Annotated in this window: 181 protein-coding genes, 3 tRNA genes, 5 pseudogenes and 1 riboswitch (1 of these 190 running past the window's edge); of the genes and pseudogenes, 109 read left to right on the top strand and 80 right to left on the bottom strand. The window is 73.5% G+C overall.

Annotated features, from left to right (window positions below; translation table 11 throughout):
* The 3 genes and pseudogenes from ACFZBD_RS04985 to ACFZBD_RS04975 form a co-directional block, all read left to right on the top strand.
* Positions 1-453: the final stretch of a bile acid:sodium symporter gene (locus tag ACFZBD_RS04985; protein ID WP_391135405.1), read on the top strand. It extends 615 nt beyond the left edge of the window; 453 of the gene's 1,068 nt are visible here — the last part of the coding sequence; the start codon falls outside the window, past its left edge; it ends in the stop codon at positions 451-453.
* A gap of 28 nt (positions 454-481) precedes the next feature.
* A complete protein-coding gene (locus ACFZBD_RS04980; RefSeq protein ID WP_391135402.1) occupies positions 482-1,003 on the top strand; it encodes an isochorismatase family protein in 522 nt (173 codons plus the stop codon).
* Positions 1,000-1,385: pseudogene (locus ACFZBD_RS04975) on the top strand ((2Fe-2S) ferredoxin domain-containing protein). The gene ACFZBD_RS04980 and the pseudogene ACFZBD_RS04975 overlap by 4 nt, the downstream one beginning before the upstream one ends.
* Positions 1,386-1,624: 239 nt before the next feature.
* On the opposite strand, the gene fdhD reads toward ACFZBD_RS04975, so the two are convergent.
* Positions 1,625-2,473 carry a formate dehydrogenase accessory sulfurtransferase FdhD gene (fdhD, locus tag ACFZBD_RS04970; protein WP_391135966.1) on the bottom strand — a complete coding sequence of 283 codons (849 nt, stop codon included), beginning with the start codon at positions 2,471-2,473 and terminating at the stop codon, positions 1,625-1,627.
* Positions 2,474-2,831: 358 nt separating this feature from the next.
* Between fdhD and ACFZBD_RS04965 the strand changes: the two genes are divergently transcribed.
* From ACFZBD_RS04965 to ACFZBD_RS04920, 10 genes are all read left to right on the top strand, one after another.
* On the top strand, positions 2,832-3,779 hold the full coding sequence (locus ACFZBD_RS04965) for a beta-ketoacyl-ACP synthase 3 (RefSeq protein ID WP_391135399.1): 948 nt from the start codon (positions 2,832-2,834) through the stop codon (positions 3,777-3,779).
* A gap of 165 nt (positions 3,780-3,944) precedes the next feature.
* On the top strand, positions 3,945-4,703 hold the full coding sequence (locus ACFZBD_RS04960; RefSeq protein ID WP_391135395.1) for a hypothetical protein: 759 nt from the start codon (positions 3,945-3,947) through the stop codon (positions 4,701-4,703).
* Between the two features lie 154 nt (positions 4,704-4,857).
* Entirely contained in the window at positions 4,858-5,520 is a 663-nt protein-coding gene (locus tag ACFZBD_RS04955; protein WP_391135392.1) for a class F sortase, read from the top strand.
* 206 nt (positions 5,521-5,726) lie between these two features.
* Positions 5,727-6,908 carry an ROK family protein gene (locus tag ACFZBD_RS04950; protein WP_391135389.1) on the top strand — a complete coding sequence of 394 codons (1,182 nt, stop codon included), beginning with the start codon at positions 5,727-5,729 and terminating at the stop codon, positions 6,906-6,908.
* Positions 6,909-7,074: 166 nt separating this feature from the next.
* Positions 7,075-8,616 (top strand): ATP-binding cassette domain-containing protein, encoded by a 1,542-nt coding sequence (locus ACFZBD_RS04945; RefSeq protein WP_391135386.1) that lies wholly within the window; start codon positions 7,075-7,077, stop codon positions 8,614-8,616.
* Positions 8,613-9,617, top strand: coding sequence for an ABC transporter permease (locus ACFZBD_RS04940; RefSeq protein WP_391135383.1), 1,005 nt, complete (start codon positions 8,613-8,615; stop codon positions 9,615-9,617). The genes ACFZBD_RS04945 and ACFZBD_RS04940 overlap by 4 nt, the downstream gene beginning before the upstream one ends.
* A gap of 80 nt (positions 9,618-9,697) precedes the next feature.
* The gene (locus ACFZBD_RS04935) at positions 9,698-10,735 is read left to right on the top strand and encodes a substrate-binding domain-containing protein (protein ID WP_391135380.1); all 1,038 of its coding nucleotides are present in this window, start codon (positions 9,698-9,700) and stop codon (positions 10,733-10,735) included.
* A 77-nt stretch (positions 10,736-10,812) separates the two neighbouring features.
* Positions 10,813-12,012: a Gfo/Idh/MocA family oxidoreductase gene (locus ACFZBD_RS04930; RefSeq protein WP_391135377.1), complete on the top strand. Its 1,200-nt coding sequence runs from the start codon at positions 10,813-10,815 to the stop codon at positions 12,010-12,012.
* A gap of 13 nt (positions 12,013-12,025) precedes the next feature.
* Entirely contained in the window at positions 12,026-13,030 is a 1,005-nt protein-coding gene (locus ACFZBD_RS04925; protein ID WP_391135374.1) for a TIM barrel protein, read from the top strand.
* Positions 13,031-13,230: 200 nt separating this feature from the next.
* A tRNA-Leu gene (locus ACFZBD_RS04920) sits at positions 13,231-13,318 on the top strand.
* A 72-nt stretch (positions 13,319-13,390) separates the two neighbouring features.
* On the opposite strand, the gene ACFZBD_RS04915 is transcribed toward ACFZBD_RS04920, so the two are convergent.
* From ACFZBD_RS04915 to ACFZBD_RS04905, 3 genes are read right to left on the bottom strand one after another with little or no spacing between them, the layout of a single operon-like run.
* Positions 13,391-14,101, bottom strand: coding sequence for a methyltransferase domain-containing protein (locus ACFZBD_RS04915; protein ID WP_391135371.1), 711 nt, complete (start codon positions 14,099-14,101; stop codon positions 13,391-13,393).
* Positions 14,070-14,516: a hypothetical protein gene (locus ACFZBD_RS04910; RefSeq protein WP_391135368.1), complete on the bottom strand. Its 447-nt coding sequence runs from the start codon at positions 14,514-14,516 to the stop codon at positions 14,070-14,072. Before ACFZBD_RS04910 ends, ACFZBD_RS04915 begins: the two co-directional genes overlap by 32 nt.
* Before the next feature lie 5 nt (positions 14,517-14,521).
* Positions 14,522-15,055: an ATP-binding protein gene (locus tag ACFZBD_RS04905; RefSeq protein ID WP_391135365.1), complete on the bottom strand. Its 534-nt coding sequence runs from the start codon at positions 15,053-15,055 to the stop codon at positions 14,522-14,524.
* A 210-nt stretch (positions 15,056-15,265) separates the two neighbouring features.
* Between ACFZBD_RS04905 and ACFZBD_RS04900 the strand changes: the two genes are divergently transcribed.
* The 3 genes from ACFZBD_RS04900 (at position 15,266) to ACFZBD_RS04890 (ending at position 17,251) form a co-directional block, all read left to right on the top strand.
* On the top strand, positions 15,266-16,129 hold the full coding sequence (locus tag ACFZBD_RS04900; RefSeq protein WP_391135362.1) for a Scr1 family TA system antitoxin-like transcriptional regulator: 864 nt from the start codon (positions 15,266-15,268) through the stop codon (positions 16,127-16,129).
* Positions 16,130-16,366 carry a DUF397 domain-containing protein gene (locus ACFZBD_RS04895; protein WP_137992288.1) on the top strand — a complete coding sequence of 79 codons (237 nt, stop codon included), beginning with the start codon at positions 16,130-16,132 and terminating at the stop codon, positions 16,364-16,366.
* Positions 16,367-16,444: 78 nt separating this feature from the next.
* Positions 16,445-17,251, top strand: a complete 807-nt coding sequence (locus ACFZBD_RS04890; RefSeq protein ID WP_391135359.1) for an SAM-dependent methyltransferase — start codon at positions 16,445-16,447, stop codon at positions 17,249-17,251.
* A gap of 78 nt (positions 17,252-17,329) precedes the next feature.
* Here ACFZBD_RS04890 and ACFZBD_RS04885 read toward each other — a convergent pair whose 3' ends face one another.
* Together ACFZBD_RS04885 and ACFZBD_RS04880 are read right to left on the bottom strand one after the other, a co-directional pair.
* Complete coding sequence (locus tag ACFZBD_RS04885; RefSeq protein WP_391135356.1) at positions 17,330-19,276, bottom strand: M64 family metallopeptidase; 1,947 nt, start codon at positions 19,274-19,276, stop codon at positions 17,330-17,332.
* A gap of 58 nt (positions 19,277-19,334) precedes the next feature.
* Positions 19,335-20,678 (bottom strand): 6-phospho-beta-glucosidase, encoded by a 1,344-nt coding sequence (locus tag ACFZBD_RS04880; protein ID WP_391135353.1) that lies wholly within the window; start codon positions 20,676-20,678, stop codon positions 19,335-19,337.
* 17 nt (positions 20,679-20,695) lie between these two features.
* Between ACFZBD_RS04880 and ACFZBD_RS04875 the strand changes: the two genes are divergently transcribed.
* Positions 20,696-21,085, top strand: coding sequence for a VOC family protein (locus ACFZBD_RS04875; protein WP_391135350.1), 390 nt, complete (start codon positions 20,696-20,698; stop codon positions 21,083-21,085).
* A gap of 42 nt (positions 21,086-21,127) precedes the next feature.
* On the opposite strand, the gene ACFZBD_RS04870 is transcribed toward ACFZBD_RS04875, so the two are convergent.
* Entirely contained in the window at positions 21,128-22,924 is a 1,797-nt protein-coding gene (locus tag ACFZBD_RS04870) for an FAD-dependent oxidoreductase (protein ID WP_391135347.1), read from the bottom strand.
* Positions 22,925-23,065: 141 nt separating this feature from the next.
* On the opposite strand from ACFZBD_RS04870, the gene ACFZBD_RS04865 reads away from it, so the two are divergent.
* The gene (locus ACFZBD_RS04865) at positions 23,066-23,524 is read left to right on the top strand and encodes a YchJ family metal-binding protein (protein WP_391135345.1); all 459 of its coding nucleotides are present in this window, start codon (positions 23,066-23,068) and stop codon (positions 23,522-23,524) included.
* Between the two features lie 15 nt (positions 23,525-23,539).
* Here the strand turns inward: ACFZBD_RS04865 and ACFZBD_RS04860 are convergent, their stop codons facing one another.
* The 3 genes from ACFZBD_RS04860 to ACFZBD_RS04850 form a co-directional block, all read right to left on the bottom strand.
* Positions 23,540-25,627 carry a DHA2 family efflux MFS transporter permease subunit gene (locus ACFZBD_RS04860; protein ID WP_391135342.1) on the bottom strand — a complete coding sequence of 696 codons (2,088 nt, stop codon included), beginning with the start codon at positions 25,625-25,627 and terminating at the stop codon, positions 23,540-23,542.
* A gap of 150 nt (positions 25,628-25,777) precedes the next feature.
* Complete coding sequence (locus ACFZBD_RS04855) at positions 25,778-25,975, bottom strand: hypothetical protein (RefSeq protein ID WP_391135963.1); 198 nt, start codon at positions 25,973-25,975, stop codon at positions 25,778-25,780.
* A gap of 488 nt (positions 25,976-26,463) precedes the next feature.
* Complete coding sequence (locus ACFZBD_RS04850; protein ID WP_391135339.1) at positions 26,464-27,534, bottom strand: ATP-dependent DNA ligase; 1,071 nt, start codon at positions 27,532-27,534, stop codon at positions 26,464-26,466.
* Between the two features lie 52 nt (positions 27,535-27,586).
* Here ACFZBD_RS04850 and ligD point away from each other — a divergent pair, with 52 nt between their 5' ends.
* Positions 27,587-28,609 (top strand): non-homologous end-joining DNA ligase, encoded by a 1,023-nt coding sequence (gene ligD, locus ACFZBD_RS04845; RefSeq protein WP_391135337.1) that lies wholly within the window; start codon positions 27,587-27,589, stop codon positions 28,607-28,609.
* A 38-nt stretch (positions 28,610-28,647) separates the two neighbouring features.
* Here the strand turns inward: ligD and ACFZBD_RS04840 are convergent, their stop codons facing one another.
* The 5 genes from ACFZBD_RS04840 to ACFZBD_RS04820 form a co-directional block, all read right to left on the bottom strand.
* A complete protein-coding gene (locus ACFZBD_RS04840; RefSeq protein ID WP_391135334.1) occupies positions 28,648-28,857 on the bottom strand; it encodes a hypothetical protein in 210 nt (69 codons plus the stop codon).
* Between the two features lie 6 nt (positions 28,858-28,863).
* Positions 28,864-29,781 carry an ABC transporter permease subunit gene (locus ACFZBD_RS04835; RefSeq protein WP_391135331.1) on the bottom strand — a complete coding sequence of 306 codons (918 nt, stop codon included), beginning with the start codon at positions 29,779-29,781 and terminating at the stop codon, positions 28,864-28,866.
* Positions 29,781-30,695 carry an ABC transporter permease subunit gene (locus ACFZBD_RS04830; protein WP_391135328.1) on the bottom strand — a complete coding sequence of 305 codons (915 nt, stop codon included), beginning with the start codon at positions 30,693-30,695 and terminating at the stop codon, positions 29,781-29,783. Before ACFZBD_RS04830 ends, ACFZBD_RS04835 begins: the two co-directional genes overlap by 1 nt.
* Positions 30,696-30,729: 34 nt before the next feature.
* Positions 30,730-31,992, bottom strand: coding sequence for an extracellular solute-binding protein (locus tag ACFZBD_RS04825; protein ID WP_391135325.1), 1,263 nt, complete (start codon positions 31,990-31,992; stop codon positions 30,730-30,732).
* 380 nt (positions 31,993-32,372) lie between these two features.
* Positions 32,373-33,173, bottom strand: a complete 801-nt coding sequence (locus tag ACFZBD_RS04820) for a DeoR family transcriptional regulator (RefSeq protein WP_391135322.1) — start codon at positions 33,171-33,173, stop codon at positions 32,373-32,375.
* A gap of 448 nt (positions 33,174-33,621) precedes the next feature.
* Between ACFZBD_RS04820 and ACFZBD_RS04815 the strand changes: the two genes are divergently transcribed.
* The 6 genes from ACFZBD_RS04815 (at position 33,622) to ACFZBD_RS04790 (ending at position 39,420) form a co-directional block, all read left to right on the top strand.
* Positions 33,622-34,590, top strand: coding sequence for an ROK family protein (locus tag ACFZBD_RS04815; protein ID WP_391135319.1), 969 nt, complete (start codon positions 33,622-33,624; stop codon positions 34,588-34,590).
* Positions 34,587-35,534 carry a hexose kinase gene (locus ACFZBD_RS04810; protein ID WP_391135316.1) on the top strand — a complete coding sequence of 316 codons (948 nt, stop codon included), beginning with the start codon at positions 34,587-34,589 and terminating at the stop codon, positions 35,532-35,534. The genes ACFZBD_RS04815 and ACFZBD_RS04810 overlap by 4 nt, the downstream gene beginning before the upstream one ends.
* A gap of 148 nt (positions 35,535-35,682) precedes the next feature.
* The gene (locus tag ACFZBD_RS04805) at positions 35,683-36,633 is read left to right on the top strand and encodes an SIS domain-containing protein (protein WP_391135313.1); all 951 of its coding nucleotides are present in this window, start codon (positions 35,683-35,685) and stop codon (positions 36,631-36,633) included.
* A gap of 76 nt (positions 36,634-36,709) precedes the next feature.
* Positions 36,710-37,624 (top strand): ketose-bisphosphate aldolase, encoded by a 915-nt coding sequence (locus tag ACFZBD_RS04800; protein WP_391135309.1) that lies wholly within the window; start codon positions 36,710-36,712, stop codon positions 37,622-37,624.
* Between the two features lie 123 nt (positions 37,625-37,747).
* Positions 37,748-38,008, top strand: coding sequence for a WhiB family transcriptional regulator (locus tag ACFZBD_RS04795; RefSeq protein ID WP_391135306.1), 261 nt, complete (start codon positions 37,748-37,750; stop codon positions 38,006-38,008).
* 86 nt (positions 38,009-38,094) lie between these two features.
* Positions 38,095-39,420, top strand: a complete 1,326-nt coding sequence (locus ACFZBD_RS04790) for an SDR family oxidoreductase (protein WP_391135303.1) — start codon at positions 38,095-38,097, stop codon at positions 39,418-39,420.
* A gap of 130 nt (positions 39,421-39,550) precedes the next feature.
* Here the strand turns inward: ACFZBD_RS04790 and ACFZBD_RS04785 are convergent, their stop codons facing one another.
* The 3 genes from ACFZBD_RS04785 to ACFZBD_RS04775 form a co-directional block, all read right to left on the bottom strand.
* Positions 39,551-40,525, bottom strand: coding sequence for an acyl-ACP desaturase (locus tag ACFZBD_RS04785; protein WP_391135300.1), 975 nt, complete (start codon positions 40,523-40,525; stop codon positions 39,551-39,553).
* A 267-nt stretch (positions 40,526-40,792) separates the two neighbouring features.
* Positions 40,793-42,493: an ATP-binding cassette domain-containing protein gene (locus ACFZBD_RS04780; protein WP_391135297.1), complete on the bottom strand. Its 1,701-nt coding sequence runs from the start codon at positions 42,491-42,493 to the stop codon at positions 40,793-40,795.
* Positions 42,494-42,747: 254 nt separating this feature from the next.
* Positions 42,748-43,158, bottom strand: a complete 411-nt coding sequence (locus ACFZBD_RS04775) for an SsgA family sporulation/cell division regulator (RefSeq protein WP_391135294.1) — start codon at positions 43,156-43,158, stop codon at positions 42,748-42,750.
* A 232-nt stretch (positions 43,159-43,390) separates the two neighbouring features.
* On the opposite strand from ACFZBD_RS04775, the gene ACFZBD_RS04770 reads away from it, so the two are divergent.
* Entirely contained in the window at positions 43,391-44,527 is a 1,137-nt protein-coding gene (locus tag ACFZBD_RS04770) for a WD40/YVTN/BNR-like repeat-containing protein (RefSeq protein ID WP_391135291.1), read from the top strand.
* Here the strand turns inward: ACFZBD_RS04770 and ACFZBD_RS04765 are convergent.
* A complete protein-coding gene (locus ACFZBD_RS04765; RefSeq protein WP_391135288.1) occupies positions 44,524-44,823 on the bottom strand; it encodes a YciI family protein in 300 nt (99 codons plus the stop codon). The two genes, ACFZBD_RS04770 and ACFZBD_RS04765, sit on opposite strands and share 4 nt — an antisense overlap.
* Positions 44,824-44,970: 147 nt before the next feature.
* Between ACFZBD_RS04765 and ACFZBD_RS04760 the strand changes: the two genes are divergently transcribed.
* The 3 genes from ACFZBD_RS04760 (at position 44,971) to ACFZBD_RS04750 (ending at position 46,249) form a co-directional block, all read left to right on the top strand.
* Positions 44,971-45,669 carry an endonuclease V gene (locus tag ACFZBD_RS04760; RefSeq protein ID WP_391135285.1) on the top strand — a complete coding sequence of 233 codons (699 nt, stop codon included), beginning with the start codon at positions 44,971-44,973 and terminating at the stop codon, positions 45,667-45,669.
* Positions 45,670-45,755: 86 nt separating this feature from the next.
* The gene (locus tag ACFZBD_RS04755) at positions 45,756-45,878 is read left to right on the top strand and encodes a hypothetical protein (RefSeq protein ID WP_391135283.1); all 123 of its coding nucleotides are present in this window, start codon (positions 45,756-45,758) and stop codon (positions 45,876-45,878) included.
* Positions 45,875-46,249 carry a VOC family protein gene (locus ACFZBD_RS04750; RefSeq protein WP_391135280.1) on the top strand — a complete coding sequence of 125 codons (375 nt, stop codon included), beginning with the start codon at positions 45,875-45,877 and terminating at the stop codon, positions 46,247-46,249. Before ACFZBD_RS04755 ends, ACFZBD_RS04750 begins: the two co-directional genes overlap by 4 nt.
* Positions 46,250-46,322: 73 nt before the next feature.
* Here the strand turns inward: ACFZBD_RS04750 and ACFZBD_RS04745 are convergent, their stop codons facing one another.
* Entirely contained in the window at positions 46,323-47,528 is a 1,206-nt protein-coding gene (locus tag ACFZBD_RS04745) for a saccharopine dehydrogenase NADP-binding domain-containing protein (RefSeq protein WP_391135277.1), read from the bottom strand.
* Positions 47,529-47,708: 180 nt separating this feature from the next.
* Here ACFZBD_RS04745 and ACFZBD_RS04740 point away from each other — a divergent pair, with 180 nt between their 5' ends.
* From ACFZBD_RS04740 to ACFZBD_RS04725, 4 genes are all read left to right on the top strand, one after another.
* Complete coding sequence (locus tag ACFZBD_RS04740; RefSeq protein ID WP_391135274.1) at positions 47,709-48,854, top strand: CoA transferase; 1,146 nt, start codon at positions 47,709-47,711, stop codon at positions 48,852-48,854.
* On the top strand, positions 48,851-49,993 hold the full coding sequence (locus ACFZBD_RS04735) for an acyl-CoA dehydrogenase family protein (RefSeq protein WP_391135271.1): 1,143 nt from the start codon (positions 48,851-48,853) through the stop codon (positions 49,991-49,993). The genes ACFZBD_RS04740 and ACFZBD_RS04735 overlap by 4 nt, the downstream gene beginning before the upstream one ends.
* Positions 49,994-50,058: 65 nt before the next feature.
* Positions 50,059-51,273, top strand: coding sequence for an acetyl-CoA C-acetyltransferase (locus tag ACFZBD_RS04730; protein ID WP_391135268.1), 1,215 nt, complete (start codon positions 50,059-50,061; stop codon positions 51,271-51,273).
* 35 nt (positions 51,274-51,308) lie between these two features.
* Positions 51,309-53,483 carry a 3-hydroxyacyl-CoA dehydrogenase NAD-binding domain-containing protein gene (locus tag ACFZBD_RS04725; protein ID WP_391135265.1) on the top strand — a complete coding sequence of 725 codons (2,175 nt, stop codon included), beginning with the start codon at positions 51,309-51,311 and terminating at the stop codon, positions 53,481-53,483.
* A 75-nt stretch (positions 53,484-53,558) separates the two neighbouring features.
* Here ACFZBD_RS04725 and ACFZBD_RS04720 read toward each other — a convergent pair whose 3' ends face one another.
* Positions 53,559-54,314 (bottom strand): MerR family transcriptional regulator, encoded by a 756-nt coding sequence (locus tag ACFZBD_RS04720; protein WP_391135262.1) that lies wholly within the window; start codon positions 54,312-54,314, stop codon positions 53,559-53,561.
* A gap of 110 nt (positions 54,315-54,424) precedes the next feature.
* On the bottom strand, positions 54,425-55,840 hold the full coding sequence (locus ACFZBD_RS04715; protein ID WP_391135259.1) for an AMP-binding protein: 1,416 nt from the start codon (positions 55,838-55,840) through the stop codon (positions 54,425-54,427).
* Positions 55,841-56,027: 187 nt separating this feature from the next.
* Here ACFZBD_RS04715 and ACFZBD_RS04710 point away from each other — a divergent pair.
* Positions 56,028-57,535: pseudogene (locus ACFZBD_RS04710) on the top strand (hypothetical protein).
* A 101-nt stretch (positions 57,536-57,636) separates the two neighbouring features.
* Positions 57,637-58,104 (top strand): hypothetical protein, encoded by a 468-nt coding sequence (locus ACFZBD_RS04705; RefSeq protein WP_391135255.1) that lies wholly within the window; start codon positions 57,637-57,639, stop codon positions 58,102-58,104.
* Positions 58,105-58,137: 33 nt separating this feature from the next.
* Here the strand turns inward: ACFZBD_RS04705 and ACFZBD_RS04700 are convergent, their stop codons facing one another.
* Both ACFZBD_RS04700 and sph read right to left on the bottom strand, forming a co-directional pair.
* The gene (locus tag ACFZBD_RS04700) at positions 58,138-59,628 is read right to left on the bottom strand and encodes an amino acid permease (protein ID WP_391135253.1); all 1,491 of its coding nucleotides are present in this window, start codon (positions 59,626-59,628) and stop codon (positions 58,138-58,140) included.
* Positions 59,629-59,719: 91 nt separating this feature from the next.
* A complete protein-coding gene (gene sph / locus ACFZBD_RS04695) occupies positions 59,720-60,751 on the bottom strand; it encodes a sphingomyelin phosphodiesterase (RefSeq protein ID WP_391135250.1) in 1,032 nt (343 codons plus the stop codon).
* Between the two features lie 135 nt (positions 60,752-60,886).
* Here sph and ACFZBD_RS04690 point away from each other — a divergent pair, with 135 nt between their 5' ends.
* The gene (locus tag ACFZBD_RS04690; protein WP_391135247.1) at positions 60,887-61,375 is read left to right on the top strand and encodes a hypothetical protein; all 489 of its coding nucleotides are present in this window, start codon (positions 60,887-60,889) and stop codon (positions 61,373-61,375) included.
* Between the two features lie 200 nt (positions 61,376-61,575).
* On the top strand, positions 61,576-62,556 hold the full coding sequence (locus ACFZBD_RS04685) for an oxygenase MpaB family protein (protein ID WP_391135961.1): 981 nt from the start codon (positions 61,576-61,578) through the stop codon (positions 62,554-62,556).
* Here the strand turns inward: ACFZBD_RS04685 and ACFZBD_RS04680 are convergent.
* The 7 genes from ACFZBD_RS04680 to ACFZBD_RS04650 form a co-directional block, all read right to left on the bottom strand.
* Positions 62,528-63,895: a GH1 family beta-glucosidase gene (locus tag ACFZBD_RS04680; protein ID WP_391135244.1), complete on the bottom strand. Its 1,368-nt coding sequence runs from the start codon at positions 63,893-63,895 to the stop codon at positions 62,528-62,530. The two genes, ACFZBD_RS04685 and ACFZBD_RS04680, sit on opposite strands and share 29 nt — an antisense overlap.
* Before the next feature lie 100 nt (positions 63,896-63,995).
* The gene (locus tag ACFZBD_RS04675) at positions 63,996-64,832 is read right to left on the bottom strand and encodes an ABC transporter permease subunit (RefSeq protein ID WP_391135242.1); all 837 of its coding nucleotides are present in this window, start codon (positions 64,830-64,832) and stop codon (positions 63,996-63,998) included.
* Positions 64,829-65,800 carry an ABC transporter permease subunit gene (locus tag ACFZBD_RS04670; protein ID WP_391135239.1) on the bottom strand — a complete coding sequence of 324 codons (972 nt, stop codon included), beginning with the start codon at positions 65,798-65,800 and terminating at the stop codon, positions 64,829-64,831. The genes ACFZBD_RS04675 and ACFZBD_RS04670 overlap by 4 nt, the downstream gene beginning before the upstream one ends.
* Positions 65,801-65,958: 158 nt before the next feature.
* Entirely contained in the window at positions 65,959-67,263 is a 1,305-nt protein-coding gene (locus ACFZBD_RS04665; protein WP_391135236.1) for an extracellular solute-binding protein, read from the bottom strand.
* A gap of 276 nt (positions 67,264-67,539) precedes the next feature.
* Positions 67,540-68,568: a substrate-binding domain-containing protein gene (locus ACFZBD_RS04660; RefSeq protein ID WP_391135233.1), complete on the bottom strand. Its 1,029-nt coding sequence runs from the start codon at positions 68,566-68,568 to the stop codon at positions 67,540-67,542.
* A gap of 233 nt (positions 68,569-68,801) precedes the next feature.
* Positions 68,802-69,794 (bottom strand): hypothetical protein, encoded by a 993-nt coding sequence (locus ACFZBD_RS04655; protein ID WP_391135230.1) that lies wholly within the window; start codon positions 69,792-69,794, stop codon positions 68,802-68,804.
* A gap of 338 nt (positions 69,795-70,132) precedes the next feature.
* Positions 70,133-71,707, bottom strand: a complete 1,575-nt coding sequence (locus ACFZBD_RS04650) for a M1 family aminopeptidase (RefSeq protein WP_391135228.1) — start codon at positions 71,705-71,707, stop codon at positions 70,133-70,135.
* Between the two features lie 207 nt (positions 71,708-71,914).
* Here ACFZBD_RS04650 and ACFZBD_RS04645 point away from each other — a divergent pair, with 207 nt between their 5' ends.
* The 6 genes from ACFZBD_RS04645 to ACFZBD_RS04620 all read left to right on the top strand — a co-directional run bounded on the left by ACFZBD_RS04645 (position 71,915) and on the right by ACFZBD_RS04620 (position 80,087).
* Positions 71,915-74,014 carry a Xaa-Pro dipeptidyl-peptidase gene (locus tag ACFZBD_RS04645; RefSeq protein ID WP_391135225.1) on the top strand — a complete coding sequence of 700 codons (2,100 nt, stop codon included), beginning with the start codon at positions 71,915-71,917 and terminating at the stop codon, positions 74,012-74,014.
* A complete protein-coding gene (locus ACFZBD_RS04640; RefSeq protein WP_391135222.1) occupies positions 74,011-75,396 on the top strand; it encodes a M14 family zinc carboxypeptidase in 1,386 nt (461 codons plus the stop codon). Before ACFZBD_RS04645 ends, ACFZBD_RS04640 begins: the two co-directional genes overlap by 4 nt.
* 234 nt (positions 75,397-75,630) lie before the next feature.
* The gene (locus tag ACFZBD_RS04635) at positions 75,631-77,343 is read left to right on the top strand and encodes a BCCT family transporter (protein WP_391135958.1); all 1,713 of its coding nucleotides are present in this window, start codon (positions 75,631-75,633) and stop codon (positions 77,341-77,343) included.
* An 82-nt stretch (positions 77,344-77,425) separates the two neighbouring features.
* The gene (locus ACFZBD_RS04630) at positions 77,426-77,734 is read left to right on the top strand and encodes a hypothetical protein (protein WP_391135219.1); all 309 of its coding nucleotides are present in this window, start codon (positions 77,426-77,428) and stop codon (positions 77,732-77,734) included.
* 151 nt (positions 77,735-77,885) lie between these two features.
* Positions 77,886-79,523 (top strand): ATP-binding cassette domain-containing protein, encoded by a 1,638-nt coding sequence (locus ACFZBD_RS04625; protein WP_391135216.1) that lies wholly within the window; start codon positions 77,886-77,888, stop codon positions 79,521-79,523.
* 87 nt (positions 79,524-79,610) lie between these two features.
* Positions 79,611-80,087, top strand: coding sequence for a hypothetical protein (locus ACFZBD_RS04620; RefSeq protein WP_391135213.1), 477 nt, complete (start codon positions 79,611-79,613; stop codon positions 80,085-80,087).
* Between the two features lie 270 nt (positions 80,088-80,357).
* On the opposite strand, the gene ACFZBD_RS04615 is transcribed toward ACFZBD_RS04620, so the two are convergent.
* Positions 80,358-82,748, bottom strand: coding sequence for a helix-hairpin-helix domain-containing protein (locus ACFZBD_RS04615; protein ID WP_391135211.1), 2,391 nt, complete (start codon positions 82,746-82,748; stop codon positions 80,358-80,360).
* Positions 82,749-83,115: 367 nt separating this feature from the next.
* A complete protein-coding gene (locus tag ACFZBD_RS04610) occupies positions 83,116-83,982 on the bottom strand; it encodes a hypothetical protein (protein WP_391135208.1) in 867 nt (288 codons plus the stop codon).
* 678 nt (positions 83,983-84,660) lie between these two features.
* Here ACFZBD_RS04610 and ACFZBD_RS04605 point away from each other — a divergent pair.
* Entirely contained in the window at positions 84,661-85,644 is a 984-nt protein-coding gene (locus ACFZBD_RS04605; protein WP_391135205.1) for a DJ-1/PfpI family protein, read from the top strand.
* Between the two features lie 8 nt (positions 85,645-85,652).
* Complete coding sequence (locus ACFZBD_RS04600; protein ID WP_391135201.1) at positions 85,653-86,297, top strand: DJ-1/PfpI family protein; 645 nt, start codon at positions 85,653-85,655, stop codon at positions 86,295-86,297.
* Between the two features lie 62 nt (positions 86,298-86,359).
* Here the strand turns inward: ACFZBD_RS04600 and ACFZBD_RS04595 are convergent, their stop codons facing one another.
* Positions 86,360-87,112, bottom strand: coding sequence for an enoyl-CoA hydratase-related protein (locus ACFZBD_RS04595; protein ID WP_391135198.1), 753 nt, complete (start codon positions 87,110-87,112; stop codon positions 86,360-86,362).
* 78 nt (positions 87,113-87,190) lie between these two features.
* Between ACFZBD_RS04595 and ACFZBD_RS04590 the strand changes: the two genes are divergently transcribed.
* On the top strand, positions 87,191-87,817 hold the full coding sequence (locus ACFZBD_RS04590; protein WP_391135195.1) for a DUF308 domain-containing protein: 627 nt from the start codon (positions 87,191-87,193) through the stop codon (positions 87,815-87,817).
* A 130-nt stretch (positions 87,818-87,947) separates the two neighbouring features.
* Positions 87,948-88,394, top strand: a pseudogene (locus ACFZBD_RS04585) (ATP-binding protein); the annotation flags it as partial.
* Between the two features lie 136 nt (positions 88,395-88,530).
* Here the strand turns inward: ACFZBD_RS04585 and idi are convergent.
* From idi to ACFZBD_RS04570, 3 genes are all read right to left on the bottom strand, one after another.
* On the bottom strand, positions 88,531-89,139 hold the full coding sequence (gene idi, locus ACFZBD_RS04580) for an isopentenyl-diphosphate Delta-isomerase (protein ID WP_391135191.1): 609 nt from the start codon (positions 89,137-89,139) through the stop codon (positions 88,531-88,533).
* 144 nt (positions 89,140-89,283) lie between these two features.
* Complete coding sequence (locus ACFZBD_RS04575; protein WP_391135188.1) at positions 89,284-90,537, bottom strand: GNAT family N-acetyltransferase; 1,254 nt, start codon at positions 90,535-90,537, stop codon at positions 89,284-89,286.
* 235 nt (positions 90,538-90,772) lie between these two features.
* Complete coding sequence (locus ACFZBD_RS04570; protein ID WP_391135185.1) at positions 90,773-91,714, bottom strand: cation diffusion facilitator family transporter; 942 nt, start codon at positions 91,712-91,714, stop codon at positions 90,773-90,775.
* 438 nt (positions 91,715-92,152) lie between these two features.
* Here ACFZBD_RS04570 and ACFZBD_RS04565 point away from each other — a divergent pair, with 438 nt between their 5' ends.
* The 19 genes from ACFZBD_RS04565 to ACFZBD_RS04475 all read left to right on the top strand — a co-directional run bounded on the left by ACFZBD_RS04565 (position 92,153) and on the right by ACFZBD_RS04475 (position 113,388).
* Positions 92,153-94,084, top strand: a complete 1,932-nt coding sequence (locus tag ACFZBD_RS04565) for a DUF5941 domain-containing protein (RefSeq protein ID WP_391135955.1) — start codon at positions 92,153-92,155, stop codon at positions 94,082-94,084.
* Positions 94,081-94,818, top strand: coding sequence for a sugar phosphate nucleotidyltransferase (locus tag ACFZBD_RS04560; protein WP_391135182.1), 738 nt, complete (start codon positions 94,081-94,083; stop codon positions 94,816-94,818). The genes ACFZBD_RS04565 and ACFZBD_RS04560 overlap by 4 nt, the downstream gene beginning before the upstream one ends.
* Entirely contained in the window at positions 94,806-95,867 is a 1,062-nt protein-coding gene (locus tag ACFZBD_RS04555) for an iron-containing alcohol dehydrogenase (RefSeq protein WP_391135179.1), read from the top strand. The genes ACFZBD_RS04560 and ACFZBD_RS04555 overlap by 13 nt, the downstream gene beginning before the upstream one ends.
* Complete coding sequence (locus ACFZBD_RS04550) at positions 95,845-96,624, top strand: CDP-alcohol phosphatidyltransferase family protein (RefSeq protein WP_391135176.1); 780 nt, start codon at positions 95,845-95,847, stop codon at positions 96,622-96,624. Before ACFZBD_RS04555 ends, ACFZBD_RS04550 begins: the two co-directional genes overlap by 23 nt.
* Before the next feature lie 20 nt (positions 96,625-96,644).
* Complete coding sequence (locus ACFZBD_RS04545; RefSeq protein ID WP_391135952.1) at positions 96,645-97,517, top strand: glycosyltransferase; 873 nt, start codon at positions 96,645-96,647, stop codon at positions 97,515-97,517.
* A gap of 50 nt (positions 97,518-97,567) precedes the next feature.
* On the top strand, positions 97,568-98,497 hold the full coding sequence (locus ACFZBD_RS04540) for an ABC transporter permease (RefSeq protein WP_391135173.1): 930 nt from the start codon (positions 97,568-97,570) through the stop codon (positions 98,495-98,497).
* Positions 98,490-99,281: an ATP-binding cassette domain-containing protein gene (locus tag ACFZBD_RS04535; RefSeq protein ID WP_391135170.1), complete on the top strand. Its 792-nt coding sequence runs from the start codon at positions 98,490-98,492 to the stop codon at positions 99,279-99,281. The genes ACFZBD_RS04540 and ACFZBD_RS04535 overlap by 8 nt, the downstream gene beginning before the upstream one ends.
* A gap of 185 nt (positions 99,282-99,466) precedes the next feature.
* On the top strand, positions 99,467-100,120 hold the full coding sequence (locus ACFZBD_RS04530; protein ID WP_391135167.1) for a WHG domain-containing protein: 654 nt from the start codon (positions 99,467-99,469) through the stop codon (positions 100,118-100,120).
* 315 nt (positions 100,121-100,435) lie between these two features.
* Positions 100,436-101,356 carry a squalene synthase HpnC gene (hpnC, locus tag ACFZBD_RS04525; RefSeq protein WP_391135164.1) on the top strand — a complete coding sequence of 307 codons (921 nt, stop codon included), beginning with the start codon at positions 100,436-100,438 and terminating at the stop codon, positions 101,354-101,356.
* Complete coding sequence (gene hpnD / locus ACFZBD_RS04520; RefSeq protein ID WP_391135161.1) at positions 101,353-102,303, top strand: presqualene diphosphate synthase HpnD; 951 nt, start codon at positions 101,353-101,355, stop codon at positions 102,301-102,303. Before hpnC ends, hpnD begins: the two co-directional genes overlap by 4 nt.
* A 289-nt stretch (positions 102,304-102,592) precedes the next feature.
* A complete protein-coding gene (gene hpnE / locus ACFZBD_RS04515; RefSeq protein ID WP_391135158.1) occupies positions 102,593-104,017 on the top strand; it encodes a hydroxysqualene dehydroxylase HpnE in 1,425 nt (474 codons plus the stop codon).
* The gene (locus tag ACFZBD_RS04510) at positions 104,014-105,114 is read left to right on the top strand and encodes a polyprenyl synthetase family protein (RefSeq protein ID WP_391135155.1); all 1,101 of its coding nucleotides are present in this window, start codon (positions 104,014-104,016) and stop codon (positions 105,112-105,114) included. Before hpnE ends, ACFZBD_RS04510 begins: the two co-directional genes overlap by 4 nt.
* A gap of 108 nt (positions 105,115-105,222) precedes the next feature.
* Positions 105,223-107,409, top strand: coding sequence for a squalene--hopene cyclase (gene shc / locus ACFZBD_RS04505; protein ID WP_391135152.1), 2,187 nt, complete (start codon positions 105,223-105,225; stop codon positions 107,407-107,409).
* On the top strand, positions 107,409-108,062 hold the full coding sequence (locus tag ACFZBD_RS04500; protein WP_391135148.1) for a 1-hydroxy-2-methyl-2-butenyl 4-diphosphate reductase: 654 nt from the start codon (positions 107,409-107,411) through the stop codon (positions 108,060-108,062). The genes shc and ACFZBD_RS04500 overlap by 1 nt, the downstream gene beginning before the upstream one ends.
* A gap of 7 nt (positions 108,063-108,069) precedes the next feature.
* On the top strand, positions 108,070-109,092 hold the full coding sequence (gene hpnH, locus ACFZBD_RS04495; protein WP_391135145.1) for an adenosyl-hopene transferase HpnH: 1,023 nt from the start codon (positions 108,070-108,072) through the stop codon (positions 109,090-109,092).
* Positions 109,093-109,159: 67 nt separating this feature from the next.
* Positions 109,160-111,040, top strand: coding sequence for a 1-deoxy-D-xylulose-5-phosphate synthase (dxs, locus tag ACFZBD_RS04490; RefSeq protein WP_391135142.1), 1,881 nt, complete (start codon positions 109,160-109,162; stop codon positions 111,038-111,040).
* Positions 111,037-112,455, top strand: coding sequence for an aminotransferase class III-fold pyridoxal phosphate-dependent enzyme (locus ACFZBD_RS04485; RefSeq protein ID WP_391135139.1), 1,419 nt, complete (start codon positions 111,037-111,039; stop codon positions 112,453-112,455). The genes dxs and ACFZBD_RS04485 overlap by 4 nt, the downstream gene beginning before the upstream one ends.
* A 109-nt stretch (positions 112,456-112,564) precedes the next feature.
* Complete coding sequence (locus ACFZBD_RS04480; RefSeq protein WP_391135136.1) at positions 112,565-113,212, top strand: helix-turn-helix domain-containing protein; 648 nt, start codon at positions 112,565-112,567, stop codon at positions 113,210-113,212.
* 20 nt (positions 113,213-113,232) lie between these two features.
* The gene (locus ACFZBD_RS04475) at positions 113,233-113,388 is read left to right on the top strand and encodes a DUF6126 family protein (protein WP_391135133.1); all 156 of its coding nucleotides are present in this window, start codon (positions 113,233-113,235) and stop codon (positions 113,386-113,388) included.
* A 60-nt stretch (positions 113,389-113,448) separates the two neighbouring features.
* Here ACFZBD_RS04475 and ACFZBD_RS04470 read toward each other — a convergent pair whose 3' ends face one another.
* Complete coding sequence (locus ACFZBD_RS04470) at positions 113,449-114,270, bottom strand: tyrosine-protein phosphatase (RefSeq protein WP_391135130.1); 822 nt, start codon at positions 114,268-114,270, stop codon at positions 113,449-113,451.
* A 358-nt stretch (positions 114,271-114,628) separates the two neighbouring features.
* A riboswitch (cyclic di-AMP (ydaO/yuaA leader) is annotated at positions 114,629-114,817 on the top strand.
* 4 nt (positions 114,818-114,821) lie between these two features.
* Here ACFZBD_RS04470 and ACFZBD_RS04465 point away from each other — a divergent pair.
* Positions 114,822-115,781, top strand: a complete 960-nt coding sequence (locus ACFZBD_RS04465) for a peptidoglycan DD-metalloendopeptidase family protein (protein ID WP_391135127.1) — start codon at positions 114,822-114,824, stop codon at positions 115,779-115,781.
* A gap of 201 nt (positions 115,782-115,982) precedes the next feature.
* A complete protein-coding gene (locus ACFZBD_RS04460; protein WP_391135124.1) occupies positions 115,983-116,750 on the top strand; it encodes a GDSL-type esterase/lipase family protein in 768 nt (255 codons plus the stop codon).
* Here the strand turns inward: ACFZBD_RS04460 and ACFZBD_RS04455 are convergent.
* The 5 genes from ACFZBD_RS04455 to ACFZBD_RS04435 are packed head-to-tail and all read right to left on the bottom strand — an operon-like array spanning position 116,737 to position 122,100.
* A complete protein-coding gene (locus ACFZBD_RS04455; protein WP_391135121.1) occupies positions 116,737-117,603 on the bottom strand; it encodes an STM4011 family radical SAM protein in 867 nt (288 codons plus the stop codon). The two genes, ACFZBD_RS04460 and ACFZBD_RS04455, sit on opposite strands and share 14 nt — an antisense overlap.
* Positions 117,604-117,609: 6 nt before the next feature.
* Complete coding sequence (locus ACFZBD_RS04450; RefSeq protein ID WP_391135118.1) at positions 117,610-118,950, bottom strand: STM4012 family radical SAM protein; 1,341 nt, start codon at positions 118,948-118,950, stop codon at positions 117,610-117,612.
* Positions 118,947-119,762 carry an STM4013/SEN3800 family hydrolase gene (locus ACFZBD_RS04445; protein WP_391135949.1) on the bottom strand — a complete coding sequence of 272 codons (816 nt, stop codon included), beginning with the start codon at positions 119,760-119,762 and terminating at the stop codon, positions 118,947-118,949. The genes ACFZBD_RS04450 and ACFZBD_RS04445 overlap by 4 nt, the downstream gene beginning before the upstream one ends.
* Positions 119,763-119,782: 20 nt before the next feature.
* Positions 119,783-121,087 carry an STM4014 family protein gene (locus tag ACFZBD_RS04440; protein WP_391135947.1) on the bottom strand — a complete coding sequence of 435 codons (1,305 nt, stop codon included), beginning with the start codon at positions 121,085-121,087 and terminating at the stop codon, positions 119,783-119,785.
* Between the two features lie 56 nt (positions 121,088-121,143).
* Positions 121,144-122,100 carry an STM4015 family protein gene (locus ACFZBD_RS04435; RefSeq protein ID WP_391135115.1) on the bottom strand — a complete coding sequence of 319 codons (957 nt, stop codon included), beginning with the start codon at positions 122,098-122,100 and terminating at the stop codon, positions 121,144-121,146.
* 237 nt (positions 122,101-122,337) lie between these two features.
* On the opposite strand from ACFZBD_RS04435, the gene ACFZBD_RS04430 reads away from it, so the two are divergent.
* Complete coding sequence (locus ACFZBD_RS04430; protein ID WP_391135112.1) at positions 122,338-123,153, top strand: SIMPL domain-containing protein; 816 nt, start codon at positions 122,338-122,340, stop codon at positions 123,151-123,153.
* A 240-nt stretch (positions 123,154-123,393) separates the two neighbouring features.
* Here ACFZBD_RS04430 and ACFZBD_RS04425 read toward each other — a convergent pair whose 3' ends face one another.
* Positions 123,394-124,023, bottom strand: a complete 630-nt coding sequence (locus ACFZBD_RS04425) for a TetR family transcriptional regulator C-terminal domain-containing protein (protein WP_391135109.1) — start codon at positions 124,021-124,023, stop codon at positions 123,394-123,396.
* Between the two features lie 77 nt (positions 124,024-124,100).
* Entirely contained in the window at positions 124,101-125,279 is a 1,179-nt protein-coding gene (locus tag ACFZBD_RS04420; protein ID WP_391135105.1) for a Glu/Leu/Phe/Val dehydrogenase dimerization domain-containing protein, read from the bottom strand.
* Between the two features lie 148 nt (positions 125,280-125,427).
* On the opposite strand from ACFZBD_RS04420, the gene ACFZBD_RS04415 reads away from it, so the two are divergent.
* On the top strand, positions 125,428-126,630 hold the full coding sequence (locus ACFZBD_RS04415; RefSeq protein WP_391135102.1) for an MBL fold metallo-hydrolase: 1,203 nt from the start codon (positions 125,428-125,430) through the stop codon (positions 126,628-126,630).
* 81 nt (positions 126,631-126,711) lie between these two features.
* Here ACFZBD_RS04415 and ACFZBD_RS04410 read toward each other — a convergent pair whose 3' ends face one another.
* Together ACFZBD_RS04410 and ACFZBD_RS04405 are read right to left on the bottom strand one after the other, a co-directional pair.
* On the bottom strand, positions 126,712-127,989 hold the full coding sequence (locus tag ACFZBD_RS04410; RefSeq protein ID WP_391135099.1) for an Nramp family divalent metal transporter: 1,278 nt from the start codon (positions 127,987-127,989) through the stop codon (positions 126,712-126,714).
* 148 nt (positions 127,990-128,137) lie between these two features.
* The gene (locus tag ACFZBD_RS04405; RefSeq protein ID WP_391135096.1) at positions 128,138-128,941 is read right to left on the bottom strand and encodes an AraC family ligand binding domain-containing protein; all 804 of its coding nucleotides are present in this window, start codon (positions 128,939-128,941) and stop codon (positions 128,138-128,140) included.
* Between the two features lie 50 nt (positions 128,942-128,991).
* Here ACFZBD_RS04405 and ACFZBD_RS04400 point away from each other — a divergent pair, with 50 nt between their 5' ends.
* The 6 genes from ACFZBD_RS04400 (at position 128,992) to ACFZBD_RS04375 (ending at position 133,900) form a co-directional block, all read left to right on the top strand.
* The gene (locus tag ACFZBD_RS04400; protein WP_391135093.1) at positions 128,992-129,423 is read left to right on the top strand and encodes a DUF2000 family protein; all 432 of its coding nucleotides are present in this window, start codon (positions 128,992-128,994) and stop codon (positions 129,421-129,423) included.
* 628 nt (positions 129,424-130,051) lie between these two features.
* Positions 130,052-131,917: an ATP-binding protein gene (locus ACFZBD_RS04395; RefSeq protein WP_391135090.1), complete on the top strand. Its 1,866-nt coding sequence runs from the start codon at positions 130,052-130,054 to the stop codon at positions 131,915-131,917.
* 7 nt (positions 131,918-131,924) lie between these two features.
* Positions 131,925-132,359, top strand: a complete 435-nt coding sequence (locus ACFZBD_RS04390) for a roadblock/LC7 domain-containing protein (protein ID WP_391135087.1) — start codon at positions 131,925-131,927, stop codon at positions 132,357-132,359.
* Positions 132,360-132,361: 2 nt separating this feature from the next.
* The gene (locus ACFZBD_RS04385) at positions 132,362-132,733 is read left to right on the top strand and encodes a DUF742 domain-containing protein (protein ID WP_391135084.1); all 372 of its coding nucleotides are present in this window, start codon (positions 132,362-132,364) and stop codon (positions 132,731-132,733) included.
* Positions 132,711-133,334 (top strand): ATP/GTP-binding protein, encoded by a 624-nt coding sequence (locus tag ACFZBD_RS04380; protein ID WP_391135081.1) that lies wholly within the window; start codon positions 132,711-132,713, stop codon positions 133,332-133,334. The genes ACFZBD_RS04385 and ACFZBD_RS04380 overlap by 23 nt, the downstream gene beginning before the upstream one ends.
* Positions 133,331-133,900, top strand: coding sequence for a GAF domain-containing protein (locus ACFZBD_RS04375; protein ID WP_391135078.1), 570 nt, complete (start codon positions 133,331-133,333; stop codon positions 133,898-133,900). Before ACFZBD_RS04380 ends, ACFZBD_RS04375 begins: the two co-directional genes overlap by 4 nt.
* 108 nt (positions 133,901-134,008) lie before the next feature.
* Here the strand turns inward: ACFZBD_RS04375 and ACFZBD_RS04370 are convergent, their stop codons facing one another.
* A complete protein-coding gene (locus ACFZBD_RS04370; RefSeq protein WP_391135074.1) occupies positions 134,009-135,208 on the bottom strand; it encodes an acyl-CoA dehydrogenase family protein in 1,200 nt (399 codons plus the stop codon).
* Between the two features lie 580 nt (positions 135,209-135,788).
* Here ACFZBD_RS04370 and ACFZBD_RS04365 point away from each other — a divergent pair.
* Together ACFZBD_RS04365 and ACFZBD_RS04360 are read left to right on the top strand one after the other, a co-directional pair.
* Positions 135,789-135,862 (top strand) — tRNA-Pro (locus ACFZBD_RS04365).
* A gap of 234 nt (positions 135,863-136,096) precedes the next feature.
* Positions 136,097-138,181 carry a SpoIIE family protein phosphatase gene (locus ACFZBD_RS04360; RefSeq protein ID WP_391135071.1) on the top strand — a complete coding sequence of 695 codons (2,085 nt, stop codon included), beginning with the start codon at positions 136,097-136,099 and terminating at the stop codon, positions 138,179-138,181.
* A 52-nt stretch (positions 138,182-138,233) separates the two neighbouring features.
* Here ACFZBD_RS04360 and ACFZBD_RS04355 read toward each other — a convergent pair whose 3' ends face one another.
* From ACFZBD_RS04355 to ACFZBD_RS04345, 3 genes are all read right to left on the bottom strand, one after another.
* Entirely contained in the window at positions 138,234-139,166 is a 933-nt protein-coding gene (locus tag ACFZBD_RS04355) for a DNA/RNA non-specific endonuclease (RefSeq protein ID WP_391135068.1), read from the bottom strand.
* Between the two features lie 140 nt (positions 139,167-139,306).
* Positions 139,307-142,339 (bottom strand): AAA family ATPase, encoded by a 3,033-nt coding sequence (locus ACFZBD_RS04350; RefSeq protein ID WP_391135065.1) that lies wholly within the window; start codon positions 142,337-142,339, stop codon positions 139,307-139,309.
* 235 nt (positions 142,340-142,574) lie between these two features.
* The gene (locus ACFZBD_RS04345) at positions 142,575-144,272 is read right to left on the bottom strand and encodes a S8 family serine peptidase (RefSeq protein WP_391135944.1); all 1,698 of its coding nucleotides are present in this window, start codon (positions 144,270-144,272) and stop codon (positions 142,575-142,577) included.
* 543 nt (positions 144,273-144,815) lie between these two features.
* On the opposite strand from ACFZBD_RS04345, the gene ACFZBD_RS04340 reads away from it, so the two are divergent.
* The gene (locus ACFZBD_RS04340) at positions 144,816-145,619 is read left to right on the top strand and encodes a hypothetical protein (protein ID WP_391135062.1); all 804 of its coding nucleotides are present in this window, start codon (positions 144,816-144,818) and stop codon (positions 145,617-145,619) included.
* A 56-nt stretch (positions 145,620-145,675) separates the two neighbouring features.
* On the opposite strand, the pseudogene ACFZBD_RS04335 reads toward ACFZBD_RS04340, so the two are convergent.
* The 6 genes and pseudogenes from ACFZBD_RS04335 to ACFZBD_RS04310 all read right to left on the bottom strand — a co-directional run.
* Positions 145,676-146,065 (bottom strand): annotated as a pseudogene (locus ACFZBD_RS04335) (GNAT family N-acetyltransferase); the annotation flags it as partial.
* A 213-nt stretch (positions 146,066-146,278) separates the two neighbouring features.
* Positions 146,279-146,539: pseudogene (locus ACFZBD_RS04330) on the bottom strand (GNAT family N-acetyltransferase); the annotation flags it as partial.
* A 242-nt stretch (positions 146,540-146,781) separates the two neighbouring features.
* Positions 146,782-147,681 (bottom strand): hypothetical protein, encoded by a 900-nt coding sequence (locus ACFZBD_RS04325; protein WP_391135059.1) that lies wholly within the window; start codon positions 147,679-147,681, stop codon positions 146,782-146,784.
* Positions 147,678-148,682 (bottom strand): SPFH domain-containing protein, encoded by a 1,005-nt coding sequence (locus ACFZBD_RS04320; protein ID WP_391135056.1) that lies wholly within the window; start codon positions 148,680-148,682, stop codon positions 147,678-147,680. The genes ACFZBD_RS04325 and ACFZBD_RS04320 overlap by 4 nt, the downstream gene beginning before the upstream one ends.
* 120 nt (positions 148,683-148,802) lie before the next feature.
* Entirely contained in the window at positions 148,803-150,086 is a 1,284-nt protein-coding gene (locus ACFZBD_RS04315) for a DMT family transporter (protein WP_391135053.1), read from the bottom strand.
* Positions 150,083-151,057 carry a phosphatase PAP2 family protein gene (locus tag ACFZBD_RS04310; protein ID WP_391135050.1) on the bottom strand — a complete coding sequence of 325 codons (975 nt, stop codon included), beginning with the start codon at positions 151,055-151,057 and terminating at the stop codon, positions 150,083-150,085. Before ACFZBD_RS04310 ends, ACFZBD_RS04315 begins: the two co-directional genes overlap by 4 nt.
* 156 nt (positions 151,058-151,213) lie before the next feature.
* On the opposite strand from ACFZBD_RS04310, the gene ACFZBD_RS04305 reads away from it, so the two are divergent.
* The 3 genes from ACFZBD_RS04305 to ACFZBD_RS04295 all read left to right on the top strand — a co-directional run bounded on the left by ACFZBD_RS04305 (position 151,214) and on the right by ACFZBD_RS04295 (position 153,722).
* Positions 151,214-151,816, top strand: coding sequence for a TetR/AcrR family transcriptional regulator C-terminal ligand-binding domain-containing protein (locus tag ACFZBD_RS04305; RefSeq protein ID WP_391135048.1), 603 nt, complete (start codon positions 151,214-151,216; stop codon positions 151,814-151,816).
* Positions 151,817-151,866: 50 nt separating this feature from the next.
* Entirely contained in the window at positions 151,867-152,241 is a 375-nt protein-coding gene (locus ACFZBD_RS04300) for a DUF488 family protein (protein ID WP_391135044.1), read from the top strand.
* A gap of 98 nt (positions 152,242-152,339) precedes the next feature.
* A complete protein-coding gene (locus ACFZBD_RS04295) occupies positions 152,340-153,722 on the top strand; it encodes a cytochrome P450 (RefSeq protein WP_391135041.1) in 1,383 nt (460 codons plus the stop codon).
* Positions 153,723-153,739: 17 nt separating this feature from the next.
* Here ACFZBD_RS04295 and ACFZBD_RS04290 read toward each other — a convergent pair whose 3' ends face one another.
* Complete coding sequence (locus ACFZBD_RS04290; RefSeq protein ID WP_391135026.1) at positions 153,740-154,249, bottom strand: DUF309 domain-containing protein; 510 nt, start codon at positions 154,247-154,249, stop codon at positions 153,740-153,742.
* Between the two features lie 173 nt (positions 154,250-154,422).
* Between ACFZBD_RS04290 and ACFZBD_RS04285 the strand changes: the two genes are divergently transcribed.
* Positions 154,423-154,499, top strand: a tRNA-Pro gene (locus ACFZBD_RS04285).
* A 199-nt stretch (positions 154,500-154,698) separates the two neighbouring features.
* Positions 154,699-155,550: a DUF72 domain-containing protein gene (locus tag ACFZBD_RS04280; RefSeq protein ID WP_391135023.1), complete on the top strand. Its 852-nt coding sequence runs from the start codon at positions 154,699-154,701 to the stop codon at positions 155,548-155,550.
* 70 nt (positions 155,551-155,620) lie between these two features.
* On the opposite strand, the gene ACFZBD_RS04275 is transcribed toward ACFZBD_RS04280, so the two are convergent.
* From ACFZBD_RS04275 to ACFZBD_RS04250, 6 genes are all read right to left on the bottom strand, one after another.
* A complete protein-coding gene (locus tag ACFZBD_RS04275; protein ID WP_391135021.1) occupies positions 155,621-156,028 on the bottom strand; it encodes an FKBP-type peptidyl-prolyl cis-trans isomerase in 408 nt (135 codons plus the stop codon).
* 136 nt (positions 156,029-156,164) lie between these two features.
* Complete coding sequence (locus ACFZBD_RS04270) at positions 156,165-157,778, bottom strand: AMP-binding protein (protein ID WP_391135018.1); 1,614 nt, start codon at positions 157,776-157,778, stop codon at positions 156,165-156,167.
* A 46-nt stretch (positions 157,779-157,824) separates the two neighbouring features.
* Entirely contained in the window at positions 157,825-159,531 is a 1,707-nt protein-coding gene (locus ACFZBD_RS04265) for an aldehyde dehydrogenase family protein (RefSeq protein ID WP_391135015.1), read from the bottom strand.
* An 82-nt stretch (positions 159,532-159,613) separates the two neighbouring features.
* A complete protein-coding gene (locus ACFZBD_RS04260; protein ID WP_391135012.1) occupies positions 159,614-160,951 on the bottom strand; it encodes an MFS transporter in 1,338 nt (445 codons plus the stop codon).
* Positions 160,952-160,999: 48 nt separating this feature from the next.
* Positions 161,000-161,917 (bottom strand): TauD/TfdA family dioxygenase, encoded by a 918-nt coding sequence (locus tag ACFZBD_RS04255; RefSeq protein WP_391135009.1) that lies wholly within the window; start codon positions 161,915-161,917, stop codon positions 161,000-161,002.
* Between the two features lie 117 nt (positions 161,918-162,034).
* A complete protein-coding gene (locus tag ACFZBD_RS04250; RefSeq protein WP_391135006.1) occupies positions 162,035-162,637 on the bottom strand; it encodes a TetR/AcrR family transcriptional regulator C-terminal ligand-binding domain-containing protein in 603 nt (200 codons plus the stop codon).
* A gap of 227 nt (positions 162,638-162,864) precedes the next feature.
* Between ACFZBD_RS04250 and ACFZBD_RS04245 the strand changes: the two genes are divergently transcribed.
* The 3 genes from ACFZBD_RS04245 to bla all read left to right on the top strand — a co-directional run bounded on the left by ACFZBD_RS04245 (position 162,865) and on the right by bla (position 168,903).
* Complete coding sequence (locus ACFZBD_RS04245; RefSeq protein ID WP_391135004.1) at positions 162,865-166,599, top strand: S8 family serine peptidase; 3,735 nt, start codon at positions 162,865-162,867, stop codon at positions 166,597-166,599.
* Between the two features lie 137 nt (positions 166,600-166,736).
* Positions 166,737-167,729 carry a helix-turn-helix domain-containing protein gene (locus ACFZBD_RS04240; protein WP_391135001.1) on the top strand — a complete coding sequence of 331 codons (993 nt, stop codon included), beginning with the start codon at positions 166,737-166,739 and terminating at the stop codon, positions 167,727-167,729.
* A 235-nt stretch (positions 167,730-167,964) separates the two neighbouring features.
* Entirely contained in the window at positions 167,965-168,903 is a 939-nt protein-coding gene (gene bla / locus ACFZBD_RS04235; protein ID WP_391134998.1) for a class A beta-lactamase, read from the top strand.
* Positions 168,904-168,918: 15 nt separating this feature from the next.
* Here bla and ACFZBD_RS04230 read toward each other — a convergent pair whose 3' ends face one another.
* Entirely contained in the window at positions 168,919-169,923 is a 1,005-nt protein-coding gene (locus tag ACFZBD_RS04230) for an EamA family transporter (RefSeq protein WP_391134995.1), read from the bottom strand.
* Between the two features lie 28 nt (positions 169,924-169,951).
* Here ACFZBD_RS04230 and ACFZBD_RS04225 point away from each other — a divergent pair, with 28 nt between their 5' ends.
* The 6 genes from ACFZBD_RS04225 (at position 169,952) to pntB (ending at position 176,619) form a co-directional block, all read left to right on the top strand.
* The gene (locus ACFZBD_RS04225; RefSeq protein ID WP_391134992.1) at positions 169,952-171,463 is read left to right on the top strand and encodes an aminotransferase class I/II-fold pyridoxal phosphate-dependent enzyme; all 1,512 of its coding nucleotides are present in this window, start codon (positions 169,952-169,954) and stop codon (positions 171,461-171,463) included.
* Positions 171,464-171,514: 51 nt separating this feature from the next.
* Positions 171,515-172,045 (top strand): LAETG motif-containing sortase-dependent surface protein, encoded by a 531-nt coding sequence (locus tag ACFZBD_RS04220; protein ID WP_391134989.1) that lies wholly within the window; start codon positions 171,515-171,517, stop codon positions 172,043-172,045.
* A gap of 8 nt (positions 172,046-172,053) precedes the next feature.
* On the top strand, positions 172,054-172,782 hold the full coding sequence (locus tag ACFZBD_RS04215; RefSeq protein ID WP_391134985.1) for a SigE family RNA polymerase sigma factor: 729 nt from the start codon (positions 172,054-172,056) through the stop codon (positions 172,780-172,782).
* A complete protein-coding gene (locus ACFZBD_RS04210) occupies positions 172,779-173,303 on the top strand; it encodes a hypothetical protein (RefSeq protein ID WP_391134982.1) in 525 nt (174 codons plus the stop codon). Before ACFZBD_RS04215 ends, ACFZBD_RS04210 begins: the two co-directional genes overlap by 4 nt.
* Before the next feature lie 369 nt (positions 173,304-173,672).
* A complete protein-coding gene (locus ACFZBD_RS04205; RefSeq protein ID WP_391134979.1) occupies positions 173,673-175,199 on the top strand; it encodes a Re/Si-specific NAD(P)(+) transhydrogenase subunit alpha in 1,527 nt (508 codons plus the stop codon).
* A gap of 1 nt (position 175,200) precedes the next feature.
* Positions 175,201-176,619, top strand: coding sequence for a Re/Si-specific NAD(P)(+) transhydrogenase subunit beta (gene pntB, locus ACFZBD_RS04200; RefSeq protein ID WP_391134976.1), 1,419 nt, complete (start codon positions 175,201-175,203; stop codon positions 176,617-176,619).
* Positions 176,620-176,752: 133 nt separating this feature from the next.
* Here the strand turns inward: pntB and ACFZBD_RS04195 are convergent, their stop codons facing one another.
* Positions 176,753-177,853: a molybdopterin-dependent oxidoreductase gene (locus tag ACFZBD_RS04195; RefSeq protein WP_391134973.1), complete on the bottom strand. Its 1,101-nt coding sequence runs from the start codon at positions 177,851-177,853 to the stop codon at positions 176,753-176,755.
* Positions 177,854-178,027: 174 nt separating this feature from the next.
* Between ACFZBD_RS04195 and ACFZBD_RS04190 the strand changes: the two genes are divergently transcribed.
* Entirely contained in the window at positions 178,028-178,825 is a 798-nt protein-coding gene (locus ACFZBD_RS04190; RefSeq protein WP_391134970.1) for a VOC family protein, read from the top strand.
* Between the two features lie 57 nt (positions 178,826-178,882).
* Here the strand turns inward: ACFZBD_RS04190 and ACFZBD_RS04185 are convergent, their stop codons facing one another.
* Positions 178,883-180,130 carry an amidohydrolase gene (locus ACFZBD_RS04185; RefSeq protein WP_391135941.1) on the bottom strand — a complete coding sequence of 416 codons (1,248 nt, stop codon included), beginning with the start codon at positions 180,128-180,130 and terminating at the stop codon, positions 178,883-178,885.
* 181 nt (positions 180,131-180,311) lie between these two features.
* On the opposite strand from ACFZBD_RS04185, the gene ACFZBD_RS04180 reads away from it, so the two are divergent.
* Positions 180,312-180,482: a thiazolylpeptide-type bacteriocin gene (locus ACFZBD_RS04180; RefSeq protein WP_030757923.1), complete on the top strand. Its 171-nt coding sequence runs from the start codon at positions 180,312-180,314 to the stop codon at positions 180,480-180,482.
* 126 nt (positions 180,483-180,608) lie between these two features.
* On the opposite strand, the gene ACFZBD_RS04175 is transcribed toward ACFZBD_RS04180, so the two are convergent.
* The 10 genes from ACFZBD_RS04175 to ACFZBD_RS04130 all read right to left on the bottom strand — a co-directional run bounded on the left by ACFZBD_RS04175 (position 180,609) and on the right by ACFZBD_RS04130 (position 197,761).
* A complete protein-coding gene (locus ACFZBD_RS04175; protein ID WP_391135938.1) occupies positions 180,609-182,528 on the bottom strand; it encodes a TOMM precursor leader peptide-binding protein in 1,920 nt (639 codons plus the stop codon).
* 20 nt (positions 182,529-182,548) lie between these two features.
* Complete coding sequence (locus ACFZBD_RS04170) at positions 182,549-183,304, bottom strand: ABC transporter permease (RefSeq protein WP_391134967.1); 756 nt, start codon at positions 183,302-183,304, stop codon at positions 182,549-182,551.
* Between the two features lie 2 nt (positions 183,305-183,306).
* Positions 183,307-184,296 carry an ATP-binding cassette domain-containing protein gene (locus tag ACFZBD_RS04165; protein WP_391134964.1) on the bottom strand — a complete coding sequence of 330 codons (990 nt, stop codon included), beginning with the start codon at positions 184,294-184,296 and terminating at the stop codon, positions 183,307-183,309.
* Between the two features lie 62 nt (positions 184,297-184,358).
* Positions 184,359-185,456, bottom strand: a complete 1,098-nt coding sequence (locus ACFZBD_RS04160; RefSeq protein ID WP_391134961.1) for a peptidase M50 — start codon at positions 185,454-185,456, stop codon at positions 184,359-184,361.
* A complete protein-coding gene (locus tag ACFZBD_RS04155) occupies positions 185,453-186,643 on the bottom strand; it encodes a lantibiotic dehydratase C-terminal domain-containing protein (RefSeq protein WP_391134957.1) in 1,191 nt (396 codons plus the stop codon). The genes ACFZBD_RS04160 and ACFZBD_RS04155 overlap by 4 nt, the downstream gene beginning before the upstream one ends.
* Complete coding sequence (locus tag ACFZBD_RS04150; protein WP_391134954.1) at positions 186,631-189,534, bottom strand: lantibiotic dehydratase; 2,904 nt, start codon at positions 189,532-189,534, stop codon at positions 186,631-186,633. Before ACFZBD_RS04150 ends, ACFZBD_RS04155 begins: the two co-directional genes overlap by 13 nt.
* 9 nt (positions 189,535-189,543) lie before the next feature.
* Positions 189,544-191,217, bottom strand: coding sequence for a nitroreductase family protein (locus ACFZBD_RS04145; RefSeq protein ID WP_391134951.1), 1,674 nt, complete (start codon positions 191,215-191,217; stop codon positions 189,544-189,546).
* Between the two features lie 38 nt (positions 191,218-191,255).
* Complete coding sequence (locus ACFZBD_RS04140) at positions 191,256-193,232, bottom strand: TOMM precursor leader peptide-binding protein (RefSeq protein WP_391134948.1); 1,977 nt, start codon at positions 193,230-193,232, stop codon at positions 191,256-191,258.
* Positions 193,222-195,531 carry a TOMM precursor leader peptide-binding protein gene (locus tag ACFZBD_RS04135; RefSeq protein ID WP_391134945.1) on the bottom strand — a complete coding sequence of 770 codons (2,310 nt, stop codon included), beginning with the start codon at positions 195,529-195,531 and terminating at the stop codon, positions 193,222-193,224. Before ACFZBD_RS04135 ends, ACFZBD_RS04140 begins: the two co-directional genes overlap by 11 nt.
* Positions 195,532-195,739: 208 nt before the next feature.
* Entirely contained in the window at positions 195,740-197,761 is a 2,022-nt protein-coding gene (locus ACFZBD_RS04130) for a BTAD domain-containing putative transcriptional regulator (protein WP_391134942.1), read from the bottom strand.
* Between the two features lie 990 nt (positions 197,762-198,751).
* On the opposite strand from ACFZBD_RS04130, the gene ACFZBD_RS04125 reads away from it, so the two are divergent.
* From ACFZBD_RS04125 to ACFZBD_RS04115, 3 genes are all read left to right on the top strand, one after another.
* Positions 198,752-198,883 (top strand): hypothetical protein, encoded by a 132-nt coding sequence (locus tag ACFZBD_RS04125; protein WP_391134939.1) that lies wholly within the window; start codon positions 198,752-198,754, stop codon positions 198,881-198,883.
* A 304-nt stretch (positions 198,884-199,187) separates the two neighbouring features.
* Positions 199,188-200,417, top strand: a complete 1,230-nt coding sequence (locus tag ACFZBD_RS04120; protein ID WP_391134936.1) for a cation:proton antiporter — start codon at positions 199,188-199,190, stop codon at positions 200,415-200,417.
* A 34-nt stretch (positions 200,418-200,451) separates the two neighbouring features.
* Positions 200,452-201,501, top strand: a complete 1,050-nt coding sequence (locus ACFZBD_RS04115) for a helix-turn-helix domain-containing protein (RefSeq protein ID WP_391134933.1) — start codon at positions 200,452-200,454, stop codon at positions 201,499-201,501.
* Positions 201,502-201,592: 91 nt separating this feature from the next.
* Here ACFZBD_RS04115 and ACFZBD_RS04110 read toward each other — a convergent pair whose 3' ends face one another.
* Positions 201,593-202,540 (bottom strand): formyltransferase family protein, encoded by a 948-nt coding sequence (locus tag ACFZBD_RS04110; RefSeq protein ID WP_391134930.1) that lies wholly within the window; start codon positions 202,538-202,540, stop codon positions 201,593-201,595.
* 260 nt (positions 202,541-202,800) lie between these two features.
* Here ACFZBD_RS04110 and ACFZBD_RS04105 point away from each other — a divergent pair, with 260 nt between their 5' ends.
* The 4 genes from ACFZBD_RS04105 to ACFZBD_RS04090 all read left to right on the top strand — a co-directional run bounded on the left by ACFZBD_RS04105 (position 202,801) and on the right by ACFZBD_RS04090 (position 219,970).
* The gene (locus tag ACFZBD_RS04105; RefSeq protein ID WP_391134927.1) at positions 202,801-204,153 is read left to right on the top strand and encodes a SidA/IucD/PvdA family monooxygenase; all 1,353 of its coding nucleotides are present in this window, start codon (positions 202,801-202,803) and stop codon (positions 204,151-204,153) included.
* 188 nt (positions 204,154-204,341) lie between these two features.
* Positions 204,342-205,388, top strand: coding sequence for an ABC transporter substrate-binding protein (locus tag ACFZBD_RS04100; RefSeq protein ID WP_391134924.1), 1,047 nt, complete (start codon positions 204,342-204,344; stop codon positions 205,386-205,388).
* A 114-nt stretch (positions 205,389-205,502) separates the two neighbouring features.
* Complete coding sequence (locus tag ACFZBD_RS04095) at positions 205,503-219,764, top strand: amino acid adenylation domain-containing protein (RefSeq protein WP_391134921.1); 14,262 nt, start codon at positions 205,503-205,505, stop codon at positions 219,762-219,764.
* The gene (locus ACFZBD_RS04090) at positions 219,761-219,970 is read left to right on the top strand and encodes an MbtH family NRPS accessory protein (protein ID WP_391134918.1); all 210 of its coding nucleotides are present in this window, start codon (positions 219,761-219,763) and stop codon (positions 219,968-219,970) included. The genes ACFZBD_RS04095 and ACFZBD_RS04090 overlap by 4 nt, the downstream gene beginning before the upstream one ends.
* 459 nt (positions 219,971-220,429) lie before the next feature.
* On the opposite strand, the gene ACFZBD_RS04085 is transcribed toward ACFZBD_RS04090, so the two are convergent.
* Positions 220,430-222,340, bottom strand: a complete 1,911-nt coding sequence (locus ACFZBD_RS04085; protein WP_391134915.1) for an ABC transporter transmembrane domain-containing protein — start codon at positions 222,338-222,340, stop codon at positions 220,430-220,432.
* The gene (locus ACFZBD_RS04080; RefSeq protein ID WP_391134912.1) at positions 222,337-224,034 is read right to left on the bottom strand and encodes an ABC transporter transmembrane domain-containing protein; all 1,698 of its coding nucleotides are present in this window, start codon (positions 224,032-224,034) and stop codon (positions 222,337-222,339) included. The genes ACFZBD_RS04085 and ACFZBD_RS04080 overlap by 4 nt, the downstream gene beginning before the upstream one ends.
* A 257-nt stretch (positions 224,035-224,291) precedes the next feature.
* Here ACFZBD_RS04080 and ACFZBD_RS04075 point away from each other — a divergent pair, with 257 nt between their 5' ends.
* The 7 genes from ACFZBD_RS04075 (at position 224,292) to ACFZBD_RS04045 (ending at position 230,625) form a co-directional block, all read left to right on the top strand.
* The gene (locus ACFZBD_RS04075) at positions 224,292-225,368 is read left to right on the top strand and encodes an iron chelate uptake ABC transporter family permease subunit (RefSeq protein ID WP_391134909.1); all 1,077 of its coding nucleotides are present in this window, start codon (positions 224,292-224,294) and stop codon (positions 225,366-225,368) included.
* The gene (locus ACFZBD_RS04070; protein ID WP_391134906.1) at positions 225,365-226,501 is read left to right on the top strand and encodes an iron chelate uptake ABC transporter family permease subunit; all 1,137 of its coding nucleotides are present in this window, start codon (positions 225,365-225,367) and stop codon (positions 226,499-226,501) included. Before ACFZBD_RS04075 ends, ACFZBD_RS04070 begins: the two co-directional genes overlap by 4 nt.
* Positions 226,498-227,370, top strand: a complete 873-nt coding sequence (locus ACFZBD_RS04065; RefSeq protein ID WP_391134903.1) for an ATP-binding cassette domain-containing protein — start codon at positions 226,498-226,500, stop codon at positions 227,368-227,370. Before ACFZBD_RS04070 ends, ACFZBD_RS04065 begins: the two co-directional genes overlap by 4 nt.
* Positions 227,371-227,462: 92 nt before the next feature.
* Complete coding sequence (locus tag ACFZBD_RS04060) at positions 227,463-229,043, top strand: amidohydrolase family protein (RefSeq protein ID WP_391135935.1); 1,581 nt, start codon at positions 227,463-227,465, stop codon at positions 229,041-229,043.
* A complete protein-coding gene (locus tag ACFZBD_RS04055) occupies positions 229,040-229,261 on the top strand; it encodes a hypothetical protein (protein WP_391134900.1) in 222 nt (73 codons plus the stop codon). Before ACFZBD_RS04060 ends, ACFZBD_RS04055 begins: the two co-directional genes overlap by 4 nt.
* On the top strand, positions 229,252-229,953 hold the full coding sequence (locus ACFZBD_RS04050; protein ID WP_391134897.1) for a 4'-phosphopantetheinyl transferase superfamily protein: 702 nt from the start codon (positions 229,252-229,254) through the stop codon (positions 229,951-229,953). The genes ACFZBD_RS04055 and ACFZBD_RS04050 overlap by 10 nt, the downstream gene beginning before the upstream one ends.
* Positions 229,954-230,094: 141 nt before the next feature.
* Positions 230,095-230,625, top strand: a complete 531-nt coding sequence (locus tag ACFZBD_RS04045) for a GNAT family N-acetyltransferase (protein WP_391134894.1) — start codon at positions 230,095-230,097, stop codon at positions 230,623-230,625.
* Positions 230,626-230,686 lie beyond the last annotated feature (61 nt).

The raw sequence follows: 230,686 nt of genomic DNA, 5'->3' as shown, positions 1-230,686 counted from the left end.
GTCGACCGGGGCTCGATCCTCCTCGTCGTCTACACCGCCTTCAGCCTGGGCATGGTCGCCGGGATCTGGCACCAGGTCACCCCGGCGCGGCTCGGGCTGCTGCTCGCCGTGGAGGCCGTGCTGCTCGCGGTGATGCTCGCGGTCAGTTGGTACGGCGCGAAGCGGCTCGGTTTCGGGCGCGAGGACCGGATCGCGATCCAGTTCGCCGGCTCGAAGAAGAGCCTGGCGGCCGGACTGCCGATGGCGGGCGTGCTGTTCGGCGCCCACGCCTCGCTCGCGGTGCTGCCGCTGATGCTCTTCCACCAGATGCAGCTGATGGTCTGTGCCGTGATCGCCAAGCGCCGCTCCCGCGACCCCGAGCCGGAGCCCGCCGACGGCCCGGACCCTCGCACGGTCGCACCGTCCCGGGATGTTCCCCGGCGTGGCGAGATCACATCCACACCCCGCCCGTGAAGATCAACGGGACGGTTACGGTGCTCCCATGCCCGCACTCGATCCCGGCCGCACCGCACTCGTTCTCGTCGACCTGATGGAACGCATCGTCGCGCTGCCCCTCGCCCCCCGTCCCGGAACGGACGTCGTCGCCGCCGCGACCCGGCTCGCCACGACCTTCCGCGCCGCCGGCGCCCCCGTCGTCCACATCCGGGTGGAACGGCCGAACATCGACACCCAGCCGCCCGGCAGCGACCTCGTCCCCGCGCCCGTCCACGACGCCGACGCCGTGGTCGTGAAGCGCACGATCGGCGGCTTCCACGGGACCGGGCTCCACGAGCTCCTGGCCGCGCGTTCCGTCACCACGCTGGTCTTCGGCGGCATCGCCACCAACCTCGGCGTCGAGTCGACCGCCCGCGCCGCCTGCGACCTCGGCTACGACGTCGTCTTCGCCGAGGACGTCATGACCGCCTTCACGGCGGAGGAGCACCGCGCCTCCGTCACCCTCGACTTCCCCCGCCTCGGCACGGTCGCCCCGGCCGCGGACATCACCCTGGACGGACCCGCGTGAACCGGGTCCCGATACGTTACGGCGCCCGCCCCTGCTCCCTGGTCGTCTGCCGGGGCTGCTGCTGCGGCGACGCCCGCAAGCACCCCGGCACCGACCACGCCGGCCAGCTCGCCCGGCTGCGCGAGGCCGCCGCGGCCTCCGGCGGCCGGCTGATCGTCCGTACCAGCGACTGTCTGGGCCCGTGCGCACAGGCCAACGTGGTCGTGGTCCAGCCCTCCACCGAGGGCCGCCGCCGGGGCGGCCGGGGGCCGCCTGGATCGGCTGGACCGCCGACGACGACTGCCTCGACGACATCCTCGCCTGGACGGCGGCGGGCGGCCCCGGAGTCGCCGACCCTCCGGCCACCCTCACCCTCCAGATGATCGAGCCCCCGAAGAACTGACGCCCGGAGGGGACGGGTCCGGGGGCGGGGGCGGCACGAGGGGGGTGCGCCCACCGCCGGGCCGCCGCTCCCTCGGTCGCCGGGTCTTTGCGCTCGGGGGCCGGATGTCCGTTCCGCCGTTCCGCCGTTCCGCCGGGTCTCCGTGCCGGGGGGCCGCCGGGTCTTTGCGCTCGGGGCCGCCGGGTCGCCGTTCCGCCGGTGCGGCCACGGGACCCCCGCGGCGGGCCCCGCTCTGCCGGTCAGCCCCGGGGAGCCTCGGCCCCGAGGGCTATCCGGTGCTCACCCGCGTACACGTTCATGTCCGGGCCGCGCAGGAAGCCGACCAGCGTCAGCCCCGTCTCGGCCGCCAGGTCCACGGCCAGCGAGGACGGTGCCGATACCGCCGCGAGGACCGGGATCCCCGCCATCACCGCCTTCTGCGCCAGCTCGAACGAGGCCCGGCCCGACACCAGCAGCACGGCCCGGTCCAGCGGCAGCCTGTCCTCCCGCAGCGCGCGGCCGATCAGCTTGTCGACCGCGTTGTGGCGCCCCACGTCCTCCCGTACGTCCAGCAGCTCCCCGTCCTCGGTGAAGAGCGCCGCCGCATGCAGACCGCCGGTCCGGTCGAAGACCCGCTGCGCGGCCCGCAGCCGGTCGGGGAGGCCGGCGAGCAGCTCGGGCGTGACCCGGACCGGGGGAGAGTCGGCGATCGGGTAGCGGGTGGTGGTCCGCACGGCGTCCAGGCTGGCCTTGCCGCACAGCCCGCACGACGACGTGGTGTACACGTTCCGCTCCAGGGTGATGTCCGGGAGGGTGACACCGGGAGCCAGCCGCACGTCCACCACGTTGTACGTGTTGCCGCCGTCCTCCGTGGCTCCCGCGCAGTACACGATGTTCCGTACGTCCGAGGCGGCGCCGAGCACCCCCTCGCTCACGAGGAACCCGGCCGCCAGGGCGAAGTCGTCTCCCGGGGTGCGCATGGTGATGGCGAGCGGCCTGCCGTCGAGACGGATCTCCAGCGGCTCCTCGGCCACCAGCGTGTCGGGGCGCGTGGTCACGGCCCCCGCGCGGATCCGGATGACGCGCCGTCGCTCGGTGACCCGTCCCATGATGGCCCCACCCATTCTGTGCGTGATCGGAGAACCGCACCGGCCCTCGCCGCGGAGGTAGCCGCCGGCCGCCGGGTCGTCGCGCGACGAGGTGGTGACCTCGACGGTCTCATTGTCCTGCACGCCGCACGGTGAGGTCGCGGCCCGCCCGGACGGCGGTCACACGGGGCAGAAGCCGCCCCTTCCGTCCCTCCTCGCCCCACCGGCCCCGACCGGCCCCGTTGTCACGGTCTCCCAACAGGTACGGGCGATTATTGGTGGTTTACGTGTCCTGTTACCCATCAGTCGCTGGCAAGACTGGGTGGTTCCTGCTCGCACCACGCACCACGCACCACTCGAACCCAAGGGGGTCCCGGGCATGACGGGCACTCGAATCGCCGCGCTCGGGCACTACCAGCCCGCCAAGGTACTGACCAACGACGACCTGGCCGCGCTGGTCGACACCAGCGACGCCTGGATCAGCAGCCGGGTCGGCATCAGGACCCGCCACATCGCCGGCCCCGAGGAACCGGTGGACGAGCTGGCCGCCCACGCCGCCGGCAAGGCCCTGGCCGCCGCCGGGCTGGGCCCCGCCGACATCGACCTGGTCCTCGTCGCCACCTCCACGGCGATCGACCGGTCGCCCAACACCGCCGCCCGGGTGGCCGCCCGGCTCGGCATGGGGTCGCCCGCCACCATGGACCTCAACGTCGTGTGCGCCGGCTTCACCCACGCGCTCGCCACCGCCGACCACGCCCTGCGGGCGGGGGCGGCCCGCCGGGCGCTGGTCATCGGCGCCGACAAGATGACCGAGGTCGCGGACTGGACCGACCGCACCACCTGCGTCCTCGTCGGCGACGGCGCCGGGGCGGCCGTGGTCGAGGCCACGGACGACGACCAGGAGCCGGGCATCGGACCGGTGCTCTGGGGCTCGGTCCCCGAGATGGGGAACGCCGTCCGGATCGAGGGCACCCCGCCCCGCTTCGCCCAGGAGGGCCAGTCCGTCTACCGCTGGGCGACCCAGCGGCTGCCCGCGCTCGCCCGCGAGGTCTGCGAGCGGTCGGGCATCACGCCCGAGGACCTCGCCGGGGTGGTCCTCCACCAGGCCAACCTGCGGATCATCGAGCCGCTCGCCGCCAAGATCGGCGCCGTCAACGCGGTCGTCGCCCGCGATGTCGTCGACTCCGGCAACACCTCGGCCGCCTCCATCCCGCTCGCCCTCGCCAAGCTGGTCGAGCGCGGTGAGCTGCCCTCCGGCTCGCGCGCCCTGCTCTTCGGCTTCGGCGGGAACCTCTCGTACGCCGGGCAGATCGTCCGCGTCCCGTAGGGGGTGTGGCCGGCCGGTGTGGCAACCGGCGGAGTCCCGCTCCCGTTCGGCGGAGCCCGGTGGCGGGGTGCCGGGGGCGCATCTAGCTTCGATCGGGGTGAGGGTCGTCCCGCGCCGCACACGGAATCCGTCCGTAGGCGCCCCTCGCGTGACCGGGAGGCCGCCGTGCGCGCCGTACATGTCGCTTCCGCCGCCCTGCTCGTGACGCTGGCCGTCCCGCTCGGCGCGGTCGCGGCCCTCGCCGACGAGGGCACCGGGAACGACATCACGTCCTTCGCCTTCGCCGTCACGCCCTCGACCGTGGCGCCGGGCGGCACCGTCACCCTCACCTCCGAGGGGTGCGAGGTCCCGTTCGTGACCGCCGAGTCCGGCGTCTTCGACACCGTCACGCTGGACGAGGGCCGCACCGGCACCGCCACGGTCGACGCGGAGGCCAAGGTCGGTGCGGCGTACGACGTCACCTTCGACTGCGAGGGCGAACGGGGGACGACCTCCCTGACCATCGCAGCTCCGGCCGGCGGCCCCACGACCGGCGGGCACACGGCCGGCGGGCCGACGCCGGACACCTCGGCCCCGGACGCCCCGACGCCTGACGCCCCGGCCCCGGACGATCCGGCCCTCGACGTTCCGGCCCCCGAGGCGCCGACGGCCGGAGGGCACGTCCCCGCCGGTCAGGCGACCGGCGGTCACCCCACGCAGGGCGGATCCACCGGCGGCCAGGTCGCCGGAGCCCATCCCTCCGGCTCCACCGGATCCCATCCCGCCGGCGCCGCCGCGGACCACGGTGTCCGGGCCGGTTTCGGCGGCGCCGACGGCCGGCTCGACACCGCCGAGGTGGTCGCCGGCGGCGTGCTGATCGCGGGCGCCCTCGGCGGAGCCGCCTGGCTGACGCTCCGCCGCCGCCGCGCCGACGGACCCGCCTGAGCGGGGACGTCGGGACCCCGAAACGGCCCCTCCGCCCGGGGTGACGAGGCCCGCGGCGGAGGGGCGCCCCCTCCGCCGGTCCCGGAGCGGAGACCACCCGAGAAGCCAGAGCCGGAACACGGGCACGGAACACGGAACAGGGAAAAGAGCGGTCGTGCGGGGAATCAGCGGTCCGGCGCCGGGGGCGGGCCCGGGCACGCGCGGCGCCTGGGGCGTCGTGGTCGTCGTCCTGCTCGTCGGCGTCCATCTCGTACGGGCGGGCACGGCGGAGTACCGCGCCGGCGGCCCGCCCCGGCCCCTCCCCGCCGCGGCCCACGGCCACGTCGCGGCCGCCACCCCCGTACGGGCCCCGGCGCCCCTGCCCGCCTCGCCCCCCGAGCGGCTGCGCGTCCCCGCCGCCCGCATCGACGCGCCCGTCACGGACGTCGGCCTGGACGCCGGGCGGTGGATCGCGACCCCGCCGGCGTACGAGAAGAACCTCGTCGGCTGGTTCACCGGCTCCGTCACCCCGGGCGCACAGGGCACCGCCGTCCTCGTCGGCCATGTCGACACCCCGGACGGCAAGGCCGTCTTCTTCGAACTCGGCTCGCTCACCCGGGAGCGCAGGATCGAGATCACCCGCGCGGACGGCAGGACCGCCGTCTTCTCCGTGTACGGCGTCGAGACCGTCCCGAAGGAGAACTTCCCGGCCACCCGGATCTACCGCGCCACCGGACACCCCGAGCTGCGCCTGATCACCTGCGGCGGGAGCTTCTCCCCGGAGAAGGGGTACGACGGCAACGTCGTCGTCTCGGCCCGTCTGGTCGCCGTGCGCTGATCCGCACCGGGAGCCCGCTCGGCGGCAGACCGAAGCCTCGAGATCTCTCTTTGTCCTCAGTCGGGAAAAAGTCGTACCGGTTGCTGCGCAACTTCTTCCCACCCCAGGACGCCGCTGCTACGTTCCCCTCGAAAGCGCGACGCACAGCGCCGCGTACGGCGCGACGCACGCCGACGGTTTCGACTCGGGAGGGGCGCGTGAGACGCATGACGGCACGACCCGCCAACGCGCACCAGGCGCGACTGCTCCGGCTGCTGCGCGACGGAGGCCCCCACTCCCGCGCTCAGTTGGGCGACCGGGTCGACCTCTCCCGTTCCAAGCTCGCCGTCGAGGTGGACCGGCTCCTCGACACCGGCCTCGTCGTAGCCGACGGCCTCGCCGCCTCGCGCGGCGGACGCCGTTCGCACAACATCCGGCTCGCCCCCGGACTGCGCTTCCTCGGCATCGACATCGGCGCGACCTCGATCGACGTGGCCGTCACCAACGCCGAGTTGGAGGTCCTCGGGCACCTCAACCACCCGATGGACGTCCGCGAGGGCCCCGTCGCCGTCTTCGAGCAGGCCCTGGCGATGGCGGCGAAACTCCGCGCCTCGGGGCTCGCCGAGGGCTTCGACGGCGCCGGCATCGGCGTCCCCGGCCCCGTCCGCTTCCCCGAGGGCGTTCCGGTCGCGCCGCCGATCATGCCCGGCTGGGACGGTTTCCCCGTCCGGGAGGCGCTCAGCCAGGAACTCGGCTGCCCCGTCATGGTCGACAACGACGTGAACCTGATGGCGATGGGGGAGCAGCACGCGGGCGTCGCCCGGTCGGTCGCCGACTTCCTCTGCGTCAAGATCGGGACGGGCATCGGCTGCGGCATCGTCGTCGGCGGCCAGGTCCACCGCGGTACGACGGGCAGCGCGGGCGACATCGGGCACATCCAGGTCGAACCGGACGGCCGCCCGTGCGCGTGCGGCAACAAGGGCTGCCTGGAAGCGCACTTCAGCGGCGCCGCCCTCGCCCGCGACGCCGAGGAGGCGGCGCACGCGGGCAGGTCGGAGGAGCTCTCCGTCCGCCTTGCGGCCGCCGGCCGGCTCACCGCCGTGGACGTCGCCGCGGCGGCCGCGGCCGGAGACGCCACCGCGCTCGACCTCATCCGGGCGGGCGGCGACCGGGTGGGTCAGGTCATCGCCGGACTCGTCAGCTTCTTCAACCCCGGTCTGGTGGTGATCGGGGGCGGGGTCACCGGCATCGGTCACACCCTCCTCGCCAGCATCCGCACCCAGGTCTACCGCCGGTCCCTGCCCCTGGCCACCGGCAACCTCCCCATCGTGCTGGGCGAGCTGGGCCCCGCCGCCGGAGTGACCGGCGCGGCCCGCCTCATCAGCGACCACCTCTTCTCCCCGGCGTAGAACCGCCACCGGCGCCGCACCTGCCCGCCGCACCCGCCCGCCGTACCCCGTCACCTCGCGTACCTCGCGTATCCCGTCACCTCAGCCACCCCCGTACCTCCCGCCCGCACCCCGTCACCTCCCACCCGCTCAGGCGCAACCCGCGTCCGCCGAGGGGAACTTCGCCATGGCACCGCACCCGCCCTCACCGCCCCCGCCTCCACCACCGCTGCTCACCATGTCCGGCATCACCAAGTCCTTCCCCGGCGTCCGGGCCCTGGACGGCGTCGACCTGGAGGTCGCCGCCGGAGAGGTCCACTGCCTCCTCGGCCAGAACGGCGCGGGCAAGTCCACCCTCATCAAGGTCCTCGCCGGCGCCCACCAGCCCGACGGCGGACGGATCACCTGGCGCGGCGAACCCGTCCACCTCCGTTCTCCGGCCGCTGCCATGCGCCTGGGCATCGCCACCATCTACCAGGAACTCGACCTGGTCGAAGGGCTCTCCGTCGCCGAGAACGTCCACCTCGGCCACGAACCCACCACCGCCGGCTTCGTCGTCCGCGCCCGCGCCGCCCGCGCCACCGTCGCCGGGCTGCTGCGGCGGCTCGGCCACCCGGAGATCGACCCTGCCCGGCTCGTAGGCGAACTCTCCGCCGCCCAGCGGCAGATCGTCTCCATGGCCCGTGCGCTCTCCCATGACGTCCGGCTCATCGTGATGGACGAGCCGTCGGCCGCCCTCGACCCCGACGAGGTCGAGAACCTCTTCCGCATCGTCGCCGACCTCACCACCGAGGGCGTCGCCGTCGTCTACATCTCCCACCGCCTGGAGGAGATCCGCCGCATCGGCGACCGCGTCACCGTCCTCAAGGACGGCCGGGCCGTGGCCGGCGGTCTGCCCGCCGGATCCACCCCCACCCGGGAGGTCGTGGCGCTGATGACCGGCCGGAACGTCGAGTACGTCTTCCCCGCCCGACCGGCCGGGCCGCCGGCCGGCGCACCCGTCCTCCAGGTCCGGGGCCTCGCCCGCGCCGGCGAGTTCGCGCCCCTCGACCTCGACCTGCGGCCCGGCGAGATCGTGGGCCTCGCCGGACTCGTCGGCTCCGGCCGCTCCGAGATCCTGGAGACGATCTACGGCGCCCGCCGGCCCACCGCCGGCCGGGTCCTCGTCGACGGCCGTCCGCTGCGCCCGGGCAGCGTGCGCGCCGCCGTCCGCGCCGGGCTCGGCCTCGCCCCGGAGGAACGCAAGGCGCAGGGCCTGCTCCTGCTGGAGTCCGTCACCCGCAACGTCTCCGTCTCCTCGCTCGCCCGCTTCTCGCGCGCCGGCTGGATCGACCGCGCCGCCGAACGCTCCGCCGCCCGCACCGCCACCCGCGAGCTCTCCCTCAGGCCCGACAACCCCGACGCCCCGGTCCGCACCCTCTCCGGCGGAAACCAGCAGAAGGCCGTCCTGGCCCGATGGCTGCTGCGCGGCTGCCGGGTCCTGCTGCTCGACGAACCCACCCGGGGCGTCGACGTCGGAGCCCGCGCCGAGCTGTACGCCGTCATCCGCCGGCTCGCCGACGACGGTCTCGCCGTCCTCCTCGTGTCGAGCGAGGTGCCGGAGGTGCTCGGCCTCGCCGACCGGGTCCTCGTCCTGCGGGAGGGCCGGGTCGTCCACACGGCGCCCGCCGGTGACCTCGACGAACACCGCGTACTCGACCTCGTGATGGAAGGGAGCCCGACGGCATGACGCTGTCCACCGCCAAGACGCCCGTGCCCGCGCAGGAGGGCGCCGGCCGCGAGCCCGGCCTCCGGGCCGATGTCCGCACCCTCTCCCTGCTCGGGGTCCTCGCCGTACTGATCGCGGTCGGCGGCCTCACCAGGCCCGACGAGTTCCTCGCCACCTCCAACCTCCAACTCGTCCTCACCCAGGCCTCGGTGATCGGCGTCGTCACGGTCGGCATGACCTTCGTCATCACCAGCGGCGGCATCGACCTCTCGGTGGGCGCCATCGTCGCCCTCGCCTCCGTCTGGGCGACCACGCTCGCCACCCAGGAGTACGGTTTCGCCGGCATCCTCTTCACCGCCGTCGTCGTCGGCACCGGTTGCGGCCTGGTGAACGGTCTCCTCATCGCCTACGGCCGCCTGGTGCCGTTCATCGCCACCCTGGCGATGCTCGCCTCCGCCCGCGGCCTCGCCCTGCAGATCACCGACGGCCGCACCCAGATCGTCACCGTCGACTCCGTCCTCGACCTCGGCATCCCCGACGCCTACGTCCTCGGCGTCCCACCGCTGGTCCTCGTCTTCGCCGCGGTCACGGCCGCCGGGTGGCTGCTCCTCAACCGCACCACCTTCGGACGCCGCACGGTCGCCGTCGGGGGCAACGCCGAGGCCGCCCGCCTCGCCGGCATCGACGTCCGCCGCCAGCGGCTCTACCTCTACCTGCTCTCCGGGCTGTGCTGCGGCATCGCAGCCTTCCTCCTGATCGTCCTGTCCGGCTCGGGCCAGAACACCAACGGCAACCTCTACGAACTCGACGCCATCGCCGCCGCGATCATCGGCGGCACCCTGCTCACCGGCGGGCGCGGCACCATCGTCGGCTCCGTCCTCGGCGTCCTCGTCTTCACGACGATCACCAACATCTTCGCGCTCAACAATCTCCAGAGCGACGTCCAGCAGATCGCCAAGGGCGCGATCATCGTCGCCGCCGTCCTGGTCCAGCACCGCACCCTGCGCCACGGCGAACCCTGACCCACCGCCCCGGCCTCCCCGCCGCTGCCCCCGCACCCCGAACCCCGTATCCCCCCTCACCCCCGAAGGGATCCCTCGCCATGCCAGAAACCAGCCGCAGAGGACTGCTGTTCGGCACCGCCGCCGTCTCCGCCGGCGCCCTGCTCACCGCCTGCACCAGCAACGAGCCCAAGAGCCAGGCACCGGCCGCGAGCAACGCCCCCGCCGCCGACGACAAGCCCGGCACCCCCGTCACGATCGGCTTCGCCGGTCCCCAGGCCGACCACGGCTGGCTCAACGCCATCAACCAGAACGCCAAGAACCGGGCGAAGACGTACGCCGACGTCACCTTGGAGATCACCGAAGGCTCCAACGACACCGCCGCCCAGATCGGCCAGATCCAGACCCTGATCAACAAGAAGGTCGACGTCCTGGTCATCCTCCCCGCCGACGGCAAGGCGCTCACCCAGGTCGGCCTCCAGGCCATGAAGGCCGGCATCCCCGTCGTCAACCTGGACCGGGTCTTCGCCTCCCCGCAGGCGTACCGCTGCTGGATCGGCGGCGACAACTACGGCATGGGCCTCAACGCCGGCCGCTACATCGGTGAGAAGCTCAAGGGCAAGCCGGACGCCACCGTCATCGAACTGGCCGGCATGGACAGCCTGGAGCTGACCCGGCAGCGCACCCAGGGCTTCGACGACGCCCTCAAGAACTACCCCAACATCCGCAAGGTGGCGCGTCAGGCCGCCGACTTCACGGTCGAGTCCGGGCAGGCCAAGATGGCCCAGCTCCTCCAGGCGCAGAGCTCCTTCGACGCGCTCTGGAACCACGACGACGACCAGGGCGTGGGCGCGCTGCGCGCCATCGCCCAGGCCGGCCGCAAGGACTTCCTCATGGTCGGCGGCGCCGGCGCCAAGTCCGCCATGGACGCCATCAAGGCCGACGACAGCGTCCTCAAGGCGACCGTCCTCTACCCGCCGACCATGGCCGCCTCCGCCATCGACCTGGCCCGCGCCCTCGGCCAGAAGAAGGGCGTCGGGGGCCTGTCGGAGCTGGAGATCCCCGCCTCCCTCACCCTCTACTCCGCCGTCGTCACCAAGGACAACGTCGACGAGTACCTGCCCACCGGCTTCAACTGACCGGGCCCGCGCCGCACACCGACACCGCGCGCCGCACACCGCACGCCGTGCGGCGCACCACGAGACGGAGGAACCGTATGGAACAGCCGGAGAACGGGGCCGCGCCGCCGCCCCTCGGCGTCGGGATGGTCGGGTACGCCTTCATGGGAGCCGCCCACTCGCAGGGCTGGCGCACCGCGGGCCGCGCCTTCGACCTGCCGCTGCGCCCCGTCCTCGCCGCCGTCGCCGGCCGTGACGCGGCGGCCGTCCGGGCCGCCGCCGACCGGCACGGCTGGGCGGCGGCCGAGACCGACTGGCGGGCCCTCGTCGCCCGCGACGACGTGCAGCTCGTGGACGTGTGCACCCCGGGCGACAGCCACGCGGAGATCGCCGTCGCCGCCCTGGAGGCGGGCAAGCACGTCCTGTGCGAGAAGCCGCTCGCCAACTCGGTCGCCGAGGCCGAGGCCATGGTGGCCGCCGCCGACGCGGCGGCCGCCCGCGGCCAGGTCGCCATGGTCGGCTTCAACTACCGCCGGGTGCCCGCCCTGTCGTACGCCCGCCGGCTGATCGCGGACGGCAGGCTCGGCGCGCTGCGGCACGTACGGGTCACCTATCTCCAGGACTGGCTGGTCGACCCCGCCTTCCCGCTGACCTGGCGCCTGGAGCGGGAGCACGCGGGCTCGGGGGCGCTGGGGGACCTCGGGGCGCACGCCGTCGACCTCGCGCAGTACCTGGCGGGGGAGCCGCTGGTGGGGGTGTCGGCGCTCACCGAGACCTTCGTCCGGGAACGCCCCCTGCCCGCCGTGGCGGCGGCCGGTCTGTCCCGGGGCCCCGGCGCCGGCGCGTACGGCGCGGTGACGGTGGACGACGCGGCGCTGTTCACCGGGCGGCTCGCCTCCGGAGCGCTCGCCTCCTTCGAGGCGACCCGGGTGGCGGCGGGCCGGAAGAACGCCCTGCGCCTGGAGATCAACGGGGAGAAGGGATCCCTCGCCTTCGACCTGGAGCGGCTCAACGAACTGTCCTTCCACGACCACACCGAGCCGGCAGGCACCGCCGGCTTCCGCCGCATCCTCGTGACCGAGCCCGGCCACCCGTACCTGGAGGGCTGGTGGCCGCCCGGACACGTACTCGGCTACGAACACACCTTCGTCCACCAGGCCCGCGACCTGGTCCTCGCCATCGCCTCCGGCGCCTCCCCGGCCCCGTCCTTCGCCGACGGGCTCCAGGTCCAGCGGGTCCTGGCCGCCGTGGAGGAGAGCGCGGGCAAGAACGCCGTCTACACCCCCGTACCGACGTAAAGGAGGCCGTGCCGTGCCCCGTCCCTTCACCCTCTTCACCGGCCAGTGGGCCGATCTGCCCCTGGAGGAGGTCTGCCGGCTCGCCCGCGACTTCGGCTACGACGGCCTCGAACTCGCCTGCTGGGGCGACCACTTCGAGGTCGACAAGGCGCTCGCCGACCCGTCGTACGTCAAGGGGCGGCGCGCGCTCCTGGAGAAGTACGGGCTGACGTGCTGGGCCGTCTCGAACCATCTGGTCGGCCAGGCCGTCTGCGACCACCCGATCGACGAACGGCACCAGGCGATCGTCCCCGCCCGGATCTGGGGGGACGGCGAACCGGAAGGGGTACGGCGCCGGGCCGCCCGCGAACTCGCCGACACCGCGCGGGCCGCGGCGGCCCTGGGCGTCGACACCGTCGTCGGCTTCACCGGCTCGTCGATCTGGCACCTGGTCGCGATGTTCCCCCCGGTCCCGGAACGGATGATCGAGCGCGGCTTCGAGGACTTCGCGGACCGCTGGAACCCCATCCTGGACGTCTTCGACGCCGAGGGCGTCCGCTTCGCGCACGAGGTCCACCCCAGCGAGATCGCGTACGACTACTGGACCACCCAGCGCGCCCTGGAGGCGGTCGACCGCCGTCCGGCGTTCGGCCTGAACTTCGACCCGAGCCATTTCGTCTGGCAGGACCTGGATCCGGTCGGGTTCCTCTGGGACTTCCGCGACCGGATCTACCACGTCGACTGCAAGGAGGCCCGGCGCCGGCTCGACGGCCGCAACGGCCGGCTCGGCTCGCACCTGCCTTGGGGCGATCCACGGCGCGGCTGGGACTTCGTCTCCGCCGGGCACGGCGACGTGCCGTGGGAGGACGTCTTCCGCATGCTCCGCTCGATCGGCTACGCCGGTCCGATCTCGGTGGAGTGGGAGGACGCCGGCATGGACCGGCTGACCGGCGCCCCCGAGGCCCTCTCGGTCCTCAGGCGATACGACTTCGATCCCCCGTCCGCCTCTTTCGACGCGGCCTTCGGCGGCGAGCGCTGACTCCGCCGTCCGCGAGGGCGCTACGCCGCGTACGTGCCCCGTGACGGCTCGTACAAGCACCGCCCCATCCGCCGCCCGGGCGGGGGCCTGCGGGCCCCCGCACGTCACTGACCACGGGAAATGCCGGTGAAACGCACCCCGAACCCCTGGTAGAGTTATCCATGTCGCCGCGGGGAACACCCCGGAGCGACAGACACCTGGTCCGGGTGGCGGAATGGCAGACGCGCTAGCTTGAGGTGCTAGTGCCCTTTATCGGGCGTGGGGGTTCAAGTCCCCCCTCGGACACCACACGAAAGTGCCGGTTGAGATCACTCTCGACCGGCACTTTTCGTTGCCCGGAAGGCTCCGTGGTTCCAGCACCTAGGCCCGGCGGGCCACCACCAGGCGGCAGTGCGGGCTCCCGTCCGGCCGGCGGCCCAGGGACTCCATCGGCAGCAGGTCCACCGAGAAGCCCGTCCGCTCCAGGTTCGCGCGGACGTCCGCCAGGCGGAACGTGCGGTAGTACATGACGAACGGCGGCCGCCGCACCGCGTTGCGCACCCGCATCACCCCGTCGAAGCCGAGCAGCGTCCAGTACGGCAGCGAGCCGACGCGCGGCGGGGCCGGCAGCGGGAAGGCGAACGTGCCGCCCGGCCGGAGGGCCGCGTGGACCTGGGCGAAGAGCGGCCGCTGCTCGCGGGGGAGGAAGTGACCGAAGGCGCCGAAGCTGACCGCCAGGTCGAAGGCCCCGGCGAACGGCAGCGCCAGCGCGTTCGCGCGCACCAGGGCCGCCTCCGGATGGGCGCGGCGGGCCTCGGCCAGCATCCCCGCGCTGAAGTCGACCCCGGTGATCCCCTTCGCGCACACCGACCCGAGGACGGAGAGGCCGGCGCCCGTGCCGCAGCACACGTCGAGGCCGGTCCCGAAGGGGCCCAGGGGTCGGAGCGTGTCGCTCACCGCGGCCAGCAGCCGGTCCGAGGTGCGGAACGGAGTCTCGTCGAAGGACGTCGCCAGCAGGTCGTAGCCGCGCTCCACCGAGGAGAGCGCCTGCACCATCAGCTCACGGGCTGTCGGGCCCTGGGGGGAGAACATGTGCCGACACTACGCCGTCGGCCGGCCCGCCCGGCGGCGGCCAGGAGGGCGCGGTGCCCGTCAGCTGGCAGGCGAGCAGATAGAGGGGGATCGGCGGGGTGTACGGCGAGGTGCCGTCGGGATGGTGGATCAGCCGCGGACCGCGGTCGGGGATCTCGGCGCCCGGGGCGTAACAGGCCGGCATCGGCCACCGGAGATCCAGGTCGGAACCGGCCGGCACCAGCCACCACCACCAGTCGGTGTCCGCGTACACACAGCCCTTCGCGGGCAGCCGGGAGAGCACCCGGAAACCGTAGCGGGCCGGGACGCCCACGGCGTCGCAGCCCAGCGTCGTACGCAGCTGCGGGGGAACCACCAACCGGGTCGAACCGGCGTCCGGGGAGCGGCGGGCTCGCGGCGTCAGCAGCGTCGCCATCGACCTCAGCACGGCTGCCCCGTGCCGTGGGCCAGCTCCGCCCAGACGATTCTGGCCGTCCCGTGCCCGGTGCTGTCCGCGCCCCACGCGTTGCACAGGGCGTCCACCAGGACGAGCCCCCGGCCGCGCTCCTCCTCGCCGCAGTCGCGTATCCGCGGATCGGCGGCCCCGCCCTCGTCCCGTACCGCTATGCGCAACCGCGCCTCGCCCTCGCGCAGTTCGCAGACGACCCGGCTGCTCGCGGTGTGCACGACGGCGTTGGTGACCAGCTCGGAGACGATGAGCGTGACCGTGTCGCGTATCTCCGGATCGCAGCCCCAGAGGATGAGGCGCTCTTCCGCCAGTCTGCGGGCGCGTGCCACGGCCACGGTGCGGGCAGGAAGCTCGAAGGCGAAACGGCGGATGTCGTGCGAGCCCGAGGAGCCCAGGGGAGGGGTGGCCGTGTGCGAGGCGTCCGTGCGAGGGGTGTCGGTCCGTGGGCGCTGGGTCGTGACGCGGGGGCGCAGAAGGCCTGAGGGGAGCGCGTTACCAGAAGCCACGACCGGTTCCTCACAACAGTGGGTAAGCAGTGCCGTACGTCGCCCCCACCGTGGCGGCGCGCGGCAGCAGCGCGTACTGGTTCACCGGAACACTCTGCTCCCGAAGCGGACACTTGGCAAGTGGCACTCTGAAAATTGCAGAGTGCTGTGTTCTCTCTGGCCGTCTTCATGGCACACTCGGTCCCAACAGCGCGTCGGGGAGGTCTGAGAGTGAGCGAGCCGCGGTCCGCCCCCACGGTGGGACAGGTCGTTCTCGGCAAGCGACTGCAGGACCTGCGCGAGCGGGCCGGCCTGAAGCGGGAAGAGGCGGCCAAGGTCCTCCGGGTCGCCCCGGCCACCATCCGGCGGATGGAGACCGCGGAAGTCGCGCTGAAGATCCCGTACGTCCAGCTGCTGCTGAAGGCGTACGGCATCACGGAATCCGAGGCGGAGGGGTTCATCGCCCTCGCCGAGGAGGCCAATCTCCCCGGCTGGTGGCAGCGGTTCCACGACGTGCTGCCCGGCTGGTTCTCCATGTACGTCAGCCTGGAAGGGGCCGCGAGCCTCATCCGGGCCTATGAACCACAGTTCATCCCCGGTCTGCTCCAGACCGAGTCGTACGCCCGTGCCATTCTGCGCAGCGGGGCGGTGGGCGGCAGCAATGCCGAGGACATCGAACGTCACGTGGCCCTGAGGATGGAGCGGCAGTCCCTGTTGACCAGGGACGACGCCCCGAAGTTCTGGGTCATCATGGACGAGACGGTGCTCCGCCGACCGGTCGGCGACGGGCCCCAGGTGATGCGCGACCAGCTCGACCGGCTGCTCGAAGCGTCCGAGCTGCCGAACGTCACCCTGCAGATCGCGGAGTTCGCGTCCGGCCACCACCCCGGCACCTACGGACCGTTCGTCCTCTTCCGCTTCGCCATGCCCGAACTCCCGGACATGGTCTACAGCGAGTACCTGACCGGCGCGGTCTATCTCGATGCGCGCCCGGAGGTGGCTTCCCATCTCGAGGTCATGGACCGCATGGCGGCCCAGGCCGCGACTGCACAACGTACGAAGGAGATCCTCCGGGATCTCCGCGAGGAGCTGTGAATGGATCGCATATACAACGGCATGCCCGCCGCGGATCTCGGTGCCGAGGGATGGCACAAGCCGTGGAGCGGCGGGAACGGGGGCAACTGCGTGGAGGCCATGAAGCTGGCCGACGGCAGAGTCGCCGTGCGACAGTCCGCAGACCCTGAGGGACCCGCGCTCATCTACACGCACGGAGAGATCGCTGCCTTCATTCAGGGGGCGAAATCAGGTCAAGCCGACTTTCTGTTGACCTGACCCCTTCCATCACACCCCTACCGTCGCGTAACTCTTGCTCCACTGACCACAGTTCCTCTCCGCCGACCAGGAGCGCCGATGACCCAGGACCCCGCAGCCGTACGGATCGACACGAGCAAGCCGCATCCGGCGCGGATGTACGACTGGTTCCTGGGCGGCAAGGACAACTACCCGGTCGACGAGGAGATGGCCCGCCAGCTCCTCACCGTCGACGCCCGCGGCCGGGACATGGCCCGGGTCAACCGGGCCTTCATGCACCGCGCCATCCGCTGGCTCGGCGCCGAAGGCGTCCGCCAGTACCTGGACATCGGGACCGGCATCCCGACCGAGCCCAACCTGCACCAGATCGCCCAGGAGGTCGCGCCGGAGTCCCGGATCGTCTACTGCGACAACGACCCGATCGTCCTCGCCCACGCGGCCGCGTTGCTGCGCTCGACGCCCGAAGGGGCCACCGAGTACATCCAGGCGGACGCCCGGGAGCCCGAGGTCATCCTCGAAAGGGCCGGAAAGGTCCTTGATTTCGACCAGCCCATCGCCCTGTCGATGCTGGCCCTGCTGCACTTCGTCGGGGACGAGGACGGCGCCTACGACCTCGTCGGCAAGATCGTCGAGAAGCTGGCCCCGGGCAGCTATCTCGTCCTCTCCCATGTCACCGGCGACTTCGACCCCGAGGGCGCGGCGAGAGCCGTCGGGATGTACAAGGCGCGGGGGCTGACCCTGCGGCCGCGCTCGCGCGACGAACTGGCCGCGTTCTTCGACGGGATGGAGCTGGTCGAGCCCGGCGTCTCCCTGACCGCCGCATGGCACCCGGAGCTGGGCGAGCCGGTCCCCGTGCTCGGGGACGACCCGATCCCGGGCTGGGCCGGCGTCGCCCGCAAGCTCTGACCGTACGCCGGGCCGAAGCCCGCGGGCCGTAACGGCCCGCGGGCTTCGGCGTATGGGCGATTCCGGGCGGCGGCGCCGTCAGCCCTGTCCGCCGCCCGGCTGCACCAGGGTGACGAGGAACGTCCGCGCCGGTGCGATGTTCCCCGCCGCGTCGATCGTGCGGTACTCCACCCTGTGCGTGCCGTAGTCGTGCGTCGCGTCGTCCCACGGCACCGCCCGGCTCCGGCCGAGCTTGCCGTAGACGAGACCGTCGACGACGGTACCGCCGGGTGAGAAGCGGAACGGCCCGTCGGCGTCCGTCGGCCAGCCGTAGTACGTGTACCAGCCGTCGCCGTCCACCCGGAACTGGCTGACCACCGCGCCCTGCCGGTCGTCGCGGGCGGACAGACCCATCGTGAACTCCCCGTCGTAGACGTACTCCACCGGCCGGCCGGGGCGACGCACCGTGCGCAGCGGGGGCGAGAGCGCGTACGACGCGGTGGCGGGACGGGCGTCCACCGTCCACCGCAACGCGGCGGGCGTGCCGGGGATGCGGGCCGTCAGCGTGTGCGTCCCGGGGGAGAGCCGCAGCGCTCCCAGGTCGAGATCGCGGTCGTTGCCCGGGGTGGCGACGGGCCGCCCGTCGAGGGCCCATCGCACGGCGGGGGTGCGGTGCGCCGGACGGGTCGTGTCGGCGTGGACCACCGACCGCGCCCCGACCGGGGAGGCCGTCGGGGTATGTCCGGTGAACGCGGGCTTCGTGGCGTCCCGGGGCGTGGTGAGCGCGGTGTCCACGGTCCAGCCGACGCTCCGGGTCAGGGCGGCCGACGCCCGGATCGCGGGGTCGCGGACGAACGGGGTCGGGTCGCTCACCGTCGCCGTCAGCGCGTGCGTCCCCGGAGCCAGGCGGAGCGCGCGCAGGTCCAGCGAGCGGGCGCCGCCGGTGCGCAGGGGCCGCCCGTCCAGCCGCCACACCACGTCGAGGGCGCCCCCCACCGGGTGCAGGGTCTCCACCCACACCGTCCGGTCGTCCCCGAGCGGCGCGGTGTTCGGCGTGTGGTCCTGGATCAGGTTCACCTTCGCCGAGATCGCCTGGACCATCACCTCCCGCTCCACCTGGTCGAAGGCGTAGCCGAGCGTCTTCATCAGGGAATGCCTGCTCGGCCGGCCGACCCCCTGGGTGGTGTAGAGGCCGCCTTCGTACCGGCCGACGATCCCGCCCGACTCGCTCTCCTCGCCCAGCCAGCGCCACCACTTGGCGCGCTTCTCCCGCATCTCCCGCTCGGTCAGCAGGGTGTGGTGCGCCGAGGCGGGCTCCGGACCGGAGTAGGCGCCGCCGGGGACGCCCCGGGCGTAGTAGTCGTACTCGTCCTGGAGGCCGCCGAGCGAATGGCCGATCTCGTGCGGTGTGATGAGGGAGGAGAGGGCGTTGCCGCCCGACGCGGTGGCGTAGCTGCCGCCCGCGCCGCCATAGGTGTCGCTGTTCGCGAGCGCCACGATCTGCCGGTTGGCGGCGCTGGTGCCGGGGACGAGATCGGCGAGCGCGGCGGCCCGGCCGCTGTCGACCGTCAGGAGCCGCTGGACGCTCCCCGGGTCGCAGCCGCCCCAGAAGCCCATGTCCAGCGGGGTGTCCCGGGCCGGTGCGTCGAGGCCCGGGTCGCAGTCGACGCCGGACTCGGGCGAAGGGACCTCCACCGCCCAGACGTTGACGTACGAGCGGTAGGAGGCGAAGGGTTCGATGCTCCACAGGACGCTCAGGTGCTTGTCGACGTCCGCCCGGAACTCGCCCTTCTCCTCCGCCGTGTAGCCGTCGCCCATGACCACCAGGTTGAACCGCTCGGCGGCCGGACCGGTGCTCTGGACGGGGACGACGGTGGCCCCCGCCGTGACGGAGTGCGCGGCGGAACCGAGAGCGGGGGAGCCGGGGCGCGGGGCGGGGGCCGGTTCGGCGACGGCCGGTCCCGCCGCCACCAGCGCGGTGGTCAGCAGACCGGCCGCTCCGAGGACGGCCGCCGCCCTGCGCAGACGTGTGCCAGGAAAGGTCATGGGGCGCGAGCGTATGCCGTGCCCCCGGGGGCGTAAAGACGTTCGTCGGCCGTACGGATCAGCGCCGGAGGTAGGCGAGTCCGGCGTGCTCGGCGGTGTATCCGTCGACCAGCCGACGCGCCACGGACACCGAGTCGACCAGCGGATGCAGCGCGAACGCCTTGACCGCGGTCCCCCTCGACCCGCTCTCCGCCGCGGCGAGCACCTCGCGTTCGACCGCCTTGACCGCCGTCACCAGGCCCACCGCGTGGTACGGCAGCGGGGAGACGGAGACCGGATGGGCGCCGGCCGCGTCCACGAAGCAGGGGACCTCGACGACGGCGTCCGCGTCCAGCACCGACAGGGTCGTGCGGTTGCGGACGTTGAGGATCAGCGTGGCCCGCTCGTTGCGGGCGATGGCCCGCATCAGGGCCAGCGCCACCTTCTCGTAGCCTCCCGACTCCAGATCGTCCTCGTCGCGCTCGCCGACGCCCGCCGCCTCCCGGTTGGCCGCCATGTAGGTCGCCTCGCGGTCGGCGAGGGTACGCCGCCAGGTCGCCAGGGCGGGCGTGTCCGGCTTGCCCATCTCCTCGTAGAAACCGGCCTGTTGCTCGCGGAGGTATGCGCCGCGGGTCCTCTCCGCCTGCCGGTAGGCGCGGACCGCCTCGCGGTTGAAGTAGTAGTAGTGCAGGTACTCGTTGGGGATCGCGCCCAGCGTGCGCAGCCACTCCGGGCCGAACAGCCGGCCCTCCTCGAAGGAGCCGAGGGCCTCTTCGTCGGCGAGCAGCCGGGGCAGGACGTCGTGGCCGCCGACGCGCAGGCCGCGCAGCCAGCCGAGGTGGTTGAGGCCGGCGTAGTCGATCCAGGCCTCGTCCGGGTCGGCGCCGAGGACGCGGGCCACCCGGCGGCCGAGGCCCACGGGGGAGTCGCAGATGCCGATCACCCGGTCGCCGAGGATCCGGGACATCGCCTCGGTGACCAGCCCGGCCGGGTTGGTGAAGTTGATGACCCAGGCGTCGGGGGCCAGTTCGGCGACGCGCCGCGCGATGTGCGAGGCGACCGGTACGGTCCGCAGCCCGTACGCGATCCCGCCCGCGCCGACCGTCTCCTGGCCGAGGACCCCCTCGGCGAGCGCGATCCGCTCGTCGGCGGCCCGCCCCTCAAGGCCGCCGACCCGGATCGCCGAGAAGACGAAGTCGGCCCCGCGCAGCGCCTCGTCGAGATCGGTGGTCGCGGTGACCTCGGGGGCGTCCGGCACCCCGGCCCCCTGCTCGGCGAGGACCCGGGCGACGGCCGAGAGCCGGCCGGCGTCGAGGTCGTACAGCGTCACGCGGTCGACCCGGCCCTCCGCGTGGTCCCCGAGCAGGGCGCCGTACACGAGCGGCACCCGGAATCCGCCGCCTCCGAGAATCGTCAGTTTCATGGTCGTACGCTACTCGGATGCATGTACTGAGCAGCAGGATTCTGCTTCGTCCGGCCGATCCCGAGCGGTCCCGCCGCTTCTACGGCGAGACGCTCGGGCTTGCGGTGTACCGCGAGTTCGGCACCGGCCCCGAGCGGGGGACGGTCTACTTCCTCGGCGGCGGGTTCCTGGAGGTGTCCGGCCGGGCCGCCGCCGCACCGACACAACCGCCCGAGCTGCGGCTCTGGATGCAGGTCGCCGATGTGCGCGCGGTCCGCGAGGAGCTGCGGGGCAAGGACGTGGAGGTGCTGCGGGAGCCGGTGACCGAACCCTGGGGCCTGGTCGAGATGTGGCTCGCGGACCCCGACGGGGTCCGGATCGCCGTCGTGGAGGTGCCCGAGGAGCATCCGCTGCGCTACCGGCCCTGAGGCGGGGCGCACGGGGCTCGCGGCTCCCCGGGCCGGGCGGGATCAGCCCACGTCGAGGGCGTTGCGCAGGCCCAGTCGGTAGCGCAGCCGGTCGTGGCGCTTGAGACCCTCCAGCTCCGGGGCGCGGAAGAGCGGCTTCACCGCGCACCGGGCGGCGGGGGAGTGCGTACGGTCCAGCAGGGCGTTGACGGCCTGGCGGGCCGAGGCGTTCGCACCTTCCATCGTGGCCAGGTCGATGTCCACGGCCACGTAGTCGCCGGCCAGATAGAAGTTCGGGACCGCCGTCGCCGCCCGCGGGCGGTTGTGGAAGGTGCCGACCGGGTGGATCAGGAGCTGGTCCTCGTTGGTCGGGTTCGGGGTGCCGAGGCCGTCGACGCCGGGGTCGAGGAACCAGGAGTGCAGGGCGCCGTCCTTCAGGACCGTACGGCCGGTGTCGTTGAAGGCGGCCTTCAGCTGCGCCCACACCTCCCGGGCGACCTCGGCGCGGGTGCACTGCTTGGCGGTCCTGCCGTAGAGGATGCCCGGCCGGTCCCACTCCGAGATGTCCACCGAGAGGCAGTCGACGACGGCCCCGTCGCCGTAGTCGGCCGGGAAGTGCCGGGACGGCCAGTGGCCGGCCTGCTGGATCGAGGTCAGGGACCAGGGCGAGTCGATGAGGTTGGCGTGGCCGGCGAGCAGCGGGGCGCGTTCGGTCAGATAGAACTGGATGCCCGTCATCCAGTCGGTCTCCAGCCGGTCGCACCGCGCCAGCTGCGGGTCCGCGGCGCGCAGGGCGGCGCCCCAGGTCCGCCGGGCGTGTTCCACCGGCATCGCGGAGATGTAGTGGTCGGCGGTCACCTGTCGGCGGGCCCCCTGCGGGTCCTCGATCACCGCGGCGGAGATCCGCCCGGCCCCGGCGTCGTACGCCATCTCCCGTACGGTCCAGCCGACGCGGAACTCCACGCCGAGCGAGGTCAGATGGGCGACCCACGGGTCGATCCAGGCCTCGTTCGTGGGCAGGTTCAGGATCCGGTCGAGGGGTCCGTCGGCGCCGCGTCCCAGGGCGTTGAAGGCGAAGGCCTCCAGGAGGGTGGCGACCGTGCGGGTGCTGGCCTCCTCGGCCTTGGTCGCCACGATGTTGCGGGTCAGTCCGACGGCCAGGATGCGCTGGTAGTCGTAGCTCATCCGCTCGGCGCGCAGGAACTCCCACCAGGGGGTCCGCTCCCACGCCTGGTCGCGGCGCTCGTCGCAGCTGGTGAGGAAGACGAGGAAGCGGTTGACGAAGTACGCCGCCTCGTGGAGCGGGATGGAACTCGCGGTCTCCAGGAGCGCGGTGAGCGCGCGGCGGATCTCGTCGAGGGTCAGCTCGGCCGGCCGGTGGCCCGGCCAGGGGAGCGGGATGCGCAGGTCCTCGCGGCCGGTGCGGGCGAAGGCCATCTCGGCGGGGGCGACGAGGTTGTCCCAGACGCCGTGGGGGTTGCCGGGGAAGGGGATGCGCCGCATCGTGTCCGGCAGGTTGTGGTAGATGCCCGGGATGAAGCGGAAGCCGTGTTCGGCGGGGAGCGGCCGCCGGCCGCCGCGCGCGCTGTCGGGGACGTCCATGGAGCGGGCCTTGCCGCCCAGCGCCCGGCGTTCGTAGACGGTGACACGGAAGCCGCGCTCGGCCAGTTCGTGGGCGGCGGTGAGGCCCGCGACCCCGCCGCCGAGGACGGCGACGGAGGCCGGTGCCCGCGTGCCCGACCGGGTCGCCGCTGTCTGCGCCCGCGCCTCTGCGGCCGGTACGGCGCCGAGCGCGACCCCGCCGGTGACGGCGGCCGCCCCCGCGACGAAGGTCCGACGTGAACGTGACCCACGCTCCATGCCCCAACCCCTTTACCGGTGGTAACCCTGATGTCCGGCGCAGGAGCATACGGGCGCCCGTCGGCCCCCGGAAGCGTCGCGCGGGCCCGCCCGTACACATGGCGCGATCCCGCCCCTCCCGTCCCGGGACACAATGGGCGCATGTCCCGACGCGCCACCCGCCCGAAGAAGTCCACCCCGGCCGCACCGTCCGTGACCCCGGACGCGCCCTGCCCCTGCGGGCTCGCCGCCGCGTACGGAGCGTGCTGCGGCCGCTTCCACTCCGCGGGGAAGACCATGACCCCGGCGGCCCCCACGGCCGAACTCCTCATGCGCTCCCGCTACTGCGCCTTCGTCGTCCGCGACGAGGCGTACCTGCTGCGCACCTGGGCGCCGGAGACCCGCCCCGCCGCCGTGGACTTCGATCCGTCCCTGCGCTGGACGGGCCTGGAGATCCGCGCGACGTCCGACGGCACGGCGTTCCACCAGTGGGGCACGGTGACCTTCCTCGCCCGCTACACCCAGGCCGGCGCCCCGGGCACCCTCCACGAGCGCAGCCGCTTCACCCGCCACGAGGGGGCGTGGGTGTACGTCGACGGAGACTTCCTCGGCGAGGAGTGACCCTCGCGGCCCCGTTCAGCCGGTCGTGACGTCCGACGGTGTGCGGCGGCCCGGGGGGAAGCCGTTCGCGAGGTCCTCCGCCACCAGCTTCTTGGCGATCGCGTCCGTTGCCGCCCGCAGTTCCGGTCCGCTCGGGCGGCCGCGTTCCTGTTCGATCCGGGCGGTCAGCCAGTCCGACCAGGCGTGGGTGATCATGTCGGCCTCGCGCCGGCCCGCCGGGGTGTGCGAGAGCAGAGTGCCGTCCCGGGTGAGGAACCCTTCGTCCACCATCCGGTCGAAGACCGGGAGCAGCACCTCCGGAGGCAGCCGGCGCCCCGCCGAGATCAGGCCGAGGCTCGCGTGCCCGACCATCCGCGTGAAGAGCTCGACCTGCATCACCGCCCACGCCCCCGCCGGGTCGAGCCGGGTGTCGGAGCCGGCGACGACCCGCCGGGCGGTGTCCAGGTCGGTCTTGCGCATGATCCGGCCGACGGAGAGCTCCAGCAGCTTCGCCGAGTCGCCCGAGGTGGTCGGGGAGGCGAAGCCCTCGCCCATGTCGGGGGCCGAGGCCCGGGCCGTGTCCCGCAGCTTCACCTGCTTGAGGAAGAGCGACACGACGAAGCCGACGGCGGCGACCGGCACCGTCCACAGGAAGACCGTGTGGAGGGTGTCCGCGTACGCCTGGACGATCGGCGCCGCCACCTCGTCCGGCAGCCCGTGCAGCCCGGCCGGGCTCTGGGCGGCCCCGGTGACGACGGACGGGTCCGGTGCGCCGGGGACCGCTGCCGCGGCGCCGGTCCCCTCCGCCAGGTGGGGCCGCAGCGCGTTGGCGTAGATCGTCCCGAAGACGGCCGTGCCGAAGGCGCTGCCGAGCGTACGGAAGAAGGTGACGCCCGAGGTGGCGGTGCCGAGGTCGGAGTACTCCACGGTGTTCTGCACCGCGATCGTCAGCACCTGCATGCACAGACCGATGCCGACCCCCAGCACGAACATGAACAGCGACTCCCACCACGTGCCGGTGTCCGTGCCCATCAGGGAGAGCAGGAACAGGCCGAGACCCATCACCGCGCAGCCCAGGATCGGGAAGATCCGGTAATGGCCGGTCTTGCTCACCACGTTGCCGCTGAAGATCGAGGCGATGAGCAGACCGACGACCATGGGGAGGGTCCGGATGCCGGAGACGGTGGCGGAGTCCCCGTCGACGTACTGGAGGTACGTCGGGAGGAAGGTCATCGCGCCGAGCATGGCGAAGCCGACGACGAAGCTCAGCACCGAGCAGACGGTGAAGACCGGGTTCGCGAACAGCCGCATGGGCAGCATCGGTTCCGCAGCCCGGGTCTCCACCCGGCAGAAGAGCGCCAGCGCGACCAGACCGCCGGCGAAGAGCCCGATGATCACGGGGGAGCCCCAGGCGTACTCGTTGCCGCCCCAACTCGTCGCCAGGATCAGGGCGCTGGAGCCGACGGCGACCAGCGCGATGCCGGCGTAGTCGATGACCGGGCGGCCGGCCGACCGTACGGAGGGGATGGTGCGGGCGGCGGCGATGACGACGAGGATCGCGATCGGCACGTTGACGTAGAACGCCCAGCGCCAGGTCAGGTGGTCGGTGAAGAGACCGCCGAGCAGAGGGCCGATGACGGTGGAGACGCCGAAGACCGCCCCGATCGCGCCCTGGTACTTGCCGCGTTCGCGCAACGGGATCACATCGGCGATCAGCGCCATCGAGGTGACCATCAGACCGCCGGCGCCGATGCCCTGCAGACCGCGCCAGGCGATCAGCAGCGTCATGTTGGTGGCCAGGCCGCAGAGGAACGAACCGGTGATGAAGACGATCGCGGAGATCTGGAAGATCAGCTTGCGGCCGAAGAGGTCGCCGAACTTCCCGACCAGGACGGTCGCCACCGTCTCGGCCAGCAGGTACGCGGTGACCACCCACGACATGTGGGCCGCGCCGCCCAGGTCCGAGACGATCGTCGGCAGGGCGGTGCCGACGATCGTCTGGTCCAGCGCGGCCAGGAGCACGCCGAGCATGATCGTGCCGAAGACGATGTTGCGACGGCGTCCGTCGAGCACGGGGGGCCCGGTGGCCGGGGGCGCGGGCGCGGCTTCGCTGCGGGTGGTCACTCTGGCAGCCTCACACCGGCCGCCGGGCCACGCATGCGGGGGACCGCCGAACCGGTACGGGCCCCGGCGGTCGTACCGGCGGTCGCTACGGCTCTCGCGTCCGGTGGAGCCCCGGACGCGCACCGGGCCGCGCCCGACGGCGCGGGGACGTCACATCGGGCCCACCGGGAGCAGCGGGTGGTGCTTGGCCAGGATCTTGTTGGCGCGGGCCAGCGTCGACAGGGCGTGCTCGCGGTCCGCCCGGTCCTCCGCGCAGAGCGGCCCGCGGAACCGGTACACCTCGCGCGCCGCGCTGTCGGCGTCGACCTCCGCCTGCAGGACGTGCAGCGGCAGGCAGGAACCGATCATCGCGGCCACACGGTCGGGGATCGGGACGGGAACGAGGCGCGAGGGCGAGGTGATCACTGGTCAGTCCTTGTGGGTCCGGTGCGGAGGTGGGGTCTCCCTACATACGTACCGGATGAGGATGAGGGTCCGTCGACGGGGATGTCTCCGGCGGGCAACGGTCCGCGAGTCGCTCGGCGCGGTGTGCGGGCCGGGTCCCGGCGGGCGCGCCGGAGGGGCGGACGGGTGGCGCGGGACGTTCCCGCAGGTGTGTGACGCGCGGGGCGATCTTCGCGCCGGGCCGGCGGCCCCGGCCGCCCGGACGTTCGTCGAACAGCGAGACGGGATTCCGCATCCGGCGACAGTTCGATCAAGGGGGAATGTGAAGCATCTCACCTTGCTTTCCCGCCGCTTGACGGGTCGCCAGACCGCCGATCCGTGCGCCCCGCGCCCCCGCCCCGCACCCCCTGCGCCCCTTCCGCACCCCCTGACGCCTCCGTCTACGCCTGCGCCTACGTCTCCGACGCCGACAGCACCTCGGACAGGTCGTACGACACGGGCTCCTCCAGCTGGGCGTACCCGCAGGACTCCGGCGTACGGTCCGGGCGCCATCGCTTGAACTGCGCGGTGTGGCGGAACCGGTCGCCCTCCATGTGGTCGTAGCCGACCTCGCAGACCCGTTCCGGCCGCAGCGCCACCCAGGACAGGTCCTTCTTGCCCGACCAGCGGCTCGGCGCCCCCGGCAGCCGCGCCCCCTCGTGGGCGGACTCCTCGGTCCACATCGCCCAGGGGTGCCCGGTGGGCGGGTCCATCCGCAGCGGCTCCAGCTCCTCGACCAGCTCCGCCCGCCGCCTGGCCGTGAACGCCGCGCAGACGCCGACGTGCTGGAGGGTGCCGGCGTCGTCGTATAGGCCGAGCAGCAGCGAGCCGACGATCGGCCCGCTCTTGTGGAAGCGGTATCCCGCGACCACGGCGTCGGCCGTCCGCTCGTGCTTGATCTTGTACATCAGCCGCTCGTCCGGCCGGTACGGCACGTTCAGCGGTTTGGCGATCACGCCGTCCAGGCCCGCCCCCTCGTACTGCTCGAACCAGCGCGCCGCCACCTCCGGGTCCGTCGTCGCGGGCGCCAGGTGGACCGGTGCGTCCACCCCGCGCAGGATCTCCTCCAGGGCGGCCCGGCGCGCCGTCAGCGGCGCGTCGAGCAGGGACTCGTCGCCGAGGGCGAGCAGGTCGAAGGCGATGAACCGCGAGGGCGTCCTCTCGGCCAGCATCCGCACCCGCGAGTCCGCGGGGTGGATCCGCTCGCTGAGCCGGTCGAAGTCGAGGCGGCCGCCGTGCTCGATCACGATCTCGCCGTCGACCACGCACCGCCGCGGCAGCCGGGCGGCCAGCGCCTCGGCCAGCTCCGGGAAGTACCGGGTCAGCGGTTTGCCCGTGCGGCTGCCGATGACCAGCTCGGGACCGTCGCGGTGCACGATGGCGCGGAAGCCGTCCCACTTCGCCTCGTACTGCATCCCCGGCGGAATCTTCTTCACCGACTTGGCCAGCATCGGTTTCACGGGCGGCATCACCGGCAGATCCATGGGTCGATTGTCCGGTATGCGGGGATTGTCGGCGAGCCCTACGCTGACACGCATGGCAGGCAAGGCGGCAGCGGTGGAACTGGAAGTCGGCGAGCGGACCGTACGCGTGTCCAATCCGGACAAGGTGTACTTCCCCGAGCGCGGCTACACCAAGCTCGACATGGTCACCTACTACCTGGCCGTCGGCGAGGGCATCACCCGCGCCCTGCGCAACCGGCCCACGACCCTGGAGCGCTACCCCGACGGGGTGACCGGCGAGTCGTTCTTCCAGAAGCGCGCCCCGAAGTACCTCCCGGAGTGGATCCCGACCGCGCACATCACCTTCCCCAGCGGCCGTTCCGCCGACGAGATGTGCCCCACCGAGCCCGCCGCCGTCATCTGGGCCGCCAACCTCGGCGCGGTCACCTTCCACCCCTGGCCGGTCCGGCGCGACGACACCGAGCACCCCGACGAGCTGCGCATCGACCTCGACCCGCAGCCGGGCACGGACTACGCCGACGCCGTGCGCGCCGCCCACGAACTGCGCACCGTCCTCGACGAGGCCGGGCTGCGCGGCTGGCCCAAGACGTCCGGCGGCCGCGGCCTGCACGTCTTCGTGCCGATCGAGCCCCGGTGGACCTTCACCCAGGTCCGCCGGGCCGCGATCGCCTGCGGGCGGGAGCTGGAACGCCGCATGCCGGAGCGCGTCACGACCAAGTGGTGGAAGGAGGAGCGCGGCGAGAAGATCTTCGTCGACTACAACCAGACCGCCCGCGACCGCACCATCGCCTCCGCCTACTCGGTACGTCCCCGGCCGCACGCGCCGGTCTCCGCGCCGCTGCGCTGGGAGGAGGTCGACGACGCCGTTCCGGAGGACTTCGACATCAAGACGATGCCGGTCCGGTACGCCGAGGCCGGCGACGTCCACGCGGACATGGACGACCACCGGTTCGGCCTGGAGACCCTCCTCGACCTCGCCCGCCGCGACGAGGCCGACCACGGACTGGGAGACCTGCCCTACCCGCCGGAGTACCCCAAGATGCCGGGCGAGCCGAAGCGGGTGCAGCCCAGCCGGGCCAGGAAGGCGGCGGACTGAGGACCGCGCCTCGCGCCGCGGGGCCGGTGCGGTCGGAGTCAGTCCTCGACGCCGGCGATCTGCCTGGCCGGGACCATGGAGCCGGTGCCGTCCGTATGGGCGGTGGCCGTTGTCGGGTCCCACTCGTAGGAGCGCCGCACCGGCGCGTAGGCGGACCAGCTCACCCGTAGGGGGTGGTGACGTCGTACTTTCATGTCCAGGTACGCGTGGTCTGCCGGCGACATCGAGAACCTGGCGGTCGTGTTCACGGGTGGCTATTTGACGGAGCCGGCGGTGAGGCCGGAGACGACCTTCCGCTCGATCAGCGCGAACAGGATGACGACCGGCACGATGGCGATGACCGAACCGGCGAACAGGTAGTTCCACTGGACGGTGTAGTTGCCGATGAAGCTGTTGATGCCGACCGTCAGCGGCTGGTTCTCCGGCATGGTCGAGAGCGTCAGCCCCATGACGAACTCGTTCCACGCCGCGATGAAGGTGAAGATCATCGCGGTGACGACCCCCGGCATGGCGAGCGGCAGAGTGATCCGCAGCAGCGCGCCTCCCCGCCCGAGCCCGTCGATCATGGCCGACTCCTCCAGGGCCTCCGGGATGGAGGCGAAGTAGGCGGTGAGGATCCAGATCGCGAAGGCCAGGTTGAAGGCCGCGTTGCAGAGGATCAGCGTCCAGACGGAGTTGAGCATGTCCAGCTGGTAGAACTCGCGGTACAGGCCGACGAGCAGCGAGGTCGGCTGGAACATCTGGGTGATGAGCACCAGCAGCAGGAAGAGCTTGCGCCCCCGGAACCTCATGCGCGCGGTGTAGTACGCGGCCGGGATGGCGACCAGCAGCACCAGCAGGGTGGACCCGGCGGCGACGAGCAGGGTGACCCGCAGGTTGTCCCCGAGGTGGGACTCCCGCCAGACGTCGACGAAGTTGGCCCACTGGAAGTCGTTCGGCAGGTAGGTGGCGTCGCGGAGTTCGTGCGCCGGCCGCAGCGCGGTGATCACCATCTCCGCGTACGGCATCAGGAAGAGGGCCGCGAGCAGCCAGGCGACGGCGGTGATCAGCAGGGTCCGCGGGTTCAGGGCGCGGGGGGCCCGGGACACGGCGGGCCGCGGGCCGCCCGCGCCGGAGCGGGCGGGCGGGACCTTCCGGGGGGTCTTCGTAGGGTCGAGGGTGTGCTGGGCCATCAGTTCTCCTCCTGGTTCCAGCGGCTGGCCTTGAGGAAGACGACGACCATGACCACGACGAGGGCGAAGTTCACGACGGACATCGCCGCGGACTGTCCGATGTCGGAGTTCTTCAGCTGGTACATGAACACGGTGGTGGTGGCGGTGTCGCTGTCCGGGCCGCCGCGGGTCATGCTCCAGATGATGGGGAACGAGTTGAAGACGTTGATCAGGTTGATGACGACGCCGACGAGGAACGCGGGCCGCAGCAGGGGCAGGGTGATCCGCAGGTACGTCTGCCAGGTGTTGGTGCCGTCCACCCGGGCGGCTTCGTAGACCTCGGCGGGGATGGTCTGCAAGCCCGCGAGCAGGGTGTACGTCGTGAACGGGAGGGAGACGAAGACGGCGACGAACATCATCCAGGGCCAGGCCGTGGAGGGGTCCCCCAGCCAGTCCTTGGGGCCGTCGACGATCCCGAGGTCGGTCATCAGCGTGTTGAGGACGCCGGCGGTCTGGTTGAGCATCCATTTGAAGCCGATGGCGGTCATCACGACCGAGGCGGCCCAGGGGGCGATGAGCGCCCAGCGGGTGAGGCGGCGGCCCGGGAACTTCTGGTTGAAGAGCTGGGCCAGGGCCAGGGAGATCACCATGGTGGCGGTGACCACGACGAGGGTCCACACCACGGTCGACAGGACGACCGAGGGCAGGGCCGGCTCCTCGAACAGCTGCGTGTACTTGTCGAAGCCGGCCGAGCCGCGGACGAACCCGCTGCTGCTGATCTTCAGGAACGAGGTGCGGACCATCTCGTAGACCGGCCAGAGCACGACCAGGACGATGAGCAGGACGGCCGGACCGATCCAGGGCAGGGGCCCCAGCCGGGCCAGGCCGCCCCGGCCCTTGCGGCCGGAGCCGTCGGTGGATGAAGTGCTGGACACGAAGGTGCCTTCCGTGACGGTGCGGTGCGCGGGCCTACTGGTCGGAGACCGTCTTCTGTGCCTTCTTCTGGAGCTCGCCCAGGACCTTGGCGGGTTCGTTCACCGCCGTGCCGCCGCTCTTCTTGATCTCCGCCGAGACGGCGTCCCACGAGGTGTCGCCCAGCGGGTAGAAGACCGCGTTCGGCAGCAGGGTGAAGAAGGGTTCGAGGTCCTTGTGCCTGCCGTTGCCGGTCATCTCCTGGAGCGTGTCCTTGGTGACGGGCATCAGGTTGTACATCTCGTCGAACTTCAGCGTGTTCTCCTTGGAGTACGCGAAGTCGAGGAACTGACGGACCTCTTCCTTGTGGCCGTTGTCCTTGAAGGCCATCATCCAGTCGGCGACGCCGAGGGTGGAGGTCAGCGCCCCGGTCCTGCCGGGGATGGGCGCGACGCCGTAGTCGACCTTGCCGTCCTTGGACATCTGGATCAGGGACGGGTGGCCGTTGAGCATCGCGGTCTTGCCGGCGGCGAAGTCGGCGAAGGCGGTCTTGCGGTCCGTCGTCGCGGGGTTGGCGTAAGTGAGCCCGGGTGCGACCAGGTTCGACTTCAGCCAGCCGAACGCCTCGACGTTGGCCTTGCTGTCCAGCGTGTAGGCGCCCTTGGCGTCGGTGAACCCCCCGCCGTTGCCGAGCTCCCAGATCAGCGACTCGCCCTGGGCCTCCTCGGGGCCGAGCGGCAGCGCGTACGGGGTGACGCCGGGGACCTTGGCCTTGATCTTCTGCGCGGCGGCCTTGAGGTCGTCCCAGCTCTTCGGGGCCTCGGTGACGCCGGCCTTGGCGAAGACCGTCTTGTTGTAGAAGAAGGCCCGCGCCGAGGAGACGAACGGTATGCCGTACTGCGTGCCGTCGACCTCGCCGGCCTTGGCGAAGCTGTCGATCAGATTGGCGCGGGTCTTCTCCGACAGCACCTCGTCGGCCTGGTAGAGCAGGTCGTCGGCGACCTTGTCGGCGTAGCCGCCGGTCTGGAGGACGTCCGGGACGTTGCCGCTCTGGATCATCGTCTTGACCTGGGAGTCGATGTCGTTCCAGTTGATCACCTGGACGTCGACCTTGATCTTCGGATGGGCGGCGGTGAAGCGCTGCGCGACGTCCTTCCAGTAGGCCGTCGAGCTGTTCGAGGCCTTGTCGCCGTAGTCGGCCGCGACCAGCTTCAGGGTGACCTCCCCGTTCTCCGACGCGCCGCCGCCGCTGCCGCAGGCGGTGAGGGCGAGGGCGCCGAGTACGCCCGTACAGGCCGCCGTGATCAACCGCTTGTTCATGGTCAGTACCGCCTTGTCTGCTGGCCGGTCGAGACGACACGGCCGTGTGGCCGGGAACTGCAGCAGATCCGGAGCTTGCTCATACCTGGCGCTTTCGCGCAGGATTCGCTCATTAACGAGCATCTGCTGTGGGTGCAGTAAACACGAAGCAAGCGGTGTCGGACTAGGCTTGTTACGCAAAAGATGCTTCTGGCCCGATGTCGGCAGCGCGGCGGGAGCGGGGGAGTGCGCGGTGCGTGCTCGGGCCCGCGCGACGAGGGGGCCGGGCGGGCGCGAGGGCGCGGGGTCCGTGACCCCATACGGACGGATACGGACGCATACGGAAGAGGGCGCCCCCGGTCGGGGGCGCCCTTTTCAGGTGCGGGGAGGTGCGAAGTGCGTCAGACGCTGATGACCTCGATGCCCGCCTCGGTGAGCCGCGCCGCCATGTCGGGGGCGAGGCCGGAGTCGGTGACGAGCACGTCGATCCGGTCGAGACCGCAGATCCTGGCGAAGGTGCGCTTGCCCATCTTGGACGAGTCCGTCGCGAGGACCACCTTCCGGGCGCGCTCCGCCAGGAGCCGGCTGATGCCGGCCTCGTCCTCGTGGTGCGTCATCACGCCGAGCTGCGGGTCCACGCCGTCGACGCCGAGCACGGCGACGTCCAGCACCACCTGGTTCAGGACCCCCTGGGTCAGCGGGCCCACCAGCTCGTAGGTCTGGGGCCGTGCGACGCCGCCGGTCACCACGATCTTGAACTGCGGGCGGACGGCCAGCTCGCTCGCGATGTTCAGCGCGTTCGTGACGACGGTGTACCTCGGGCCGGAGCCGCTCTCCCCGCGCTCCGCCGCCTCTCCGCCCGCCCGGAGGGTGAGGGCCCGCGCCACCTCCGTGGTGGTGGTGCCGCCGTTGAGCCCGACGACGTCCCCCGGGGTCAGCAGATCCGCCACGGCGCTCGCGATGCGCTGCTTCTCGGAGACCTGCCGCGAGGACTTGTACCGCAGCGGAAGCTCGTACGAGACCCCGTGCGCGATGGCGCCGCCCCGCGTGCGGACGAGCAGCTGCTGCTCGGCGAGTTCGTCGAGGTCCCGCCGTATGGTCGCGGGCGAGACGGACATCGTGGCGGCCGCGCCCTCCACCTCCAGCTTGCCGTCGACCGCGAGCAGCTCCAGCAGCTTGCTCCACCGCTCCTGCTTGGACATCCGCCGCTTCCCCTCCGTGCCCTGGAACTCCGATGCGCGCGCCGAGGGTCGATGCCGGCCTGCCCGGCCGGCGGCCGGGCCCTCGGGAGACGTGCGCGGAGCTGATCGTAACGCCGCGGAACGCACAGCGTGCACCAGGGGCGATTCCCGTACGGCGTCGGCCTCAGGCCCCCGAACCCTGGACGGGAGGGGGGTTGACGGCTGATACTCCCACCACGAGAAGTGATGGAAGTCGCTCGCTAAACGCAGTTATCACGCATTTTCGATCACATGGATGGTTCGATACCCATGGACAGAGGCAGCTCGCCGGCCCTGGCCGGACACCTCTCGCCCCCCGACACCCGGCGCGAGGCCGACCGAGGGCCCCGCCGATCACGCGGCCCGCGCCGCTCCCACCGCCCCGCGGTGTCCGTCGCCCCCGCGGACCCCCTCGCGCCCGGGACCGGCCATGTCCGGTGAGGCCCCCGCGCAGGGGTGCGTCCTCGGGCTCGACGTCGGCGGCACCGGTATGAAGGGGGCGGTCCTCGACCACGGCATGCGGCCGGTGGAGACGGTCCACCGGCGCACCCCCCGCGCCGACGGACCGCTCGCCGTGGTCGACGCCATCACCGACACCCTGTTCACCCTGAACGCGCTGGCCGCCGAGCGGGCCCTGCCGGTGCACCACGCGGGCGTGGTGGTGCCGGGCATCGTCGACGACGAACGGCGAAGGGCCGTGTGGTCGGCGAACATCGGATGGCGTGACCTCCCCCTCGCCGCCCTCCTGGAGGAACGCACCGGGCTGCGCGTCACGTTGGGCCACGACGTGCGCGCGGGCGGCATGGCCGAACGCGCCCTCGGCGCCGTCCGGGGCGCGCGGAACGTGCTCTTCGTCGCCATCGGCACCGGTATCGCCGCCGCCCTCGTCTGCGAGGGCGCCCCGGTCCACTCCGGCGGCTACGCCGGCGAACTCGGCCATGTCGTCGTCGAACCCGGGGGCAGACCCTGCCCGTGCGGCAGCGCCGGCTGCCTGGAGACCGTGGCGTCCGCCACCGCCGTCGCCGCCGCGTACACCGCGCGCACCGGCCTGGTGGTGACCGGCGCCGCCGATGTCGCCGCCCTGGCCGCACAGGGCGACCCCATGGCGCGCGCGGTCTGGCAGCGGGCGGCCGACGGGCTGGCGGACGCGCTGGCGACCGCCACGGCCCTGCTGGCACCGGAGTCGATCGTGCTCGGCGGCGGCCTCGCCGAAGCGGGCCCCCTGCTGCTCGACCCCGTGCGGGCCGGTCTTGAGCAACGGCTCACCTTCCAGCGCCCACCCGTCCTCGTCCGGGCCGAGCTGGGGGACCGGGCCGGCTGCCTCGGCGCGGGCCTCGCCGCCTGGTGCGCGGCCGGGCACACGCCCACCCCTCAGCGGACAGGAGTCCCCGCGCCGTGATCCTCACCGTCACCCTCAACACCGCCCTCGACATCACCTGGGGCGTCGACAGCCTGCGGCCCCGCACCTCCCACCGGGTCGACACCGCGTACGAACGAGCCGGCGGCAAGGGGGTGAACGTCGCCCGCGTCCTCACCGCCCTCGGCCACCGGCCCGTCGCGACAGGGCTCGTCGGCGGGCCCACCGGCCGTCTGATCCGCGAGGAGCTGCGTGCCGCGGGCGTCCGGCAGGCGTTCCTCGACGTGGCCGGCGACTCCCGGCGGACCCTCGCCGTCGTCGCGCGCGACGACGGCGACGCCACCGTCTTCAACGGGCGGGGCCCGTACGTGGGCCCCGCCGAGTGGGAGCTGTTCTGCCGGCATTACGACCTGTTGCTCGCCGCGGACGTACGGGTGGCCGTGCTGAGCGGCAGCCTCCCCCCGGGCCTGCCGGCGGACGCGTACGGGCGGCTGATCCGCACGGCCGCGGCGGCCGGGGTGGCCACGGTGCTCGACACCAGCGGCCCCGCCCTCGTCACGGCGCTGGAGGCCGGGCCCGACGTGATCAAGCCCAACGCCGACGAGCTGACGGCGGCGACGGGGTGCGACGACCTCCCGGCGGCCGCCGCGGCCCTGCGGGCCCTGGGCGCCCGGACGGTCGTCGCGTCGGCCGGCGCCGACGGTCTGCACGCGATCACCCCCGAGGGGACGTGGCGGGCGGCGCCCCCGGAGCGGTTGTCGGGCAATCCGACGGGCGCCGGCGACGCCTGCGTGGCCGCGATCGCGGCGGGCCTGGCGGCCGGGGCCGGGTGGCCGGACATCCTGCGCCAGGCGGTGGCCCTGTCTGCCGCCGCGGTCCCCTGCCCGGTCGCCGGTGACATCGACACCGCCGTCCACCAGCGGTTCCTGAGGGAAGCCACCGTCGAGGAAAGGGTCGAGGAGACGCACGCGGCCGACGCCGTGTAGCCGTCCTCCTCCCACCCGCGCCCCTCCAATCTGCTCGCACATGCTTATTAGTGCCTACTTTCGCGCAACAATTGACACTGACGATGTTTGTGGCGCAGCATGCTGAGGGATCCGCCCTTCACCGCCCCTTCGAGCCCAAGGACTTCGCGTGACCACCTACGAGACCTCCCGCACCTCCGTCGAGATCGCCTCCCAGCCCGAGACCTGGACGCAGGCGGCCCGCTCCGCCGGCTCGTTCGACGCCGTCCTGCCCCGCCGCGGCGAGCGGGTCGCCGTCGTCGGATGCGGCACCTCCTGGTTCATCGCCCACGCCTACGCGCAGCTGCGCGAGAGCGGCGGACACGGGGAGACCGACGCGTTCGCGGCCTCCGAGTTCCCGGCCGGCCGCCGCTACGACCGGATCCTGGCCCTCACCCGCTCCGGCACCACCACCGAGGTCCTGGACCTGCTGGCGAAGGTCAAGGGCACCGTCGCGACCTCCGCCGTCACCGCGGACCCGGCGACGCCCGTCATGACGGCCGCCGACGCCGTCGCCGTCCTCGACTTCGCCGACGAGGAGTCGGTCGTGCAGACCCGGTTCGCGACCACCGCCCTGGTCCTGCTCCGCGCCCACCTGGAGGCCGAGAACGCGCTGCCGGCCGGGGTGCGCACGGTCGCGCGGGCCATCGAGGACGCGCGGCTCGCCCTGGACCTGCCGCTCGGCGACGCGGTCACCGGCGCCGAGCAGTTCACCTTTCTCGGGACGGGGTGGACCTACGGGCTCGCCCTGGAGGCCGGCCTCAAGATGCGCGAGGCCGCCGGGGCCTGGACCGAGGCGTACCCGGCCATGGAGTACCGCCACGGCCCGATCAGCATCACCGGCCCCGGCCGCGTCGCCTGGCTGTTCGGCCCCGCGCCGGACGGCCTCGCCGACGACATCGCACGGGTCGGCGGCCACCTCGTCTCCCTCTCGGCGGACGGGGCCCGGTCCCTCGACCCCCTCGCCGACCTGATCGTCGCCCAGCGCCTCGCCGTCCACCTCGCCGAGGCGCGCGGCTACGACCCCGACCGGCCCCGCAACCTCACCCGTTCCGTGATCCTCGGCACCGAATCCGTGTGACCCCGCCCGCCCGGCCCGCCCGCCCGGCACCGGTGGCCGACGCCGGTGCACCACCACCGCCTTGGGGAGACCCCGCATGCCACTGACGTCCACCGACGACATCGTCGGCCCCGCACACGCCACCCGCGGCGGGGTCGGCGCGTTCAACGTCGTCCAGATCGAACACGCCGAGGCGATCGTCGCCGGAGCGGAGCGGGCGCGGCTGCCCGTCATCCTCCAGATCAGCGAGAACACCGCCCGCTACCACGGCTCGCTCGCCCCCATCGGGCTCGCCTCCCTCGCCCTCGCCCGGGCGGCCGCCGTGCCGGTGGCGGTCCACCTCGACCACGCCGAGTCCCCGGAGCTGGTCACCGAGGCCGTCGAACTCGGCTTCACCTCCGTCATGTTCGACGCGTCGAAGCTCTCCTACGAGGACAACGTCGCCGCCACCCGGGCCGTCACCGAGCGGTGCCACCGGGCCGACGTCTGGGTCGAGGCCGAGCTGGGCGAGGTCGGCGGCAAGGACGGGGCGCACGCCCCCGGCGTCCGCACCGACCCCGACGAGGCCCGCGCGTTCGCCGCGGCGACGGCCGTCGACGCCCTGGCGGTCGCCGTCGGCAGCTCGCACGCCATGCTCAGCCGGGACGCCGTCCTCGACTACGCCCTCATCGCCCGGCTGCGGGGCGCGCTCGACGTGCCCTTGGTGCTGCACGGCTCCTCGGGCGTCGACGACACGGGTCTCACCGAGGCCGTCGCGGCGGGCATGACCAAGGTCAACATCTCGACCCACCTCAACAAGATCTTCACCCGTACCGCCCGTGAACACCTCCAGGCGTCCCCCGGGGTCGCCGACCCGCGCCGGTACCTCGGCCCGGCGCGGGACGCGGTGGCGGCGGAGGTGGCCAGGCTGCTGACGGTCCTTGCGGGGCCCCGGACCGCCGCCGCGCCCCCCGCGGCCCGGTCGTCGGCCTCCGGCACCTCGCCCGAAGCTCGCGCCGTCACGGGGGCGTAGACCCGAGGGGGCGTGCACCCAGGGGCCCGGCCGACCTCCTCCGGCAGACCTTGACCGGGCCCGGCGCGCCGCATTGAGCGAACGTTGATGGGCTGTTTACGGCCACCGGGCAGCGTGGCCTCCATGCAGACCGACACCACCGTACGGACCGCCCCCGACGCCCCCGACATGACCTGGCTGGAGAACGCCCTGTGCGCCCAGGCGGGACCCGAGTTCTTCTTCCCGGCCCCCGGCTCCTCCACGCGGGAGGCGAAGCAGCTCTGCGGGGCGTGCGAGGGGCGGGTGGCGTGCCTGGAGTACGCCCTGGAGAACGACGAGCGGTTCGGCGTCTGGGGCGGGCTCTCCGAGAAGGAGCGGTTCCGGCTGCGGCGCGGCCGGGGCTGACCGGCGGGGGAGCCGTCGTCCGCGCTGGTGGGCGAGCCGATATCGGGATGCCGTGGCGCCATGATCCGCACTACGATCACGCAGCCATGGAGCCCCATCACACGCGTGTCACGGACGAGGAGCTGGCCGCTTTCGGCCGCACGATCGGCAGACTGCGGAGCCTGCCCCTCGGAGATCCCGCCCGGATGCGCGGCGAGGAGATCGCCGCGACCTTCGCCCGCGAGAGCCGCAACAAGCGCCGCAAGGCCCGCAGGGCCGAGCGGTCCGCCGCCGACGCCGCGCTGAGCGCGCGCACCGCGACCGGCGCGCTCGACCGGCGGGAGGACGCCCCCCTGGCGGCCGCCGCCGACGGCTCACCCGGGGTCTTCCTCCGGACCCGCCACTGCTACGTCTGCAAGGCGGGCTACCGCCAGGCCGACCCCTTCTACCACCGGCTCTGCCCGCCCTGCGCCGCCGACAACACCGCCCGCCGCGCGCTCTCCGCCGATCTCACGGGCCGCCGCGCGCTGCTCACCGGCGGCCGGGTGAAGATAGGTTTCCACCTGGCCCTGATGATGCTGCGCGACGGCGCCGAACTGCTCGTCACCAGCCGTTTCCCGCACGACACCCTGCGCCGCTTCCGGGCCGTCGAGGGCAGCGAGGGGTGGCTGGACCGGCTCACCGTCGTCGCGATCGACCTGCGCGACCCCCGCCAGGTCCTGGGCCTGTGCGAGCGGCTGCTCGCCGACGGCCGGCCGCTCGACATCCTCGTCAACAACGCCGCCCAGACGATACGCAGGCCCCCGGAGTCGTACGCCCTGCTCGCCGCCGGGGAGCGGAAGGCGCTGCCACCGGGGGTCATCCCCGCTCCGGGGTACGAGTCGGCCGACCGCGTACCGGTCCTGGCCGGTCTGGAGCCGGACGAGGCCGGGCTGCTGCCGGACCCGTCCCCCGCGAACTCCTGGTCCGTGCGGCTCGGCGACCTCGACGCCGCCGAGCTGCTGGAGACCCAGCTCGTCAACGCCGTCGCCCCGACCCTGCTCTGCGACCGGCTGCTGCCCCTGCTCCTGGCGTCACCCCGGCCGCGCCGCTACATCGTGAACGTGTCGGCCGTCGAGGGGCGCTTCGCCGTACGCAACAAGACGGGCGGCCACCCCCACACCAACATGGCGAAGGCCGCCCTCAACATGCTCACCCGGACCAGCGCCGCCGAACTCGCCGAGCGGGGCGTGCACATGTGCAGCGTGGACACGGGCTGGATCACGGACGAGAACCCGGCGCCCCGCAAGACGCGGATCGCCGCCGCGGGCACCCGCACCCCGCTGGACGTCGTGGACGGCGCGGCGCGGATCTACGACCCGATCGTGCGCGGCGAGGCGGGCGAGCCGCTCTCGGGGGTCTTCCTCAAGGACTACGCCGTGGCGGAGTGGTGACCGGGCCGGCGGGCCCCGGCTCCCGCGGACACCGCTGACCACCGCGCCGAACCGGCGCGGTGGTCAGGGACGGCCGCCGCGCGGACGGGCGCCGGACTGTGGGGTCCGGCGCGCCGCGCGGGTCCGGTGGTCACTCGGCGGCGCGGGCCGCCATGCGGGCCTTGCGGGCGGCGAGCCGCTCGTCGAACTTGCTCGCCTCGCTGTCCAGGCCGTTCATGTAGAGCCCCAGCTCCTCTTGGGCCTTCAGGCCCTCCGGGCCGAGGCCGTCGATCTGGAGGACCTTGAGGAAGCGGAGCACCGGCTGCAGCACGTCGTCGTGGTGGATGCGCATGTTGTAGATCTCGCCGATCGCCATCTGCGCGGCCGCCCGCTCGAAGCCCGGCATGCCGTGTCCGGGCATCCGGAAGTTCACGACGACGTCCCGCACGGCCTGCATGGTCAGGTCGGGGGCGAGCTCGAAGGCCGCGCCCAGGAGGTTGCGGTAGAAGACCATGTGCAGGTTCTCGTCGGTGGCGATCCGGGCCAGCATCCGGTCGCAGACCGGGTCGCCGGACTGATGGCCGGTGTTGCGGTGCGAGATGCGGGTGGCCAGCTCCTGGAAGGCGACGTACGCGACCGAGTGCAGCATCGAGTGGCGGTTGTCCGACTCGAAGCCCTCGCTCATGTGCGCCATCCGGAACTGCTCCAGCTTGTCCGGGTCCACGGCGCGGGAGGCCAGCAGATAGTCGCGCATCACGATGCCGTGACGGCCCTCCTCGGCGGTCCAGCGGTGCACCCAGGTGCCCCAGGCGCCGTCGCGGCCGAAGAGGCTGGCGATCTCGTGGTGGTAGCTGGGCAGGTTGTCCTCGGTCAGCAGGTTCACCACGAGGGCGATCTTGCCGATGTCGGTGACCTTGGACTGGGACGGGTCCCAGGCCTCGGCGTCCTCGAAGAAACCGGGGAAGTTCCGAGCGTCGGACCACGGGACGTACTCGTGCGGCATCCAGTCCTTGGTGACCTTGAGGTGCCGGTTGAGCTCCTTCTCCACGACCTCTTCCAGCGCGTACAGCAAACGGGCGTCCGTCCACCCCGTCGAGCTGTCGAGGTGGGGAGAGGTGAGCGTCACGGGTGACTCCTGGGGACGGGGAAAAGGGGACGAAATACCTACGCATTCGTAGGTTACGAAACCGTAGGTTAAGGCTCCGTAAGGCGGTCGGCCAAGCCCGTCTCAGCGATGTCCGGTTACGTTCCGTTATGTGTGCAGGTACCGGCCGGTCGCCGGAGAGGCAGGTCACGCCGGTTCGGCCGCGCCCCGCCGGTGTGATCCCGGCTACACAGCGCAGGCGAGGACTCCTCCCCGGGAGCCCCCGCCCGCGCCTCGCCGGCCTCCGCTTCACTCCCGCGTGAGGTGCGCCTCCCGCTCCTCCGGGTCCTCCGCCGGAGCCGGCTCCGGCTCCGCGTGCAGGAGGCCGTCCCGGACGGCCTCGGCCGTCGTCGGGCGGAGCTCGCCGTCGAGGAGGAGCCAGCGCGTGATGCCGATCGACTCCAGGAACGCCACGTCGTGGCTCGCCACGATCAGCGCGCCCTCGTACGCCTCCAGCGCCGCCGTGAGCTTGCGGACGCTCGCCATGTCGAGGTTGTTCGTCGGCTCGTCCAGCATCAGCAGCTGCGGCGCCGGCTCGGCGAGCAGCAGCGCCGCCAGCGTCGCGCGGAACCGCTCCCCGCCGGAGAGCGTGCCCGCCGGCTGCTCCGCCCGCGCCCCCTTGAAGAGGAACCGCGCGAGCCGCGCCCGGATCGTGTTCGCCGTCGCCGTCGGCGCGAACCGGGCGACGTTGTCCACCACGCTCAGCTCGTCGTCCAGGACGTCGAGCCGCTGGGGCAGGAAGCGCAGCGGCACGTGGGCCACCGCCTCGCCGCCGACCGGCGGGATCTCCCCGGCGACGGTCCGCAGCAGCGTCGTCTTGCCGGAGCCGTTCCGGCCGACCAACGCGATCCGTTCGGGTCCGCGCAGATCGAACACGCCCCGGATCCGCGCGCCGTGGCGCAGCTCCAGGCCGGTCAGGGTGAGCACCTCCCGGCCCGGGTGGACCGTCGTGCGCGGCAGCTCGATCCGGATCTCGTCGTCGTCCCGTACCGCCTCCACCGCCGCGTCGAGGCGTTCCCGCGCCGCGTCGAGCCGCTCGGAGTGCAGGGCGCGGTGCTTGCCGGCCGCGACCTGGGCCTCGCTCTTGCGGTTGTTCGCCACGATCTTCGGGACGACCTTGTTCTGCGCGCTCTTCTGCGCGTACCGCTTGCGCCGGGCCAACTTCAGGTGTGCGTCGGACAGTTCACGCTTCTGCCGCTGTACGTCGGCCTCGGCGACGCGCACCATCCGTTCGGCCGCCTCCTGTTCGGCCGCGAGGGCCCGCTCGTACGCGGAGTACGCGCCGCCGTACCAGGCCACCTCCCCGTCGCGCAGATCGGCGATCTGGTCCACCCGCTCCAGGAGTTCACGGTCGTGGCTGACCACGACCAGGACCCCGGACCAGGCCTCCACGGCGGCGTACAGCCGCCGCCGCGCGTGCAGGTCGAGGTTGTTGGTCGGCTCGTCGAGCAGCAGGACGTCGGGCCGGGCCAGCAGCAGCGCTGCCAGCCTGAGCAGCACGGACTCGCCCCCCGACACCTCGCCGATGGTCCGGTCGAGGCCGATGTGTCCCAGGCCGAGCTGATCGAGAGCGGCGAGGGCGCGCTCCTCGACGTCCCAGTCGTCGCCGACCGCCGCGAAGTGCTCCTCGGCCGGGTCGCCGGCCTCGATGGCGTGGAGCGCGGCACGGGTCCGGTCGATGCCGAGGGCCTGGTCGACGCGGAAGGTCGTGTCGAGCACGAGGTTCTGCGGGAGGTAGCCGACCTCGCCGACCGTCCTGACCGTGCCCTCGGTGGGGGTCAGTTCGCCGGCGACGAGCTTCAGGAGGGTGGACTTCCCGGAACCGTTCAGACCGATCAGACCGGTCCTGCCGGGTCCGACCACCAGCCGGAAGTCGTCGAGGACCTCGGTGCCGTCCGGCCACGAGAAGGAGAGGGAAGAGCAGGTGATGAAGGTGGGATGGGTCGCCATGGGGGCCTCCCGGTTGCATGAGCGTGGGCTGGGGCAACGGGTGAGACACCGGGGAGCGCGCGCCGAAGGCAGGCTCGTACGCCGAGGTCGAGGACGGCACACGCGGCACAGTGAGGCGCGCGCGGCACGGTGTCTCGAACTCAGACGAGCAACGGCCTTCTCCGATCGGGCGACGACACGAACAGGTCAGGACGGTACGCCGGTCGAAAACGGGGGGCAAACGATTTACGCGGGCGGTCGCCCCGCGTGCCGCCCTACCCCTCCAGCAGCTCCATCAGGTCACGGTCCCAGTCCAGGTACTGGTGCTCGCGCCCCGGGGGCACCAGGTGCCGGGCGCGCTCCAGGAAGTGGCGCAGCTCCGAGGTGCGGATGTGGAGGACGGCGACGCCCTCCGAAGCGTGGAACTCCACGACGGTGCGGTCGTAGCCGTACGGACGCACGCGGACGTCCCCGACCCCGGCCGGCCCCTCGACGCCCTCGGCCAGCAGCTCGCGCGCGAACGCCCACGACACCTCGACGCCCTCCAGCGTCGCGGGCGGCGGGAACGCCATGCTGACCGCGTAGGGGTCCTCGCGGTCGTAGCGCAGTGTGGCGGGGACGGTCTCCATCCGGGGAGCGGATGCGACCAGACGGGCCTCGACGGCCTGCTCGATGACGGTGGACAAGGCCAGCTCCTGTCGCGCGGCTTCGGTTCCTGACGTCTCCCTGAGAAGCAAGGGAAGTCTCCCTGACACTGGGAAAGACGAACGATCGGGCCGGAACGTGCACCGGGGGGTCACGTGAGCTGTGTCACCGCTCCGGGACGGCCGGGGCCGCGGCCCGGGGCCCGTGTCCGACGGGCCGGTGGCCGGGAGGCGCCCTGGACGGGGTCTGCGGGGTGGGCTAGCTTCCGGCGCCATGACGTCCATGGGGAAGACGAGACGAACGATGTCGGTGGGGCTGATCGGGGTGGCGCTGGCCCTCACCCTGGCGGTCCCGGCGCGGGCCGGGGAGACCCCCACGGCCCCACCGGCCCCGGGGGCCGCGAGCGCCCCCGGCGGCTGGCAGCTCACGCCGACCGGTACGGACGCCCGGTTCCGGGGGCTCGCGGCGGTGGACCGCCGGACGGCCTGGGCCGCGGGCTCGAAGGGCACGGTGCTGCGGACCACCGACGGCGGCCGGAGCTGGCGCGCGGTGTCCCCGCCCGGTGCCGGGGAGCTGGAGTTCCGCGACGTGGAGGCGTTCGACGCCCGGCGCGCGGTGGTGCTGGCCATCGGCGAGGGGGAGGCCTCACGGGTCTTCCGTACCGAGGACGGCGGCGCCAGTTGGACGGAGTCCTTCCGGAACACCGATCCGCGGGCCTTCTACGACTGCATGACCTTCTTCGACCGTCGCCACGGCCTGGCGATGAGCGACCCCGTCGACGGGAAGTACCGCATCCTGTCCACCCGCGACGGCGGCCGCTCCTGGACGGTGCTCCCCGACCGGGGCATGCCCGCGGCGCTGCCGGGGGAGGCGGGGTTCGCGGCGAGCGGCCAGTGTCTGGTCTCGTCCGGCCCCAGGGACGTGTGGCTGGCGACGGGCGGCGGGGGCACGGCGCGGGTGCTGCACTCCGCCGACCGTGGTCTGACCTGGACCGTCGCCGAGTCGACCGTCGCGGCGGGCGATCCGGCGCGGGGCGTGTTCGGGCTCGCCTTCCGCGACCGTACGCACGGGATCGCGGTCGGCGGGGACTACCGCACGGGCCAGCCCTCACCGCGGGCGGCGGCGGTGACCGGCGACGCCGGACGCACCTGGCGGCCCTCCGCGACGCCTCCGCCCGCCTACCGCTCGGGCGTCGCCTGGCTGCCCTCCGCCGGACGGCCCGGGCGCGGCGGACAGGCCGCGCTCGCCGTCGGCCCGACCGGCACGGACCTGACGACCGACGGCGGCAGGACCTGGCGGACGGTGGACACCGGCTCCTTCGACACCGTCGACTGCACACGGGACGGCGCGTGCTGGGCGTCGGGGGAGAAGGGCAGGATCGCCCGCCTCGGCCGACCTGACACGCCCTAGGACGGCAACTGCTCCCGATACGGAGCGAGTTCGGGCGCCGTCTTCGTCGCGTAGAACTCCGTGATCCGGTACGCGCACACGCCCTCGACGGTGAAGGGGTCGGCCGCGGCGATCTTCTCGATCCGCTCGCGGTCGACCCCGGCGGCGAGGATGATCCCGCCGTCACGCGGGTTCTTGCGGCCGGAGGCGATGAACACCCCGGCCGCGTACTGTGCGTCGAGCCAGGCGATGTGCGCGTCGAGCAGCGGGTCGACCCGCTCGACGGGGGCGGTGTAGGTCAATTCCAGAACGAACATGGCCGCAGGCTACCCGGGGGCGGGAGCGCACCGGAGACGTGTTCGCCTGTCGGGCCGAGGGCGTGTTTCGGATGGAGCGTCGTCCGCCCGCAGGCCAGAGGGGACTTTCGAAACCGGCTCCAGGGGCCCCGTAGGGTGGCCGTCATCATGACGATCATCGACATTCCCGCGGGCTGGCCCGCCGACGAGGCCACCGCCCGGGCCGTCCAGCGCGAGCTGCGCGGGCGGCTCGTGCTCGACGAGCCCGGCCCGGCGGCCGGCACCGGGCACGTCACGGGACTCGACGTGGCGTACGACGACGAGCGCGACCTCGTCGCCGCGGCCGCCGTCGTCCTCGACGCCCGGACGCTCGACGTCGTGGAGGAGGCCACGGCCGTCGGCCGGGTCTCCTTCCCCTACGTCCCGGGGCTGCTGGCGTTCCGGGAGATCCCGACCGTCCTCGCCGCGCTGGGCTCCCTCACCGCCGCCCCCGGTCTGCTCGTCTGCGACGGCTACGGCGTCGCCCACCCCCGCCGCTTCGGCCTCGCCAGCCACCTCGGGGTCCTGACGGGACTGCCGTCGATCGGCGTCGCCAAGAACCCCTTCACCTTCACCCACGACCGGCCCGGCCCCGCCCGCGGCGACGCCAGCCCGCTCCTCGCCGACGGCGAGGAGGTCGGCCGCGCCCTGCGCACCCAGGCGGACGTCAAACCGGTGTACGTCTCCGTCGGGCACCGCGTCTCCCTGGAGACCGCCTGCGCCCACACGCTCCACCTCGCCCCCCGCTTCCGCATCCCCGAGACCACCCGGCGGGCCGACGCGCTCTGCCGCCGCGCCCTGAAGGCGGCGCTCGACGCGGAGGCCTGACCGTGCCGGCCGTCGGGGCCGTACCCACGACGATCTGAGTACGCGTACGGATGCGAGTCGTGATCACGGTCGGCAGAGTGGGGCTCATGACGTCCCCTGCCCCGCACTCCTCCGCGCTCCCCACCCGGCTCCTCGCCGTCGCCGGGCTCGTCGCCCTGGCGTGGGTCTGCGCCATGGTCTACACCGTCGCCGTCTGGGTGTCGGCGTGATCGGCAGGCTCCAGTGCGTCGTCCTGGACTGCACCGACCCCCCGGAGCTGGCCCGCTTCTACCAGCTGCTGCTCGGCGGCGAGGTCGACCGGCCCGATCCCCGGTGGGCCTGCGACGACGGCTGGGCCACTCTGCACGACGCCGCCGGCTCTCCCGTCCTCGCCTTCCAGGGCGTGGCCGACCACCGGCCGCCCGTCTGGGGCGCGCCCGAGCAGCAGTTCCACCTCGACATCGAGGTCGACGACCTGCAGGCCGCGCACGACGCGGTCCTCGCGCTGGGCGCCTGGCGGCTGGACGACGGCGGTGACGACCGGGGGTGGCGCATATACGCCGACCCGGCCGGTCACCCCTTCTGCCTCGTACGCCACTGAGCCCGACCGGTCTCGTACGCCACCGAGCCCTGCCGCCGACGTGAGCGGCGGCGGGTCGTCCTCGGCGGCGTTCTCAGCCCTCGTACGCCACCCGGAAGCGGATCCCCGCCGCCCGCAGCCGGTCGATCAGGGCGTCGCCCATCGCGACCGCCGTCGTGACCTGGCCGGAGGTCTTCGGCAGGTCGTCGAAGGCCAGGCAGAGCGCCGACTCGGCCAGCATCTTCGCCGTCTCGTCGTATCCCGGGTCGCCGCCCGAGACCTCCGTGAAGACCCGCCGTCCGCCGCCCTCGCCGACGAACCGCACGGAGAACCAGCTCCGGGCGCGCCGCTCCGCGCTCGGCCCCTGGCCCGGCTGGTAACGCTCCATCAGCCACCGCCGTACGGGAGCCAGTTGGGCGGCCGCCACGCCGGTGCCGACGGCGGCCGCGCCGCCCAGTGCCATGGGGAGGGTCCGGACCGAGGCGTAGTGGCGGTAGCGGAAGTCCGGACCGTACCGCTCAAGTGCCGCCGCCGAGCGGGCCACGACCTGCGCGTCCAGGGTCGGCAGCGGCAGCGCCCAGGTGCCGGTCTCCCGGCTGAACCGCGGTCCTGCCAGCGGCGCCCGGGCCCGTCGCCCCACCAACCGCGGTTCGTGCAGCCGCCGTTCGTGCGCCGCGCGCAGCATCTCGCGGCCGCGCCCCATCGCCGTGAGCGCCGAGGCGAAGGTCCCGCCCGAGAAGACGGCGCCCGCCCGGACGAAGCCGTCGACCCGCAGCGGTACGTCCCGGGGGAGCCGTTGGACGGTGAAGTACGCGCCGAGGTCGTGCGGTACGGAGTCGAAACCGCACGCGTGCACGATCCGGGCCCCGGTCTCCCGGGCCCGCGCGTCGTGCCGGACGTACATCAGGTCGACGAACTCCGCCTCGCCGGTGAGGTCCACACAGTCCGTGCCGGCCTCCGCGCAGGCGGCCACCAGGTTCTCGCCGTACCAGACGTAGGGGCCGACGGTGGTCGCCACCACCCGGGTGGACGCGGCGAGTTCGCGCATCGCGTCCGGGTCGGCCGAGTCGGCCACGATCAGCGGCAGCTCCGCGCACCGCGGCCAGCGGGCCGCCAGCCGGTCCCGCAGCGCCTCCAGTCTGGCGCGCCCGCGCCCGGCCAGTGCCCACCGGCACCCGGCCGGGGCGTGCTCCGCCAGATACTCCGCGGTGAGCTCGCCCACGAACCCGGTCGCCCCGAAGAGAACCAGGTCGTGGGCCCGTGCCGCCGCGTCCCGCTCCGTGCCGGCCCCTGTCTCCATCCAGCCCCTCCGCCGTCGCCCGCGCCGTCGTCCGGGCGCGTGTCGTCGGCGGAGCCTAGCGGAACTCCGCCCCCACGCAATTTCCAAGCGCTTGCTCGGCCCGGGGTCTTGTGCGACGTGGAACACGTTCCTAGCATCTCCGGTGTTACATCATTGGTGTCACACATAGCTGGGGGCTTGATGGCAGGGACGCGGAACGCCCGGAACGGCCCGCTCTCCGGGGTGCGCGTGGTCGAGCTGGCCGGCATCGGGCCCGGCCCCTTCGCGGCCATGCTCCTTGCCGACCTCGGCGCCGACGTCGTCCGCGTCGACCGGCCCGGCGGCCCGGGGCTCGGCATCGACCCCGCGTACGACCTCACCAACCGCAACAAACGCTCCGTCCTCGTCGACCTCAAGGCCCCGGACGGGCCCCCGGCCGTCCTCGACCTCGTCGAGAAGGCCGACATCCTCGTCGAGGGGTACCGCCCCGGCGTCGCCGAGCGCCTCGGCGTCGGCCCCGACGCCTGCCTCGCCCGCAACCCCCGGCTGGTCTACGGCCGGATGACCGGCTGGGGCCAGGACGGGCCGCTCGCCGCCGCCGCCGGGCACGACATCGCGTACATCGCCCTCACCGGCACGCTCCACATGATCGGCCCCGACCCGGACGGCCCGCCCACCGTGCCCGCCAACCTCGTCGGCGACTACGCCGGCGGCTCCCTCTACCTCGTCGTCGGCGTCCTCGCCGCCCTCCAGCACGCCCGCGCCCACGGCGAGGGCCAGGTCGTCGACGCAGCCATCGTCGACGGTGCCGCCCACCTCGCCACCATGATCCACGGCATGCTGGCGGCCGGCGGCTGGCAGGACCGCCGGGGCGTCAACCTCCTCGACGGCGGCTGCCCCTTCTACGGCACCTACGAGACCGCCGACGGCGGCCACATGGCGGTCGGCGCCCTGGAGCAGCGGTTCTACGACGAGTTCGTACGCCTCCTCGGCATCGAGGACACCGCCCCCGCCCGCCAGGACCCGGGCCGCTGGCCCGAGCTGCGCACCGCCGTCGCCGACCGCTTCCGCACCCGTACGAGAGACGAGTGGACCGCCGTCTTCGCCGGGACCGATGCCTGTGTGGCGCCGGTCCTCTCGCTGCGCGAGGCCCCAGCCCACCCGCACCTCGCCGCCCGCTCCACCTTCGTCGAGCACGGCGGCCTGACCCAGCCGGCCCCCGCACCCCGCTTCTCCGCCACCCCCGGCGCCGTCCGCACCGGACCCGCCCTGCCCGGCGCCGACACCCACGAGGTCGCCCGCGACTGGGACGTCCCCTCCCTCACCGCCAAGGAGCCGCAGGCATGAAGCGCCAGCTCTACACCGCCGACCACGAGTCCTTCCGCGAGACCGTCCGCACCTTCCTCGCCAAGGAGGTCCTGCCCCACTACGAGCAGTGGGAGAAGGACGGCATCGTGGCCCGCGAGGCCTGGCGCGCCGCCGGACGCCAGGGGCTGCTCGGCCTCGCCGTCGACGAGGAGTACGGCGGCGGCGGCAACGCCGACTTCCGCTACAGCGCGGTCCTCGCCGAGGAGTTCACCCGCGCCGGCGCCCCCGGGTTCGCCCTCGGCCTGCACAACGACATCATCGGCCCGTACCTCACCTCGCTCGCCACCGAGGAACAGAAGCGGCGCTGGCTGCCCGGCTTCTGCTCCGGCGAGCTGATCACCGCCATCGCGATGACCGAGCCGGGTGCGGGATCCGACCTCCAGGCCATCCGGACCACCGCCGAGGACCGGGGCGACCACTGGGTCCTCAACGGCTCCAAGACCTTCATCTCCAACGGCATCCTCGCCGACTTGGTGATCGTCGTCGCGCGCACGACCCCCGAAGGCGGCGCCCACGGGCTCTCGCTCCTCGTGGTCGAACGCGGGATGGCGGGCTTCGAACGCGGCCGGAACCTCGACAAGATCGGCCAGAAGTCCCAGGACACGGCGGAGCTCTTCTTCCACGACGTCCGCGTCCCCAAGGAGAACCTCCTCGGCGAGCTCAACGGCGCCTTCGTGCACCTCATGACCAACCTCGCCCAGGAGCGGATGGCCATCGCCGTCGCCGGCATCGCCGCCGCCGAACACCTCCTGGAGATCACCACGCGGTACGTCAAGGAGCGCGAGGCGTTCGGCCGGCCGCTGGCCCGGCTCCAGCACATCCGCTTCGAGATCGCGGAGATGGCCACCGAGTGCGCCGTCACCCGTACGTTCCTCGACCGGTGCATCGTCGATCACTCGAACGGGGAACTCGACGCCGTCCACGCCTCGATGGCGAAGTGGTGGGCCACCGAGCTGCAGAAGAGGGTCGCCGACCGCTGTCTGCAACTGCACGGGGGGTACGGCTACATGGCCGAATTCCCGGTCGCCAGGGCGTTCACCGACGGCCGCATCCAGACCATCTACGGCGGCACGACCGAGATCATGAAGGAGATCATCGGCCGTTCCCTGCTCGGCTGACCCCCACCCGCGCCCGGGGCCCCGGCCGGGACCCCTCCGCTGTCCACCCTCCTGAAAGGCTTCTCGTGAGCACCGAAGCGTACGTGTACGACGCGATCCGCACCCCGCGCGGCCGCGGCAAGGCCAACGGCGCCCTGCACGGCACCAAGCCCATCGACCTGGTCGTCGGCCTGATCCACGAGCTCCGCGGCCGCTTCCCGGGCCTCGACCCGGCCGCGATCGACGACATCGTCCTCGGCGTCGTCGGCCCGGTCGGCGACCAGGGCTCCGACATCGCCCGTATCGCCGCCATCGCCGCGGGACTCCCCGACACCGTCGTCGGCGTCCAGGAGAACCGCTTCTGTGCCTCCGGCCTGGAAGCCGTCAACATGGCGGCGATGAAGGTCCGTTCGGGCTGGGAGGACCTCGTCCTCGCCGGCGGCGTCGAGTCCATGTCCCGCGTCCCGATGGCCTCGGACGGCGGCGCCTGGTTCGCCGACCCGATGACCAACTACGAGACGAACTTCGTCCCGCAGGGCATCGGCGCCGACCTCATCGCCACCATCGAGGGCTTCTCCCGCCGCGACGTCGACGAGTACGCCGCCCTCTCCCAGGAGCGCGCCGCGACCGCCTGGAAGGACGGCCGCTTCGACCGTTCCGTCGTCCCGGTCAAGGACCGCAACGGCCTCGTCGTCCTCGACCACGACGAGCACATGCGCCCCGGCACCACCGCCGACTCGCTCGCCTCCCTCAAGCCCTCGTTCGCCGCCATCGGTGACATGGGCGGCTTCGACGCCGTCGCCCTGCAGAAGTACCACTGGGTCGAGAAGATCGACCACGTCCACCACGCGGGCAACTCCTCCGGCATCGTCGACGGAGCCTCCCTCGTCGCGATCGGCTCCCGGGAGGTCGGCGAGCGGTACGGCCTCACCCCGCGCGCCCGGATCGTCGCCGCGGCCGTCTCCGGCTCCGAGCCCACCATCATGCTCACCGGACCCGCGCCCGCCACCCGCAAGGCGCTCGCCAAGGCCGGTCTGACGATGGACGACATCGACCTGGTCGAGATCAACGAGGCCTTCGCCGGCGTCGTCCTCCGCTTCGTCAAGGACATGGACATCAGCCTCGACAAGGTCAACGTCAACGGCGGCGCCATCGCGCTCGGCCACCCGCTGGGCGCCACCGGCGCGATGATCCTCGGCACCCTCGTCGACGAGCTGGAGCGCCAGGACAAGCGCTACGGCCTGGCCACGCTCTGCGTCGGCGGCGGCATGGGCATCGCCACGATCGTCGAGCGCGTCTGACCGTCCGTTCCCTTCCCACCTTCGGAGACACTCCAATGAACGAGAGCACCACCATCCGCTGGGAGCAGGACGAGTCCGGCGTCGTCACCCTCGTCCTCGACGACCCGAACCAGTCGGCGAACACCATGAACCAGGCGTTCAAGGACTCCATCGCCGTGATCGCCGACCGGGCCGAGGCCGAACGCGACTCCATCCGCGGCATCGTCTACACCTCCGCCAAGAAGACCTTCTTCGCCGGCGGCGACCTCAAGGACATGATGAAGGTCGGGCCCGAACAGGCCCAGCAGGTCTTCGACACCGGCATGGCCATCAAGCGCGCCCTGCGCCGCATCGAGACCCTCGGCAAGCCGGTCGTCGCCGCCATCAACGGCGCTGCCCTCGGCGGCGGCTACGAGATCGCCCTCTCCGCCCACCACCGCATCGCCCTCGACGCGCCCGGCTCCAAGATCGGCCTGCCCGAGGTCACCCTCGGCCTCCTCCCCGCGGGCGGCGGCGTCACCCGTACCGTGCGGCTGATGGGCATTGCCGACGCCCTGCTGAAGGTGCTCCTGCAGGGCACGCAGTACTCGCCGGCGCGTGCCCTGGAGAACGGCCTCGTCCACGAGCTGGCCGCCACCCCCGAGGAGATGCTGGCCAAGGCCCGCGCCTTCATCGACACGCACCCCGAGTCCCAGCAGCCCTGGGACGTCAAGGGCTACAAGATCCCCGGCGGCACGCCGTCGAACCCGCGCTTCGCCGCCAACCTGCCGGCCTTCCCCGCCAACCTGCGCAAGCAGCTGAACGGCGCCCCCTATCCGGCCCCGCGCAACATCCTCGCCTGCGCCGTCGAGGGCTCCCAGGTCGACTTCGAGACCGCCCAGACCATCGAGGCCCGGTACTTCACCGAGCTGGTCACCGGCCGGACCGCGAGGAACATGATCCAGGCGTTCTTCTTCGACCTCCAGGCCGTCAACTCCGGCGCCAACCGCCCCCAGGGCGTCGAGCCCCGCCCCGTCCGCAGGGTCGCCGTCCTCGGCGCCGGCATGATGGGCGCCGGCATCGCGTACTCCTGCGCCCGCGCGGGCATCGACGTCGTCCTCAAGGACGTGTCCGCGGAAGCCGCCGGGCGCGGCAAGGAGTACTCCGAGAAGCTCTGCGCCAAGGCGGTCTCCCGGGGCCGTACGACCCAGGCGAAGGCGGACGAGCTGCTCGCCCGCATCACGCCGACCGCGGACGCGGCCGACCTGGCCGGCTGCGACGCCGTGATCGAGGCCGTCTTCGAGGACACCGCGCTCAAGCACAAGGTCTTCGAGGAGATCCAGGACGTCGTCGAGCCGGACGCGCTGCTGTGCTCCAACACCTCGACGCTGCCGATCACCGTGCTCGCCGAAGGCGTCTCCCGCCCGGAGGACTTCATCGGCCTGCACTTCTTCTCGCCCGTCGACAAGATGCCGCTGGTCGAGATCATCAAGGGCGAGCGCACCGGCGACGAGGCCCTGGCCCGCGCCTTCGACCTCGTCCGGCAGATCAACAAGACCCCGATCGTCGTCAACGACTCGCGCGGCTTCTTCACCTCGCGGGTCATCGGCCAGTTCATCAACGAGGGCGTGGCGATGGTCGGCGAGGGCGCCGACCCGGCCTCCGTCGAGCAGGCGGCGGCCCAGGCCGGCTACCCGGCGAAGGTCCTCTCCCTCATGGACGAGCTGACCCTCACCCTGCCCCGCAAGATCCGCGAGGAGACCCGGCGCGCGGTCGAGGAGGCCGGCGGCACCTGGGCCGGGCACCCCTCGGACGCGGTGATCGACCGGATGGTCGACGAGTTCGGCCGCACCGGCCGCAGCGGCGGCGCGGGCTTCTACGCGTACGACGAGGACGGCAAGCGGGCCGGGCTGTGGCCGGGGCTGCGGGAGCACTTCACGCGCGTCGACGTGACCCTCCCCTTCGAGGACATGAAGGAGCGGATGCTCTTCTCCGAGGCGCTGGACTCCGTGCGCTGCCTGGAGGAGAACGTCCTCACCTCGGTCGCCGACGCCAACATCGGCTCCGTCATGGGCATCGGCTTCCCCGCGTGGACCGGTGGCGTCCTGCAGTACATCAACGGCTACGAGGGCGGGCTCGCCGGCTTCGTGGCACGCGCGCGTGAACTGGCCGAGCGCTACGGCGACCGCTTCCTGCCGCCGGCGCTGCTGGTGGAGAAGGCGGAGCGGGGCGAGGTCTTCACCGACGCGTGACGGCGGGGACCGCCCCCGGCCGGCTCACGGGTCCCGTGGCGCCGGCCGGGGCCGGTCCCGCCGCGCGGGCCGCGGTCAGTCCCGCTTCGCCTGACCGAACGCGGCCCGCAACTCCTCGCGCAGCGACCGCTGGAAAGCCGTGACGAGGGCCTGGACCACCATCGGCTGCATGTGCGCCGACAGCGACTTCATCGCCGCCAGATGGTCCGGGTCCGACGCGCGCTCGCGGTACGGGTTCCACACCTCGTCCTGGAACAGCCGGGACAGCTCCTGCGCCGCCGCCCGCGCGTGCTCCAGCAGGACGGTGCGGGAGGCCAGGATCGTCTCGTGCGCGATCGGCACGTCCAGCAGCTCGACACCGAGCCGCAGCAGCGTGCCGTCGAGACGGAACACCTCCGGGTCGGACCCCTGGTCGAGGACGCCCATCGCCGCGAGGCGCGCGACGTCCTGGTCGGTCAGCGCCCGCCCGGCCCGCCGCTCCAGCTCGCGCCGGGTGATCTCCTCGGCCGACTCGGGCGCCCAGGAGGCCACCAGCGCGCGGTGGATCGCCAGGTCCTGGGCGCTCAGCTCGGGCGGCAGCTGCTCCAGGTACCGCTCGATGGCGGCCAGCGTCATGCCCTGGCGCTGGAGCTCCTCGATCAGGGCCAGCCGCGACAGGTGCTCGGGGCCGTAGTGCCCGACCCGCCGGGGTCCGATCACCGGCGGCGGCAGCAGCCCCTTGGTGCCGTAGAAGCGCACCGTGCGCACGGTCACCCCCGCCCGCGCGGCCAGCTCGTCGACGGTGTACGTCGGCCCCTGCCCCTCCTGCCGCGCCCCGCTCTCGGTGGCCATCGCAGGCGCCTCGCTTCCCGTCCCCGTACCGTGCCGTCCCCGTTGGTGCAACAGTATTGCTGTCTCACCGGCGTTGTAAAAGGTGCGGGACGTCCCGGCCGTCCGCGGGGTCAGCGGGAGGCGGGGACGCGGCCGGTCACCACCACCGCGCCGTCGGGGGTGCGCCGCGCGAGGTCGCCGGTCCGGAGGTAGCCGTCGGGGGTGAAGGAGCGGACGTTCTCCTCGGGCGCCCGGTAGTAGCCGCGTGGGGTGTACGGGCCGCGGGCGAGGAGTTCGCCGACCTCGCCCGCGGGCACGTCCCGGCCGGCGCCGTCGACGATGCGGAGTTGGTCGTCGGGCGAGAGCGGGCGGGCCCCCGGGGCGGCGTCCTCGTCCGGTCCCACCGGCCGGCCCAGGAGGCACGGTCCCTCGGCCTTCGCGAGGACGTGCTGGATCCGGCAGCCCGGTGCGGCGCCGCCGATCCGTTCGGCGTCCGCCCGGTGCGGGGGCGCGCCCCCGAGCTGCACGAGGCGCAGGGTGCTCACGTCGGGCCGAGCCGTGGGGAGCGCGTCGAGCCACGGCCGGGCGACGTCGGGGCCCATCGACGCGACGGTGACCCGTTCCCGCTCGACGGCCGTCAGGCAGGCGGCGGGGTCGGGGTCCTCGACCAGGACGACGGTGCCGCCGACGGAGAGGGTGCCGACGATGCCGGGGCAGCCGAGGCCGAGCGGCGACTCGGCGGGCAGCGCGGACAGGTACACGTCGTCCTCGGTGAGCGCCACCCGCTCGGCGGCGGCCCGCGCCTGGTAGGCGTAGTCGTTGTGGGTGCGCGGAACGAGCCGGGGTGACGCGGGTGTGTCGGCGGAGAGCAGGAAGAACGCCACCTGGTCGGCGCTCTGCGGGAGGGCGGGCTCGGGGGCGGCGTCGATGGAGTCGAGCGGGGCGTACTGACAGCCCGACGGATCGGTCGTCAGGCCGCCGTACGGGGACGCGGTGCCGGGAGCCTCGTAGGTGAACACCCGCCGCAGGAACGGCCATCGGGCCGCGATGTCCGCCGTCATCGCGGTGTGGTCGAAGCCCGGGTACGCCGCGGGGCCGACGTGGCCGACGGCCTGGGTGAGCCGCACGAGGCCGGCCACCTCGGGCGTGCGGTACGCGAGCGGGCAGAGGACGGGGACCGCGCCCGCGCGCATCAGCGCGAAGACCGTGACGACGAACTCGGGGACGCTCGGCAGCTGGACGAGGACCCGCTGCCCGGGCCGGATGCCCCGCAGCCGGAACCCGGCGGCCCTGCGGTCCACCCGCCGGTTCAAAGCCGCGTAGGTGAGACGGATGTCGCCCTGGACGAGCGCGGTCCGGGGCCCGTACGCGAGGGCCCAGCCGCGCAGCAGGTTGTCCAGCGTGTTGCCCCGCCAGAGCCCGGCCGACCAGTAGCGGTCGACGAACTCCTCGGGCCAGGGTGTGCAGCCGTCGAGCATGGAGACGCTTCGCTTTCTGTCCCGGTGGCAGAGACCCGCGCCGACGACGGCGCGTGGCTTGTGATCCAATCCCGCGCCGCCCCCGCGGGCAATGCGCTGTCCCGACCATGCCCACCGCGCCCCCTCGGCGAAAGATCCAACCCCCGCCGCTGACCTGCCCCGACACCACCCCGAACCGCCCCACCACGGCGCAGGCCACGACCCCCGACAAAACCCGGAAGCGCCCCCGCCCCTCGCCGGGGCAGGATGCCGTTCCGTGAACCCTCTCCTGTCCGGCCTGGCCGCCAACCCGGCGCTCCCGCCCGATCTGGTCGACCGATTGATCGCGGTCGCTGACGACGACCTCGCGGCGGACCTGGCGGCCCGCCCGGACCTCACCCGCGCGCAGGCGGTCGCGTTGGTCTCGCGCCACGAGGAGAGCGCCTGGTACCTCGCACAGGGCAAGGTGACCGCCGCCGACATCGATCCGGCGCGGCTGCCACTGGCCGCTCTCGCCCTGCTCGGCCAAGGGGCCGGGTCTCCGGAGTGGGCCCGCCTGTTCGCCAGCGACCCGGCGGTCGAGCGCCGCGAACGGCTGGCCGCCTGCCCCGGTCTCCCGGCCGATGTGGTGGAGACGCTCGCCGCGGACGCGGACGCACGGGTCGTCGAGGAGCTCGCGCTGTGGACCACGCCGGAGACCGCCGCCGGACTGGCCGCGCATCCGTACGCGGAGGTGCGCCGCGCGGTGGCGGTCAACGAGGCGACGCCGCCGGCGGTGCTGGCGGCGCTGCTCACCGGCGACGGCCTCCCGCCCGCCGAGCGGTGCCGGGTCTGCGACCGGGAGGAGACGCCGTTCGTCCACGACCCGCACTGCCCCCGGCCGGACTGCGATCTGCCGCCGGACGCCTCCTGCGACGGCTCCCACCGGTCCGCCCTCCACGCCGTACGGGAGGCGGCGCTGCGCAACCCCGCCACACCCGCCGAGGCCGTCGTCGCCTTCACCGACGACCCGTCCCCGCTGCGCCGGTCGGCGCTCGCCGCCCGCTCGGACCTGCCCGCCGAGGTGACGCACGGCTCGCCGAGGACGCCTCGCCCCTGGTGCGGGCCGACCTCGCCGGAAACCCGGCGCTCGCCCCCGCCGTCATGCGCGTCCTCGCCACGGACCGCGCCGACGAGGTGCGCCGAGCCGTCGCCCACCACCCCCGGGTGCCCCTCGACACCCTCGCCTCCCTCGCCGGCGGCACCAGGATCGGCGCCGGCCTGCCGCCCCGGATCGCGGCCGCTTCGCCCGCGGAGGTGGAGCGGCTCGCCGCGTCACCGGACCCGGCCGTCCGGATGCTCGTCGCCCGACGGCGCGACCTCCCGGCTGCCGTCCGCGACGCGCTCACCACCGACCCCGACGCGAAGGTGGTCGCCTCCCTCGCCCCGCACCCCGGCCTCTCCGAGGCGCGGCTGCGCGCCATGGCCGACCGGCACGGAGGCCGGGTCGCCGCCGCGGTCGCGTCCAACCCGGACGCGCCCCCGGCGCTCCTCGAGGACCTGGCCCGGCACCGACCGACGCCCCGCAGAGCCCTCCACGCGATCGCCGGACACCGCCACGCCCCCGCGTCGGCGCTTCTTGCCTGCCTCGAAGACGCCAAGGCCCGACCGCTCGCGGCAGGCCATCCGTCCCTACCGCCCCGGACGCTCGTGGAGCTGCTCACCGACCCGGACGAGCGGGTGGCCGAAGCGGCGGCCGCCAACCCGTCGCTCCCGGCGGTCGTGAGGGAAGGGCTCGTGCCATAGGGGTCCGCGGGTCACGGTCGCCCCCGCCGTGGGGTGGGGCGTGTACATGACGCTAGAGTCACGTGCTTGTTCGAACAGAGGTGTGAGGGCAGGGGAGGGGCATGTACGCCGAACTCAGAGACACGGCCACCGAATTGGCCGGCGTCCTGTGGCGGGAGCACACCGTGTACCGGGAACGGGGCGGTGGGGTCGTCATCCGGGGGGAGCACGTCGGGCGGTGGATCAGCCTGGCGCCGACCGGGGGGAAGGACCAGGCGCGGGTGCGCGCCGGGCGGCTTCTCGACGGGGGGACCACAGCGCCCGCGCGGTCCGAGATCGTCGTCGACCTCTCGCTCGGGACGAGCGAGCTGGCCGCGGTCTGCCGGCGGCTGCTCGCCGACGTCGCGGCCGCCGATGACCGGCCGGCCGCCGCCGGCCGCGGGCGTGCGGCGCGCCCCCCGAAGCCCGGCCGTGAGCGCCGGGAGCGTCCGAGGCGCCACACCGGCGTGGGTTCCTGGCTGGTGCTGATCTGCGTGGTGGGTGTCGTGGGCCTGTGGGCCTACAGCGTGTTCGGCGCCGCCGGCTCCTGACGGCCACGTCCCCCGGCGGACCGGGCGGGGAGGTCAGTCCTCCGTGACCGGCGGTCCGACCACGGTGGTGCGGCCCTCGCGGAAGAAGCGCCGGTGCCGCACGCGGACCAGCAGCATCACCACCGCGCCCAGCACGATCGAACCGATCCCCAGCAGGAAGACGCCGCCGACGCCGCCGGCCGAGGTGGAGCCGTAGTCGGGGTCCGTCATGTCGTACGCGCCCCGCGCGAAGGCCGCCAGCATCATCAGGCCGCCCGCCAGCGGCATGACCCCCATGACCAGCAGGTTCCGCGCGGAGCGCCGCAGCTCCGCGCGGAAGTACCACACACAGGCGAAGCCCGTCACGCCGTAGTAGAACGCGATCAGCAGGCCGATCGACAGCACCGCGTCCCCCAGGAAGTCGGGGGAGACGAGCGTGAGCAGGACGAGGACGGCGGCGGTCGCGCAGCCGATGTACACCGTCCCGTACGCGGGTGTGAGGAAGCGCGGATGGGTGCGGCCGAAGGCCGCCGGCAGGGCGCCGTGCGCGGCCATCGACAGCGTGATCCGGGGCATGGCGCCGACCCCGGTCAGCAGCGCCCCCACGGCCGAGACGGCGATGGCGAGCGTGACGACCTTCCCCAGGGCGTCGCCGAGGACCGCCGGAGCGAGCCCGGTGAGGGCGTCGGCCGCCGTCTCCTCGTTGCCGAGCCCGAGCCCCGTGTCGCCCGTCCCCGCGAAGGAGAGCGCCGCGCAGGCCGTGAAGACGTAGGTGACGAGGAGGATCAGGGTCGACGCCACCGCCGCCCGGCCGGGTGTGCGCCCGCTGTCGACCGTCTCCTCGTTGAACGTGATCAGCGCGTCCCAGCCCCAGTAGATGAACAGACTCAGCAGCACCGACTCGGCGAAGGGCCCCCAGCCCCCGAACCCGAAGGGGTTCAGCCAGTCCGCCGAAGGGGTCGTCACACCGGCCCCGGCGAAGGCGGCCACCCCGAAGACGAGCAGCGCGAGGAGCTGCAGCCCGATCATCGCGTACTGCAGGTGGGCGGCGAGCTGGATGCCCCGGTACGCCACCAGCGTGGTCACGGCCAGCAGGACGACGGCGAGCGCCGTGACGGCGAAGGTGTCGTCGGCCGCCGCGTCGAGGCCGACGAGGGCGAACAGCGCGGTCGCGCCGACCTGCGCCAGCGTCGTCATCACCAGGACGGTGGCGATCAGGACCGCCCAGCCGCCCGCCAGCCAGCCGGCGGCCGGACCGAAGACGCGGGTCGTCCACACGAACGTGGCGCCGCAGTCCGGCATCCGGCGGTTCAGCTCCCGGAACGCGAACGCGGTGAGGAGGATCGGCACGAAGCCGAGGACCAGCGCGGCCGGCGCGAGGTCGCCGACCGCGAGGACCACCAGGCCGAGCGTCACGGCGATGCTGTATGCCGGGGCGACGGAGGCGAGGCCCAGCGAGATGGTCGCGAGCAGCCCCACGGAGTCGCCCCGCAGCCCCTTGTCGGTGAGGTGCGGGGCGGCGGGCGGAGATGGGTCGGTGGTCATGGCGGCCTCCCGGGAGGGAGACTACGACCGGAAGGCCGTGCTCGCCGGGCCGACGCGCCCGCCGACGTGATCACCCCGGCGAGCGAGCGGGTCAGCCCGCCGCGTACCCCGTCACCGGATAGTGATCACTGAGGTTGGTGTAGGTGTACCGGGTGCCCCAGCTGGAGACCGTCCACGGCGCGCTCCGCTCCAGCACCACGTCGTTCGTCCAGCCCGCGGGCCGGGCGTGGCCCGCGCGGTGCAGGACGTAGTCGAGGTCCTCGCGGGGGTCGTCCGGGTAGCGCTCGGAGGCGATCGAGTTCAGCTCGGTGTCGAAGGAGTACGGGTGTCCCGTGCGGGCCTGGGCGCCCGTGACGCCCAGGTCGGCCAGCATGGTGCCGTACTCCGCCGTGTGCGAGTCGACGTTGAGGTCGCCGGCCACCACGACCTGCTCGCCCGCCGGGATGTTCTTGGCGTCGAGGAAGGCGTCCATCGCCTTGAACTGGCGGCTGCGCGTCTGCGCCGCCTCCCCGGCGGAGCATCCCGGGTCGGTGGACTGGGCATGGGTGCCCACGACGTGGACCCTGGTGCCGTTCACGTCGAGGACGGTGTAGACGAAGCCCTTGTTCGAGTACCAGTCGGAGCCGCAGGCGTCCTTGTAGACGTACTGCTCCTTGCGGACGATCGGCCACTTGCTGAGGATGGTCACCCCGCCGTCCTCCGGGGTGGTGGCGGAGTACGCGCCGCCGGTGGCGTCCCAGCCGCTCTTGGAGCGCCCCATCACGGGGGTCTGGTGCGGGTACTGCCCGGCCGCGTTCGCCTTGAGGGCGTCGGAGGAGGCGTTGTCGAACGCCTCCTGGAGGACGACCACGTCGTTGCCCTGGAAGAAGGAGGCGGCGGGTATGGCCTTGGCCCGGTGGTCCTGTCCCCAGTTCGGGTAGAGGGTCTTGGAGAACAGGAACGCGTTGTAGGAGAGCACCTTGAGCCGGGGGGTCTCGGCGGCCGAGGCCGCGGAGGCGGTCGTCGCCAGCGTGGCGGCGGCGAGCGCGCCGGAGAGGGCCACGCCGAGGGCGCGACGCTGGAGCGGGACAAGCGGCACTGGAACTCCCGTAAGGTAGTGGGGGGTTGGACCGGCGCCGCACATCAAATCAGCCGTGGTTACCTTCCGGTAGCCGTTGGGTGCCGGGAATCTTGCGCGGGCCGCACCAGTGCGCCAACTCTCGCGCCGTCGAACCGATTCGCACGAAAATTCGTTTTTGCGACCAGGTAAGATGCGCGCATGACCCTCGCGCAGAATTCGACGATCTTCAACATGGACCTCGGTCCGCTCAACCCCGTCACGGCGGAGCTCATCCTCGGCGTCGTGCTGTTCGCCCTGACCTTCCTCATCCTGGCGAAGGGCATCCTGCCGAAGATCAACCGCACCCTCGCCGAGCGCGAGGACGCGATCGGCGGCGGCACCGAGCGCGCCGACGACCTGCGCGCCGAGGCCGCCGGGATCCGTGAGCAGTACGAGGCGGAGCTGGCCGAGGCCCGCCACGAGGCCGCCCGCATCCGCTCCCGCGCCACCGAGGAGGGTGCGGCCGCCATCGCCGCCGCCCGCGCCGAGGGCGTCGCCGAGCGGGACGCGATCCTCTCCGCCGGTGCCGAGCGCATCGCCGCCGAGCGGGCCGCCGCCGAGCGCGAGCTCACCGCCGACGTCGACGCCTGGGCCCACGCCCTCGCCGGTCGCATCGTCGGCGAGCCGGTCGGCGCCGACCGCGCCTGACCCGCACCGCACCACGTGTACGGGGCCGTGCCCCGGGCCCACGCCCGGGACACGGCCCCGACCCATATCCGCCCTTTGCCTGGTACGCCCCGGAAGCGCAGGCTGAGAGGGTGAGGAGAGAGAACGGCGTGACCGCACCGCAGGACCCCGCGAGCCCCGGCGAGACGACCGCCCTCCCCGCCGGGCCGCCACCAGCGGAGATGCCCGCACCCTCGCCCGCCGCCCCCGCGCCCTCGCCCGCCCCGGCCGAAACCGCCGCGCCCTCGCCCGCCCCGGCCGAGACGGCGGAATCCTCGCCCGCCCCGGCCGAAACCGCCGCGCCCTCGCCCGCGCCGCCGCCCGTCGGCGGAGTGCTGTGGAGCGTCGCCGGAGACGTCCGCGCGCTGCTGATGCTGCCCGCCGCCCTCACCATGCAGGTCGCCCACCCCGCCGTCGGCGCCGGAGTCGACGAGCACTCCGTCTTCCGCACCGACCCCTGGGGCCGCGGCGAGCGCTCCCTGCGCTCCGTCATGCTGTGGGTGTACGGCGGCGAGGCCGCGGCCGAGGAAGGGCGCCGGCTGCGGCGGCTCCACCGCACCATCCAGGGCACCGACGCCCACGGCCGCCGCTACCACGCGCTCACCCCCGCCCATTACGCCTGGGTCCACGCCACCGGGTTCCCCGTCTACCGGCACGGGCTGCGCTACCTCCACCGCCCGCTCACCCCGGACCAGGAGCGCCGGCTCTACGCGGAGTGGCTCCAGGTCGGCCGGATCCTCGGCATCCACGACCGGGACATGCCCCGGACGATCGAGGAGTTCTGGCCGTACTACCGCGCCGTGCTCCGCGACGAGCTGGAAGCCACCGTCGTCGTCCGCGAGCTCGTCGACCCGGACCAGCCGGTGCCGCCGCCCGACCGCGGGCCGCTGCCGCTCCGGCTCCTGCTGCGACTGCTGTGGCCGCTGATCCTGCCCCGGTTCGCCCGCTTCCGGTACTTCGTCACCGTCGGGCTCATGCCCCCGGACGCCCGCGAGGCCATCGGGCTGACCTGGAGCGACCGCCAGGAGAAGCGGCTGCGCCGCTTCGCCCTGGTCGTCCGCACCCTCGTCCCCCTCCTCCCCGAGCGGCTGCGCTATCTGCCCATGGCGCGCGAGGCCCGCCGCCGCGCCCGGCTCAGCGGAGCAGCCCGCCGCGCGCGATGACCTGCGCGTACCAGCGTGCGCTGTCCTTCGGGGTACGGCGCTGGCTCGCGAAGTCGACGTACACGATCCCGAACCGCTTGCCGTAGCCGTACGCCCACTCGAAGTTGTCCAGCAGCGACCAGAGGAAATAGCCGCGCACGTCCGCCCCGTCGGCGATCGCCCGGTGCGTCGCCGCGAGGTGCGCGTCCAGGTAGGCGACCCGCTCGGGGTCGTGGACCGCGCCCTCCGGGTCGGCGTAGTCGTCGTAGGCGGCGCCGTTCTCGGTGATCAGCAGGGGCACCCCCGGCAACTCGTCGCGCAGCCGCACCAACAGGTCGTACAGCCCGTCCGCGTCCACCGGCCAGTCCATCGCCGTCCGCGGCCCCGGCGCCGGCAGGAACCGCACCCGCTCGGCGGCGCCGGGCCACGGCGAAGGCGTCTCCGACGTGCCCGCCGCGACGACGGACGGGGAGTAGTAGTTGACTCCGAGCGAGTCGATCGGCGTCGAGATCGTCTCCAGATCGCCGTCCCGGACGAAGGACCAGTCCGTGAGGTGTGCCGTGTCGGCCACCAGATCGTCCGGGAGCCGGCCGTGGAAGACCGGATCGAGGAAGAGGCGGTTGCCGACCGCGTCGATCCGCCGGGCGGCGTCCCGGTCCTCCGGTGCATCCGAGAGCGCCCTGACGGCGTGCAGATTGAGCGTCAGCGACACCTCGGACGAGGCGGGAAGCGCCCCGCGCAGCACCCGCGCGGCCAGGCCGTGCGCGAGGTTGAGGTGGTGGGCGGCGCGCAGGGCGTCCGCCTCGTCGGTACGACCGGGGGCGTGGACCCCGGAGCCGTACCCCAGGAAGGCCGCGCACCAGGGCTCGTTGAGGGTCGTCCAGGTGGATACCCGGTCGCCGAGCGCCTCGGCGGCGAGGGAGGCGTACTCCGCGAACCGCTCGGCTGTCGCGCGCTCCGGCCAGCCCCCGGCGTCCTCCAGCTCCTGGGGCAGGTCCCAGTGGTACAGCGTGGCCACGGGCCGGATCCCCGCGTCGAGCAGCTCGTCGGCCAGCGCGCGGTAGAAGTCCAGGCCCTTCTGCGCGGCCGGCCCGCGGCCGGTCGGCTGGACCCGGGGCCAGGAGAGGGAGAAGCGGTAGTCGGTGAGCCCCACCTCCTTCATCAGGGCGACGTCCTCGCGCACCCGGTGGTAGTGGTCGGCGGCGATGTCACCGGTGTCGCCGTTGCGCACCTTGCCCGGAATCCGGCTGAAGGTGTCCCAGATCGACGGCGTACGGCCGTCCTCGGCCGCCGCACCCTCGATCTGGTAGGCGGCGGTGGCCGAGCCCCAGCGGAAGCCGGCAGGGAAGAGAGCGTTCATGGGTGAGGAACTCCCGTGACGAGGAAGAGGCGAAAGGAGTGAGAAGCGGCGAGAAGGAGGGGAGGCGGGGCGCCGACCGCGGCCGGTGGCGGCCGGCCGGTCAGCCCTTGACCGCGCCCTGCATGATGCCGCCGACGATCTGCCGGCCCAGCAGGCCGAAGACGAGCAGCACGGGCAGCGTGCCCAGCAGCGTCCCCGCCATGATCACCGACTGGTCGTGCACGTACCCGCCGCCCAACTGACGCAGCGCGACCTGCACGGTCGGGTTCTGCGAGGAGAGGGCGACGATCGGCCAGAAGAAGTCGTTCCAGGCGGCCATGAAGGTGAGCAGCCCGAGGACGGCCATCCCCGGCCGGGCGATCGGCACCACGATCGACCAGAAGATCCGGGCGGAGGAGGCGCCGTCGACCCGGGCCGCCTCGATCAGCTCGTCCGGCAGGGACTGCACCAGGTACTGGCGCATGAAGAAGACCCCGAAGGCGGAGACGAGTCCGGGCAGGATCACCGACTGGAGCTGGTTCACCCAGCCCAGTTCGGCGATGACCATGAAGAGCGGGATCACGCCGAGCTGCGGCGGGATCATCATCGTGCCGACGGTGAGCGCCAGCAGCGCGCCCCGGCCGCGGAAGCGCAGCTTGGCGAAGGCGAACCCGGCGAGCGTGCAGCAGAGCACGGTGCCGACGGTGATCGACCCGGAGACGACGAGGGAGTTGAGGAGCGCCGTGCCGATGTCGGCCTCCTCCATCACCGCCCCGAAGTTGTGGAAGAGGTTCGACCCCGGCAGCAGGGTCGGCGGGACCTGCGCCAGATCGGCGTTGGAGCGGCTGGCGGCCACGATGGTCCAGTAGAACGGGAACGCGGAGACGAGCACGGCGAGGATCAGGATCGCGTAGGTGATCCTGCCGCCGTGCCCCGTGCGGGCGGTGCGCGCGGTCATGCCCGGCCCTCCTCTCGACGTGAACGGCCGCGGGCGATCAGGGCGTTGACCCCGACCAGGAGCAGGATGAGGAGGAACATCAGCCAGGCGATCGCGGCCGCGCGGCCCAGATGGAAGAAGCCCCAGCCCTGTTCGTACAGATAGAGCCCGAGGGTCTGGTATTGGTGCGAGATGCCGCCCGAGATCGATCCCTCGAAGAGCAGCGGCTCGCCGAAGAGCTGGGTGGCGCCGATGGTGGAGACGACGGTGGTGAAGACGATCGTGGGCCGCAGACCGGGCAGGGTGACATGGACGAACTGCCGCCAGCGGGACGCCCCGTCCATCTCCGCCGCCTCGTACAGCTCCGACGGGATCGACTGCATGCCCGCGAGGTAGATCAGCGCGTTGTAGCCGGTCCAGCGCCAGACGACGATCGACGACACGGCGATCTGCGAAGCGAGCGTGCCGTTCTGCCAGTCGACCGGGCCGAACCCCACCAGCGACAGGACGTAGTTGACCAGCCCGAAGTCCCGGCCGAAGAGCTGGGCGAAGACGAGGGTGGCGGCGGCGACGGAGGTCGCGTACGGCAGGAGCATGGCGGTACGGAAGAAGGTCCGGCCGCGCAGCTTGTAGTTGAGCAGGTGCGCCAGGCCGAGCGCCATCGCCAGCTGCGGCACGGTGGACAGGACCCCGATGGTGAACGTGTTGCGCAGCGCGGTCCAGAAGAACTCGTCGGTGAGCAGCGCGGTGTAGTTGCCGAAGCCGCGCCACTCCATGTCCCCGGGGGTCTGCAGCTCGACCCGGTAGAGGGAGACGAAGGCGGTGTAGAGCAGCGGGAAGAGCCCGAAGGCGGCGAACAGGGTGAAGAACGGGGCGAGATAGGCGTACGGGACGAGGGTGGCCCACCGGCTGCGGCGGGTGCCGCCGGTGGACCGGGCCGACGGCGGCGGGACGGGGGCCGTCGTCGGCCCGGAGGCGGTGAGGGTCACGGTGCGGCCCTTCGGTCGGTCGGGGGAGGCGAGCGAGGCAGGGGGATGGGGGAGACGGGGAGGGGGCGGAGCCGGGCGGGGGCAGAGGCGGGGACGGCCCCCTCGCCCCGGCCCCACCCGGGGCCCGGCTCAGCCGGTGGCGTTGCCGGGGGTCCGGCTCAGCCGGTGGCGTTCTCCACGCCCTTGCGCGCGTTCGACCACGCCTTCTCCGGGGACGTGCCCTTGCGCTCCACCTCGCTCAGCGCGTTGGTGATCTGGTCGGCGACGTTCTTGTCGTGGACCCCGAGGACCTGGACGGGAGCCGCCTTCGCCGCGTCGCCGAAGATCGTGCCGATCGGGGCGCCGGAGAAGTACGGGTCCGTCGCCGACGCGACCTGCGCGATCGCGCCGGTCGAGGAGGGGAAGTTGCCCTGCTTCCTGAAGAGCGCCGCCTGCTGGGCCGGAGCGGTCAGCCACTGGATCAGCTCGTAAGCCTCCTTCTTGTGCTTCGCCGCGCGCGGCACGGAGAGGTAGGAGCCGCCCCAGTTCCCGGCGCCGCCGGGCAGCTTGGCGATGTCCCACTTGCCCTTGCCGGCGTCACCGGCCTGGCCCTTGATGTAGCCGAGCATCCAGGCGGGGCACGGGAGCGTGGCGAAGGAGCCGGCGGAGAACGCCTGGTTCCACTGCGGCGACCACTGGTCGAGCTTGGCGCTCAGGCCGGCCTTCGCCGCCTGCGTCGACGTCTCCCAGGCGTGCTTGACGGCCGGGTTGTCGGCGTAGATCAGCTTGCCCGAGGCGTCGTAGTAACGCTCCTTCTCCTGACCGACCATGACGGTGTAGAGGCTGCCGACGCTGTCCAGCCACGCGCTCTTGCCCGGGGCCTTGGCCTGGTACTGCCTGCCGAGCTCCAGGTACCCCTCCCAGGTGGACCACTTGCGCGCCAGCTCGGTGCGGTCGGTCGGCAGCCCGGCCTGCCGGAAGAGGTCGGTGCGGTAGCACATCGCCTCGGGGCCGACGTCCGTGCCGAGACCGAGGACCTTGCCGTCCTTCGTCGTCGCGCCGGCCCAGGTGGCGGGAGCGAACTCGCCCTCGAGCTTGGCGGCGCCGTACCGGGTCAGGTCCTCGAACTTGTCCGCCTGCTGCTGGGTGACGGAGGCGATCCGGCCGACCTCGATGCCCTGGACGTCGGCGAGCCCGCCCCCGCCGGCCAGCCGGGTCTGCAGCGACTTCCAGTAGTCCTGCTCGTCCTCCGTGTCGGTCTGCTTGATTGTGACGTTCGGGTGGAGCTTCTCGTACGCGGCGTACAGCCCGGCCTCCTTGTAGCCGAACGAGCCGAAGAGGTCGACGGTGATCGTGACCTTCCCGCCCGCGCTGTCGGAGGCGCCGTCGGATCCCCCGGATCCACAGGCGGCGAGGAGGGCCCCGGCGAGGGCGACCGCGCCGAGTCGGACGGCGGTTCTCCTGGCGGCTCGGGCAGTGGGCATGGAAGCCTCCCTTGGCTTCGAAAGTCCGTCGAGAACGCTCGGCAGAAGCCGTGGGCCGGGTTTTGAGAGCGCTCTCAAGAATGCGTCTGGAGCGTGCCTCCCCGGCGATGCTCCCGTCAAGAGCCGAACGCGAAACAGTTCCCGGAGACGGACCCCGAAGGGGGCCGGTGCGGAGGTGCGCGGAGGATCAGGCGACGGCGCGGAGAGGGTGGGCAGAGGGGCGTACGCGGTCGGTCGACGACGCGCGGGGGGTTCGGGCGGCCGCGTCCCGGGGGCTCAGGCGGAGGCGCGCAGGACCAGTTCCGTCGGGGTGATCACGGACTCGGCGCCCTCGCCGTCCAGGGTGCGCATCAGCAGCCGTACCATCAACCGACCCATGCCCTCGATGTCCTGATGGACCGTCGACAGCGGCGGGTCGGTCGCCTCCGCGACCTGCCGCATGTCGTCGAAGCCGACGAGGGCGACGTCCTCCGGCACCCTGCGGCCCTGCTCGCGCAGGACCCGCAGCGCCCCGGACGCCATGAGGTCGTTCGCCGCGAAGACGGCGTCCAGGTCGGGCCGCCGCCGCAGGAGCGCGGCCATCGCCCGGGCCCCGCTCTCCTCGGTGAACGCCCCCTCCTCCACCAGCGCGGGGTCGGCGTCGGGCAGCTCGTCGCGGTAGCCGTCGAGCCGGTCGAGCGCGGAGGTCTGGTCGCCCGGGCCCGTGATGTGGGCGATGGTCCGGCGGCCGAGCGTACGGCGGAGATGGCGGACGGCGGCCCGTGCGCCGCCGCGGTTGTCGCAGTCGACGTAGGGGACCGCGGGCTCGTCCGCGGGTCCCGTCCAGCCCGGCCGTCCACCGAAGACCGTCGGGACCTGCACGCGCCGGACGATCGAGGGCAGTTCGTCGTCGTTGTGCAGCGAGAAGGCGAGCGCGCCGTCGACGTGGCCGCCGCCGAGGTAGCGGGCGATCCGCTCGTGGTCGCCGGGCCCCTCCACCCAGAGGAGCACCAGTTGGGCGTCGTGCGCGGTCAGCTCGCGGCTGATGCCCCGTACCTGCTGCTCGAAGAAGGGGTCGGAGAAGATCCGGAACTCCGGCTCGGCGATGATCACGGCGACGGCGCCGTTGCGCCGGGTCACCAGGGTCCTGGCCGCGTGGTTGGGGATGTAGCCCAGCTCCTCCACGGCCTTGCGCACCTTCTCCACGAGGATCTCGCGGACACCCGCCCCGCCGTTGACGACCCGCGACACCGTCGCCCGGGAGACTCCGGCGCGCGCGGCGACGGCTTCCAGGGTGGGGCGCGCCCCGGACGTCGGCTCGCTCAAGGCTGGCTCCTCACGGACGGGACCACGGGGGCCGGCGGCGGACGGGAGCGGCCGGCGGTGGACGGGGGACGACGGTGCTGACAGGGAAGAGGTTAACGGGTGGCCGACATCCGGGGGCGGGACGTGAAAGCGCTCTCACCTGCCGTCACCGGCTCACGAGGCCCCTGTCGCCGTCGCGGTCGGCGCCCGGCGGCGGCAGCCCCCTGCCGCGGTCCGTTGCCCGGCGGCGGTCGTCAGCCGCGCCGCAGGACGTCGACGCTCGGCAGCGAGCGGTGGCGGTGGTGCGCCTCGGCGATCCCCGCGAGCGCGGGACGGTCCAGGGCGCGGTAGGCGAGGGCCAGCAACTCGGCCGCGTACGCCTCCCGCTCGGGCTCGCCGTACGACGCCCAGTGCAAATCCCGGCCGAGCGCCAGCGCCTCGGCCGGATCGCCGGCGGCGGCCCATCGCAGGGCCTCCTCGCGGGCCTTCCGGAGCGCGGCCGGGTCGTCGAACAGCTCCTCCACGAAGGTGCCGAAACGGTACGCGTCGGCGGCGCCGTGCGGCGGTCGGTCCAGCGCGGTCGCCCCGGTCACCAGGGCGCCCGCCCCGTCCAGGGTGGTGACCCGGTCGGCGTCGACCGCCCCGTGGCCGTACTCGTACGTCTGCGCGTAGGCGAGGCCCGTCTCCGTGCGCTCCGCCGTCTCGAAGCCGAGGAGCAGACCGCGCAGCGCGCCGAGGTCGGCGAGCCGGGCCGTCTCCGCCTCCTCGCCGTCGGCCGCGTACGCGGCGAGATCGCGCTGCGCCGCCTCGACGCGGCCCCGCAGCGCCTCCAGCGGGGTGCGGTGACGGCGCTCGACGTCGTCGCCGTCGTTGGTCCAGTACGAGGCCACGCCCGCGCACGTGCGCCCGTCGTCGGACCAGAGGCCGAAGTGCAGCCCGTCGGAACCGCCGTGCAGGAAGGTCAGGAACTCCGGCGGATCGCGGTAGTAGCGGCCGTGCATCCGGATGTCGAGCCCGTCGCGGGGCAGGGCGTCGGGGTCGGCGAAGAGGTCCGTCACGCCGCAGGGCGCGACGCCCAGGTCGCGCAGCGCCCGGCGCTCCACCGGCCCGAGAGCGGCGAGGAAGTCCAGGAAGCGGAGGAAGGAGGCGGGCGGTTCGAGCCCCCACTCGGCGCCGATCCGCCGCACGACGGCGTCCCGCACCGCCGGATCGCCGTACCGCTCCCCGTCCGTCACCACGTCCCCCACCCCGCCCGTCTCCCTCGTCCGTCCACGCGTCCGGCCGCGCACCTGGTCATGCCGTCGGTGAGCGTATCCGGAGCACGGACGCGCCCCTTCCCGCCCCTGGGGGAGGGCGGGAAGGGGCGCGACGCCGTACCGGCGCACACGGCGACCGGCGCGTACGGCGAGCGTGGCGGCCGCGGCGACCTGCGTGCGGATCGGTCAGCGTGCGGATCGGTCGGCGTGCGGATCGGTCGGCGTGCGGATCGGTCGGCGTGCGGAGCGTCACCGTGCCGACAGATCACCGTGCCGACGGATCACCGTGCGGACGGATCACCGTGCACGGATCCGCCGCCCGGGTCGGGTCAGTGTGCGTCCCGAGCGCCGTGCTCGTGCACGGTGTTCGTCTGCGCGATCTTCTTCCACGACCGGGGCTGCACGGGCTTGGCACGTCCCGGGAGCGCGGCCGGAGCGTCGGCGCCGGCGGACGAACGGGCCGCCGACCGGCCCGGCGCCGCCGCGCCGCCCGCTTCCGTCCCCGCCGCGGTCGGCGCGGCCGGCTTCACCGGCTGGTAGAGCCAGGTGTCGAAGAGCCCCGCCAGCGGCTTGCCCGAGATCCGCTCGGCGTACTTCACGAAGTCGGCGACCCTGGCGTTGCCGTAGGCGAACTCCGTCGGCCAGCCCTTCAGAATGGCGAAGAAGTCCTCGTCGCCGATCTCGTTGCGCAGTGCCTGGAGGGCCAGGGCGCCCCGGTCGTAGACGGCGACGTGGAACTGGTCGTCCGGGCCCGGGTCGCCCGGCTTCACGGTCCAGAACGGGTCGTCGGCCGCGCGGGTGGAGTAGACGTAGTCCGCCAGCTCCTGCGCGGTGCCCTCGCCCTCCTTCTCCGACCACAGCCACTGGCTGTAGCGGGCGAAGCCCTCGTTGACCCAGATGTCCTTCCAGCGGTCGACGGAGACGCTGTCGCCGTACCACTGGTGCGCCAGCTCGTGCACGACCACGGAGACGTTCGCGCCGTTGGCGAACTGGCGCGGGCTGTAGAACGGCCGGGTCTGCGTCTCCAGCGCGTACCCGCTGGTCACGTTGGGGACGTACCCGCCGAGCGCGTTGAAGGGGTACGGTCCGAAGACCTCCTCCAGCCACTCCGCGACCTCGGTCGTACGCTCGATGCTCGCCCGCGCCGCGCCCGCGTTGTCGCCGAGGTCCCTGCTGTACGCGTTGAGGACCGGCAGCCCGTTCGCCGTCTTGTCGGTCGTGATGTCGAACTTCCCGACCGCGAGGGTGGCCAGATAGGTCGCCTGGGGCTTGTTCGAGCGCCAGTTGTAGCGGGTCCAGCCGAGCCGCGACGACTGCGACTGCAGCACGCCGTTGCTGATGGCCTGGGTGCCGTCCGGGACCGACACGGAGACGTCGAAGGTGGCCTTGTCCAGCGGGTGGTCGTTTGACGGGAACCACCAGGCCGCCGAGTCCGGCTCCTGCGCGGCGACGCCCCCGTCGGGGGTGCGGTGCCAGGCGGTCCAGCCGCCGATCTTCACCTCGGAGGGCTTGCCGGCGTAGCGCACCACGACGGAGACGGACCGGTTCTTCTCCAGCGGGGCGGCCGGGGTGATCTCCAGCTCCTGCTCGCCGGAGGTGGTGAAGCGGGCCTTCTTGCCGTTCACCCGGACCTCGCTGACCTTCAGTCCGAGGTCGAGGTTGAAGCGGGAGAGGTTCTGCTTCGTGGTGGCGAGGATCGTCGCCGTCCCCTCCAGCAGGTCGGTGGCGGGCTGGTAGGTCAGCCGCAGGTCGTAGTGGGAGACGTCGTAACCGCCGTTCCCACTGGCCGGGTAGTAGGGATCGCCGATGCCCGGGGCGCCCGGAACGAAGTCGGCGGCCGATGCCGGGATCGCCAGCAGGAGGGAGGCCGCGAGAGCGCTCGGAACGATGATTCTGCGGTGCACAGGAGCTCCAAGTCGGGAGACGTCAGAGAAGTAAGACGTGCGGGTAGCCGTCGGTCCTTATCGACACTATTCAGGCCCCTCGACGGTCGTCATGTCCATGGGCACTCCTGTCACACGATCGCCATTCGGCCGACATGAAGCATCCGCACCGCCCGGCTCCCGACGGCACTCTTTTGCTCGGGAGTTGACGACGGTACGTTCCGCCTCATGCCGATACGTGTGCGGACAACCCGCGGAGCCCGTCTGTCGTGCAGAACCCTGGTGCTGGCCGCCACGGCCGCCCTGACCACCGCGCTCCTCACCCCGACCGGAGCCCAAGCGGTCCCGTCCCCTGCGGGGACGCAAGCGGCCCAGGACCCGACCGGAACCCGAACGGCCCTCGCCCCCACCGGCGTCCACGCCCCGGCCGCGACGGCCTCCCCCTCCCGGGCGCCGCTACGGGAGTCGGCGCCGGTGTACTCCTACCCCGACGCCGTCCGGGAGTCCGTCTCGGTGGACACCGGCCTCGACGGCGACGGGGACGGCCGCTCCGACCGGGTCGCCGTCGACATCGTCCGGCCCCGGGAACCCGCCGCCACCGGCCGGAAGATCCCGGTCATCATGGACGCCAGCCCCTACTACGCCTGCTGCGGCCGGGGCAACGAAGGCCAGAAGAAGACCTACGACGCCGACGGCGACCCCGTCCTGTTCCCGCTCTTCTACGACAACTACTTCGTGCCGCGCGGCTACGCCTTCGTCGCCGTCGACCTCGCCGGCACCAGCCGTTCCGACGGCTGCGACGACGTCGGAGGCCCGTCCGACGTCCGGTCCGCCAAGGCCGTCGTCGACTGGCTGAACGGCCGGGCCCGCGGCTACACCACCCTCAGCGGCGCCACCCGCGCCCGGGCCACCACCTGGTCCACCGGCCGGGTGGGCATGATCGGCAAGAGCTGGGACGGCACCGTGGCCAACGGAGTCGCCGCCACCGGCGTCGAAGGGCTGGAGACGATCGTCCCGATCGGCGCGATCTCGTCCTGGTACGACTACTTCCACTCCCAGGGCGCCCCGCTCTACGACGCCAACCCCAGCTGGCTCTCCGACTACGTCAACAGCCCTGAGGCGCGCGGGCGTTGCGGGGCCGTCCAGGAACGCATCACGGCCGCGACCCCCTACAGCGGGGACTGGACCCGGGCCTGGAGCGAGCGCGACCACGTCGCCGACGCCGGAAAGGTGAAGGCGAGCGTCTTCGTCGTGCACGGGCAGCAGGACCTGAACGTCCGCGCCGGGCAGTTCGGCCGCTGGTGGGAGGCCCTCGCCGCCCGGGGCGTCGAACGCAAGATCTGGCTCTCGCAGACCGGGCACGTCGATCCCTTCGACTTCCGCCGCGCCGACTGGGTCCGCACCCTGCACCGCTGGTTCGACCACTACCTCCTCGGTTACGAGAACGGCATCGACCGTGAGCCGATGGCGGACATCGAGCGGGCCCCGGACCGCTGGTCCACCGACCGCGTCTGGCCGCCGCGAGGCACCGAGCCCACCACCCTGCGCCCGGCCGAGGGAGCGGCGCCCGGCGTCGGCCGCCTCGGAAGGACCCCGGCCGCGCCCGGCGCCACCGCGCGGTTCACCGACGACCCGAGCCTCGGGGAGAACGACTGGGCCGCGCGGATCGACACTCCCACCCCCGCCAAGGCCGGGTTCGTCACCCGCCCGCTCAGCCGTGACCTGCGGCTCGCCGGCTCCTCGAAGGTGACGGTCACGGCGACGCCGACGACCGCGACGGCGCATCTGACGGCCGTCCTCGTGGACATCGGCCCGGACACCATCCGTGACTACGGGTCAGCCGGCGAGGGCATCACCACCCTGCCCGACCGGAGCTGCTGGGGCGCGAGTACCCCCGGCGACAGCGCCTGCTTCAAGGAGACCGAGGCCCGTACGGCCGACGTCGGTCACACCGTCGTCAGCCGGGGCTGGGCGGACCTCGGGACCTGGGCCGACCCGCGCAAGGGCCGGCCGCTGACCCCCGGGAAGGCGTACACGATCACGATCGACCTGGCGGCGACCGACCACGTCGTCCCGGCCGGCCACCGGCTCGCCCTGATCGTCGGCGGCACCGACAAGGGACTCCTCGACCCTCCGTCGACCAGGCCCACCATCACCCTCGACCTGGGCCGTACCTCGGCGCGGCTGCCGCTGGTCGGCGGCGCACCCGCCTTCGCCCGGGCCACGTCCGGACCCTGGACCGCCGCCCCGGCCCCGACCGTACGGGCGCCGCACGGCCTGACCGTCCCGGAGCGCTCCGGTCACCCGATCCCGGGAGGCCCGCGATGACCCGTCCTCCCTCCCGACGGTCCGCGCGCGGTGCCGGCCGGCGTCCGTTCGCGCTCGCGATCGGCGTCGCCGCCCTCGTCCTTCCGCTCGTCACCGTCCCCGCCGAGGCCGCCGGGAGCACGCCGCCCGCGCCGCTCCCGCGGACCGGCTTCGAGACGAGCCAGGGCGCCCGCTGGACCACGCAGGCCGAGGAACGGGCCTTCCTGGCGGCGGTGGACCGCGGCAGCGACCGCGTGTCCGTCCGTTCCATCGGGACCACGAAGCAGGGCCGCCCGATCCGCCTGGCGACACTCGGCGCGAGCGGGCCCGGCGGCCCGCACCCCGCGGGAGAGGAGGGGGACGCGGACGCGGACGACGGCTCCCGGGCGCGCGCCACCGTACTCCTCGTCTGCAGCCAGCACGGTGACGAGCCGTCGGGTCGGGAGGCCTGCCTGAGCACCGTCCGCGACCTGGCGTACGCACGGGACGCGAAGACCCTCCGCTTCCTCTCCCGTACCACCGTCCTGGTCGTCCCGACCGCCAACCCCGACGGGCGGGAGGCCGACACCCGGGGCAACGCCGACGGCGTCGACGTCAACCGCGACCACCTCGCCCTCACCACCGCCGAGGGGCGCGCGCTCGCGGCCGTGATCAGGGACCGGCGCCCGGAGGTGATCCACGACCTGCACGAGTACAGCGGCACCTCGCCGTACTACGACAAGGACCTGCTGGCGCTCTGGCCCCGTAACCCCAACACCGCCGCCCTGGTCCACGACGAGGCGCACACCCTCTCGGAGTCCTACGTCCGGCCGGCCGCCGGCGCGGCGGGCTTCGGCAGCGGGATCTACGGCATCTGGACCGACCCGCTGACCGGGCGGCCGATCAAGCAGGTCGCGGGGGACGGACAGGAGCGCATCCTGCGCAACACCGCCGGCGTCAAGCACGCCGTCGGGCTGCTCGTCGAGACCAGGGTCGAGGCGCTGAGCGCGGCGGAGAAGGACGACCACGCCCGTAACCAGCGGCGCAGGGTGACCACGCAACTCACCGCCCTCAAGGGCGCCTTCGCCTTCGTCGAGGAGCGGCGCGGACCGCTCCTCGCGGCCACGGCGGCGGCCCGGCGCGCGGGCTTCGCCGACCGCGGTCCGGTCCTGCTCGGCGGCGCCGACAACGACCCGCCGACACCGGCGGAGACCCTCGTCGACCCGCCCTGCGGCTACCGCCTCGACGGACGGCGGTACGCCGAGGTCGGCGACGAGCTGGCCCTGCACGGGATCACGGTCCGGCGGAGCGGTGACGGCTGGTTCGTCCCGCTGCGGCAGTCGCGGCGCGCGCTCGTCCCGCTCCTGCTGGACGGCCGCGCGACCTACCGGCTGACCGACGGACAGCCCGTGAAGGTCTGTTGATCCGCCGACTTCCGTCCGACCTGTGGTACTGCGTTACGGAGACAGTGTGTTTGCCCCGTCATGGTGCGAAAGGTGTCATCTGTGTCGCAGGAAGACCCGCCCCCGGGCGGACGTGGAGAAGACGCCGACCGGGCGCGCCGGGAAGGCCCGGGAGGCCGGGACGGACGGGAGGGCCGGGAGGCCCGCCGCAGGGGCCGTAAGGGCGGGACGGAGGGCGAAGGCCCGGCGCACCGGGTGGCCCGAGGCGTCAAGGGGGTGAAGGGGGGCCGGGAATGGCTGCCGGTGACGGCGGACCTCCCCGGCCATCCCGAGCGCCACCTCCGCGCCCGTACGGACTGGATCGTGTTCGGGGTCACGGCCGTTCTCACCGTGGCGTTCGTCGTCTGGGGGGCCACGGCCACCGACAGTCTGCAGAGCGTCTCCAGCAGCCTCCTCGACGGGCTGATCCGCGACGGCGGCTGGGCGTTCATGCTGGCGGCCTCCGGCTTCGTGGTCTTCGCGCTGTGGCTGGCGATCAGCCGCTACGGCCGGATCACCCTCGGGCAGGAGAGCGAGGGCCCGGAGTTCCGGACCGTCTCGTGGGTCGCCATGATGTTCAGCGCCGGCATGGGCATCGGCCTGATGTTCTACGGCGTCAGCGAGCCGCTCGCCCACTACACCACCCCGCCGCCCGGGACCCATCCCGTCGACCCGGAGGAGCGGATGGGGATCTCGATGGCCACCACGCTCTTCCACTGGACGCTGCACCCCTGGGCGATCTACGCCGTGGTGGGGCTCGCCATCGCGTACTCCACCTTCCGGCGTGGTCGGCGCCAGACCATCAGCGCCGTCTTCGTGCCGCTGATGGGGGAGCGGCGGGCGTACGGCGGTCCCGGCCGGGTCATCGACATCCTGGCGATCTTCGCGACGCTCTTCGGCTCGGCCGCCTCGCTCGGCCTCGGCGCGCTCCAGATCGGCAGCGGCTTCGAGGAGCTGGGCTGGATGGAGAAGACCGGGACCGGGCTGCTGGTCGGCATCATCGCCGTCCTCACCCTGGCCTTCGTCCTCTCCGCCGTCTCCGGCGTCGAGAAGGGCATCCAGTGGCTCTCCAACACCAACATGGTGCTCGCGCTGGTGCTCGCCGTCTTCGTCTTCATCGCCGGTCCCACCATCATCGTGCTCGACCTGCTGCCCACCTCCCTCGCCGCCTACATCGGCGACCTGCCGCAGCTGGCCGGCCGGACCGAGGCGACCAGCGGCGACGACATCCACGCCTGGCTCGGCAGCTGGACGGTCTTCTACTGGGCGTGGTGGATCTCCTGGACGCCGTTCGTCGGCATGTTCATCGCGCGGATCAGCCGGGGCCGGACGATCCGGCAGTTCGTCGGCGGCGTCATCCTCGTGCCCAGCGCCGTCAGCCTGGTCTGGTTCGCGATCTTCGGAGGCACGGCGATGAAGCTCGACGAGGAGCGGCGGCTGCCCGAGGAGAGCACGCCCGAGGGTCAGCTCTTCGGCCTGCTGCAGGAGTTCCCCCTCACCGGGACGATGAGCCTGCTCGTGATGATCCTCGTCGGCATCTTCTTCGTCTCCGGCGCGGACGCGGCCTCGATCGTCATGGGAACGCTCTCCCAACGCGGGGCCTTCGAACCGACCCGTCCCGTGGTCGTGTTCTGGGGCGTGGTGACCGGCGCGGTCGCCGCGATCATGCTCCTCATCGGCGACGGCCAGGGCGACGCGCTCGCGGGGCTGCAGAACCTCACGATCCTGGTCGCGGCGCCGTTCGTGCTCGTCATGCTCGGGATGTGCCTGGCCATGATGAGGGACCTGCGCGAGGACCCGCTGATCGTCCGGAACGAGGTCGGCGCGGAGGCCGTCGAATCCGCGGTGATCGCGGGCCACGAGCAGTACGACGGCGACTTCGAACTGCGCATCGGGCCGGGCCCCGGGGAACCGGATGAGCGTCCTTGATCATCCTGCGTTAGGGTTACCGACTGGTAATGATCATCCTCTGAACGGGTCCCCACGGCCCGGAAGTTGGAGAACCCCCCCCATGAAGTACGCGAAGCCGATACGCCGCACCATGATCGCGCTCACCACGACGGCGCTGCTGGCCGGTGGCCTGCTGCTCGGCCAGACGGCGGCCGCCCCGGATGCCTCGGCGGCCGGTGGCGGCAAGATCGTCTGCGAGATCGACAAGATGCGTCAGCAGTCGCACTCCCTGCGCGCGAAGGCGGCCAAGCTCCAGAAGCTCGGTGCCACGGCCGAGGCCCGCAAGGCCCGTGCCCAGGCCGACGCCCTCGACCGCCGCGTCCAGGCCTGCGTCGACGCGGACGACAACGCGGGCAAGCCCTTCAACTGACGCCCGACCCCCGGCCGCGGCCCCGCCCCCTCTCGGGTGCGGGGCCGCACCCATGCGCGCGCCCACGCCCGCACCCAACCCCGCAGCCACGCCCGCACCGGGCCGCGGCCTCGGCAGGTCCGGCGGGACACCCCTTAGGATTCGTCTCCTGATGACTGCCACTCTCGTCGCCAAGGACCTCGCCGCCGGCCACGGCGAACGCTCCCTCTTCGCCGGCCTCGACCTCGTCGTCGCCCCCGGCGACGTCATCGGCCTCGTCGGTGTCAACGGCGCCGGCAAGTCGACCCTGCTCCGGCTGCTCGCCGGCCTCGACACCCCCGAGGACGGGGAGCTGAAGCTCTCCCCGCCCACCGCCACCGTCGGCCACCTCCCGCAGGAGCCGGAGCGCCGCGAGGGCGAGACGGTACGGGAGTTCCTCGCCCGCCGCACCGGGGTCGCCGCCGCCCAGACCGCCATGGACGAGGCCACCCAGGGGCTGGTCGACGGGGCGCCCGGAGCCGACGACGCGTACGCCGAGAGCCTGGAGCGCTGGCTCGGCCTCGGCGGAGCCGACCTCGACGAACGCGCCGAGGAGGTCGCCGACTCGCTCGGCCTCACCGTCGGCCTCGACCAGCCGATGACCTCCCTCTCCGGCGGCCAGGCCGCCCGCGCCGGACTCGCCTCCCTGCTCCTCTCCCGCTACGACGTCTTCCTCCTGGACGAGCCGACCAACGACCTCGACCTCGACGGCCTGGAGCGTCTGGAGGCCTTCGTCCAGGGACTGCGCGCCGGAACGGTCGTCATCAGCCACGACCGCGAGTTCCTGACCCGCACCGTCACCAAGGTCCTGGAGCTGGACCTCGCCCAGCAGCAGATCACGCTGTACGGCGGCGGCTACGAGGCGTACCTGGAGGAGCGGGACACCGCCCGGCGGCACGCCCGCGAGGACTTCGAGGAGTACGCCGGCCGGAAGGCCGCCCTGGAGGCGCGCGGCCACATGCAGCGCTCCTGGATGGACAAGGGCGTCAAGAACGCCCGGCGCAAGGCCACCGACGGCGACAAGCTGGGGCGCAACGCCCGGAGCGAGGCCAGCGAGAAGCAGGCCGCGAAGGCCCGGCAGACCCAGCGCATGATCGAGCGGCTCGACGTCGTCGACGAGCCCCGCAAGGAGTGGGAACTGCGGATGGAGATCGCCGCCGCTCCGCGCTCCGGCTCGGTCGTGGCGACGCTGCGCGAGGCGGAGGTGCGGCGGGGCGACTTCCGGTTCGGGCCCGCCACCCTCCAGATCGACTGGGCGGACCGGGTCGCCATCACCGGCGCCAACGGCGCGGGCAAGTCGACCCTGCTCGCCGCGCTCCTCGGCCGCCTGCCGCTCGACTCCGGGGACGCCGTCCTCGGGTCGGGCGTCGTCGTCGGCGAGGTCGACCAGGCGCGCAAGCTGTTCCACGGCTCGGAGTCCCTGCTCGACGCCTTCTGCGCGGCCGTCCCGGAGACGGAGCCCGCCGAGGTGCGGACGCTGCTGGCGAAGTTCGGCCTCAAGGCCGAGCACGTCCTGCGCCCCGCGACCACGCTCTCCCCGGGGGAGCGCACCCGCGCCGCCCTCGCCCTCCTCCAGGGCCGCGGGGTGAACCTGCTGGTCCTCGACGAGCCGACGAACCACCTCGACCTCGTGGCCATCGAGCAGCTGGAGTCCGCGCTCGACAGCTACACCGGCACCCTGCTCCTGGTCACCCACGATCGCCGGATGCTGGACGCCGTCCGCACGACCCGCCGCGTCGAGGTCGCGGCGGGCAAGGTGACCGAACTCTGACGACCGCCCGCGTCGGGCGCGCACGCCCTGCGCGGTGCCGCGCGGAGGCGTGAACTGTACGCGTACGGACCCGCGCGGGACACCGCGGTGAGCGCCGACGGCGACACCGCGAAGACCGTCGCCGCCCCCTGGGGGCGGCGCATTCCAGGAGAGACCATGACCGACCTGCTGACCCGGCTCACCGAGATGCTGGACGACCTCGACGCCGACGTCGACGAGACCATCGACCTGGCCGACGAGATCGCCGCCTCGGGCGACGCGGCGATGCTGCCCCGGCTCCAGGCCGAACTGGACCGGGCCCTCGTCGAGCGCAACGCCTACGCCCGCGAACTCCTCGGCGGCGTCCTCGCCGCGATCGGCGGCCCGGACGCCCTGCCGGCGCTGCTGCGGGCCTCCGCCGTGGACCTCGGCGACGACCAGGACTCCCTGGCGGCGGAGATCGTCGACCTGGTCCAGGCCGACCCGACCCGCTCCCGCGCCCTCCTCGAGCCCCTGACGCGGGACGACGACCTGACGGTGGCCAACCGCGCGGAATGGGCCCTCCGCTTCCTCCCGAACGCCTAGGTCGTGTCCGGAAAGTTCCGCCTGGCCCGCGACGCCTGGCACGCGCCCTCGCCGCGTTGTCGGGATCACCCGAGTACGCCCAGTACGAGGGCGACCCTCCGCCTTGCGATCGCACGCACCAGACGCCGCGGGCCCTGCCCTGCGGGCAGACGGCGCTACTTTCCGGACACGCCCTAGGGGCAGGGGGCGGGCCTTGCCGGCGGGCCTTCGGGCGGGACGAGCGGTGCCGGCGGAAACCGGGCCCGGTCGCACGACCGGGCCCGGAGTACGTCAGCGGCCGCGCCGCTTGCCTCCGCCGCCCTCGTTGAGGAGGCCCGCCTTGCGCAGGGCGTCCGCCATCGCGCTGTTCGACGGCGCCGGGGTGGCGGCCTTCGAGCGGCCACGGTCGCCGCCACCGCCACCGCCACCGCCTCCGGCGCCGCGGCGCTGCTGGGGCGGCCGCCCCCGCTCCTTCTTCGGTGCGGCACCACCCGCCGCGTCCGCCGAGGCCTCATCGTCCAGCCGCAGCGTCAGCGAGATCCGCTTGCGCGGGATGTCCACCTCCAGGACCTTCACCCGGACCACGTCCCCCGGCTTCACGACGTCCCGCGGGTCCTTCACGAAGGTCTTCGACATCGCCGACACGTGCACCAGACCGTCCTGGTGCACACCGATGTCCACGAACGCGCCGAACGCCGCCACGTTCGTGACCACACCCTCCAGGACCATGCCCGCCACCAGGTCGCCGATCTTCTCGACGCCCTCCTTGAAGGTGGCGGTCCTGAACGCCGGCCGCGGGTCCCGGCCCGGCTTCTCCAGCTCGCGCAGGATGTCGGTCACCGTCGGCAGACCGAACGTCTCGTCCACGAAGTCGTCTGCCCGCAAGGAACGCAGCGCCCCGGTGTTGCCGATCAGCGAGGCCACCTCGCCGCCCGTCGTCTTCACCATCCGCCGCACCACCGGGTACGCCTCCGGGTGCACCGACGACGCGTCCAGCGGATCGTCGCCGCCCCGGATGCGCAGGAAGCCCGCGCACTGCTCGTACGCCTTCGGGCCGAGCCGCGCCACGTCCTTGAGCGCCCTGCGCGACCGGAAGGGGCCGTTGGCGTCGCGGTGCGCCACGATGTTCTCGGCGAGCCCGGCGCCGATGCCCGAGACCCGGGAGAGCAGCGGCGCCGACGCGGTGTTGACGTCGACGCCGACGCCGTTCACACAGTCCTCGACCACCGCGTCCAGCGAGCGGGAGAGCTTCACCTCGGACAGGTCGTGCTGGTACTGCCCGACGCCGATCGACTTCGGGTCGATCTTCACCAGTTCGGCCAGCGGGTCCTGGAGCCGCCGCGCGATCGAGACCGCGCCGCGCAGGGACACGTCCAGACCGGGAAGCTCCTGCGAGGCGAACGCGGACGCGGAGTACACCGAGGCGCCCGCCTCCGACACCATCACCTTGGTGAGGTTCAACTCCGGGTGCCTGGCGATGAGATCGGCGGCGAGCCGGTCCGTCTCGCGCGAGGCCGTGCCGTTGCCGATGGCGACCAGCTCCACCCCGTGCGCCTCGGCGAGCCGCGCCAGCTTCGCCAGCGACTCGTCCCACTTGTTGGCCGGGACGTGCGGATGGACGGTGTCGGTGGCCACGACCTTGCCGGTCGCGTCGACGACGGCGACCTTGACGCCCGTACGGAAACCGGGGTCGAGGCCCAGCGTCGCCCGCGTCCCGGCCGGGGCGGCGAGCAGCAGGTCCCGCAGGTTCGTGGCGAAGACCCGTACCGCCTCGTCTTCCGCCGCCGTCCGCAGCCGCAGCCGCAGGTCGATCCCCAGGTGCACCAGGATCCGGGTGCGCCAGGCCCACCGGACCGTGTCCAGCAGCCACTTGTCGCCCGGCCGGCCCCGGTCGGCCACGCCGAAGCGCGCGGCGACCGTCCCCTCGTACGAGGACGGGCCGGGGGTCTCCGACGGCTCCTCCGGCTCCAGCTCCAGGGCGAGGACGTCCTCCTTCTCGCCGCGCAGCATGGCGAGGATCCGGTGCGAGGGGAGGGCGGTGAACGGCTCGGCGAAGTCGAAGTAGTCGGCGAACTTGGCGCCCGCCTCCTCCTTGCCCTCCCGGACCCTGGCGGCCAGCCGGCCCCGTCCCCACATCCGCTCGCGCAGCTCGCCGATCAGGTCGGCGTCCTCGGAGAACTTCTCGGTCAGGATCGCGCGGGCACCGTCCAGGGCGGCGGCCGCGTCGGCGACGCCCTTGCCGCCGTCCACGAAGGCCGCGGCGGCGGCCGCCGGGTCCACCGACGGGTCGGCGAGCAGCCCGTCGGCCAGCGGCTCCAGACCCGCCTCGCGGGCGATCTGCGCCTTGGTGCGCCGCTTGGGCTTGAAGGGCAGGTAGATGTCCTCCAGACGGGCCTTGGTCTCGGCCGCCCTGATCCGCGCCTCCACCTCCGCCGACAGCTTGCCCTGCTCCCGCACGGAGTCGAGGACGGCGGTCCGCCGGTCCTCCAGCTCCCGCAGATAGCGCAGCCGCTCCTCGAGCGTGCGCAGCTGCGCGTCGTCGAGCGTCTCCGTCGCTTCCTTGCGGTAGCGCGCGATGAACGGCACGGTCGAGCCGCCGTCGAGCAGCTCGACGGCCGCCCTCACCTGTCGCTCGCGTACGCCGAGTTCCTCGGCGATCCTGCTTTCGATGGACGTCGTCACGGTGTCCCGACTCGCCTTCTCGTGCCTCAAGCTTGCGCTTGCATTCTGCCGCTTCACCGCGCCCGACGCCGCACGCCCCCCATCCCGCGCGCGGCGAGGCCCCGGCGATCGCGCACGCCGCGCCCTGCGCCGGGCGGCCGCGTGCACACGCCCCGGCGGCGCCAGCCCCCGGTGGCACCGACGGGTGCCTCGTCGCCGGCATTCGTGCGGGGCGCCCACCGGGACCGGACCCGGCCGCCGCCCGCCGGGGCCAGCCCCGCCGTGCCGCAGAGATCAGCCCCGCCGGGCCTGCGGGGCAGAACGGGAGTCCGGTATCTGCCCGCGCCCGTCCACCGGACCGGTCCTCCCCGCGCCCGCCCGGCCGGGATCAGCCCTTGCCGGTCAGGTCGGGCGGGAACGCGCCCGCCGCGGCCGCCGTGAAGAGGAAGGTGCGGGCCAGCTCCGTCAGCCGCTCCACGCCGGGCGCGCCCAGGTGCTCGTACGGGGCCGAGTCGAGGCGGTCGGTGTGGTCCTCCAGTTCCGCGCGCAGGGCCGTGCCCGCGGCGGTCAGGTCGCCCTCGGCGTCCAGCAGGCCGCGGTCGCGCAGGCGCTCCACCGCCGCGTCCCAGTCGGCCTTCCGCCAGCCGCGCGAGCCGAGCACCCAGCGCGGGGCCATGCCCTTGCCGGTCGCGGTGTGGCTGACCAGCGCCTCCAGCGGGTCGAGGCCGAGGGTGAGCAGCGCGGCCAGGTGGCCGTCGCCCCGGTACTCCCGCAGCAGCGTCGCGGCGTGCCAGTACCGCAGGTGCGGCTCCTCGGGGACGGGCAGGTCGGCGTTGCCCGCGTAGAGCGGCCGGGCGTGCCGGGTGCAGGCCTCCGTGGCCCGCAGCGCCAGCTCGGCGGCTTCCGCCATCTCCGGCGACGCGACCGTCTCCTCGCCGAGCAGCCGGCGCAGGGTGGCGTCCGCCACCCGGAGTCGGGCGTCGAGAACGGTGGCGGGGTCGGCGATCTCCCAGACGGCGGGGAGATGCCGGGCGAGCAGCTCGTGGTTGTAGTTGTAGAAGGTCGCGGCGACCGCCCCCGGCCCGACGGCCCCCAGCACGGCGCTGCGCGCGGCGAGCCGCATCGCGCTCTGGTCGTCGAAGCCGAGGCCCTTGAACTCCACGTCCAGGTCGGGCGAGAAGTAGAGGGTGGAGTGCAGCGGGTTGAGCGCGTTGTGACAGCGGCGGCCGGCGCGCGGCGGCAGTGAGGTCGTCATGGACCGAACGTTACCGACTGGTCGGTACGACGGGAACCGCCGGGCTCCGGCCGCCCGCCGCATGCGGGACCGCCGGACCGTGGCGAGCCCGCCGCCTGCGGGGAACGGGGGGTCCCGGCTCTGCCGCCTGCGGTGGAACCGCCGGGTCCCGGCCGCCGGCCGCATGCGGGACGGCCGGACCGCGGCGAGCCCGCCGCCTGCGGAGAACGGGGGTCCCGGACCGGCCGTCTGCGGTGGAACCGCCGGGCCCCAGCCGCCGGCCGCATGCGGGAACCGCCGGACCGCGGCGAGCCCGCCGCCTGCGGGAACCGCCGGGCCCCGCCCGCCCGCCGCCCACCGCCCGCGCGGACCGCTACCGGCCGGGCCGCCTGCGGGAACCGCCGGGCCCCGCCCGCCCGCCGCCCACCGCCCCCGCGGACCGCGACCAGCCGGCCGCCTGCGGGAACCGCCGGCCCTCGGCCGCCTGCAGGGAACGGAGGCCCCCGGCCCCGCCGCCCGCGCGGACCGCCTGGCCTCGACGAGCCGGCCGCCCGCCGCCCCCGCGGACCGCGACCAGCCGGCCGCCTGCGGGAACCGCCAGGCCCGCCCGCCCGCCGCCCGCCGCCCCCGCCGCCCGATGGCAGGAAAGGTGGGTTCTTCGTCATTGCGGCCATCCCGCGCCGCCCGAAGGATGGAGGCATGACGAAGCGACCCGTGCTCGTCGTCCTCTTCGACGACGTACAGAGCCTGGATGTCACCGGACCGGTGGAGGTCTTCGCCGGCGCCGGCCGCTGCCGGGGAGCCGACGGCTCGTACCCGATCCGTACGGCTTCGCTCGACGGTAGCCCGGTCCGCACCCAGAGCGGCCTGCGGATCCTCCCGGACTCCACGCTCGCCGAGGCCGTCGCGGCCGGCCCGCCGCACACCCTCCTCGTCCCCGGGGGCGAGGGCACGCGCGGGCCCGACCCGCGGCTGGTCGACTGGCTGCGGGAGAACGCCCCGCTGGCCGAGCGCCTCGTCTCCGTCTGCACGGGCGCCCTGCTCCTCGCCGACGCCGGCCTCCTCGACGGACACCGGGCCACCACCCACTGGGCCTACTGCGACCACCTCGCCCGCTGCCACCCCGCGGTCGACGTCGATCCGGACCCCATCTTCGTCCGCGACGGCCGGCTCTCCACCTCGGCCGGAGTCACCGCGGGCATCGATCTCGCGCTGGCCCTGGTGGAGGAGGACCTGGGCCGGGACGCGGCCCTCACCGTCGCCCGCCACCTGGTCGTCTTCCTCCGCCGACCGGGCAACCAGGCCCAGTTCAGCGCCCAGCTCGCGGCCCAGACCGCCCGCCGGGAACCGCTCCGCGACCTCCAGCACTGGATCAGCGAGCACCCCGACGGCGACCTCTCGGTCGAGGCGCTGGCCGCCCGCGCGCGGCTCTCGCCCCGCCACTTCGCCCGCGCCTTCCAGGCGGAGACCGGCACCACCCCCGGCCGGTACGTCGACCGCGTCCGGCTCGAACACGCCCGCAGGCTCCTGGAGGAGTCCACCCACGGCGTCCAGGAGGTCGCCAGGGCCGCCGGCTACGGCACCTCCGAGGCCATGCGCCGGGCCTTCGTCAAAGCGCTCGGCACGGCCCCGGCCGACTACCGCCGCCGCTTCCACGCACCCGTTCACCCCACCGGCCGATAGGAAACCCCATGCAGATCGCCGTCCTGCTCTACGACCGCTTCACCAGCCTCGACGCCGTCGGACCCTACGAACTCCTCGCCCGGCTCCCCGGAGCCGAGACCGTCTTCGTCGCCAAGGAGACCGGCCCGGTCAGGGGGGACCAGGGCAGCATCGCCGTCGTCGCCGACAAGACCCTCGCCGAGGTGCCGCACCCGGACATCGTCCTCGTCCCCGGCGGCCCCGGCTCGCGCGAGGCCATGCACGACCCGGAGATCCTCGCCTGGCTCCGTACCGCCGACGCGACCAGCACCTGGACCACCTCGGTCTGCACCGGCTCCCTCATCCTCGGCGGCGCCGGCCTGCTGGCCGGCCGCCGGGCCACCACCCACTGGCTCGCCCTCGACGACCTGACGCCGCTGGGCGCCGAGGCCACCGGCGAGCGCGTCGTCTTCGACGGCAAGTACGTCACCGCCGCCGGCGTCTCCTCCGGCATCGACATGGCACTGCACCTGCTCGGCCGGATCGCGGGCGACGAGGCCGCCCAGACGGTCCAGCTGCTCACCGAGTACGACCCCCAGCCGCCCTACGACGCGGGCTCGCCGGACAAGGCCCCGGCCGCGATCGTCGCCCGCTGGCGCGGCCAAGCGGGGAAGGTCCTCGCCCAGGAAGGCTGAACCCCGGCCCGCCCGGACCCGGGACCTTTCGTCCGGACCAGGCGGGACTTTCGGGACAGGGCCTACGCCCCGTACGTGAACCGGGGCGCGCGGCGCTCCAGGAAGGCGGCGACCCCCTCCGCGGTGTCGCCGCTGCCGCGCGCCTGCTCCGCCCAGTAGGCGTCCCGGTCCGTGCGGCCGTCCGCGAACTCCTTCGCCGCGGCCTGGGTCAGCAACGAGCGCGCGACCAGCACCCCGGTGAACGCGGCCACCCGCTTCTCCAGGTCCCCCGACGGCAGCACCTCGTCCACGAACCCGGTGCGCAGTGCCCGCTCCGTATCGATCAACTCCCCGGAGAACAGGAGGTACTTGGCGGCCGACGGCCCCACCAGCGCGGTCAGGCGCCGGGTCGAGGAGGAGGGGTAGACGATGCCGAGCTTGGACGGCGTGATCCCGAAGAGCGCGCCCTCCTCCGCGAACCGCAGATCACAGGCGGCCGCGAGCTGGCTCCCGCCGCCCACGCAGTAGCCGCGCACGGCCGCGAGCGTCGGCTTGGGGAAGGCGGCCAGCGCCTCCTCCGCCCGTACCGCCAGCGACTGCTGCTCGTCGCCCGGCTCACGCAACGTCGAGATGTCCGCGCCGGCGCAGAAGGTCCCGCCCTCGCCGGTGAGTACGAGCGCGCGGACCGCCGGGTCGGCGGCGAGCGGGGCGAGCAGCCCGGGCAGGCTCCGCCACATCCCGGCCGTCATCGCGTTGCGCTTGGCCGGGTTCGAGACGACGACGGTGGCGACCCCGTCGGCGACGGAGGTCTTCAGGTGCGGCTCGGTGGGCTCCATGCGGCGGATGCTATCCGGGCACCCCGACCGTACGATCAAGAAGGGGGTGCGAGAGGCCGGTCCGACGAGGAGGCGCGCATGCCCCGGGAACCCCACGACGCGGTACGGGAGAGCAAGCGGCTCAACCGCAGCTTCGGCTGGCTCGTCCTGCTCGGCGTCCTGCTCGTCCTCGGCGGGATCGTCGGGCTGATCTACACCGGCGTCGCCACGCTCACCTCGATGCTGCTGTTCGGCTGGCTGCTGCTCATCGGCGGCTTCGTGGGGCTGCTGCACGCGATCGAGTCGCGCGGCACGAACTACTTCTGGCTCGCGGTGGTGGTCGCCGCCCTGAACCTGGCGGCGGGCGTCGTCGTCATCCGCCATCCGGAGGGCTCCGCCGAGGCGCTGACCATGTTCGCGGCGCTGCTCTTCCTCACCGGCGGCGTCTTCCGCCTGGTGGGCAGTGTGGTGGTCCGCGGACCCCAGTTCGGCTGGACGCTGCTGCAGGGCGCGTTCGGGCTGCTGCTCGGACTGCTCGTCCTCCTCGACTGGCCCGACAGCAGCCGCTATGTTCTCGGCTGCTTCTTCTCGCTGGCCCTGCTCTTCGACGGTCTCGGCCTGATCGCCATCGGCGTCGGCGGCCGGCGGATCGTCAGCATGGTCGCCCCTCCGGAGGAGCCGATTCCGAACCCGTCAGCGACAGATCAGGACCAGTCGAACAACTGACGTTGGCATACTCAGCCGATCAGAAGGCGGCCGATAAGTGTCGACTTCTGGTCAGTAGGCCGGTGTGGACCGCCGGGTTATCAAACTCGACCTCGTGGCGACAATCGAGCACGAGGGTGGAAGCCGGACGATGGGAAGCCGCGGGAGCGTGCCCGCCCGGCCGCCGTCCTACGAAGGGGTCTGGCGCTTCACCGCTCCCGCGGTGGACGTCTCCGTCCCGCAGGCCAGGCACGCGGTCCGCGATCTGCTGAACCGTCAGGGCGTGCCGGCCCACGAGGACACCGTCCAAGGACTACTGCTGATCGTCTCGGAGCTGGTCACCAACGCGGTGAAGCACGCGGCGCTGCTCTCCCCCGAAGTGGCCGTCGAAGTGGCCATCGGCGCGGAATGGATCCGGGTGTCCGTCGAGGACAACCACCCCTACCGCCCCAAAGCCCTGGAAGCCGACTACGGCCAGACCGGCGGACGCGGACTGCTCCTGGTGCGCGAGACCGCACTGGAAGCCGGCGGAGCCTGCGACGTCGAACACACCGCCGGCGGCGGCAAGATCATCTGGGCCGCGCTGCCCCTCACCCCCGGAACACCCGCCCCCGCCCCCGGCGGCCCGGCCGCCGCCACCGCGGCGCCCGGCCCCCTCCCCGGAATCCCGGCGCCCGGGACAGCCCCGGAAGGGGAAGGCCCTCCCGGCGCCGGGCACATCGTGCCGTACGGAATCACCAGCCGCCGGCCGGACCCGTCAGCTCCTTGACCGCCGGACGCGCCGCGTCGAGCACCGTCATGAACCAGGCGGAGAACGGCGCGGTCGCATGGCGCTCGGCCAGCTCGGCCGCCGTCACGAACGCGGTCTCCTCGACCTCCTCCGGATCCGGCCGCACACCGCTCTGCACCATGCCGACGAAGAGATGGTTGTACTCCTGCTCCACCAGGCCCGACGCCGGGTCCGGGTGGTTGTAGCGGACCGTGCCCGCCTCCGCGAGCAGCGACGGCGAGACACCCAGCTCCTCGAACGTGCGCCGCGCGGCGGCCGCGAACGGCGCCTCGCCCGGATACGGATGGCCGCAGCAGGTGTTCGACCAGACACCGGGGGAGTGGTACTTGCCCAGCGCGCGACGCTGCAGCAGCAGACGGCCCGCCTCGTCGAACAGGAACACCGAGAACGCCCGATGCAGCCGGCCCGGCGCCTGGTGTGCGGAGAGCTTCTCGGCCGTCCCGATCGTGTTGCCGTCCTCGTCGACCAGCTCCAGCATGATCGACGCCTGGACGCCGTTCGGCGAGATTCCGTTCGGCGAGCTGTGTGCCGCGGTGGCTGGTGTGGTCGCCATACCCGTCCTTCTTCGCTTCGGTCTCGGCCCGGTGAGGGCACCTCAGTCTGCCGTACAAAAGCGGCTTGTCCGTACTTCGGCGGCCGGACATGGCCGGGCCCACCACACCGGAGTACACCCGGTGTGGTGGGCCCGCCCGACCCCTCAGACGCCGAAAGCCGCCGGATAGTGGATCGTGCCCATGGGCACGGGCCCGGAACCGTCCAGGACCAGCGCCATCATCGCCTCGTCGGGGACCTCGAAACCTGGCTTGATCCCGTACTGCGAAGCCCGTGCGAATCCGAACCGGGGGTAGTACTCCGGATGGCCGAGCACCAGCACGAGCCGCTCGCCGCGCAGCCGCGCCGCGTCGAGCACCGCCCGGACGACGGCCTGCCCGGCGCCGGAACGCTGATGGGCCGGGGCCACGGCGACCGGCGCCAGAGCCGCCGCCGGAACGTCACCCACCCGACAGCGGGTGATCAGCGCGTAGGCCGCCACCGTGCCGTCCGGCGCCTCCGCGACGTACGAAAGCCCCGGCAGCCAGGCACTCCCGTCCTCGCGCAGGGCGTCCACCAGCGCGGCCTCGTCGCCGCCCGCGAACGCCGCCGTGTTGATCTCCCGTACGACGGGAACGTCGGCCGGGGTCTCCTCCCGGGTGCGCCACCGGGGATCGGTGGGACGCAGGACGTAGCCGGTGTAGCCGAACTCGGCGCCGTGGTCGCGGCGCATCGCGATCTCCTCACGGGTGGCGGCGAGCGCCTCGGCCATACCCGGCGCGGCCGGGTCCGCCGCGTCGGCCCGAGCGGCGAGCGGGCCGTAGTACTCGTCCCAGTCGCTCTCGGGCTGCCGGACGGTCCCGAGGACGTGGTAGCCGGCCTCGACCGAGGCCGCGGTGTTCTCGGCGCCGCCACGGAGCCGGTAGTGCCGGTCCCAGAAGGCGCGGGCCTCAGGGGACGGGTCGTCGGCCGTCCACTCGCACTCGGTGAGCACGAGCGTGCCCCCGGGCGCGAGGAGCCGGCGCCAGCCGGCCAGGGCGGTGTCGAACCCGATCGAGTACGCCGAGCTCTCGGCCCAGACCAGGTCGAAGGAGCCGTCCGGGAGAGGAAGCTCACCCATGTCGGCGTGCAGGGTACGGACGGAGGCGCCGAGCCCGCGGGCCTCGGCGGCCTCCCGCAGTTCCCGCAGGAACGGCTCGTGCAGATCGACCGCCGTCACCTCGGCGCCCGCCTCGGCGGCGAGGAACAGAGCGGAGCGGCCGGGGCCGCACCCCAGGTCGAGCACGCGCGGACGCGCGGGGAGCGGCCCGGCGAGGTCGAGCAGACGACGGGTGGTGGTGTCGGAGCCGGGACCCTGGCGCGGAAGACCGCGGTGCAGGGCGAAGAAGGCCTCGTACAGAGCGTGGGTGTTGTCGGACAACGTGGGAAACCCTTGTGAGAGAGGGCCCCGGCCGACGACATGACGTACCGGTCGGCGTCACGGCCCGGACGGCGGTGACGCGGCGGACCGGGAGATCAGATCAGCCGGAGACCCGGGAGCTGAAGCAGGACCGGGCGCTGCCGCACGGGGCAGCCTCCATCGCGACGGTCATCAACCTCAGCTCCTCTCACCTACGGGTTCGTGCGCCGAGATTAACAGGGGCGGGGCCCCCGGGTCACAGACAGAGCCCGGCCTCGTGGGCGGCGTGGCCCGCGGGCTCCAGCTGGAAGGTGCAGTGCTCCACGTCGAAGTGCGAGCCCAGGCACCCCTGGAGGTCGTGGAGCATCTTCTCGTGCCCCACCGAGTCCAGGGCGCCCTGGTCGACCACCACATGGGCGGAGAGGACCGGCATCCCGGACGTGATCGTCCAGGCGTGCAGGTCGTGCACGTCCTCGACGCCGGGCAGCGCCAGTATGTGCGCCCGTACCTCCGCCATGTCGACGCCCTTGGGGGCCGACTCCAGCAGCACGTCCAGGGTCTCGCGCAGCAGCTTGACCGTGCGCGGCACGATCATCAGGCCGATCGCGATCGAGGCGATCGGGTCGGCGTACTGCCAGCCCGTGGCGAGGATGACACCCGCCGCGACGATGACCGTCACCGAACCGAGAGCGTCCGCCAGGACCTCGAGATACGCGCCGCGGACGTTGAGGCTCTCCTTCTGGCCGCGGACCAGCAGGGAGAGGGAGACCATGTTCGCGACCAGACCGATCAGCGCGAACGCGATCGCGAGTCCCCCCTTGGTCTCGGCCGGTTCGATGAACCGCTGGATCGCCTCGTACAGCACGTAGCCGCCCACGCCGAGGAGCAGCAGGCAGTTGGCCAGGGCGGCGAGGATCTCGGCCCGCGCGAAGCCGAAGGTGCGGTGGTCGGTGGGCGGCCGGTTGGCGAAGTGGATCGCGAGCAGCGCCATGGCGAGGCCGACGGCGTCCGTCGCCATGTGGGCGGCGTCGGCGATCAGCGCGAGAGAGTCGGCGAGGATGCCGCCGACGATCTCGATCACCATCACGGAGAGGGTGATCGCGAGCGCGATGCGTAGCCGCCCCTGGTAGGCGGCAGCCGCCGTGCCCGTGGGCGGCGGCCCTCCGTGGCTGTGCCCGTGGTCGTGTCCAGCCCCCATGACAAGGCCTCCCGGTCGTGTCGTTCCCTGTGCCCCGCACGCAAGTGAACTACGGGAGGGGGGTACCTGCAACACGGCACTGAACACCGTTGTCATATGCCCTGACCTGCGGTGATGTCCCCTGGTCAGAGGCCCGTGGCGATCAAGAGGGGCGCCGAGGGTAAGCGTCCGTCCCAGGGGGTGCCCTGCGCAGTTTGTGGGCGGGGGTGCCGATCGATCATGATGATCTCCGCAGCACGCAGCACGCGGCGCGCTCGCACCGATGCGAGGGGGCCCGGGGGAGTCCTCCCCGCGAAGCCTCGGTGAACTCGCGCTTTCGTTCATCCGATAGCCTCGGCCGACGTGCCGCCGCCCTTCGACGGGCCGCACCACCGTGCCCCGGGCCGTGTGCCGGGGGCCCCCGCCGGCCCGTCCGCCAGCTCCAAGGAGTGAGTTCGTCTGTCGACCGCCATCCTCACCGGTCCGCCGGTACCCGGATCGTCGCTCGACGGCGATCTGCGGTCACTCGGCTTCGACGTCAGGGTCGCCTCCGGCCCGCACGAGACGGGCGCGCTGCTCGCTGCCGTGCCGGCGGCCGAGCGGGTCGCCGTGGTCGACCCGCGGTTCGTCGGACACCTCCACGCGCTGCGGCTGGCCCTCACCGACCCCCGCTTCCCCGCCGCGGCGGCCCCCGGCGCCCTCACCGCGCGGCCGGAGGCCCGGACCGCCCTGACCCGCGCGCTGACCGCCCTGCCGCCGGCCGGCACCACACTCGCGCCGGCCGACGCGACCCGGACCGAGGCGTCCGACGCCTCCGACACGGCCGGGACCGCCACGGCGACCGCACCCGACGGCACCGCGACCGCCGCCGACACCGCCCTCGTGACGGCCCCCGCCGCGACGGGCAGCCTGCCCGACACGCTCGCCGACGCCCTCGACGCCGAGGGCGTGGCCGTGCACCGGCCCGAGCTCGGCTCGCTCGTCGCCTCCGTACCGGCCGACGCCGAGGCCCGCCACGCCGCCCGCGCCGCCGTCGCGGCCGTCGACGACGAGGCCGTACGCCTGCGCTCCGCGGTCAAGGCCCACGACGGCTTCTTCACCACCTTCTTCATCAGCCCGTACTCCCGCTACATCGCCCGCTGGTGCGCCCGGCGCGGGCTGACCCCCAACCAGGTCACCACCGCCTCGCTCCTCACCGCCCTCCTCGCGGCCGGCTGCGCCGCCACGGGCGAGCGCGGCGGCTACATCGCGGCCGGCGTCCTGCTCCTCGTCTCCTTCGTCCTGGACTGCACCGACGGGCAGCTCGCCCGCTACTCCCTGCAGTACTCGACGATGGGCGCCTGGCTCGACGCCACCTTCGACCGCGCCAAGGAGTACGCCTTCTACGCCGGCCTCGCCCTCGGCGCCGCCCGCGACGGCGACGACGTGTGGGCCCTGGCGCTCGGCGCGATGGTCCTGATGACCTGCCGCCATGTCGTCGACTTCTCCTTCAACGAGGCCAACCACGACGCCCAGGCCAACACCAGCCCCACCGCCGCCCTCTCCGACCGGCTCAACGGCGTCGGCTGGACCGTCTGGGCCCGGCGCATGATCATCCTGCCGATCGGCGAGCGCTGGGCGATGATCGCGGTCCTCACCGCCGTCACCAGCCCCCGGATCGTCTTCTACGCCCTGCTGATCGGCTGCGCGTTCGGCGCCTGCTACACCACGGCGGGCCGGCTCCTGCGCTCGGTCACCCGCAAGGCGCGCCGTACCGACCGGGCCGCCCAGGCCCTCGCCGACCTCGCCGACTCGGGCCCGCTCGCCGAGCTGGTCGCCCGGGCCGGCCGCCGCCCCGCGCTGCGCCCGCTGTTCCGCGCCCCGGTGCTGTGGGCCGCGGCCGGGACGGCGCTCCTGCTCGCCGTCGCCCTCGCGGAGCCCTTCGGCTCCCCCCTCACGGCCGTCGCCGCGCTGCTCTACGCCCTCCTGGCCGGCGGCGCGGTCGTCCGCCCCCTCAAGGGCGCCCTCGACTGGCTCCTCCCCCCGTTCTTCCGCGCCGCCGAGTACACCACCGTGCTCGTGCTGGCCGCCAAGGCCGACGCCCCGGGGGCCCTGCCCGCCGCATTCGGGCTGGTCGCGGCGGTCGCCTACCATCACTACGACACGGTGTACCGCATTCGCGGCGGCACCGGCGCGCCGCCCGCCTGGCTGGTGCGCACCATCGGCGGTCACGAGGGCCGCACGCTCCTGGTGACCCTGCTCGCCGCGCTGCTCGCGAGCCGTGGCGACGACTTCACCCTGGCGCTCACCGCCCTCGCGGTCGCCGTGGCGCTCGTGGTGCTCGTGGAGTCCATCCGCTTCTGGGCGTCCTCCGGAGCACCTGCCGTACACGACGAAGGAGAAACAGCATGATTGGCCTCGTACTGGCAGCCGGTGCCGGACGGCGTCTGCGCCCCTACACCGACACGCTCCCGAAGGCCCTCGTGCCCGTCGACGGTGAGACGACCGTCCTCGACCTCACGCTGAAGAACTTCGCGGAGGTCGGCCTCACCGAGGTCGCCGTCGTCGTCGGCTACCGCAAGGAGGCCGTGTACGACCGCAAGGCGGAGCTGGAGGCGAAGTACGGCGTCAGCCTCACCCTCATCGACAACGACAAGGCCGAGGAGTGGAACAACGCCTACTCCCTGTGGTGCGCGCGTGAGGTCCTGAAGAAGGGCGTCATCCTCGCCAACGGCGACACCGTGCACCCGGTCTCCGTCGAGAAGACCCTGCTCGCCGCCCGCGGCGAGGGCCGGAAGATCATCCTCGCCCTCGACACGGTGAAGAGCCTCGCCGACGAGGAGATGAAGGTCATCACCGCCGACGGCAAGGGCGTCCAGCGCATCACCAAGCTGATGGACCCGGCCACCGCCACCGGTGAGTACATCGGTGTCACCCTCATCGAGCCCGAGGCCGCCGAGGAGCTCGCCGACGCCCTGAAGACCACCTTCGAGCGCGACCCCGACCTCTACTACGAGGACGGCTACCAGGAGCTCGTCAACCGCGGCTTCACCGTCGACGTGGCGCCCATCGGCGACGTGAAGTGGGTGGAGATCGACAACCACGACGACCTGGCGAAGGGCCGTGACATCGCGTGCCAGTACTGACCCGGCTCATCCCGTCGCCGGTCGTCGTCGACATCCGCCGAGGAGCGCTGGACGACCTGTCCGCGCTCCTCGCGGACCAGCGGATCTCCAGCAACGGCAAGATCGCCGTCGCCATCAGCAGCGGCTCGGGCGTCAAGCTGCGTGACCGCTTCGCCCCCGAGCTGCCGGGCGCCGACTGGTACCCCGTCGACGGCGGCACCATCGACGCGGCGGTCAAGCTCGCCGACGCGATGCGCGGCAAGCGGTACGACGCCGTCGTCGCGCTCGGCGGCGGCAAGATCATCGACGTGACGAAGTACGCGGCGGCCCGTGTCGGCCTGCCGCTGGTGGCCATCGCCACGAACCTGTCGCACGACGGCATCTGCTCGCCGGTGTCCACCCTGGACAACGACAACGGCCGCGGCTCCTACGGCGTCCCGACCCCGATCGCGCTCGTGATCGACCTGGACGTGATCCGGGACGCCCCGGTGCGCTTCGTCCGGTCGGGCATCGGCGACGCGATCTCCAACCTCTCCGCCATCGCGGACTGGGAGCTCTCCCACCGCGAGACGGGGGAGCCGGTCGACGGCCTCGCCGCGGCCATGGCCCGCAGCGCGGGCGAGGCGGTCCTGCGCCACCCCGGTGGCGTCGGCGACGACGACTTCCTGGTCACCCTCTCCGAGGGCCTGGTGATGTCCGGGATCGCCATGTCGATCAGCGGCGACACGCGCCCCTCGTCGGGCGCCTGCCACGAGATCAGCCACGCCTTCGACCTGCTCTTCCCGACCCGCGCGGCCAGCCACGGCGAGCAGTGCGGCCTCGGCGCGGCCTTCGCGATGCACCTGCGCGGCGCGTCCGAGGCGTCCGAGCTGATGGTCGACACCCTGCGCCGGCACGGGCTGCCCGTGCTCCCGGAGGAGATCGGGTTCAGCGTGGACGAGTTCGTCCGCGCCGTGGAGTTCGCCCCGCAGACCCGTCCGGGCCGCTTCACCATCCTCGAGCACCTCGACCTGTCCACAGACGAGATCAGGGACGCGTACGCCGACTATGCCAAGACCATCCGTAGCTGAGCTCCGCCCGGTCGTCCACCCGGCGGGAGTGAAGGACCGGCGCAGCGGTGAGCACTGGGCCGGCCGCCTGTACATGCGGGAGATCTCGCTGCGGGTGGACCGCTACCTCGTGAACACCCGGGTCACGCCCAACCAGCTGACCTACCTGATGACCGTCTTCGGTGTCCTCGCGGCCCCGGCGCTCCTCGTGCCCGGGATCTGGGGCGCCGTCCTCGGCGTGCTGATGGTCCAGATGTACCTCCTGCTCGACTGCGTCGACGGCGAGATCGCCCGCTGGAAGAAGCAGTTCTCGCTCGGCGGCGTGTACCTGGACCGGGTCGGCGCCTATCTGTGCGACGCCGCGGTCCTCGTCGGCTTCGGCCTGCGCGCGGCCGATCTGTGGGGCCCCGGACGCATCGACTGGCTGTGGGCCTTCCTCGGCACGCTCGCCGCGCTCGGCGCCATTCTGATCAAGGCCGAGACCGACCTGGTCGGCGTCGCCCGGCACCAGGGCGGGCTGCCCCCGGTCAAGGAGGCGGCGTCCGAGCCGCGCTCCTCCGGCATGGCGCTGGCCCGCAAGGCCGCCGCCGCGCTCAAGTTCCACCGGCTGATCCTCGGCATCGAGGCGTCGCTGCTGATCCTGGCCCTGGCCGTGGTGGACGCGGCTCGCGGCGACCTGTTCTTCTCGCGGCTCGGCGTCGCGGTCCTCGCGGGCATCGCGCTGGTCCAGACGCTGCTGCACCTGGTGTCGATCCTGGCGTCGAGCCGGCTGAAGTGAGGACAAGCGTGAGTACGCCGATGAAGCTGGGCGCCGTCATCATCACCATGGGCAACCGGCCCGACGACCTGCGCGCGCTCCTCGACTCGGTCGCCAAGCAGGACGGCGACCCGGTCGAGATCGTCGTGGTCGGCAACGGCGCCCCGGTCACCGGGGTGCCGGACGGCGTCCGCACCATCGACCTGCCCGAGAACCTGGGCATCCCCGGCGGCCGTAACGTCGGCATCGAGGCCTTCGGCCCCGGCGGCACCGACGTGGACGCCCTGCTCTTCCTGGACGACGACGGACTGCTCGTCGGCACCGACACCGCCGAGCTGGTCCGCCAGGCCTTCACCGCCGATCCGCGGCTGGGCATCATCAGCTTCCGGATCGCGGACCCGGAGACCGGCCTGACCCAGCGCCGGCACGTCCCGCGCCTGCGGGCCTCCGACCCGATGCGCTCCTCGCGCGTGACCACCTTCCTCGGCGGCGCCAACGCCGTCCGGACGAAGGTGTTCGCCGAGGTCGGCGGCCTGCCGGACGACTTCTTCTACGCCCACGAGGAGACGGACCTCGCCTGGCGGGCCCTCGACGCCGACTGGATGATCGACTACCGTTCCGACATGGTGCTGCTCCACCCCACCACGCCGCCGTCACGGCACGCGACCTACCACTTCAACGTGGCGCGCAACCGCGTGTGGCTGGCCCGCCGCAACCTCCCCGCGCCCCTGGTCCCGGTCTACCTCGGCGTGTGGCTGCTGCTCACCCTGGCGCGACGGCCCTCCGTCCCCGCCCTCAAGGCATGGTTCGGCGGATTCCGGGAAGGCTGGACGACTTCCTGCGGTCCCCGCCGTCCCATGAGGTGGCGTACGGTGTGGCGGCTGACCCGACTGGGACGCCCGCCCGTCGTCTGACATCGTGGTACCCGACTTGCCGCGCATCTTGAATACGAAAGTTTCGACTTGTGAGTGACACAACCCACGACGGTGGGGTCGCGACGAGCGCCCCGCCGTCCGCCGACGACGGCCTGAGTCCGGCCGCGCTGGCCGCGAAGCACGGTCTGTCGGTCAGCGGCGCCCGGCCGGGGCTCATCCAGTACATCCGGCAGCTGTGGGGCCGGCGCCACTTCATCCTGGCCTTCTCCCAGGCGAAGCTCACGGCCCAGTACAGCCAGGCGAAGCTCGGCCAGCTGTGGCAGGTGGTCACCCCCCTGCTCAACGCGCTGGTCTACTTCCTGATCTTCGGGCTCATCCTCAACGCGGACCGGGGCATGTCGCGGGAGGTGTACATCCCGTTCCTCGTGACCGGCGTCTTCGTGTTCACCTTCACGCAGAACTCCGTGATGGCCGGTGTGCGCGCGATCTCCGGGAACCTCGGCCTGGTGCGGGCGCTGCACTTCCCCCGCGCCACCCTGCCGATCTCCTTCGCGCTCCAGCAGCTCCAGCAGCTGCTGTTCTCGATGATCGTGCTCATCGCCATCGCGGTCGCCTTCGGCAGCTACCCCGCCGTCAGCTGGCTGCTGATGCTCCCGGCGCTGCTGCTGCAGTTCGTCTTCAACGCCGGCCTGGCCATGATCGTGGCGCGGATGGGTGCCAAGACCCCGGACCTGGCGCAGCTCATGCCGTTCATCATGCGGACCTGGATGTACGCGTCCGGCGTGATGTTCTCCATCCCCGTGATGCTCGCCGAACAGCCGACCTGGATCGCCGACCTGCTGCAGTACAACCCGGCGGCCCTCCACATGGACCTGATCCGGTTCGCGCTGATCGACGGCTACGGCGCCTCCAACCTGCCCCCGCACGTCTGGATCGCCACCCTGATCTGGACCGTGGTGGTGGGCCTGGGCGGCTTCGTCTACTTCTGGAAGGCCGAGGAGAGGTACGGCCGTGGCTGACCACGACAGCGACCAGGGACGCATTCCCACCGTCATCGCGGACGAGGTCCACATCGTCTACCGCGTCAACGCCGGAGCCGGCGGCAAGGGCAGCGCCACCGCGGCGCTGAGCCGGATCCTCGGCCGCGGCAAGGGGGAGGCCGCCCGCGGCGTCCGCCGGGTGCACGCCGTCCGGGGGGTGTCCTTCACCGCCTACCGCGGCGAGGCCATCGGCCTGATCGGCTCCAACGGCTCGGGCAAGTCGACGCTGCTGCGCGCCATCGCCGGCCTGCTCCCGACGGAGAGCGGCAAGGTGTACACCGACGGGCAGCCCTCGCTCCTCGGTGTCAACGCGGCGCTGATGAGCGACCTCACCGGCGAGCGGAACGTCATCCTCGGCGGGCTCGCCATGGGCATGAGCAAGGAGGAGATCCGCGACCGGTACCAGGGGATCGTCGACTTCTCCGGCATCAACGAGAAGGGCGACTTCATCAGCCTGCCGATGCGGACGTACTCCTCCGGCATGGGCGCCCGGCTCCGCTTCGCGATCGCGGCCGCCAAGAACCACGACGTCCTCATGATCGACGAGGCGCTGGCGACCGGCGACCGGAAGTTCCAGATCCGTTCCGAGGAGCGCATCCGCGAGCTCCGCAAGGAGGCCGGCACGGTCTTCCTGGTCAGTCACAGCAACAAGTCGATCAGGGACACCTGCGACCGGGTGCTGTGGCTGGAGAAGGGCGAGCTGCTCATGGACGGGCCCACGGAAGAGGTCCTGAAGGCGTACGAGCGCGAGACCGGGAAGTAGCCCGCGACCGTGTGCGAAGGGGCCCCGCCGGCGACGACCGGCGGGGCCCCTTCGCCGTATCCGGCGGCCGTACCCCGCGACCTTCCGGGCTTCGGGTGATCGCGTTGCGCACCGTCCCGGCCGCCCGTGCGTCGCGCTGCGTCACCTGGAATGTTCATGCGGTCAACATCGGGCAGGATGAGCCCATGGCAGCCTTCTCGGGGGGAAAGTCCTACCACCACGGTGATCTTCGCAACGCCCTGATCTCCGCAGCCGTCGACCTCGCCACCGAAGGTGGCCCCGAGCGGGTCGTCCTGCGCGAGACCGCCCGCCGGGTCGGCGTGTCGCCCACCGCCGCCTACCGTCACTTCGACGGCCGGGGCGAGCTGCTGCGGGCCGTCACGGTCCACGCCCAGCGGGCGCTCGCCGACTCCATGGAGCGCGCCGCCGCCCGCGCCCCGGGCGCCGACGACCCCACCCTCGCCGCCGAGCTGCGGCTCGCCGCCCTCGGCCGCGGCTATGTCGGCTTCGCGCTCGACCACCCCGGCCTTTACCGCGCCGCTTTCTGCACCCCCCGCTCTACCTGCGCGGACGGCTGGGCCCCCACCGGACAGACCTCCGAGCCCGAGCCCGAGATCCGGGCGTTCACCCTGCTGACGGACGCGCTGGAGGCCCTGGCCCGGACCCGCGGGCTCCCCGACCGGGTCCGCCCCGCCACCGAGATGGCCGCGTGGTCCGCCGTACACGGACTGTCACTCCTGCTGCTCGACGGGCCGCTGCGGCGGCTGCCGGCGCCTCGCCGTCAGGCCGTGGTCGAGTCCACCCTCGCCATGGTCGTCTCCGGAACCCGCGCCGACTGAACGTCAACGGAACGTGAACTTCCCCGCTAGCGGGCGATGTTGACGCGCCCGCGGATGTTCTCCCCGTGTGCCCGACACCCCTGCGTGGTGACGGGCGTTGTACAACGTAAGCTGTACCGGTGCTGATTCGTGGCAAGTGGGGCGATACCCCCTAGGCATCCCGGCCGTCAGGCGGCGTTCCCTCCGGGGAGGCCCGGTGGCGTGTCCGAAATAGGATGGATTGGATCGGCAGTGTAGAACAGGAGATGTGACGGCCATGACGCGAAATCTCCAGCTCCCCGAGAGTGTCGCCGTCCCCGCGTCGGGCAGCGCTCAGTGACGGGATCCCGGCAGGCGCGCCCCGACGCCACCTCGCGCTCCACGCTCGACAAGGCCACGGAAGAGAACTTCCCCGTGGCCCCCTTCTTCCTGCCCCGCGCCTGGCGCGAGGACCTCATGGCCGTGTACGGCTACGCCCGCCTCGTCGACGACATCGGCGACGGCGACCTCGCCCCCGGCGGCGCCGACGCCCGCCGCCTCGGCGTCGCCCCCGAGCGGGCCGAGGACCGGCTCGCGATGCTGGACGCCCTCCAGGCCGACCTCACCCGGGTGTTCGACCCCGCCGACGGCGGGCCACGCCACCCCCTGCTCAGGGCGCTGCTGCCGACCGTCCGGCGCCGCGCCCTCACCCCCGAGCCCTTCCTCGGACTCATCGAGGCCAACCGCCAGGACCAGCTCGTACGCCGCTACGAGACGTACGACGACCTCGCCGCCTACTGCGCCCTCTCCGCGAACCCCGTCGGACGTCTCGTCCTCGCCCTCACCGGCACCGCGACCCCCGAACGGATCCGCCGCTCCGACGCCGTCTGCACCGCCCTGCAGATCGTCGAGCACCTCCAGGACGTCGCCGAGGACCTCGGCCGGGACCGGATCTACCTCCCCGCCGAGGACATGAAACGTTTCCTTGTCACCGAGGACGACCTGGCCCGGCCCACCGGCAGTGCCTCGGTGCGCGCCCTCCTCGCCTTCGAGGCCGAGCGCGCCCGCGCGCTGCTCGACGACGGCGCCCCGCTGGTCGCGAGCGTGCACGGCAGGCTGCGCCTCCTCCTCGCCGGGTTCACCGCCGGCGGGCACGCCGCGCTCGACGCGATCGCCGCCGCCGGCTTCGACGTCCTGCCGGGGCCCCCGAAGGCCACCAAACCGAGTCTGATCCGCCACACGGGAGCGGTCCTGCTCCGCGCGCGGAGAGAGGGGTGAGCCGGACCGTGGAGGAACAGACGGAGACATCCCCACCGGTACAGGCCGCGTACAGCTACTGCGAGGCCGTCACCGGACAGCAGGCCCGTAACTTCGCCTACGGGATCCGGCTGCTGCCGACCGAGAAGCGCCAGGCCATGTCGGCCCTGTACGCCTTCTCCCGGCGCGTCGACGACATCGGCGACGGCGCCCTCGCCGGCGAGGTCAAGCGGGAACGCCTGGAGGCCACCCGCGCGCTGCTGGAGCGGATCCGCGCGGGAGCGGTCGACGACGACGACACCGACCCCGTCGCGGTCGCCCTCGCCGACGCCTCCCGCCGCTTCCCCATCCCGCTCGGCGGCCTCGACGAACTCATCGACGGCGTCCTGATGGACGTCGACGGCGAGACCTACGAGACCTGGGACGACCTCAAGGTCTACTGCCGGTGCGTCGCCGGCGCGATCGGACGGCTCTCGCTCGGCGTCTTCGGCGCCCAGCCCGGCGCGCACGGAGCCGAACGCGCCCCCGAGTACGCCGACACGCTGGGCCTCGCCCTCCAGCTCACCAACATCCTCCGGGACGTGCGGGAGGACGCGGGCAACGGCCGCCTGTACCTGCCCGCCGACGACCTCGCCAAGTTCGGCTGCGGCGACGGCTTCCACAGCGACACCCCGCCGGCCGGGTCCGACTTCACCGGCCTCGTCCACTACGAGGTCCGGCGCGCCCGGGCCCTCTTCGCCGAGGGCTACCGCCTGCTGCCCATGCTCGACCGGCGCAGCGGCGCCTGCGTCGCCGCCATGGCCGGCATCTACCGACGGCTGCTCGACCGGATCGAACGCGACCCCGGAGCCGTCCTGCGCGGCCGCGTCTCGCTCCCCGGCCACGAGAAGGCGTACGTCGCCGTCCGCGGCCTCTCAGGCCTCGACACCCGCCACATCTCCCGGCACACCGTCAGGAGGCGCGGCTGATGGCGTCGCGCACCACCCCGCACCGGGCAACCCCGGACCACGCCGTCGCGTCCCTGCCCGTGAGAGCCCTGGGCCGTGTCCGGAAAGTAGCGCGGTCTGCCCGCAGGGCAGGGCCCGCGGCGTCTGGTGCGTGCGATCGCAAGGCCGAGGGTCGCCCTCGTGCGGGGCGTACTCGGGTGATCCCGACAACGCGGCGTGGGGGCACCTCCCGTGCCCGAAGGGCTACGGGGAAGCGTGCCAGGCGGCGCGGCCAGGCGGGACTTTTCGGACACGACCTAGGGGGGAAGCCATGACCCACGACACCGCGCGCCCCGGCGGACAGCCGCACGCCGTCGTGGTCGGGGGCGGCCTCGCCGGGATCACCACCGCACTCCGGCTCGCCGAGGCGGGCGTGCGCGTCACCCTGCTCGAAGGCCGTCCACGCCTCGGCGGACTCGCCTTCTCCTTCCAGCGCGGCGACCTCACCGTCGACAACGGCCAGCACGTCTACCTGCGCTGCTGCACCGCCTACCGCTGGTTCCTCGACCGCGTCGACGGCACCCGCCTCGCACCCCTCCAGGACCGGCTCGACGTCCCCGTCCTCGACGTCGCCCACCCCCGCGGCCCGCGCCTCGGACGGCTGCGCCGCACCGCGCTGCCCGTCCCGCTGCACCTGGCGAAGAGCCTCGCCACCTACCCCCACCTGTCGCTCGCCGAACGCGCCGGCGTCGGACGCGCCGCCCTCGCCCTCCAGCGGCTCGACCCCGCCGACCCGGCCCTGGACGGCATCGACTTCGCCACCTGGCTCGGCCGGCACGGCCAGAGCCCCCGCGCCATCGAGGCGCTGTGGGACCTGGTCGGCGTCGCCACCCTCAACGCCACCGCGCCCCACGCCTCCATGGGCCTGGCCGCCATGGTCTTCAAGACCGGCCTCCTCTCCGAGCGCGGCGCCGCCGACATCGGCTGGGCGCACGTCCCGCTCGGCGAGCTCCACGACACCCGCGCCCGCAAGGCCCTCGACTCCCTCGGCGTCCGCACCGCCCTGCGCACCAAGGCCGAGCGGATCACCCGTACGGCCGAAGGCGGCTGGAGCGTCGACGTGGCCGGCGAAACGATCGAGGCGGACGCCGTCGTCCTCGCCGTACCGCAGCGCGAGACCCGTGCACTCCTGCCCGACGGCGCTCTCGACGACCCCGACCGGCTCCTCGACATCGGCACCGCCCCCATCCTCAACCTGCACGTCGTCTACGACCGCAAGGTGCTCCGGCAGCCGTTCTTCACCGCCCTCGGCTCCCCGGTCCAGTGGGTCTTCGACCGCACCGAGTCCTCCGGCCTGCTGAGGGGCGGGCTCGACGGGGCCCCGGGCCGGGGCGGTCAGTACCTCGCCGTCTCCCAGTCCGCCGCCCAGGACGACATCGACGAACCCGTCTCCGTCCTGCGCGAGCGCTACCTCCCGGAGCTGGAGCGACTGCTCCCCGCCGCCCGCACCGCCCGGGTCAGGGACTTCTTCGTCACCAGGGAGCGGACGGCGACCTTCGCCCCCACCCCGGGCGTCGGCCGGCTCCGCCCCGGCGCCCGCACCCACGCCCCCGGCCTCTACCTGGCCGGCACGTGGACCGCCACCGGCTGGCCCGCGACCATGGAGGGTGCCGTCCGCAGCGGTTTCAGCGCCGCGGACGCCGCGCTCCGCGCCCTCGGCCGCCGCCATGAACATCCGCTGCAGGAGGCGGTATGAGTGTGAGTACTGGAACAAGAGGAGAGACCGTGCCGACTGTGCCCCCGGTGAAACCGGCCGTCGACACCGCGGACGTGACCGCTCTGCTGGAGCGGGGGCGGACCCTGTCCACCCCCGTGCTGCGGGCGGCCGTCGACCGGCTCGCACCGCCCATGGACACCGTGGCCGCCTACCACTTCGGCTGGATCGACGCGCGGGGCAACCCCGCCGACGGGGACGGCGGCAAGGCCGTCCGCCCGGCGCTCGCCCTGCTCTCGGCCGAGGCCGCCGGAGCCCCCGCCGAGGTGGGTGTCCCCGGCGCCGTCGCCGTGGAGCTCGTCCACAACTTCTCGTTGCTGCACGACGACCTGATGGACGGCGACGAACAGCGCCGCCACCGCGACACCGTCTGGAAGGTCCACGGCCCCGCCCAGGCCATCCTCGTCGGGGACGCCCTCTTCGCGCTCGCCAACGAGATCCTGCTCGAGATCGGCACCGTCGAGGCCGGGCGGGCCACCCGCCGCCTCACCACGGCCAGCCGCAAGCTCATCGACGGGCAGGCCCAGGACATCTCCTACGAGCACCGCGAGCGGGTCACCGTCGAGGAGTGCCTGGAGATGGAGGGCAACAAGACGGGCGCGCTCCTCGCCTGCGCCGTCTCCATCGGCGCGGTCCTCGGCGGCGCAGACGACCGCACGGCGGACAAGCTGGAGGAGTACGGCTACCACCTCGGCCTCGCCTTCCAGGCCGTCGACGACCTCCTCGGCATCTGGGGCGACCCGGAGTCCACCGGGAAGCAGACGTGGAGCGACCTGCGCCAGCGCAAGAAGTCCCTCCCGGTCGTCGCCGCCCTCGCCGCCGGCGGCGAGGCCTCCGAGCGGCTCGGCGAACTGCTCGCCGCCGACGCCAAGTCCAACGAGTTCGAGTCCTTCTCCGAGGAGGAGTTCGCCACCCGCGCCGCCCTCATCGAGGAGGCCGGCGGCCGCGACTGGACCTCCCAGGAGGCCCGCCGCCAGCACGCCATCGCCATCGACGCCCTGCACGGGGTCGACATGCCCGAGCGGGTCCGGGCGCAGCTCACCGCGCTCGCCGACTTCGTCGTCGTACGGAAGAGATGATCACCATCACCCTGATATGAGTTCGCAGTCGCCGGCCGGTGCCATCCGGCGCCGGCCGACGGCAGACCCGAAGCAGCGGAAGTACACCTACTGCACGAAGGGGACGCCATGACAGCGACGACCGACGGAAGCGCCGGGGCCGTGGGCCCCCTGGCGGCCGCGGCCAGCGAAGTATCCGACACCACCGCCGTGACGGCCGGCCTCCAGGAGGCGGCCGTCCGGACCGCGGAGCCCGTGACGGCCGGCCGGGACCGGCTCGCCAAGCCCACGGGCGGACAGGACCGGCTCACCGTCCGGACCGCGGACCCCGGCAAGGACCGGCTCACCGTCCGGACCACCGAGCCGGCGCCCGGCCCGGACCCGCTCACTGTCGGGGCCACCGAGCCCCCGGAGGGCGGCGGCCTCGACCGGCTCGCCGCCCGGGCCGCGGAGCGCTCCATCGCCCATCTCCTCGGCCGCCAGGACGCCGAAGGCTGGTGGAAGGGTGACCTGGAGACCAACGTCACCATGGACGCCGAGGACCTCCTCCTGCGCCAGTTCCTCGGCATCCAGGACGAGGAGACGACCCGGGCCGCCGGCCTCTTCATCAGGGGCGAGCAGCGCGAGGACGGCGCCTGGGCCACCTTCCACGGCGGGCCCGGCGAACTCTCCGCCACCGTCGAGGCGTACGTCGCACTGCGGCTCGCGGGGGACCTGCCCGACGATCCGCACATGGCGCGCGCCGCCGCCTGGGTCCGGGAGCGGGGCGGGATCGCCGCGGCCAGGGTCTTCACCCGGATCTGGCTCGCGCTCTTCGGCTGGTGGCGCTGGGAGGACCTGCCCGAGCTGCCCCCCGAGCTGATCTTCCTGCCGAAGTGGTTCCCGCTCAACATCTACGACTTCGGCTGCTGGGCGCGGCAGACCATCGTGCCGCTCACCGTGGTCTCCGCCAAGCGCCCGGTCCGCCCGGCCCCCTTCCCGCTGGACGAGCTGCACGCCGACCCGGCCCGGCCGAACCCGTCCAGGCCCCTGGCGCCCGCGGCCAGTTGGGACGGCCTCTTCCAGCGGCTCGACAAGGCCCTGCACCTCTACCACCGGGTCGCTCCGCGCCGGCTGCGCAAGGCGGCGATGAACGCGGCCGCCCGCTGGATCGTCGAGCGCCAGGAGAACGACGGCTGCTGGGGAGGCATCCAGCCGCCCGCGGTCTACTCGGTGATCGCCCTCCACCTGCTCGGCTACGACCTCCAGCACCCGGTCATGCGCGCCGGTCTCGACTCCCTCGACCGGTTCGCGGTCCGGCGCGAGGACGGCGCGCGGATGATCGAGGCGTGCCAGTCGCCGGTCTGGGACACCTGCCTGGCGACCATCGCCCTCGCCGACGCGGGCGTGCCGGCGGACCACCCGGCCCTGGTCAGGGCCGCCGACTGGATGCTGGGCGAGGAGATCGTCAGGCCGGGCGACTGGGCGGTGCGCAGGCCCGGACTCCCGCCGGGCGGCTGGGCGTTCGAGTTCCACAACGACAACTACCCGGACATCGACGACACCGCCGAGGTCGTCCTCGCGCTGCGTCGGGTGCGGCACCCCGACCCCGCCCGGATCGAGTCCGCGATCGCCCGCGGCGTCCGCTGGAGCCTCGGCATGCAGTCCGGTAACGGCGCCTGGGCGGCGTTCGACGCCGACAACACCAGTGCCTTCCCCAACCGGCTGCCCTTCTGCGACTTCGGCGAGGTCATCGACCCGCCGTCGGCCGATGTCACCGCCCATGTGGTGGAGATGCTCGCCTACGAGGGCAAGGCCAGCCACCCCCGTACCCGTCGGGGGATCGAGTGGCTGCTCGCCGAACAGGAGCCGTTCGGGGGCTGGTTCGGCCGCTGGGGCGTCAACTACGTCTACGGCACCGGTTCGGTGGTCCCGGCCCTCGTCGCCGCCGGGATGCCCGCCTCCCATTCGGCGATCCGCCGGGCCGTCGCCTGGCTGGAGTCCGTACAGAACGAGGACGGCGGCTGGGGCGAGGACCTGCGCTCGTACAAGGAACGGGCCTGGATCGGCCAGGGCGCTTCCACCGCGTCGCAGACGGCCTGGGCGCTGCTGGCGCTCCTGGCCGCGGGCGAGCGCGCGTCCACGGCGGTGGAGCGGGGTGTCGCCTGGCTGGCCGAGACCCAGCGGCCGGACGGCTCCTGGGACGAGCCGTACTTCACCGGTACCGGCTTCCCGTGGGACTTCTCGATCAACTACCACCTCTACCGTCAGGTGTTCCCGCTCACCGCGCTCGGACGGTATGTGAACGGCGAGCCGGCCCCCTCCAGGGAGGGCTGATGGGCGAGGAGCCGCGGTCCGCGGGCTCCGTGCCGCCGCTGCTGATCGCCTGCGCCCTGGGCATCGAGCGGCTCGCCCTGCGCGGCGGCGGCCGGGGCGGCGCGCCGGGGCCCTTCGCCGTCGTCCGTACGGGCATGGGACCCGCGCAGGCCCGGCGGACCGTGTCCCGGGCGCTCGGAGAGGAGGCCTGGCGGGACGCCGCCGTCGTGGCCTCCGGATTCTGCGCGGGTCTCGCCGCCGGGATGCACCCGGGCGATCTGATCGTCGCCGAGGAGACCCGGGGACCGGACGGCACCACCCGCTGCACCGGGACGGAGCTGCTGGTCGAGGCGGTGAGCCGGGCGCTGCCCGGGCGGACGGTGCACACCGGCCCGCTGACCGGCTCCGACCACGTGGTGCGCGGCCCCGAGCGGTCCGAGCTGCGGGACACCGGGGCGATCGCGGTGGACATGGAGTCGGCCGCCACGCTCCGTACCGCTCTGGCCGCCGGACCCCGCCCGGTTGCGGCCGTACGGGTGGTCGTGGATGCTCCGGAGCACGAACTTGTCCGAATTGGCACGGTACGGGGAGGAATATCTGCTTTCCGGGTTCTTCGTGCCGTCCGCCCTGCATTCTTCGAATGGCACCGTTCTTTGCTGCTCCCCAGGAGGTGAACGAGTTATGGCCATGCCGCTCCGTCAGTCCATCCGCGTCGGGACCTATCTCTTCGAACAGAAGTTGCGCAAGCGCGAGAAGTTCCCTTTGATCGTCGAACTGGAGCCGCTGTACGCCTGCAACCTCAAGTGCGAGGGCTGCGGGAAGATCCAGCACCCGGCGGGAGTGCTCAAGCAGCGCATGCCGGTCGCCCAGGCGGTCGGCGCGGTCCTGGAGTCCGGGGCGCCCATGGTCTCCATCGCCGGCGGCGAACCGTTGATGCACCCTCAGATCCACGAGATCGTCCGACAGTTGGTGGCGAAGAGAAAGTACGTCTTCCTCTGCACCAACGCCATGCTGCTGCGCAAGAAGCTGGAGAACTTCACCCCCTCCCCGTACTTCGCCTTCGCCGTGCACATCGACGGGCTGCGTGAGCGGCACGACGAGTCCGTCGCCAAGGAAGGCGTCTTCGACGAGGCGGTGGCGGCGATCAAGGAGGCCAAGCGGCGCGGCTTCCGGGTCACCACCAACTCCACCTTCTTCAACACCGACACCCCGCAGACCATCATCGAGGTGCTCAACTACCTCAACGACGACCTCCGGGTCGACGAGATGATGATCTCGCCCGCGTACGCCTACGAGAAGGCGCCCGACCAGGAGCACTTCCTCGGCGTCGAACAGACCAGGGAGCTCTTCCGGAAGGCCTTCGCGGGCGGCAACCGGCGCCGCTGGCGCCTCAACCACTCGCCGCTCTTCCTGGACTTCCTGGAAGGCAAGGCCGATTTCCCCTGCACCGCGTGGGCGATCCCGAACTACTCCCTCTTCGGCTGGCAGCGACCCTGCTATCTGATGAGCGACGGATACGTGCCCACCTACCGCGAGCTGGTCGAGGACACCGACTGGGAGAAGTACGGCCGCGGCAAGGACCCGCGCTGCGCCAACTGCATGGCGCACTGCGGCTACGAACCCACCGCCGTCCTCGCCACCATGGGCTCGCTGAAGGAGTCCCTCCGGGCGGTCCGCGAGACCGTCTCCGGAAGCAACGGCTGATCCGAGGGGTGCGGGGAGCCCGCGACACCGTCGCGGGCCCCCGCCTCCGCGAGAAAGGGGGCCGCACATGACGATCCTGGAGAACATCCGGGGGCCGCACGACCTCCGGCCGCTCGACGGTCCGGAGCTGACCGCACTGGCCGAGGAGATCCGGCGGTTCCTGATCCACTCGGTCGCCCGGACCGGCGGTCACCTGGGACCCAACCTGGGCGTGGTCGAGCTGACCCTCGCCCTCCACCGGGTCTTCGACTCGCCCGCCGACCGCATCCTCTGGGACACCGGGCACCAGAGCTACGTCCACAAACTCGTCACCGGCCGCCAGGACTTCTCGAAGCTGCGCGGCAAGGGCGGACTCTCCGGCTATCCCTCACGCGCCGAGTCCGAGCACGACGTCATCGAGAACTCGCACGCCTCCACCGTCCTCGGCTGGGCCGACGGCCTCGCCAAGGCCAACGAACGCCGGGGCAAGGACGACCACGTCGTCGCCGTCATCGGCGACGGCGCCCTGACCGGCGGTATGGCCTGGGAGGCGCTCAACAACATCGCCGCCGCCCGCGACCGGCCGCTGATCATCGTCGTCAACGACAACGAACGGTCCTACGCCCCCACCATCGGCGGCCTCGCCGACCATCTGGCGACCCTGCGGACCAGCGACGGCTACGAACGCTTCCTGGCCCGCGGCAAGGACATCCTGGAGCGCACGCCCGTCGTGGGCAAGCCGCTCTACGGGTCGTTGCACGGCGCCAAGAAGGGCTTCAAGGACACCTTCGCGCCCCAGGGCCTCTTCGAGGACCTCGGCCTGAAGTACCTCGGCCCCGTCGACGGGCACGACATCGCCGCCGTCGAGTCCGCGCTGCGGCGCGCGAAGCGGTTCCACGGACCGGTGCTCGTGCACTGCCTCACCGAGAAGGGCCGCGGCTACCAGCCGGCCCTCCGGGACGAGGCCGACCGCTTCCACGCCGTCGGCGCCATGGACCCGCACACCTGCGCACCCCTCGCCCCGGCGGCCGGACCGTCCTGGACCGCCGTCTTCGGCGACGCCCTCGCCGAGATCGGCGCCGAGCGGCCCGACGTCGTCGCGATCACCGCCGCCATGCTCCAGCCCGTCGGCCTGAGCCGCTTCGCCGAGCGCTTCCCCGACCGGGTCTGGGACGTGGGCATCGCCGAGCAGCACGCCGCCGTGTCGGCGGCCGGCCTCGCCGCCGGCGGGCTCCACCCGGTCGTCGCCGTCTACGCCACCTTCCTCAACCGCGCCTTCGACCAACTCCTGATGGACGTCGCCCTGCACAAGTGCGGCGTCACCTTCGTCCTCGACCGGGCCGGTGTCACCGGCACCGACGGCGCCTCCCACAACGGCGTCTGGGACCTCTCCCTCCTCCAGGTCGTCCCCGGACTGCGGATCGCCGCCCCGCGCGACACCGACCGGCTGCGCGCCCAGCTGCGCGAGGCCGTCGACGTCCACGACGCGCCGACGCTGCTGCGCTTCCCCAAGGAGACGGCGGGCGAGCCGATCCCCGCCGTGGGCCGGATCGGCCGGATGGACGTGCTGCGCGACGAGCCCGATGCGGAGGTCCTGCTGGTCGCCGTCGGCGTGATGGCCGACACCTGCCTCCGTACCGCCGACCTGCTCGCCGACCGCGGAGTGCGCTGCACCGTCGTCGACCCCTGCTGGGTCACACCGGTCGACGCCCACCTCCCCCCGCTCGCCGCCCGGCACCGGCTCGTCGCCGTCGTGGAGGACAACAGCCGTACGGGAGGGGTCGGCGCCGCCGTCGGCCAGGCGCTGCGCGACGCGGACGTCGACGTGCCCCTGCGGTCCTTCGGGATCCCCGAACAGTTCCTCGCCCACGCCAGGAGGAGCGAGGTGCTCGCCGACCTCGGGCTCACCCCGGTGGAGATCGCCGGACGGATCAGCGCCGCCCTGGCACACAAGGAGAAGGCTCGATGAACGACGCCATGGGCCACGCGACGGACCGCCCCGAGGGCGCCTTCGATCTCCGGGCGCTGCTGGCCGCCCGCGGCGCCGAGCGGTACGAGCTGCACACCCGGCACCTCAACCACCAGCTGCCGCGCATGCTGCACACCCTCGGCTTCGACAAGGTGTACGAGCGGGCCGAGGGCGCCCACTTCTGGGATGCCGAGGGCGGCGACTACCTCGACATGCTGGCCGGCTTCGGCGTCATGGGCCTCGGCCGGCACCACCCCGTCGTCCGCAAGGCCCTCCACGACGTCCTCGACGCCTCGCTCGCCGACCTCACCCGCTTCGACTGCCAGCCCCTGCCCGGACTGCTGGCCGAACGGCTCCTCGCCCACAGCCCCCACCTGGACCGGGTCTTCTTCGGCAACAGCGGCACGGAGGCCGTGGAGACGGCGCTGAAGTTCGCGCGGTACGCCACCGGACGGCCGAGGATCCTCTACTGCTCGCACGCCTTCCACGGCCTGACCACCGGCTCTCTCTCCGTCAACGGCGAGAAGAGCTTCCGCGACGGCTTCGCCCCGCTTCTGCCCGACACCCCGATCGAGCTGGGCGACCTCGACGCGCTGGAGCGGGAGCTGCGCACGGGGGACGTCGCCGCCTTCGTCGTGGAGCCCATCCAGGGCAAGGGCGTCCAGGAGGCCCCGCCCGGATTCCTGTGCGCGGCCCAGGAGCTGCTGCACCGGCACGGGGCGCTGCTCATCGCCGACGAGGTGCAGACCGGGCTCGGCAGGACCGGCGACTTCTACGCGTACCAGCACGAGGACGGGGTCGAGCCCGACCTGGTCTGCGTCGCCAAGGCGCTCTCCGGCGGGTACGTCCCCGTCGGGGCGACCCTGGGCAAGGACTGGATCTTCAAGAAGGTGTACTCCTCGATGGACCGGGTGCTCGTCCACTCGGCCAGTTTCGGGTCGAACGCGCAGGCCATGGCGGCCGGGCTGGCCGTGCTCTCGGTGATGGAGTCCGAGGGGACGGTGGCGCACGCGCGGCGGATGGGCGAGCTGCTGTCCTCGCGGCTGCGGGAGCTCGTCCCGCGCTACGAACTCCTGCACGACATCCGCGGCCGGGGCCTGATGATCGGGATCCAGTTCGGGCGGCCCTCCTCGCTCGGGCTGCGCGGCCGGTGGACCATGCTGCAGGCCGCCCGCAAGGGACTCTTCGCCCAGATGGTGGTCGTCCCGCTGCTCCAGCGGCACCGCATCCTGACCCAGGTGTCGGGTGACCACATGGAAGTGATCAAACTGATTCCGCCGCTGGTGATCGACGAGACGGACGTGGAGCGGTTCATGACCGCCTTCACGGCGGTGATGGACGAGGCGCACGGGGGCGGCGGACTGATGTGGGACTTCGGCAAGACGCTGGTCAAGCAGGCCGTCGCACAGCGCTAGCACCGGAGACGGCACGGCGGCCCTCACGGTCGGGCGCTCCTGGCCGGGGCGGATTTGCCCCTGAGGCAAGAAACTTGCCTCAGGGGAAAGATCCTGGCGCAATGGGGGCATGGAGCACCTCCCCGGGGAGCCGTCCCCGGACCCCCTCGCGCCGGACGGCCCGGACGAAGCCGGCGCGCTGCCCGACATGGCCCCCCAGCTGCGGGGGCTGCGCCGACGGCGCGGGCTCACCCTGGAAGTCGCGGCCCGGCGGGCCAGGCTCTCCCCGGCGCACCTCTCGCGCCTGGAGACCGGCCGGCGCCAGCCCTCGCTGCCGATGCTGCTCGCGCTGGCCCGTATCTACGGTACGACGGTCTCCGCGCTCCTCGGCGAGGTGCCCCCCGAGCGCGACCCGGTCATCCGCGCCGACCGGTCCGAGCCGGTCGAGGCCGACGGCTGGATCTACCACCAGGCGGGCGGAGCCGGCCGCGCCCTGCAGGCGCTCCGCGTCCACGTGCCGTACGCCACCCGCTCCGACATCGTGCGCGTCCATCCCGGCGAGGAGTGGCTGCACGTGATCGACGGGCGGGTGCGGCTCTCCCTCGGCGGCGCCGTGCACGTCCTGGACCCGGGCGACAGCGCCCATTTCGACTCGCTCACGCCCCACCGCATCGGCGCCGCCACGCGCGGGGGCGCCGACCTGCTCTTCGTCCACACGCTGATGCAGAGCCCCGCGGCCGAGACCTGTCTCGGCGACACGACCGCCCGCCCGCGATGAGCCCCCGGAAGGGATCCGACATGTCCGACAAATCAACTGCGGTCACCGGCGAGGAGCGTGGGGGCGGCAAGTTCCCCAAGGGCCTGGTCCTGCGGCTCTTCGCCTATCTGGTGGCCGGACACCTCTTCGCCGGCTTCCTCTACCTGCTGTTCCTGCTCGGCGGCCAGAACCAGTAGCGGACCGCGAGCGGGCCCGGAGGCCCGGCCCCGCTCGCTCGTCGCGCCGGTCCCGGCCGCTCAGACCTCGGTGGGCCCGGTCACCAGGCTCCGGCGCAGGCGCTCCCGGGTCTCCGGGGTGAGCCCGAGGCCCTGCGAGAGATACGCCTCGACCGTTCCCCAGGTCTGCTCCATCGTCTCGAAGGCCGCCCGGAGGTACTCCACCCGCGCGTCGAAGAGGGGGCTCAGCAGCTCCATCACCTCGGGCGCCATGGCGTCCGCCGAGGTGGAGCTGCGGCGGATCTTGTAGCGGCGGTGCGGGTCGTTCGACTTGACGTAGTCCGCCTCGATCGCCTCCCGCTCGACGCCCACCGCGAGCAGCGAGATCGCGATGGAGAGCCCCGCCCGGTCCTTCCCGGCGGCGCAGTGCATCAGCGCGGGAACGCTGTCGTCGGCCATCGCGTGCAGGACGCGGCTGTGCTCCGCCGTCCGCTCGACCACCATCTTCCGGTAGGAATCGGACATTCGGTCGGCCGCCTTACCGTCGCCGAGCGCCTCGCGCAGCTGATCCAGTTCGCCGCCGCTGACCAGCTTCCAGAACTCCTTGCCGTCCGCCGGGTCGTTGAGCGGGATGTTCACGTTCCGCACGCCGGGCAGCTCGACGTCCGCGCCCTCCACCTTCCGGTCGGCCGCGTTGCGGAAGTCGAAGACGGTGTGCAGCCCCAGGCCGGCGAGGAAGGCCGCGTCGTCCTCGGTGGCATGGGCGAGGTGGCCACTGCGGTAGAGGCGTCCGAACCGGACCGACCCGCCGTCCTCGGTCGGCAGGCCGCCCACGTCCCGGAAATTGCGGACCCCGGTCAGCTCGGGTTCGGTCGACGAGACCTGGGGCAGCTGCTGCGTCACGAGTGCTCCTGAAGGTTGGCGGACTTCGACGATACGAGATCGGTTCCAGGGGCAATCATTCCGGGTGACGAGCCGGGCGCACACCCCTCGGACGGGAATGGGTGTTCTGTCCGAATTAGGGCCTTGGTGATAACGCGCCCTGATTGCAGGGGAGATGGGTTTCGTCGCGTGAGCAGCGTCTCACAGGTGACGGACCGTGCCTGATCGTCTTCTGCAAACGCCCTGCGAGAAAAGGATGTCGAGAGTCCCGCATCCACGGAGGGTGACCGGAATTCCGGACGTATATCGCTCCTCCGAATGGGCGGGGAAAAGAGCGGCTTGTTCACGCCGACCCCGCTCGTCTACGGTCACCGTCAATCCGGTCGGACCGCCGAATCCTGCCACCGTCCGGAATCCGCACCCACCCACGTACGGCAGGAGCGGGGGACCCAGGTAGTACGCCGATCCGGTCGATCCGGAGCGGCTTGGGGTGAAGTCGCGAGCGATCGCGACCGGGCAACTCCAGCCCGAACCCGACAGCTCACCTCGTAGGCGACGGAGAGGAATTCGCCATGCCCGCGAAGGGTAAGCACCGCCGTCCCAAGGTCAACCCGATCACGCGCGGATTCGTCGCCGCCGGAACGGGCGGCGCCGTCGTCGCCCTGCCGCTCCTCGGCGCGACCGGAGCCCACGCCGCCGAGAAGTCCGCCCCGACCGTGACCCCCGAGCAGGCCGTCGCCGCCGTGGCCGCCGCTCCCGCGAAGGCGCCGGCCGCCCCCGCCGCCGCCAAGGCGAAGCCCACGACGTACTCCGTCGTGGCGGGCGACTACCTGTCCAAGATCGCCTCCGAGCACCACCTGGCCGGCGGCTGGAAGAAGCTCTACCAGGACAACCGCCAGGTCGTCGGCGAGAACCCCTCGCTGATCTTCCCCGGCATGAAGCTCAGCATCGGCGCGAAGTCGACGGCCGAGGCGCCCGCCCCGAAGGCCAAGGCCCCCAAGGCCGCGCCGAAGGCCGCCCCCAAGGCCGAGAAGTCCTCCGCCGACGCGTCCGAGACCCGCAGCTCCCGCAGCGCCGAGCGCACCCAGCCGGCGCCCGCCCAGGAGCAGCCCGCCCAGGCCGCGTCCTCCGGCTGGGTCGCCCCCGTCAGCGGCGGCATCTCCACCCAGTACCGCGCCTCGGGCTCCATGTGGTCCTCCGGCTACCACACGGGCGTCGACTTCATGGCCTCCTCCGGCACCTCCGTCAAGGCCGTCGGCGCGGGCACCGTCCACTCCGCCGGCTGGAGCGGTTCGTACGGCAACGAGGTCGTCATCCAGCACGCGGACGGCACCTACTCGCAGTACGCCCACCTCTCCTCCCTCTCCGTCTCCACCGGCCAGTCCGTCAGCGGCGGCGACGAGATCGGCCTGTCGGGCTCCACCGGCAACTCCAGCGGCCCGCACCTCCACTTCGAGATGCGCACCGGGCCGAGCTACGGCTCGGACATCGACCCGCTCGAGTACCTCCGCCAGAAGGGCGTCGGTATCTGACGCACCCCACCCGGAATCGCCTTCTCTCCGGGTGCGCACCGGGCCCGGCACCTTCGTGCCGGGCCCTTCGCGTATTCCGCCTTGGTGCAATCTTGACCGGTGGCATATCTCACCCTCCGTCAACCCCTCCTTACGGTCGCGTAGGTCACACCCGTAAAGGAAAGATGTGCTCCCGTGGCAGACGATTCGAGATCAAGAGACATGGACGTATTCGGGTCGTACGCGGCGATCGGAGACAGCTTCACCGAGGGCGTGGGAGACCCCGGCCCCGGCGGGAGCTTCCTCGGCTGGGCGGACCGTTTCGCGGTCCTCCTCGCCGACCGGCTGCCGGAGAACGACGCGTTCCGTTACGCCAATCTGGCCGTGCGCGGACGCCTCCTCGACCAGATCGTGGCGGAGCAGGTCCCGCGGGCGAAGCAGCTCGCCCCCGACCTGGTGACCTTCTGCGCGGGCGGCAACGACATCATCCGGCCCGGCAGCGACCCGGACGCCGTCGCCGAACGCTTCGAGCGCGCCGTCGCCGACCTCACCTCGGCCGTCGGCACGGTCATGGTGACCACCGGCTTCGACACCCGCGACGTGCCCGTGCTGCGCCATCTGCGCGGCAAGATCGCCACCTACACCGCCCACGTCCGGTCCATCGCCGACCGCTACGGCTGCCCGGTCCTGGACCTGTGGTCGCTCAAGTCCGTCCAGGACAGGCGGGCTTGGGACGGTGACCGGCTGCACCTCTCGCCCGAGGGGCACACCCGCGTCGCGCTCCGCGCCGCCCAGGTCCTCGGCATCGAGGTACCGGCCGACCCGGACCAGCCGTGGCCGCCCCTGCCCCCGCGCGGCGCGCTCGACCTGCGCCGCGACGACATCCTGTGGGCCAGGGAGTACCTCGTGCCGTGGATCGGCCGCCGGCTGCGGGGCGAGAGTTCGGGCGACCACGTGGCGGCCAAGCGGCCCGACCTCATGCCCCTCTAGGACCGCCCGGCGGCGCCGCCGGGATCCGCTCCAGGACCCCGCCCGCGAACACGTCGTACAGCGGCAGCGACTCCAGATGGACGTAGCCGATGTGGCAGTCGCAGACGGAGAGCGGGCAGGCGCGCGGGCGCAGGGCGGCGCGGTAGGAACCGTCGTAGAGACCGCCCAGCTCGGCCTTGACGAAGTGGCAGCGCCGGACCGTCCCGTCGCCGTCCACGGAGATCACCGACTCGCCGGTCCGGCAGGGGAGACCGGCCGAGCGGTGCGGACGGCGGCTGTACGGGAAGAGGGGGTCGAGCGCCGTCCAGGCGTCGGCCTCCTCGTCGGTGTAGGCGTACCCCTCGGCGGCGTTGATCCAGAGGTAGACCTCGGACGGCAGCTCCGCCCGCAGCCGTACGGCGTGCTCCCGGTGCTCCGGCAGTCCGACGACCCCCACGCTGAACCGCGTCCCCCGGGCCGCCAGCTCACCGCACTTGGCGAGGAACCGGTCGTAGGGCGTCTGGCCGGGGTGGTACGTGCACCAGAGCGCGAGGGTCCGGGGGTCGGCCTCCGCCAGCCAGTCGGTGCGGCAGCTCAGGTTGGTCTGGATCGCGACCCGCTCGACATGCGGCAGCCGGGACAGCTCGGTGAGCGTCCGCCGGTACCAGGAGCGGACCAGTCCCTCGCCCCACGGGGTGAACAGGATCCGCAGCCGGTCGCCGGTCTGCCCGGCCACCCAGGCGGAGAACCGTTCCAGCGCGGCCCGGTCCGCGCGGAGTTGCTCCCGGCTGTCGCGCCGCTTGGCGAAGGGGCAGTACGGACAGTCGTAGTCACAGGAGGCCAGCGGCCCCCGGTACAGGATCGTCAGGTCCACGCGGCCCTACTTCGGCTCGTAGGCGGCCATCGCCGCCCGCACGGCGGGGGAGAACAGCTCGGGTCCGATCCCGTCCGAGTGGGCGAGCCCCTCGGCGGAGAGCCGGAGCAGCCCGGCCGGCGCCTCCTCGTCCAGCCAGCCGAGCGCCTCGAACCGGCGCAGTTCGGCCGGGAAGTCGGCGACAGGGGAGGTGCCAAACCTGTCCTCGTACCCGCGGACGTCCATCCCCTCGGCCTGGAGCAGCGACTGGAGCAGATGGCGGCGGCGCGCCTCGCCCGCGTCGACCCACCGGCCCACCTGCGCCCGGCGGAATCCCTCCGGCCCGGTCTCCGTGTACGCGTCGATGAGGGAGCGGATCTCGCGCATGTCGACGGCGTAGTCGAAGGAGTAGTGCAGCGACGAGGTGTACGAGCGGGCTCCGCAGCCAAGCCCGATCATGCCGTCGGTCTGGCAGGCATAGTCGTCCGCGCTCAGGGGCGGGGCGTCGGCCCGGCGGAACATCCGCATCGACACCTGCTCGTAGCCCGAGGCCAGCAGATGGTCCCGGCCCCGGCGGTAGAGGCGCAGCCGCAGACGGTCCCACTCGCGGTCGGCATCGGCGGGGGAGAGCCGGCCGAGGCCGGTGAGCGGGCGGACGTAGAGCGGGTAGAGGTACAGCTCCTCCGGCCGCCAGGCGAGGGCCGCGTCGAGCGAGCGCAGCCAGGACTCCTCGGTCTGGCCGTCGATGCCGTAGATCAGGTCGATGTTGAGGACGGGGACGCCCACGTCACGGATCCGGCCGAGCGCCGCCTCCACGTCCTCCCGGCGCTGCGGGCGGACGGCGGCCCGCGCCTCGGCCTCGACGAAGCTCTGCACCCCGATGCTGAGCCGGGTCGCCCCGCGCTCGGCGAGGACGGCGAGCCGGTCGGCGGTCGCGGTCGCGGGGGAGGTCTCGACGGATAGGGGGACGGACCGCAGGTCGACGCCCATCCGCCGCTCGGAGATGTCGCAGAGCCGCTCCAACTCGGGGGCGGTCAGGAACGTCGGCGTGCCGCCGCCGAAGGCGGCCGTGGCGAACCGGACGGGCCCGGCGTCACCGAGCGCCCCGCGCACGGCCGTCGCCTGCCGGTCGAGGGCATCGAGATAGCGGGTGGTCAGCTCGCCGGGGGCGCCGATCCGGGTGAAGAGGTTGCAGAACCCGCAGCGGACCTCGCAGAACGGTATGTGGGCGTAGAGGGAGAGCGCGTCCTTCGGCTGGTCGGCCCACAGGTCGGCCAGGGACGGCGCCGGGTGGGGGAGCGGGCGGTACGCCGTCTTGTGCGGGTAGGCGTAGACGTAGCTCTGGTACGGACGCGGGGCCCCGGTCACGCGACCGCCTCCGGGCCGTCCAGGAGGAAGTGGGCGTACGGCACGGTCCAGACGACCTCGTGGCCGAGACGGTGACCGGTGAAGCCGTCCTCTCCGTACGCGGTGCCGTGGTCGGAGCAGACGATGGCGAAGCAGGGGCGGCGGCTGCTCATGGCGGCGAGGAGCCGGCCGATGTGCCGGTCGACGTACTCCAGGGCCGCCGCGTGCGAGGCGCGGGTGTCCCCGGACTCCCGGGTCGCGCCGGGGAGATGGAACCAGTTGGGCTGGTGCAGCGCGGAGACGTTGACGAAGAGGAACAGGCGCTGCTCCGGCGGGAGATCCGCCACGATCTCCTCGGCCCGGGTCACCTGGGACGCGAAGGAGGTCGGGGAGGCGACCCCGAACTCGGGCTCCCAGTGGCTCTCCTGGAAGAGGTCCGGCAGCACGGAGCCGAGCGGACCCTGCCGGTTGAAGAAGCCGACGCCGCCGACGCAGACGGTGCGGTAGCCCCTCCGGGCCAGGCCCGAGACGAAGTCGGGGGTGTCGTGGACGAAGGTGCCCTCTGCGGTGCTCTCGCTGCCCGCGAACCGCGCGGCGAAGAGGCGGGGGTGCGGGCCCTGGGTGTCCGGGGTCGGCAGGAAGCCGGCGAAGATCGCCTGGTGGGAGGCGTAGGTGAAGCTGCCGGGGGCGTGCCGGCGCTCCCAGCGGCCGCCGGGGAGGTGGCGGGCGAGGTTCGGGATGCGGCCGGCGGCGGCCAGTTCGGCGGCGACGTCGTAGCGCAGGGTGTCGAGCGTGACCAGGAGGAGGTCGTGGCTGCCGACGATCTCGTTCATGTCGGGCTCGGGCCGCTGTTTCACGGGGTGCTCGTTCCTGGGGTGCGCGGGGGTACGGGGGTGGCGGGGCCGGCGTCCGCGGCGGAGGCCGTCGGGGTGGGGGCAGGGGCTGGAGCGGCGGGGCCGGTGGCCGGGGAGGTCGGCGTGATGGCAGCCGGGCCGGTGGCCGGGGCGGCCGGCTGGGTGGCGGCCGGGGCGGGGGTTCGGGTACGGATGAGGGCGGCGACTTGGGCCGCGTAGGTGTCCAGGCCCTCGGCGCCGCTGCCCGGCAGGCCGGTGAGCCCGGGCAGCAGGTCGCCGAAGGCGTTGACCTCGCCGACGGCGAAGCGCCGCCAGTCGGAGGATGGCAGCAGGTCGACGCCCACGCACCGGGTGCCGGGGAAGGCGGCGGCCGCCCGCTCGGCCACGCCCAGCACGTCCTCCCACCGCCCTCCGGCCGCGGCGACCGCGCCGCGCGCCGCCTCCAGATCGCCCCGGGCACCGCCCAGATGAAGGTTGGTCATGGGAGAACGGCTGGTGCGCACGACGGCGTGGCCGGCCCGCCCGTCGACCACCACCACCCGCAGGTCGACGACGCGACCGGCCTGGGCCGCCTTCGGCAGCCAGCGCTCGATGTGCAGCCCGTCGGGAGCCAGCGCGTCCACGATCGCGGCGACCTCGCGCTCCGTCCGATAGCGGCGCACTCGCAGGGAGTTGAAGAGAGCGCCGTCCGGGCCGCGCTCCACGGACGTGGTCGCCTGGACCCGGCCGCCGGGTGCGGTCTCCACCGCCAGCACCCCGGAGGCCGAGGAACCGTGCGCGAGCTTCACGAACACCCGGCGCGCCCCGGCGGCCGCCGTCAGCGCCACGACGTCGTCCCAGCCACGCACGGGCGGCGCGTCCGGCCCCGAGGTCGGCGACGTGGGCACCGGCACCGAGGCCTCGCGGAGCACGCCGTGCCCGAGCCGCTTGTCGAACAGCACGGCCAGCTCGCCGGGATCTTCGACCAGGACCGCCCCCGCGGACCGGACGTCGGCGGCCAGCGCCGACACGGCCGCGATAAAGCGCGCGTACCACCGCCCGGTGCCCTCGACGCGGGTCGTGTCCGAGACGCCGCGCAGCAGCCGGTCGACCTCCGGGTCCTCGCTCGGCGAATCGAGACGGACCAGCTCGCCCGCCGTGAACCGCGCCCCGCCCCGCAGCACGTCGAGCCAGGGCACGACCCGTGCCGGAGGCAGCCCGGCGGCGGCCACCGCGTCCACGAAGAACCGGACGCGGCGGCCCGCCGGATTGCCGACGACGGCCAGACGGAGGGCGGCCTCCCCGGACCCCGCCCGGGACGGCACGCGCGCGGGGGCGGCCCCCCGCGCCCGCCCGGGGACGCCGCGCACGAGCGCTCGGGTCACTCGGCGACCGCGACGTACCGGTAGACCACGCCGCCGTTCTCGTCCGGCTGCTGCGCGTCGTCGACGTCGACCGTCACCCCGTGCGGGGTCAGCGCGTCGATGATCCGCTCGCGCATCTCCTTGGAGAGGTAGTGGTGGGAGAGGCCGAGGTAGGCCAGGTGAGTCAGCGGCCCCCCGGCGAGGAGGGCCGCCCCGCCCTCGTCGGTGAGCGTGCCCATCGACAGATCGAGCCGGTCGAGCCGGGCGACGACCGGGGCGTTCGCGACGGCGGCGGCGATCTCGTCCTGGATGTGGCTGTTGCGCAGCCCCAGATGGCGCAGGGAGGGGAACGCGGTCCCGGCGAGCAGCGGCTCCAGGTCCGCGACCGTGCTGTCGCCGCCGTACTCGTCCGAGCCGAGCCAGAGGTCGAGGTTCTCCAGTGCGGGCAGATCACTGCCCGCGATACCGCGCACCACCCCCGCGCCCAGACCGCCGGACTCCACCACGAGCGACCGCAGCCCGGCGTGGTGGATCGACGGGAAGGCGAGCTCCGAGCCTCCGCGCACCCCGAACTCCAGCAGCCGGGGATAGGCGGCGAGCAGCGGTGTCACGTCGCTCTGCTGGATCCACGAGATCTCGCAGTCCTCGAAGGTCATGTCGCCGAGGAAGACCGCTTCGAGCGCGGTGAGCCGGTCGTTGGCCCCGATGAGCGCGGCGACGATCGGTGCCGACGAGTTCTCGTAGGCCTCGTCCCAGCCGCCGACCACCAGCGCGCGGACCCGGCCGGCGTCCACCGTGCGGAGGAAGCGGTCGAAGAGCGGCTCCCACGGCTCGTCGTCCGGCTCGCTGTACGTCGGCGCGGAGAGGCGCCACGCCACGGAGGCCGCGTCCGGCAGCGCGACCCTGGAGTCGGGGCCGGGGAAGTCGAAGACGGGCAGGCCGTGCAGCTCCCCCAAGGGGGTCGAAATGGTCATGACTACTCCCGGGCACCGGACGGCGTTGATCGGCTGTTGCGAGATTTCTACCAAGCGGCACTGACAGTGCGGTGCGCCGGGGGCGCTCCCCGTGCGGGAGGGGGCGCGCGGGCGACCTGGGCGTGTGCGCAGACCTGTGCGGGTGACGGGGCAGGAGTGGCGCCCGGGAGCGGGGGCCGGGGGGTGTTGGGATGTGCGCGCCGGGTCCTCCGGCCGCCGTTCCCGAAAGGACCGTCCGTGACGACCAGCCATCTCCGCACGCCCCACGCCCCTTTCGCCGCCCCCACCGCCGCCTCCGGCCCCGCCCGCCGGGCTCTGGGCCGCGCCCTGGTGGCGGGCACGGCCCTCGGCGGGCTCCTCCTCGCGGGCGCCGTCCCCGCGCTCGCCGCCGTCCCCACCGCACCCGCCGTGGCCGCCGCCCCGGCCGCCGCGCCCACGACCGTCACCGTGACCGGGACCGGCCGGGCCGCCGCCGCGCCCGACGTGGCGGTCCTCTCGGTGGGCGTGGAGGTCACCCGTAAGACCGCCAAGGAGGCGATGAGCGCGCAGCGCACCGCCGCCGAGGCGCTGCTCGCCGCACTCCGCAAGGAGGCGGTGGCCGACCGGGACATCAGGACCGACAGCCTCTCCCTCTCCGCCGTCTACACCCAGACCGACGGCGGCGAGAACCGGGTCGCGGGCTACCAGGCCGGGCAGTCCTTCTCCGTCAAGGTCCGGGGCATCGACCGGGCGGGCCGGGTCATCGGCGCCGTCAACGACGCGACCGGCGACACGGGCCGGGTCAACAGCGTGGCGTTCGACGTCGCCGACCCCGGCGCCCTGCGCACCAAGGCCCGCGAGGCCGCCCACCGGGACGCCCACGACAAGGCGACCCAGCACGCCCGTCTCAGCGGCCACCGCCTCGGCCGCCTCGTCTCCCTCACCGAGGGCGAGGCCGTCCGCCCGATCTCGGGCGCGGTCCCGGCCATGCCGGCCGATGCCCCGGAGGTCCCGCTGGCCCCCGGTGAGATCGAGGAGCAGGTGACCGTGACGGCGGTCTACGAACTGCGCTGACGCGGGCGGCGGAGCCGCCCGCTCCTCCCGGCGGCGCCCGGACCGCGCCCCCCTCCGCGCGCCCGTGACGGGCGGCGGACGGCAGGAGCCCGGAGGGCAGGACCATGGCCGGCAGCCGCGTGCCGCGGGCCGGCCGTTGCTCCGAGGGGCGTCGGCGGAGGCGTCGCACGGCCGTGGACGCCCCTCGGCCGAGCCGGGGGAGCGGCGGCAGGAGCCTGGAGGGCCGGGCCCCCGCAGCGGCTACCGGCCGCCCCCGCCCGGTGGCCTCGCGGGGGCGTCGGGCAGGCCCAGCTCGCGCGCGAGGGCCGCGTCCGCCCACTCCAGCATGGCGGCGCGGGAGAGGGAGCCGGCGTAGGAGGTCATCTGAACCGCGAGGCCGTCCAGGAAGGCGGTCAGCCGCCAGGCCGCGCCGGCCGGGTCGGGGCAGGGGAACTCGCCGGCCGCCGCGCCCTCCGCGATCACCTCGGTGAGGGCCGCCTTCCACTGCTGGTCCAGGGCGGCCGCCACCTCGCGCAGGGCCGGGTCGCGCAGACTGGCCGACCAGCCCTCGATCCACAGCCGCCAGCCCTTGGCCTGGCCGGTCGGGGCGTACCAGCGGACCGCCGACCGCAGTCGGCGCAGAGCCGTGGTGCGGCGCCCCAGGAGCCGGCGCAGATGGACGAGGTCGCCCTCGGCGGCGTACGCGAAGGCCGCCGCGACGAGCTTCTCCTTCGTGGAGAAGTGGTAGAGCACGAGCGCGTTGCTCACCCCGAGGGCCGAGGCGACGTCCGCGATCCGCACGGCCGTCACACCCCGCGCCTCGATCTGCTCGACGGCGGCCCGCAGCAGGTCCTCCTGCCGCTCCGCCACGTTCAACCGCACTCTCGCCACGCCGTTCACCCTACACAGCACCTGACGCGGGCATGATCAGCAATGCGAGGGGTCTCCCGCTCCGGCGCACGCCCCCGTCAGTACCAGCCGTAGCGCTCGTCCAGCTCGCGCAGCCGCTCCTCCGCCAGCGCGTGTGCCGCCGCGCGCGGCGGCGTCCCGTCCACCTCCGCGCGGTCCAGCATCCGGCCCACCAGGGACCGCATCGCCCGCCGGGTGTGCGCGAACGCCTCCTCGGCGTCGGCGCCGATGTCGCCGAAGAGCGTCCACCACCACCAGGCGTTCGTGGCGGAGTTCACCACCACGTCCGGCAGCACCACGACCCCGCGCGCCGCGAGGGCCTCCTCCGCCTCCGGAAGGACCGGCATGTTGGCCGCCTCCACCACCCAGCGGGCCCGGACGAGACGCTGGTTCCCCGCGTCGATCGCGTACGAGACGGCGGCCGGGACCAGGATGTCCACGTCCGCCGCCAGCCACGCCGCACCCGGCTCCTCCCGGTCCCCGGGCCGCAGGGCGGAGCGGTCCACGACCCCGTGCCCGTCCCGCGCCGCGAGCAACGCCTCCACGTCCAGACCCGCCGGGTTGGCGATCGTCCCGCGCGCGTCGGCGACGGCGACCACCGAGAGCCCGGCCCGGTCCAGGAAACGGGCGGTGGCGCCGCCCATCGTCCCGAAGCCCTGCACCGCGACCCGCACTCCGGCGTACGGACGCGCCGCCCGGTCCAGCGCCGCCAGGGCGGCCTCGGCGACCCCGCAGCCGCCCACCAGCTCGCCGAGCCCGATCCCGTCCACGCTCCGTGCGAAGGCGTCGGCGAGCCGCCGGCGGGCCGCGGCCTCGTCCTCCAGGAGCGGGAAGACCGCCTGGACGGTGGAGACGAGTCCGGCCTCCGCGGCCGCCCGGTCGACCCGGTCCTGGGTCAGCCCCAGATCCTCGCCGGTGGTCCAGAAGCGCTCGACGTACGGACGCATCGCCCGCAGATAGCGCACCAGGACGCCGTACGCCTCGGGGGAGCGCGGGTCGCAGTCGATCCCGCCCTTGGCGCCCCCGAGCGGGACGTAGCGGCCGCGCGGGTCGTAGTGCAGGGCCTCCTTCATGGTCATGCCACGGGCGAGCCCGGCCACCTCCCCGGCCGTGCACCCCTTCCGCATCCGCAGCCCACCGCTGGCCACCCCGCGCACCAGCCGGTCGACGACCAGATGGCCCCGGCTGCCCGTGACGTGGTCGGTCCAGGCGACGGACAGCAGGGGTGAGGTGTTCACGGACGTCTCCAGGGGGCGGAAGGGGCGGTGGGGACGGGCGGGGACAGGCCCCCTTACTGAACGGCGGTTCAGTATCGCCCACGGTTCAGGCCGGGAGGACCGGGGGCCGCCCATAATGGAACGACCCCTACATCCTCAGGAGGCTCCGTTGACCGGCACCGGTTCCGACCATCCGCTGCGGGCGCGGCTGCGCGCCCTGCGCCCGGCGGCCTTCGGCGCCGACCCGTCCGGCGCGCGCATGGAGCGCATCCGGCGCTCCCCGAACTTCGCGGACGGCGTCTTCCAGAACCCCGTGGCGGCACGCCACCGGCCCTCGGGCTCCACCCTCGAGTTCGCCAAGGTCTACTTCCGGAAGGAAGAGCGGGTCCTCCGGGCCCCCGCCGGCCCGATCCCCGTCCACCCCACCACCCTCGCCGACCTCGCCCGCCCGCCGGCCTCCGGGCTGCGGATCACCTGGGCCGGCCACTCCAGCGTCCTCACCGAGATCGACGGGCACCGGGTGCTCTTCGACCCGGTCTGGGGCGACCGCTGTTCGCCCTTCGCCTTCGCGGGGCCGAAGCGCCTGCACCCCGTGCCCTTCCCGGTCGCCGCGCTCGGCCCGGTCGACGCCGTCGTGATCTCCCACGACCACTACGACCACCTCGATCTGCCGACGATCAAGGCGCTGGCCTCGACCGACACCCTCCTCGTCGTGCCGCTGGGCGTCGGCGCGCACCTGGAGCGCTGGGGCGTGCGCGCCTCCCGTCTGCGCGAGCTGGACTGGAACGAGTCGACGGAGGTCGGCGAGCTGCGGCTCACCGCGACCCCCGCCCGCCACTTCTGCGGCCGCGGCCTGCGCAACCAGCAGCACACCCTCTGGGCCTCCTGGGTCGTCACCGGCCCCCGGCACCGGGTCTACCACAGCGGCGACACCGGCTACTTCCCCGGCTTCGAGGAGATCGGCGCCGCCCACGGCCCCTTCGACGTCACCATGATCCAGATCGGGGCGTACTCCGAGTACTGGCCGGACATCCACATGACCCCGGACGAGGGCATGCGCGCCCACCTCGACCTCCAGGGCGGCGCCCCGCACGGCGTGCTGCTGCCGATCCACTGGGGCACCTTCAACCTCGCCCCGCACCCCTGGCACGAGCCCGCCGAGCGCTCCCTCTACGCCGGCTACACCGCCGGCCAGACCGTCGCCACCCCCCGCCCGGGCGAGCCGTTCGAGCCCGCCTCGATACCGCCCGCGGAGCCGTGGTGGCGGGACGTCGCCCTGAAGCCCGCCGCCGGCTGGGCGGCCTGGCCGGCCGCCGCTGCGGCCACGGTCAAGGGCAAGCACCAGGAGAGCGACCTCGCCGGCGAGCGCTGAACCGCCCCGGTCTCCCCGCGGCGGGGAGACCGGGCGCCGCCCGGCGGTCCGCACGGCCGCGCGCCGCCCGGCGAGCGAGGTCTACCAGGGCAGGTCGCGGACCTGCTGGACGCAGAGGACCACGAAGAGCAGGCCGGCCGCGCCCAGCATCGCGTTACTCAGCTTGCCATTGCGCCATTCCGCCGGGGTGCGGTCGGAGTTCAGCAGCCACACCAGCGTCAGGGCCAGGAACGGCATGAAGACGGCGCCGATCACTCCGTACACCACGACGAGTCCGAACGGCTGGTCCAGGAAGAGCAGGCTGATCGGCGGGAAGGTGAGCCAGAGCAGGTACGCGCGGAACGGCGTGGACTTCTCGTGGGGCACCCCGGGGCGGGCCAGGGACGGGCGGTACTTCGTCACGAAGTCGGCGAACATCAGGCTCACCCCGTGCCACACGCCGATCAGCGAGGTGAAGGACGTGGCGAAGAACCCGATGAGGAAGAGCTTCGCGGTCGCCGCGCCGTAGCGCTCCTCCAGGACGCCGCTCAGGTCGAGCAGGCCCTTGTCGCCCTTGGCCAGGGCCACGCCCGAGGAGTGCAGCAGCTCCGCCCCCACGAAGAGCATGGCCACCACGAAAATGCCGGTGGTGAGGTAGGCGACGCGGTTGTCGAGACGCATCACCTTCATCCAGCTCGTGTTGTTCCAGCCCTTGGCGTTGACCCAGTAGCCGTAGGCGGCGAGCGTGATCGTGCCGCCCACGCCGCCGATGAGTCCGAGGGTGTAGAAGAGCGACCCGTCCGGCAGCGCGGGGACCAGACCGGCCACGGCGGAGTCGAGGCGGGGCGTGACCCTGATGGCGAGATAGACGGTGACCACGAACATCACGCCGACCAGGATCGTCATGAGCTTCTCGAACACGGCGTACTGGTTGAACCAGACGAACGCCAGTCCCACCAGGCCGCACAGCACGGCCCACACCTTGAGGTCCATCAGGTCGGGGAAGAGCGCCGCAAGCGGAAGCGCGCTGGAGGACATCGCCGCGGCGCCGTAGACGAAGCCCCAGACGACGACGTACCCCGCGAAGTAGACGCTGGTCCAGGAGCCGAGGCTGCGCCAGCCGTCGAAGAGGGTGCGGCCGGTGGCGAGGTGCCAGCGGCCCGCCGCCTCCGCGAGTGAGATCTTGACGAGGCAGCCGATCACCGCCGCCCACAGCAGGGTGTAGCCGAACTTGCCGCCCGCGATGAGGGTGGCGACGAGGTCGCCGGCGCCGACGCCGGTCGCCGCGACGACGATGCCCGGCCCGATGGACCGCCAACTCGCTCTGCGCGGCGCCTCCTTGCCGCTGCCCGTGGTCTCGGTCTGGGTGATGTCCGCCATGCGTGGCCGCCTTCCCGTTCGCCCCAGAGGTCGTCAGGTCACCAAAACGGGTCGACGGAGATCGCGCAAGGGGACCCGCCCGCGTCCGGAGTCCGAGAGTCCGCCCCCTCGCCCTGACGGCGCGCCCAGCGGATCGGGGCGTGGGGCCTCAGCGCCCCCGCGCCTCTCGGGCGTAGCGCCCCGGCGGGCTGCCCACGATCCGCTTGAAGTGGCGGGTGAAGTGCGACTGGTCGTAGAAACCGGCCGCCGCGGCGACCTCGGCCGGTGGCTGCCCGTCGAGCAGCAGGCGGCGGGCGCGGTCGACCCGGCGGGCCATGAGGTACTGGTGCGGCGCGATGCCGAAGGCGGCGCCGAACGCCCGTACCAGATGGGTGGGGTGGGCATGCACCACGGTCGCGGCCTCGTCCAGCGTCACGCCCCGGACCAGCCGCTCGTCCAGGAGTTCCCGCAGCCGGCGGGCCACCCCGCGGTCGTCCGCCTCCTGCGGGACGGCGAGGCGCGGCCGCAGATGACCGCGCAGCCGTTCGCACACCAGCGCCAGCCTGCTCTCCGCCTCCAGTTCGTCGCCCGGGCCGGCCAGCGCTCCGTGCAGTTGCCCGACCCGGCGCCGCAGCAGGGGGTCGACCACGTCCGGACCGTCCACGGCGGGGCCGACGAGGCTCTCGTCGAGCCGGGTCAGGTCCAGATAGAGCACCCGCTTGCGGAAGCCGTCCGCGGTGGCGGGCGAACCGTTGTGCGGTACGTGGGGCGGCAGCAGGGAGACCGTGTCGCCGGGGGTGCCGCGCTCCCGGCGGCCCAGGTCGTACCGGACCGCGCCGTCGTCGACGACCAGCAGGGTCCAGGAGTCGTGGACGTGCATGGGGTAGGCGTGCTCGGTGAAGCGGGCGTGGAAGACCTCGACGACACCGGCCACCTCCGGGCGCCACGCCGAGACCTGCTCCCGGTCCGCCATGCAAGGAATGTACAAGACGGGCCGGGGGGCCGGTCGGCAGCCTGGGAAGCATGACGACCGAGAACACGCCCGTACGCTTCGACACCAAGATCGCCGTCCTGCTGCGCCGCGACCTGGAGCCCTGGCAGCGGCTCAACGTGACGGCCTTCCTGGTCAGCGGCCTCGGCACGGAGCTCCCGGAGGTCATCGGCGAACCGTACGCCGACGCCGACGGCACGCCCTATCTGCCGATGTTCCGCCAGCCCGTCCTGGTCTTCGAGGGGACGAAGGAGGTCCTGACCGCCGCGCACGAGCGGGCCCTCTCCCGGGCGCTGCCCCGGGCGGTCTTCACCTCCGACCTCTTCACCACCGGCAACGACCGGGACAACCGCGCCGCGATCCGCGCGGTGCCCAGGGCCGGGCTCGATCTGGTGGGACTCGCCGTGCACGGGCCGCGCAACGCCGTGGACAAGGTCCTCAAGGGCGCCCGCATGCACCCCTGAGGGCTGTCCCGCAACAGAAGCCGACGAGGCGCTCGCGGGGACGGTCGACCTGCGGCTCGCGCGAGGGGGTCCGGCTCCCGTACATCCGGGACCTGCGCGTCGCCGCCCGGTGGCGCGGGTGGTCACGGACCTCAGGGGAGGGGCCGGCCGGTCAGGGCGGACCGAGGCGCCCGGTCGTACGGACAGTCACCGGCGCGCCCCGGCCGCCGCACCCTCGGCGAACGCGTTTGCGAACGTCGCGGACGCGGTCGGACGGCCCCGTCCGGGGGTCCGCCGCGCGGTGTCCGGGGCCGCGCGCGCGAACGGGCCCGCCGGCCCGCCGACGGATTCCGGTCAGGGCCGGATTCCGCGCGGGGCGGGGGCGTACACCCGCCTCCGCCCTCCTCCGTTCCGCCCCGACGCGCCGTCGTCAGGTTTCGGCCGAGCGTTCTCGGCCTGGCGTGCGGAGGGTGATACCAGAGTGGGACTTTCTACGGGTGAGTTTGCCAACTGCGCGCCGCACATGAGCGGTTGACGACTACAGTGTGTGCTTGGTGATCATCGGTAGGCTCCACGCAACCACGTAGGACAGACCCCCCTCAGTACCTTTCGCTGTACGCCGATTCCTGGGCACGTACCAAGGACACTCATGTCTCAACTTCGCGCACCCGCCTCGCGGTCCGAACGCCGCGAGGGCGGGCGGCACGGCCGGTCAGGCGCCCGTCCCGCTCCCCCCGCGGGGGCTCCCACGCCCGCGCAGCGCTCCACGCAGCTGCCGGCGGAAGCCCGCATACGCTCCCAACTCCTGCGCACCTCCGTGCTGCCCGCGGTCGCGGTGGCACTCGGCGGCGCGGCCGCCGTCCTCTTCACCATCCGCTCCACCGGCGCCGGCCCGACCCCCGGCCTCTGGGCAGCCCTCACGGGCGCCGCCGCCCTCACCATCGCCTCCGTCACCGCGGCCGCCTTAGGCGCCGACCGCGCGGCCAAGGCCGTCCTCGACCGCTGCAACGGCCTGCGCCGCTCCAGCGCCCGCGGACAGAGCGAGCTGCGCGCGATCGTGGAGCAGCTGCGCCGCGGCGAAGGCCCCCCGGCCCGCCCCGCCCTCCCCCCGGCCGCCGGCTCCGGCGACGAGTTCGACCTGCTGGGACAGGAGCTGAGCCGCTCGCACGAGGCCGCCGTCGCGGCCGTCGTCCAGGCCTCCCGGCTCTCCAGCAGCGTCGGCAACGAACAGAAGGTCGAGGTCTTCGTCAACCTCGCCCGGCGCCTTCAGTCCCTGGTGCACCGCGAGATCCAGCTCCTCGACGAGCTGGAGAACGAGGTCGAGGACCCCGAGCTGCTCAAGGGCCTCTTCCACGTCGACCACCTGGCCACCCGCATCCGCCGCCACGCCGAGAACCTCGCCGTGCTCGGCGGTGCCATCTCCCGCCGCCAGTGGTCCAACCCCGTCACCATGACCGAGGTCCTGCGCTCCTCCATCGCGGAGGTCGAGCAGTACCCGCGCGTGAAGCTCGTGCCGCCGATCGACGGTACGCTCCGGGGCCATGCCGTGGCCGACGTCATCCACCTCCTGGCCGAACTGGTCGAGAACGCGACCCTGTTCTCCGCGCCGCACACCACCGTGCTGCTGCGCGCGCAGTACGTCACCGCCGGCCTTGCCATCGAGGTCGAGGACCGCGGCCTCGGCATGCCGGTCACCGAGCAGAACAAGATGAACGCCCTGCTCGCCGACCCCGACCAGGTCAACGTGGCGCACCTCCTCCAGGACGGCCGCATCGGCCTCTTCGTCGTCTCGGCCCTCGCCCGGCGCCACGGCATCGCCGTACGCCTCCAGTCGAACATCTACGGCGGCGTCCAGGCCGTGCTCGTGCTGCCGCAGGGCCTGCTCGGCGCCGACCCCGAAGGCCTCGCCCCGAACGACCGTCAGGCCACGGGCGCCGCGGCGCAGGCCCAGGCCGCCGCTCAGGTCCAGCCGCAGCCGGTGCCCCAGGGCCCCCCGCCGGCCGTGGCCCCGGCGCACCCGGCCCCCGCCCCGGCGATGCGCCCCGCCCCCACCGGACCCGGCACGCCGCCGGCGCCCGTCCCCGTACAGGCGCAGGCACCCGCCCCCGTCCACGCTCCGCCGCCCCCCGCTCCCGTACGGGCGCCGGAGCGCGACACCGCGCACCGGCCGCAGGCGTACCCCGCGCCCGCCGCCGCACCGAACCACCCCGCGGCGCCCGGCGATCCCTACCCGGCCGAGCGACCCCGCACCGGGGGCACCCCCCTCCCCCCGCAGGCGCCCCTCGCGCACCCCGCCCCCCGCGCGGAGCCGCCGAGCCGGCCCCTCCTCCCCAAGCGGCGCGCCCAGGAGCACCTCGTCCCGCAGCTCCGGGACGAGCCGGTCGCCCGCAGGCAGGAGGAACACGCCCTGCACGACCCGGGTCTGATGGCCGCCTTCCAGCGCGGCATCGGACTCGCCGAATCCCAGCCCTCCCCCCAAGAACCGCTGCGTCCCGGCGACGCGCGCAAGGAGTAGATGCACCATGGCGAGCAATGCGCCGCACGGCCATTCCTCGGATCTCGACTGGCTGCTGAGCGGTCTGGTCCAGCGGGTTCCGTACACCCGCAACGCTGTACTGCTCTCCTCCGACGGGCTGGTGAAGTCCGTCCACGGCCTCGACACCGACGCCGCCGACCACATGGCGGCGCTCGCCTCCGGGCTCTACTCGCTCGGGCGCAGCGCCGGCGCCCGGTTCGGCGACGGCGGTGAGGTGCGGCAGGTGGTGGTCGAGCTCGACTCCACCCTGCTCTTCGTCTCCACGGCCGGTTCCGGCACCTGTCTGGCGGTGCTCGCCGGGCGCGAGGCGGACGCCGCCGTCCTCGGGTACGAAATGGCGATGCTGGTCAAGAGCGTACGGCCGTATCTGGTCACGCCCGCCCGACAAGCGGCGGGCGCGGCGGGCAGCGCGGGGCAGTGAGCGTGACGTCCCCGCAGGAGGGCCCCTGGCTCGACGACGCCGCGGGCCGGCTGATCCGGCCGTACACCGTGAGCGGCGGCCGGACCAAGCCCACCACCGCGCTGGACCTCCTCTCCATGGTGATGGCGACCGGCTCCTCCCCCCAGCCCCACATGGGCCCCGAGCACAACCTGGCCCTCGGCCTGTGCGACGGGCCCACCTCGGTGGCGGAGATCGCGGCGCACTTACGGCTCCCGGCGGTCGTCACCAAGGTCCTGATCTCCGATCTCGTGGACTGCGGGGCGCTCACCGCCCGAGCGCCCCGCTTCCACGCCAACCCCACCGACCGTTCCTTGCTGGAGGCAGTGCTCGATGGCCTACGACAACGGCTCTGAGCGCCACGAGAGTTTCGCGTCCGACCCGTTCCCGACCGCGCTGAAGATCCTCGTGGCGGGCGGCTTCGGCGTCGGCAAGACCACCTTCGTGGGCGCGGTCAGCGAGATCGAACCGCTGAGCACCGAGGAGTTGCTCACCCAGGTCAGCGCGGCCACCGACAGCCTGGAGGGAGTGGAGTCCAAGACGACCACCACGGTCGCGATGGACTTCGGACGGATCACCCTCGACGACCGCCACGTGCTGTACCTCTTCGGCACCCCGGGCCAGGAGCGCTTCTGGTTCATGTGGGACGAGCTCTCCGAGGGCGCGCTCGGGGCGGTCGTCCTCGCCGACACCCGCCGTCTGCAGGATTGTTTCTCCGCGGTCGATTTCTTCGAACGGCGCGGCATCGGATTCGTGATCGCCGTCAACGAGTTCGACGGCGCCTACCGCTACGAGCCGGACGAGGTGCGGGCCGCGCTCGACCTCAAGCCCGAGGTCCCGGTCGTCCTGTGCGACGCCCGGATCTCCAGCGCCGGCATCCGTACGCTGCTCACCCTCGTCCAGCATCTGCTCACCACCATCCCGGCCCCCGTGCCGAGCTACGGAGCACCGTCATGACCTACGACCCGACCGGGCACATGCTGCTGACCCCCGTCGACCGGGAGGCGCCCACGCGGGTGCGCCGCCTGCGCGAACTGGGACTGGGGGAGCGGCCCGAGCCGGCCTTCGACGAGTTCGCCCACCGGCTCGCGGAGGTGACCGGCGCGCCGTACTCGATGGTCAACTTCATCGACGAGAACCGGCAGTTCTTCGCCGGTCTGCACACCCCGGCCGGGACCCATTCGGGCAGCGACCTGGGCGCGGCCGCCGCCGGCGGGAACGTCGGCCGGTTCATGGCCCGCGACCACGGCTACTGCCCGCACGTGGTGGTGCGCCGCAAGGCCCTCGTCCTGGAGGACGTCTGCGACTACCCGCGCTTCGCGGGGAACCCGGTGGTGGACGAGATCGGCATCCGCTCCTACATGGGAGCGCCGCTGATCGACCGTACGGGCGTGGCGCTGGGCACGATCTGCGTGGTCGACACCGACGTACGGCCGTGGGGGCGGGCCGGTCTGGAGACCATCAAGACCCTGGCGGCCGAGCTGGTGGAACAGATCCACCGCCGCGAGGAGGGGCTGATCTGACCGGCCGAGCGACGCGCGACAGCGCCCCGGCGCGGCAGGCGGCCGTGCCGGGGCGCTGTGGTGTGCGGAGGGCCTGACCGGCCGCGCCGGGGCACGGCCGCGGTGTCGTCAGGCGTGGGCGGGCTCCAGCCGGAGCAGCTCGGACAGCTTCTCCGACCAGCTGCCCTTGGCCGTCCCGAGGGCGACCTCCGCGAGGCGCAGCAGCTGGATGTCGGAGGTGCCGGCGGGCGCGAAGATGTGGTGCGCGTCGCGCAGATAGCGCTCGATCGGGCGGTCCGTGAAGAGCCCGGCCGCGGCGTGGATCTCCATCGCGTTGCGCGCGGAGTCGAGCGCCGACTCGACGTTCACCAGCTTGGCGTTCATCAGCTCGGCGTCGCAGGACTGCCCCCGGTCGAGCAGGTGCACGGCGTGGTACGCGAGGATCCGGGCGGTCATCACCCGGGACTGGATCTGGCCCAGTTTGAGCTTGACCGTGGGCAGCTCGTGCAGCGGCTTGCCGTAGCGGTGACGGTCCATGGTGAAGCGGGTGGTCTCGTCGAGGATCGCCTGGTGGATGCCGAGCGAGACGGCGGTGAGGTTGGCACGGCCGTAGAGCACGCTGGAGGAGTACGCCACGGACAGGCCGTCGCCCTCGTCGCCGAGCCGGTTGGAGGCCGGGACGCGGCAGTTCTCGAAGACCAGCTCGCCGAAGCTGAAGCCGTGCAGGCCCATGGCGGGCTGCTGGGGTCCCGTCCGGAAGCCCGGGCGATCCGATTCGACCAGGAAGGCCGTGAGCCCTTTCGAACCAGGGCCGGTCCTGACCACGACGCCGTGTAAATCGCCCACATGGCTATTGCCGACGAACACCTTGCTGCCGTTGAGGACGTAGTCGTCGCCGTCACGGACCGCGCTCGCGGTCATGCCGAGGACATGGCCGCCGGATTCCGGCTCGGTGACCGCGATGGTCGGCAGGCATTCACCGGCCGCGATGGCCGGAAGCCAGGTCTTGCGCTGGTCGTCGCTGCCGAAATGGACGATCTTGGCGGTGCCGAGCTGCGAGGCCTGGACCATAGCGCCCATGGCTCCGCTGACCCGGGAAAGCTCCTCGATAATGATCGTCTTGGCGAGATGTCCCGCGCCCATACCGCCGTATTCCTCGCCGATCGTCGCCCCCAGCCAGCCTTGCGCGGCGATCAGCCGGGAGAGTTCATGGTGAACCGAGCGGGACGCCTCCATGGCGGGTATTCGCGGCCGGACCTCACTCTCCGCGAAGTCCCGCACCTTTTCCCTGAGTCGATGATGGAGTCGGCTGCTGAAATAGCTGTCCATACGAGTCCTCCCCTGCGAAACGCCTGCTCGTTCGGATGTTCGAGCAGATGGTGCATCGGCAGTGGTCCCGTCCCGAACAGGCCGACCACTTCATGGTGTTGATCTTTCGGGAGCGGAGCAATATCGCCACGGAGTTTGTCTGAAAACGGAGTGGTTGACGTTTGAATGTGCCTGTGTTTCGTGTGGTCTTGGCCTGCTCGGTCCGGCCACCAGGTCATTCCCCGTGGGCATCTTTCTGCCACATGCCAACGGCACTCGATTCAGGGGTATATGACGAGAAGAGGCCCGGGCCCGTCTCACGCGCCCCCTCTTCACCATCGGAGTACTCCCCGGGCGCCCCCGGCGCGGCCGGATGACACCGGCGCCCCGGGCCCGGTGGGCGGTCGAACCCGCGGTGCCGGATCCCGGCGCGGCGCACGGGTGTGCGGGGCGGCGCCGGGGCGCGTCACGGGGAGTGACGGGCGCGCACTCCGGCGCGTGCGCGCCGGGCGCGGCCGGAAAGGGGTTCGTGACCACCCGGAGAAGTGCGGTATTGTTCTCATGCACGTTCGGCCGGGGGAAACCCCAGGTCAGCGGGGCTCGGGACGTGGCGCAGCTTGGTAGCGCACTTGACTGGGGGTCAAGGGGTCGCAGGTTCAAATCCTGTCGTCCCGACTCGTAAGAGTCGCAGGTCAGAGGCCGTGTCGGAGAAATCCGGCACGGCCTCTGACGTGTGTGCGGGGCCTTCCGCGGAGGACCGGCCACCCATGATCACCCGTCCGCCGAGCTGCCCGGGCGGCCGTCCCGGAGGACGATAGAAGCTGTCGGGCCCGGAGCCAGGCCCACGGGCCCGGCCGGGTACTCCTCGGAGAAGGCCTCCGGCGGCCGGTGGACGGAGGGAGACCTGAGGTGGACGCGGACGCGGCTGGCACCTTCGGGGCGGCCACACCGTCCGAGCCGGGAGGCCTGCTGGACACCCTGGGCGTGGCGGCGGTGGTCCTCGACGCCGACGGCACCATCCGGCTCTGGAGCCCGCAGGCGCAGGAGCTCTTCGGCTGGAGCGCCGAGGAGGCGCTCGGCCGGTACGCGGGCCGGCTGCTCGTCCCCGAGGAGCACGCCGACTTCGTCCTCGACCTCTTCGAGCAGGTCATCGGGGGCGGACGGAACTGGGCCGGGGTCTTCCCCGTCCGGCACCGGGACGGGTCGACCCGGCTCGTCGAATTCCGCAACATGCGGCTCACCGACCGCGACGGCGCACGGTACGCCCTCGGGATCGCCGCCGACCACACCGTCGTCAGCGGCATCGAACGGAACCTCGCCCTCTCGGCCCAGCTCGTCGCCCAGTCCCCGACGGGAGTCGCGGTCGCCGACACCGACCTGCGGCTCGTCCTCGTCAACGCGGCACTCGAACGGATCACCGGCCGGCCGGCCGACGACTGCCTGGGCCGCCCGGCCGCCGAGCACCTGCCCTTCGAGGACCGCACCGACGTGGAAGCGGCGATGCGCCAGGTCCTCGAGAGCGGGAAACCGCTGCTCAGCCGGGCCGCCACCGAACGCGCCCCGGCCCCCGGAACGGGAGCCCGCGCCTGGCGGGTGTCGTACTTCCGGCTCGACGACTCTACCGGCCGGGTGATCGGCGTCGCCGTCACCATGATCGACGTCACCGAGCAGTACCGGGCCGACCAGCGCAGCGCCCAGGCCCGCCGGCGGCTGGCCCTGATCGCCGACGCCTCCACCCGGATCGGGACCACCCTCGACCTGGAGCAGACCGCCCGCGAGCTCGCCGACACCGTCGTCCCCGACCTCGCCGACGTCGCCGCCGTCGACGTCCTGGACTCGGTCATCCAGGCCCGGAGCACCAACCGCGACGCCTCCGCCCCCGCCCACTTCCGGGCCCTCGCGGTCAAGACCGCCTACCCCACCAGCGCCGCCGACGCCGCCGACCCCGTCGGCGAGATCACCCGCTACGAGGCCGACCGCCTGGTCACCCGCTGCGTCGCCACCGGCCGGACCGTCCACCTCGCCCACGTCCGCCCCGAGGACCTGCCGCAGGTCGCCCGCGACGAGCCCGCCGCCGACCTCCTCGCCCACGCCGGCCTGCACTCCTACCTCGCCGTCCCGCTGATCGCCCGCGGCGAGGTCCTCGGCGCCCTCGACCTCAAGCGCGCCCGCAACCCCCAGCCCTTCACGGAGGACGACATCCTCCTCGCCGAGGAGCTCGCCGCGCGCGCCGCCGTCTGCATCGACAACGCCCGCTGGTACCAGACCCAGCTGCAGGCGGCCACCACCCTCCAGCGCCATCTCCTGCCGCGCACCCCGCCCGACGCGCCGGGCCTGAACGTGGCCTGCCGCTACCAGCCCGCCGGAGCCGCCGGCCACGCCGGCGGGGACTGGTTCGACATCATCCCCCTCGCCGACGGCACCACCGCCCTGGTCGTCGGCGACGTCATGGGCTCCGGCATCAAGGCCGCCGCCACCATGGGGCAGCTGCGCACCGCCACCCGCACCCTTGCCCGGCTCGGCCTCCAGCCCGCCGAGATCCTCCGCCACCTCGACCAGCTCACCGGCGAGCTGGAGGAGACCATCGCCACCTGCGTCTACGCCCTCTGCGCGCCGTACGCCGAGACCTGCCACATCGCCCTCGCCGGCCACCCCCCGCCCGCCCTGCTGCTGCCCGGCAAGGAGCCCGCGCTCCTCGAACTGCCCACCGGGGCGCCCCTGGGCGCCGCCGAGAACGTGGACTTCACGACGACCTCCGTCGCCCTGCCGCCCGGAGCCCGGCTCTTCCTCTACACCGACGGCCTGGTGGAGGCCCGCCGCCACGCCATCGACACCCGCATGCACGCCCTCCTCCGCCACATCACCGGTGCCCGGCTGCCCCTGGAGACCACCTGCGACCGCCTCCTCACCGCCCTGCCCGACCCCGAGAGCCACGACGACATCGCCCTGCTCATCGCCGAGGCCGCCCCGGGGAACGCCGCCGAGGGCCCCTGAACGCGGAGGACCGCCGCACCCGGCCCCGTACGGCCCCCGGAGCCGGGCCGGATCAGCCCTGCATCGCGATGTCGTCGAAGGACTCCAGGCGCCGCCAGCGGTCCTCCGGCGCCCGCATCGGCGGCAGCAGATCGACGTCGGGCAGCGGCCCGAACTCCAGCTCCGTGATCTCCGCGACGTCCGAGACCGGCACCTGGTACGCCCGGAAAGGACCGAGCGGCGGGGGCGCGCCCGCCTTCGCCCCCGCGAGGGCCCGCTCCGCGTCCCGGCCCAGGTCCGGACTCTGATCGAGGACGTACGCCGTCGCCGCCAGCGCCCCGTCCTGCATGAACGCGACCACCTTCCAGAAGCGCAACGGCACCTGCACACCCCGGTAGGGCGGATCGGAGTCCTGCAGCACCGGCCCCGTCAGCACGCACAGCCGGCGGTCGAACGCGGCGACGTGATCCATCAGATACGTCTCCAGGCCCTGCCACAGCCTCCTGCCCTGCACCAGCTCGTCGGCCGGGGAAGGGGCGTGGTGCGAGGCCCGGGGAACCGCGTTGGGGGAGAAGAACGTGTCCGTGTGCGCCTGGCCGGCCTCGGCGACCGTGCCCCACACCGGATCCTGCCGCCGCACCAGCTGGGCACGCTCCAGACCGTTGTTGCGGTACAGGTCGAACCCGGCCTGCCGCTCCTCCGGCAGCCGCGGGTCCAGCTCCCACAGGTCGTCGCGGGCCGCGTCCTCGATGAGCCGCCGCCCCTCGATGCAGACCGCCGCCGAGGCGGCGAGCCGCCGGTCCGGGCGGAAGACCACCGTGAAGTGCGTGTACGGCAGGACCACCGTCTCGACCGACGTGCGGGCGGGCAGCGCCAGCGGCACGACCGGGCCGAGGAACGCCTCGTCGTAACCGGTCCGGTCGGCGAGCGCGTCACGGCGCGGGCCGCCCGCCCGCGGGGACGGCGGCTGGGGCTGCGAAGGGGACGGCGGGTCGGTCGGGTTCATACGGAGTACGTACCGCGCACGGCGGGCCGCGGTCGGCGCCGGGCCGCAGGCCACTCGTTCAGACGCCCCGGCGCCCTTCGCGCCCTCGCCGCCCCGCCGGATCGTCCCCCGCTGCCTCGCTGCCTCGCTGCCTCGCCGCCTCAGCCGCGGAGCGCGGTCGCGAGCTGGGCCCGGGAGCGGACGTCGAGCTTCTGGTAGATCCGCGTCAGCCGCGCCTCCACCGTCTTCACGCTGAGATAGAGCTTCGCGGCCGCCTCCTGGTTGCTGGCGCCCTGCCCCACCAGCCGGGCGAGCCGCAACTCCGCGTCCGTCAGCGAGGAGAGCGCCGGCAGGGTGTCCTCCCCGGCCTCCCCGACCCGGGTCTCGCTCGTCAGGGCCAGCCAGGGAGCGGCCCCGGCCCGCTCGAAGACCGCGGCCGCGGCCTGCAGCGCGCTCTGCGCCGCCGACCGGCGGCGGCGCCTGCGCTCCACCCTGGCCAGGGCGATCAACGCCCGGCCCCGCTCCAGCGGCAGCCCCGCCTCCCCGAACCGCTCGGCGGTACGGGTCAGCAGCTGCGCCGCCTCGTCCGTCTTCCCGGCCGCGGCGAGCGAGAGGGCGTACGCGCGGTCACAGCCGAGGAGGACCGTCGTACGGCCCAGGCGCTCCGCGACCGGACGTACCTCGTCCAGCAGTTCCACCGCCTCCCGCTGCGCGTCGTTGGCGAGCAGCGCCTCCGCCAGCTCCTCGTGCCAGCGGAGCATCGACGGGTCGACGTTCGCCTGGGCGCGCTCGTTGACCTGCACCCGGCGCAGCGTCTCCAGGGCCGAGGCGACGTCGCCGTTGACGAGCTGGACGCGGCCGAGCGCGTACAGACTGCGCGAGAGGAAGACCCGGTCCCCCTCCTCCTCCGACGCCTGGACGCTGCGCCGGGCGTAGCTCGCGGCCCGTCCGAAGCTGCCGCCGGCCGCCTCGGCGAGCGCCAGCGTGTACCAGGCGGGGCCGGGGGAGAGCCCGGCCTCCAGCGTCAGCGCGAGGGACTGTCCGGCGTGCGCGAGGGCCGCCGGACAGGCCCCGATCCGGGACTCGATCGCCGCCAGGGTGGAGAACAGCTCGATGGTGTCCTCCACCGAACCGCGTCGCTGCACCAGCGGCAGCAGGGCGTTCAGCTGGTCGCGGGCGTCGCCGAGACGGTCGTCGAAGAGCGCATGACGGATCGTCAGGATCTGGGCGGCGTTGCGGATTCCGAGCGGGCGCTCGGCCGCCTCCAGGCCACGCGCCTGCGCGAGGACCGACTCCGCGTCCGGTGAACCCAGCGCCCGCTCCATCCGCGCCTGGACGGTGAGGGCCTGGGCGGCCGTCCGGGGGTCGCCCATCGAGGCGGCCAGCGCGGCCGATTCGACGGCGGCGGCCCGTGAGCGCAGCGGATCGCCGTCCGCCAGCACGTATTTGACGGCCAGTCGGAGCTGGACCGCCGCCCGGAGCGCGGTGTCCCCCTCGGAGTCCTCCATGGCGTGGACGTACATCTCGTCGAGCCCGGTCAGGCCCTGGCCCGCGGTGTCGAGGACGGCGAGCCGGGCGCGGACCCGGTCGGAGGGCGCGGCGTCGCGGGCCAGCAGATCGGTGGCTGCCCGCATCGCGAGGTCCGCCCGGGCCGCGCGGGCGGCCTCCTCGGCCGCGTCCACGAGTCGCACGATGCGCTGCGGTCCGTGCTGGAGGGGCGTGGATCCGGCGGCCAGCAGGGCGAGTTCGGCGGCGAGGGCGCTGTTGCCCCGGCGCCGGGCGAGATCGGCCGCGGCGGCGACCTCGGCCGCGAGAGCCTCGTCGGGGATGTCGGTGGCGAGCGCCCGGTGGCGTACCGCCTCGACCGAGTCGTCCACGACCTTGGCGAGCGCCGCGTGTCCGGCGCTGCGCTCGGCCCAGCAGGCGTCGTGGACGAGGGTCGAGGGCAGCAGGCCGGCCGTGAAGGTGACCGTGCCGTCCTCGGCGAGGGAGACGAGATCGGCGCGCTCGGCGGCCGCGAGGTCCGCCTCCGCGTTCGGGCGGCCGGCCCGGCGGATCAGCGAGGCCGTGGGGCGCAGGGCGAGCGCGGCGAGCAGCAGGGTCTCGCGGACGGCGGGCGGCGCGGAGCCGAGCAGCTGCCGGGCCAGGTCACGGGCCCGGCCCGAGAGGGTGAGCGCCTCGGCGTGGTGGACGGGGGTGCGGGCGTCGGCCAGCGAGCGGCCCACGGCGAGGGCGAGGCGCGGATTACCGCCGCTCGCCTTGTGGATCCGCCCCGCCATCCGGGAGGGGAGCCGGTGGTGGATGAGGAGTTCGGCGATCTCGTCGGCCTGCAGCGGCGGTACGAGCAGGATGTCGGCCTCGGACGGCACCCACAGGTCGGTGTCGTGCGCGTCCTGGGAACCGTACGCCTCCGGGGTCTCGACGGCGATGACCCGCAGCGCGGGCGGCGCGAGATGGAGGGCGAAGCGCAGCAGGTCGGCGCTGTCGGCGTCGATGTGCTGGACTCCGTCGACGACGAGCAGGGCGGGGCCGCGGGCCGTGAGCGCGCGCAGGATCTGGGCGATGCCGAGGCGCAGGGCGATCGGGTCCCAGCCGCCTTCGTGGAGCGGGGCCTCGCGGCAGAGCATGGCGACGGCGGTCCGCTGGGGCCCGGGGAGCCCGTCGAAGACGCCGGAGGCGGTGGTGCCGAGGCGGGTGTCCGGGGCGGGGACGGCGACGGGGTGGGCGTCGGGGGACGGAGGGCATGTGCACGAGGGGCCGTGGCCGGCCGCGGGGGCTCCGGACCGTTCAGGACCGGTGGGGCGCGGTGCGTCCGGGCCGCCGCGGGTCTGTCCCGGTATCGCCGGCTGCCCGGTCAGGGATTCGGTGCGCGGCGCGAGGGTGAGCGGTCCGTCGTCCGGGGAGGCGTGGTCCGGCGCCGTCGGCGCGGTCCCGCCGGGCCGGATCACCGTCGCCGCGACGGAGGCGACGAGCGCGGCGGCCGTCGCACCGGGTATGTCACGGTCGGCGGGGAGGGTGGGGAGCCACAGGACGGTCTCGCCGCGGGCCTCGGCGCGGGCGGCCTCGGCGAGGGCGACCTCGGTCTTGCCGACCCCGGCCGGACCGGTCAGCAGGGCCCGGCCCCGTGTGTGCAGTACGCGTTCGAGACGGGCGAGAAGCTCCTCGCGGCCCACCGGCGCTGGGGGTCCCCCCACGCCCGCAGGGAGGTGCGGCGCTGTCGTCACGTTGTCCACCACCCTCCGGCGCTCGGGCCCGGCCCCGTGAGCCCCGTGGGGCAGAGAATACGGAGCGTACGGGCGCAGTCCAGGCCTCTTGTCCGGCATACGGACAGCGCGTGCCGGTCCACACGCCAGGACGCGCCCGTGGTGTAGACCACGAGCGCGTCGCTGACCAGCAATAATGCTGATGTGGGGGGTGGTTCAGGTGGGGTTAGAAGGTCAGACCCCAGGAGTCGATGTAGCCGGTGTCACCCGAGGCCACATCACGGACCTGAAGCTTCCAGGTCCCGTTGGCGACCTCGCTCGACGCGTCGACCGTGTACGTGGTCACCACGTTGTCGGCGCTGTCGGAGGAGGAGGACGCCTTGAGGTTGCGCACGGTGCCGTCGGGGGCGACCAGGTCGACGACCAGGTCCCCGCGCCACGTGTGCTTGATGTCCACGGCGACCTTGAGGGCCGCGGGGGCGTTGCCGGTGCGGCCGGTGACGGCGATCGAGGACGACACGGTGGTGTTGTCGGAGATCGTGACGTCGGTCGCGCTGGTGAAGGTGGTGCCGGACGGCGGCGTCGTGGTGGTGACCGCGTTGACCGTCTTGGTGGCGTCGGCGATGCCGGTTCCGCAGCCGCCGGTGCAGGTGCCGGGCAGCGGGCGGGCGTTGGTCTTGATCGCGGACTCGATCTCGGCCGGGGTGAGGGTGCCCTTGGCCGACTTGAGCAGGGCGGCCAGGCCGGCGATGTGCGGCGCGGCCATCGAGGTGCCCTGGTAGGGCTCGTAGTTCTCGGCGCCCTGGATCGTCCCGCCCGCGTTCAGCGTGGAGTAGATGCCGTTCTGGGGGGTGGTCACGGTGCCCGGGGTGTCGGTGCCGCGGCGGGTCTCGCCGCCGGGGGCCGCCACGTCCACGATGGAGCCGTAGTTCGAGTAGAACGAACGGTTGCCCTCGCGGCTGGTCGACGCCACGGTGATGACGTTCGAGCAGTTCGCCGGGGTGAAGCCGGAGGTGTTGGCGTTGCTGTTGCCCGCGGCGACGACGACGGTGGTACCGCGCGAGACGGCGCCGTTGATCGCGGTCTGGTAGACGCTCGGGCAGGTGGAGCTGGCCCCGCCGAGGCTCAGGTTGATCACCTTCGCCGGGGTGGGGTTGGCCGCGACGCCCGGCACGGTGCCGCCGGAGGCCCAGGTGATCGCGTCGGCGATGTCGGCCGAGGAACCGCCGCACTTGCCGAGCACACGCACGGGCTGGACCTTCGCGTTGTACGCGATGCCCGCGATGCCCTTGGTGTTGTTGGTGACCGCGCCGATGGTGCCGGCCACGTGGGTGCCGTGCCAGGAGGAGTCGCTGGCCTTTGAACCGAGGCCGCACTCGTTGTCGGTGGCGTTCCAGTCGCCCTCGTCCTTGGCGTTCGCGTCACGGCCGTTGCCGTCGCGGGCGTCGGCCGAGGAGGAGATGAAGTCGTAGCCGGAGACGATGTTGGTCGCCAGGTCGGTGTGGGCGGCGTAGCCGGTGTCGATGACGGCCACGGTGACGCCCGAGCCGGTCGACTTGTCCCACGCGGACGGGACGTTCATGCCGCCGGTGGCCTCGAAGAGGTCCCACTGCTTGGCGTAGTCCGTGTCGTTCGGCGTGACCGCCATGGCGTAGGCCCGGATGTCGGGCTCGACGGAGGCGACCTGCGGGTCGGCGCGGAAGGCGTCCATGACCTCGGCCACGTCCTGCTTCGAGGCGCTGTCGCCCAGGTCCACCAGCGCGGCGCCGCCGGCCAGGCGGCGCTCGAAGGAGAGGCTCTCGCCGGTCTCGGCTCCCTTGGCGGCCGCGTCGCTCTTCGCGGCGGCGTTGGAACCGGCCTCGGCGGTCTTGGTCTTGTACGTGACGATGACCTTGTCGACGGGAGCGCTGGGAAGCGCGGTCATCGCCTGCGAAGCCGGGGCCGGCTTCGGGGTGGTGGCGGCCGGGGAGGCGGCGGACACCCCGGTGGTGGCGGCTGCGGCACCGAGGATCGCGGCACTCGCGACCACTACGGATATGACTCTCCGCGTGGAACTGTTCAAGGTGTTCCCTTTCAAGCACGACGTAGGTGCGGAGCAGTGGCGGCGGCGCGGGTACACCGGCGCGAAGTGGGGGTCGCGGTCCGTTGCACCCTGGGCTTGGGGGGCCCGTGCGCCGCCACCGGCGCGACGGCCCGGGTCAAGGCCGTCACCGGCGGACACCACCCACCTCACCTCATGCACCTGACAGGGCCTGAGCTCCTGTGGGGGGCGTGGTTCGGGGGATGGGATCTGCCGGTGCGGCAGACAGTAGGGAACCGGCAGATGAACCCGATACGGGGAAAACCCTTGTCACCCCTCGCAGGGGGGAGGGGGGAGGGCGAGGGGCGGTGCTTGGGAGCCCCGTCCCGGGGGAATCACGGCGGGGTGAAGTCGACGGGGTACGGGCGGGGTTGGTATCGGGGACGGATGCCCGTCTGGTTACGGGGACTGGTCGTCCTCGCGGCCGGGTGGGGAGTCCTGCTCTGCGGTCAGCAGGTCGTCGAGGGGTACGGCGCGACGATGGAGTACCGCGACGCGCCGGTCTGCGCGAGCGGGGGCGGTGGGGGCAGTGGGTCCAGCGGGGCCGGTGGGGAGGGGTGTGTGCGGCGCGAGGCGGGCACGGTTCTCGACCGCCGGACGGGGGAGCGCTGCACGTCCAACGGCACGAGCGGCGGCGGTGGGAGCGTCACGGCGGGCGGCATGACCATCAGCGGCGGGGGCGGCATGGCCACCGCGGGCGGCAGCACCGGCGGCACGGTGACGGGCGGGGTGACGGCCGGCGGCGGCACCGGCGGCACCACCTGCACGACGTACTACGACGTCGAGGTCGAGTGGCCCGGCCGCACCGCGTGGCTGGCGGTGGGATCGGAGACGTACGAGGAGGCCAAGGCGGGCGACCGCGCCGAGGTACGGCTCTGGAAGGGCGAGGTCGTGCGGCTGGAGGTGCGCGGGCACTCCCATGCCTACGCGCCCTCCTCGCAGAGCGGGGTGCTGCCTTGGCTGGCGCTCGGCTGCCTGATCCTCGCGGCGGGGGCGTGGGGCGCGGTGAGCGGGCGGCTCTCGGGCCTGTTCGCCTTCCCCAACTTCGGCTGGCTGTTCGTGGCCGCCGGAGTCGGATGGCTCGGGTCCATGGCCCTGTTCGGCGGGAACCCGCTGGTCTGGGCCTTCGCGATCGTGTGGACGGGGTTCGCCGTCTTCTGGATCGTGGACGCCTGGCGGATGCGCTGGTGAGGGACGAGGTGCGGTGAGGTGTGGGGCGGGGGCCCGGACCGTTCGGTTCAGGTGGGTCAGCCCAGTTCGAGGGTGGTCACTCCGAAGATCCGCTCGTGGGCGACCGGCCTGATCGGCCCCGTGTACATCCGGGCCGTCTCGAACGTCGGCTCGAGACCCCGCTCCCGGGCGAGGCGCGCCGCCGCCGGGTTGGCCTCCGGCATGTCGATCGCGATCCGTCCGGCTCCCAGGCCCCGCGCCTCGGCGGCCAGGCCGTCCAGGAGGGCCGCGGCGTCACCGGCCGTGTCCGCGAACAAGGGCCCGATACGGGCCTCCTCCTGAGCCGCTCGCACGACCCCGTACCCCGCCACACGCCCGTCGGCGACCCGTACGAGGGCGCGGTGACCGGGGGTGGTCAGCCAGGGCTCGAGGAAGCGCGGGCGGGAGGCGGGATGGCAGGAGTCGTCGTACGCGGCGACGGCGGCCGGGTCCACGCTCGCCGCCGGGACCACGTCCGGCGCCGGGGCGGCGGCGGGGACCTCGCCCACGTACCGGGCGGTGCGGTAGGCCGTCGAGAAGCCGGAGCGGCGGTAGTTGTCCTGCTGGGCGGGCACACCGTCGAGGCCCACCGTCCGGTCGCCGGCGTGGGCCAGCGCCGTCCGCCAGGTGACGAGCCCGTGGCCGAGACCGCGCCGATCGGGGCGGACGAGATAGAAGCCGAGGAAGGCGTACCGGTCGTCATAGTTGACGACCGAGATCGCCGAGACGGGCTCCCTGTCGATCCGTCCGAGGAAGAAGCCCTCGGGGTCCTGCGCGAAGAACGCCCGCGCGTCGGAGACCCCGGGGTTCCACCCCTCGTCGGCGGCCCAGGCGCGCACCACGGCCCAGTCGTCGAGCGTGGCGCGGGAGACCTGGAGCGGGCCGGGGGCGGGGGAGGTCATGGGCGTTCCTTCGGCTGCCTGGGTCCGGGGAGGGGGGGCGGGTGAGGCGGGTCCGCCTGGTGGGGCGGTAGGGGCGGTGGGGGCGGCTGGAGCGGGCCGAGCCTAGGGCCTTTCGACCCGGACCGCGTCCACGGCGATCGTTTCCGGCCGCCTGCGCGGCCGCTTACGCGGGCGGCTACGCCGGCCGTCGGGCGCGGGCCGCCGACCCTCGACATGCCGGCCACCGACCCGCCGGGCCCGGCTCACCCCACCAGTCGCAGCGCGGTCCCCGACACCCCCACCCGTACGGTCTGCCCCCACGTCAGCTCCAGGGCGTCCGACTCCATGCCGTCGCCGAAGACCACCAGGCGGTCGGACTCGACGGTGAGGCCGAGGGCGTCGCCGGGGCCCAGGACGCCCTCCACCCGGGTGGTGCCCGTCACCGGGGACGGCCAGGCCTCGCGGACGAACCAGGCGAGCCGGGGGTCGGTCGGCGCGGGCGGCGGCAGCGGGCTCGAGCGCTGCAGCAGCAGCGAACGGAGCCAGCCCGTGGCCCCCGTGCCGGTGCCCACCACGACGCCCGATGACGCCTGCGCCTCGGCGCCCGGCGCCCCCTGGGCACCGTCGACGGCGAGGGTGTAGCGGGCGGTCTGGTGTCCTGGCGGGCCGACGTAGATCTCGTTGAGGGCGAGGAGCCGCTGTGCGTCGTCGGTGACGGCCTCCACCATCGTCAGCTCCTCCGTGCGCGCCCGGCCGGCGGCCGGCAGCAGCACCGCCGCGTCCGCCGGCCGGTGGCGGACGAGAACGCCCGGATTGCGCCCGGGATCGGTGTCGATCCCGACGACCGGCTGACCGCTCAGGTACTTCGCCGCGTTGGCCACCAGACCGTCCTGCCCGACCACGACGACCACGTCCTCGGGACCGAACAGGAAACGGTCCAGATCGGCGCGCTCCACCCTCGCCTGCCGCCAGGCCGCCGGGACCGCGCCCGCGACCTCCGCCAGCGCCCGCCGGGCCCGCTCGTGCCGCTCCCGTACCTCCTCCACGCCGCGGCCGCGACCGGCGAGGAAGAACGCGGCCTGCCCGTGCGTGCCGTGCCGGGCGAGCAACTCCTCGTACTCCGTGGTGCGGTGGACGAGCACGGCCCGGGGCGCGAGGCTCACGACGCGCCCCCGCCGCCCAGCTTCGCGAGCAGCCCGTTCAGCACGTCGGGGGAGACGGTGACGCTCTCGATCCGGGGCAGGTTCTCCGCCGCGCGGGTCGCCGCCAGCGCGTGCAGCGTGGCCGTGTCGGCCTCCCCGTGCACCCGCAGCCAGGCGGCCTGCGCCTGTGCGCGCGCCTCGCCGACCTCGCGCGCCGCCTCGGCCTCGGCCCGGGCGAGCCGCACCTTCCGTACGGCCTCGGCCTCCGCCCGTACGGCGTCGGCGGCGGCGCTCTCCTCCGCCTCGCGGCGCGCGTTGGTGCCGCGCTGGTCGACGAGCCGTTCCTCCTGGCGGGCCAGCTCGATCTTGCTGGCGAGCTCGTTCTCGGCGATGGCCCGCTCGCGTTCGACCGCGACGGCCCGGCGTTCGTAGGTGGCCCGGTCCGCCTCCTGCTGGATCCGCTCGCGGGCCGGGGTGCGCAGCGCCCGCTCGACCTCCGGCTCGGGCCGGACGGCCACCACCCGCACCGCCACGACCTCCAGACCGGTGTCCGGCAGCCGGGGTTCGGCGGAGAGTCCTTCCGCGATCCGGTCCCGTACGGCCGACACGCCGTCGACCAGCGCGGCGGCGAGCGGGGTGCGCGCCAGGACGTCGAGGGCGTGCTGCTGCGCGGTCTCGGTGAGGAGGGTGGCGATCTGCTCCAGCGGCGCGCCCCGCCAGGCCCCGGTGTCGGGGTCGATCGAGAAGTCGAGCCGGGCGGCCGCGGCCTCGGGATCGCTGACGCGGTACGTCACCGTGCACTGCACGCTGACGTCCTGGAAGTCGGCGGTCCTGGCATGGAACGCCATGGACAACTCCCGGTCGTTCACCGGCACTTCGGAGAGCGCGGCGGAGAGCGACCGGAACCAGAAGCTCAGCCCCGCGCCGTCGTGGACGAGGCGTCCGCGACGGTGGTGCCGGATGTGGGCGGTGGGTGCGGAGCGAAGGTGGCGCCATCCGGCGCGCTTGGTGATGTCAGCCACGGGATCCCCCTTGTCGTCATGTTGACGATAGGGGGTGTGGTGTTTCTCGTCAAGATGACGAAAGTGGAGGAGGGGGACGGTGTCCGTTCCGCTGCCGAGATCGTCCGGCCCCCCTCGTCGTCAGCCGGCGAGCGGCGCGGCGGCGGGCACCGGGCTCCCGTCCGTACGGCGAGGCGGAACGGGTCGCTCCTTGTCGGCGGGCGTCAGGCCGGGCGGGGTGGCGAGCACGACCGAGAGCGCCGGGGCTACGGGGGCGAGGGTCGGGGTGGAGTCGGGGGTGCGGCGCGGTGCGGGGCCCGCGGAGTCCTTCCACGGTGGCCGGCGGTCCGAGCGCGCCGCGACCGGAGCCGCCGGGGGCGTGGCCTGGACCGGCACCGTATCCGGAGCTGCTTGCGGCGTGGCCGGAGCCGGCATCGCGTCCGGAGTTACTTGCGGCGAGGCCGGAGCCTGCATCGCCGGGCCTTCGGCGCGGGCCGAGGTCGCCGCTCCCGGTGTCGTGTCCGCGCCCGTCGTCAGCAACACCACGCCCCGCGCCGCGACCATGGAGGCGGTGGCCGCGATCAGCCATCCCCAGCCCCCGGCGCGAAACGTTTCGCCGAGCAGTGCCACGCCGATGACCGCGGCGGCGGCCGGGTTGGCGAGGTTCACGACGGCCAGGGGTGCGGCGAGCCCGCCGCGGTAGGCGGTCTGGGAGAGCAGCAGGCCGCCCACGGCGAAGCCGGAGATGAGGACGGCGACCAGCGCCGTCTGCCACCAGGTCAGGGATCCGCCCGGCAGTTGGAGCGCCAGTGCGGCGGTCAGGGTCTGCGTCAGCGCGGAGGCGACACCCGAGGCGATTCCCGAGGCGGTGGCGTGCCCGAGTCCGCTGCCGCGGGCCGGGGTGACGGCGCCCCCGCTCCCGGGGTGTCCGCCGCGCGTTTTGCCGTGCCGCCGTCCCGACGCCAGTACGGCGATCACCGCGGCCGTCGCCGCGGACACGACCAGTGCCTCGCGCAGGCTCAGCGCCTCGCCGGGCGTGGCGGGGCCGGTGACCGACACGAGTCCGACGAGACCCGCGAGCGTCCAGAACGCGCCGCGCCACTCCGTCCGGGTCACCCGGCGCCGGGCCAGGTGCGCGCCCAGGGGCAGCGCGGCCACCAGCGTCAGCGCGCCGAGCGGCTGGACGAGCGTCAGGGGTCCGTAGTGGAGGGCGGCGACATGGGCGAGCGCCCCGGCGGCGTTGAGTCCGACCGCCCACCACCACTGGCCGCGCGCGAGCAGCGCGCGCAGGGAGCCGCCGCCGTTCCCGCCGGCGGGGGCGGGGGTCGCGGCGAGCTGGGCCTGGGCGACCGCCGCGAGGGCGTATCCGGCCGCGGAGACCAGGGAGAGGAGCACCGCGAGCACGGTGCCGTCGAGTCCGGTCATCTCAGGGCTCCTGCCGGACGGGGCGCGGCGGTACGCACGGAGGGAAGGTGGGGTGTGGGCGGGACTTTCCGGACACGACCTAGGGGTACGGAGGGCTCCGTGGTGGCGGATCCGGGCGGGGTCGCGGACCGGGAGCCCGGGGCCCGTACGACGGTGAGCGCGAGGGCGAGGAGCGCCGCGGCGGCCAGGGCGTCGAACCAGTAGTGGTTGGCCGTGCCGACGATCACCAGGAGGGTCAGCAGGGGGTGCAGCAACCACCACCAGCGCAGCCGGCCGCGGGTGGCGGCGATCAGGCCGATCGCCACCATCAGGGCCCAGCCGAAGTGGAGGGAGGGCATCGCGGCGAACTGGTTCGCCATCGAGTCCGTCCGCGGTGTCGCGCCGTACACCGAGGGGCCGTACACCTGCGCGGTGTCGACGAGTCCGGCGGCGGTCAGCATGCGGGGCGGGGCCAGCGGCATCAGCAGGTGCAGCGCGAGCGCGGCCGCGGTGAGGAGGGCGAGGACGCGCCGGGACCAGAGGTAGTGGCCGGGCCGACGCCAGTAGAGCCAGGCGAGAAAGGCGACCGTGGCCGGGAAGTGCACGGCCGCGTAGTACGTGTTGGCGGCGCGGACCAGCGCGTCGCCGTGGAGGAGCAGGGCCTGCACCGAGCCCTCGCCCGGCAGATGGACGGCCCGCTCGGCGTCCCACACGCGATCGGCGTTGCGGAAGGCCCGCGACTCGTGGCCGTTGGCGAACAACCGGCCGCACTTGTAGACGAGGAACAGGGCGGTGACCAGCAGCAACTCGCGTACGAGGGGCGGCCGGACGGCTCCGGCCGTGCCCTCCCGGGCAGCCGGCGACCGGTCAAGGGCGGCCGTCGCGCGCCGGTCCTCCCGCCCGTGCCGAGCGCCTGGTTCCGGTGCGGGGGTAGGGGGCGACCCCGGTCCGGCAGGACGTGTCCCACGTATCCCGCGTATCCCGGCAGCCATGGCGCGGCCCCTTTTTTCCGTCAAATCGGCAGCAAACGGAGGAAGCCTAGATCCGATTTCATCGAGACGCAAACGTCTCGATACGTTTGCGTCTCGATTGTGCACCCCCTACTCTCGTATGTGCAGAGCGCTGTCCGGGAGAAGCGGGAGAAACCGATGTCCACGCAGGCCGCGACCGCCGCAGCCCGCCGCAGCAAGATCACCCCCGAGCGGGAGACGGAGCTGTACGAGGCGGTGATCGGCCTCCTCCGTGAGGGCGGCTACGACGCGGTGACCATGGAGGGTGTCGCCGCCCGCACGAAATGCGGCAAGGCGACGCTCTACCGCCAGTGGGGCACCAAGCCGCGGCTCGTCACGGCCGCGCTCGCCAACCGTCGCTGCGCCTTCTTCACCGACATCGACACCGGCTCACTCGCCGGCGACCTGCGCGCGGCCGCACGGGCGGCCGGGTCCCGCCGCGACCGGGACGCCGAGCTGATGGAAGCGGTCAGCCAGGCGTACACCCGGCACCCGGACCTGCGCGAGGCGCTGCGCGACACCGTCATCGACCCCGAGGTCGCGGCGCTCGACGCGATGCTGCGGCGGGCGGTCGAGCGCGGCGAGATCGACGCCGACAACCCCGCCATCGGCTTCGTCGCGCCCAGCTTCCTCGGCCTGCTCCGCGTCGAGCAGCTCTTCGAGGAGCGCTTCGCGGACGAGGCGGCGCTCCGGGCCTTCGTGGACGCGGTCCTCCTCCCGGCGCTGCGCGTCGACGGCTGATCGGCCGCCTCCGACAGGTGGACCGCCGCCCCGTGCCGCACCCTGGGGCCATGGTCGCCACCACACCGGACATCCGCGTGCGCCGGGTCTACGACCCCGCCGAGCCCGACGACGGCGTACGGGTCCTCGTCGACCGCCTCTGGCCGCGCGGCCTCGCCAAGACCGACGCGCACATCGACGAATGGCCCAAGGCGCTGACCCCCTCCACCGAGCTGCGCCGCTGGTACCACGGCACCGAGGGAGCGTACGAGGAGTTCCGCGGCCGGTACGAGCGGGAACTCGCCGAACCCGCGGCCGCCGAGGCCCTCGAACGGCTGCGCGGCCTCGCCGAGCGGGGCACGATCACCCTCCTCACCGCCGCCAAGGACCCGTCCGCGAGCCACACCGCCGTACTGGAACGCCTGCTGGCCGCGCCGGACGGCTGACATCCACCACTTTCGGGCCATAGCCACGGGCTCCGGGCGCCGGTCACCATGACCGGACCGCACCGAGTTCCGCACCTGCTCCGCCCGGAGGCGCCGCGTTGGACCCGACACCGCACGAGCTGCTCGACGCGCTGCAACGCGACCCGTACCCCCTCTACGCCCGTGCGCGACGCACCGACGGCCTGACCTACGTCCCCGCACTGGACGCCTGGCTTGTCGCCCGGGACCGCGACGTCCGTGAGGTGCTGCTGCGGCCCGAGGACTTCTCCTCGGCCCAGGCCCTGCGCCCCGACGTCATGCCCTCGCCCGCCGCCTTCCGCGTCCTCGCGGGCGGCTTCGGCAGACGGCCGACCGTCGTCTCCACCGACGGCGCCGCCCACCGCCGCTACCGCGCTCCGCTCAACCGCGGCCTGTCCGCCGCCCGCGTCACCGCCCTCACCGCGTACGCCGCCGAGGTCGCCACCGGGCTCCTCGACACCTTCGCCGCCGAAGGGCACACCGAGCTGATGTCCTCGTACGCCCGCGCCCTGCCCGGCGCCGTCATCGGCCGGCTCATCGGCCTGGACCCGCGGGACCTGCCGACGGCGGTGCGCGGCGGCCACCGGGCCGAGCAGCTCCTCTTCCGGCCGATGGAGGAACGCGAACAGATCGCCGCCGCGCGGGACGTGGTCGCCCTCCACCACCTCCTCGACCGCTACGTCCGCGACCGCCGCGCCCGGCCACGCGACGACCTCTGCTCGACGATGGTCGCGGCACTCGCTCCGGACGACGGCCCGGCCTCGGAGGGCCTCGCACCGGACGACGGCCTGGCCCCGGAGGGCCTCGCTCCGGACGACGGCCCGGTCTCGGAGGGCCTCGCTCCGGACGACGGCCCGGCCGCCGGGAGCCGCCCCCGCCCGCTCCCCGGCCCCCGCCCGCTCCCCGGCTCCCGCCCGCTCACCGAGGACCAGCGCGCCGAACTCGTCTCCAACCTGCAGAACCTCCTCATCGCCGGCCACCTCACCACCACCGCCCTGATCGGCACCGCGCTGCTCCACCTCCTGCGCCACCGCGAGCAGTGGGAGCTGCTCTGCGCACGGCCCGACCTGATACCCGGGGCTGTGGAGGAAGCGGCCCGCTACGACACCGCCGTCCAGGGGTTCCGCCGGACCACCACCCGCCCGGTCGTGCTCTCCGGAACCGAACTTCCCGCGGGGGCGACCGTCTTCGTCGCCTACGGCTCCGCCAACCGCGACGAGACCCGCCATCCGGGCGCCGACACCTTCGACATCACCCGACCCGCGACTCCCACCCGCCACGTCAGCTTCGGCCACGGCGCCCACGGCTGCCCCGGCTCCCGGCTCGCCCGCACCCAACTCCGGCTCACCCTCGAACTCTTCACCCGCCGCCTGCCGGGCCTGCGCCTGGCCGAGGGCCAGGAGGTGGCGATGAGCCCGACCTTGATCCACCGCTCGCCCGAAGCGCTCCACCTGACCTGGTGAGCCCGGCCGGCAGGGCGCTACCGCCGGCGCAGCCGCGGCGCCTCGGCGGCGGCGTCGACCACCGGGCCGGCCCCGTCCCCACCGCCCCGATCGGTACGGTCGGCCAGTTCGCGCGCCCATCCGGCGAGGCCGTCCACATCGATGCCGTACGACCGCCCCTGCGCGCCCGGCCGAGGGCTCGTGACCCGGTCGGCGCCCCGGCGCAACAACCGGGCCCCGCCCCGGGCGTTGCCGCGCGCGGTGTGCGTGAGCCCGACCGCCAGCTGAGCGAGCCCCTGCCACAGATCCCGCTCCTCGGCGGGCCCGGTCTTCCAGGCGTCCTCGAAGACCTCGTGGGCGTGGAACGGCATCCCGGCGTCGAGCAGCCGCTGCGCCTCGGCGAGCGTCTCCGCAGGCGTGCGCGACAGCCCCTCCGGCTGCCGGGGCACCCCCTCCGCCCCGTACGGCAGGGGCCGCCCCAGCCCGTCCCGCGGCCGCGCACTGCGCGCCCGCCCTTCCTCGTCGCGGTCCCTCGGCGTCCGGCTCACCCCGCCATTGTCGCCCCCTCGCCCCACCCCGGCGGCCGCCACGCCCCCCACCTGCACCGTCGCTTCCCCGCCCACCCGGCGCGACGCCGACCCCGTGCGCTCATCCGGCCCCCGGAGTGGGGTAAAGTCTCTCTCGCAACGCCCCACCGGGAACACCGGGAGGGGACGAGCACCGGGACGTGGCGCAGCTTGGTAGCGCACTTGACTGGGGGTCAAGGGGTCGCAGGTTCAAATCCTGTCGTCCCGACCACGCGGAAACGCAGGTCGGAGGCCGTTCTCTCATCCATGAGAGGGCGGCCTTTCGTGTGTCCGGGGGCCGTGGTGGTCGCATCGGTCGCCACCCGCTCTTCGTCGGGCGCCCCTTCGACCTCGTCTCCGTCGGCCGGCGTCGTCACGGGGGCGGTGAGTCCATTTCCGGGTAGAGGGGCCCGAAGGAAAGGACGGCCGGAATGGGCGAGTGGCTGATCGGGACGTGTTCATGGACGGACAAGGCGCTGGTGGCCAGCGGATGGTACCCACCCGGGCGGCGTGACCCGGAGGGGAGGCTGCGGCACTACGCCGAACGCTTCCCCGTCGTGGAGGTCGACGCCGGCTACTACGCGCTCCCCAGCGTGCGCAACAGTCTGCTCTGGAGCGAACGCACGCCCCCGAGCTTCCGGTTCGATGTCAAGGCGTTCTCCCTCCTCACCGGCCACCCGACCCGCACGAGCGCCCTGCCCGCCGACCTGCGAGGCCACGCCCTCGACGATCCGGAGCTGCTCGACGAGGTCTGGCACCGTTTCGGCGCCGCCCTGCGGCCCCTCCAAGAGTCCGGCCGGCTGGGCGCCGTACTGTTCCAGTTCCCGCCGTGGTTCGGTCCGGGCGCGCAGGCGGAGACCGTGCTCCATACCACCAGGAAACGGATGTACCAGTGGCCGATGGCCGTGGAGTTCCGTCATCCCGACTGGTGGCGCGAGGACCGGCGGGAGCGCACGGCCGCCCTGTTGAGGGACCTGGACGCCACCGCGGTGGCCGTCGACACGGTCCAAGGGCTGCCCGCCTCGATGCCCGCCGTCACACCCGTCACGTCCTCAACGCTCGCCATGGTCCGCTTCCACGGCCGTAGCGCCGCCTGGGGGACCGGAAGCAAGGAGGACCGCTTCCGCCATACCTACACGCGCGAGGAACTGGCCGCCTGGCTGCCGAGCCTGCGCCGTATGGCGGACCGGGCCGAGCAGCTGCACGTCCTGTTCAACAACTGCTGCGGTGACGCCGCGGTACGCGCCGCCGAGACGCTGAGCGATCTGCTGGAAGACTCCTGAAGCGGCCGTCCGGTGACCCCCGAACGGCGCGTGGGCGCTCACGCCCCAGCGGCCCGAAACGCGGGGGCCCTCAGGACGCGCTGCTCCACCCGGCGGTCCGGGAGTACGAGTCGAGCAGGTCCACCACGAAAACCAGGGTCGAGTGCGCCGGGATGAGCGGCGAGGGCGACTCCTTGCCGTAGCCGAGACGCGGAGGAACGACGATCTCGCGCCGACCGCCGACCCTCATCCCCCGCACGCCCCGGTCCATGCCCTTGATGACCCGGCCGCCGCCGAGGGCGAACTTGAACGGCTCGCCGCGGTCCCAGGAAGCGTCGAACTGCTTCCCGGATTCGAAGGCCACCCCTACGTAGTGCACCCGGACCACCATGCCCGGCGTCACCTCGGCCCCGTCCCCGACGACCAGGTCGCGGATGGTCAGCTCGGTGGGAGCGGCACCCTTCGGAACGTCGACCTCGGGCTTCGTCAGCTCACCCATCACAGCCTCATCACTCTCCGCCGGTGCCCCGCACGGACAAGCCGGACACGCGGACTCTCCCCGGCAGCCTATGCCGGTCTCGTGGCGGGAGCCGACCGGCCGCAGACGGCCGGTCGGCTGAACGCCACCCGCTGCCTCAGTGCGCCTGCAGCGGTTCCGCGGCGCGTTCTGCGGTGACGTCGGCGCCGGCCTCCGCCGTACCCGCCTCCCGAAGCTCGCGCTTGAGGATCTTGCCCGTGGCGTTGGTGGGCAGGGCATCGAAGAACTCCACCAGACGGGGGTACTTGTAGCCCGCCATCTCCTCCCTGCACCAGGCGATCAACTCCACCTCGGAGAGCGCCGCTCCCGGGGTGCGTACCACGCAGGCCTTGATCTCCTCACCATGGCGGGCGTCCGGCAGGCCGATCACGGCCGCCATGCTCACGGCGGGGTGCGTGAGCAGTACCTCCTCGACCTCGCGCGGGTACACGTTGAAGCCACCACGGATGATCATGTCCTTGGCGCGGTCGACGATGTAGAACCAGCCGTCGGCGTCGCGGCGGGCCAGGTCACCGGTGCGGAACCAGCCGTCGCGCATCACCTCGGCGGTCGCGTCGGGCCGGTTGAAGTAGCCCTTCATCACGTTGTGCCCGCGGACGACTATCTCCCCGATCGCGTCGGCGCCCTGGACCGGGGTCCAGTCCTCGCCGACAAGGTCCACCTCCACGCCCCAGACGGGGCGTCCGATGGAGCCGGGGCGCACCGGCTCTCCCCGTGGCGAGAAGGTGGCGGCGGGGCTGGTCTCCGAGAGGCCGTACCCCTCCAGGATCGTGACGCCGAACCGCTCGGCGAAGCGGCGGTGGATCTCCACCGGGAGCGCAGAGCCCCCCGAGCCCGCCATGCGCAGGTTCTTCGCGATCTGTGGCAGGTCCACGTCGTCGGCGTCCGATGCGAGCAGAGCCCAGAACATGGTGGGGACGCCCGCGAAGAAGGTGACCGCGTGGCGTTGCATGAGGGCGAGGGCAGCACAGGCATCGAAGCGTGGCAGCAGGACCAGCGTGGCTCCTGACGCGAGGCCGGCATTCATCTGCACGACCTGGCCGAAGGAGTGGAACAGCGGCAGCGCGATCAGGTGCACGTCGTGCTCCACCTCGCCGAACAGCTTGTGGCAGGTCAGCACATTGAGCATCACATTGGAGTGGCTGAGCTCGGCACCCTTGGGCCGGCCGGTGGTGCCGGACGTGTACAGGATGACCGCGGTGTCACCGGGCTCCGTGGTCACCGTCTCGAAGTCCCCGCGCTGACCGGCCAGCGCCGTCGTGAGGCTCTCGGCGCCCTCGATCGGGGAGTCGCCGGAGAGTGCGGCCGTCATGACGAAGAAGTGCTCGCAGTCCGGCGCCTCGCCGAAGCCGGACCAGCCCTCCTGCCCGAGCGGGAGTTCGGCGCTTCCCTCGAAGCAGAAGTAGGCCTTGGCCTGGGAGTCGGCCAAGTGGTAGGCGGTCTCACGTCCCTTGAGCAGCACATTGAGCGGTACCACCACCGCGCCGGCCTTGAGGATACCGTAGTAGACGATCGGGAACCACGGCAGGTTCGGGCAGGACAGGGCGACCTTGTCGCCCGGCTCGATACCGCGCGAGCGGAGGAGGTTGGCCACGCGGTTGGCGGCCGTGTCCAGCTCCGCGTAGGTGAGCCGCTGGTCGCCCAGGACGATGGCGGTGCGGTCGGGTACGGCGCGGGCGCTGTTCTCCAGTACGACGGCGAGGTTGAGCATGGGGTCTCCGTAGGGTGGGTCGGTGCGAGCGGCAGGCGAGCGGGTGTCAGCCCCGCAACGCGGACGCGAGGAGGGCGGGCAGCTTGGTGAGGCTCGGCGCGGCCGTGAAGCGGGTGAGGCGCCGCACCGTGGTCAGGGCGGTGCGGTGGGTGACGAAGTACGGCGGGCGCGGTGACAGGGTCGCGTCGCCCGTGATCAGGCCGCGCGGAGCGGGTGTGAAGGGCGCGCGCAGGACGGTCTTCTCGACGTCCTCGAGCATGAACGCGTTGTGCACGAAGCCGATGCCGCTGCCGATGTCCTGCCGTGTGTGGCCGGGGAAGGCGCCCCAGGGTGTGTAGCCGAGCAGGAAACCGACCCCTGACCAGCAGTTGACGCCCAGCGTGCCGTAGCGCAGCTCGGCGACGGCGGTACGCACCGCCTCCCGATGGGCCTTCTCCGTCCTCGGGTGGACGATCAGGGTGGCGCCGAGGGTGCCGGGCAGGGTGTCGTTGGCGAAGTCGACGGCCTGCTGCAGGAATGCGGCCGGGGATGCGCCGGGCAGGCGTACGACGCCCAGGGCGCTGCCGAAGACCTCGTCGAGAACGAGGAGGTCGTCGTGGTCCGTGATGTCGGGCACGAGCAGTCGGCAGCCGTCGCCGTGGGTCTCCGCCGTCGGGTGAGCCGCTCGTACGGAGGCGAGACGGTCGGCGGCGCCGGGGTAGTAGTCGGCGCGCGGGGGCAGTCGGCGCAGCACCTTCCGGATCTCGTCGAGCAGCCGCTCGGTGCCGTCCCAGTCACGCGGCAGGACCAGGATCTGGCTGGCGATGCAGTTGTGGCCCGAGTTGTTCATCTTGCTGGTGACGATGTGCTCGGCTTGGAAGCGGAAGTCGGCTTCGCTCCACGGGCCCGGCGACACGATGCAGGGGCTGACGCCGCCCAGTTCGCTGCTGAAGGGCTTGGCGATCAGCGGCAGGTCGTCACGTCTGCGCCGCTCGGCGTCCTCGTCGGTGCCCCAGACGATGGCGTCGTGGGTGCGGTCGCTGCCCGTGACATGAATGGAGTCGACGCCTGCGTGGCGGGTGAGGTAGCCGCCCTCGGCCGCGCCGCCGTCGACGAAGCGCAGCCAGCCCCGTTCGACGAACTCGGCGAAGACGCGCTCGAAGTGGGGGCGCACGTAGGCGTTGACCGGGTTCATCTTGGCGATGACGACCTGGCCCTCGGCATAGAGCTTGTGCAGGATGTCCAGCGCGGTGATGGCGGCGACGTTGCCGGCGCCGAGCACCAGAGCGAGGCCAGGGTCTCCCTGCCTGCCCTGGTACTCTCCCGCGGCGCACGCCCGCGCCTGCTCCGCGGTGACGCCGGGGCGCAGCCACACCTGCGCCGTGAACCCGTTGAGCAGCAGAGCGTCCCAGCCGGTGGCGGGGAAGACGTCCACGCGCGTGCGGCCGTTCTCCTCGTGAACCGTCCTGCCGTCCAGCGGGTCCCCGCCGGCGGCGATCCGCCGCAGGACGTGCAGGAGCGCGGCGGTGTTCTGGGCCAGGGCCCAGGGCCCGCCGATCCAGTCCTCGGCCGCCCAGGGGGAGTCCGGTCCGTACCCCTTCGCCCGGGCGCCCGCACCGGCGATGTCGGACGCATTCGCGACGACGCGCGGCAGCAGCCGCTCCAGGAGGGCGATGCGTTCGGCGAGCGGGGTGGCGCACCAGGACGCGGCATGGGCGCGTACGTCGGCCACGGTGCGGTCGAGCAGGGAGGTGTCGAGGGTGCTGCTGTTCAACGTCGTTCCTTGCGGTCGGTCGGGAGCGGGAAGGGCGAGGCCTGCTCCCGGCGCTGCGCGAGGAGCGGACACGCGCCCGTGGTCACGCGGTCAGCAGGCGGGCGTCGCGGTCCGGGTCGATCAGCGTGAGGGCGGCGACTCCGCTCAGCAGGAGAACGGCGCCGGTGATCAGGACGCCGTGCCGGTAGCCCCCCACGCCGTGGGTGTCCACGAGGTGCCCGATGAGCGTCGGGGCGATCAGACCGGCGGTGGTCACCACGGCGTTCATGATGCCGAGGGCGCCGCCGCGACGATCGGCCGGAGCCAGTTCCGTGACGGTGGTGACGGCGACGCTGCTCATCGCTCCGGCGAGCCCGAATCCGGTGATCAGGAGCAGGGCCGTCACGGCACCGGCCGGGGCCGACGGCAGGGCGAGGCATGCCGCGGCACCGACGAGCAGCAGCACACCGCCGACCCTGCCGCGGGCCCATCGACTCGCGGTTCCGCGGCGCAGCAGCCACCCGGTCAGACCTGCCTGCCCGAGCACCACCACCCCGCCCAGCCCCCAGACCAGCATCAGCATCCGGGTGGACCCGGCGGAGGTGTAGCCGAGCGCGTCCTGAAGGTAGGAGGGCAGCCAGACGAGGGCGAAGGCGATGACCCAGTACGTGCCGAAGTAGGCGGCCGTCGCACCGATCCAGGTACGGGTCGCGAGGATGCGCCGGTACGGCGTCCTCGGCCGGGCCGCACCCGGCCCCACCGCTCTCTCCCCCTTCCCGTCGTCGGAGCCGCCCGTCGCCGTGGCGTCCGGCGCCGCCGCATAGGGCCCCTCCCCGCCGAAGGGGATCCACAGCAGCGCCCACACGACACCGACCAGCGCCACCGCGGCAACGGCCGAGCGCCAGCCGTGGTGCTGGATCACCCATGTCAGGACGGGAGCGGCGACCAGGACCCCCAGGGTGGTGCCGAGGACGATCAGCGCCCCGGGCAGGTTGCGTCGGTGGTTGGGGAACCAGGACAGGGTGGCTTGCTGAGCGACGGGGAAGGCGGGCCCCTCGGCAGCACCGAGCAGAACACGGGAGGTGAGGAGCACCGCGAGCCCTCCGCCCACCGCCAGCGGCGCCTGGGAGACGGACCAGAGGACGGCCATGGCAAGGATCAGCCACTTGGGCCGGATGCGGTCCGCGAGCAGCCCCACGGCGGCACCGGAGATCGAGAACAGCAGGAAGAAGGCGCTGCTGGCGAGTCCGAAGGCCGACGCGGACAGGCCGAGGTCCTGTCGGATCTCCTCCGCGGCCAGGCCGAGCACGGACTTGTCCGCGAAGTTGATCATCATGAAGACGACGAGCAGCGCGGTGACGACCCAGGCGCGGGATCTCGTCCTGCCCGGCGCCTTCCGGGGGCTTGCCGGCACAGCGGGTGCGACATCGATGTCGGTCACAAGGGCTCCGCGGAGACTGGAGGGGGAGGGGAGGGGCCGGGAGCTGGTTCAGGAGAGGGGGACGCCGGCGATGGCGACGCGTTCCATGACGCGGCGCTGCGGGAAGTAGTCGTTGATCGCGTAGTGCTGGGTGGCGATGTTGTCCCAGACCGCGACCGAGCCGGGCTGCCAGCGGAAGCGAACCTGGTACTCGGGGATGCGGGCCTGGAGGACGAGTTCGTCGAGCAGTTCGCGGCTCTCCTCGTCCGACAGCCCGAGGATCCGGGTGGTGAAGGGCTCGTTGACGTACAGCAGCTTGCGACCGGTCCGCGGGTGGCTCACGACGACGGGGTGCTCGACGGCGGGCAGATTCTCCCGGTGCGCCGCGATCTGGCGGTCGGTCATCAGCGCGCCCCAGCTCGGCACCCAGTCGTGCACGGCGGTGAGCCCGTCGACGCGGGCCTTCATGGGCTCGGTGAGGTTGTCGTAGGCGGCCGCCATGTCCGCCCACATGGTGTCGCCGCCGGCGGACGGCACCTCGACGGCGCGCAGTACGGAGCCGAGTGCCGGCGCGGCCATGAACGAGTGGTCGCTGTGCCAGATGTTCTCGGTTCCGACGGCCATGGCGTCCTTGGCCAGCCGGGAGACCCCGACGGTGTCGCCCTTGGGGAAGAAGGGGTTGGGTTCCGGCTCACCCCACAAGCCGGAGAACGCCAGTTGGCTCTTCGGGTCGAAGGCGTGCTGGTCGCGGAAGAAGAGCACCTTCCACTCCAGCAGGGCCTGCCGGATCTCCTCCGCGAGCTCCTCGTCGATCGCGAGCGAGAGGTCGACGCCCTCGATCTCGGCGCCGATGTGCGGGGTGAGCGGGCAGATGTCCAGGATCCGGTAGTCGGGCTGGGGCGCGTTCGGGGCGATGCGGTCGAGCGCGCGCTTCCCGTAGCGCATCAACGGCTTGTCGAGGGCGGGGGCGGGCGTGCTGCTGTCCATGAGTCCTCCGTGGCGAGGGCTAAAATCGTTACCCGGAGTATCGTTATTGCGGCGAGGTGAGGCAAGGGGTCTGACGCGCGCAATGTGGAGCCCGGGATCGCCGCCGCCGCGGAGGCGTCAGCGGACCGGGCCGACGGCCCTGGCGACGAGATCCACGAGGCTGTCCACGAAGCGAGCGTCGGGCATCTCCTGCTCGCCGATCAGCCGGAAGATCAACGGTGCGGCCACCAACGTGGCGGCGGCCCGGACATCGGTCTCCGGGGCCACGTCGCCGCGGATGATCCCGCGTTCGAGGATGCGCCTCGTCTCGCTCGTGATCCGCTCGGTGTACTCCGCGTACTGGCCTCGTACCGCGCCGGTCTCGGCCGCCGCCCCGATGAGGCCCGCGATCAGCCGGTCCGTACCGGGCAGCCGGTAAGCCTCCAGGCGAGCGGTGAGGACGAAACGGAGTTCCGCGCGGAAGTCGTCCAGGTCGGGCACCGACAGAATGCCGATGCGGGTCTCCGCGGCTGCGATGATCAGATCCTGTTTGGTGGGCCACCGCCGGTAGATGGCGGGTTTGCTCACGCCGGCCCGTGCCGCGACGGCGTCCATCGTGACCGCCCCGATCCCCTGCTCGTGGACCATGTCCACGACCGCTGTGAGGACGGCTCCGGTGACCCGTTCCTCTCGCGGTCGACCCGGCCCTCGTCCTGCCCCGTCCGGCTGCGCATCCACCATGTCCAGAGCCTACGGCCGTCGACCCCGGCCGTCGGAGACCGGGGGTCCGGGGCCGTCTCCGGGGGCGACACGCCTGTCGGCACGGACGGGCCGCCGAACCTCACGTCTCGGTACGGTGCCTTTGCGCCCGAAATCGCGAGGTTCACCGCTGACAAACATCCGCCATGGCGAGGACTTGCCGTCATGAGCCCTTCACGACGGTGTTCACCGGTCGATAGACCCATGGCATGTACTTGCCCCCTCATGCTTCCGTCTTCCGGCGCGGGCGCCGGCAGCTGATCGCGGTCGCCACCGCCGTGCCCCTCGTGGCGTCGGGACTCGCGGCCCTGCACGCGCCCGCACAAGCCGCTCCGATCAAACCCACCGTCACCGCCAAGCCCTCGGCGACCCACAAGGTCACCCTGGTCACCGGCGACGTCGTCACGGTCACCACGATGGCCGACGGCAAGCAGACGGCCGACGTCGACCGGCCGGACAGCGCCGTCGGCGGCGTGAAAGTGCAGCAGATCAAGGGCGACTTGTTCGTCGTCCCGGACGAGGCGGCGCCGCTGCTGGGCTCGGAGAAGCTGGACCGGCGGCTGTTCAACGTCACCGACTTGATCGAGATGGGCTACGACGACGCGAAGTCGGCCTCGGTGCCGCTGATCGCGACGTACACCCAGCCGAAGTCCCGCGCGGCCGCCCCGCCGACGGCCCCCCGGGGCAGCAGGCTGACCCGCGACCTCAAGGGCATCCGCGCCGCGGCGCTCAGCACCGAGAAGGGGCAGGCCCGCACCTTCTGGACCACCGTGGCGCCGCGAAACGGCGCGACGCTCGGCGCGGGTCTGGCGAAGCTGTGGCTCGACGGCCGGGTGAAGGCCGGCCTGAAGGAGAGCGTGCCGCTGATCGGCGCGCCCGAGGCCTGGTCGGCCGGCTACGACGGCAAGGGCGTCAAGGTCGCGGTGCTCGACACCGGCATCGACGTCAACCATCCCGACTTCGCCGGCCTGATCGACGGTACGGCCAGCTTCGTGCCGGGCGAGGCCGTCACCGACGTCAACGGGCACGGCTCGCACGTGGCCGGGACGATCGTGGGTTCGGGCTCGGCCTCCGGGGGCGACAACAAGGGCGTCGCCCCCGGAGCCGACCTGTTCGTCGGCAAGGTGCTCGGTGGCGCGGAGGGCTACGGCCAGGACTCCTGGGTCATGGCCGGCATGCAGTGGGCCGCCGAATCCGGCGCCGACGTCGTCAACATGAGCCTCGGCGACTCGTACCCGACGGACGGCAGCGACCCGATGTCGCAGACGGTCGACGCGCTGTCCGCGCAGTACGGCACACTGTTCGTCATAGCCGCCGGCAACGCGGGCCCGGAGAGCATCTCCTCCCCGGGTGCGGCCGCCTCGGCGCTGACCGTGGCCGCCACGGACAAGGACGACCGGCTCGCCTCCTTCTCCAGTACCGGCCCGCTCGCCTACTCCGGCGCCATGAAGCCGGACATCTCGGCGCCCGGCGTGGCCATCACCGCAGCTCGCTCGCAGGAGATGACCGACGGTGGTGAGGGTCTCTACCGCACCATCAGCGGCACATCGATGGCCACTCCGCACGTGGCCGGCGCTGCGGCGATCCTGGCACAGCGGCACCCGGACTGGACCGGCGCGCAGCTCAAGGAACACCTGATGAGCACCGCGAAGGGCCTGGCCGACGGGTACTCGCCGTACGAGGTCGGCACCGGTCGTCTCGACGTGGCCGCCGCCGTGCGCACCCCGGTCCGCGCCACCGGATCGCTCTTCTTCGGCAACCACACATGGCCGCACCAGCCGAGCGACGTCCCCGTCACCAAGGAGACGACCTTCACCAACACGGGCTCCGCCGACCTCACGCTCGACCTGGCGTTGACCGACGCCGACGGCCCGTTCACGTTGGGCGCCGCCACGGTGACCGTCCCGGCGGGCGGAACCGCCGCCGTCCCGGTGACCGGTGACCCGCGGACCGCATCGGTCGGCCGGCACGTCGGCTACGTGATCGCCACCGACGCGGCCACGGGGCAGCCGGTGACCCGCACATCGGTCGCGCTCCTCAAGGAGGAGGAGCGCTACGACCTGAACATCAAGCTGATCGGCCGCGACGGAAAGCCCGCCGCCGGGTCGGTCGCGATCAACCTGGCCGGTGACTTCTGGCCGTGGTCGGTCCACGTCGACGGCTCGACCACCATGCGCATGGCCCCCGGCCTGTACACCGTCGCGGCGTACCTCGACGTGGCCGGCGAGAAGGCGGACCGGTCGGGTATGGCCGTGCTGCTCGACCCGGAGACCGTGCTCAAGGGCGGCTCCGCGGACGTGGTGCTCGACGCGAGCAAGGCACGTCTGCTGCAGACCGAGGCGCCGCAGCGCACCGAGGACCGCCAGCGCAAGGTCGACTTCAACGTCCACTACGCGGGCCTCGACCCGTACATGGACTACCGCAGCGCATACGTGCTGCCGCCGACGTACGACGACGTCTACGTCGCACCGACGGAGCCCATGAAGCAGGGCGACCTCATGCTGACCACCCGCTGGCGCAAGGGCGAGCCGCGACTCGGCCTGAGCACGCCGGACGGTCGACTCCGCTTCGAGACGCTGGTGCAGGCGGGCAGCGCCCTGGACACCGCCACCGACAGGCTGAACGCCGTCTTCGCGGGCAGCGGCGCGGCGGCCGACTACGACAAGGTCAAGGCCAAGGGCAAGGTCGTCGTCGTCGAGCGCAGCGACGAGGTCGCGCCTCAGGAACGCACCGCGGCCGCGGCCGCGGCCGGTGCCACGGCACTGATCGTGGTCAACGACGGTGTCGGCGCCCTGATGGAGTACGTCGGCGAGTCGACCATCCCGGTCGCCACCGTGCACCGTGACGCGGGCAAGGTCCTCATCTCGATGGCCAAGGCCGGCACGCCGAAGCTGACCGTCGAGCAGACCGCGCACACGCCGTTCGTCTACGACCTGACCCGGGACTACCCCGGCCGGGTGCCGGACCGGGCCCTGGTCTACAAGCCGACCCAGGACGACCTCGCCCGGATCGACGCCCGCTACTACTCGGCCACGGAAGGCACGTCGGCGGAAGGATACCGATCCGACTTCACCCTCAGCCCGTCGTTCAACTTCCCCGAGCCCGAGTGGCACCCGGGCACCCGGACCGAGTGGGTGACCCCGGGCCAGGTCTGGAGGGAGTTCCACGCGCAGGGCATCGACGGGAGCCTGCCGTGGGTGATGGTGTCGGGCGACAACACGTACGCCAAGGGCAGCACCACCCGCCTGGACTGGTTCGCCCCGGCGACCCGGCCCGCCCAGGGCGAGTCCTTCGGCGTGTACAACTCCCGCTGGCAGAACTACATGACCTGGAACGTGCAGGCATGGGCCTCCGCCAGCGACAACATGCGCCTCGGCGGCTTCCTGCCGTGGGGCGAGACGCCGTCCCGTCTGCGGGTGTTCCAGGGCGACACGCTGATCCACGACAACCCGGTCGGCGGGGACATGCAGTGGGTCGCGGTACCGGCGGGCCGACTGCCCTACCGTGCCGTCCTCGACGTGGAGCGGCCCGGGGACGTCTTCCGGCTGTCAACACGCACCCACAGTGAGTGGACGTTCATGTCCGACACCGTCGACTCGGACTTCTTCGAGCCGTTCTCGGTGCTGAACCTGGACTACAAGCTGGAGACGGACCTCCACGGGGACGTCAAGGCCAACGCACACCAGCAGATCGCCCTCAAGCCGGTGTCGATGAACCTCGGCACCGTGCCGGGCACCGTCACCAAGGTGCAGTTGGACGTCTCGTACGACGACGGCTCCACCTGGCAGAAGGTGCACCTGACCAAGGGCACCGATGGCTACTGGACAGGTCCGTTCAGGACGGCCAAGAAGCCCGGCGGCTTCGTCTCTCTCCGCGCGAGCGCCGAGACGGACAGCGGCTTCGGCGTCAAGAACGAGATCGTCCGGGCGTACGGCCTGCGATGAACCGCATTGCCGGGCCCCGGGGAGGCGACTCCCCGGGGCCCCTCCCCTCGCACCCGCTCCCAGCAGGGACTATTCAGGGGCTGCCGCCATGGCGCATACTCTCCCCGCTGTTGAAAGTGGAACGGAGTCGCTCGCCGATGCTGGATGTCCTGGGCCTCGAACCAGAGGAGGAGCACGTCTACCGGGGGCTCCTCGGACGGCCGAACTCCACCCCGGTGCTCCTGTCGGATCTTCTCGGCGTATCGCGAGCCGACATGGACAAGGCCTTGTCCCGCCTGGTCGGGTGGGGACTGGTGATCAGGTCGGCGGACGGGCTGTTCACCGCCGCGCCACCGGCCATGGCGCTCGGCGCTCTCATCAGCCAGCGCCGGGACGGGCTGCGCATGGCCGAGCATGCCCTGGCGACCTTCGCCGAGGAACACCGGGCGGCGATGACCGGGAGCAGCATCGACGATCTGTTCGAGGTCGTCACGGGCGTCGACGCCATCCGCCACCGCTTCCTCCAGGTGCAGCAGGCAGCCCGCACGCAGGTCCGCTCCTTCATCACCGCACCGTTCGTCGCCTTGCCTCCCGACGAGAACACCGCCGAGCCCATGGCCCTCGACCGCGGAGTGCTCTTCCGGGCGGTACTGGACCGCGCCGTGCTGGCCGAGCCCGGCATCGTCCGCGATGCGATCGATTCCCTGCGCAACGGAGTGCAACTGCGTGTCGCCGACGACCTGCCGATGAAACTCGTGCTGGCCGACGCCGACCTCGGCCTCGTCCCCCTCGCGGTCACACCGGCGGGAGAGCACGGTGCCGTGCTGCTGCACCGCAGCGGCCTGCTGGACGCGCTGGACGCACTCTTCGAGACGGTATGGCGCACGGCCCACCCGCTGGAACTGTCGGGCACGGGAGACACCTCCGAAGCTCTCGTCGAGGCCGGTCCGCAAGGCCCGACCGAGCTGGACCGCAGGATCCTCGCGCTGCTCCTGACCGGCCTGACGGATCTGACGGCCGCGACACAACTCGGTCTGTCACCGCGCACGCTGCACCGCCGCCTGCGCCACCTCATGGACATGGCCGGGGTCCGAACCCGGATGCAGCTCGGCGCCTACGCGGCGCGAAACGGCTGGGCGGAGGCACGGTGAACGCGCCGGACAGCTACGGTGTCGACCCCGGGCGCCCTCACTGAGGCCCCCCGTCCCCGGCGTCGCCGAGAAGCTCACCGTCGACACGGAGAGAAGCGCGGATACGTCCCCTCCGGCCGCCCCGCCGGCCCGCGTGGTTTCGGACAGACCGCCGGGCGATTCGCTGTACGGCGAAACCGGGGCGGCCTCCGGTGCGTGGTGGGATACGTCAGCGATCACTGCGGAAGGGACCACCTTGCACACCAACGGACCGGGCCCGTCCCGGCGTACCGCCCTCGCGATCGGTGCGGGTACGGCGATGTCCACGGTCTTCGCGCTCGGTACGGGTCCGGCGCACGCCGCGAACCGGCCGACGCGCCCGGGGGTCCACGGGGTCCAGGTGGCCGAGCGGCTGCGGGAGTTGGAGGCGGCGCACACCGCGCGGTTGGGCGTCTTCGCCCGCAACATGCGCACCGGGCGGACGGTGACGTACCGCGCGGACGAACGCTTCCCCATGGCCTCCGTGTTCAAGACGCTCGCCGCCGCGGCCGTCCTGCGCGACCTGGACCGCCATGGCGAGGTCCTGGGCCGGCGCGTCCACTACACCGCGGAATACGTCACGAAGTCCGGTCACTCGCCCATCACCGGGAAGGCGGAGAACGTGACCGGAGGCATGACCGTCGGCGAACTCTGCGACGCCACCATCCGGTACAGCGACAACACCGCGGGCAATCTGCTGCTCCGAGAACTGGGCGGACCCACCGCCGTCACCCGCTTCTGCCGTTCGACCGGGGACGACGTCACCCGCCTCGACCGGTGGGAGCCCCGACTCAACTCCGCCGAACCGTGGCGCGTCACCGACACCACCACCCCCCGCGCGATCGGCGCCACCTACGCCCGGCTCGTCCTCGGCCGGGTGCTGAACCCCCGGGACCGCGCCCGCCTCACCGACTGGCTGCTCCGGAACACCACCAGCACCGAGAAGTTCCGCAAGGGCCTGCCCGCCGACTGGCTCCTCGCCGACAAGACCGGGGGCGCGCGCCACGGCGGCGCCAACGACGTGGGCATCGCCTGGTCGCCGGACGGCACCCCGTTCGCCCTGGCCGTCCTGACCACGCAGCCGGAGGAGGACGCCGAGGCCGACAACCCACTGGTCGCCACGACGGCCGCCCTGCTCGCGGAGGCCCTCGTCTAGCTCCTTTCGTTCGGATCATGCCGGGCCGGCCCCGCCGGACGGCGGTTCCGGCTCTTGGCGGGGGAGCGGGCGGCGGGGTGGGCGCAGGCCCGTCGCCAGGCCGACGACGACGACCGCCAGCCCCAGCCACACGGCCGGGCCCGGCACCCCGCCACCCGCGACGGCCCCGGCGCCCGCCGCGGCGAGCGGCGCTATCCCGGTCAGCAGCCCGGCCCGGCCCGACCCCACGACGGCCACCGTCCGGTACCACAGCAGGAACGCCACCGCGGTCACCAGGACGGTGAGGTACGCGACGGCCGCCCACTGCTCCGCGCCGAGGGCCGCCACGTCGGCGGGCCGCTCGACGGACACGGCGAGCACCGCCAGCATCACCGCGCCCATCCACACCGCATGTACGGAGACTCCCCACGGCCCGTGCCTGCGCAGCACCGGCACCGCGAGCAGGGTGAACCCGGCCTCGCAGCCCAGCGCGAGGCCCGCCCAGGCCACCCCGGCGGCGTCCGTCCGGCCCGTCCCCTCCACCAGCACCGCCCCGGCCACCACCACGGGCGCCGCCAGCAGCACGCGCCGACTGGGCCGCCGGCCCTCCAAGAAGGGCCCGATCACCCCGAGCAGGATCGGTACGGAGGCCACCGCGACGGCGATGACGGCCGGCTCGGCATGCGCGACCCCTCGTACGACGGCCACGTTGAACAGCACCAGCCCGGTCGCCGCGACCCCGGCCAGCCACAGCCACTCCCGGCCCCTCGGCCGCGACAGCGGCACCCCCGCCGCCCGGGCCAGGACGAGCAGCAGCAGCGCGGCGGCCGCGTACCGCACGGCCTGGACGGTGAACAGCGGGGCGTCGACGAGGGCGCGGGAGACGGTGACGCTTCCGCCGACCAGCGCCATGCCGACCATTCCGGGCGCCAGATCCCGGAAGGCGACGGCGGACGAACCCCCGACGGCCGTCCCGGACCGGCCGGCCGACGCGGGGATGATCGCGGCCTTGGCCGCGGTGAGGGCTTCCCTGTGCTCCATGCCCCCACCCTCACGGCACAATGGTCCGATGAGCAGGTCCAAAGAGCGTGCGAACCAGGGGTCCACAACCGGCTCGGACTTCCTCCAGCTCGACATCGGCCAGGCACCGCCCGGCGGCCGCACCGACTGGCTGGCGGACCGGCTGCGCGCGGCCATCGCCGACGGCACCCTCCCCGTCGGCAGCAGGCTCCCGGCCAGCCGGGTGCTCGCCGGTGAACTCCGCGTCTCCCGGGGGCTGGTCACCGAGGCCTACCAGCGCCTCGCGGAGACCGGCCAGGTGTCCGGCCGCGGCCGCGGCGGCACGGTCGTCGTCGCCGCGCCGCCGCGCGTGACGACGCCCCCGCCCGTCCCCGCGCGCGGCGGACTCGTCGACGCGCTGCGCGCCGTGCCCTGCCGGATCGACCTCTCGCCCGGCGTGCCCGACCTGACCGCCTTTCCCCGTACCGCCTGGCTCCAGGCCGAGCGCCGGGTGCTGGCAGGCCTCACGCCCGCGGACTTCGGCTACGGCAACCCGCAGGGCGCGCCCGCCCTGCGCACGGCGGTCGCCGGCTGGCTGGCCCGCAACCGGGGGATCCGTGCCGACCCCGACGAGGTGGTGATCGTCGCGGGCGTCGCCCAGGCCCTGGGGCTACTGGCCCAGGTCCTGCGGGACGACGGGGCGGCGCGCCGCATCGCGGTGGAGGACCCCGGCTCTCTCGGGGCCCGCCAACAGCTGGAGTACGGAGGGCTGGAGCCGGTCCCCGTACCGGTGGACGAGCACGGGCTGGACGTGGCCGCACTGCGGGCGAGCGGGGCCGGGGCCGTACTCCTCACCCCGGCCCACCAGTTCCCGACCGGGGTGGTGCTCGACGGCGAACGCCGCCGCGACCTGCTCGGCTGGGCCGCCGACGGGGGCCTGGTGATCGAGGACGACTACGACGCCGAGCACCGCTACGACCGGGCCCCCGTACCCGCGCTGCGCGCCCTGCTGCCGGAGGGCGTCTGCTACGCCGGGAGCGTGTCCAAGCTCCTGGCGCCTGCCCTGCGCCTCGGCTGGCTCCTGGTCCCGCCGCGCCTCGCCGAGGCCGTGACGGCCGCCAAGCGGTACGCCGACCTCGGGAACCCGGTCCTCGCCCAGCTGGTCCTCGCCCGCCTGATGGACTCCGGCGAACTCGAACGGCACCTGCGGTTCGTCCGGCGCCGCCACCGGCGCCGCCGCGACGTCATGCTCAGGGCGATCGCGGAGCGGCTGCCCGGGGCCCGGGTGCACGGGGCGGCCGCGGGACTGCATCTGATGGTCACCTTCGACGGGGCCGCGATCGAGGACACCGCCCTCGCCGCGGCGGCCCTGGACCTCGGGGTCAAGGCCCATCCGCTGTCCTGGCACCGCCTCGGCGCCGGTCCGCCGGGCCTGATCCTGGGCTACGCCGCGGGCTCGACGGGAGACATCGAGGAAGGCATCGCGGCGCTCGGCACGGCCCTGCGGAAAATTTCCGGTCGTGGGAAAGTTTCCGGTCGCGAGCGGCAACCTCGCCCGGGGTCGCGCGTCGTGCGGGGGTGAGGGGCGCGGATGCGTGCCCCTTTCCCGACCCGACCGTGGAGAAATACCGTGATGAACCTGAAGCGCGTCCCCCGCACCTTGCGCCGGGCGGCCGTCACCGCCGCCACGGCGGGGGCGGTCGTCGCCCTCGCCGGCCCGGCGACGGCGGCGGCGGGCTCCGCCGCGTCCGCTCCCGCGCCGGCCCCCGCCTCCAGCGCGACGCCGAGCGCCGCACCGATGGCACCCTCGGACGCCGTGAGGCCGACCCCTTCCGTGAGCGCGCCCGCCGGTGCCGTGAAGCCGACCCCCTCCGTGAGCGCGCCCGCCGGTGCCGTCAAGCCGAGCCCGTCCGTCAGCGTGCCCGCCGGCAGTCGGCCCAGCGCGTCGCCGAGCCTGCCCGGCGAGGACACCGGCAGCGCACCCAGCGCGGCCCCGAGCGCGGTCGGCAGCGACGCCCCGCGGCCCGCGGCCTCCCCCGCCGGCCCCGAACTCGCCCATACCGGCTCCTCCGCGACCACCGCCGCGCTGGGGGCCGGGGCCGCCGTTCTCGTCGCCGCCGGCGCCGGCACTCTGTACGCCGTGCGGCGCCGCGCCAACGGCTGAGGAATCCCGTGCTCCACCTCGCACCGCCTGTCGGCCCCCTCACGCCCGGTCACCCCCGGGCGTGGCGGGGCCTGTGGCCGTTCCTGCGCCGCGACCGTGCCACGCCCGCCGCGCAGCCGGCGCCGTACCGGTCGGGTCGCCCCGTACACCCGTACGACACCCCGTACGCCCCCGGGTTCGGACAGCGCCCGCACGAACCCGGGCTCGACAGCCCCCTCCGCGCCGGCACGACCGCCGGTCCCGGCGACGGCCCGCCGACGGTCACGGCGCTGTACCACGCCCACCGGCTGCGGATGGTCCGCCTCGCGGTGCTCCTCGTCGACGACCTGGCGACCGCGGAGGACGTGGTCCAGGACGCCTTCACGGCGCTGTACCGCCGTCACGGCGAGCACATCACCGAGGTGGACAACGCCGTCGGCTACCTGCGTACCGCCGTGGTCAACACCTCGCGCTCGGTCCTGCGCCGGCGGCGGACCGCCCGCGCCTGGAGCCCGCCCGCACCGTCCGACGTACCGTCCGCGGAGGCGCACGTGGTCCTGGACGAGGCGCACCGCGAAGTGCTCGCCGCACTCGGCCGGCTGACGCCGCGCCGCCGCCAGGTGCTGGTGCTGCGGTACTGGGCGGAGCTCAGCGAGGCGGAGATCGCGAGCACCCTCGGGATCAGCCGCGGCGCGGTGAAGTCCAACGCGAGCAGGGCCCTGGACGCACTGGAACGGATCCTGGAGGGACGGGTATGACCTACGGCGAACCCCCGGCCGAACGCACCGTCGAGCGCAGGCTGCGGGAAGCCCTGGACGCCCGCGCGGCGGCGGTCACGGTCCGCGAGCTGCGCCCCGCCGATCCGCCGGGGCCGCGGGTACGGAGGCTCGGGCTGCGCCGGGTGGGGCTCCCCCTCGCCGGGCTCGCCGCCGCGGCGGCGGCCGTGACGGGCTACCTCGTGCTCACCCCGGACCCGGCTCCGGTCCGCCCGGTGCCGCCCGCCGCCCCGCCCGAGATCGGCCGCCCGTCGCCGTCGTCGACGCCGTCGCCGCCGGCCACGCCGACACCGTCGTCCTCGCCGTCCGTGAGTTCGCCGCCGCGCTCCACGCCGAGCCCCGGCCCGGACGGTCCGTCCGGGGGCTCGCCCGCCCCGTCGGGCGGCTCGGGCCCGTCGGCGACGCCCGGTCCACCGTCCCCGTCCGCGACCCCCTCGGCGACCCGGCCCACGCACCTCGACCCCGCCCCGCCCGCCAGGTCCTCAGGCCCGTCGGGCCTCTGACGGCACGTACGGAAGCGGCCCGAGAGGGGGGCGGTGGCCCGAACGGCCGGCCGCGGGCCGCCGCGTACGGGGGAGAGGGCGGCGAGCGCGGGCCGTTCGGTCGCGACCGGCCCGGGGCACCTCCTCGGCCGCACCGGCCGGGCGCCCGGTGAGCCGTCCGCCGGAACGGGATCGGTACATGCCCGGCGAAAACGCCACCCGCGCTGATCCGGGCCGCGTCGAATGTTGCATGCGCCTCATCTGTGGGTGCTGTTCAAGGGGAGCTTCCAGCGGCCAAGCTGAGCGCGCGCTTCCGGCTCTTCGCGGGCGCACTTCTTGTCGAGTTGACCACATGCCGTTGACGGCCAGAGCAGCGAACGGAGAACACCCGTGATTGTGGGAGTCCTCAAGGAAGCGCGGGCAGGTGAGAGTCGCGTTTCGGCCACGCCGGCCACCATCGAACAGATCCGCAAACTGGGATACGACGTGGTCGTCGACCCGGGCGCGGGCGTCGCCGCCGGCTTCCCCGATGGTGCCTATGAGACGGCCGGCGCGACCATCGGCGACGCCGCGGCCGCGGACGTGGTGCTCGGGGTCAACGCCCCGGCCCCGTCCCAATTGGACCGGGTCCGGCCGACGGCGACGGTGATCGCGCTGTTCTCGCCGGCCTTCGACCTGGCGATGGTCGAGGATCTGGGCCGGCGCCCCTTCACGGCCCTGTCGATGGACGCCGTGCCGCGCATCAGCCGGGCGCAGTCGATGGACGTGCTGTCGTCGATGGCGAACATCGCCGGCTACCGCGCCGTCATCGAGGCCGCGCACGAGTTCGGGCGGTTCTTCACCGGCCAGGTGACGGCGGCGGGGAAGGTCCCGCCGGCGAAGGTGCTCGTCGCGGGCGCCGGGGTCGCGGGTCTGGCGGCGATCGGCGCGGCCGGGTCGCTCGGCGCGATCGTCCGGGCGACGGACCCGCGGCCGGAGGTGGCCGACCAGGTCCGCTCCCTGGGCGGCGAGTACCTGTCGATCGAGTCCCCGGAGACCGAGGTCTCGGCCACCGGCTACGCCAAGGAGATGGGCGACGACTACAAGGCGCGCGAGGCCGAGCTCTACGCCACGCAGTGCCGCGACGCCGACATCGTCATCACCACCGCGCTGATCCCGGGCCGCCCGGCGCCGACGCTGATCACCGCGGCGATGGTGGCGGCCATGAAGCCGGGTTCGGTGATCGTCGACATGGCGGCCGCCAACGGCGGCAACGTCGAGGGCACCGTGAAGGGCGAGAAGACCGTCACCGAGAACGGCGTGACGGTCATCGGCTACACCGACCTCGCGGGCCGGCTCCCGGCGCAGGCCTCGCAGCTCTACGGCACCAACCTGGTGAACCTGCTGAAGCTGATGACGCCCGGGAAGGACGCCCGGCTGGTCCTCGACTGGGACGACCCGGTGCAGCGCTCGATCACCGTGGTGCGCGAGGGCGAGTCGGCGTGGCCGCCCCCGCCGGTCCAGGTCTCCGCGGCCCCGGCGCCCGCCGCCGCGGCGGCCGCGGTGGAACCGGTGCCGAAGAAGGCGCCGATGACGGCGAAGCAGAAGTTCGGCGGCGTGGCGCTCGGCGCCCTGGCCCTGTTCCTCACCGCCGCCTTCGCCCCCGCGGCGATGCTGCCCCACGTGACGGTCTTCGTGCTCGCGATCGTGATCGGCTACTACGTCATCGGGCACGTCCATCACGCGCTGCACACCCCACTGATGTCGGTGACGAACGCGATCTCCGGGATCATCGTCGTCGGCGCGCTCCTGCAGATCGGGCGGACGAGCACGACGGTCACCGTGCTCTCGTTCGTCGCGATCCTCCTGGCCGGCATCAACGTCTTCGGCGGCTTCGCGGTGTCGCGTCGCATGCTCGCCATGTTCAACCGGAGCTGACATGACTGCGACCACCGCCGCCCAGGCGGCTTACCTCGTTGCCGCGCTGCTGTTCATCCTGGCGCTGGCAGGACTCTCCAAGCACGAATCGGCCCGGCTCGGCAACGCGTTCGGCATGCTCGGCATGGGTGTCGCGCTCGTCGCGACGGTCGTGCTCGCGGTGGACGGCGACGTCTCCACCGCCGGTCTCGGCCTGATGGCCGTCGCGATGCTGATCGGCGCGGTGATCGGCCTGCAGCGGGCCCGCGGCGTCGAGATGACCGGCATGCCCGAACTGATCGCCCTGCTGCACTCCTTCGTCGGTCTGGCCGCCGTGCTGGTGAGCTGGAACGGCTTCCTGAACGTCGAGAACGACCCGGACGGCCACGAGGCCGCGGCCCTGGACGCGCTCGGCACGCTGGGCATCCACCACGCCGAGGTGTTCATCGGCGTGTTCATCGGCGCGGTGACGTTCACCGGTTCCGTCGTCGCGTACCTGAAGCTCGCGGCGAAGATCGACTCCAAGCCGCTGGTGCTGCCCGGCAAGAATGCCCTGAACCTCGGCTCGCTGGGCCTGTTCGTCGCCCTGACGGTGTGGTTCGTGATCACACCGGAGCTGTGGCTGCTGATCGCCGTCACGACCCTGGCGCTGGCCCTCGGCTGGCACCTGGTGGCCTCGATCGGCGGCGGTGACATGCCGGTCGTGGTGTCGATGCTCAACAGCTACTCCGGCTGGGCCGCCGCCGCCTCGGGCTTCCTCCTCGGCAACGATCTGCTGATCGTCACCGGCGCACTGGTCGGCTCCTCCGGCGCCTACCTCAGCTACATCATGTGCAAGGCGATGAACCGCTCCTTCGTGGCGGTCATCGCCGGCGGCTTCGGCATCGAGGCGCCGTCGGGCTCGGACGTCGACTACGGCGAGCACACGGAGATCACCGCCCAGAACGCGGCCGAACTGCTCGGCTCCGCCCGGTCCGTGGTCATCACGCCCGGGTACGGCATGGCCGTCGCACAGGCCCAGTACCCGGTCGCGGAGCTCACCTCGAAGCTGCGCGCCAAGGGCGTCGACGTACGGTTCGGCATCCACCCGGTCGCCGGCCGCCTGCCCGGCCACATGAACGTGCTCCTCGCCGAGGCCAAGGTGCCGTACGACATCGTCCTGGAGATGGACGAGATCAACGACGACTTCGCCAAGACCGACGTCGTCCTCGTGATCGGCGCCAACGACACCGTCAACCCCGCCGGAGCCGAGGACCCCGGCAGCCCGATCGCCGGCATGCCGGTGCTCACCGTCTGGGAGGCCGGGAAGGTCATCGTGTTCAAGCGCTCGATGGCCTCGGGGTACGCGGGCGTGCAGAACCCGCTGTTCTTCCGCGAGAACACCTCGATGCTCTTCGGCGACGCGAAGGCCCGGGTGGAGGACATCGTCGGCGCCCTCTGAGCCCGACGGACGGAGGCCCCCGGCGCGGCGCGGACGAAGACACCCGCGCCGCGCCGGACCCGGGCACGGTCGAGCCAGGCGCCGGCCGCGGCGGATGCGGTCCGCAGGCCGGGGAAGAAGCCGCCGGGGCCGGTCAGCGGCTGAAGACCCGGACCCGCTGGATCGCGTTGTTGCCGAAACCGCCGCGGTTCCACGGGGGTTCGAGCGGCTGGGTGCGGCCCGAGGCGTCCGTGGCGCGGGCGGTCAGGACGTGGCGGCCCGGAGCGGCCGTCCACTCCGTATGCCAGGACTGCCAGGCACCCGGGTGCGCGTCCGGCGGCGCCAAGTCCGTCGGGGTCCACGTGCGGCCGTCGTCGGCGCTGAAGAGCACCTCGGTGACCGGGCCGTGGCCCGACCAGGCGCGGCCCTCCAGCCGGACCGGGCCGGCCCGCACGACGCGGGTACGGGACATGAAGTCCGGGAACCCCGGCGGGACGAGCAGGGCGCGCGGGGCGATCCGGTCGACCGGGACGCCGGGCTCCCCCGGGGCCTGGCGGTAGCGGTAGGCGACCGTCTGCTGGAAGCCGGTGAACGGGCGGTCGACCAGGGTGATGTCCCGCAGCCACTTCACGTGCGCCATGCCGTACCAGCCGGGGACGACCAGCCGCAGCGGGTACCCGTGCTGCGGCGGGAGCGGGGCGCCGTTCATGGCGTAGGCGAGCAGCACGTCCTCGGCCACCGGCAGCGCCAGAGCGCGCTGGTAGTCCTGCTCGACACCCCTCTCGACACCGTGGTCGGCCCCCGTGAACACGGCCTCGACGGCGCCGGATCCCACCCCCGCCGCGTCGAGCACCGACCGCAGGGGCGTCCCCGTCCAGTCGGCGGTGCCCACCGCCTCGACCAGCCACGGCTGGCTGACCGGCCGCGGCGCGAGCCGCGCCCGGCCGTTGCCCGCGCACTCCATCGTGACCCGGCGGGTGACGGCCGGCAGCGCGCGGAGGGCCGCCAGGTCCAGGTCGAGGGGGGTGCGTACCGAGCCGCCGACGGACAGCCGCCACGCCTCGCCGTCCGCCTCCGGGATGTCGTAGTGCACCAGGACGTAGTGCAGCCCGGCCGGGGTGACGTCGTAGCGCAGCGCCTCAAGGGGCAGACCGTGGTTGCGGGCCGCCAGCGCCAGCTCGTCCGCGCCGATGCCCTCGCCGGCGTCCGCCACGCGGCCGGGGGCGCTGACGTCCCGTAGCGACGACGGCTCCACCCCTCCATGGTCCCGCGCGGCGCCCCGCCCGGCACGTCAGGGCCGGAGCCCCGGCCGCCGGGGGTCACCGCCATGACCCTGGCGGCGAATGGAGGACGGCCGGGGCGTCGACGGGCGTGGGGCGGTCCGCGGTGCGAGGCTGGGGCGTACCGGATCTGCGGAAAGGCCAGTGCCATGATCACCACCGACTTCGTCCCCGGCTCCCCCTGCTGGCTCGACCTCGGCGCCCCCGACGTCGGAGCCGCCGCCGCCTTCTACGGCGCCGTGTTCGGATGGGAGTACGAGTCCATGGGCGACGGGGAGGACATGGAAGGCGGGATGTTCCGCAAGGACGGGAAGATCGTCGCCGGGCTCGGCAAGCTCACCGAGGAGGGCGCCCGCTCGGCCTGGATGATCTACTACAGCGTCGCCGACGCGGACGCCACGACCCAGGCGGTGGAACGGGCGGGCGGCACGGTCCGGGTCGCGCCGATGGACCTCGAGGAGTGGGGGCGGATGGCGCAGTACACCGACCCGCAGGGCGGACAGTTCGCCGTCTGGCAGCCGGGCCGGGACTCCGGCGTCGAGCTGGTGGACGAGCCGGGCTCGCTGTCCTGGACCGAGCTGTACACGACCGACGCCACGGCCGCCCGGGAGTTCTACGGCGGCCTCTTCGGCTGGCGGTTCGGCGACATGGAGCTGCCCGGCGGCGGGGGCACGTACACCCTCATCACTCCGGCCGGGCTCCCCGACGAGCGCATGCACGGCGGTCTCATGGCCCTGTCCGCGGAGGACCTGCGGCTCACGAACGGGCGGGCGTACTGGCACCCCGTCTTCGCCGTCGCCGACTGCGATGCCACCGTCGCCAAGGTGACCGAGAACGGCGGCCGGGTGCAGATGGGGCCGGAGGACGCGCCGGGCGTCGGCCGGCTCGCGGTCTGCCTCGACCGGGCGGACGCCGACTTCGTGGTCCTCACCCCCTCGGACGACTGAGCGGCGCCGGTACGGAGGCGGGGCCGGCCCCGCGTTTCGGAGCGCACGGGCCTCGCCTCATCGAGGTCGGTCAGCCGCGTCCAGACGGTCGAGTGCCGCCGCCGTCAGGGCCGTGATCGCGGGCGGGAGCGCCGTGCGGACGTCCGGGGCGAACAGGGGGGAGTGGTTGGGCGGAAGCCGCCCGCCCGAGGCGGCCCACTGCCGGGGGCTCGCCGTGCCCACCATCCAGTAGACGAGCGGGACACCCGCCTCGCCGTGCAGCGCGCGGCCCCCGTCGCCGTACAGCGGGAAGTCCTCGGAGGCGAGCGACGGCGGCCAGGTCCCGACCCGTTCGGGGCCGTGGAGCGCGATGTGGGCCTCCCGCACCGCCCGGGTCGCGGCGGCGTCGCCCCACAGCGCGGGCGTACGGGAGACCGTCGTGATCTCCGGTTCGACCGGGCAGCCGGACGCGGCGCACTCCGCCCGCACGACGCGCTCCACCGCCGCGAGGAACCGGTCCAGGGAGGCGTCGGTGAGCGCCCGCAGGCCGATGCCCAGCTCGGCCGTGTCGGGGACCACGTTCACCGCCGTGCCCGCCCGCACCGTGCCGACCGTGAGCGTGACCTGTTCGGCGGGGGCCGTCTCCCGGGCGACGACCGTCTGCAGACGGGTGATCACGGACGCGGCCGTGACCACCGGGTCCACGGTGAGGTGCGGGGTGGCGGCGTGGCCGCCGCGGCCGTGCACGACGACGGCCAGGGCAGCGCTCGCCGCCGTGACCGGCGCGTGCGCCGTGCCGTGCGCGACCATCCCGGCGGGCAGCGGCGCCGCGTGCTGGGCGAGGACGACGTCCGGTCGGCCGAACCGCTCGTACAGCCCGTCGCCCAGCATCGCGCGCGCCCCCGACAGGGTCTCCTCCGCCGGCTGGCCGACGACGACGAGCGTGCCGCGCCAGTGCCCGCGGCCACCCGCCAGCAGCTCCGCCGCCCCCGCGGCCGCGGCCAGGTGGAGGTCGTGGCCGCAGGCGTGCATGGCGCCGTTCCCGCTCGCGTACGGCAGTCCCGTCCGCTCCTCCACGGGCAGGGCGTCCAGCTCGGCCCGCAGGTAGACGCGCGGGCCCGGGCCGTTGCGGAGGACGCCGACGACGCCGTGGCCGCCGACGCCCCGGGCGACCTCCAGGCCGACGGCGGCGAGCCGGTCCGCGAACCGGGCGGCCGTGCGGCTCTCCTCGCCGGAGACCTCCGGGTCGCGGTGGAGCTCCAGATAGAGCGTGAGGGCGGGGCGCAGCGCCTCCCCGGCCCTGGCCAGGACGGGGTGGGCGGGCAGGGCGGGGGAGAGGGGATCGGGCCGGTCCACGGGGACTCCTGACGGGTCGTGGCATCCGCTGGCGCGGCGTGCCAGCGATATGTGTGCGGGAGACGTGCCGAACGGTGAGCGGCGCCCGGTGGAATGGACGCGTAGAGCCCGGACGGCCCCGGTCGCGGGGCCGCCGCCTTGAGGAGGCAGCATGAACAAGGACCTGAGCACCCTCGCCGACGAGATCCTCGAGCTCGAGGCCGAGACCTTCGAGATCTCCGACTACTCGGACGCCAGCGAGGTCGTGCTCGCCGGCTCCACGAGCACCAGCTCGACCTCGACCTGCAGCTCCACCACCAGCACCACCTCCTGCTCCGCCTGACGTCCGCCACAGGCACGGGACGCGCGCCCGGTATCCGTCTCCACGGCTGCCGGGCGCTTTCCTGTCACCGGAACCATGCTCTGCGGCGGCCGGAACCAGGGGCCCCGGCCGCCGGACCTGCGAGCGCTACGGGAACGGATGCGGCACCCTGCGGATCTCGGCGTCCGTCAGGTCCGTCGCCCGGTGCCCGCCGCGGCGCAGCGCCGTGCGCAGCCGCGGCATCAGGGGCGCCCGCTGCCGGTTCCAGCCGAAGTCGATCGGCAGCAGCCCGGGGACCAGGGTGGCGACCGTCCGCAGCCCCATCCGCTCCTGCTCGGGAGTGGTCTGGTCGACCACCACGACGTCGTGGCCCGCCGCGACGAGGGCGTCCGTCACGACCCGTACGTCGTCGCGCAGATCACCGGTCCGCGGCCGGCCGGTCGCCTCCCACGCGCGGTACGTCTCCTCGAAGGGACGCACCACCGTCGGCTCCAGATAGCCACGGGCGTGCTCGGCCATCCGCGGCAGGCCGTACAGCTGCGCGTGGTCCTTGAGGTGGCGTACGCGGTGGAAGTCGTCGGCCATGGCCTCCAGTTCGCCGCGCCGCTCCCGGGTCTGCCGGGAGAGGTGCGGGATGTACGTCAGCACCTCCGACAGGGCGCCCTCGACCGCTCCGAGCGGATCCAGCGAGGCCGCCGCGGCGAACGACAGCGTGCCGGGGCCGCCGTCCCGGCGGACGGCCACCGCCGTGACCACGGGGACCGGCAGGTCGACGCGGTTGTCCAGGACGTGGACGTCGTAGCCCTGGAGCGCGGCCCGCTCGGCCATCGCCGCCGCCGTGCCGCCGCCGACGGCCGCCAGGTCGATCCGGGGAAGCCGGGCGTCGCCGTACCAGGCGTTGAGGAAGGCGTCCCGCTCGACGAGTTCCAGCAGCCCGCCGAGGACCGCCTCCTCCAGACAGCCGCCGATGGCACAGCCGTTGGAGCATTCGAAGACGAAGTTGTCGGCCGCGAGCCCGGCGCTGTAGTACACGAGCCGCGAGGGGACCAGGACCGGCCGGTCGTCGCGCAGCGACCAGCCCCAATCCCAGGGGATGGCGCGGTCCGGGTCGAACGGGTCGACCAGCGGGTCGTCGCGGTAGGTGGCCGGGTCGTAGAAGCCGCAGACCGCCGGGTCGACCGCGTCGGCGCGCAGTGCGTTCCAGGATCCGGTGACCGGGGTGCGCCGGCCGCGCCGGTGGGTGCCGGCGTACCGCTCCAGCCCTTCCAGGAAGGCCAGCGTGCGGCTGGTGGAGAAGGCGTTCTCCTGGCCGCTCCAGGTCACGTCGTTGAGCCCGGCGTACCCGCGGACGAAGACGCTTCCGGCGACCGGCGCCGTCGTCGGCGAGGTGACGCCGAGCCAGGTGCCGCCGCCGAGCGCCCCGCAGACGGGGTTGGCGAGCGCCTCCTGCGGGAGGGGGTACGAGGACGCCGACCGCAGCCGGTACGCGCCGGGGTCGGGTTTCGGCCGGGAGGCGAGGGCCAGGGGCCGTGGCGCGGCCGGCTCCGGGGGTGGTGCGCAGTCGGGGCAGAGCGGGTCCGCGAGCAGGGGGTACGTGCGGATCCGCAGGGTCGCCGGATCGACGCGGGTGACCTGCGGCAGCGCCCGGTCGGCGGGGTGGGCGGCGGGCGGTTCGGCGCCGGGGCCGTCGAGCAGGGCCTGGCAGAGCGCGGCGACGGTGTCGTACACGTGGTCGGTGAGCAGCGGCCAGTCACCGGCCGGGGTGGGCGCCTCGGGGCCGCCGGTCTCCAGCGCGTCGCGCTCGCTGCGACTGCGCAGCCGCTGCCAGCGCAGGGCGAGGCAGCGCCCGCAGGCGGGCGCGGTGCCGTCGCCGCCCCAGGGGCCGACGATCACGGCCGAGGCGGTGAGGTGGACCCGGGCGTCGGCGCGGGCGCCGGCCCACGGGTCCGGGGCGCCAGGCCCGCCGCCCGGCGCGGCGGCGTCGGTGACGCCGACCGGGACGACCGGGACGTCACGGCCGAGCCGGCGCGCGAGCGCCGAGCGGAGGCCGGCCCGCGCCGCCTCCATCGGTCCGTCCGCTGCGGCGCTCACGAGGACCTCGTCCAGCGGAACGTCCTGAGCGCGACCACCCCGAAGAGGAGGGCGAACACGAGCAGTCCGACGCAGCCCACGACGACGTCGGAGGAGTCACCGCGGCCCGCGAGCGCGTGCGAGACCGCGTCGTTGAGGTAGCGCAACGGCATGACCAGCGACACCTTCTGGAGCCAGGACGGCATCGAGTCCATGGGGAAGAACGACCCGGACAGGAACGCCATCGGCAGCATGAGGAAGTTGGCCACCGCCGCGACCGACTCGGGCGTGTCGGCGAGCGAGCCGATGATCACGCCGAGCAGCAGGAAGGTGGTGATGCCGAGGAGGAGCACCGGGACCAGCAGCGGCCAGCCGGAGGCCGGTTCGAGACCGAAGACCGGCAGCATGGCCACGCCCACGAACAGCAGCGACTGCACGGCCCCCACGCCCAGGGCGATGACGTACCGGGAGCCGATGACGGCGGAGAGCGGCGCCGGGGACATGCGGATCAGCCGCAGGAGGTCGTCGGAGCGCCACTGCATGAGCGTGAACGCGATGCCGAACACGGCGGCGTTCGCCACGCCCCACGACAGCACCCCGGACGCGGTGTACGAGAGGTAGGTCAGGCCGCTCTCCTCCACGGACCGGCCGCGGAAGATCAGCCCGAAGACGACCAGGAAGAGGAGCGGGAAGGCGAAGGTGAAGAAGAGGGTGGTCTTGTCCCGGACCTGGGCGCGGTAGCCCGCCCCGGTCAGTGCGGCGTAGGCGCTCATGGTCACGGCTCCGTGGTCTCGGCGTGCGCGCGGTCGGACCGGCCGGCCGCGGTGAGGCGGGAGGTCAGGTCGAGGTAGACGTCCTCGAGGGTGGCGGTACGGGTCTGCACGCCGTCGAGTCCGGCGAGCCGGTCGACGGCGGCGAGGACCCGGCCGGCCGTCCGGGTCTCCAGGACGAGGGAGCCGCCCTGGACGGTGACCCGGTCCACCCCGCTGATCCCCGCGGCCTGTTCCTCGTCCAGCCGGCCCAGCGGCAGCAGCAGCCGGCTGGGGGCCTGGGAGGCGCCCACCAGGTTGTGCGGGGAGTCGGTGACGGCGATCCGGCCGTCCACCAGGATCGCGATCCGGTCGCAGAGGGCCTCGGCCTCGTCGAGGTGGTGGGTGGTGTAGACGATGGTGCGGCCCCGCGCCTTCAGGGCGCGCAGCACCTCCCACAGGTCGCGGCGGGCCTGCGGGTCGAGGGCGGCGGTCGGCTCGTCGAGGAAGATCAGCTCGGGGCCGTGGACGAGGGCCGAGGCGATGGCCAGCCGCTGGCGCTGCCCGCCGGAGAGGTTCTCCACCTGCACGTCGCGCCGGTCGGTGAGGCCCACGGTCTCCAGGGTGGCGTCGACGGCCGCCCGGGGCGCGCCGAACAGCGCGGCGACCGTGCGCAGATGCTCGTGCGCGGTCTGCCGGACGAAGAACGCCGAGGACTGGGTCTGGACGCCGATCCTGGGCAGCAACGCCGTGTCGCGGGGCCAGGGGGACGCGCCGAAGAGGGCGACCGTGCCCGTGTCGGCCCGGCGCAACCCCTCCATGATCTCCACCAGGGTGGACTTGCCCGCTCCGTTGGGGCCCAGGAGCCCGAAGAACTCGCCGGGGTGGATCTCCAGGGAGACGTCGTCCACCGCCTGCCGGTCCCCGTACCGCTTGGAGACCCCCTGGACGAGGACGGCGGCGGGCGGGGAGGTGTCCGCGCGGGATGTGGTCGGCATGGCCTGTCCTTCACTCATGTGGTGCGTCGGTCCTTCGGTGGTCGGGGGCGGGCAGGTGCGGGGCGGCGGGCCGGGGCGGGTCATCCGAGCAGCAGCCGGAGGAGCACCGCGCAGACGCCGGCCAGGGCGAGCAGGACCAGCAGCGCCGCCCCGATCGCGTACGAGGTGTAGATCCGCCGGGCCCGTGCGGAGTAGGCGGCCCGGCCGCCGCCCCGGCGCGCCGCCAGGTACGTGCGCGTCTCGGGGGCGAGCCGGGCGGCGCCGAGGGCGTGGCCGAGCATGCGGTAGCCGTCGAGCGGCGGCAGCGGGACGAGGTTGCTGAGCCCCTGGACGCTCCCGAGCAGGAGCAGACCGGCGAGCAGCGGGCGTTCGGGGGCGCCGTCCGGAAGCACGGCCCACCAGACGCCGAACGGCAGCAGGAGCAGCATGTTGAGGTACGCGCCCGCGCCGGCGATCACCAGTTTGGCCCGCAGCCCGGGCAGAAACAGGTAGTTGTCGACCGTGCAGGAGAGGAGCGCGGCCGGGAACCGCCAGCGCAGCCCGATCTCGGCCACGTGCCCGCCGTAGTGCTGGGCGGCGACCCCGTGGGCCAGCTCGTGGACCGTGATGCTGAACCACAGGAACAGCGCCACGGCCGCCAGGGCCACGGGCCGGCGGACCAGTTCGGCCGTACCGTCGAGCAGGGCGGAGGGGTGTGCGGCGAGGACCGCGATCAGTGCCAGGACCGCGGCGAGCAGGGGGAGTTGGACGGCGGGGTGGAGCAGGGGGCGTACCAGCCGGTGGAGCCGGGCGGTGGTCGCGTCGGCGTCGGCGACCAGCGGGCGGCTGCCGCGCCAGACCGTGTTGGCGGGCCGCGGCTCCGGCGCCGGGGGCGGCGGGTCGGGGGCGCCCGCGAGGAGGCCGCGGGCGCCGAGCAGGCCGAGGAGCCGGTGCCAGTGCTCCTCGCCGAGCCGGCGGCCGAACCGGTCGGCGTAGGCGGGCGCGCAGTCGTCCAGGTTCCTGGTCCCGTCGAGCAGGGTGATGAGGAAGTGCTCCTTGACGCCGATCTCGAACGCGGCGCCCGTGACGGGATGCCGGACCAGGTGCACGGTGCGGGGGCCGCGCAGCAGCGGCGGACTGAGGAGGACGCCGGGACGCAGCGCGGGCCGGTACGCCCGCGCCGCCGCGGCCCCGCTCACGCCCCCGCCGCCTTCCCGGGGCCGCCGTCCCCGGCGGACGCCCCGTGCGGTTCACGGAGCACCTGGCCGAGCACGTAGGAGAGGTAGGCCTCGTCCCGGATCGTCACGTGCAGCCGGTTGTTGGTCATGTGCATGTACGGGGAGAGCAGTCGGGGCAGCACCGCCGGCACATGGGTCAGCTTCTCCGGCGGCGCCGCCCCGGCGGGCTCCGCGCGCTGCTGCCCGGTGTCCTCGCGGGCGGGCCCTTCCCCTACGGGAAAGAGGAGTTCGCCGCGGGTGGCCAGCTCCTCGACGCGTTCCCTCAGCAGCAGGCAGTGCTCCGCCCACCCCCGCAGGAACGACGGCAGCCGTCCCAGCTCGCGCTCCGCGACCGCGGCGCGGACGGCGGCGAACCGGCGGCCCAGCGCCGGCGCCATCTCCGCGTAGTTCCGCTCGTACTCCTTCGAGCCGATGAACCCGGTGCCGGGGAACGCGCGGTGCCAGAACGCGTAGTAGCCGTCCAGATAGTCGGCGAGCCGGTCCTCCTCCGGCAGGAAGCAGCTGGCCATCACCATCATCAGCTGCGCGGAGGTGCCGAGCAGCACCGTGCGCAGGTGCAGGTTCATGGTGCGGAAGGCGTCGACGACCAGGTCGCTGGAGTGGCGGAAGTGCCACTCGGCCAGCTCGACCCCGGCGGGCCCGCCGTACTTCGCGTACTCGGGGGCGTACGGCTCCTCGCTGAAGGAGTTGTTCGGCCGCAGCCGCATCCCGCCGTCCTCGCCCATGTACCGCGTCCGGTCCGCACCGGGAAACTCGATGTCGAACAGGGCGTTGTAGAAGTCCTTGAGGAAACCGGAGTCGACCTCGTACAGGGCCGGGCGGGTACGGAGGAAGGCGGTCAGCGCCTCCTCGGCGCGGCGCTTCACCTCGGGGGCGGCGGACCGGCTCGACGGGCGCAGCCGCAGCCGCACGTGCGGCCCCTCCAGCCAGTAGTTGATGAAGAAGTGCCCGGCGAGGAGCCCGTCCTCGGTGAGCCGCGCCACCAGCGGCCGGACGCAGTCGACGAGCAGCGGCCGGGGGCTCGCGGCGTAGAAGACGTGCAGCGCGATCCAGTCGCCGGGCTCCGGGGCCGCGCCGTTCCCGCTCGCGGAGGCGGGCGTGGGGGAGGCGGCGAGGGAGGCGGGCGGGGGAGAGGTCAGTTCCGGCATGGGGGGCCGTCCTCGGTCCGGGGGCGGAAGGTGAAGGTCTCCACGGCCAGTTCGGCCACGTGGTGGCCCTGTGAGGAGGTGACGTGCGACTCGTCCTCAGCGGGCAGCATCTCGCGCAGGATCACCGCGGCGCCCGGTTCGCGGTCCACCAGGGCGTCGAACGCCGTCAGCGACAGGGGGCTGTCGAAGTCCACGTACAGGGGTTTGGCGCCCGGGGCGCGGCGGCCGTCCCGGAGCACCGTCGCGAAGACCTGGCCGGGCAGGCCGTGCGCGCGCCGCCAGCGCCGCCACTCCAGGTACCACGACGCGTCGTCCGCGCCGGGGCGGCGGACCGGCAGCACGGCCGCGTCCGCCGTCCAGCTGCGACGGTCGACGACGACGTCGCCGTGGACCAGGCGTGGCCTGCGGGTCACCCCGTCGACGGCCGGGCCCGCGGGGACCCCGCCCCACAGGTCGGTGGGCGCCATCGTGCTGGGCGACAGGAGCAGCAGGGTGCGGGGGATCTCCGGCAGCGCCACCGGGACCAGATAGCCGAGGTAGACCGGGATCACCTCGCGGCCGAGCCCGCGCGAGCGCAGGACGAGCCGGTCGCGGGCCTCGTCGTGCTCCAGGTACAGGTCGTCCAGGTGGAGCCGGGCGTCCTCCCGGACGGCGGATGTCTCCCCGGGGCAGACGATCTGGTAGTCCGTCAGCCGACCGTGCAGGTTCAGATTGCTGGTCACCGGGCCGCCGGTCAGCTCGGCGAACACCGCGCCGTGCGGCTGCCGTTGGCGCAGCTCGGCCCGCAGCCGCTCCGAGAGTCCGGCGTCCGGTGCGGCGGGTTCGGGCCCGGACGCCCCGGAGGTCCCCTCTCCGGCCGCCGGTCCGTCGAAGAGATGGGTGAACCGGCTGAAGGGGAAGGCGAGTCCGCCGTACGAGCGGTTGAGGACGACGCGGGGGCGCGCCTCCGGTCCGGTCGGCAGGCCGATCTGGAGGTGGTGGCTCTGCGGTACGAAGTCGCCCAGCAGCGGCGCGAGTCGCGAGGAGACGGCGTGGAGCAGGTCGCCGGGGATCCGGATCTCGTCGTCCGCGCCGTGGCGCTCCCACAGCCCGCGCATCCCGTCGACGAAGGCGCGGCGGGCGTCGTCCAGGTCGCGCAGGGCGGACTGGCCGAGCCAGTTCTCCTCGGGGACGTACGCGCCGTCCGCGTCGAACGCCTTGCGCCGGGAGGTGAACGAGACGTATTGGTCGAAGAAGTCCTCGTGGAAGTCGTGCACGAGCCCGAGGAGGTCGTCGCAGCGTCCGCCCCGCCCGTAGCGGGCCAGGAAGAAGCCGTGCAGGGTGATCCGCTGCGGCAGGGTGAGGTCGAACAGCGGCAGCACGCCCTCGACCGCCCGCAGGGCCCGTCCGGTCGCCCCGCCGAGCGGACCCGTGCCGCACGGCAGGTCGTCGCCCGCTCCCACGTCCTCGTACAACAGGGTCCGCGGGAGCGCCGGTTCGGCGGCGCCCAGCTCCCGCTGGACGTCGAGCAGCCGCTCGCGCAGGGTGCGCAGCAGGACGCGCCGCTCGGCGGCGCCGGCCGCCGGGTAGGCGGCCAGGCAGTCGGCCGGGCCGTCCAGCGCGTCGGCCACGGAGTCGGCCCAGGGAGCCCCCAGCTCGCGCAGCGCGCCCTGGAAGGAGCGCAGCGGGTCCGGGGTGTGGACATCGGTGCGCAGACCGGGGACCTGGACCATGCCGAGCTGGAGCAGCGCGGCCGCGTACCGCTCGCACTCGGCGGGTTCGGCACCGTGCTCCGCGCGCAGCCACGCCACGAGGTCACGATGGCGCAGCCCCTCCCGCGCGTGCGCGCCGAGGAACTCCAGCAGGCGCTCCAAGGTGCCGCTGCTACGGAGGTAGAACAGCCGGTCCCGGACCGAGTCGAAGGTGACGGACGCGCTGTCGTCGCCCGCGGTGACCCACTGCCGGACGTAGCGGATCCGGTCCTCGTCCCGCCCCCAGCCGGGGGAGAGGACCACGGGCAGGTCCTGGCGGAGCACCGGATCGGCCATGATCAGCTCCGCGAGACGTCCGAGGGCGACCACGTTGAGCCGCACCCGGCCCCGCCACTCCTCCCCGAGTCGCACGACGGCACGGCGGAGACCGGTCGGGTCGCCGTGCCGCCCGCCCGCCCGCTCGTCGCCCGGCTGTTCCTCCCGTTCGCGGTCCTCCGCGCCGCCGTCCTCTCCGCTCCCGTCCGGCCCGTCGTCGAAGACACCGGTGGCGACCGGGGTGAGGGTGCTGAAGGGGCTGGTCTTGCACGCCGTGCGGTACAGATACGTCAGCGCGGACCGTTCGACCTTCCGCAGCCGTTTCCCCGGCTCGGCGGCCGGATCGTCCAGATACGCGTCGAGCCGGCCGTCCAGCGTCGGCGAGGCGAGGAGCAGACCCTGCCGGAACCGTTCCTCGGCCAGCGTGGCGCGCAGCGCCTTCCGCGCCGCGCGCAGATCCTCCGCGAGGAGCCCCGGCCCCTCGGCCACCAGCTCCGCGTACCGCGCCCGGTCGCCCAGCCAGCCCGCGAGCCGCGCCCCGGCGGCCGGATCCAGGCCGGTCACCAGACGCAGAGCGGAGTCGGGTTCGGCCGGCAGCCGGTTGTTGAACACCTGCCGGCGCAGGCCGATCAGGGACCGCCGGGCGTCGTCGCCGACCGCGTCGGCGGCCTCGACCAGGCCGTGCAGCAGATCGCTCAGGGCGGCCCCGCCGTCGGTCAGCCGCTCCTCGTGGGCCAGGACCTCGTCGGCCCAGGCGCGGGTGCGGACACAGCGCAGCCCCTGCGCGGCCTCCACGGGCAGTCCGGCGGCCCGGAGCAGGAAGCGCCGGCCCACCTCCCACTCCGTGGCGACCGGGGAAGCCGTCTCGGACGTCGTCAGTGTCATGCGGGCCCCTCAGGCGATCTCGTGACGGAAGTCGGCGGGCCGGGGACGTTCGTGACCGAGCGGCATGATCAGCAGCGGGGCCTCCTGGGTGCCCTCCAGGCCCAGCTTCTCGACGAACGCGATGTTGTCGAAGCCCAGCGCCACGCCCGCCCCGAGGGAGAGGGCCGACGCCGCCAGGTAGAAGGTCTGCGCGACGGCGCCGGCCGTGCCGACGGCCAGGCGGTAGCCCCGGTCCCCGACCGCGTCGAGGACGGCCGTCGTCCGCACCGTCGGCACGAGCACGGCGCCCGCCTGCTCCAGGTTGTAGTTGGCGAGGAAATAGGTGTCCTGCAGGAACGCGCCCTGCGGGCCGGCCTCGACGAGCGCCAGCTCGCCCCGGTCCGGGTCGTACACGTACGCCCCGGGCTCGACCCCGGCCACGTGGTTCACGAAGGCGTACATCCGGACCGGGCGCACCGTGCCGCCGGGGTCCGCGTCCCCGCCCAGCGAGGTCGCGGCGCAGGCCGCGAGGACCGCCGACAGATGCTCGGGGGCGACCGGACGGGCCGCGTCGAACCGCCCGAAACTGCTGCGCCGGTTCCGCAGCACCCGGCGCACCGGCACCTCGGGGAACTCCGGGGCGGGCAGGGGGACGCGCCTGCCGCCGGCGGGCACGGGCCGGGCGGCGGCCGCCGCGAGGGCCCCGGGGGCCGGCCGGTCCCGGGCGCCCTCCACCGTCGCCTCGTGCACGGCCCGTACCGTCGGGAACGCGAGGACGGTCCGGGAGCGCTCCAGGTCCCGGTGGAGCACCGTGGGGTCGGGACCCGCCGGCCGGGGGGACGGCTCCGGCGCGGGCGGCCGGCCGGTGGCGTTCTCCCACCGCAGCGGGACGACGGCGAAGACGGTCTCCTCCTCGCCCGCCGTGCCGAGCAGGCCGTTCAGCCGGGGCTCGTCGAACCACAGCACGGGCGCGACGCGCAGCCCGTGCGCGGCGGCCCAGATCCGCCAGGTCTGGACGAGGGTCCCCAGGTCGGTGCAGACCACGTGGTAGGCGAAGCTGTTGTACTTGAACGCGGTCTGCCAGTACTTCACGCCGAGGATCAGGTACTGGTCGGTCTCCAGCGCCTCGGCGGGCGCGTCCGGACCCAGGGCCTCGCGCACCCGGCCCGACACGTCACCGGTCAGCAGCCGCTGGACGGCGTGCCGTTGGACGTCGTAGTAGTGCACGCCCGGGGTGAGCGGGCCGGACGGGCCCGCCGCCCAGTGGACGGCGACGGGATAGAGGCCGCCGCCGCCCGCGGTGCCCCGGGACCAGTTGGCGTGGGTGTAGAAGGGCAGCCCGGACAGGTCGCTGTTGGCCTGGATGCCCAGCCGGCGGCCGGTCAGCCCGTACGAGTCCTTGAGCATGGCGGACAGCAGGGGAAGCGTGAAGCCGTCCGCAGCGCCCGCCGCGCCGGGTGTGAGCGAGGCGGTCGGCGAGGCCGGCGGGGGGAGACCGGGCGTGAGCGGGCCCGGCGGGAGAAGACCGCGGCCTGCGAGGGCGTCGGCCCGGTCCTCGCCGACCGGCAGGGCGCAGGCCTCCACCCCCGGGTAGAACTTCCCCCGGCGCGGCCCGTCGGGCCAGTCGGGGACGAAGTCGGCGGGTTCCATCGGGATGCGGCCGCGGTGCAGCACCGCGTCGGCGTACTCATGGGCGTACCCCATGGGGTCGACCCCCTTTCGGATGGGCGGACGGGCGGCCGCTAAGGGAACGGATGGGGTGCGGGGTTGAGGCCGGCGGCGCCGAGCACGTCCCGCGTCCGGGGCATGTGGCGGGCGCGCTGCCGGGACCAGCCGAAGTCGATGGGGACGAGCCCGGGCACCAGGACCTTCACCGTGTGCAGGCCGAGGGCCCGCTGTTCGGGCAGGGTCTGGTCCACGACGACCACGTCGAACCCGGCGCCGGTCACCGCGCCGACCGCCCGCAGCAGGTCGTCGCGCAGGTCGGGGGCGGCGGTCGCCCCGTCGGCGTCGGGCCAGGCCAGGTCGGCGACGGCCAGCGGCGGCTCCGGATCGGCCTGCCGCAGCAGGAAGTCGGCGTGCCGACCCATCTCCGGGACGCCGTAGACCAGCGGGTGGTCGTGGAGGGTGGTGAGCAGGTCGAAGTCGGCGGCCATGGCCCGCAGCCGGGCCTCGTCGCGCCGGGTCCGCCCCACGAGGTTGACGGAGTCGGTGGCGATCTCGCAGAGGGCCGAGTCCAGCGCCGACTCGGGGTCGAGCCCGGCACCGGCACCGAAGCACATCCGGCCCGTGCCGCCGTCGAACCGCTCCGCGCACGCGGTGACCACGGGCAGGGGCAGACCCATCCGGGTGTCGAAGAACCGGGCCCGGTAGCCGTACATCGCCAGCCGGTCCACCATGTGCCGGGTGCCCGCCCGCGCACTGGTCGACGGATCGATCTCCCGGAGCGGGACCCGCCCGTACCAGGCGAGCAGGAAGGCGTCCCGCTCGACGACCTCCATCAGCCCGAAGTAGACGGCCTCCTCCGGACTGCCCCCGGAGGCACAGCCGTTGGAGCTCTCCTGTACGAACCGGTGCTCCAGACCCGGCGCGTGGTAGTACGCGAGGACCTCGGGCACCGCGCGCGGCACGGCGTCACGCAGCGACCAGCCCCACACCCAGGGGATCTCCCGGTCCGGGGCGAACGGCGTCACGCGCGGGTTCGCGCGGTGGAACTCCTCGGCGTACAGCCCCGTCTCGCGCGGGTCGACGGCGTCGGGGCCGAGGTCGTCGAGACGGGCCATGAGCCGGGTGGATTTGGCCCGCGGGCGCATACCGGCGGCGCGCTCCAGGCCTTCGAGGACCCCGATCCGCTGACTGCGGGCGTACGTGTCGGCGTGCCCGCCCCAGAACGTCTCCCGGAGGTACTCCCCGGACCGCGTCGAGAAGCAGCCGACGGTGGCGGACGTCGTGGTCGAGGCCACGTCGCAGACGATCGACGGTCCGATCGCGCCCCAGTGGGGATTGGCGAAGGCGTCCACCGGCAGCCGGTACGCCTCGATCGGACGCACCCGGAACGCGCCCGGCCGGTACTTCGGCGCCGCCCGCAGGGTGAAGGCGGCCCCCTCCGCGGTGTCCGGGGCGGGCGTGGCGCACGCGGGGCACTCCGGGTCGGGCACCAGGGGATGGCTGCGTACGGTCATCGCGTCCAGGTCGAGAAGATGGACCCGCGGGTACGGCCCGTCCTCGGGGCCCGCCGCCGCGAGCCCGGCCACGAGGGCGGCCACGGCGCCGGCCGCGAAGGGGGTGTCGTACGGCCACTCGCCCACGGACCGCGTGCCGGTGCCGTCCCCAGGGCCGGTGGTCGCGGTTGCGGGCCCGCTCCCGGCACGGCTGCCGGCGGCCCCGGGGCGGGCGCCGAGTTCGAGGCCCTCGCGCAGGGGCACGGAGCGCACGCCCTGCCAGCGTCGTTCGAGGCAGGTCGCGCACCCCGCCGCACGGCGGGCGTCGGGCCAGGGGCCGACCAGCACATGGCGGCCGTACAGCCGGACGGGAAGCCGCCCGTCCCTCGGGGAGGCCGAGGCGTACGCATCCCGCACCCCGAGCGGGGCGACCGTCAGGTCCGGGACGGGGACGGCCGCGCCGGCCTCGTCGAGCGCGTGCCGCAGGGCTTCGGCGAACCGGAGGGCGGACCCGGCCCACGCGGTCGGCGCGGGCCCGGCCGCGAGGTCAGCGCGCATCGGCGCCCGCCCGGGTGAGCAGGACGCGCACGGTGTGGATGCCCGCGGTCGGCAGGTCGGCGGCGTGGGTGGGGACGGCGAGGGCGTCCCGGCCGGCGGCGGCGAGGCGCTCGAGGACCCGGGCCCACTCCACGGGCTCCCCGGGCGCGTCCGCCGGCGCGTCCCGGGTGACCGGCACCAGGGCCGGGTCCAGGTCCCGCAGCAGCGGATCGCCGGTGTCGGGACCGCCCGGGGCGGTGTGTTCCGCGGCGACGGTGTCGGCGGTCGCGGAGGTGTCGGCGGTGAACTGCGCCTCGCCGAGGAGGTCCCGCAGGGCGTCCACCGCCGCGGCGGTGATGTCCGGGGCGGCGCCCACGGCCCAGCGGCCGGGCCGGCCGCCCGGACCGCCGGCGGTCCGCGCCAGGACGACGGACACGCCGGACCGGGCCCGCTCGCCGAGGTCGAGCAGGTCGACGTCCAGACCGAGGTGGGCGGTCGAACGCAGCAGGAACGTCGTCTCCGGATCCTCGCCGAAGACCCGGGGGTCGATCACGGCCACGTCCCCCGCTCCCGCGACGGCCCGCCGCAGGGCGTCGTGGGCGAGCGCCGACAGCAGCCCCGCGGCGGCCGCCGCGGGCAGGTCGGGGCCCGCGCCCGCCCCGGCCCGGGTGGGTTCAAAGCGGCGGTCGGCGTTGTCCGCCCCGAAGGGACGCACGGCCCCCGAGGGCACCCGTACCGCTTCCTTGGTCACCAGGGAGACGGCGGCCGTCCAGGCGGTGGCCGCGCCGGAGCCGCCCGTGCCGGAGGCGACGGTGAGCGCGTCCGGGTCCACGGCCGGCAGGGCGGTGGCGGACGCGTCGGCGGGGGAGGCGGGGACGACGTGCTCGGCGTAGACCGTGGCGGCCGCGTCGAGCGCCCGCAGCCGCGCGCCCGCCGTGTGGTGGACGTCGAAGGCGGTGACGGTCCGCGCGCCCCGCGTCCCGAGCCCGACGACGACGGAGCCCACCTTCAGCGGGGTCTGCGTCAGCGGTTCGTCGGCGTAGGAGGTGAAGACACCGGCGTGCGGGTGGACCAGCGCCGAGCGGCGTTCGAGTTCGGCCAGCGGGCCCTCGGCGGCGTCGTCGTCCGGGGCGGTCGCGACCGTCGGGAGGAACACCGGGCGCGCCGGCGCGGACGTCAGGTCGACCGGTTCGGGCAGCCCGGCGGGCGCGGGGTGGAACGGGCAGCGGGGATGCGGGAGGAGCGGCTCGGAGGCGACGTCGAAGGAGGCCGTGTCCTGCACCAGGATCCGGTCCCTGGTCTCGGCCGGCAGGGCGCCCGTGACCAGCCGGAACACCTCGTAGCCCAGGAGGTTGCCGAGCATGGCGGCGAGCGGACCGGCCGGAGGGGCGCCCGGGCCGCCGGTGCCGAGGGCCAGACCGCTCCACAGCTCGGCGGCCGCCGCGTCGGACGCGCCGCCGGGCGCGCCGAGCCGCAGCGCCGCACAGGACCAGCAGGTCGCCGACCCGGCCGTCATCACCGGACCGACCACGGCCCGGCGGCCGAACGTCCAGGCCGGGAGCAGCGAACGGCCCTCCGGGACACCGCCCTTGAGCAGGGCCAGCACCGCGCCCGGGGCGTCCGGGCCGGCGGCGGCCACGACTACGTCGTACCCGTCGTACGCCGGCCAGCCGCGCGGGGCGGCGGCCGTCCCCGGGGGGTCCGGGAGCAGGGACAGCTCCACCGGGCAGCCCTCCTCGGCGAGTTCGGCGGCCTCCCGGCGCACGACGGCGAACTCCTCCGCGGTGACGCCGCCCGCACCGGAGCCGTCCGCCAGGGCGGCCTCGACGCCGACCCCCGCGCAGCCGTTCCGTATGAGGGACAGCGCGCACCAGCGGGCCACCGGGCCGTCGCCGAGGACGGCCACCCGGGTGGCGCGGAAACGGGCGAAGCGGGAGTCGGCGTCGTCGACGTAGTGGTCGATGTAGGCGATCTGCCGCGCGAAGCGGGCGGCCGCGGCCGGATCCGTGGCGGGGGAGCCCGTCGGCTCCGCGGGCGCCGGAACGGGACGGGCGAAGCCGCGCGCGTAGAGCGCCTTCACGAGATCGGCCACCATGGTCTTCTGACGGTCCCCGAACCCCTGGCAGATATCCTCGACCGATCTGCTGCCGTCGAGGTGGGGCACGAGGAGCGAGGCGAAGCGGTAGCCGGACGCGGAGGTCAGCTGGAATCCGCCCTCGGCGTTGTGGAAGATCACGCCGTGGGGCGTCCGGGTGAACAGGACGTCGCGACGGACGCGCGGCCGGGTTCCGGCCAACTCCTCGTACGAGCTTGTCGTCATGCGTGCGTCACACCTCTCGTTGAGGGGGCGAGATGGGCGGCCCGGGGGTGTCGGACCGTCGGGGTGGAGCGGGTGCGGTGCGGGCGTGGTGCGGGGAAGGTCGCTCAGGACGCGGGCGGGGTCCTGCCGGTGCGGCGCCCCGGTGGCCGACCGGTGGGCCGTGAGCCGTCGCCGACCGGTCGGATGTGCGGGCTGGGGGTGCGTCCCGTCAGCGCAGGGCGGCGGGCCTGGAGCCGCCCGGGCGGGGGAGCTCCTCGTGCCGGGGCGGGCGTGGCGGCGGGGCGTGCCCGGTCGGAGGGGCGGCCGCGCGGGCGGCGTGCGCCCGCAGCAGGGCGTGCATCCGGAAGGAGCCGGACCGCCCCTCCTCCAGGAAGCCGGCGTCGAGGAGCAGTTCCATGACCTGCTCCGCCGTCTCCTCCGGTACGCCGAGGACGGCCGCGGCCCGTACGCCGGTGAGCGGGGCGTGGCCCGCCGCGCCGAGCCGCAGGTGCGCCTCGGCGAGGGCCGGTGGGAGCCGCCGCAACGCCTCCTCCAGCGTCTGAGGTACGGACATCCGGGGATCGTCGGCCAGGCTGAGCCGGGTCGGCGGGTCCCGGCGGAGCCAGCCGGCGTAGTCGGCCAGGGGCAGCCGGGGCCGGGTCAGCAGCCGCGCGGTGGCGATCCGCAGCGCGAGCGGATGGTGGCCGCAGACGTCGGCGAGGAGCCGGGCGGCCGCCGGTTCGGCACCCACCCGCTCGCCGCCGAGGACGGCGGTGAGCAGGGCGTGCGACTCCTCCGGTTCGAGGGCGCCCAGCCGGTGCACGGTGCCGCCGTGGGTGGCGACCAGCGCGGCCAGCCCCATCCGGCTGGTGACGATCGCGGCGCCGGTCGTGTGGGCGGTCAGCAGGGGGCGTACCTGATCGGGGTGGACGACGTCGTCCAGGACGAGCAGGACACGGCCGGCGCCGGTGGCCGGCCCGGCCGGAAGGGCGCGGCGCAGCTCGCCGGCGGCCTCGGCCGGGGGGCGCGGCGAGCCGTCGTCCCGGGTCAGGGGCAGCAGCAGGCAGCCTCCGCCGTAGTGGGCGCCGACGAGATGGGCGACATGCAGGGCGAGGGCGGTCTTCCCGATGCCGGGAGCCCCCGAGAGCACCGCCACCGGAGCCCGTCCGACGGCCCCGCCTTCCGGCTCCCCGGCTGTCCCGTCGCCCGTCAACTGCCGTACCAGAGAATCCACTTCGTGTGTGCGGCCGGTGAACGACGGCACGGAGGGGAGCGGTGCGGCGAAGGCGGCGGGGGCCGGGCCCGGGGCGGCGGTGACGGCCTCGTGGACGCGGGCCGCCGCCGTACGGCCGTCCGGTCCGCCGGTCTCCGACCGGCTGTGGTCGGGCGGCGCCTCGCCCGTCGGGGCGCCGGCCGGTCCGTCGGCGGCCGGCGCCCCGGCGGAGGCGGACGCGGGGGCCGGGAGGGCGCCGGGTCGGAGGGGCGAGGCGGGGGCGCGGCCCACGTCCAGGGGCCCGAGGTCGTCGCCGCGCAGGATCGCCAGCTCCAGACGCTGCAGCGCGGCCCGGGGATCGACGCCGAGCCCCTCCCGCAGGTACCGCTTGATCCGGCGGTACTCCGCAAGGGCCTCGGTCTGACGGCCCGTCCGGTACAGAGCCGTCATCAGCTGTTCGGCGAACCGCTCGTGCGCGGGGTATACGCGCGTAACCTCCCATAGATCGACCAGGATGTCGCGACATCGCCCGTGCTCCAGCTCGATGTCGCAGACCCGCTCCAGGGCGCGCAGCCGTTCCTCGGCGAGCCTCGGCACCTCGTCGCGGTGCAGCAGGTCGGAGGGGACGTTGGTGAGCAGCGGTCCCTGCCAGAGGGAGAGGGCGGCCCGCAGGGTGTACAGCTCGGACTCGGTGTCGGAGGCGGCGGCCCGGTCGACGAGCCGGCGGAAGTGGAGCAGGTCCAGGGTCTCGGCGTCGGCGTCGATGCGGTAGCCGCCGGCGACCGCCACCACCGGCCGGTCGCCGATCCCGTACTTGGCGAACAGCCGGCGCAGCCGCAGCACACAGCTCTGCAGCGCGGCCTTGGCCGTCGTCGGCTGCTCCTCGCCCCAGACGACCTCGCGCAGATGGTCGGTGGAGACGACGGATCCCGGGCGGATGAGCAGCGCGGCCAGCAGGGCGGTCGGTTTGGAGGAGGGGAGCACCACGACCTCCCGCCCGTCGGTGACGCTCAAGGGTCCCAGCAGTTGGAATCGCACGGTCAGTCGCCTTCCCCTGGTGGCGGTCGCGGCCCGGACCGGGCCGCCGACGGGTGGTCGTCCCGTCCTGGTGCCTGCGGACCTTGCGTGCGGCGCGTCGGCGCCTGTGGTCCTGGTGCCTACGGTCGGCCGTGGTCGTGCGGCCGGGGGCTGGGTGTCGGGGGCCGGGCGCGGAGAGTGGGCATGGCGAAACCACCGGGGAGGACAGAGGGGGAGGGGTGACGCGCTGGGCGAGCGAGGCCGGAAGGCGGCCTGGGCGGTCGAGAGGGGGGTGCGGTGGAGGTGACCTGATGCGGCTCGTGGTCAGGAGGAAGGTACAGCGGGTGTGACGCACACCGCTTCGAGGGTGGGTCCTTCCGGCCACTTATGTGCGGAGCGGTCGGTTCCTCACGGGGTTTCACGGAGGGCGGGGGAGACGGCGAAGGCCAGAGGCGTGGCCGGATCCGACCGGCGAGGTCACGGCATCTCCTGTTCGGGTTCCGGACGCCTGTCGGTACCTGGGACCTTCCTCCCGAGAGGTCGCTTACCCGGCGTATCGCCATGGCCACGATGTCCATATTCCGACCACCGGACGGCCCTCAGCGGTGCGCGGGGCGGGGCGCGGGCGGTGTCGGGCGGGGACGCGGGTGACCGAAAGCGGCCACCGGAGCCGCGCGGGAACGGCATCGAAGACGCGTGAACGTTGCCGAACTCCGGCAGTGAACGCCCGTGCGGTCCGATGGCACGATCCGGGGGACGGCGCGACCGCACCCCGGGGGCGCGTCCCGCGCCCGGGCCTCGCCGATCACGCGGCACGCCTTTGCTCCGTCGAACCACCGCCCCGACGCCGCCCGTTGGTCCGCATCCTTGACGGTACGAAAGGTGTGGGATGTTGGTCGTACGGTAGACTTCTTTACCAAGCCCTTACGCTCCAATGAGCGGAGTGGCGCTCATTTTTGCAGGGTCAGTGGGTCGTCCTTTCCGGACGGCCGGGGACAGGGGGGACATGACATGGGCCGAGACGTCCGCGCCCTGAGTCTGCCCGTCGCCTCACCGATCCGGCCCCTCGTCCGGGCGGCCCGCATCGACAACACCGCGCGCGACGGCGTGCCCGATACCGGCCGCGCCGCGCACCGCGTCTGACGACGCCGGGCCACGCACCGCGTGGGTGGCCCTCCTTACCCCCGGCTTCCGCCGCCCTTCCCGCCGAGGCGGGCACCGAACAGCGCGCACGGACCGCCCTCGCACGGACCGCCCTCGCACGCACCGCCCTCGCTCAGGGGCGGCCCACCCGCGCGCCCCCGCCCGACCCCGTCTCGCGCCGGCCGGGCCCGTACGTACGCCCGGCCCCCGCCGCACCGCCGACCGCGCCGGGCGCCCGCCCCTGGCTGCCCGTATCCGAGAAGGCACTGACGCCGTCACCGAACCGACCGGAGGACCGACGCCCGTGCATCACACGACCGCCCTGCTCATCGAACTCGGAGCCATCATCCTCGCCTTGGGGCTGCTCGGCCGCCTCGCCGGGCGCGTGGGCTTCTCCCCCATACCCCTCTACCTGCTCGCCGGACTCGCCTTCGGCCACGGCGGCATCCTCCCGCTCCGCGCGAGCGAGGAGTTCGTCGCGACCGGTGCCGAGATCGGCGTCATCCTGCTGCTGCTCCTGCTCGGCCTGGAGTACAGTGCCTCCGAACTCGTCACCAACCTGAGGACCCAGTACCCCTCCGGGGCCGTCGACTTCGTCCTCAACGCCGCACCGGGCGCTGCCGCCGCGCTGCTGCTGGGCTGGGGCCCCGTCGCCGCGGTCGCCCTCGCCGGCGTCACCTGGATCTCCTCCTCCGGGGTCATCGCCAAGGTCCTCGGCGACCTCGGCCGCCTCGGCAACCGCGAGACCCCCGTCGTCCTCGGCGTCCTGGTCATCGAGGACCTCGCCATGGCCCTCTACCTGCCCATCCTCACCGCCCTGCTGGCCGGTGTGAGCCTGGCCGGCGGCGCGGTCACCCTGCTGATCTCCCTGGGCACCGTGGGGGCCGTCCTCTACGTGGCGCTGCGCCACGGCCGGCTGATCAGCCGCGCCGTCTCCTCCGACAACGCCGAGATGCTGCTGCTCGTCGTCCTCGGCCTCACCCTGCTCGTCGCCGGGATCGCCCAGGGGCTCCAGGTCTCCGCCGCGGTGGGCGCGTTCCTCGTCGGCATCGCCCTGTCCGGAGAGGTCGCGGAGGGCGCCGCCGGCCTGCTCACCCCGCTGCGCGACCTGTTCGCCGCCGTCTTCTTCGTCTTCTTCGGCCTGTCCACCGACCCCGCCGACATCCCGCCGGTCCTGCTCCCCGCCCTCGCGCTCGCCGTCGTCACCGCGCTCACCAAGATCGCCACCGGCTGGTACGCCGCCCGCCGGGCCGGGATCCACGGCCGGGGCCGCTGGCGGGCCGGCGGCACCCTCGTCGCCCGCGGCGAGTTCTCCATCGTCATCGCCGGCCTCGCCGTCGGCGTGGAGCCGCGGATCGGGCCGCTGGCCACCGCCTACGTCCTGCTCCTGGTCGTCATCGGCCCGCTCGCCGCCCGCTACACCGAGCCGCTGGCCGCCCTGCTCACCCGCCGCCCGCGACCCCCCGCCGCCTCCGCCGTTCCGCGCAGCGCTCGCGCCGAAGAGCCCGCCCGGACCGTCACCGCCGACGTCTGACCGTCGAACGCCGCCCACCAGGAGGGTACGTACCGTGCACGACACGCCCGCCGAGTTCCTCGACGGCTATCCGGAGATCCTGGCCGACGCATCCGCCACCGGCCGCCGCCTCACCCGCGACGAACTCGCCTCCCGCCGCACGCTCGGGGCCCGCGCCGCCGAGCGGGGAATCGCCTGGCGGGTCCTGGTCCGCGAGCACCTCGCCGCCGGCCGCGCCTGCTGGCCGGCGGCGGCCGCGCCCGACGACGTCCTGACCGTGATCGAGCAGGCCGTCGACGCCTTCGCCGACGGGTACGACCACGCCCAGCGGCGCGTCATCCGTCAGGAGGAGGCGGCCCGGCGCGAGTTCATCGACGACCTGCTCCACGGGCGCGGCGATCCGGGGCATCTCGCGGCGCGCGCCGAGCGGTTCGGGCTGCGCCTGTCCCGCGCCCACGCGGTCGCCGTCGCCGGGGGCTCCGCCGCGTACGACGAGACGGACCCCGTGCCCCGCCGGGTGGAGAGCGCGCTGTTCGCCCGCTTCGAGAACCGCCGCATCCTGTTCACCACCAAGGACGGACGGATGGTCTGCATCGCCCCCGGCGACCACGACGGAGTCCTCACGCACTTCGCCAAGCACGCCCATGCGGCCACCGACGGCGGGCAGGTCGCGATCGGCCGGCCGCGGCCGGGCGCCGTCGGCATCGGCCACAGCTACGAGGAGGCCCTCAACGCCCTCGACGTGGCCCAGCGGATGGGCTACGACCAGCCGGTTCTGCGCGCCGCGGACCTGCTGGTCTTCCCCGTCCTGGCGCGCGACCGGCAGGCCCTCGTCGACCTCGTGCGCAGCACCCTCAGCCCCCTGCAGCAGGCGCGCGGCGGGGCCGGGCCGCTGCTCGACACCCTCACCGTGTACTTCGCCACCGGCTGTGTGGCCGCGGAGGCGGCCCGCCGGCTCTCGTTGAGCGTGCGGGCGGTGACGTACCGGCTGGAACGCGTCCACACCCTCACCGGCACCGACCCCGTCGACCCCATGCACCGCTACACCCTGCAGACGGCGGTCATCGGCGCCCGCCTGCTCGACTGGCCCGACCGGCCCCTGTGACAGGGGCCGGTCGGGCCGGTCGGCCGTGCGGTGAAAGGGTGCCGGACCGCCCGGGACCGTCCGGGCGGGCCGGTGTCTTCGGGGCCGCGCGTCAGGGGCGGCTGGTGAGGTAGCCGCCCATCGAGGTGAAGTACTCGGTCGCGGGCAGCTCCCGGCCGTCCTCGGTGCGCACCCGCGTGACGGCCAGGCCGTGGTTGCGGCCCGTGCGCGCGTCGGCGCCGGCGACGATCACGACGCCCTCGCCCTCGCGGTAGAAGATCCGGCCGGGCGTGCCGCCGTAGCGCCCCTCGGAGACGACGGCGGAGACGATCTCCAGCCGCTTGCCCTTGTGGAAGGCGAAAGCGCTCGGGTACGGGGCGGACTGGGCGCGGACCAGGCGCTCCAGGACCTCGGCGGGCCACTCCCAGTTGATCCGGATGTCCTCTTCGGCGCGCTTGTGGAAGAAGCTGGCCTGGGAGCGGTCCTGCTTGGTGAACTCGGTCTTCCCGGAGGCGATCAGGTCCAGGGCGCCGACCGTCACCGGGGCGATGAGGTCGACCGTCTTGTGGAAGAGGTCGGTGGCGGTGTCGGTGGGACCCACCGCGACGGAGCGCTGGTCGACGATGTCGCCCGCGTCGAGCACCTCGTCCATCATGTGCGCCGTGACGCCGACTTCCTTCTCGCCGTTGATCATCGCCCAGATGATGGGGGAGAAGCCGGCGTACTTCGGCAGCAGCGAGTCGTGGATGTTCAGCGTGCCGTGCTTCGGCAGGGTGTAGATGCGCGGCGGGATCCACGTGCGCCAGTTGTTGGCGACGATGATGTCCGCGTCGACCTCCTTGAGCTGCTGGAACAGCTCCTCGTCGTCCGGCCGGTTGCGGATGATCACGGGGACGCCGTGCTCCTCGGCGAGATCGGCGACCGAGTCGCTCCAGATCTTCTCGTAGGCGTGCTCGCTCTTCGGGTGGGTCACGACCGTCACCACGTCGTGCTCGGAGTCCAGGAGCGCCTGCAGGGTGCGGTGGCCCCAGGTCTGATAACCGAACATGACGACCCGCATGGAGTTCCTCCTCAGAGAGCGAATGACCGCGACAAGTAAAGCAAGGCTTACCTAATGGTGCAACGCGTCCCGATTTATGGCCCAGTTGGCACGGGTGGTGCGCCTGTTGTCCGATTTGCCCCGTCGACAGCGTGGCCAGATCAGGTTAGCTTTACCTAAGTTCCGCTCGGCAGCGCCCTCACCGGTGTGCCCGGGCTCCGCCGTTCCCCACGCCTGACAGCCACGCCTGGCAGGCGGCTGTCCCGCACGATGGGAGTGACATGTCTCAGGCTCTTCCTGACGACGCACCACTGATCCACGACCTCATAGGCATCGGCTTCGGGCCGTCCAACGTGGCCATGGCGATCGCGCTCAGTGAGCACAACGCACGCGTCGGAAGGCAAGAGGCGGTCACCGCTCACTTCTTCGAGCGGCAGCCCCGCTTCGGGTGGCACCGCGGCATGCTCATCGACGACGCCACCATGCAGGTCTCCTTCCTCAAGGACCTCGTGACGCTGCGGAACCCCACCAGCGAGTACAGCTTCCTCTGCTACCTGCAGAGCAAGGGCCGGCTCATCGACTTCGTCAACCACAAGAACCTCTTCCCGCTGCGCGTGGAGTTCCACGACTACTTCGAGTGGGCGGCGGCCAAGGTCGACGACATGGTCTCCTACGGCCACGAGGTCCTCTCGGTCGAGCCCGTCGTCCGTGACGGCGTGATCGAGTACCTCGACGTCACCGCCCGCTCCGGCTCCGAGACCGTGGTCCACCGGGCCCGCAACCTCGTCATCGGCACCGGCCTGCGGCCGCTGCTGCCGGAGGGCGTCGAGCGCGGCGACCGCGTCTGGCACAACTCCGAACTCCTTGCCAAGGTCGAGGGCCTGGAGGGCACCGACCCCTCCCGCTTCGTCGTCGTCGGCGCCGGTCAGAGCGCCGCCGAGAACGTCGCCTACCTGCACCGCCGCTTCCCCGAGGCGGAGGTCTGCGCCGTCTTCTCGCGCTACGGCTACAGCCCCGCCGACGACAGCGCCTTCGCCAACCGCATCTTCGACCCCGCCGCGGTCGACGAGTACTACGCCGCCCCGGACGCCATCAAGCGCAAGCTGATGGACTACCACGGCAACACCAACTACTCCGTGGTCGACATCGACCTCATCGACGACCTGTACCGCCAGGCGTACCAGGAGAAGGTCCTCGGCACCGAGCGGCTGCGCTTCATCAACGTCTCCCGCCTCACCGGTGTCGAGGAGTCCCCGGACAGCGTCCGCGCCACCGTCAAGTCCCTGGTGAGCGGCGAGGACAGCACGATCGACGCCGACATCGTGGTCTTCGCCACCGGCTACCAGCAGGCCGACGGCCTCGGCCTCCTCGGCGACGTCGCCGGCCGCTGCCACCGCGACGAGCAGGGCCGCGTCCGCGTCGAGCGCGACTACCGCATCTCGACCGACGCCGAACTGCGCTGCGGCATCTACCTCCAGGGCGGCACGGAGCACACCCACGGCATCACGTCGTCGCTGCTCTCCAACACCGCCATCAGGGTCGGCGAGATCCTGGACTCCATCCTCGACCGGGGTCTGACCGACTCCACCGAGGACGTCCGCCCGGTCGCCGACGGCATCGGCACCAGCCGCTAGAGGGTCTCCGGAGCGCCTCGCCCCCCGCGCGCGCTCTCCCGGCCCGTCGTCACCGCGGCACCCCGCGCGTGACGCCCGCCGCACAAGCCCCCCGTCCCCCCACACGCACACTGCCGCGCCCCACCGGGTGGCGCCGTCGCACCCGGCAGGCGCGGCCGCACAGTGAAACCCCCGTGAAAGGAACATCCGTGTCCACTGGTACACGCCCCGCGCTGACGCGGTTCGTCAGAAACGTCCCCCGCGTGGCCATCGCCGCCGTCGCCGCGCTCGCCCTGTCCGCCTGTGGGGGCGGTACGGAGAAGACCGAGTCGAAGCCGTCCGCCGACGCCGGCGCGAGCAAGTCGAGCGCCTTCCCGGTCACCGTCGACCACAAGTACGGCAGCACGACCATCGAGGCCGAGCCCAAGAAGGTCGTCACCCTCGGACTGTCCGACCAGGACGCCGTCCTCGCCCTCGGCATCAAGCCGGTCGGCTCCGTGGACTGGTTCAAGGAGAAGCCGTACGGCAACTGGCCGTGGGCGAAGGACAAGTGGGGCTCGACGCCGCCGCAGGTCGTCGGCGAGCGCGACGAGTACAACATCGAGAAGATCGCGGCCCTCAAGCCCGACCTGATCGTGGCTCAGTACTCGGGCATGAAGAAGGAGCAGTACGACACCCTGTCGAAGATCGCCAAGGTCGTCGCCCAGCCCAAGGAGCACCCGGACTACGCCGCCCCCTGGCAGGTCATGACCCGCCAGATCGGCAAGTCGCTCGGCAAGGCCGACGAGACCGAGAAGCTGATCGCCGGCGTCGACGCCCGCTTCAAGGCCGTGCGCGACAAGCACCCCGAGTGGGCGCAGAAGACCCTGGCCGTCGCCGACAGCTTCGAGGCCGGAAAGTACTCGGCCTTCACCAAGACCGACCCCAAGGCGATCTTCTTCAACGAGCTCGGCTTCAAGCTGAAGCCCGAGATCGACACCATGGCCAAGCCCGGCTGGAACGTCGCCGAGCTGAGCGCCGAGAAGCTCAATGTCCTCGACGTGGACCGTCTCGTCTGGGTCACCTCCAGCACGGAGGCCAACGAGCGCATCAAGGCCGAGCCGCTCTACAAGAAGCTGAAGGTCAACCAGGAGAAGCGCGACCTGTTCGTGCCCTACCAGAACCCGGACATCGGCGCCGCGTTCTCCTTCAACACGGTCCTCTCGATCCCCTACGCGATCGACGAGATCGAGCCGCTGCTGACGGCCGTCAAGTAACCGTCCGCACCCCGATCACGCGTCCCGCCCGCCCGCCGCAGCTCGGCCCCGCGGGCGGGCGGGACGCGCTCCGCACGCCACCGACGCACCACCAGGGAAAGGCCCTCACGAACGATGTTTGACGTCGAGTCGGACCGGACGTCCGCTTCCGGGATACCCGTCACGGGCGGCCAGTCCGGCATCTGGCTGGCCCAGCAGATCGAGCCGGAGGGCTCGGCCTACAACATCTCGTTCGTGCTCCAGCTCCGCGGCGACATCGACCTGGACCGGCTGACCTCCGCCGTCCGCCAGGCCTCCGAGGAAGCGGAGAGCCTGCACGTCCGCGTCGAGGACGTGAACGGCGCGGCGCGCCAGATCCCCACCCGCCACCCCGTCGAGGTGGCCCATGTCGACCTGCGGGGCGAGTCCGACCCCCAGCAGGCGGCCTACCGGTGGATGGACGCCGACCGCGACCGCCCCGCCGACCTCTCCGCCGGCCCGCTGTTCGCGCAGGCGCTCCTCCGGCTCGACGACGAGCGCGTCTGGTGGTTCCAGCGCTACCACCACATCGTCGTCGACGGCGCCGGCATCGCCGAGATCACCCGCCGCGCCGGCGACCTCTACTCCACCGACGAGCCGATCCCGGCCCCCGACTGGTCCCTCACCCGGCTCGTCCAGGCGGACACCGCCTACCGCGCCTCCGAGCAGTACGAGAGCGACCGCGCCTACTGGCGCGAGCGGATGGCCGGCCGCCCCGAGCCCGTCCGGCTCGTCGAGCGCGCCCACGCCCCGATGCGGCGCCGCGTCCGCCGCACCACCCAGCTCGACCCCAAGGCCGCCGCGGAGCTGCGCGCCCGGGCGACCGCCGCCGGCCGGTCGCTCTCCCGGCTCCTGATCGCCGCCTCGGCCGCCTATCTCCACCGCGCCACCGGCGAGCATGACCTCGTCCTCGGCCTGCCCGTCACCACCCGCCAGGACCCCGCGACCCGCCGCGTCCCCGGCATGGTCTCCAACATCCTGCCGCTGCGCCTGGCCGTCCGCCCCGACATGACCGGCACCGAGCTGCTGGACACCGTCCGCACGGCCGTCTCCGAGGCCGTCGCCCGCAGCCGCTACCGCGCCGAGGACCTCGCACGGGACCTCGGCCTGGTCGACGGCGTCCAGGAACTCGTCGGCCCCACCGTCAACATCCTCCCGCAGCCCGAGGGCCTCCGCTTCGCCGGCGCCGACGCCGAGTTCGTGCCCTGCTGGCTCGGCCCCGTCAGCGACCTCGCCCTCACCTTCGGCGAGTTCGCCGAGGGCCACGGCCTGCGCATCCACCTCGACGCCGACGCCGAGGTCTGCGACGAGGCCACCCTCGCCGACCACGAGCGCCGCTTCCTCGCCGTCCTCGACGCCCTCACCGCCGACCCGGGCCTGCCCGTCGGGCACATCGAGCTGACCTCCGCCGCCGAACGCGCCCTGCTCCTCAGTGAGTTCGGCGTGGCGCCGTGCCCCGCCCCCGAGCTGTCCTGGCCCGCCGCCTTCGAGGAGCGGGTACGCCTCGCCCCCGACGCCGTCGCCCTCGTCTGCGAGGACCGGGAACTGTCGTACGCGCAGCTCGACGCCGCCGCCAACCGCCTCGCCCGCCTCCTCGTCGCCCGCGGCACGGCCCGCGAGGACGTCGTCGCCGTCGCCCTGCCGCGCTCCCCGGAACTCGTCGTCGCCCTGCTGGCCGTGATGAAGGCCGGCGCGGCCTACCTGCCGCTGGACGCCGACCACCCCCAGGACCGCATCGCCTACATGCTGGACGACGCCGGCGCGCGGACCGTCGTCACCACCCGCGAGCTGGCCGACGGCCTGCCGGACACCCCCGGCACCGACCGCGTGCTCCTCGACGAGCCCGCCGTCGCCGCCGCATGCGCCGCCCTCGATCCCACCGCCCCCGGCATCCCCGTCGCCCTCGGCCAGGCCGCGTACGTCATCTACACCTCCGGCTCCACCGGCCGCCCCAAGGGCGTCGTCGTCTCCCACGACGGCGTCGGCAGCCTCATCGCGACCGCCACCGACCGCATCGGCATCACCGCCGACAGCCGGGTCGTGCAGTTCGCGTCCGCCGGATTCGACGTGACGGTCTGGGACCTGATCATGTCGCTCTGCGTCGGCGGCCGCGTCATCGTGGTCCCCACCGAGCGCCGCGTCGCCGGACCCGCCCTCACCGACTACATCGCCCACCACCGCGCCACCCACATGATCCTGCCGCCGTCGCTCGTCTCGGCGCTGCCGCAGGAGTGCGCCCTGCCCGACGGCGCCGTGCTCGTCGTCGGCACGGAAGCCGTGCCGAGCGAACTCATCGCCCGCTGGGCCGGCCGCGTCCGGGTCGTCGTCGCGTACGGCCTCACCGAGGCCACCGTCAACTCCACGCTGTGGACCGCCGACGCCGACCGGCCGGGCCCCGCGCCCATCGGCAGGCCCGACCCCAACACCCGTACGTACGTCCTCGACTCCGCGCTGCGCCCGGTGCCCGTCGGAGCCGAGGGCGAGCTGTACGTCGGCGGGCGCGGCCTGGCCCGCGGCTACCTCGGCCGGCCCGGGCTCACCTCCGAGCGCTTCGTCGCCGACCCGTACGCCGACGAGCCCGGCGCCCGGATGTACCGCACCGGCGACCGGGTGCGCTGGAGCGCCGACGGCAACCTGGAGTTCCTCGGCCGCGCCGACGGACAGATCAAGATCCGCGGCCACCGCATCGAGCCCGGCGAGGTCGAGAGCGCCTTCATGGCCTGCCCCGGCGTCGCCCAGGCCGCCGTCCTCGTCCGCGAGGACCACCGCGGCGTCAAGCGCCTCGTCGCCTATCTCGTCGCCGAGGCCGGCACCGACGCCGACACCGCCGTCGCCGAAGCCCGGGCCCGGATCGCCGACGCCCTCCCGGACTACATGGTCCCCTCCGCCCTCGTCCGCCTCGACGGGCCGCTGCCGCTCACGCCGAACGGCAAGCTCGACAGCCGTGCCCTGCCCGCGCCGCAGTGGACCGCGATGGCCGGCGACGACGCTCCCACCACCCCCGAGGAGACCGCGCTCGCCGCGCTCTTCGCCGAGGTGCTCGGCCTGCCCTCGGTCGGCGTCCACGACAGCTTCTTCGAACTGGGCGGCGACAGCATCGTCGCCATCCAGATGGTGAACCGCGCCCGGGAGGCCGGACTCGCCCTCACCCCGCGCGACGTGTTCCGGCAGCGCACGGTCGCCGCGCTCGCCAGGACCGCGGCCCCGATCGCCCCCGGCACCGGCACCGCGCCGGCCCCGACGGTCGTCCTCGACGAGGACGCCCTGCCCGTCTCCCCGCTCCAGGAAGGTTTCTTCTTCCACGCCGCCTTCGACCGGGAGCACGGCGACCTGTACGTCGTCCAGGAGGTCCTCGACCTCGCCGGCGCCGTCGACCCGGAGCGGCTGCGCGCCGCCCTCCAGCTGACCCTGGACCGGCACCCGCTGCTGCGCGCCTCCTTCCGCCAGCTCCCCGGCGGCGAGGTCGTCCAGCGGCTCGCCGACCGCGTCACCCTGCCCTGGCGCGAGGCCGACACGGCCCGGACCGGCCTCGCCGACATCCTGCGCCAGGACCGCGCCGAAGGCTTCGACCTGGCCGCGCCGCCGCTGCTGCGCGCCACCCTGATCCGCGACGGGCAGCGCCACCGGCTGCTCCTCACCCTGCACCACATCATCGCCGACGGCTGGTCCGTCTCCGTGCTGCTGCGCGAACTCACCGCCGCCTACCGCGGCGACGCCCTGCCCGAGCCCGTCGCACCGCACGCCTACCTCTCCTGGCTCGCCGCCCGGGACCGCGACGCCGCCCGCGACGCCTGGGCCGGGGCGCTCGCCGGCCTCGAAGGACCGACCCGGCTGCCCGCCCTCGCCACCGACGACGCCGCCGGCGCCGCGCGCCGGGCCCGGCCCGAGCACGTCGACCTGCGCCTGCCCGAGGTGTTCACCGCCGACCTGACCGCCCGCGCCCGGTCCCACGGCCTCACCCTCAGCACCGTCGTCAACGGTGCCTGGGCGCTGCTCCTCGGCGCGCTCACCGGCAGCCAGGACGTCGTGTTCGGCACCACCGTCTCCGGCCGCACCACCGAGGTCGCGGGCCTCGACGCCGCCGTGGGCCTCTTCATCAACACCCTCCCGGCCCGGGTGACCCTGCGCGCCGGCGAATCCCTCACCGACCTGCTGCGACGCGTCCAGGACGAGCACGCGGCGCTCCTGGACCACCAGCACGTCGGCCTCGCCGACATCCAGCGCGTCGCCGGCGGCGGCGAACTCTTCGACACCCTCGTCGTCTTCGAGAACTACCCGGCGGGCGACCTCACCTCCGGCGGGGAGACCGGCACGCCGCTCGTCACCTCCGCCGAGGTGCTCGACGCCGTGCACTACCCCCTCGCGCTCATCGTCGAACCCCGCGACGGCCACCTCGCGCTGCGCTTCAAGTACGACGCGGCCCGCCTCGACCAGGTCACCGTCGCCGTCCTCGCGAACCGCTTCGAGACCCTGCTGCGCACCCTCACCACCGACCCCGGCCGCACCGTCGCCCGCCTCGGACTGCTCTCCGACCGCGAGGAGGAGCGCCTCACCGAGCTCAACGCCACCGCCCACCCGCTCCCCGACGACGGCGCCACCCTCGCCTCCCTCTTCGCCGCCCAGGCGGCACGCACCCCGGACGCCCCCGCCGTCGTCTTCGAGTCCACCACCCTCGGCTACGCCGAACTCGACCGGCGCGCCGAGGCGCTGGCCCGGCGCCTTCGGGCGCACGGCGCGGGCCCCGAGCGGTTCGTCGCCGTCGCCGTGCCCCGCTCGGCGGAGCTGATGGTCGCCCTGCTCGCCGTCCACAAGGCGGGCGCGGCCTACCTCCCCGTCGACCTCGACTACCCCGCCGACCGGGTCGCGTTCATGCTCGGCGACTCCGGCGCCCGTACGGTCGTCACCACCGCCGCCTCGGCCGCACGGCTGCCCGCCGTACCGGGCCTGGAACACCTCCTCGTGGACCTGGCGGACGAGGACCCCGACGCACCGGCCGCCGACGCGCCCCCCGCCGTCCAGGCCGGACCCGACCACCCCGCCTACCTCATCTACACCTCCGGCTCCACCGGCCGCCCCAAGGGCGTCTCCGTCACCCACCGCGCGATCGTCAACCGACTCGCCTGGATGCAGGGCGAGTACGGCCTGACCGCCGACGACCGGGTGCTCCAGAAGACCCCGTCGAGCTTCGACGTGTCCGTCTGGGAGTTCTTCTGGGCGCTGACCGAGGGCGCCACCGTCGTCCTCGCCCGCCCCGACGGCCACCGCGACCCGGCGTACCTCGCCGAGCTGATCCGCACCGAGCGGATCACCACCACCCACTTCGTCCCGTCCATGCTGGCGGCGTTCGTCCAGGCCATGGAGGCCGCCCCCGGCGACGCCGACTGGGCCGCGAGCCTGCGCCGGGTCTTCTGCAGCGGCGAGGCGCTCACCGGCCCCGACGCCCGGCGCTGGTCCGCCCTGACGGCCCGCCCCGGCCGCGGCCCGGTGCCGCTGCACAACCTGTACGGGCCCACCGAGGCCGCCGTCGACGTGACCTCCTTCCCGTACGAGGGCGGCACCGAGCCGGCCGTCCCCATCGGCCGGCCCGTCTGGAACACCCGCCTGTACGTCCTCGACGCCTTCCTGCGGCCCGTCCCGGACGGTGTCCCCGGCGAGCTGTACCTCGCCGGCGTCCAGTTGGCCCGCGGCTACCACGACCGGCACGGCCTGACCGCCGAGCGGTTCGTCGCCGACCCCTTCGGGGAGCCCGGCACCCGCATGTACCGCACCGGCGACCTGGTCCGGCGCCGTGCCGACGGCGCCGTCGAATACCTCGGCCGCACCGACCGCCAGGTGAAGATCCGCGGCAACCGCATCGAACTGGGCGAGATAGAGGCCGCCCTCGCCGCCCTGCCCGGCGTCGGCCGCGCGGCCGTCATCGTCCGCGACGGCGCCCTCGTCGGCTACGCCGTGCCCGCCGCCGGGGCCACCGCCCCCGACGGCGACGCCCTGCTCGGCGCACTCGCCGCGGAGCTGCCCGCCAGCATGGTGCCCGGCGCCGTCGTCACCCTCGACGAACTGCCCCTGTCGCCGAGCGGGAAGCTCGACCAGAACGCCCTGCCCTCGCCGGCCGTCGCCCCCAAGACCGGCGGACGCGCGCCCCGCGACGCCCGCGAGAGCGCCCTCTGCGAGATCTTCACCGCCGTCCTCGGTACCCCGGGGATCGGCGCCGACGACGACTTCTTCATGCTCGGCGGCGACAGCCTCACCTCGATCGCCGTCGTCACCCAGGCCCGGGAAAGGGGACTGACCATCAGCCCGCGCGACGTGTTCGAGCACCGTACGCCCGCCGCGCTCGCCGCGGCGGCCCAGGAGGCTCCGGACCCCCGGCCCGACACCACGCCTCCCGCGGACGCGCCCGCCGCCCCCGCCGTCACCGTGTCGGCCACCGACGCCGGGCAGGCCGCCGCCGCGCTCCAGGCGATGCTGGCTCAGCAGAGCCTGTCCGGCGCGGCCGTCGATCCCGCGCTCCAGGCGCTCCTCGGACAGCTCACCGCCGCCGCGGCGACCCAGGCGGAGCCCCCGGCCCCCGCCCCGTTGGGCGGCCTCGAGCTGACCGACGAGGAGACCGCCCGCGTCGAGGCCGTCGCGGGGCTGCCCGTCGCCGACGTCTGGCCGCTCTCCCCGCTCCAGGAGGGCATGTACTTCCACGCGACCTACGACGCGGGTGACGCCCTCGACGTCTACCTGTCGCAGGAGAACCTCGACTTCGACCACCGCCTCGACGCCGACCGGCTTCGCGCCGCCTGCCGGGCGCTCCTCGAACGCAACGCCAGCCTGCGCGCCGGGTTCACCAGCGACGGCCTGCCCCGGCCCGTGCAGTTCATCGCCGACGGCGCCGAGATCCCGCTCGTCGAGACCGACCTGTCCGCCCTGCCCGCCGACGAGCAGCGCGCCCGCCTCGACGACCTCCTCGCCGCCGACCGCCGCCGCCGCTTCGACCTGTCGGCGCCGCCCCTGTGCCGCCTCCAGCTCGTCCGCCTCGGCGACGGACGCGACCGGCTCGTCGTCACCCACCACCTGATCCTGTGGGACGGCTGGTCCGCCTGGCTGTTCCTGGAGGAGCTGTTCACGCTGTACGAGCGCGGCGGCGACACCACAGGCCTGCCCGCCCCCGGCTCGTACCGCGACTACCTCGCCTGGCTCGACGAGCAGGACACCACCCAGGCCGTCGACGCCTGGCGCGGCGCCCTCGCCGGCTTCGACGAGCCGACCCTGGTCGCCCCGACCGGCCGCGACGCGGACCCGGTCATCCCGGCCGACTTCGACGCGCTGCTCACCCAGGAGGCCAGCGACGCCCTGCGCGCCCTGGCCCGCCGCCACGGCCTCACCCTCAACACCGTCCTCAACGCCGCCTGGGGCCTCGTCCTCTCCGCGATGACCGGCCGCGGCGACGTCGCCTTCGGCACCGCCGTCGCCGGACGCCCCACGGACGTGCCGAACGTCGCCGGCATCATCGGCATGTTCCTCAACACGATCCCCGCACGGGTCGCCTTCACCCCCGACGAGCCGCTGCTCGACCTGCTGCGCCGCATGCAGACCGAGCGCGCCGCCGTCATGCCCTACGAATACGTCGGCCTCGGCACGCTCCAGCAGGAGACCGGCCACCGCCGCCTCTTCGACACCCTCTTCGTGCTCCGCTCCGCCGACGGCGAGGACCGGGCCGCCGCGCTCCGGCAGCGCCACGGCATCACCGACGTGACCAACGTCGACGGCACCCACTTCCCGCTGACCCTGATCGTCACCCCCGAGACCCGGCTCAGGGTCACCCTGGCGGCCCGCCCCGACCTCTTCGACGCCGAGGCGGCCACCACCATCCTCGGCCGGTTCACCACCGTCCTGGAGCGGCTCGCCGAAACCCTCGCCGCCCCGGACGCCGCAGGCGCCCGCACCGTCGGCGTGGACCTGCTGCTGCCCGCCGAGCGCGCCGCCCTGACGGCCGAGTGGGCCGACAGCCGCGAGCCCGTACCCGACGAGACCATCGCCGACATGCTCACCGCCCAGGTCGCCCGCACCCCGGACGCCGTCGCGCTGGTCTTCGGCGAACGCGCCCTCACCTACGCCGAACTCGACGCGCACATCAACCGGATCGCCCGGCTGCTGCTCGCCCGCGGAGCCGGCCCGGAGAAGGTCGTCGCACTGGCCCTGCCCCGCTCCATCGACATGGTCGCCGCCCTCTTCGCCGTCCTGCGCACCGGCGCCGCCTACCTCCCGCTCGACCTGGACCACCCGGCCGACCGGCTCCGCCTCATGGTCGAGGACACCGGGCCGCTCTGCCTGGTCTCCACCGCCGCCGTCGCCCCCACCCTGCGCGGGGACAACGGCGCCGCCGCCCCTGAGCTCCTCCTGGACGACGAGACCGTCGCCGCCGAACTCGCCGCCCTGCCCGGCGACGAGATCACCGACGCCGAACGCCCCGCGTTCGCCCACGGCCTGGCCGGCCGCCTGGAGCACCCGGCGTACGTCATCTACACCTCCGGCTCGACCGGCCGCCCCAAGGGCGTCGTCACCCCCTACCGGGGCCTGACGAACATGCAGCTCAACCACCAGAAGGAGATCTTCGACCCGGCCATCGCCTCGGCCGGCGGACGGCGCCTGCGCATCGCGCACACCGTCTCCTTCGCCTTCGACATGTCCTGGGAAGAGCTGCTCTGGCTCGTCGAGGGCCACGAGGTCCACGTCTGCGACGAGGAGCTGCGCCGCGACGCCGAGGCCCTGGTCGCCTACTGCGACGCCCACCGGGTCGACGTCGTCAACGTCACGCCCACCTACGCCCAGCTCCTCATCGAGGAAGGCCTCCTCGACCGGGACGAACAGGCCGGCAAGCACCGGCCCGCCCTCGTCCTGCTCGGCGGCGAGGCCGTCTCCGATACCGTGTGGACGAAGCTGCGCCGCACCGAGAGCACGTACGGCTACAACCTGTACGGACCGACCGAGTACACGATCAACACCCTCGGCGGCTCCACGACCGACAGCGCCACCCCCACGGTCGGCCTGCCCATCCGCAACACCCGCGCCTACGTCCTGGACACCATGCTGCGGCCCGTCCCGCCGGGCTGCCCTGGCGAGCTGTACATCGCCGGCACCGGCCTGGCCCGCGGCTACCACGACCGCCCCGGACTGAGCGCCGAGCGCTTCGTCGCCGACCCGTTCGGCGAGCCGGGCGAGCGGATGTACCGCACGGGCGACCTCGTCCGGCAGCGCCCCGACGGACTGCTCGACTTCCTCGGCCGCACCGACGACCAGGTCAAGATCCGCGGCTACCGCATCGAGCTGGGCGAGATCTCCACCGCCCTCTCCTCCCACCCCGACATCGCCCACGCGGCGGTCGTCGTCAACGAGAGCACCGGCACCAAGCGCCTGGTCGGCTACTTCGCGCCGGAGGACGGCGTCGCCGCCGACGACGACCTGGTCCAGCGGCTGCGCGACCACCTGAAGGCGGGCCTGCCCGACTACATGGTCCCCTCCGCGCTCGTCCCCGTGGACACCCTGCCGCTGACCGTCAACGGCAAGCTGGACGTCCGCGCCCTGCCCGCCCCCGACTTCGCCGGCACCGGCGCCAGCCGCGCCCCGCGCACCCCCCGCGAGGAGACGCTCTGCGCCCTCTTCGCGGAGATCCTCGGCCTGCCCGAGGGCAGCGTCGGCATCGACAGCGACTTCTTCGAACTGGGCGGACACTCGCTGCTGGCCACCCGCCTCGTCAGCCGGGCCCGCACCGCGCTCGACACCGAACTCGCCATCCGCGACCTGTTCGAGGCCCCCACGGTCGCCGAACTCGTCGAGCGCGCGGCCCGCTCCGACGGCGCCGCCCGTCCCGCGCTGACCGCCGGGGAGCGCCCCGACGAGCTGCCGCTCTCCCACGCCCAGCAGCGCCTGTGGGTCATCCAGCAGATCGAATGCACCTCCGCCGCCTACAACTTCCCGCTGGTCATGCGGCTGCGCGGAGCCCTCGACGCCGACGCGTGGGAGGCCGCCCTCGCCGACGTGACCGCCCGCCACGAGGCCCTGCGCACGGTGTTCGTGGACAGCGACGGCCAGGCCGTCCAGCGCGTCCTGCCCGCCGCCCAGGCGCGGCCCGTGGTGGAACGGCTGCGCGCCGGCGAGGACGAGATCCCCGGCATCGTCGACGCCGCCACCAACCGGCCCTTCGACCTGGCCGCCGAACTGCCCCTGCGCGCCACGCTCGTGGAGCTGGCGCCCGAGGACCACGTCGTCGTCCTGCTGCTCCACCACATCACCACCGACGAGTGGTCCGACCGGCCGTTCCTCCGCGACCTGGCCGCCGCCTACGCCGCCCGCCTCGACGGCGCGGCCCCCGACTGGGAGCCGCTGCCCGTCCAGTACGCCGACTACGCCCTGTGGCAGCAGCGCCTCCTCGGCGACCCGGCCGACGCCGACAGCCTGGCCGCCCGCCAGCTGGAGTACTGGCGCACGACGCTGGACGGCGCCCCCGAGGAGCTGGAGCTGCCCACCGACCGGCCGCGCCCGGCCCGGCCGGCGTTCACCGGCGCCGAACTGGACATCGCTTTCGACACCGACGTCCACGAGGGTCTGAAGCGGCTCGCCCGCGAGACCGGCGCCAGCATGTTCATGGTGGCGCACGCCGCCGTCGCCGCCCTGCTGCACCGCATGGGCGCCGGGACGGACATCCCGCTCGGCTCGCCCATCGCGGGCCGCGGCGACGAGGCCCTGGACGACCTCGTCGGCTTCTTCGTCAACACGCTGGTGCTGCGCACCGACCTGAGCGGCGACCCGAGCTTCACGGAGCTCCTCGGCCGCGTCAGGGAGACCGACCTGGCAGCGTTCTCGCACGCGGACGTGCCCTTCGAGGCGGTCGTGGAGAAGCTCAACCCGACCCGCTCGCTCTCCCGGAACCCGCTGTTCCAGGTGATGGTCGGCTACCACGCCCGCACCGGCGACGGCCTCGAACTGCGCGGTCTGCACGCCGACTACGTCCCCTTCCGGGTCCGCTCGGCCAAGTTCGACCTGGTCTTCAGCTTCACCGAGCACACCCCGGCCGACGGCGGCACCGGCTCCCTGGCCTGCCGCCTGGAGTTCGCCACCGAGCTCTTCGACCAGGAGACCGCCGAGCGCCTCGGCGACCGCCTCCGCACGCTCGTCGCGGCCCTGGTCGCCGCCCCCGAGCGGCCCGTCTCCCGGGCCGAGATCCTCGGCGACGACGAGCGGCGACTGGTCCTGGAGGGCTTCAACGCCACCGCCCGCGAGGTCGACGAGGAGACCTTCCCCGCGCTCTTCGCCCGGCGGCTCGCCGAGCGCCCCGACGCGGTCGCCGTCGTCGACCGCTCCCGCTCCGTGACGTACGAGCGGCTGGACGCCCGCGCCAACCGCATCGCACGCCTCCTCGCCGCCCGCGGCGTGGGCGCCGAGAGCGTCGTCGGCGTCGCCGTGCCCCGCTCGGTCGACATGGTCGCCACGGTCCTCGCCGCCCTGAAGCTGGGCGCCGCGTTCCTGCCGCTCGACCTGGTCCACCCGGCCGACCGCCTCACCTACATGGTCGAGGACTCCCGGGCCGCCCTCGTCGTCGGCACCGAGCCGGTCGCCGGCAAGATCCCCGACGTGCCGGGCGTCCCCGTCGTCCTCCTCGACGACCCGGCGACCGCCACCGAGCTGGACGCCCTGCCCGAGACCCCCGTCGACGGCGGACCGGTCGGCCTGGACCAGGCCGCGTACGTCATCTACACCTCCGGCTCCACGGGCCGCCCCAAGGGCGTCATCGTCCCCCACGAGGGCATCGCCAGCCTGGTCGCCACCGCCGTCGACCGGATGGGCCTGGAGCGCGACAGCCGCGTCCTGCAGTTCGCGTCCATCGGCTTCGACGTCTTCGCCTTCGAACTGTCGATGGCGCTCTGCCACGGCGGGCGGCTCGTCCTCATCACGGACGAGGCCCGGGTCGCCGGCCCGGCGCTCACGGACTTCCTCGCCGACCAGCGGATCACCCACATGATCCTGCCGCCGTCCCTGGTGTCCGCGCTGCCGCCCGGCTGCGAACTGCCCGAGGGATCGACCGTCCTCGTCGGCACCGAGACCGTGCCGCCGGACCTCTTCGAGCGCTTCGGCGCCACCGCCCACCTGATCTGCGCCTACGGGCTCACCGAGGCCACGGTCAACTCCACGCTGTGGCCCGCCCGCGAGCAGACCGGCCGCCCGACCGGCCGCGTGCCGATCGGCCGCCCCGACCCCAACACCCGCTGCTACGTCCTCGACGACCACCTGCGGCCGGTCCCGCCCGGCGTCGCCGGCGAGCTGTACGTCTCCGGACGCGGCCTCGCCCGCGGCTACCTCGGCAAGGCCGCGCTGACCTCCGAGCGGTTCGTCGCCGACCCGTACGGCCCGCCCGGCAGCCGGATGTACCGCACCGGCGACCGCGCCCGCTGGCGCGCCGACGGCAACGTCGACTTCCTCGGACGCGTCGACACCCAGGTGAAGGTGCGCGGCTTCCGCATCGAACTCGGCGAGATCGAGGCGGTCCTCACCTCGCACCCGTCGGTGGCCCAGGCCGCCGTGGTCCCCGACCGCGACGGCGACATCGTCCGCCTGGTCGGCTACGCCGTACCCGAGACCGGGGAGCTGGACCCGCAGGAGCTGCGCGCCCACGTGGCGGGCGTCCTGCCGGAGTACATGGTCCCGGCGCTCGTCGTCCCGCTGGACGGGCCGCTGCCGCTGACCCCCAACGGCAAGCTCGACCGCAAGGCGCTGCCCGCGCCGGACTGGGCGGGCATGACCGGCGACACCCGGCCGACGAACGAGACACAGGCGAAGCTCGCCGAGCTGTTCTGCGACATCCTCAAGCTGGAGAAGGTCGGCATCCACGACAACTTCTTCGCGCTCGGCGGCCACTCGATGGCCTCCATGCGGCTCCTGGGCCGTATCCGGGCCGCCTTCGGGGTCGAGCTGAGCATCCGCGACGTCTTCGACGCGCTGACCGTCGCCGGCCTGGAGGGCAAGCTGAAGGGCGCGGCCGCCGCCCGCCCGGCGCTCCGGCCGGCGGAGGCCGGCCGGGAACCGCTCCCGGCCGCCCCGGTCCAGCGCTGGCAGTGGGATGCCTCCCGCCGCACCCCGCGCTTCGACCACGCCCTCGTGCTGCGCTCGCCCGGCGGCGGACTGGACGCGGAGGCCCTCGCGGCCGCCCTCGCCGACGTGGCGGCCCGCCACGAGCCGCTGCGGACGGCGTTCACGGAGCTCGACGGCGCCGTGCGCCACCGCGCCGCCGAACCCCCGGTCCTCGTCCGCGAAGAGTGCGCCGACCTGGAGAGCCGTCTGACGGAGCTGGCCGCGGGGGCCCCGGAGCCGGAGCGCGCGGCACCGCTCGCCGCGCACCTCCTGACGGAGACGTCGGGAGACCAGGCGCTGCTCCTGACCATGCACTACCTCACGGTGGACGAATGGTCGGTCGTGCCGCTCTTCCGCGACCTGACGGCGGCCTACACGGCCCGCACCGAGGGCCGCGCCCCCGAGTGGCAGCCGCTGCCCGTCTCGTACGGGGACTACAGCCGCTGGGCCCGCGAGGTCCTGGGCGACCTCGACGACCCGGACAGCCGGGGCGCCCGTCAGCTCGCCTACTGGCGGGAGACGCTGAAGGACGTACCGGCCGAGCTGGCGCTCCCCACCGACGGCTCCGGCGCGACCGAGCACGGCGCCGACCACGTCGGCTTCGTCCTGGACGAGCCGCTGCACGCGGCCGTGGACGATCTGGCCCGGGCGACCGGCACCAGCATGTTCATGGTCCTGCACTCCGCCCTGGCGGCGCTGCTCACCGCGCACGGGGCGGGCACCGACCTGCCGATCGGCACGATGGTGGCCGGCCGCACGGACGACCAACTGGCCGACCTGGTGGGCTGCTTCTTCAACACGGTCGTGCTGCGCACCGACACGGCGGGCGACCCGACGTTCGCGGAGCTGCTGTCCCGCGTACGGGAGACCACGCTGAGCGCGCTCGACCGCCAGGAAGTCCCGTTCGACGAGGTGGTCCGGGCGACCGGGCTGCCCGCCGAGGGCCCGCAGGTCATGGTCATCCACCACGAACAGGCGGACCTGGACCAGCTGGAAGGCGGCGTCGGCTCCCTCGACGCCGTGCCGACCGGCTCGACGCGGGCCCGGCTGACCCTCAGCTTCTACGAGCCGCGGGGCGAGGGCCCCGTCCACTGCGGGCTGATCCACGCGACCGACCTGTTCGGCGCCGCCAAGGCACGGCGGCTCGCCGACGAACTTCAGAGGCTGCTGCGCACCGTGGCCGCCGACCCCGAGCAGCCGCTTTCGGAGCTGTTCACCGCCATGTCCACAAGGAGTGAAACCGCATGAGCACCAACCCGTTCGAGGACCCGCAGGGCCGCTTCCTGGTCCTGGTCAACGAGGAGAACCAGCACTCGCTGTGGCCGTCCTTCGCGGAGGTACCGGCCGGCTGGCGCACCGTCTTCGGCGAGGACACGCGAGAGGGCTGCCTGGCCTACGTCGAGTCCCACTGGACGGACCTGCGCCCCGCGAGCCTCGCGTCGGAACAGGGCTGACGCCCGGCGCCGACAAGGCCTGAGCCGACTGGCGCCGCCGCCCGTGGAGAGACCACTCTCCACGGGCGGCGGCGTTTCGGGTGGGGGAGGGGGCCCCGGCCGACCCGGCCGCAACAGCCCCCGGCCGTAACAGCTCCGGGCCGCAACAGCTCTCTTTCGCTCGGTGCCCGGCGTACCGGTCCCGCAGCGTTCCTGTGCCGTACGCCCGCCTCACGTACCGGCCCCGGCAGCGCCCCGTGTCGTACGCCTGCCCCACACACCGGTCCCGCAGGCACCCCGCGGTACGCCTGCGCCCCCGGCACAAGCCCCGCAGCCCCCCCCGGAGTACGCCTGCGCCCCCGGCACCGGCCCCGCGCCCCCGGAACGTGGAAGAGCCCCCGCCCATTCGGGCGGGGGCTCTTCTCGTGGCCCGGTGGCGGCGGGTGCCGCCGGGTCACGGGTCGGGGTGGGGCCGTGGGGTCAGGCGGGCACCGTCGGCTCGTGGCGGCTGGCGGACCAGGCCGACCAGAGTTCGGCGTAGCGGCCGCCCGCCGCGACCAGTTCGTCGTGGGTGCCGGTCTCGACGACGCGGCCCTGGTCCAGGACCACGACGCGGTCCGCCGTGGCGGCCTGGGGGAGGCGGTGGGCGACCATCAGGCCCGTGCGGCCCTCCAGCGCGCGCAGGGCGGCGGTCTCCAGGACACGGGCGCCCGCGCTGCCCGCGTCGGCGGTCGCCTCGTCGAGAATGGCGATGGGCGGGTCGGTGAGGACCAGCCGGGCCAGCGCCAGGTGCTGGGCCTGGGTCACCGTCAGACGGTGGCCCCCCTCGCCCACGACCGTCGACAGCCCGTCCGGCAGCGCCTCGGCCCACTCCAGCGCCCCGACGCGGTCCAGCGCCGTGCGCAGCTCCTCGTCCGTCGCCTCGGGGCGGGCCAGCCGCAGGTCCTCCGCCAGCGGTCCGGCGAAGACGTGGACCTCCTGGCTGATCAGGGTGACCGCCCGCCGGACCCCGGCGGGGCCCAGCTCCCGGCTGTCCACGCCACCCAGGGAGATCACGCCGGACGCCGGGTCGTGGACGCCGGCGATGAGCTTGGCGAGCGTGGTCTTGCCCGCGCCGCTGGCGCCGACCAGGGCGACCCGCTCCCCGGACCGTACGTCCAGGTCGACGTCGGCCAGCACCGGGTGCCCGTCGACGTAGGAGTGGCCGAGACCGGACACCTTAACCGAACCGTCCACCGGCGTAGCCGCCTTCTCCTCGGGCTCCCGCTCGGCGGGCAGGCTCGACACGCCGACCAGCCGGGCGAGGCTCGCCCCCGCGGACTGGGCGTCGTCGATGAGGAAGAGCGCGGCGTTGATCGGGTTGAACAGGCCGTGGAAGTAGAGCGCCGCCGCGGTCGCCGTACCGATGCTCACCGCGCCCCCGTCGACCAGCAGGAAGCCGGTGACGAGGATCGACGCCATGCCGATGAACTCGGCGGCGTTGAGACGGGAGAAGAAGCCGGAGATCAGGCGCATGCCCCCGGCGGCCAGGTCGACCGCCGCCTGGGAACGCCGGTCCAGCAGGTCCGCGTGCCGGTCGGTCAGCCGGAACGCCCGTACGGTACGGACCCCGCCGACGCTGTCGAGCAGCTGGTGCTGCAGGGCGCCGGTGGCGACCCGGTGCTCGGCGTAGATCTTCGAGGCGCGCGGGATGTACCAGCGCACGGTGAGGATGTGGATCGGCACGGCCAGCAGGACGGCCGGCAGGAAACGCCAGTCGAGGACGGTGAGGCCCGCCAGCGTCAGGACGATGGTGAGGAAGGCGGTCGCGAACTCGGGCAGCGCCTGCCGGACCGCGCGCGCGATCAGGGTGACGTCGCCCGTCACGCGCGAGGTCAGGTCGCCCGAGCCGGCCCGCTCGACCCGTTCGAGCGGCAGCCGCAGCGCCCGGGCGATGAACCGCTCCCGCAGGTCCGCGAGGATCGTCTCGCCGAGCCGGGCCACGAGCGACTTCCCGATCGCGGTGGCGATGCCCCTGGCGAGGGCCACCACGAGGAGCAGCACCATCGGGACGGTCAGGGCCGCCGCGCCGCGGCGGTCCACGACGAGGTCGACGATGCGCCCGAGCAGCGGGGCGGTCAGCAGTCCGATCGCGGTGCCGAGGACCAGGACGGTCACCGCGCCCACCGCCAGGAGGCGGTGACGGCGCAGCAGTTCCCGTACGACGGCGAGGGTCCGGGCGCCGGTGGCGGTGGGCAGGAGCTCGCGCTCGGGCGTGCCGGGTCCGCTCATCGTCCGTCCTTCGTCCTTCGCCTCTGACGGCCGGGTGTCCTGGCCTTCGGTGGTGCCCGGGGGAGTGTCCCCGATGGTGCCGGGGGCCGTGCCTTCGGTGGTGTCGCGCGGGGGCGTCATGCCAGCACCGCCGTGCGGTACGACGCGTGGGCGGCGACCAGTTCGGGGTGGCTGCCCTCGGCGGTCACGGCCCCGTCGTCGAGGACCACCACGACGTCGGTCCCCGCGAGCAGGGCCGGGCTGGTGGTGACGAGGATCGTGGTCCTGCCCCGGCGCAGGTCACGCAGCCGGGCGGCGATCCTGGCCTCGGTGACCGTGTCGACGGCGGTGGTCGGGTCGTGGACGACCAGGACCGGCGGGTCGGCGGCGAGGGCGCGGGCGAGCGCCACCCGCTGACGCTGGCCGCCGGAGAGCGAACGGCCCCGTTCGGTGAGGACGGTGTCCACGCCCTGGGGCAGGGCCTGGGCGACGTCGTCCGCCGTGGCGGCGGCGAGCGCCGGGCCGACGTCCGCGGTGCCCGTGCCCGTTCCGGCCCGTACGTTGGCGAGGAGGCTCTCCTCGAAGAGGTCGGCGTCGTGGTGCGCGACCAGGATCGCGCGGCGGAGGTCACCGGGGTCGAGGTCGGTCAGCGGGACGCCGTCGAGCTCGACGGTCCCTTCGGCGGGGTCGAGTTCCCGGCCGAGGCAGAGGAGCAGGTCGTTCGCGGTGGCCGGGTCCTTGGTGACCACGCCGACGACGCTGCCGGCGGCGATGTCGAGGTCGACGCCGCGCAGGGCGCCATGGGTGACGCCCCGCAGCCGCAGCCGTCCGGCGACCCGCTCGGGCAGCGGGGTCGCGCCGGCCGTGACGGCGGGGGGCGAGGCGAGGACCTCGGCGATCCGGTCGGCGGACGCCCGGGCCTGGGCGACCTCTCCGTTGACGTAGGTGAGGAGCTGGAAGGGGCCGAGGAGGTACTGGGCGAGGCCGACCGCGGCGACCAGCTCGCCGACGCTGATCGTGCCGCGCATCGCGAGATGGGCGCCGAAGAGTCCGATGACCGCGATGAAGACGCCCGTCAGGGCGAGGATCGCGCCGTCGTGCCAGGCCCGGCTGTTGGCGGCCCGCAGGGCGGCCGCCAGGGAGCCGCGGCTCGTCTCCCGGTAGCGCGCGACCGCCGCCGGCTCGGCGCCGATGCCCTTCAGGACGCGCAGTCCTGCGACCAGGTCGGCGGCGACGCCGGAGGCGTGGGCGGCGTGCTCCTGCTCGGCCTCGCTGCGCCGCTCCAGCGGGCGGCTGATGAGGTGGCCGATCCACAGCAGGGGCGGGACGCCGAGGAGGACGAGCAGGCCGAGCGGCACGGAGATGCGCAGGAGCGCCACCGCGCTGATGGCGAGTCCGGTCAGCGCGGAGAGGGCGTACGGCAGCGCGGAGGCGACCGAGCCGACCCGTCGGGCGTCGCCGGTCGCGACGGCGGTCAGCGCGCCGGTCAGCCGGCCGGTGTCGGCGCCGCCCCGCGGGTCGAGCACCCGGGCGGCGAGGTCCTGCCGGATCCGGTGGGCGGCGCTCTCTCCGGCGCCCTCGGTGAGCCGCGCGGAGATGCGGTAGCACGTCGAGAGGACGAGGAAGAGGACGGCGAGCACCAGCAGCCAGCGCAGCAGCGCTCCCGAGGACCCGGTCGCGACCGCCTCGTCGATGACCAGGCCGATGACGACGGGGACGAGTGCCTCGCACGCCTGGTGCGCCATGGCGAGGAACGATGCCCCGCCGACCCGGCGACGTTGGTCACCGAGGGCTCTGCGGAGGACGTGGCCTCCCGTTGGTCCTCCAGCGGGCATGCGGATCCTCCACGAGACGGGGGGTGGTTAGGTAAGGCTATCTTAAATATGGTCGCTGCCAAGACGTCCTGCGGGGCCCCTGGGAGAGGAGGGGTGTACGAGTCCCCTCGTCGGACGGGGGCCGCGTTGACCCGCCACGACTGTACGGTTAGGCTCACCTAAGTTCCAGTGTCCTTTGCGTCAAGTCGCCGAGCGGCAGTTCCAGTTTGACGCCTCGCGTACGTGGGGTGCGCCAACCACCGCCAGGGGAGTGGTCGTTGTCCGTCGAAACTCAGGCGGCGTCCGGGAGCAGGACCGGTGGTCCCCCCGACCCCGTCGCGCCCGCGGTCCGTCCGGCCACCACGGCCCTGCGCGGCATCGGGCTCCTCGTCACGCTCGGCGCGCTGGTCGTCGTCGCCCTGGTCAGCGTCTGGGTCGGCACCCGGGGCATCCCCTTCGCCTCCACCTGGGACCTGTTGTGGAACCCTGACGAGTCCGAGGCCGCCGTCATCGTCCACGAGTACCGCATCCCCCGCACCCTCCTCGGCCTCCTCGTCGGCATCGCCCTCGGCCTCGCCGGCGCGCTGATGCAGGCCCTGACCCGCAACCCGCTCGCCGACCCCGGCCTCCTCGGGGTGAACCTGGGCGCCTCGGCGGGCGTCGTCGTGGCCATCGCCTTCGTGGGCGTCGCCTCGCCCCTCGGCTATGTCTGGTTCGCCCTCGCCGGGGCGGCCATCGCCTCGGTCGGCGTCTACCTCCTCGGCTCCTCTGGGCGGAAACTGGCCACCCCCGACCGGCTCGTCGTCGCCGGCGCGGCGGTCACCGCCGTCCTGTACGCCTTCAACTGGGGCGTGCTGATCTTCGACCCGGAGGCGTTCGACCAGTTCCGTTTCTGGACGGTGGGATCGCTCGCGGGCCGGTACTACGACATCGTCCTCCTGATCCTGCCCTTCGTCGTCGTCGGAGTGGTCCTCGCGCTCCTCCTGGCCCCCTCCCTCAACGCCCTCGCCATGGGCGAACAGGTGGGGCGGGCCCTCGGCGTGAACATCGGCCGCACCCGCGTGCTGGCCGCCCTGGCCGTGATGCTCCTGTGCGGGGCCGCCACCGCCGCGGTCGGCCCGATCAGCTTCGTCGGCCTCGCCGTACCGCACATCGCCCGGTTCGTCGTCGGACCCGACCAGCGCTGGGTGTTCGCGTACTCGATGCTCCTCGCGCCCGTCCTGCTCATCGGGTCGGACGTCGTCGGCCGGGTGCTCGGCGCCCCCGGCGAGGTGCAGGTCGGCATCGTCACCGCCTTCATCGGGGCGCCCCTCTTCATCGCGCTGTGCCGCCGTCGAAAGCTGGTCATGCTGTGAGCGTCGTACGGGAGGCGAAGACCTCCGACCCCTCCGGACCCGACTCCCCGCACCCACCCGCGCCCGGACCCGGCGCCGAGGACGCCCCGAACCCCCGGGTCATCAGCGGCCGGGTCATCCGTACCGCGGGCGTCTCCCTGCGCGTCCAGAGCCGTACCCTCACCGTCACCACGCTGCTGCTCGCCGCCCTGGTCCTCGTCGTGGGCATCACCCTGACCACCGGCGACTTCCCGCTCACCGTCCCCGAGGTGCTCCAGGCCCTCACCGGCCAGGGGTCTGGGGCCGCCGACTTCGTCGTCAACACGCTGCGGATGCCCCGCATCCTGACCGCGGTGTTCGTCGGCGCGGCCCTCGCCGTGAGCGGGGCGATCCTGCAGAGCCTGACCCGCAACTCCCTCGGCAGCCCCGACATCATCGGCTTCACCAACGGCTCCGCCGTGGGCGCGCTCGTCGTCATCATCCTGCTCCACGGCAGCATGACCCAGATCGCGTTCGGCGCGCTGGTCGGCGGCCTCGCCACCGCCCTCGCCGTCCACCTCCTGATGATCGGCCGCGGACTGCAGGGCTTCCGGCTGGTCGTCATCGGCGTCGGCGTCAGCGCCCTGCTGCTCGCCGTCAACTCCTACCTGATCACCCGGGCCAGCTTCCAGGAGGCGCTGGAAGCCCAGGCCTGGCTGATCGGCAGCCTCGGCAACCGGCTGTGGGTGCACGCCAACGCCATCGGCATCGCCCTCGCCGTCCTGCTGCCCCCCGCCCTGTTCCTCTCCCGGCGCCTCGCCATGGTGGAGATGGGCGACAACACCGCCATGGGGCTCGGCGTCAACGTCGGCCGTACGCGCACCGCCCTGCTGGTCATCAGCGTCTCCCTGGCCGCCTTCGCCACCGCGGTGACCGGCCCCATCTGGTTCATCGCCCTCGCGGCGCCCCAGGTGGTGCGCCGCCTCACCCGCTCCTCCGCCCCGGCCCTCCTGCCGTCCGCCCTCATGGGCGCCGTCCTGCTCGTCGTCAGCGACCTCGTCGTCCAGCGGGCCTTCGCGCCCGCGCTCCTCCCGGTGGGCACGGCGACGGGCGCCGTCGGCGGTCTCTACCTCATCTGGCTGCTGATCTCCGAGTCGCGAAAGAGCCGCGCATGACCGCAACGAACCCTCCGCAGCCCCGGCTGCGCGCCGAGGACCTCACGCTCTCCTACGACCAGCGGACGGTCGCCGCGTCCCTGAGCGTCGACATCCCCGACCACTCCTTCACGGTGATCATCGGGCCCAACGCCTGTGGCAAGTCGACGCTGCTCACGGCGCTCGCCCGGATGCTCAAGCCCAAGGCCGGCCAGGTCTACCTCGACGGCGCCGCCATCGCCTCGTACCGCTCGCGCGAGGTCGCCCGCCGCCTCGGCCTGCTCCCGCAGTCCTCCAGCGCGCCCGGCGGCATCACCGTCGGCGACCTCGTGGCCCGCGGCCGCTACCCCCACCAGCGGCTGCTCAAGCAGTGGTCCGCCGAGGACGAGACGGCCGTCGTCGAGGCGATGCGCCAGACCGACGTGCTCGACCTCGCCGACCGGCCGGTGGACGACCTCAGCGGCGGCCAGCGCCAGCGCGTCTGGCTCTCCATGGTCCTCGCCCAGCAGACCTCCATCCTGCTGCTCGACGAGCCCACCACCTTCCTGGACATCGCCCACCAGGTCGAGGTGCTCGACCTCTGCGCCGAACTGCACGCCCGCAAGGGGCACACGGTCGTCGCGGTCCTGCACGACCTCAACCAGGCCTGCCGCTACGCCACCCACCTCATCGTGATGCGGCCCGGCGGCGTCATCGCCGCCCAGGGCGACCCCGCGACGGTCATGACCGCCGAACTCGTCGAGGACGTCTTCGGACTGCCGTGCCGGATCATCGACGACCCCGAGACCGGCACACCCCTGATGGTGCCCGCCGCGCCCCGGCGGTACGAGACGGACGGCGGCCCGCAAGGCGCCCGGACCACCGACGCCGTGTTCGCCGAGACACCGTAGGACGTACGCCGTCGCGCCCGGCCGCGCATCCCCGCCCCTCCGGGGCGGGCGCCGACACCTTCCGCACACTCCCCAGGGACGGACTGCCCATGATGCTGTGCACGAGGATCACCAACGCGCGCATCCTCACCATGGATCCCGACCACCCGGTCGCCCACGACCTGGGCATCTGGCACGGTCGGATCGTCGGCCTCGACGAGGCCGTGACGGCGCTGCCCGCCCGCGAGGTCATCGACCTCCAGGGCGCCACCGTGCTGCCCGGTTTCATCGACAGCCATGTGCACCTGGCGTGGACGGGGTTGAAGGCGGCCTCGCCCACCCTCGCCGGCTGTGAGCGGATCGAGGACGCGCTCGCCGTCGTCGCGGACGCCGTCTCCCGCGCGAGCGCCCCCGGCGCGTGGGTGCACGTCGGAGGCTACGACCAGCGCGCCCTCGGCCGGCACCTGACGGCCGCGGAACTGGACCGGGTCGCCCCCGGCCACAAGGTGTTCCTCATGCACACCTCCGGCCACGCCTGCGTCGTCAACTCCGCCGTCCTCCGGCTGCTCCCGGCCGACGTGCCCCACGAGAACGGCCTCCTCGTCGAGAGCGCCATGGGCGCCGTACGGCGGCTGCGCCTGCCCTACGCGCAGGAGGAGCTGGCCGACGCCATCGAGTACGCCGGCCGCGTCTGTCTCTCCGAGGGGATCACGGCGGCCGCCGAGGCCGGCATCGGCGGCGGGCTCCTCGGCCACAGCCCCGTCGAACTGGGCGCCTACCAACTGCTGCGGGACCAGGGCCGGCTGCCCCTGCGCGTGCAGCTCATGCCCGGCGCCGACACCCTGCACCCGGTCGGCGCGCACGAGGGGGACGGCATACCCCGGGGCCTCGACCTCGGCCTGCGGACCGGCTTCGGCGACGACTGGCTCTCCGTCGGCGCGCTCAAGATCTACACCGACGGCGGGATGATGGCGCGTACGGCCGCCCTCACCGCACCGTACGAGGGGACCGACGGCACCGGCCAGCTGCAGGCCGACCCCGAGCACCTCGCCTCCCTCATCGTCGACGGTCACCTCGCCGGCTGGCAGCTCGCCGTCCACGCCATCGGCGACCGGGCAGCCGACCTCGCGCTCGACGCCCTGGAGCGGGCCCAGGCCCTGCGGCCCCGGCCCGACGCCCGCCACCGGATCGAACACGCCGGACTCATCCGGCCCGACCAGCTCCCGCGCTTCGCCCGGCTCGGCCTCAGCGCCGTCGTCCAGCCCAACTTCCTGCGCTACTTCGGCGACGACTACTCCACGATCATGGGCCCGGAGCGCGCCCCCTGGATGTACCGGGGCCGCGGCTTCCTCGACCACGGCGTCACGCTCGTCGGCAGCTCGGACCGTCCCGTCACCGACGGATCGCCGCTGCGGGCCGTGCAGTTCATGGTCGAACGCGCCTCCCTCTCGGGCCGGCCGGTCGGTCCCGACGAGGCCGTCACCGTCGACGAGGCGCTGCGCTCCTACACGGTCGCCGGCGCCTACGCCTGCCGGTGGGACGACACCGCGGGCAGCCTCAGCCCGGGCAAGCGCGCCGACCTCGTCGTCCTCGGCGACGACCCGCGGCGCGTCGACCCCTCCCACATCGGCGACATCGAGATCGTGGCGACGTTCGTGGACGGACGCGAGGCCACGGAAGGACGGAAACTGTGAGTAACTCGCTGCACCGGCTCTCCCCGCTCTGGCAGACCCCCGTCGCCCCGCCGCGCTGGGTGATCTGGCACGCGGGCCAGGGCGACGTCATGGTCTTCGACCGGGAGGACAACATCCCGCACGACGTGGACGACGCGGACCTGGCGGAGGTGCTGCGCCGGATGCGCGGCGCCGGGGTGCCGGAGTTCGACGACTACCCGGGCCGACGGTGCGCGTAGCGGCGGCCCCGGCGCGCTGGGGCGTCGACCCCCTGCCCCCGGCGTGGCGGGGCGGGCAGGGCCCCCGGCTGTGGACCGCGCCCGTGGGCGCGTTCGCGGCCCGCGCCCACGCCCTGTCCGCGCTGCTCGACGACGGCGAGCGGGCCAGATGCGGGGCCCTGCGCCGGGCCGCCGACCGGGACCGTTACCGCGTCGCCCACGTGGCGCTCCGGCAACTCCTCGGCGCCTACCTGGGCCGCGACCCGGCCCAGGTGCGGTTCGCGCCCGAGGCGTGCCCCGGCTGCGGCGGTCCGCACGGCCGCCCCGCCGTGGCCGGCCCCCCGCCCGTCCCGCTGCACTTCTCCCTCTCGCACGCCGGCGACGCCGTCCTGATCGCGTTCGCCGACACCCCCGTGGGCGTCGACGTCGAGGAACGGCCGACGCCCGAGGCGGCCGGGGAGGTCGCCGGGCTGCTGCACCGGAGCGAGCGCGCCGAGCTGGCGGCCCTGCCGCCGTCGGAGCTGCCCGCCGCCGTCGGGCGCTGCTGGGCACGGAAGGAGGCCTATCTCAAGGGCGTCGGCATCGGGCTTGGCGAGGACCCGTCCGTCACGTACGTGGGTACGGGGGCGGAGCCGGCGGACGTGCCCGGCTGGTCGGTGACGGACGTGCCGACGTTTCCCGGGTACGCGGCGGCCTGCGCGGTCCGCCGGTGACTCGCCGAAATCCGCTCGGCACACGCCGACTTGGTCATTTACTTAGGTGAGGCTAACCTGACTCCTGAGTGTTTCACCGGGGTTGCGCGGCGAACCGACCCTCCCCCCTTTCGCGCGCGGTGGAACCGAGGAAGGAAAGCCTTGATCACGGTCATGCCGCGCCCCGCCACGCTGCCCCGCGTCGCGCACTCGCCCGGCCCCGCCCCGTTCTCCGTCCGGCCCGCGAGGCCCTCCGACGCCGCCGCGCTCGCCGCCCTGTCCGGGCCGTTCGCCCGCTCCGCCGCGCTGCGCGAGCGCTCCAGGGCCCAGTACGCCTCCCAGTCCGGCGACTTCCTCGTCGCCGAGGCCCTCGACGGGTCCCTCGACGGCTGCCTCGGACTGAGCCTGCACCCCGGGGACCCGGTCACCGGCCGCGGCGCCGCCGGGGTCCTCTACAACTTCTGCGTCGCCGGACACCGGCAGGGCGGCGGCATGGGCGCCAGACTCCTGCACGCCGCGGTCGCGCGAGCGCGGAGCCACTCCCTGCGCACCCTCTTCACGGCGACGACGGGCAGCGGCCGCCTCTTCCTGCGCCACGGCTTCGCCCCCGCCTGCCCGAACCTGGCACCGCCCGCCTGGGCCCAATCCCTGGACCCGCGCCGCAACGCCCGCGTCCTGGCCCGCGCGCTGTGACCCGCTGAACCCCCGCTGCGCCCCGACCGTTCTCGCGCGCCGCGCCGGGCAGCCCCCGAAC

The organism is Streptomyces sp. NPDC008121, from assembly GCF_042957155.1.
Taxonomy (GTDB): Bacteria; Actinomycetota; Actinomycetes; order Streptomycetales; family Streptomycetaceae; genus Streptomyces.
This window is presented reverse-complemented; position numbering and strand designations above follow the sequence as displayed.

Bases quoted from the DNA above. Each gene is read 5' to 3' on its own strand.
- ACFZBD_RS04980 (WP_391135402.1), top strand. From the start codon at position 482: ATGCCCGCACTCGATCCCGGCCGCACCGCACTCGTTCTCGTCGACCTG.
- fdhD (WP_391135966.1), bottom strand. From the start codon at position 2,473: ATGGGACGGGTCACCGAGCGACGGCGCGTCATCCGGATCCGCGCGGGG.
- ACFZBD_RS04965 (WP_391135399.1), top strand. From the start codon at position 2,832: ATGACGGGCACTCGAATCGCCGCGCTCGGGCACTACCAGCCCGCCAAG.
- ACFZBD_RS04950 (WP_391135389.1), top strand. From the start codon at position 5,727: ATGACGGCACGACCCGCCAACGCGCACCAGGCGCGACTGCTCCGGCTG.
- ACFZBD_RS04945 (WP_391135386.1), top strand. From the start codon at position 7,075: ATGGCACCGCACCCGCCCTCACCGCCCCCGCCTCCACCACCGCTGCTC.
- ACFZBD_RS04940 (WP_391135383.1), top strand. From the start codon at position 8,613: ATGACGCTGTCCACCGCCAAGACGCCCGTGCCCGCGCAGGAGGGCGCC.
- ACFZBD_RS04935 (WP_391135380.1), top strand. From the start codon at position 9,698: ATGCCAGAAACCAGCCGCAGAGGACTGCTGTTCGGCACCGCCGCCGTC.
- ACFZBD_RS04930 (WP_391135377.1), top strand. From the start codon at position 10,813: ATGGAACAGCCGGAGAACGGGGCCGCGCCGCCGCCCCTCGGCGTCGGG.
- ACFZBD_RS04915 (WP_391135371.1), bottom strand. From the start codon at position 14,101: ATGTTCTCCCCCCAGGGCCCGACAGCCCGTGAGCTGATGGTGCAGGCG.
- ACFZBD_RS04910 (WP_391135368.1), bottom strand. From the start codon at position 14,516: ATGGCGACGCTGCTGACGCCGCGAGCCCGCCGCTCCCCGGACGCCGGT.
- ACFZBD_RS04895 (WP_137992288.1), top strand. From the start codon at position 16,130: ATGGATCGCATATACAACGGCATGCCCGCCGCGGATCTCGGTGCCGAG.
- ACFZBD_RS04890 (WP_391135359.1), top strand. From the start codon at position 16,445: ATGACCCAGGACCCCGCAGCCGTACGGATCGACACGAGCAAGCCGCAT.
- ACFZBD_RS04885 (WP_391135356.1), bottom strand. From the start codon at position 19,276: ATGACCTTTCCTGGCACACGTCTGCGCAGGGCGGCGGCCGTCCTCGGA.
- ACFZBD_RS04880 (WP_391135353.1), bottom strand. From the start codon at position 20,678: ATGAAACTGACGATTCTCGGAGGCGGCGGATTCCGGGTGCCGCTCGTG.
- ACFZBD_RS04875 (WP_391135350.1), top strand. From the start codon at position 20,696: ATGCATGTACTGAGCAGCAGGATTCTGCTTCGTCCGGCCGATCCCGAG.
- ACFZBD_RS04870 (WP_391135347.1), bottom strand. From the start codon at position 22,924: ATGGAGCGTGGGTCACGTTCACGTCGGACCTTCGTCGCGGGGGCGGCC.
- ACFZBD_RS04865 (WP_391135345.1), top strand. From the start codon at position 23,066: ATGTCCCGACGCGCCACCCGCCCGAAGAAGTCCACCCCGGCCGCACCG.
- ACFZBD_RS04855 (WP_391135963.1), bottom strand. From the start codon at position 25,975: ATGATCGGTTCCTGCCTGCCGCTGCACGTCCTGCAGGCGGAGGTCGAC.
- ACFZBD_RS04850 (WP_391135339.1), bottom strand. From the start codon at position 27,534: ATGGATCTGCCGGTGATGCCGCCCGTGAAACCGATGCTGGCCAAGTCG.
- ligD (WP_391135337.1), top strand. From the start codon at position 27,587: ATGGCAGGCAAGGCGGCAGCGGTGGAACTGGAAGTCGGCGAGCGGACC.
- ACFZBD_RS04835 (WP_391135331.1), bottom strand. From the start codon at position 29,781: ATGGCCCAGCACACCCTCGACCCTACGAAGACCCCCCGGAAGGTCCCG.
- ACFZBD_RS04825 (WP_391135325.1), bottom strand. From the start codon at position 31,992: ATGAACAAGCGGTTGATCACGGCGGCCTGTACGGGCGTACTCGGCGCC.
- ACFZBD_RS04820 (WP_391135322.1), bottom strand. From the start codon at position 33,173: ATGTCCAAGCAGGAGCGGTGGAGCAAGCTGCTGGAGCTGCTCGCGGTC.
- ACFZBD_RS04815 (WP_391135319.1), top strand. From the start codon at position 33,622: ATGTCCGGTGAGGCCCCCGCGCAGGGGTGCGTCCTCGGGCTCGACGTC.
- ACFZBD_RS04800 (WP_391135309.1), top strand. From the start codon at position 36,710: ATGCCACTGACGTCCACCGACGACATCGTCGGCCCCGCACACGCCACC.
- ACFZBD_RS04795 (WP_391135306.1), top strand. From the start codon at position 37,748: ATGCAGACCGACACCACCGTACGGACCGCCCCCGACGCCCCCGACATG.
- ACFZBD_RS04790 (WP_391135303.1), top strand. From the start codon at position 38,095: ATGGAGCCCCATCACACGCGTGTCACGGACGAGGAGCTGGCCGCTTTC.
- ACFZBD_RS04780 (WP_391135297.1), bottom strand. From the start codon at position 42,493: ATGGCGACCCATCCCACCTTCATCACCTGCTCTTCCCTCTCCTTCTCG.
- ACFZBD_RS04770 (WP_391135291.1), top strand. From the start codon at position 43,391: ATGACGTCCATGGGGAAGACGAGACGAACGATGTCGGTGGGGCTGATC.
- ACFZBD_RS04765 (WP_391135288.1), bottom strand. From the start codon at position 44,823: ATGTTCGTTCTGGAATTGACCTACACCGCCCCCGTCGAGCGGGTCGAC.
- ACFZBD_RS04760 (WP_391135285.1), top strand. From the start codon at position 44,971: ATGACGATCATCGACATTCCCGCGGGCTGGCCCGCCGACGAGGCCACC.
- ACFZBD_RS04755 (WP_391135283.1), top strand. From the start codon at position 45,756: ATGACGTCCCCTGCCCCGCACTCCTCCGCGCTCCCCACCCGGCTCCTC.
- ACFZBD_RS04745 (WP_391135277.1), bottom strand. From the start codon at position 47,528: ATGGAGACAGGGGCCGGCACGGAGCGGGACGCGGCGGCACGGGCCCAC.
- ACFZBD_RS04740 (WP_391135274.1), top strand. From the start codon at position 47,709: ATGGCAGGGACGCGGAACGCCCGGAACGGCCCGCTCTCCGGGGTGCGC.
- ACFZBD_RS04735 (WP_391135271.1), top strand. From the start codon at position 48,851: ATGAAGCGCCAGCTCTACACCGCCGACCACGAGTCCTTCCGCGAGACC.
- ACFZBD_RS04725 (WP_391135265.1), top strand. From the start codon at position 51,309: ATGAACGAGAGCACCACCATCCGCTGGGAGCAGGACGAGTCCGGCGTC.
- ACFZBD_RS04720 (WP_391135262.1), bottom strand. From the start codon at position 54,314: ATGGCCACCGAGAGCGGGGCGCGGCAGGAGGGGCAGGGGCCGACGTAC.
- ACFZBD_RS04705 (WP_391135255.1), top strand. From the start codon at position 57,637: ATGTACGCCGAACTCAGAGACACGGCCACCGAATTGGCCGGCGTCCTG.
- ACFZBD_RS04700 (WP_391135253.1), bottom strand. From the start codon at position 59,628: ATGACCACCGACCCATCTCCGCCCGCCGCCCCGCACCTCACCGACAAG.
- sph (WP_391135250.1), bottom strand. From the start codon at position 60,751: ATGTGCGGCGCCGGTCCAACCCCCCACTACCTTACGGGAGTTCCAGTG.
- ACFZBD_RS04690 (WP_391135247.1), top strand. From the start codon at position 60,887: ATGACCCTCGCGCAGAATTCGACGATCTTCAACATGGACCTCGGTCCG.
- ACFZBD_RS04685 (WP_391135961.1), top strand. From the start codon at position 61,576: ATGCCCGCACCCTCGCCCGCCGCCCCCGCGCCCTCGCCCGCCCCGGCC.
- ACFZBD_RS04680 (WP_391135244.1), bottom strand. From the start codon at position 63,895: ATGAACGCTCTCTTCCCTGCCGGCTTCCGCTGGGGCTCGGCCACCGCC.
- ACFZBD_RS04675 (WP_391135242.1), bottom strand. From the start codon at position 64,832: ATGACCGCGCGCACCGCCCGCACGGGGCACGGCGGCAGGATCACCTAC.
- ACFZBD_RS04665 (WP_391135236.1), bottom strand. From the start codon at position 67,263: ATGCCCACTGCCCGAGCCGCCAGGAGAACCGCCGTCCGACTCGGCGCG.
- ACFZBD_RS04645 (WP_391135225.1), top strand. From the start codon at position 71,915: ATGCCGATACGTGTGCGGACAACCCGCGGAGCCCGTCTGTCGTGCAGA.
- ACFZBD_RS04640 (WP_391135222.1), top strand. From the start codon at position 74,011: ATGACCCGTCCTCCCTCCCGACGGTCCGCGCGCGGTGCCGGCCGGCGT.
- ACFZBD_RS04630 (WP_391135219.1), top strand. From the start codon at position 77,426: ATGAAGTACGCGAAGCCGATACGCCGCACCATGATCGCGCTCACCACG.
- ACFZBD_RS04625 (WP_391135216.1), top strand. From the start codon at position 77,886: ATGACTGCCACTCTCGTCGCCAAGGACCTCGCCGCCGGCCACGGCGAA.
- ACFZBD_RS04610 (WP_391135208.1), bottom strand. From the start codon at position 83,982: ATGACGACCTCACTGCCGCCGCGCGCCGGCCGCCGCTGTCACAACGCG.
- ACFZBD_RS04605 (WP_391135205.1), top strand. From the start codon at position 84,661: ATGACGAAGCGACCCGTGCTCGTCGTCCTCTTCGACGACGTACAGAGC.
- ACFZBD_RS04600 (WP_391135201.1), top strand. From the start codon at position 85,653: ATGCAGATCGCCGTCCTGCTCTACGACCGCTTCACCAGCCTCGACGCC.
- ACFZBD_RS04595 (WP_391135198.1), bottom strand. From the start codon at position 87,112: ATGGAGCCCACCGAGCCGCACCTGAAGACCTCCGTCGCCGACGGGGTC.
- ACFZBD_RS04590 (WP_391135195.1), top strand. From the start codon at position 87,191: ATGCCCCGGGAACCCCACGACGCGGTACGGGAGAGCAAGCGGCTCAAC.
- idi (WP_391135191.1), bottom strand. From the start codon at position 89,139: ATGGCGACCACACCAGCCACCGCGGCACACAGCTCGCCGAACGGAATC.
- ACFZBD_RS04570 (WP_391135185.1), bottom strand. From the start codon at position 91,714: ATGGGGGCTGGACACGACCACGGGCACAGCCACGGAGGGCCGCCGCCC.
- ACFZBD_RS04560 (WP_391135182.1), top strand. From the start codon at position 94,081: ATGATTGGCCTCGTACTGGCAGCCGGTGCCGGACGGCGTCTGCGCCCC.
- ACFZBD_RS04550 (WP_391135176.1), top strand. From the start codon at position 95,845: ATGCCAAGACCATCCGTAGCTGAGCTCCGCCCGGTCGTCCACCCGGCG.
- ACFZBD_RS04545 (WP_391135952.1), top strand. From the start codon at position 96,645: ATGAAGCTGGGCGCCGTCATCATCACCATGGGCAACCGGCCCGACGAC.
- ACFZBD_RS04530 (WP_391135167.1), top strand. From the start codon at position 99,467: ATGGCAGCCTTCTCGGGGGGAAAGTCCTACCACCACGGTGATCTTCGC.
- hpnE (WP_391135158.1), top strand. From the start codon at position 102,593: ATGACCCACGACACCGCGCGCCCCGGCGGACAGCCGCACGCCGTCGTG.
- ACFZBD_RS04510 (WP_391135155.1), top strand. From the start codon at position 104,014: ATGAGTGTGAGTACTGGAACAAGAGGAGAGACCGTGCCGACTGTGCCC.
- shc (WP_391135152.1), top strand. From the start codon at position 105,223: ATGACAGCGACGACCGACGGAAGCGCCGGGGCCGTGGGCCCCCTGGCG.
- ACFZBD_RS04500 (WP_391135148.1), top strand. From the start codon at position 107,409: ATGGGCGAGGAGCCGCGGTCCGCGGGCTCCGTGCCGCCGCTGCTGATC.
- hpnH (WP_391135145.1), top strand. From the start codon at position 108,070: ATGGCCATGCCGCTCCGTCAGTCCATCCGCGTCGGGACCTATCTCTTC.
- dxs (WP_391135142.1), top strand. From the start codon at position 109,160: ATGACGATCCTGGAGAACATCCGGGGGCCGCACGACCTCCGGCCGCTC.
- ACFZBD_RS04485 (WP_391135139.1), top strand. From the start codon at position 111,037: ATGAACGACGCCATGGGCCACGCGACGGACCGCCCCGAGGGCGCCTTC.
- ACFZBD_RS04480 (WP_391135136.1), top strand. From the start codon at position 112,565: ATGGAGCACCTCCCCGGGGAGCCGTCCCCGGACCCCCTCGCGCCGGAC.
- ACFZBD_RS04475 (WP_391135133.1), top strand. From the start codon at position 113,233: ATGTCCGACAAATCAACTGCGGTCACCGGCGAGGAGCGTGGGGGCGGC.
- ACFZBD_RS04465 (WP_391135127.1), top strand. From the start codon at position 114,822: ATGCCCGCGAAGGGTAAGCACCGCCGTCCCAAGGTCAACCCGATCACG.
- ACFZBD_RS04460 (WP_391135124.1), top strand. From the start codon at position 115,983: ATGGACGTATTCGGGTCGTACGCGGCGATCGGAGACAGCTTCACCGAG.
- ACFZBD_RS04445 (WP_391135949.1), bottom strand. From the start codon at position 119,762: ATGAACGAGATCGTCGGCAGCCACGACCTCCTCCTGGTCACGCTCGAC.
- ACFZBD_RS04435 (WP_391135115.1), bottom strand. From the start codon at position 122,100: ATGACCATTTCGACCCCCTTGGGGGAGCTGCACGGCCTGCCCGTCTTC.
- ACFZBD_RS04410 (WP_391135099.1), bottom strand. From the start codon at position 127,989: ATGGCGGACATCACCCAGACCGAGACCACGGGCAGCGGCAAGGAGGCG.
- ACFZBD_RS04405 (WP_391135096.1), bottom strand. From the start codon at position 128,941: ATGGCGGACCGGGAGCAGGTCTCGGCGTGGCGCCCGGAGGTGGCCGGT.
- ACFZBD_RS04400 (WP_391135093.1), top strand. From the start codon at position 128,992: ATGACGACCGAGAACACGCCCGTACGCTTCGACACCAAGATCGCCGTC.
- ACFZBD_RS04395 (WP_391135090.1), top strand. From the start codon at position 130,052: ATGTCTCAACTTCGCGCACCCGCCTCGCGGTCCGAACGCCGCGAGGGC.
- ACFZBD_RS04390 (WP_391135087.1), top strand. From the start codon at position 131,925: ATGGCGAGCAATGCGCCGCACGGCCATTCCTCGGATCTCGACTGGCTG.
- ACFZBD_RS04380 (WP_391135081.1), top strand. From the start codon at position 132,711: ATGGCCTACGACAACGGCTCTGAGCGCCACGAGAGTTTCGCGTCCGAC.
- ACFZBD_RS04375 (WP_391135078.1), top strand. From the start codon at position 133,331: ATGACCTACGACCCGACCGGGCACATGCTGCTGACCCCCGTCGACCGG.
- ACFZBD_RS04370 (WP_391135074.1), bottom strand. From the start codon at position 135,208: ATGGACAGCTATTTCAGCAGCCGACTCCATCATCGACTCAGGGAAAAG.
- ACFZBD_RS04355 (WP_391135068.1), bottom strand. From the start codon at position 139,166: ATGAACCCGACCGACCCGCCGTCCCCTTCGCAGCCCCAGCCGCCGTCC.
- ACFZBD_RS04345 (WP_391135944.1), bottom strand. From the start codon at position 144,272: ATGACCGCGCTTCCCAGCGCTCCCGTCGACAAGGTCATCGTCACGTAC.
- ACFZBD_RS04340 (WP_391135062.1), top strand. From the start codon at position 144,816: ATGCCCGTCTGGTTACGGGGACTGGTCGTCCTCGCGGCCGGGTGGGGA.
- ACFZBD_RS04315 (WP_391135053.1), bottom strand. From the start codon at position 150,086: ATGACCGGACTCGACGGCACCGTGCTCGCGGTGCTCCTCTCCCTGGTC.
- ACFZBD_RS04310 (WP_391135050.1), bottom strand. From the start codon at position 151,057: ATGGCTGCCGGGATACGCGGGATACGTGGGACACGTCCTGCCGGACCG.
- ACFZBD_RS04305 (WP_391135048.1), top strand. From the start codon at position 151,214: ATGTCCACGCAGGCCGCGACCGCCGCAGCCCGCCGCAGCAAGATCACC.
- ACFZBD_RS04300 (WP_391135044.1), top strand. From the start codon at position 151,867: ATGGTCGCCACCACACCGGACATCCGCGTGCGCCGGGTCTACGACCCC.
- ACFZBD_RS04280 (WP_391135023.1), top strand. From the start codon at position 154,699: ATGGGCGAGTGGCTGATCGGGACGTGTTCATGGACGGACAAGGCGCTG.
- ACFZBD_RS04275 (WP_391135021.1), bottom strand. From the start codon at position 156,028: ATGGGTGAGCTGACGAAGCCCGAGGTCGACGTTCCGAAGGGTGCCGCT.
- ACFZBD_RS04270 (WP_391135018.1), bottom strand. From the start codon at position 157,778: ATGCTCAACCTCGCCGTCGTACTGGAGAACAGCGCCCGCGCCGTACCC.
- ACFZBD_RS04255 (WP_391135009.1), bottom strand. From the start codon at position 161,917: ATGGACAGCAGCACGCCCGCCCCCGCCCTCGACAAGCCGTTGATGCGC.
- ACFZBD_RS04250 (WP_391135006.1), bottom strand. From the start codon at position 162,637: ATGGTGGATGCGCAGCCGGACGGGGCAGGACGAGGGCCGGGTCGACCG.
- ACFZBD_RS04245 (WP_391135004.1), top strand. From the start codon at position 162,865: ATGTACTTGCCCCCTCATGCTTCCGTCTTCCGGCGCGGGCGCCGGCAG.
- ACFZBD_RS04240 (WP_391135001.1), top strand. From the start codon at position 166,737: ATGCTGGATGTCCTGGGCCTCGAACCAGAGGAGGAGCACGTCTACCGG.
- ACFZBD_RS04230 (WP_391134995.1), bottom strand. From the start codon at position 169,923: ATGGAGCACAGGGAAGCCCTCACCGCGGCCAAGGCCGCGATCATCCCC.
- ACFZBD_RS04225 (WP_391134992.1), top strand. From the start codon at position 169,952: ATGAGCAGGTCCAAAGAGCGTGCGAACCAGGGGTCCACAACCGGCTCG.
- ACFZBD_RS04220 (WP_391134989.1), top strand. From the start codon at position 171,515: ATGAACCTGAAGCGCGTCCCCCGCACCTTGCGCCGGGCGGCCGTCACC.
- ACFZBD_RS04210 (WP_391134982.1), top strand. From the start codon at position 172,779: ATGACCTACGGCGAACCCCCGGCCGAACGCACCGTCGAGCGCAGGCTG.
- pntB (WP_391134976.1), top strand. From the start codon at position 175,201: ATGACTGCGACCACCGCCGCCCAGGCGGCTTACCTCGTTGCCGCGCTG.
- ACFZBD_RS04190 (WP_391134970.1), top strand. From the start codon at position 178,028: ATGATCACCACCGACTTCGTCCCCGGCTCCCCCTGCTGGCTCGACCTC.
- ACFZBD_RS04180 (WP_030757923.1), top strand. From the start codon at position 180,312: ATGAACAAGGACCTGAGCACCCTCGCCGACGAGATCCTCGAGCTCGAG.
- ACFZBD_RS04175 (WP_391135938.1), bottom strand. From the start codon at position 182,528: ATGGAGGCGGCGCGGGCCGGCCTCCGCTCGGCGCTCGCGCGCCGGCTC.
- ACFZBD_RS04170 (WP_391134967.1), bottom strand. From the start codon at position 183,304: ATGAGCGCCTACGCCGCACTGACCGGGGCGGGCTACCGCGCCCAGGTC.
- ACFZBD_RS04165 (WP_391134964.1), bottom strand. From the start codon at position 184,296: ATGAGTGAAGGACAGGCCATGCCGACCACATCCCGCGCGGACACCTCC.
- ACFZBD_RS04155 (WP_391134957.1), bottom strand. From the start codon at position 186,643: ATGCCGGAACTGACCTCTCCCCCGCCCGCCTCCCTCGCCGCCTCCCCC.
- ACFZBD_RS04150 (WP_391134954.1), bottom strand. From the start codon at position 189,534: ATGACACTGACGACGTCCGAGACGGCTTCCCCGGTCGCCACGGAGTGG.
- ACFZBD_RS04145 (WP_391134951.1), bottom strand. From the start codon at position 191,217: ATGGGGTACGCCCATGAGTACGCCGACGCGGTGCTGCACCGCGGCCGC.
- ACFZBD_RS04140 (WP_391134948.1), bottom strand. From the start codon at position 193,232: ATGCGCGCTGACCTCGCGGCCGGGCCCGCGCCGACCGCGTGGGCCGGG.
- ACFZBD_RS04135 (WP_391134945.1), bottom strand. From the start codon at position 195,531: ATGACGACAAGCTCGTACGAGGAGTTGGCCGGAACCCGGCCGCGCGTC.
- ACFZBD_RS04125 (WP_391134939.1), top strand. From the start codon at position 198,752: ATGGGCCGAGACGTCCGCGCCCTGAGTCTGCCCGTCGCCTCACCGATC.
- ACFZBD_RS04110 (WP_391134930.1), bottom strand. From the start codon at position 202,540: ATGCGGGTCGTCATGTTCGGTTATCAGACCTGGGGCCACCGCACCCTG.
- ACFZBD_RS04105 (WP_391134927.1), top strand. From the start codon at position 202,801: ATGTCTCAGGCTCTTCCTGACGACGCACCACTGATCCACGACCTCATA.
- ACFZBD_RS04095 (WP_391134921.1), top strand. From the start codon at position 205,503: ATGTTTGACGTCGAGTCGGACCGGACGTCCGCTTCCGGGATACCCGTC.
- ACFZBD_RS04090 (WP_391134918.1), top strand. From the start codon at position 219,761: ATGAGCACCAACCCGTTCGAGGACCCGCAGGGCCGCTTCCTGGTCCTG.
- ACFZBD_RS04085 (WP_391134915.1), bottom strand. From the start codon at position 222,340: ATGACGCCCCCGCGCGACACCACCGAAGGCACGGCCCCCGGCACCATC.
- ACFZBD_RS04080 (WP_391134912.1), bottom strand. From the start codon at position 224,034: ATGCCCGCTGGAGGACCAACGGGAGGCCACGTCCTCCGCAGAGCCCTC.
- ACFZBD_RS04065 (WP_391134903.1), top strand. From the start codon at position 226,498: ATGACCGCAACGAACCCTCCGCAGCCCCGGCTGCGCGCCGAGGACCTC.
- ACFZBD_RS04060 (WP_391135935.1), top strand. From the start codon at position 227,463: ATGCTGTGCACGAGGATCACCAACGCGCGCATCCTCACCATGGATCCC.